Genomic DNA, 228,680 nt, shown 5'->3' on the forward strand with positions numbered 1-228,680 from the left:
CTCCTTCGCCGACGACGACGCCCTGTACGACGCCGTCATGGCCGGGGCCGCCGGCTATGTGCTCAAGCAGATCCACGGGGCCGACCTGGTCGGGGCGGTCCGTACGGTCGCGGCGGGCGGGTCGCTGCTGGACCCCGGCAGCACCGGCCGGATGCTGGAGCGCCTGCGCGCCAGAGAGCCCGAGCCCGACCCGCTCTCGGGGCTCAGCCGCCAGGAGCGCCAGATCCTCGACCTCATCGGCGAGGGGCTGACCAACAGGGAGATCGGGGATCGGCTGTACCTGGCCGAGAAGACGGTGAAGAACTACGTGTCCAGCCTGCTGTCCAAGCTGGACCTGAAGCGCCGGACCCAGGCCGCCATCCTCGTCGCCGAACTGAGGAACAGGAAGAGATGACGGCACCGGACACTTCGACGGACAACGCGGGGCTGGAGATCCTGAGCCGCGACGAGTGCCTGCGGCTCCTGGCCGCCGCACCCCTGGGGCGCATCGTGTTCACGCAGAACGCCCTGCCGGCGGTCCAGCCGGTGAACTTCGCCGTGCGCGACACCGACATCGTGATCCGCACGTCCCCCGACTCCCGGCTGGCGTCGGCCACCCGCGACACCGTGGTCGCCTTCGAGGTGGACGACTTCGACGCCGATGGCCGCACCGGCTGGTCGGTGACGGTCCTGGGCAACGGGCGCGCCGTCACCGACCCCGAGGAACGTGCCGAACTGGAGCGCCTGCCGCTCGACTCCTGGGCACCCGGGGACAGGTCGCACTTCATCTGTGTCGAGACCAAGGTGATCACCGGTCGCCGGATCCCCGAAGGGGCGGCCGACGGGGCGGCGGAGTCGGGAGGCTAGGCTGCCCCGCATGGCTCTGGGAACAACCGAACAGATCGTCATCAACGCCGCGGATCCGGCGCGCCTCGCGCGGTTCTGGGCCGTCGTGCTGGGCGGTGAGGTGGTCGACCGCCCGGACGGGTGGTCCTACATCGACGGCGGGTGGGAGCCCGGGCCGCGGCCGCGCCTGTCCTTCCAGCCCGCCCCGGCGGCCGCGGCCGAGCCCAGCCGCTTCCACCTCGACGTGCGGGTCGACGACATCGCCGCCGCCACCGCCGAAGCCGTCACCTCCGGTGCCCGTGCGGCAGGACCGGTGGTCACCGACGCCCAGGGCTCCTTCCAGGTGCTGCACGACCCGGAGGGCAACGCCTTCTGCCTGGTCATGCCCGCGAACGATTGATCCTTCACAGCCGTTGACCCCGGAGACGCCGGGGTCCCAGCGGCGACCTTCCCCCCGATATCTCCGAGATCAACGGGGCGATCGGCCCCCAGACGCTCGATCGACGTGGTCAGGTGCCGCGCGTTCGCGGGGGTGCGGGAGAAGGCGACCGGTCTCATCGAGGGAGTCGTCCGAGCTCAGCGGCACGCTCCAGCGCAGTTCCGAGCCTCCGCCGGCGCGCGGGCCGGCGGTGAAGGTGCCGCCCAGGGCCTCGGCGCGTTCGGCGAGGTTGCGCAGCCCGCTGCGGCGGCCCTGCTCGGGGATGCCCCGGCCGTCATCGGTGACATGCAGGGTCAGCCACGTGTCGGCCTCCACCGACACGTGCACCTCCGACGCGCGGGCGTGCCGGGCCACGTTCGACAGCGCCTCTGCCAGCACCGCGAGGAGCTGCTCACCGACCTCCTCGGGGACCTTCGCGTCGATGGGTCCCTCCAGGTTCACCCCCGGCTGGCAGCCCATGGCGCGCGCCGCGCCCTCGGCCGAGGCCAGGATGCGGTCGCGCAGCGGGCTCTCGGCGGGGGCCGACGGGTGCTGCAGCGCGAACACCGCGGAGCGGATCTCGCGGATGGTCTCGTCCAGGTCGTCGATGGTGCGCTGGACCCGCTCGCCCGCCTCGGGGTCGGTGATCAGCCGAACCGTGCTCATCAGCGTCATCGCCGAGGCGAACATCCGCTGGATCACCACGTCGTGCAGGTCCTTGGCGATGCGGTCGCGGTCCTCCAGCACCACCAGCCGCTCGGCGTCGCGGCGCGCCTCGGCCAACTCCAGCGCGACCGCCGCCTGACCGGAGAACGCGTCGAGCATGCGGCGGGTGGCGTCGTTGAAGGGCGAGCGCGCGCCCGCCTTGCCCAGCAGCAGGACCCCGCGGGTGTGAGCGGGCGTGCCCAGCGGCACCAGCAGTCCCGGGCCGAAGCCGCGGTGGGTGAGCATGGGACAGTCGGCCTGGCGGAGGTCGGGGACGGACACGGCGGTGCCGTTGCGGTAGACCAGGCCGCACTTGGTCCCCTCCATGTCGACCGGGGTCCCCACCACATCGGCGGCGACCTTCCCGTCGGCGATCTCGGCGACGAGCCGCCGGTCCTGGGCGTCGGGGAGGAGCACCACCGCGATGTCGGCATGTGACATCTCCCGCGCCTGCTGGGCGAGGTAGCCGAGGACCTCGTCGGAGTCGTCCCCGGACAGCAGCCGCGTGGTGATCTCGGTGGACGCGGTCAGCCACCGCTCGCGCAGCCGGGTCTCCTCGTACAGCCGGGCGTTCTCGATCGCGACGCCCGCGGCGGTGCCCAGCGCGGTCACGATGGCCTCGTCGTCCTCGTCGAACTCCGCACCGCCCCGCTTTTCGGTCAGGTAAAGGTTGCCGAAGACTTCATCGCGGACCTGTATCGGCACGCCGAGGAACGAGGTCATCCGCGGGTGGCCCTCGGGGAAGCCGTGGTGGGCGGCGTGCTCGCGCAGGTCGCGCAGGCGCAGCGCGCGCCGGTCGCGGCTGGGGACCGCCAGGATGCCCCGGCCGCGCGGGAAGAGGGTGAGTCGGCGGGCCTCCTCCGCACTCAGCCCGACGGGGATGAACTCGACGAAGCGGCCGTCCTCGCCGATGACGCCGAGACCCGCGTACTCGGCGTCGACGAGGTGCGCTGCGGCCTCGGTCAGCCGCCGCAGCACCGTGGCCAGGTCGAGATCGCTGCCGATCGACACCACCGCTTCGAGGAGGGAGTGCACGCGGTCGCGCGTCGACAGGGTGGCCTCCAGCCGACGGTGCAGGTCGGACAGAAGCTCGTCGAGACGCATCCGGGGGAGCAGGGGGCGCTCGGGTATCTCGGGCACTGCGGGCACACCTCCGTACCCAACGTTATCCCGGCGGGTGGGGGATTGCGGAGGGGACGCCGATCCGACGCAGAGTGATCCGAAGATGTACCGACAGAGGCCGGTGATGTTTGGGGTTCGGGTGCTGTCCGATATCGGGGTAACAACGTTTCGGAGGGTTTGCCGAAAATGAAAGAGACCTTCCATGCGGACGCCCTGACCTGGCGTTTCACACTTGTTATGAACTGGCGACGAAGAAAGTCGGAGGGAACACCGTTGCCTCCGGATTGGATCGTGCTAACGTCGCGTTCTGTCATCGGCGAGGAGTTCCCGAACTCCCCCGAAGAACCGCTCCGTGCCTGAGTGCCGCACCCGTATCCGGTGCGGCCGACCCCCTGCCCCGCCCCGGCGGCCGTCGAAAGGGACCGAGAAGTGACGCGTATGGACCGAACGGGACGCGCCTCGCGTGTCGCCGCGGCCGTGCGCGCACAGACGGCGAGCCCGGTGCGACGGCTGCTGGTCACCGCGGGGTTCCTCGTCGGCGCCTGGCTGCTCGGCGCGGCTCCGGCCGGTGCCGAGGCGGCGCCGGAGCAGCCCGCCGCGGCCCCGGCCGCCGAGCACGTTCCCGCTGCGGCGTCCGCCGAGAAGAAGGCGGCCGCGCAGGGGGCGCAGCGCACCGCTGAGGCCGAGGAGCGGGGCAAGGGGAAGCCGCAGGAGCGCGTGGCGCAGCGGGCCGGCACCGAGGCGCGCGGCGCCGCCGGCGACGCGGCCCGGTCGGTCACCGCCGCCGTGCACGCCGTCGGCGAGCGGGCCGTCCAGCAGGTCCCGGTCGCCGCGCACCGGCCGCAGGCTCCCGAGGGCAGGGCCCAGGGCAACGGCCACGGGCACGGCCGCCCCGGCGCCGACGTACAGGGCGTCGTCGAGCAGGTCGGCCGGGTCGGTCTGGGCGCGGCCGAGAAGGGCCGCTCCGCCCTCCCCTCGCTCCCCGGAACGGACGGCGGCAGCGAGGAGCACGCCGAGGAGCGCCCCGCCGGCAGTGGCCACGACGGCCACGACGGCCACGACGGCCGCGACGCCGCGGGTCCGGAGCCCCGTGCCGCTAAGGCGGAGGACGGCGACACCCCTGCAGCCGAAGCGGCCGACGACGTCGCGGACCGGTCCGCGACGGTGCGCCCGTTCCCGTTCCCCGCGTCGGCCGTGACGCACGGCGCCTGGCAGGCGGCGGACTCCGCCGCGGGCGCCGGGACCGCGGCGGCGGCCGACGCGTCGCGTGACGGCGACGACGCCCCGCACGGCTCTCCGCACATCGTCGGCCCCGCGCCGCAGGCGCAGTCGCCGACCGCGATGACCACGGTCGCCGGGTACCTTCCCGCGATGTCGGACACCACACCGGTGGCCGGGCTGCTCCAGGCCGACCGGCACGCTCTCACCGCGGTCCCGCAGGACCCGGCCGAAGAGCTCACGGTCTCGCCCGACTAGTACCCCGACCCACGGGGACCGGCCGCGCACCCGGCGCGCAGGCACTTCTCGCACTCCCCGTTCTCCGGCAACGGCGCCGATCCCAGCATCGCCTCTGGGGGCTGACGTGAGCCCCGTGCCTCACCTCACGAGGTTCACGTCAGTCGACGGTCCGCCAGGCCATCCGACTGAACCCGGTACCCGATCGCCGCGCAGGCCATGCCCGGCAGCGGAACTCCCGGGGGGAACCCACCACTACCACCACACCGCCCGCGACACGGCGCCCCCGGCCAGGGCACCAGCGGGCAGGGCGGAACGTCCGCCCGAATCCCCGACCGACATCTCGACACAGACACGATCCGCAAAGGACGACTTCCATGTTCCAGTTCACTCGACCCTCCGCGAAGGCTGTTGTGGTGGCAGCCGGCGCCGCGGGATTCATCGCCTTCGGCTCGGGCTTCGCCGGGGCGGATGTCTTCGACAAGGTGGGGCTCGCCAGCCCCGTCGCACCCGAGACCGTGCCCGGGGTGAAGTTCGCGCTGTCCGGCCAGACCCCTGAGGTCGCCGACGCGGTGCCGACCCCGAGCACGCACAACCTGAACACCGCCCACGGAGACCTCTCGCATGTGGGACCCGAGTCCCGGGCCAAGGTCAGCGCGGTGGACCGGGTGCTCGACACGGTCACCGAGACCGCGGGCCTGTCCGGCCGGGTCGAGCGCCAGAGCGCCGGCCCCGTCGACGGCGGTGTCCTCGAATCGGTGCCGCAGAAGCCGGGCGGTACCCACAGCACGGTCCACGGTGCCGCGCAGCAGCTGCACACGGCGGCGGAGAAGGTGCACAACATCGATGGCACGTCGGCCCTGGGCGGGCTCACCGAGGCACAGGGCCTCACGAGCATCGAGCGTGTCGCCAAGGTGGAGGGCGTGCCCGCCGTACCCGGCACGGACAGCCTGCCCCAGGCCGGAGAGCTCACCGACGGACTGGCCGACGACCCGGCCGCCAAGCTTCCCGTCGGCGACCTGGGCGACAAGCTCGGCGGTGTGACCGGCGCGCTCGACGGCGTGACCGGTTCGGGCGGCACCAACGGCCCCGCGCAGAAGAACGTGCTCCTGGAGCGCGCGGGCGCCCTGCCCGCCGACCACGAGCTGGGGGAGGCGACGCAGGCGTCGGCACCCACGGACGCGCTCGGCCTGCCGCTGCCGCTCAAGGAGGTGCTGATGCCACTGGAGCAGATCACGAAGGGGATGGGCGAGCAGCAGCCGGTCGCAGAGCAGCAGCCGGCGGAGACGCTGCCGACCGAGGGCGCCGACGCCGAGCCGCTGCCCGAGGAGGCGCTCCCGGTCGAGGATGGGGCGCACGACGGCGTGCCCATGGACCAGATCCCGACCGAGCACCTGCCGACGGACGCGTTCCCCATGGACCGGCTGACCTCGGAGCTGCCCGAGACCCCGCTGCCGCTGGACCTGGACATCGTGACCAAGCTCCTGAACCCGGGCGCGGCCGAGGCGCCCGCGGCGCCGGTGGGCGAGCCCGGGTTCCCCGGGGAGGCCGCCCAGCTGGCCGAGGGCACGGAGGCGGTCACCGCGGAGACGCTGCCCGCCGACGCCGCCCCGGCCGAGGGCACGGGCACCGCGGACGCGCAGCCTGCCGGAACGGTCGAGGCGGAGAACCTGCCCGCCGAGGCCGGCCAGAAGCAGCTCCCGCTGCTGGACCTGGCGGAGAGCGGTCCGGTCGGCGACGTCGCCGGTGGCACCGGCCTCCTGGACACCCTGCCCGGGGGGTTGCCGGTGTAACCACCCCCGAAGCCGTGCGTCCCACCCATCCGTCCTCGGTGGGACGCACGCCGGCCCTGAGCGGGCACGCGACCGGGCCCCGGTGAGCGGGGCGTCCTGGGAACTGTGGGGGTTCCCGGGACGGAGATCCCGGGAACCGGTCGCTCCGCTCAGGGCCTTTTCTTCTGCTCCCGCCCCCGCCGGTCTCGGGCGTGTCGACCGAATAGCAGCATGAATTCGGTCGACACGCCCGAGACCGGCGGGGGCGGGGCATTGCCGCCGCTACTTGCCCTCGGTGCCCTCGCCCAGGCCGTTGACGCACGGGTTGGCCGTGGCGTCGCGCCCCTCGATCTCGCCGCCGGTGGGCGACGGGCTCGACGAGGCCGACGGGGTCACCGGCTCGGTGGACGGCTCGGCGGGGTAGGACGGCTCCGGAAGGGGGCTCGGCTCACCCGACGGCGACGAGGGCGCGCCGGTCTCCAGCATGGAGTCGTCCACCCGCTGGTCCCTGCTGACAGCGGCGAAGAGGCGCTGGGCCTTCTCCTCGTCCCACACCACCCGGTTGGGGTCGGAGGGCGCGGGGAACCAGGGCACGGTGTAGAAGGCGATGTCGTGCAGGTCGACATCGGCCAGGGTGGCCCCGATGGAGACCATACGGCTCAGGGAGAAATCCCGGTCGGTGGCGGTGTGCTCGGTGATCGCCTGAAGTAGGCCGTTGATCTTGGCCGGGCTGGTCAGCACCCCGCTGCCGGTCACCTCCTCGGCGAGCGCCCCCAGGAACATCTGCTGGCGGTCGATGCGGCCGATGTCCCCGCCGTCGCCGATCTCGTAGCGCGCCCGAACGAACGCGAGTGCCTGCTCGCCATCGAGCCGCTGGTCCCCGGCGTCCAGGTCGAGCTTGGCGCGTCGGTCGGACATCGGCTCGGGGATGCACATCCGCACCCCGCCGACGGCGTCCACCATGTCGCGGAAACCGACGAAGCTCAGATGCACGAAGTGGTCGATCCGGATTCCGGTGAGCGTCTCGACCGTCTTGATCACACACGGTGGACCGCCGTGGAACAGAGCGGAGTTGATCATCCCGTAGTAGCCCTGCGTGCCCTCGGTCTCGCCGTAGGGGGCACACTGCGGCAGTTGGACGAGGGAGTCCCGCGGGATGTTGATGACGGTGACCCGGCTGTCCGGGGAGATGTGGGCGAGCATCAGCGAGTCGGAACGCTCCCCGGCGAAGTCGCGCCCGCCGTAGTCGGAGTTCCCCTCCTGCCGACCGTCGGAGCCGATGAACAGGATGTTGACGGCGTCGCCGATCTTCTCCGGTCGCTCCTCGTCCGACAGGGTGGAGCCGAGGTCGTGCCGCGTCATGTTGCCCTGGAGGAAGCGGTAGTAGGCGTAGGCGGTGCCGATGCCGGCGACGAGTGCCAGGGCCAGGGCGATCGCCGTGCCGGTGGCCAGTCGTCTGCCCAGGCGGGAGCGCGGCCCGGAGCCGGCGGCGGCGGACGCCGATGCCGTGGTCGCTTCGGTGGCCGGTTCGGCGTCCTGCGGCGGTGTGTCCTTGGCGGACGGTTCGGCTTCGGACGAGTTTGCGGCGTCATCGGACATGAATGGGCCATCTTCTCGGCGGCGAGTGGGCCGGGCGGTACCCGGAGCGAAAGGGCGGCCGCCGCGTATACCAGGGGAGTCGCCCGGAGGGACCGAAGGACGTACGCGACGCGAGGGGGACGGCCGCAGCCAAGGGAGATCCTATGAGATATGCGGCCCGAATGCTCGCGTGGATTCACCCGAATTCGGGTGAATCCTCCTGGACTCGGCGCAGGATCACCGTCCGATCGGCGCGGCCCGGCCCGGTCGTGCCCGGGCGTTTCCGGGGGAGAACACTCGAAAAGCGCTGTGACCAGGGAGTTTAGATCAGGGTCGAATGGTGTGGCGCCGCCGGTGATCTTCGGTCCACTATGTGAGGACACAGCGCACCTCGCGGGGCGCGGGGAACGAGGACGGCGCTCCCGGTGCCCCGCCGCGTTCACCCCGCGGCCGTCTTCAGCAGGTCGGCCCCGGCGGCGGTGATCGTGTGCAGTACGTGGTGCCGGTCGCGGGTGCTGAGGATCAGCCCGGCGTCCCGCAGCACGCGCGTGTGGTGGCTGACGGCCGCCGGGGTGATGGCCAGGTTTGCGGCGAGCTCGCCGGTGGTCATGCCTTGGGCGACCGCCTGGAGGATCGCCGCCCGCGTCGCTCCTAAAAGGGCGCGCAGCGGCACGCCGCCGGAGAGGGGGCGTCCTCGGTCGGCCGGGAGGGTCCCGTTGTGCAGGGGGTACACGAGCACGGGCGGGAGCTCCCGGTCGGCGAGGGCGACGGGGCGCTTGTGGCAGAAGTACGACGGGATCAGGCGCAACCCCCGCCCCTGCAGGTGCAGGTCGGTGTCGACGGGGTAGTCCACGTGCAGGACCGGCGGCTCCCAGCGCATCATCGGAGCGAATCCGCCGAGCAGTCCCTCGACCCCGCCGTTGAGCAGGTCGCGGGCGCGCCGGGTGCGGTCGGTGTCGCTCGCGGCGCGCATCCGCTCCCAGTGCGGGGCCAGGGCGGTGTCGTGGTAGGCGCGCAGGGCCCCGACGAGCTCCCTGCGTGGCCGCGTGTCGCCTTCGACCAGGGAGCGCACCCGGGCGGGCATGCCGCGTCCGCCTGCGGCCAGTCCGATCTGCCGGTCGAACTCCGCGCGCGGGGTGGCGGCGATGGCCTCCAGCCCGGCGTCCAGCCCGTGGCGGGACGCGTCCGGCGTCAGGAAGTCGGGGAAGTACTCGGAGAACGGGGTGATGGGGACCAGTAGCGTCTTCACCGTCGGGGCCAGCCCGGCTGCGGTGAGGGTGCGGCGCGCGTCCTCGTACCAGTCCTGGACCCGGCTCCGTCCCCACCGTGTCTGCAGTCGGTGCAGGCTGATGACCAGCTCCCACAGCGGGTCGGGACCCTCCGCGACGCTGGTGCGGGCGAGGTCGGTGTCGGTGAAGTGGATGCGCAGCATCAGCGGCCCTCTTCGGGGTCGGCAGGGGGATGAGCCGCGCCCGACCTGCGGCGTTGCAGGCGGCGCGACGTTCGATCATCTCACGAGCCGCCCGAACGCCCCCCGATGGCCCTCCTCTCGGCAGGCGGCGCGTTCACAAGGACACCACGCGACCCTCGCGCCCCATGCGTCGATCATTACGTGCTTTACCTGCGGTATTTCGACCCGTGTCGGGCTGTCGAATTCCGCTCTTTTCACTTACGGTTACATATCGTTCACGGGAATCGTCCGGTGAATGCCGGTGGGTCCCCGCACTGCGAGGTCGGGCCCGCCGCGGGACCGCCGCGGGAGAACGCGGGCACCCGGGCAGCCCTGGGGCCCCTCCTGTCGCCGGTGCCGCTTGTCCCTGGTCATCCTGCTCAAGGAGTGAGGCACGTGCGACAATCCCCCGCGACCCTGGCTCTGGGCAGCGCCCTGCTGGCCCTCGGGCTGGTCGTCACGGCGGCGCCCGCAGCCGCCGCCGACGCACCGGCCCCGTCCATCGACCCCGGACAACTCGACGCGATGCAGCGCGACCTCGGGCTCACCCGGGTCGGCGCCGTGGAGCTGGTGGAGGCGGAGCGGCAGGCCCTGCGGACGGGAAAAGAGCTGCGCGCCGCGCTCGGCGAAGATTTCGGCGGAGCCGTGTTCGATGCCGGGGCGCGGCGGCTGGCGGTCGGTGTCACCGACGCGGCGGCCGCCGACACGGTGCGCGCCGCAGGAGCCGAGGCACGGGTGGTCACCCATGGCGAGGGCGCCCTCGACCGGGCGGTGGACCGGCTCAACGGGACCGTCGGCGACGGCTATCCCGGCGTGACCGGCTGGTACCCGGACCTCGGGCGGGACGCCCTGGTGGTCACGGTCCGCGAGGGCCGGACCGCCGACGCCGAGCAGGCCGTCGCGGCGGCCGGGATCGACCCGGGGATGGTGGTGGTCGAAGCGTCCGACGCCACGCCCCGGACGTTCGCCGACATCGTCGGCGGCGACCCCTACTTCATCAACGACGCCCGCAGGTGCTCCATCGGTTTCGGTGTCCGCGGCGGGTTCGTGACGGCCGGGCACTGCGGCAACGTGGGCGACACGGCCGCTAGCAGTGTGCCGGCCTTCCTCGCCGACAGCACCGGGACGTTCGAGGGTTCGATGTTCCCCGGCAAGGACATGGCGTTCGTTGGCGACACCGTGGACTGGCGGCCGACCTCGCGGGTGCGCTACCACGCCCAGCGCGTCGCCGGTTCGCAGGAGGCGGCCGTCAACTCCTCGGTCTGCCGGTCCGGCTCCACCACGGGATACCGGTGCGGCACGGTCCAGGCCAGGAACGTGACGGTGCGCTACGTGGAGGGCACCGTGTACGGCCTGACGCAGACGACGGTCTGCGCGGAGCGCGGCGACTCCGGCGGCCCCTTCATCACCGGCGACCAGGCCCAGGGAGTGCTCTCGGGCGGGACGGGCAACTGCAACGTCGGAGGCATCAGCTACTTCCAGCCGGTGAACGAGATCCTGGACACCTGGAACCTGCAGCTGGTCACCGGCTGACCCGGCGCCGACGCGGGCGGCCCCGGGAACAGCGTGCCGAAATCCACTGCGAATCCGGTCCGCTATCTCGGGGGCCGCTGGCGTGCATTCGCCCGTACGAGTCCCATTCGTCCTGGCTGTTCTCGTCGTCCTCGTCGTCCTAGGCGTCGCCACCCGAAGCACCCTTGTCGCGGGTGGTCCGCGTCGTGCGTCGCGGTCGGCGGGGCACCGAACTCTTCGGGATGTCGGCCTCGGCGGCGTCCCCGGCCCCTCCTGCGTCTCCGGCCGCTGCGGACCGCTCGGCGGCCTCCGGCTCCGCGGTCTGCCCGGCGGCGGGCGCGGTCGACACGGGCAGGTCGCCGGCGTGGATGCTCAGCGCCTCGTCCTCGACGCTGAGCATGCGCTGCACCTGTTCGGGCACCGCCGGCAGCCGCTCGCCCCGGTACAGCGCGCCCAGGACCTCCAGGGCGTGGTCGCACAGCACCCGCCGCGCGCGCTCCGGCCGTACCCCGCTGAGCTCCCGCAGCTCGGGCAGACGGAGCTCGCGCAGCAGCCGCGTCAGATCGCGGATCCGCTCCCGGCTGCGGCGGTCGGTGATGGTCATGGCCAGGAGTTCCGCCTCGGCCAGAGCGGAGGTCGGCCCGCCGGAGGCGTCCGCCCCCGGGTCGTCGCGTTCGGCGATGAACAGGGCGGTGAGACGGCGGGTGGACACGCGGGTCGACTCGCGCACCTCGCCCCTGCGGTTGTACCTGGCCTGCAGCCACGTGACGGTCACGCTGCTGGCCAGGCTGATCCCGGCGCCCGTCAGGACGAGGAGTAGGTCGGTCATGGTCGGAATCCTCCGGGGGTGTGCCGGGCTCTTTTGCGTTGGTCTCGGCGAAGTGCACCGAATGCGCGACGCTATTGGGTGCACTGTGCCGAGATCAACGGCGGGGTGGGGGTGAAGCGTGTCACGGGGGAGTTCAGCGGCTTGACACATCGGCCCACATTGATATCAACTTCCCTTGATGCTTTCGAGGCTGAGAGAGGTGTCCGGATGACGGAGCAAGCGGAAGCGGGGACGGCGCCGCCCGGCGGCGCCGTCCGACTGTCGACGCTGGACCGCTACCTACCGGTGTGGATCGGGCTGGCGATGGTCGCCGGGCTGGTGGTCGGGAGCGTCGTGCCCGGCCTGCAGGGGGCGTTGGAGGCGGTGCAGATCGACGGGGTGTCCCTGCCGATCGCGCTGGGGCTGCTCCTGATGATGTACCCCGTTCTGGCCAAGGTGCGCTACGACCGGCTCGACACGGTGACCCGCGACACCCGCCTGCTCATCCCATCGCTCCTGCTGAACTGGATCGTCGGCCCGGCTCTGATGTTCGTCCTGGCCTGGGTCTTCCTGGCCGACCTGCCGGAGTACCGCACCGGCCTGATCATCGTCGGCCTGGCGCGCTGCATCGCGATGGTCATCGTGTGGAACGACCTCGCCTGTGGCGACCGCGAGGCCGCGGCCGTCCTCGTCGCGCTCAACTCCGTCTTCCAGGTGCTGCTGTTCGGCCTGCTCGGCTGGTTCTACCTCGACCTGCTGCCCGGCCTGCTCGGCCTCCCCCAGAGCGGGATCGACGTCTCGGTGCTCGACATCGCCAAGAGCGTGCTGATCTTCCTCGGCATCCCGCTGGTCGCCGGATACCTGACCCGGCGCCTCGGCGAGCGCGCCCGCGGGCGCGAGTGGTACGAGGGCTCCTTCCTCCCCCGCATCGGCCCGTTCGCGCTCTACGGGCTGTTGTTCACGATCGTCCTCCTGTTCGCCCTGCAGGGCGAGGCGATCACCTCCCAGCCGCTCGACGTCGCTCGCATCGCCGTCCCGCTGCTCATCTACTTCGCCCTGATGTGGGGCCTGTCGATGCTGCTCGGCTGGTCGATCTCGCTGTCCTACGAGCGCTCCACCACGCTGGCGTTCACCGCGGCGGGCAACAACTTCGAGCTGGCGATCGCCGTGGCCATCGGCGTCTTCGGGGTGACCTCGGGGCAGGCGCTGGCCGGGGTCGTGGGGCCGCTGATCGAGGTCCCGGTGCTCGTCGGGCTCGTCTACGTCTCGCTGTGGACGCGCCGGTTCTTCCCACCTCGCACACCGGCCGAACCCGCGGCGGCCGAGCGGAGCTGACGGTCCCGCGACCGCCCGCCCCGGCCCCCCACCCCCGATCACCACGGAAAGGCCACGCATGTCCGCCACACCCAGTGTCCTGTTCGTCTGCGTGCACAACGCCGGCCGCTCCCAGATGGCGGCCGGGTTCCTGGAGCACCTCTCCGGCGGCGCCGTCGAGGTGCGCTCGGCCGGGTCCGCCCCGGGCGGACTCGTCAACCCTGTCGCCGTCGAGGCGATGCGCGAGGTCGGCATCGACATCTCCGCCGCCACCCCCAAGCTGCTGACACCCGGGGCGGTGCAGGCCAGCGACGTGGTGATCACCATGGGGTGCGGCGATTCCTGCCCCGTCTTCCCGGGCAAGCGGTACCTCGACTGGGAGCTGGACGATCCGGCCGGGCAACCCCTTGATAAGGTCCGGCCGGTACGTGATGAGATCCGCTCGCGCGTGGAGCGGCTGCTGGGCGAGCTGGGGGTGCCCTCACGTGCCTGACGAACGGGGGCATGATCCGGACCGGCGGCGGTCGCTGATGAGGGGAGAGCGGCCGCCGGACCGGTCCCGGGCCCCGGCCCCGGGCCGACAGACCGGGGCCGGGGCGGCCCGTCGGCCCGGCCGTCCGCGTACCGGAACCGGGAATTTGACGGACGTATGAAGGCATGGTGCTATCGGGGCATGCTGATCTCCTCAGGGGGAACCATGGACGGGGCCGCCGTCAAACTGCTCGGCGATCCGCTGCGTGCACGCATCGTCCGACTGCTCGCCGAGGAGCAGATGTGCACCTGCCACCTCATCGAGGAGACGGGAGCGCGGCAGCCCACCATCAGCCACCACCTGAAGATCCTGCGTGAGGCGGGGTTCGTCACGGCGGAGCCCGCCGGGCGCTTCACCTACTACCGGCTCAGCCCCCAGGCCGTCCGCGAACTGGCCTCCTCGCTGATGGAGCTGGCGGAACGGGCCGACCGGGCGCAGCGCCTGCGCCGCCCCTGCGACTGACCGCCCCAGGCCGTGCCGGGAGCGGCCCGCCGGCGTACCGGAGCCCTCAGGGATGCTCCACCCAGATGGTCACGTTGCGGCCGTGGCAGCGGGCCCGCACCGAGCAGGACAGGCGTTTACCGGCCACCCAGGCCGCGCTGCTGAGCAGCCGGCGGCCGCGTTCGTCGCCGCACACGACGGTCATGACGCTGTTGCGGCCCAGTAGCTCGGTCATCTCGGCGGTCAGCGTCGAATACGAGTACCCGCCGGTGTCGCCGAGGCCGAGGACGGGGCGCCGTCCGCCGGCGGGGGCCGACGGGAGGGGGGTCAGAGCACGGTTGCGCAGCAGGGGATCCACGGAAGCCATCATTCATCCGAGCAGGGTGGGCGATCAAGAAGAACGGAAATATCACGGAACGTGCCGATTTCGTGGCACCCCGTGATGTAATGTGATCGTATACCCGTGGACGGGCTTCCGGCCAGCCGAAAGTCGTTGAAATCGGACCGAATTATGGAAGCGGCCGGAACCGCCCACCCGAGACGGCATCCCGCCGCAGCGGCAGCCGCACCGTGAACGTGGAACCCTCGCCGACGGTGCTGGTCACCGACGCACTACCACCGTGCAGCTCGGTGAGGTTGCGGACGATGGCCAGCCCCAACCCGCTGCCGCCGGTCTGTCGGTTGCGCGACTTCTCCGCCCGCCAGAACCGGTTGAAGACGTCCGGCAGCTGGTCGGCCGGGATCCCCACGCCGGTGTCGGCGACTTCGATGACGGCGTCGCCGCCCTCGCGTGCCGCCCGCACCGTGATGCGGCCCGGCGCCGGGGTGTGCCGCAGGGCGTTGTGCAGCAGGTTTCCCAGTGCCTGCAGGAGCCGCGCCCGGTCGGCGACCACCTCGACGTCGTCACTGACCTCCGCCGCGATGCGCAACCCGGCGGATTCGGCGTGCACCCGGTGGCTCTCCACAACCTGGTCCACCAGGTCGCGCACACGCAGCGGCTCCGGGGTGAGCCGGAGCTTCCCGGCATCCGCCAGGGCCAGGTCCCGCAGGTCGTCGATGATGCGCTGGAGCAGCAAGGTCTCCTCGACCAGCATGGCCATCCGGTCCGCGTCGAGCTCGGCCACCCCGTCCTGGGCCGCCTCCAGCCAGCCGCGGATGTTGCTCAGCGGTGTGCGCAGCTCGTGTGAGACGTCGCTGACCATGGCCTTGCGCTGTTCTTCCAGCCGCTCCAGGTGCGCCGACATCTCGTTGAACGCCGCGGCCAGGCGTCCGATCTCGCCGTTGTCGCGGACATCGACGCGCGCCGACCCCTCGCCCTCCCGCATGCGCTGCACCGCGGTGGTGAGCGCGTGGACCGGCCGGATCAGCCGGGTCGCGGCGACGACGCTGACGCCCACGGTCAGCACCAGGACGAGCAGCACGACCCCGCCGATCCGCAGCAGTCCCTCCCGGGACAGGGCCGGGCCCACCGGCGACTCCTGATGGGGGTCGTCGATGAACAGCAGCGCGGCCGGGGCGACGTACGGGGCCAGCTGCTCGCGGCGGCTGGAGTCGACGCAGGCCGCCACCCGCGCGTCGGCCTCCTCACCGCCGTCGGCCGTCCCCGCGCCGCCCGGAGCCGGACCCCACTCCATGTCGGGAGGCCGCGGCCCGGCTTCCTCGGGGCCGGGGGCGGAGTCCGGCACAGGACCGGGGTCGGCGAACCCGGGCAGCGGGCCGTCGATGTACCAGGTGCCGTCGAGGTAATAGGTGACCTCGCCGATACCGTAGGGGCGCAGGCAGGCGGCGATCCGCTCGTTGAGGTCGGCCAGCGCCTTCTCCTCGGTGTCGGTGGGCGCCTGGAAGTCGACCGGGCCGCATTCCGGAACGAACGTCCGCGTCGCCTCCCCGTCCACCTCCACCCGGGGGCGCCCACTCGGTGTGGTGGCGACCTCCGCGTTCTGCCCGAATTCCAGCCGCAGGCACTCGGCGTAGCGTCGCGCCGCCTCGTTCAGCCGTGCGCGCTCGACGCGCTCCAGCTCGAAGGGCCCCACGGCGCGGGGATCGATGCGGTCGGCGCCCTCGGAAGCCAGCGACACGTCCACGGCGAGCGGGTCGACGACGGAGGCGGTCCGGCCGGGCAGCGGGGTGCCATCGGCCGCCGAGTCGGCGATGACCATGCGGTTCTCGGTCGTCAGCGCGATACGCCGCCCTGTCTCCGCGGCCAGGTCGCGCACCGTGTCGTCCACGCCGTCCCATGCGGCGTTGGTCGCCGCGTAGCCGAGCAGGGTGTCGTGGATGCGGGTGTCGACGGCCAGGGTCTCGCCCTGCTCGGTGCTGATCGCCCCGGAGGTGCCCTGCACGGCCAGCCATGCGGTCGCGGTGACCGAGCAGACGGCCACCAGCACGGAGCTGGCGAGCAGCCGTACCAGCAGGCTGTGCCGCAGCGCGATGCCGCGTGCTCCGTCCGGCCCGTCCGGCCTGCCGCGGTCCGCGCCGCCGTCGCCCCTACGCCGCACCGCGCGCCCCCGGGACGAGTTTGTACCCGACGCCGTAGACCGTGAGCAGCAGGTCGGGGGAGCGCGGGTCGGCCTCCAGCTTCTTGCGCAGGTTCTTGACGTGCACGTCGATCGTGCGCTCGGTGATGTAGCGGTCGAAACCGTGGATCCGCTCCAGCAGCTGGGCGCGGGTGAACACCCGCTCCGGCTCGGCCGCGAGCGCCGCCAGCAGCTGGAACTCCGCCGGGGTGCACTCCACCTCGGCGCCGTCGAGGTGGACGAGGTGCCGCACCGTGTCCACGGTCAGCGGCCCGGCGCCCAGTACCCCGTTCCCGGCCCTGTCCCCGGCTTCGTCCCTGGTTCCGTCCCCGCCGGGCCGGCACACCCGCCGCAGCAGGGTGCGGATGCGTGCCATGAGCTCGCGCGGGCTGTAGGGCTTGGTGACGTAGTCGTCCGCGCCGAGGTCCAGGCCGAGTAGAAGGTCGTCCTCGGTGCTGCGGGCGGTCAGCATCAGGACCGCGACGTCGTCGGACTCGGCGCGCAGGATCCGGCACACGTCGAGCCCGTCGACACCCGGCATCATCACGTCGAGCACGATCAGGTCGGGCCGCAGCCGCCGGGCCGTGTCGATCGCCGAGCGGCCGTCGTGCACGACGGCCACGGTGTGGTGCTCGTGCTCCAGGTAGCGCCGGATGAGTTCGGCCTGGTTGGGGTCGTCTTCGGCGACCAGTACGTGGGCGCTCATGCCGACTCGCCTCTCTGCGGTGTTCTCGCACGTCAACACAGGGGATGGGGTGGGGGCGGACCGATCGTATGCGCTCCCCCGACCCGAACGGCGATACCCGTTCCGTCGATCGCCCCGGGATCGACGAAACGGGGACGGGCGCCGACACGGCTCGCTCACAGCGTCCACACGGGTTCTTCACATTCGTCGGCCAGCCTTCGAACGCCGGGCAGGGGCCGCCTGCCCGGGCGCCCCTGACGGTGGGCCGAGCCTTCGTGCGGGGCGCACCGCGACCGGGGGCGCGACCAATGGGCAGACGACGACGTACGGATGCGACGGCACGACCGCGTCGCGCGAGGTATCGGCGTGCCGAGGACGGCGACGACATCACCGCACCGACGGACGGCGGTCGTCGGCCGGGCCGGACACGCCGCGTCCTGGCGTGGACGTGGAAGACGCTCGCGGTCACCGGCGCGCTCGGCCTGTGCGCGCTGGTGGCCGCGTTCGCCGTGGCCTACAAGGAGACGCCCGACCCCCGCGAGATGCAACCCCAGGACCAGGCGCTGCTGATCGGCAGCAGCATCGCGTATGCCGACGGCACCGAGGCGCTCACCGTCGGGCAGCTCAAGCGGATCCCCGTCACCGAGGAACAGATCCCCGACACGGTGGTCGACGGCGTGCTCGGCTCCGAGCAGCGGGACTTCTACGACCAGCCGGGGATCTCCCCGATGGGCATGGCCCGCGCCGTGCTCTCGGGCGGCGGTGCGGGCGGCGGTTCGGGCATCACCCAGCAGATGGCCCGCAACTACTACGACGGGCTCTCCCAGGAGCGCTCCTATGTGCGCAAGGTCAAGGAGATCCTGATCTCCATCAAGGTCGGCCGTACCCTGTCGCCCGGGGAGATCCTCACCCAGTACCTCAACACCATCTACTTCGGCCGCGAGGCCTACGGCGTGCAGGCCGCGGCGCAGGCGTACTTCGCCAAGGACGTCGAGGACCTGGACGCCGCCGAGGGCGCGTTCATCGGCGCGATCATCCAGCAGCCCGGCAACTTCGAGAACGTCGCCCCCGGCTCGAAGATGGAGGAGATCCTCCGCGAGCGCTGGTCCTACGCCGTCGACGGAACGGTCGCCATGCACGAGAACGACCCCGAGCGCGGCATGTCCCGCGAGCAGGCCGACGAGCTGGAGTTCCCCGAGGTGGTCGACTACGAGCCCGGAACGAGCCTGTCGGGGTACAAGGGCTACATCAAGCTCGCGGTCGAGCGGGAGCTGCGCGACCGCTACGGGCTCTCGGACGCCCAGATCGCGGCCGGCGGGTACGAGGTCACCACCTCTCTGGACCGGCGGCTGATGGACGCCGCCGCCGAGGCGTTCGACACCGCCCTGCCGGACCTGCCCGAGGACTCCGTCAAGGGCCTGGCCGCCATCGACCCGGCCACGGGTGAGATCAGGGCCTTCCACGGCGGGGACGACTTCGTCAACGAGTTGGACCCGTCACTGGTGCAGCGCACCCAGGCGGGGGCGACGTTCCGGCCCTATGTGCTGGCCGCCGCGCTGGAGCAGGGCGTCGGCAGCCCCGACCCGCGGTCGTTCGGTGTGCCCGGCCCGCTCGACGACGTCGGCCGGGAGAGCCCGCCTACCGGCACCGGCGGGGTCCCCGACCTCCTCCAGGCGACGGTGGACCCCTCCGGCGTGCCGTTCGTCGAGGCCGTGATGAAGATCGGCCCCCGGAGCGTGACCGAGACCGCCCGGAAGGCCGGGGTCGCCGAGGAGCAGTTCGAGACCGCGGAGCTGGAGCCGAGTATCGCGTCGGGCACGTTCCAGCTCACCGCCCTGGACCAGGCGAGCGGTTTCGCGACGTTCGCCAACCAGGGACTGCACAAGCCGCGGCACATGGTCACGCGGGTCACCGACGTCAACGGGCGCGAACTGGACCCGTCGGACGCCGGCCGGCTGGAGCAGGGCACGCGCGCGTTCAGCGCCCGTACGGCGCGGGACGCGACCTATGCGATGAACGAGGCGCTGTACCGGACGCACGAGACCGACCCCGTCCTGCCCACCGGCCATCCGGTGGCCGGGGTCGCGGGGGCCTACGGCGATGCGCGGTCGGCCTGGTTCGCCGGGTACACACCGGACCTGGCCGCCGCCGTCAGCCTGAGCCGCCCCGACGGCAAGCCGCTTGAGGTCCCCGGGGTGGAGGAGATCGACGGCGGCACCACGTCGGCGAAGGTATGGAGTGCGTTCATGGCCGCGGCGATGCGGGGCCGTGAGGTGCGGGACTTCGACGCCGACGCGGGGCTCGCCCCGGTGGAGGAGCGTGGGGAGGACCCGGCGGGGTAGCGCCGGCGGTACCGTCGGCCCGCGCCTCGGGCCTCAGTCGTCGGACCGGTGGATGGTGACCGACTCCAGCACGACGTCCTCGACCGGCTTGTCGGCGGCGTCGCGGTCGACCTTGGAGATCTTGTCGGCCACCTCCTGGCTGTCCCCGTCGGCCACCTCGCCGAAGATGGTGTGCTTGCCGTCGAGGTGGTCGGTGGGCACTGTGGTGATGAAGAACTGGGAGCCGTTGGTGTCGGGCCCGGAGTTGGCCATCGCCAGCTTGCCGGGTGCGTCGAAGGAGAGGTCCGGGTCGATCTCGTCGGGGAAGGTGTAGCCGGGGCCGCCGGTTCCGGTGCCCTCGGGGTCGCCGCCCTGGATCATGAAGTCCTCGATGACCCGGTGGAAGACGGTCCCGTCGTAGAAGCGGTCGTCACCGGTCGTCGTGTCGGTGGCCTTCTTCCCCTCGGCCAGATCCACGAAGTTCCGCACGGTCGTAGGCGCCTCGTTGGGGAAGAGGTCCACCTCGATGTCGCCCATGCTCGTGCTGAGCGTGGCGCCCTCGACCGTCGCGACCGCCTTGAGGTCGGCGGCGGGATCGGGAGCCGCCGAGCCCTCCTCCGGGGCCTCCTCCGCCCCGCATGCGGCAGCGGCGAGCAGGGCGGCACCGGCCAGTCCGGCCGCCGCGGTCTGGGAGAGACGGTTCATGGCGGTTCCGTTTCTGCGGTCGTCGACGTGTGCTGAGGCTCCACCGAGGGTAGCGGCAGTGGGCCGGACCGGGTGTTCGGGTCGCCGCGCGCGCCGGGGCGGAGTCGGCGCGGCGGTCGATGTGGGGCTGACCACAGGATTTCCGGGGTCGAGTGTGGAACTTTCGATCACTTCCGGCCATCTGAAGGAGTTAGGGGGAGGCGTATCGGCGTGTCGGCACGGGTGCTTTCGACGGGTGCGGTCGGATGGAGTGAGCGGACTCACGGGGGCGGCCTTACCCGGTGCTCACGCCCGGAGCGCCAGGATCATTGCGGTGCCCACCCGCGCGTCGGATCCGTCCGGATTTGCCTCCTGGAGCGGGTACTTGTCACTTGAGTCTCATATATGAGATACGGTCACTTCTTATGGCAGATGACTACCTTGCACGGATCGGCAAGCTCATCCGGGATGCCCGCCGCCACCGCGGCTGGACCCAGGCGCAGCTTGCGGAGTCGCTGGGAACCAGCCAGAGCGCTGTCAACCGCATGGAAAAGGGGCATCAGAACGTCAGCCTTGAGATGATCGCCCGCATCGGCGAAGCGCTCGACAGCGAGATCATCTCCCTGGGCTACTCCGGCCCCATGCACCTGCGTGTCGTCGGCGGACGCGCCCTCTCCGGCAGCATCGACGTCAAGACCAGCAAGAACGCCTGTGTCGCGCTGCTGTGCGCTTCGCTGCTCAACAAGGGGCGCACCACCCTGCGCCGTGTCGCGCGCATCGAAGAGGTCTACCGCATCCTTGAGGTGCTGGACAGCATCGGCGTGCGCAGCCGCTGGATCAACGAGGGCAACGACCTGGAGATCGTGCCGCCGGCCGTCCTCGACCTGGACTCGATGGACGAGGAGGCGGCGCGCCGGACCCGCAGCGTCATCATGCTCATGGGTCCCCTCATGCACCGCGTCGACACCTTCAAGCTCCCCTACGCCGGCGGCTGTGACCTGGGCACCCGTACCGTCCAGCCGCACATGACGGCACTGCGCCCCTTCGGTCTGGAGATCCTGGCCACCAGCGGCGCCTACCACGCCACCGTCGACCGCGAGGTCGCGCCGGAGCGCCCCGTCGTGCTGACCGAGCGCGGCGACACCGTCACCGAGAACGCGCTGCTGGCCGCGGCCCGCCGCGACGGCGTCACCGTCATCCGCAACGCCAGCTCCAACTACATGGTCCAGGACCTCTGCTTCTTCCTGGAGCGGCTGGGCGTGGAGATCAACGGCATCGGCACCACCACGCTGACCGTGACGGGCCGCGCCGAGATCGACGTCGACGTCGACTACGCCCCCTCCGAGGACCCGGTCGAGGCCATGAGCCTGCTGACCGCGGCCGTCATCACCTCCTCCGAGCTGACCATCCGCCGGGTGCCGATCGAGTTCCTGGAGATCGAGCTGGCCGTCCTGGAGGAGATGGGCCTGGAGTACGACCGCGGTCCGGAGTACGCGGCCGACAACGGGCGCACCCGCCTCCTCGACCTGACCGTGAAGCCGTCCAAGCTGCGGTCGCCGATCGACAAGATCCACCCGCTGCCCTTCCCCGGGCTCAACATCGACAACGTGCCGTTCTTCGCGGCCATCGCGGCGATGGCCGAGGGCTCGACCCTGATCCACGACTGGGTGTACGAGAACCGCGCCATCTACCTCACCGAGCTGAACCGGCTCGGCGCGGGCGTGAAGCTGCTCGACCCGCACCGCCTCCTCGTCGAGGGGCCGACACGGTGGCGCGCGTCGGAGATGATGTGCCCGCCGGCGCTGCGGCCCGCGGTCGTCATCCTGCTGGCCATGATGGCGGCGGAGGGCACCTCCGTGCTGCGCAACGTCTATGTGATCAACCGCGGTTACGAGGCGCTGGCCGAGCGGCTGAACTCGGTGGGCGCGCAGATCGAGATCTTCCGCGACATCTGACCGCCTCCGCCCGCGGGGCGGAGTGGTCGAGACGACACGGTGGCGTGTCCGGGGCTTCCCGGGCACGCCACCGCCGTTTTCCGGCCGCGGTCGGCCACGGCCGGTCCGTCAGGCGGCGTACGGCCGCCGGTCACGGGCCTCGCGCAGCGCCTCGGCCCACCAGGAGAGCTGGTCGAGCATGGCCTTGGCGGCCGCGTTGACGCTCTCCGGGTCCAGGGGCCGGCCCTCGGCGTCGAACCGGTCCCAAGCGTTGTGGAAGCTCACCGTCTCGCGGACGGTGGTGGCGTGCAGCTCGGCGAACACCTGACGCAGCTGCTCGACGGCCCGCAGGCCGCCGGACATGCCGCCGTAGGAGACGAACGCGACCGGCTTGGCCTGCCACTCCTCGTGGTACCAGTCGATGGCCGTCTTGACCGGCGCCGGGAAGCTGTGGTTGTACTCGGGGGTCACCACGATGAACGCGTCGGCGGCCCTCAGCCGCGGCGCCAGCGCGGTCACCGCGTCGGGCATCGGGTCGAAGGTCATGACGTCGGGCAGGCGGGCCTCGGCCAGGTCGACGACGTCGACGTCGAGGCCGCCGTGCTGGCGCGCCTGCTCGGCGATCCACTCGGAGATGGTCGGGATGAAGCGGCCGTCGCGGGTGCTGCCCATGATCACGGCGACGCGGATGGGGGTGTGCGACATGAGGAAATCCCTTTCGGCGGACGCAGCGCGGACGTGCGTCGTCATCGGAGATCGCGGACCCGGTCGGGTCCGCGCCATGTCGACATCCTCAAATATCAACTTAGGTTAAGGTCAATACCCGGGCGCACGCAGGTCACCCGACCTCGGCCGGGCTCCGCCAGGTGCGCGGCGCGAAGTCGCCGTCGGCGATCTGCTCGGCCCGCAGGATCTGCACCCGCCAGGGGTCCAGCCGCAGCGCGGCGAAGTCCGGGTGGTCCGGCCCGGTCACCCCGAACGGCGAGGGATCGTAGCCCAGCGGCTCGGGCGTGGTGGTGAAGAGATCCCACACGTGCCGTCTGGCCTCCGGCTCCTCCACCCAGGAGGCCACGCAGTCCGCGGTGACGGTGTTGTGGTCGGGGTTCCAGTAGGAGACCGACACGTGCGGATTGGCCGCCAGATGCCGTGTCTTCACCGGTGTCCGCCCGGTGAACACCCACCCCACCGGTCCGCCCCCGGCGACCTCCCAGATCGGGTGCAGGATCCGCGACCGGGGACGCCCCTTGGCGTCCACGGTGGTCACCGTGCACCACACGATGCGCGAGGTGAAGTCCAGGAACTCCGCCTCGAAGGGGGCGAAGGAATACGCGTCCGACATCGGGTCCACCGTCCTCTGGAATGCGAAAGCCAACCGACACGACGAGCACGCTACGCCCGCCCCGGCGCGGCGGGTACCCCTATTGCGCGTGCGAAGGTTCTGTGGTTCATTAGTCATGTAATGAACCAGAGAAGCTGAAGTGGAGGGCTCTTGTTCGACGACCGGAGCCCCATCTATGTGCAGATCGCCGAGCGGATCGCCGCCGATGTGCTCAGCGGGGTTCTGCGCGAGGGGGAGAAGATCCCCTCGACCAACGAGTACGCGGCCTTCTTCCAGATCAACCCTGCGACCGCTGCCAAGGGCATCGGTCGGCTCGTGGACGAGGGGGTGCTCTTCAAGAAGCGGGGCATCGGCATGTTCGTCAGCCCCGGCGCGCGCGACGAGCTGCGCGCCCGGCGCCGCGAGGTCTTCTTCTCCGAGGTCGTCGACCCGATGGTGGACTCCGCGCGCGCGATCGGACTGCCGCTGGGCGCCGTCGTCGACCGGATCCGGCAGCACATGAGGGAGGAGGACTGATGGCCGGCGCACCAGCCGTCGAAACCGAGGACCTGTCCCTGCGCTACGGGGGGACCGCCGCACTCGACCGGGTCTCGCTGCGCTTGGAGGAAAGCGGGGTCTACGGGCTGCTCGGCCGAAACGGCGCCGGGAAGTCCAGTCTGCTCGCCCTGCTCGCGGGGTACCTCCGCCCGTCGGGCGGTACGGTCCGGGTGGGCGGGGAACCGGTCTTCGACAACAGGGCGGCGACCTCGCGCATCTGTCTCATCCGCGGCTCGGGCGAGACCGGCGGGGTCACGCGCGTCGGCGACGCGCTGGGGCTCGCGGAGGCGGCCCGGCCCCACTGGGACGGCGACTACGCCGCGGTGCTGCTGGACCGCTTCGCTCTGGCGCCACGCCGACGGATCGACGCGCTCTCCCAGGGGCAGCTCGGCGCCCTGGGCGTGGCCCTGGGACTCGCCTCCCGGGCGCCGCTGACCGCCTTCGACGAGACCCACCTGCGTATGGACGCGCCGTCCCGCCACCTCTTCTACCGGGAGCTGCTGGACGACATCCTGCGGTATCCGCGCACCGTCATCCTCTCCACCCACCTGATCGAGGAGGCCGCCCGGGTGTTCGAGGGGCTGCTGATCCTCGACCAGGGCAGGCTCGTCCTCCACGAGGACGCCGACCGGATCCGGGAGCGCGCGTTCACCGTGACCGGGCCCGAGGACAGGGTGGCCCGGTTCGCCGACGGCGGGACGCTGCTGCACGAGAAGCGGCTCGGCGGGACCGCGGCCGCGACGCACTTCGGCGAGCCGGACCCGACCCGGGCCGACCGTGCGCGCGGCGACGGCCTGGAGCTCTCCCCGGTTCCCCTGCAGGACCTGTTCATCCACCTGACCGACCCGGCGAGAGGTGCGCGATGAGTCCCTCGACCGCCTCCCCCTACCGCTTCACCCGCCGGGTGACCTCGTCATGGGCCGTTGACGCCCTGGCGGTGTGGGCGATCCTGCTCGCGGGCGCCGCCGCCCTCGGCATCGCACTCCATATCGGGACCGCCGCAGGCCTGACGGGAAGCCTGTGGGACCATGCCTCGACGATCCCCCGCTGGGCCCTCCTGGTCTTGGGGGTCCACGCGGGGGCGGTGGTGCTTCCCCTGTACCTCCGCCACGGGTTCACGCGGCGCGAGTTCGCCCTGTGGACGGGGGGCGCCGCCCTGGCCTTCGCCGGATTCTCCGCTCTCCTGTTCGCGATCGGGTACCTGATCGAAGCCCTGGTGTACGCGGCGGCCGACCGCCCCCAGGAGCTCGGCCGACCCCACCTGTTCACCGAACCCACCCAGATGGCGGGCGTCATCGGCGAGTACTGGCTGGTGTTCTCCGCCTGGCTGCTCGCCGGGGCCCTGCTCGGAGCGGCGTACCATCGCCGGACCCCGCCGGCGCTCGCAGCGGGGGGCGCGGCCGCTGTGTCCGCCCTCATCTCGGTCGAGCTCTCCATCGAACTCGCGACCGGTTCTTCGCCGAACCCGGTGCTGGAAGCGGTGCTCTCCACACCCGCCCCCGCCGGACCCGCGGCCGCGGCGCTGTGCACCACGGCGATCGCGGCCGCCGTCGCCGTCCTGTGGCTGCTCGTCCGGGACATCCCCCTGCGGTCAACGCCCGACTGACCGGGTGTCCGCCCCGCCGAGCCGTCCTCTGTTTTCCTCACCCTCCCCCCCGATCCCTGCAACGCAGGTTGAGAGGAGACGACCCAATGAGCGAGAGCACCGAGAGAGTGCCGCGCCGGGAAGGCGTGGGTGCCGGTGAGCGCAGACTCACCCCCGACCTGGCCCGCGGGTTCATGCTGCTGCTGATCGCCATGGCCTACGCGCCGCTGTACCTGCCCGGAGCCTACGGCTCCGTGAACACCCACCCCGACGGCGGGACCTGGCTGGACGCCGCCGTGCGCGTGGTCGTCCTGCTCGTGTTGGACAACCGGTCCTTCCCGATGTTCGCCGCGCTGTTCGGCTACGGGATGGTGATGATGCTCAGCGGGCAGCTGTCCCGCGGCACCCCCGAGCGCGAGGCCCGGCGCCTGCTGCGCCGCCGCAGCCTCTTCCTGCTGCTCTTCGGCGCCGTGCACGCGATCCTCGTGTTCCCCGGCGAGATCCTCGCCGCCTACGGCCTGGCCGGCCTGGTCATCGGCTGGCTGCTGCTGCGCCCCGAGCGGGCGCTGCTCACGGGCGCCGCCGTGACCGCGGTGATCTACGCGGTGACCGTTCCCCTCGTCGGCATCATGATGGCCTTCGCCACGGAGAAGTCTCCGGTGGTCGGCTACTCCACCACCGCCGACTGGGCCGAACGGATCATCTTCATGCCGCTCGCCCCGGTCCTCAACAACATCGGCTTCCCCCTGCTGCTCCCGCTGCTCCTCGGCGCCTGGGCCGCCAGGCGCCGACTGCTGGACCGGCCGGGCGACAACAAGCCGCTGCTCGCCCGGATCGCCGCGGTCGGCCTGGCGATTTCCCTGCTCGGAGCCCTGCCGGCGGTCCTCGTCGAGGTAGGCCTGTGGAACACCGCTGACCCGGTGGTGCTCGGCACCGTGATGGGGGTCCACGCCTACACCGGGGTCGGGGGCGGCATCGCGTATGCGGCCCTGTTCGGGCTGCTCGGCGCACGGCTGGAAGACGCGCCCGGGCCGGCCGCCCGGGCGCTGGCCTCCGCCGGAAAGAACTCGCTGACCTGCTACCTGATGGCATCCGTTCTGGTCGCCGTCACCCTGCACGCGGAACTGCTGGGCCTGGGCGCCCACCTGAACAGCGCGGGCGCCATCGGCGTCGCCTTCCTGTGCTGGTCGGTGGCGGTGCTCTACGCGGTGTCCCTGGACCGCAGAGGCAAGCGGGGGCCGGCGGACGTGGCCCTGCGCAGGCTCGTCTACAAGGGCGCGAAGCGCTGACGCAGCCGACACCGGACTCGGCTGGGCCTTCGCCCCCGCCGAGTCCGGGCTCAGGACGGCAGCGGCTCGAACTCGAAGGTGCGGATGAAGCAGTCGCGGGGCTGGTTCACGGCGAACAGGACGCAGTCGAGCACCGACCTCGCGGTGAGCATCGAGCTCGGGCCGCGGACCGCGGATTCCCACTCCTCGCTCAGCGGGTCGAGGTCGGTGAAGTCCGGCGGGTAGAGGGCGATGACCCGGATGCCGTGCGGGCGGAGCCGTTCCGACATGATGTCGGAGAAGTTCGCCTGGGCGCCCTTCGCCGCGGCGAACGCCGGGTTGCCGATCCCCGCGTTGCTGCGCCCGGAGGCGACCGACGAGACCATGGTGACGATGTCGGGCCGGTCCGACCCCCGCAGCAGCGGAAGCATGTGCTTGGTCAGCAGGACCGTGCCCGTGCCGCCCGACGCGATCGCCGCCGCGATGTCGTCGTCGCCCGCCTCCTCCAGGTCGGTCGCGTCCAGCCAGGCGGCGCCGTTGTTGAGCAGGATGTCCACCCGGTCCGTCCACTCCCCGACCTTCCGGGTGAAGTCCCGGACCGACGCGGGATCGCCGAGGTCGCAGGTGAACGCGTGGACGCGTTCGTGCCCGAGCGCCCGGATCTCGTCCCGCACCGCCTCGGCCGACTCGATCCGGCGGGCGGAGAGGAAGACCTCGGCCCCCGACCGGGCGAACCCGACCGCCAGCGCCCGCCCGAATCCGCGCCCGGCTCCGGTGACGACCACGCGTGTGTCCTGCATCTGCGACCCCTTCCGTTGAGCGTCGGGAGCACACGCTAGAACCTCGACCGAACTCGAAGTCAACCGGCAGGGGCTCACCGGAAGCGGAGACGGAGACCGCCGTCCTCCGGCACGGCGACCAGGCCGCACAGGTCGGCCAGTGACCGCACGACCTCGGTTCGCGGGACGGCGCCGCCGACCCCCACGCAGGCCATCCCGGCCGCCGCGGCCGCACGCGCGCCGCCGGGTGCGTCCTCGACGACGACGCACCGGCCCGGTTCGACGCCCAGCAGCCCGGCCGCGCGCAGGTAGCCGTCGGGCGCGGGTTTGCCCCGGGCGACGTCGTCGGCGGCGACGAGGTGCCGAGGCCGCGGCAAGCCTGAGGCGCGCAGGCGTCCCCGGGCCACGGCCCGGGTGCCGGAGGTGACGATGGCCCACCGGTGTGCGGGCAGGGCGGCGAGCAGCTCTGCGGCGCCCGCGACCGGTCGGATCCCGGTGAAGTCGTGCTCCTCCCGCCGCGCGATGCGCCGCGCCTCGGCTGCGGCGTCGAGCTCGGGCGCGACCGCCCGGACCAGGTCGACATCGCGCATCCCGTGCGACCGTGCGACCACGTGGTCGGGGTCGAGCCCGTGCCCGGCAGCCCAGTCGCGCAGGACGCGGTGGATCAGCGGCATCGAGTCGACCAGTACCCCGTCGAGGTCGAAGAGCACCGCCTGGCAGTGCAGGGTCCCCGCGTGGAACGGGCCGTTCCGGGCCATCCGCTACCCGCCGTCCGGCGTCGGGACCCACCGCTCGGCGATATCCGAGTCCGGCCCGCGTTCCAGCGGGGTGACCAGGCGGTCGGGGCCGAACAGCACGGTGGCGGCGACGGTCTTGCCCAGGGCGTGTGCCTCGTGCCGCCACAGCCGGGCCTCCGCCTCGGCGCCGAGCTCGGCGTGCGGCACCGGCGTGACGCGCGCCGTCGGGAGGACCAGGTCGAGGACGTAGCGGACGCGCTCGGCGTGGTAGTCGGAGGTCACCAGGTTGATGGAGCCGACCGCCCGGGTGCGGGCCAGCTCGCGGAGGAAGAGCGCGTCGTCGTACGTGTGCCGGGTCTCCATCGCGATGACCGGCCGGTCCGGCAGCAGCCCCTGGGAGCCGAGCCAGTCCCGGCAGTGCCGCCAGTGGGGGCACCCGGTCGTGTTGAACTGCGCCCCGAAGCCGCCGGTGAGCACCAGCGTCGCGCCGAGCTCCGCGCTGAGCCGGGCCGCGGCCCGGCTGCGGTCCCGCGCCATGGGGCTGAGGGTGCCGTCGGGCCCGTTGGGCGCGGCGAGGACGACGACCAGGTCGGCTCCGTGCGCCGGCACCGGCGGGGAGGGGGCGTCGGCGGCGGGGCTGCCCAGCGCGTCGAGATAGCGGCGGAACCGGCGGCCCATGGTCGCCCGGCGCAGCCGCGCCAGGTCGGGCCATGTGCCGTCGATGCCGACCCGGCCCGACATGGCGGTCGACGTCCCGGTCGCCGCCCCGGACCGAACGTCCCGTAGGGCGGCCTCCGAAACCGTCAGGCGGATGCGCCGTGCGGACAGGACGCCGACCGGGTCGGCGGGGTCGGCCCGGCCGGGAACGGTCCGGTCCGCCCCGTACCCTGCCAGGTCATCGGAGCCGAACCGGAGGAGTGCACCGTGCGCTGAGTCGTCGCGCTCAGCCGTGACCACGACCTCCAGCTCGCGTGGCACCGCGTGTCCCGCTTCCGCGGTCGCGGGAGCATGCCGCGGAGGCCCCCCGAACGCGTGTCCCAGCGCGTCGGCGAAACGGGCCCCTGCACGCGTCTGTGCCGCGGGATCCCCGGCAGTAGCCACCGCACCCCCTGCCTCTCGTCACACCGACACGCCTCAGGCGCCTGCGAACCGCCGGTAGAAGACGACCGTCCGCTCCAGGTCGTCGGCCCGGAACTCCGGGCGCCAGCCGATCCGGTCCCAGCCCTCGCCACCGGCGACGATGTCCGTCTTCGTCTCACCCTTGCGCATGGGCAGGTACTCGATCCCGGCGGTGGATCCGGTGATCTCCAGGACCATCTCCGCCACCTCCCGCACGGTCATCGCGCGGCCGGTCCCGCCGTCGAACACCTCGCAGTCGCCGAAGTCAAGGGCGTCGGCGAGCATGCGGCCGAGGTCGGCGGAGTAGACGAGGTCGACCGTCTGCGCCCCGTCGCCCCACACCGGAATCGGCCGCCCGTTCCACGCGCACACCGCGAACGTGGGGACGATCTTCTGCACACCGTAGTGCTTCTGGCCGGGTCCGAAGGCGTTGAACGCGCGAACGTGGCTGACGGGAACACCGAAATTCTGCCGCCACGCATAGGAGAGTTCCTGCGCACACTGCTTGGTCGCCTGGTAAACGTTCTTCCAGACCTGCGGCATGGTGATCCCGACGAATCGCGCGTCATTTATTCGGCACTCTTCCAGGACCCGGTAGGTGCCTTTCACGTTGATATCGATGGCCTCGTCGACCTGGTCGAAGAGTTCCTCGGTGCCCAGGATGCCGGCCAGGTGCACGACACCGTCGACGCCCTTCAGTGCGGTGGTGAGCTCCTCGCCGAGGATGTCCGCGCCCGAAGACCGATCCACGGCGAACGCCTCGTGCCCGCGCCCCCGCAGGTGGTCGACGGTGTATCTGCCGATGAAACCCTCGCCGCCGGTCACTGCAACGCGCATGCGCCGATATCCTCCGTTGGAGATGTGCACGTCAAACGAGTAAATGCTGCTCAGAAGTGTGGCTGCGGCGCGATCAAAGATCGTTTTTGTTTCTGATCTTCTCGCGATCTCGTTCGACCGGCCAATCGACGAATTTAGGCGGGGGTGCGGAGATTGTCAATGCCACTTCGAAAAAGAAAAAGAAAGACGGCCCGGTCGGCGGCGTGGTCCGGTGCCGCCGGTGCGTCGGCGCCGGGCGGCATCCTCACGCACTGCCGCACCCGTCGGGCCGCGAGAAGGGAGGGTCCGCGGCCCGGGCGCATGCCCCCTACCTGTGCCGATTGATGCCGACGGAAAGTTCGGCGATGATGCCGACGTCCGCCGCGAATGAGACCGGGAGAAGCGCGTATGCCGCGACCCAGCACAGACCTTGGGGCCTACATCGCAGAAGTCGGCGAGGCCGTGCGGAGACGCCGGGAGGAACTCGGTCTCGACCGTGCCGAGTTCGCCCGTCGGGAGCCGACAGTCTCCTACCGGCTGCTGCAGGCCATGGAGCGCGGCGAACGCACGCGCTACAGCGATATCGTGCTGGCCAAGCTCGAACGGAAGCTGGGGTGGGAGCCGGGGTCGTTTCGCGACATGGCGACCGGTGGCGACCCCAGGCCGATACAGGACCGGCTGATCTCCGTCGAGTACGACGAGAGGTCCGGGGTCGAGACGCGTATGTACCGCAGGGAGCGGGTCGACCTGGTGCAGCGGATCTACGACGACGTCGAGGCCGACCTCGCGGTGGACGACGAATTCACCCCCGAGGAGCAGTCGGCGCTACTGGAGAAGGCGCTGGAGGTCGCGCGCAGCCAGGCACTGATGATCATCCACACCGAGCGCCGGCACCGGCGCCACGTCCGGGGGCGGACGTGGTGACCCCCCGGGTTTCCACCTCTGTGGCCGGATCCGGCCACAGCGCCGAAAACCCGTAGGCGTACCGCGTTCCGTCCGTGTATCGAACTGTCGAGCACGGTTTGCGGAGGTCACGCGTGGCAGTGGAACAGATGTTCGCTTTACCATGATCATCCCCGCTACAGACCCGTATCCGCGCACGTGACAGGGAGGGATCGTGTCAAGCCCCCCTCATCCCCCGATAGACCTCACCGAGCGGGACTGGAAGTACCCGCTCGCCATCACCACCGCCCCTCTGCCCAGGAACAAGGAGTTCATCACCACCACCCTGCCCTTCGGCCCCGGCCAATCCAGCGGCGTGCTGGTGACCGTGAACGAGGGGATCGTCCTCAGCCGACTGCTGCGCGCCTACAACGACCAGCTGTTCGGCACCCCCCGCGCCCTCCTCCGCGAGGCCTCCGGTCTGACGGACCCCCGCATCGACCCCAGGGAGTACAGACGCCAGATCGAACACCGCTACGACCTGGACGCCCCCGTCACACCGAGGCTCATCCGCCGCTACGAAGACGAATGGGGCCTGATCCCGGTCAACCTCCCTCTCGCGGGGTGAGGGCTGCCCGGGTCGGGCGCCGTCCTGCAGCGCCCGGCCCGGCCTTCTCCCCTCCATCGATGATCATGGCGTTCGACGGGGAAAACGGACGGAATCGACGCCCTTCGCCATGGCCATCGCCGGAGGGGCGAGGGACGCCCAGCCGCTCTTTCCCGGGGCACCGGCCCTCTGCACGACTTCGGACGCCTGTGGAACCGGCGATCGCGCTCCGCCATCATCTCCTGTAGACACGGCCACGAGCCGCTCCGGTGCCGCAGGCGACTTCCGGCGCGCCGTCGGCTTTGGCATGGACGCGATGGCTGCAAACGTTTCCTCGACGCCGCAGTGGTCGATGAAATCCGTGAGTTTCTCGAAGACGACGACGCGTGACCGCCCTCGCGGGGCGGGGGCCGGCGCTCCCCGCAGGATCCCGCCTGTCGCGGGGGCGGGCTCGGTGCCGCCGGGCTGGTGAGGAGTGGCAGAACCCCATGTACAACGGAACATGGCCCGCGGGGACGTTCATGTCCCGGCTTGGTGAGGCTGCCCGTGCGGATCTTCTCGGACTGACGCAGACGCGGACGTACCCGACGGGCACGGCGCTTCTGCGGCAGGGGCACGTGGAGAACACGGTCTACGTCCTCCGATCGTCGCAGCCAGGCGACTCCGCGTGCGTCAAGGTCACCTCCCGCCTGCCCAACGGCGTCGAGACCCTGTTGGCGGTCCGCGTCAGCGGTGATGTGGTCGGCGAGATGGGGCCGCTGCGTGGGTCGGCTCCGATGGCGACGGTGACCACGTGCTCGCCGACGATCGCCCAGGCGATCCCCACCCCCGTGTTCATGAACTTCCTGGACAGGAACCGGGATGCGTGGGGCGTGATCGGATCTGTGCTCGGTGATCGCCTGGAATGGGCGGAGCGCCGCCGGACCGATTTCGCGGTGTACGAGGTTCCGGTGCGCCTCGCCCGGGTTCTGGTCGATCTCGTCGACCGCCATGGGGCGATGACCGACGATGGGCTCGATCTGGGGGTGCGGCTCTCCCAGGCGGAGCTCGGCCGGCTCATCGGCGCCCGGGAGGACGCCGTGGGGCAGGCAGTGCGCAGGCTCCGGGAGGACGGCTACATCCGGTCGCGCTACCGGAAGGTGACCGTGATCGACCTCGACGGCCTCCGGGCGTTCGCCGATCTCGTCTGAGCGCCGACCAGTGCTAACGAATCAGGGCCGCCACCGCTCCGCTGAGCCCGACACACAGCATCGCGGCGACCCAGGGAATCGCGCGGGCGACATGGAAGTTCTTGCGCCGCGCGATCACGGCGAGCACCTGTGACATCTCCCAGGCCTCCGCGGTCGTGATGGCTCTGTCGCCTGGCCGGCATGCACGTGCTCCCGCTATCCCGAACCGGTTGGTCGCGCGCGGTGCGCCCATGCGTGGCCGCAGGGCCTGCGCCAGGTGGTAGCCGGAGCCCAGGAACGTGAAGGTGAACGTCGCCAGCAGCACGGCCGCCACCACTCCTCCCTGTTCCGTGAGCTCCGACTGGGAGGACATCGCCGCGACCGCGGCCCCCGCGTAGGCCACGAGGAGGGTGCCCACCTTTCCGTCTGCTTGCTGGACATTGTTCTGGAAGAGGGTCATAGACGCCAAGGCGGCTGAAATGTCGTCCGGATCATGGTGCATGACTTTGACCCTTTCGTGCTTCTTTGGGAAGTGATCGGCATTGATCACTGATTTCATTGGAAGCGCGTTTCCGTGCCACAATCCCTGATCAATCGGCTTTTGGGGTTGTGCGGATCATCACAGCCCTTATCAGGGGTTCTCTCGTGAGAATGCCGACTGATCAGGAATCCTCCTGACTGTTCCACGCCAGACTTGCCTTGCATCCGAGGATCCGAATCGGATGAACAGGTACGAAGGAGGCGGATAGGTATGGATTGTGACGAGGAATTCGGCCGTCGACTGCTCTGGTCTGTTGACGTCAAGGGATTCGGGAGCGCGGACGACCAGCGCCAGGCCGATATCCAGCAAGCCCTGCCGCAGGTCCTCGAAAGAGCCGTGACACGCTCGGGGCTCGACCGCGAAACCTGGGAGATCAACTCCACTGGTGACGGAGAACTCGCAGTTCTTCCGGCGGATACTCCGGAACCGGTCCTGGTCGACGCGTGCGTCCGGGAACTGGCGGTCGCGCTGCGCCGGTACAACCACGATCTGGTGCCCGAGGCGCGGCTCCGACTTCGCCTGGCGATCCACCACGGCACCGTGGTCGCCTCGCCCCGCGGCTACCGGGGCAAGGGCATCGTTGCCGTGTCCCGGCTGGTCGACAGCGACGTGCTGCGACGTGCACTCGCCTCATCCGGCGCCGACCTCGCGATCATCGTCTCCCAGGCGGTCTTCCTGGACACCGTGACGCAGCGGCACACCGGGCTCGGCGTCGTCGACTTCCGGTGCGTACGCGTGGCGAGCAAGGAGTTCTCCGAAGACGCCTGGATCCATGTCCCCGGCCATGACGTGCACGCGCTGGATCTCGGCCCGGCCCCCGGGTCGAACGGGCCCGCCGCCGAGGAGCCCCCGGCCCCGTCGGCGGCCCCGACGGACCGAGGTGACCGATCTGACCAAGGTGACCGCGGTGCCGCGAAGCGCGCCCCGAAGGCGGGCGGCGGTCCGCGGCACGCGAAGCGCTACCGCGCGGAACACGTGGTGCACAACGAGTTCAACGATCAGGTCGACGCCTCGAACGGCGTCATCGGCATGCGCTTCGAGTGAGGGGGGAACGGGTGGCCGAAGAACCGTCCCGGGAGGGCGGGAACGACAGCCCGGTTGATGCCGCGCGTCCGAGTGCGGCCGCGGACGGCGCGGACGGGAATCGCAAGGAGCCGGCGGAGCAGAAGGATCAGAAGAAGGACGAGAAAAAGCAGCGGAAGAGCAGCGAGGACGCTCAGGGCGCCGCCGCTGCGCCGGACGAACAGGAGCCGGACGCCGACGGCGCCGGGGACTCTCCGGAGAGCGACCTCGGGCCCAACGAGCGCGCCGACCGGATGTTCGCGGTCAACAACTACTTCAACGGTCCGGTCAGCGCCGGGGACAGCACGATCGGGATCGCCACGGGAACGGGCCGTCCTGCGGCGGCCAGGATCACCGGGCGCCTCAAGGAAGACGACATCCACGCCGCACTGCGGCACATGGTCCGTCCCGACCCGTACGGGCAGGCCAGGGAAGAGCTGCGCACGGCCCACCTCGTCGTCCTCACGGGCGACCCCGGCCTCGGCCGGCGCACCAGTGCGATCGCGCTGATCCGCGACGTGACGGACGGCCTCGTCGTCGTGCTGTCACCGTCGATGTCCCTCCAGGAGCTGACCGAGCGCGCCTACACACGGGGCCGGGGCTACATCGTCCTCGACTGGTTCGGCGGTCAGGGGCCCGGCCCCCTCCAAGAGCGCGACTTCCACTGGAAGGCGCTGCGCGACCGGGTCACAGACACCGGTGCCCACTTGGTCATCACGACCGCGTCACGTCCCGGAGCGGTGTCGGCCGAATCGGTGGCGCACATTCCCTGGCGCAGGCCGGAGACCGGCCGCGTCCTGCGCGAACGGCTCGGCGGCGAGATCACCGACGAGGCCACCAACACGGTGGCCGCGGCCGTCCCCAACGAGTGCACCATGGCCGACCTCGTCGAGGTCGCCAACCGGCTGGCCCGAGGCGAGGCACCCGGAGCCGCGGTGACCGAGGTGTTCCGGGAAGCCGACCGGTACCGGATCGGGCAGTGGTTCGGAGCTGAGCACTCCGATCCGCCGGATCCGCCGACAGCCGAACACGCCGGTGACCACGACAGCGGCCGCCGACGCACCCGCGACGAGATCGTCGAGATCACCGCCCTCGCGTTCCTGCTGGGGATGAAACAGCGCGACATCGAGACGACGGCGCAGCGCCTCACCGCCGCCCTCGCCACCCGGATGCCGCCTCCCGCGCGGCCGACCGCGGGCTGCCAGGCCCCCCAGCCGCCTCCGCCCGGCCAGGATGTGCTGCCCCAGCGGCGCATCGGCCGCTTCTCCCACGAGCTGGTCCGGGTCGAACACCACCGCGTAGGCGGCGCCGTGTACCGGATACCGGTGTTCCTGGAGGCGAATGACCGTGTCGAGGTCCTCCGCGAACTGTGGGAACGCTTCGACGTCCGCTTCTGGGACGCCGTGCGGGCCTGGATCGACGCTCTCGTCGCCGAGCAGCGGTTCCGTGTCCCCGCGGCCGAGGGCCTGGCGACGCTCGCCGTCAGCGCCCTGGACGAGGTCGCGGAGACCTACCTCGAACCGTGGTCGCAGGGCGCCGCCGGCTGGGCGGGCCAGATCACCGCGACCTACGTCCTGTGGGTGATGTGCGGCGACGACCGGCTCGCGCCCGCGGCGTTGCGCACAGCGGTCCAGTGGACCACCGAGGGGACGGACGAGCAGCGGGAGACCGGAGTGCTCGCCTGGAGCGGGGCACTGGGCGTGCGCTTTCTCTCCGAGGCGATGCGGCAGCTCAAGCAGATCATCGAGGACGCGACCGACCCGGTTCGACCGCCGGTCCGCAACATCCCGGTGGCCCTCGGCCTGGACGCCGCCATCGCCCTGGGTGCGCTGTTCGGAACCCTCACCGACCAGGAGCAGAGCGTCGGGGAACTGCTCCGGGGGGTGGAGAAGCTGCTCCGCAGCACCCGTCCGCATGATCGGACACGCCACCGCCACGCGCTCGTCCTGCGTGCAGCCCTGTCCGTGCTGACCGTCCGGTCCGCCCGCAATGACGCACCCGCCGTCGCCCTCCACATCGACCGCGACCCCACCGTCATCCCGCAGGTGGTGGCCCTGTGGGCGGCTGTCATCGTGCATCGGCGGGTACGGCGCGACGCCATCATCGCGCTCTGGAGGACGCTGTGCGCCCTGCGGAGGCTGAGCGCGGAGGCCGACGCGCGCAGCAGGGAGCTCGTCGCGTCCCTGGCCGACGTCCTTCCGCGTGACGAGCACGAGGACTTCCGCGCCGCCTTCACGGCCATCGCCCGTCGGCCTGACGAAGACCGGCAGTTCGCCGACGACATCCTCGCCATCCTGCTCGGGGCCATCGACCCGAGCACGTCCACGGCTTAGTGAACCGGGAGAAAAGACGATGAGCATCACCGACGCTGACACGGACACGGACCCGCGTACGCACACTCCCGCGTTCCCGATCGTCGAGCGGCGTGTCCTCCAACCGACCCCGCGGCGCGGCTTTCTGGGCCTGGGAAGCCGTCGCCGCGACCGCGCGGAGCTGCCGAACCCCGAAGCACACCAGGTGCTGGTTTACCGCACCGGCGGGGGCTATCTCGTCGACAGCGGCGAGACGCCGCTCGACGACGAGCGCGTGACCTCCGCCGACCACGTGAGCCTGGTCGACCTGGGGCACGACGTCCCCGTGACCATCGAGCGCGAGATCCCGTCCGCCGAGGACGCCGGATTCGCCCTCCACATCACGTTCACCTGCACGGTGACCGACGCCGAAGCCGTCGTGCGCGCGGGACGCGGGGACGCGCACCGGATCATCGACATCTACCTGCGGAAGTACGAGAAGCTCCACCGGCTCGGCCAGAACCACACGCTCTCCGAGGTCAACACGGTGCGCGATGTGGTGAGCTCGCAGATCCAGGCCTACACCGAGCTGATGCCGCCGCACATCCCCGGGATGCGTATCGAGTACGCCGGAACGGAGATCGAAACGCCGGACGTGCTCAAGGAGCACCTCACCAAGCGCCGCGAGACCCTGAACGAGCAGGAGATCCGAAGGAGGGTCACTGCCTTCACCCGCGAGATCATGGCCGATCTCAGCGAGTCGATCCAGAACCGCACCATCGAGGCGCTGACCCTGAGTGTGGCCGAAGGAAAGACCAGCCTGGGCGAGCTCGCCGACAAGATCGCCGAGGAGCGCGACCGCGAGCAGGTGCTGGAGGAGCGGCGGCTCCAGGAGGAGCGTGCCGACGAGCAGGCGCGACGGGAGCGGGAGCGCGAAGACTCCCTGCGCCAGGAGGCGCGGGAACACGAGCGGGAAGTGTGGGCGCGCGAGGACCGGCACCGGCGGGAGCAGCTGCAGAGGGACGTCCTGACCACCGCGATCCGTTACGGCCACGGCGACGACGTCCCGATCGACGTTCGCGGGATTCTGGCCGAGCAGCTCGGGACCTCCGCGCCGTTGACGGAGCCGACGGCGGTCGACGCGTCCGCACCGGCGAGCGCTCTCCCCGAGGTGAATGCCGATACCGGCTCGGACCGCTCGGCATCGGACCGGTCGGCATCGGACCGGTCGGCATCGGACCGGTCGGCATCGGACCGGTCGGGCTCGGCTCCCTCGGGCTCAGACCGGTCGCCCGGCGATGGCTCTGCTGCGGAACACGAGGCGAACGATCGCGTCAACGGCAGCCGCCCCAGCCGCAGCGAGCGCAATGTTCGCGCCGACCGCGACGAGCGCGAGTCCTTCGACATCCGAGAGGACGACCATGACGAGTGACTCCGCGACGCGCTCGACGCCTCTCCCCCCGCCCTCGTCACATCCGCCGCCCGACCAGGCCCCGCCGCCGTACCGGCCGGCCGCGCCGGACACCGGCTGGGGAAGACAGGTGCGCAGACTCACGGGCGTCAGCGAGGAGCTCCTCGACTGGCATCCCGGCGAACGCGCCCGCTACACCAGGCAGGGCCTGGTCATCCTCGGGACCGCGTGCATGGCGGGACTGGCCGCGCTGATCGGCCTCGGCCGGTTCACCCCCACACCCTGGCCCCTGCTGATACCGCTCGCCCTGTTCTGGGCCGCCCTGATCCTCGCCCTGGACTGCTGGCTGGTGTCCACCACCCATGGGACGGCCGGAGCCATGAAGCTGCGGGTGCTGGCCGGGCGTATCGCGCTGGCCGTCCTCATCGGCTTCGTCGTCGCCGAGCCGCTGCTCCTGTACGTCTTCCAACCCGCGATCGAACGGGAGGTCGCGCGGACCTCCCAGGACGAGGTGGACGCCTACGCCTCGATGCTGCGGCGCTGCAACCCGGCCTCAGGAGAGAAGGTCGATGACCCGGAGTGCGCCGACCACCTCATCACGGTGTCCGACTCGACGTTCCTCTCGGTGCGAGAGGAGCTCGACTCGGCCACGGAAGAACGCGATGACCTCGCCGAACGGATCGGGGAGATCGAGAGCACGCTCGCGACAAAGAACGACCTGGCGCGACGCGAGTGCAACGGCACGGAGGGGGACGGCCTCACCGGCCGCACCGGCGAGGGGCCGAACTGCCAGCGTCTCCGACAGGAGGCCGACGACTACCGGTCGGACAGCCGACTCGACGAACACCAGCGTCGGCTCCTCGAACTCGACGGAACCGTGGACTCCCTGGAGAACAAGGTCGGTGAGGCGTCCGGCACCTACGAGAGCGCGCTGACCAGGCAGATCGACGACAAGATCACGGCACGCGCCGACGAGGGCGGCGACGCCGGCATCTTGGAGGAGATGGACGCGCTGCACCGGCTCTCCCAGAACAGCGTGTATGTGTTCATCGGGGAGTGGGCGCTGCGCCTGCTCCTCATCACCGTCGACGCGCTGCCCGTCCTGACCAAGCTGCTCGGCGGCGTGAGCGCCTACGACCGACTGTGGTCGCGCCAGCGCCGCCAGGAGTCCGACCTCTACGAGAAGGAGCTCGAACTCCGGTACCGCCGCGAGACCGACGAGAAGGACGAGGAACTCCGCACCCGGGAGATGGCTCGGGAACGTCACATCCGCCGCACCGACCTCCTGGCCCACACCGACCGTGCCCAAAGCGGCGCCGACCTCAACACCCAGATCGATGTCCTCGCCGCAAGGTTCCGCGGCGATGCCCCCACAGCGGCCGACGACAGTCCCCGCTGATCACGGGTTCCCCTGAGTCGGCCGCTGACCACGTAAATGGCCCTCGTTCCCCAACAGGACCGAGGGCCATGTGCCGATCGCGGCCCGATACAGCCGGTCGCGTCGATGGCGAACGGGACCGTCATCACCTGAGCGGCCCCACGTGGCCGGCTGACCCCCTGGGCCGCCACTGGGCGCGCCAGGGCGTTCGGGGCGCGCTTCGGGTCAGGGGCGGCCGAGGAGCAGGGAGACGTTGTGGCCGCCGAAGCCGAAGGAGTTGACGAGGGCGCTGTCCCAGTGGCCGGGGCGGGCTGTGCCTGTGACGACGTCGAGGCCGACGTCGGGGTCGAGGTCCTGCACGTTGCGGGTTGGTGGCACGGTGCCGTCGCGCAGAGAGAGGAGCGCGGCGATGGCACTCAGGGCGCCGGATGCGCCGAGGAGGTGCCCGGTCATGGATTTGGTGGCGGTCACCGCGGGGTGGGTGCCCAGCGCGGCGGCGATCGCGTGGGCTTCCGCCACGTCACCCTGCGGTGTGGAGGTGGCGTGGGCGTGCACAATGCCCACGTCGCCCGGGGCCGTGTCCGCATCGCGGAGCGATCGCCGGATGGCGCGCACCTGCCCGGCCGCGTCGGATGCCGTGATGTGGGAGGCGCTGGAGCTGATGCCGGCGCCGAGCAGTCGGCCGTGGGGCGCCTCCACGCCGCGGGCGCGCGCGTGGTCGGCCCGCTCCAGGACGACGATCGCGGCGCCCTCGCCCAGGACGAAGCCGTTGCGCCCGGTGTCGAAGGGGCGGCAGGCGTGCGTGGGGTCCTCGTTGTCGGGCGACAGCGCCATCATGCGGGCGAAGGCGGCCATGGTCAGGGGCAGGACACTCGCCTCCACGCCGCCGGCGATGACCATGTCGGCGCGCCCGGCGCGAATGAGGTCGAGACCGAGGGCGAGGGCTTCGGCCCCGGAGGCGCAAGCGCTCACGGGGGCGTGCACGCCGGCGAGGGCACCGAACTCCAGGCTCACCCAGGCGGCGGGGCCGTTGGCCATCAGCATGGGCACCGCGTAGGGGGAGACGCGCCGGGGGCCGCCGGTCGCCAGGACGCGGTTCTGGTCGAGGAGTGAGCCGACGCCGCCGATGCCGGTTCCGATCGCCACGGCCAGGCGCTCAGGGTCCACGTCGGGTGTCCCTGCGTCGGCCCAGGCATCGCGGGCGGTGGCGAGCGCCATCTGCTCGCAGCGGTCGAGCTTGCGGGCCGCAGTGCGCTCCAGGGACGCAGCGGGGTCGTTTCGCAGCTGGGCGGCGATGCGGACCGGAAGGTCCTCCGCCCAGTCCTCCTTGAGCTCGTCGATGCCGTTCTCGGCCGCCCGCATGGCCGACCAGGTCGCGGTGACATCGGCTCCGAGGGGCGTCATCGCGCCCAGGCCCGTCACCCAGGCGTCAGTGGTGCTCGACTGCATGGTCGTGGACGCTATCCAACATACTGGTTGGTTTGCAATCCAACTTCACGCGCCCACCATCCTGTTCTCAGGAGGTTTGCCCTGACTTGGCCGAGTCTTTGCGCTCGCTCATGTGGTAGTGAAAACCAACTGGTTGGATGGACATGCGCTAGCCTCTTGGTATGCCGATGAGGAGCCGCTCGGAAGACACCCGGGCCCGATTGCTGGCGGCCGCCCGCTCCGAGTTCGCCGCGCACGGCATGAGCGGCGCGCGCGTCGACCGCATCGCCGAGCACGCCGGAGTGAACAAGGAACGTATCTACGGCCACTTCGGCAGCAAGGAGTGCCTGTTCGCCGCCGTGGTCGCGGAGGCTCTCAGCGAGCACGCCGCCAAGGTCGGACTCCCGTGCGGAGACCCCGGTGAGTTCGCGGGGCGGGTCTTCGATTTCCATCGGGAGAACCCTGAGCTGACGAGGCTGATGATGTGGGAGGCGCTCCACTACGGGGCCGGCCCTCTCCCCGACGAGGACCTTCGGCGCGGGCACTACGCACGCAAGGCCGCGGCCCTGGCCGAGGCGACCGGCGCCCCACTCGACGACAGGGCGGCCGCGAGCACCTTTCTGGCCGTCATCGGCATCGCCGTCTGGCCACTCGCCTTTCCCCAGATGACGCGCCTCGTCCTGGGGTCCAACGCGGAGGACCCGGCGCATCTGCGCGCCTACGTCGTATCCCTGGCCCGGAAGCTGTCGGCCTGACCCCTGGGGCGGGGGCGGCAGCCCTTTCCGACGGGGACCTGCCCACACACGATGAAGCCCCCGAAGCCTCGGCATCGGGGGCGTCAGCGGCAGGGGCTAGAAGCGCCCTTTCCGGAGCGTGCGAAGGAAGGCGCGCCACTCGGCGGCCCCGAAGGTGAGATGGCCGAGGGAGCGGTTCTGCGTGTCGCGGATGGCCGCGCCGTGGGGAAGGTCGGCCACCTCGACGCACGCGCTCTCGTTGGGGCTGTAGCTGGACTTGCGGAAGTTCAGTGCTGAACGCATCTTGCCTCGTCAATCAATGAATCGCCGCAGGAAAGCGATCGAATCCGCCTTGGACAGCGCGTCCATGCAGACGTGATCGAATGCTGTCCGGTATCCCGCGACTTGTGCTGGTTCTTCCAGATATAGCCCCTCGGATCGGGTCTCCAAATAGACGATCGAGGGGTCTCGCTCGTCGGCGTAGTCGAGGATGACCATCGATCCGTGGGTGGAAGCGTGCAACCCGACCGAAATCGGCAGGACCTGAACCGCCTCCGAGTTCACCGCCTCCGAGTTCACCGCCTCCGCCTGCTCGATGAGGTGTCGGAACTGGCCGTCGGCGATATCGGGCATTACCGCGAGCCGTAGAAGCACATGCTCATCGATGACCGCCCGCAGATCAGGGGCATCCGTACGACGCAGGATCTCCTGGCGCTGCATTCTGGCGGCGGCCATGCGGTCGATCTCTTCCTCGGTTCGTGCTGGACTCGTACGCGAGACCGCTGCGGCGTACTCGGCCGTCTGCAGCAAGCCCGGGATGACAATGGGCTGGTAGGAGGAGATGACCGAAGCCTCGGCTTCGAAGGCTGCGAAGAAGTCCCCGAAGACATCGCCGTACTCATGCCACCAGCCTCGCTCCTTCGACCGGCGACCCAGGCCGAGGCCACCGGCCGCTACGGGACGCGGTTCCGCTGCACCTACCGGGAGCAGATCCCGCCCCGCATCGCCGGCAAGCGGCGCGCCCACACCTACACCGTGACCATGTTCCACGGCTCCGGCGGCGCCTCCTGCTACCACGTCCGCGAGGTCACCCCCGACCTCGCCCAGGTCCAGGCCCACCTGGCCCGGGTGCGAACCGACCGCGGCTGACGCCCCCCGACCGGTCGCCCGGCCCCGCGGAGGGGGCAGGGCCGGGCGATCACCCCTCTCCACCGATGATCACGGCAATCAGGAGCCGATTCTGTCCGTCGAAGCCGAAGGCGTTGGACGACACCTCTCCCCGGGGCTTCCTTGGCCGGTCAGTCGAGGTAGTCCTGTGGCCCCCCGTCTCTGACCACGTCCAGCGTGACACAGTGGAAGCCACCGCCCAGGACACGCGAGTGCCGCAGGACCAGAGGGATGGCGGTGATGCCGTGCCGTTCCAGAACTCGGATGAGCTCGGTCTGTGTCCCGTCGACGACAGCGGTCTCCTCATCCACCATCAGGAGGTTCATGCCGACCCACGGCGTGCTGAGCGTGTGCGGCACAGCGGTGGGCTCGACTCTCATCGGGGGTGACCAGATCACATCCCAGCCCTTGAACAGGTCCGGGATCGTGTCCGGCGTGATCCGTTCGGGGTTGAGCAACACCAGGCCAGGGCGGAGCAGAGCGATGGTGCTGTCGATGTGGGTGCCGTCGTAGATACCTCGCATGGGATGGACACGGATGTCACCCAGCAGCCGCATGGTCGACTCCAGCCAGCGCAGCCCCATCTCGTTGCCGCTGCGGGAGACCTGGTAGAAGACGTCCCTGCCGAGCCTGAGGCAGTTGGCCGCCTCGAAGGCGGGCTCGGCCTCCCCGAGTAGGGGGAACCCGTCCTGGTCGTACTCGTACAGGGTGTCATCGAGCCTGGGCCGCGGAGCCGCGAACCAGTGCGCGCCCTGTAGGAGGTAGTCCTGAAACAGCGGGCGCAGCCCCAACGCCTCGAAGTAGCGGGCCCGCATGGGGCTGGGACTCTCGATGATGGCGCTACCGACCACGAGGGTCAGATCACGAGGGCAGTAGGAGCTGCGGCCCGAAGTCCGCCAGGTGAGCCCTCCGTATTCGAGACCGTGGTCGACGGCTGCGGGCTGATGGACGGTGATGCCGAGTTTTCGGAGAGTGTCCACCAGTACGGACAGGTCCTCATTGGACTCCTCGACGATGTGGTGTGGATAGCATCCCGTTTCGATCCCGGCCAACTCGGCGGGGGATAGGTCCGGATAGCAGTTCAACCATGCCGAGGGATCGGTTTGGTCGGGGATCCGGGCATGGGTCGCGTCACCCACGATCACCTCCCGCAGAGTGGTGAACTCGTCCCAGGAGTGGACGGGCGCCTTGCCGGAGGGAGAGTCCGATCCCTCCGAGGACGCGATGGCGCTGTGGTTCATGCGCTTGTCTCCGGGAGCCTGACGGATAGGGGTTCGGCGATGCGCTCCTCGTAGCGGTGCGCTTCGTTGATGTTCTCGGCGACCACGCAGTAGGTGACGCGCCCCAGAGCCTGGGTGTAGTCGGCGGTGGCCACGACACCCGTCCGGGTGAGCGGGTCGTATGCGAGGCCCGCCTCCTCCAGCCGACGCACGGCATCGGAGAAGGAGGGGGCCTCCCACTGCCCCGCACGCTCCAGGAACACCCTGGTGGACCGGTGCTCTTCGCCCACAACGCGGTCGATCAGGTTGACGTGCAGGTGAGTGGAGGCGGTGAGTCGCCCATTGACCTCGGTGAAGACCAGTTCACCGGAGGGGGTCCGGATGGCGTCCGCGCACAGCGTGCCCCGGTATCCCATGGCGCGGAAAGGTTCACAAGCGCGCTTGCCGAGCTCGGCGAGTCGATCGAGTTCGGGGGGACCGACCGACTGGGGCGGGATGACCTCGCCGGTGGCCACCGGTTCCATCAGGATTTCCCCCATGCCGCGGAGCACGCAGTCCTCGTCGGTGACGTCGAACTCCGCGTAGACCGTCACCGAGCCGGTGAAGTAGCGCTCGATGACCAGGCTGTGTCCCTTGTACCCGGTCAGCCAGGACCAGCGGTCCTCCACATAGCGCCGTACGGCCAACCTGTCGGGCAGCACGACCACATTGCCGGCACCGGCCGCGCGCACATTCCCGGATCGGCTGAGGATCTCGTTGCCGAGTCCGCCGCCCGCGAACTGCTGCTTGGCCATTACCTCGAATCCCTGGTCCAGGATGGAGGTGATCGCGTTCTCGGCGTGCTCGGGCCGGTCCGTGATCACACCGGGTGCTATGGGAATGCCGTTGCCCGCTGCCACGGCTCGGAACACCGTCTTGCTGTTGGCCAAGGAGTCGCCTCCCTGGGCGCTGAAGGCGAAGCCCGGCAGGGCCCCCTCGATACCCACGGCCGATGCCAGCCCTGTGATCGACAGGTCGCTGTACGTGCACACGACGTGATCGACCGGATCATCGGCGATGGCTTTCTTCAAAGCCGTGTGGAAGATCGGGTCGAGGAGGCGATCACCCGTGAGAATGTGTGAGCCCCAACGTCCTGGGGGAGGAACCACGATTCTCAGCGACGCGGCATCGACCCCGGTCAGCGCGGTAACGTAAGCCATGAAACCAGGCGTCGGCGGAGAGGGCAGGACCACCACGTCGTTGTTCTCCGCATACCACAGTATGCGCTGTGCCCCCAGGCCGAATGCCCGCATTTTTTCCTCGGGGATCCTGTCCAGGTCGCCCACCATTTCCTCGGGGGCGTTCACGATGATCATCTTGGACATGGAGTTCTCCTCTTCGTGCGGGGATCGTCTTCCGATCGGCGAGCGGAAAAGAGAGACTGCGTATCATCCTCGGAGATCAGGGGGTGGCCTGTTCGTCCTGATCCTGCTTGCTTTCACGAAACGCTGTCGCCGCCGTTCTGAGGAGCAGCGACAATATGCCCAGGGACGTGATGCAGGCAGCGGACAGGAGAAGGGTGCCCTGTGCACCGAGCAGGAGGATGAGAGGCGCTCCCATCATGGCGCCGACGGGAGTGGCGACACTGATGACCGCGCTGCGGGCGGCCAGGACCTGGGGCAGTGCCGAGGGCGGGGCCGACGCCTGGAACAGGGCTGTCGTGGTGGAGGGGAACGGTCCCCAGAAGAGCCCGCACACGCCGAAGGAGGCCCAGGCGACGAGCACGGGAAAACCCAGGCCGAGCGGTATCAGTGAGAGGCCGAATCCCAGAACGATGACGATCGTCGTGGGAAGCATCGGCAGGTTGCGCAAGTAGCCGGTGAGAAGCGCGCCCACGACGGCGCCGACACCGAAGGCCGTGTAGAAGCCGGCGAGCGTGGTCGCGGAGGCCTCCAGGTCCTCCACCACGTACAGGGGGATGGCCACACTGGAGGGCCCGAAGAAGAGGAAGAAACCGAAGGAGAGCACCACCAGGCCGAGCAGGCCGGGGTCGCGACCGATGGTCCTGAGTCCCTCGGAGCGAGAGGCGCCGGCCTTGACCCCGCTCCTCTCCGCATCCCTGGGTACCGCGAACCGGTAGGTGGCGGCGAGGACCGCGAAGGAGAGCGCCACGATGGCCAAGACGTGCTCAGGCCCTCCCTGTTCGATGACCAGGGCGGCCAGGAGCGGGCCGACGACCGTGGACAGCTCCAGCATCACGTTGACGACGGAGTTCCCGGCCAGGTGGTGTTTCTTGTCGAGCAGCTCGGAGAGCATGGTGTAGCGTCCGGCCTTGCCCCAGGCGCTCAAGATGGAGGAGACGCCGAGGAGCAGCACGTACAGCAGGATGCTCAACGCGTCGAAGACGTGGAAGATGGGAATCGCCAGCAGTGCTGCGGCGCGCAGGAGGGCGTCCCACCCCGCCAGCTGCGCTCCGCTTCGTCCGTTGAGCAGCCCGCCCAGGACGAAGGCTCCGACCGCGCCGGGCAGGGTGTAGGCGGCGACCGCAGCTGCGACCCAGGCCGCCCGCTGATCGGCAGGGGCGAGTTCCATCGCCAGCCAGCTGACAGCGACGGCGCTCATCCCCCCGCCGAGTGCGGAGACCCCGATGCCAGGTAGGACCCGTCGGAGAAGAGGATGGGTCAGTACGGGCCAGTAGGGGGATCTCCTGGCTGCTCGTACCACCATTGACTTCATAGAGGTCCTCAAGGTCGTTATCGGGTTCCCTGGGTTTCCGGCGTCCGGGCCGAACCCGACGTCGGCAGGAGGGCGGAGTGAGGAGGAAACAATTCCGCTCCGCCCTCCTCGGTTGTTCTTCTGTTTACTTCGCGGGTGAGGTCGGATTTATCGTTAGAAGGGCATGGTCATTGTCGAACCCTCCGATCGCGGTGTAGGGAAAAGAGCACATCGGGGTGTGCTCGGGGAACTTTAATGTTCGGGGGGCGTGAATGGCAAGGTGTCTTCGGTGTGCCCGGATCTTCACCGATCGTGATTGCCGGGCCTGGGCGAAGTGGCTGAAATTTCGTCCGGGCGCGGTGGCTGCCGGGGTATGGCTGGGCCATCCTCGGGTGTGTGCCTTGGGGCGGGTCGGCCCAGGTTCGGCGGGATCTCAAGAACGGTGACCATGCAATCCTAGAATTGGCAGCACGTTCAAGAGGGATGGTGTGGCCGCTTATGGCCATCCCCTCCTCTTCGCTCATGTCCGCTCGGGAGCGCTGACGTGATCCCGGTGAATTTGACGTGGGACTAGAGCGCAGCGATAAAACCGAAGTGAAAGATGTCCGTATTCCGGGTGTTGCCGCAGAGCCCTCGTTGTGGTTCGATCGGTCTCTCTCTGACCTCTCTGACCTCTCTGACCTACTCGTCGTCGAAGGCACCGGTGCCACGCACGACGGCGTCGGCGCGCCGGTGGTCGGCGTCGAGCCGGACGCCGGCGCCGACACCCGGAAATCGCTATCCGCAGGCGAACGGGTGCGGATCCCGGCGCCGACCACGATCGCCGACGGGCTACGCCACACCACCCCCGCGCAGGTGCCGTTTGCCATCCCGGACACTGGCGCAGTGGCGCGGCGGGGCCGGAAAGCGTGTTCTGGATGTCTTTCGGTCCGTCTGGAGCGGTGATCATGGGTTCGCATCTGGTGGCGTCTGGTTTGTCGGACTGAATCCCATGGTCGTTGCGCAGCCTCATGCGCGAACAGTGGCGAATCGGGCGTCAGGGGGCGCCCCGCCCCGCACCCGGCCGCAGACAAGGCCGCTCAGTGGACCGCTTGCCCCCACCTGCCGTGACCTGGTGTTCCCCGGTGTCCGGGGTCAGCCTGTCGGCCGGTCCAGGGACCGGCGGCTGGGGGAAGCCGTCTGTGCGGAGGCGGGGCGCGCGATGCACGGGCACGGTGGCCACTGCTGGCGAACGGAGAAGCCGGAGCCTCGCGCGATGCGCGAGACCCCGGCTGACCTGCGGAGGATCGGGGATTTGAACCCCGGAAGGGATCGCTCCCTAACCGCATTAGCAGTGCGGCGCCATAGACCTGACTAGGCGAATCCTCCTGGCAGCCCTAAGCGTACAGAGTGCGGGGGTGGACGTGCAAAACGAATGCGCGCGGCGGTGGGGGCCGGTCGCCGGGGCGGTCCGGGGCGGTTCAGGACATGGCGCGTTCGATGGCGAGATCGGCGTCGAGGCGCAGCTTGGCGACGGCGCGAGAGAGGGTGCTCTTGACCGTGCCGATCGTGACGCCGAGCTGTTCGGCGATCTGGGCCTCGGACATGTCCTCGTAGTAGCGCAGCATCACCGTGGCCCGCTGCCGCTCCGGGAGGCGGTCCACGGCGCGGTGGACCACGTCGGCGAGGTCGCTCTTCCACGTGGGGTCGTCGACCTGCTGCTCGGGAATCTCCTCGGTGGGGAAGATCTCCAGGTGCTTGCGCCGCCACTCCGAGATCTGGGTGTTGACCATGGCCCGGCGCACGTACCCGTCGCGCGCGCCGGGGCTGTTGATCCGGTCCCACGCGAAGAAGGTCTTGAGCAGGGCGGCCTGCAGCAGGTCCTCGGCGTCGGCACGGTTGCCCGTCAGTGATCGCGCCATCCGCAGCAGGGTCGGGCCACGCTCGTCGACGTAGCCGGAGAACTCCTCGTACCTGGTTCGCCGCGTCGTGTCTTTCACACGGACCACCGATCCGGGCTCGCGACCACATCGTGCCGCCCGTTCGGGTGGTTGCGTGGTCTCGGTTACGCGTCCGCCCTTGTGGGCCTCGACGTGGTCTCGGTCACATTCTTCACCTTGTTCCTCACTGTTGCACGCGTTACGTAATGATCAGATCTCTTTCGCATCATGTTCGAACAAACGCGGAGTATGGGGCGGAACCGGCAGTAACCAGCCCGTGGGGGATCCCGTACGCCACCCGGCGCGCGTTTCGCGTCCGACCCTCCGGGCGTTTCGCACCGGCCGTAACCCGGGATCGGTCACGAAAACCGCTCTGACCGGCGTGTTCCGCCCTGACCTGGGAACGGATCGCGAAAATGGAACGGGGCACGGCGGAACAGGAGGGGCGATGTCAGTAGATGTAGGGGACCGGAGACGGCTCGCCACGGCCGTCCTCGGTGAGGACGCGGTGCCGACGGCCGATGCGCTGCCGACCCGGGTGGCGCGCGGGGTCGTCCTCGACATCACCCCGCACATGCTGCGCATCGCGACCCCCCGAGGTGAGGAGCCCTTCCTCTTCGAGCGCTCCACCCGGATCTGGCGCGGCGGCGACGTCGACTTCGCACAGCTGCGCCCCGGCGACGACGTGGTCATCCGATGTGCCCACGGCGGGCGCTGGGTGGCCGAACGCGTCTGGGCGCAGATCGCCCGCGTCACCGGCGTGATCACCGCCCGTGACGGCGACGCGCTGGAGGTCGACGAGGGCCACGGCCGCCCGCGCCGCACCGTCGTCATCCCCTACCGCTCCTCGGGCCGTATCGGGGTGCGCCACCCGGTCCTGGAACCCGGCTACCTCTTCGACGCCATCGGCCAGTGGCACGACGGCACCGTGCACGCGCTGATACCGGCCACCACCCAGGCCCCCCACCCGGTCGACGAGGCCCCGCGCCGCCCGCGCGTCTACCGCTTCCCCGGCGCGGTGTCGGGCACCATCGGCTGGTACGACCCGGCGCTGGGCCGCTCGACGCACGTCAACCCGCTCGCCCGCGCGGCGGGCGCCGCCTACCCGGCACTGGACCCCGCCGCGGACTGCGGCGTGGAGTGCGACCGCGGGGAGAGCTGCGGCCCGCTGCCGCTCCTCTCCCTCGGCACGACGTTCACACTGCGCAATGACTGCACGGGCGGATCCGCCGCGATCCCGGTCCTCTCCTGCGGATCGGCCGCCGGCCGCTTCTGTGACCGCTGCACGGCCTGTGAGAGCGACGCCAGCGGGCGCATCGCCCAGCTGACCCTGATGAGCTTCGTGGCTCTCGGCGGCAGCCCGGAGTCCGGATGCTTCAACGCGACGCTGACGGTGGGGTGACGAGACGATGCTCGTGATCGATGCGATCAACGTGACCGACGCGGCCGGAGTCGCGGCCGCGGGCGACGTGGTGCAGGTCGTGCGCGAGATCCAGCTGCCGGTCCTGGCCCTGGTCCTCCTCCTCGGCGCGGTCGCCAAGTTCGCCGACCGGTCGGGGCAGGGGCGCGGGCCCACGGCGCTGCTGCCGTCCCGCTTCCAGCGCCGCTTCGAGCTGGCCAACGGCTCGCTCGAAGCCGTGCTCGCCGTCGGGCTGCTCACACTCGCCGCGCTGCCGGGCGACATCGCGCGGGGCGCCACGGCGGTGCTGTTCGTCCTGGCGGCACTCCTGCTGCTCCGGCTGCGCCAGCGCGACCCGGAGCTGGGCTGCGGCTGCTTCGGGGGGCTGAGCACGACCCCGGTGGGCTGGCGTGCGATCGTGCGGGCGCTGGTCTTCGCCGCCGCGGCCGCGGCCACCCTCGGCCTGGAGTCCACCGGTGCCGTCGTCCTCGCCGCCCCCACCCCCACGCACCTGGTCGCCATCGGGGTCGAGGTGGCGCTGCTCGCCCTCCTCTCCCCGGAACTCCGGGAGCTGGCGCTGCGCGTGGTCCAGGGGGAGCCCTGCGAACTGCGCGAGGTGCCGCTGCGGCGCACCCTGTCCCGATTGCACGCAAGCGACGTCTGGCGGGCCAACACCGCCCTGCTCGACGACCCCTCCGCGGGCCCGGTGGACGTGTGGCGCCACGCGTGCTGGCGCTTCGTCCGGTTCGCGGGCACACGGGACGGCCGACCGGTGGACGTCGTGTTCGGCGTGCACGTGAAGGGGCGCCGTCCTCCGGTCCGCGCGGCCATCAGCGACGCCGAGACCGGGGAGACCCTGGCGACGCTGGGCGAGGTGGCGGCCCGGTCGGCGCTGGCCGCGCCGGGTGAGCGGGAGATCTCCCAACTGCCCGACTCGGTGATCCCGGTGGAGAACCCCGCGAAGACCGCGTCCGGCTGAGGACCGCTTGGCGGAGTGGGAAGGCGGGGTCGTGATAGGGACGTGGGGGCGCGTCCGACCCCGCGCGGCCCTACCGCCGCCAGGCCGAACGAGTGCGCTGCCGGGACCGCGCCACCCACGTCCGATCAATTCGAACGCCAGTTCGATTGGTCCTGACTCTAGTGCATCTCCGCCTTCAGCGCCACCGGGCCCCGGTCCCGCCGCGGGGGTCACCGGGGGAAGACAAGGTCCTCGCGCTCCACCGCCGCTTCGGTGAACGCCTTCAGTGTCTCCTCGTAATCCCTGTCCTCGTCGATACCGAAGATGGTGGTGATCCCCAGGTTGTCCCCGTTGCGGTAGAGGAGGCTGTACAGCAGCAGCGTCTCGTCGGTGTCCTCCTCCTCGCCCGCCGTCTCGGTCACCACCCCGTAGGCGCGGGACGCGTCGGCCACATCCTCGATGTCGAGCCCGTCCACCCGGTAGGACACGGTGCCGTCCTCCTCCTCGAACTTCCCCTCGTAGCTCTCGCACTCGTCCGGCAGTGGGGCGTCGACCACCTCCTGGGCGGCCGCCTCGCCCGTGGCGATCAGCATGTGCGCGATCGTGTCCTCCCCGCGGAGGAAGGTCGCCAGCGCCGTGGGCGCCTCGCGGACCTCCGGCAGGCGCCCCCACCGGCTGGCCGCGTCCAGGCACTCGTGCTGGTCCAGCCCGGCGGATTCGCGCAGCTCCTCGGTCTGCCGGACGGTGGCGAGGCGGGAGTAGGTGCCCTGCTCGCTCTGCTCGGGGAGGACCTTGGCGTCGCCGAACTGCACGAGCTGCGCGTCGCGCAGCTTGGCCGCCTCCTTGGCGTTGGGGTCGTCGGACTCCTCGCCGCCGAGCATGGGGCTACAAGCGGTGAGTGCGCCGGCAAAAATTGTGGCGCCGAGTCCTAGTGCGACGACCGTGCGTAGCGAACGCGGGTACTCCATGGTGCTATTTCCTCTTCTGTGCGATATTGCCGCTGAGGTCCGAGTGGGCGTTTTCGGCGGGTCATCGCCGTGCGTATCCTTGGACTTGCACAGAGTATCGAGGAAGGACAATGGTGTCGGAGCGGAATTCGTCGTATTTCCGGGCTGTACTTAGTTCCATCCCCGCCTACGTACCGGGCCGAAAAGTCGTCGGTCCCGACGGGCGGTCGGTGAAGCTCTCCTCCAACGAGAGCCCCTACGGTCCGCTGCCCTCGGTCCTCGACGCCGTGGCCGCGGCCGCCACCGAGATCAACCGCTATCCCGACACCGGGGCCACCGCCCTCACCGGTGCCCTGGCCACCCGGTTCGGCGTCCCCGACGACCACGTGGCCGTCGGCGCCGGCTCCGTGGGCGTGCTCCAGCAGCTCCTGGAGGCCACCTCCGAGCCCGGGGCCGAGGTCGTCTACGCCTGGCGCTCGTTCGAGGCCTACCCGCTGCTCGCCGACCTGGCCGACGCGACGTCGGTGCGCGTGCCCCTGCGCGACGAGACCCACGACCTCGACGCGCTCGCCGACGCCATCACCGACCGAACGCGCATGGTCCTCGTCTGCAACCCGAACAACCCCACCGGAACCACCGTGCGCGAGGCCGAACTGCGGGCGTTCCTGGACCGCGTCCCCGACCACGTCCTGGTGGTCCTGGACGAGGCCTACCGCGAATACGTCCGCGACCCCCAGGTCCCCGACGGCCTCGACCTGTACCGCGACCGCCCCAACGTCGCCGTGCTGCGCACCTTCTCCAAGGCCTACGGCCTGGCCGCGCTGCGCGTGGGCTTCCTCATCGGCCACCCGCACGTCGCGTCCGCCGTCCGCAAGACCATGGTGCCGTTCGCCGTCAACCACCTCGCCCAGGCCGCCGCGCTCGCCTCGCTGGAGGCCGAGAACGAGCTGCTGGAGCGCGTGGAGCGCACCGTGAAGGAGCGCGGCCGGGTGCGCGACGCCCTGCTCGCCGACGGCTGGGCGGTCCCGCCCACCGAGGCGAACTTCGTCTGGCTGCGGATGGGCGAGGCCACCCTCGACTTCGCCGCCGCGTGCGAGGCCGCCGGTGTGGCCGTGCGCCCGTTCGCCGGAGAGGGCCTGCGGATCAGCATCGGCACGCCGGAGGACGACGACGCCTTCCTGGCCGCCGCCCAGGCCTATCCGACCCGCAACACGGGCTGAGTGCCCAACGGCCGCCCGCGGTGCGCGCCGCGGGCGGCGAGCACGGCACCACCCGTCCGGGAACGCGGCGAGACGACGCAGGGGGCGGGCCGCGGTGCACACCGCGGCCCGCCCCCTGCGCGGACGTGGTCGCGCCGCCGACCGGCTCGACCTCGCGCCACCGGGCTACTTCCCGGCCTTGTCCTTGTCCAGCTTCTCCACGATGAGCCGGTACAGCTGGCGCGGACGCCCCGGCTGCAGCGTGCGGTTGGGCGGCAGCGGCCAGGCCAGCCCCTCCTCGACGAGCGTGCGCAGCAGCCGCCGCGCGGTACGCGGGGTGACCCCGAGCATCCGCCCGGCGTTCTCCGCGTCGACCACCAGCGGGCCGTCCTCCTCGGCGATCTTCTCCGAAAGCCGCACCAGGGTCTCGCGGCCCTTGGTCCGCAACGGCTCCGCCGACTGGCGTTGCGGCGCCCGCTGCGCGGGGACCAGCGAACGGCCCTCCCGATCGACCGCGAAGCTCTGCCGGGTCGCCTGCGCCCGGCTCAGCGCCGCACGGGCGTGGGTCTCGGCGTCCTGCGTGGTGCGCCCCATGCCGATGCCGACCTCGATCGCGATGCCGAGCTCGGTCTTGATCCGCTCCACGAACGGCGGTTGGCGGAACCCCTCCGTGGCCGACACCAGCGATCCCCGCGTCGCGGTGATCATGAAGGTGTGGTCGTCCACCGGGTGGGCCGCCGCGTTGATCCGGTGCGCCTCCTGCAGCAGCAGCCGGTGCAGGGCCAGCCGCAGCTCGTCGCGCCAGTAGCGCGGCGTGGAGCGCCGGGTGGAGTCGCGCAGTGTCGGGACGTCGACGATCACCACCCCCAGCTGCGCCTCCTCCAACCGGTGGTGCGCACCGAGCAGACCGGCGGTCTGCAGGGCGCTGCGCACACCGGCGTTGGTCGGGCGGAGCCGGATCACCGGAACCCCGATCGCCTCCAGCCGCTCGGCCACACCCCGGACACAGGTGATGGCCATCCGGGTGGCCTTGCGCCGCCACAGCCCCTCGTGGAACGAGGTCAGCTGTGCCGTACTGGTCAGCTCCTCATGCACGTGGATGCCGTCGACGGGCAGGTCCACCTCGGAGTAGGCCTCGACGACGTCGGCCCGGCCGAGGACGTCGAGGCTGGCCCGGGTCGGTTCGAATCTCTCGTCCAACGTGGCCCGCAGGAGGGCCTCGTGCAGGCTGGCCCCGCCCAGCGGCACGTAGGTGGCGGGCATGGTCAGCACACCCGCCTTACGTGCGAACTCATAGGGGACGGGGCTCGCGAACAGATAGGCGTCGATCGCTGACCCGAGGCGCAGTACCTTGTCGGTCGCCTCTTGCTCGTCTCGATAGGCGGCGGCGATGAGTCTGGCGTTGAGCGGGCCGGTCGACCCCGGCCCCATGAGCATGATGCGCTCCACCACCTCATGCGGCCCAATGACACCAATTGTCAAATCGCCAGTACGCTGCGCACTCACCTCGGGCTGCTCCCCGCTACCATTCCACGCTCTTCACTATGTGCGCCCACTGGTTTCCCGAACCTGTTTCTGTCACGGCATGATTGCCGCGATCGTACCCATTGTGCGGGGCGGATGAAGATCGTTTCACACAGAACGCTGAAAGCCTGGACGGAAGATCGGCCTCCCACCCCGCTGTGAACTGGGCATTCGTCGCTTATGCCCCGCTTTCGCGGGTGACATCGGCGCCCAAAGCGGCCAGTCGGTCGGCGAACTGAGAGTGACCGCGGTCCACCAGGTAGCCCGATGCGACGACCGTCTCACCCTCGGCCACCAACCCGGCCAGCACCAGAGCCGCCCCCGTGCGCAGATCGTGCGCCACCACGTCGGCCCCGCGCAGCGGGGTGGACGGAGAACCGTGCACGATCGCCCGGGTGCCGTCGACCTCGATCTTGGCGCCCATCTTGTTCAGCTCGTCGGCCAGCGCGAACCTGCCGTCGTAGATGGCCTCGTGCAGGTAGCTCTCCCCCTCGGCCAGGGTCGCCAGCGCCATCAGCGGCGACTGCAGGTCGGTGGCGAACCCCGGGTAGGGCGAGGTGACCGCGTTGATCGGGCGCAGCGGGGCGCCGGCGTCCCGGAGCACGTGCAGCACCGCGCCCTGCTGCGCGAACTCCACGCCCATCTGCTCCAGTTTCCAGCGCGCCACCCCCAGGTGGTCCAGGTGCGCGCCGACCAGGCTGACCTCACCACCGGTCGCGGCCGCCATCATCGCCAGCACACCCGCGTCGATCCGGTCCGACATGATCGTGTGCTCGGCCGCGCTCAGCGACTCGACGCCCTCGACCGTGATGATGCCGGTGCCCCCGCCGGAGATCTTCGCCCCCATCCGGGTCAGGAAGTCGATGACATCGAGGACCTCGGGCTCCAGCGCGGCGTGCTCGATGACCGTGGTACCCGGGGTCAGCACCGCGGCCATGATCAGGTTCTCGGTACCGGTGTGCGAGGGGGTGTCCAGGTACAGGCGGCCGCCGCGCAGGTCGGACGCGGTGATGTTGATGTGGTTGCGCTCGGGGTCCTCGGTCACCTCGGCGCCCAGCCGCGCGAACCCGCGGTAGTGGAAGTCCAGCTTGCGGCTGCCCAGATTGCACCCGCCGACGCCCTCGATGCGGGCCCGGCCCATGCGGTGCATGAGCGCCGGGACGAAGAGCACGGAGCCGCGGAAGCGGGAGGCGATGTCGGCCGGCAGTACGGCGCGCTCGGGGTCGCCGAGACCGGTGGCGTCGATCACGATCGTGCGCTCGGGCTCGTGGAACTCCACCTTGGCACCGATGTGCTCGGCGAGCTCCAGCGCGCGGCGGACGTCCTCGATGATCGGGACGTTGCGCAGCACCGTGCGCCCCTCCGACGCGAGCAGTGCCGCGCCGATCATCGGCAGGACGGCGTTCTTCGCACCCTGGATGAAGGCCGTTCCTTTGAGGGCACGGCCGCCACGGACGCGGTAACGAACCTGCTGGCCCATGCGCATGTACTCCTTCGTGTGGCGGATGAACGGTGATGATGCAGGGGTTGCCGATCGCCACAGGTCGGACGCGGGGGTCGCGCGGTGCGTTCCGGAAGGCAACGGAGGTCGGCACAGCGGTCGGCGTCGAGGACCGGCGATGACGCTCCGACGACGGGTCTCCGACACCCTGCGGGAGGGAAAGGGGGGTCGCGGCGGGGCGGCGGAGACGGGCGCGCGGAGGCGGCGTGATCGCCCGGTGGCGAGTCGACAGCAGTCCTGTGCCCGCAGGGGAAGGCGATCGCCCGCCCCGGCACAGAACGGGTACCACCCTATGTGCTCTGCGTAGCGCCCGGGGCCATCGTGGCGGGGATCACCGCGAGTGGCGATCCCCGCGCAGCAGGCGTTCGCGGGCCTGGAGGGGGCGGTGCGCCCGGGGCCGCGCCCGTGCGGGGCCCTGCGGTCCCGAAAACCCCGCAGGGCCCCGCGGAGGGCGTGCCGCCGGGAGCCCTGGCCGGCTAACCCAGCTTCGCCAGCCGGTCGAAGACCCCGCCGAGCCGCTGCACGAAGCGTTCCGGGCGGCACACCTCGTCCAGCCGCGCCTCGTCCAGCGCCACACCGCGTGCGGAGGCCTCCTCGCGCAGCGTCGCGCGGAACGCGGTGCCGGTCTCCCAGGTGCGCATCGCCGCGGTCTGCACGAGCGCGTAGACGTCCTCACGGGACATCCCGGTCTCCAGCAGTTCGGAGACGACCGTCGAGGAGTAGATCAGGCCGTTGGTGGAGTCGAGGTTCGCCTGCATCCGCTCGGCGTCCACGACCAGCCCGGTCACCAGCTTGGTGGTGAGATTGAGCAGATAGTCGGTGGCGATGGCGGCGTCCGGCAGCGAGATGCGCTCGGTGGAGGAGTGCGAGATGTCGCGCTCGTGCCACAGCGGAATGCCCTCCATGACCGGGACGATCTGCGCGCGCACGTTGCGCGCCATGCCGCAGATGCGCTCCGACATGATCGGGTTCTTCTTGTGCGGCATGGCACTGGAGCCCTTCTGGCCCTTGCCGAACGGCTCCCACAGCTCGCGCACCTCGGTGCGCTGGCCGTGCCGCACCTCCAGTGCGACGGCCTCGCACACGGTGGCCATGATCGCCAGCGAGGACACCCATTCGGAGATGCCGTCGCGCAGCACCACCTGCGTGGAGACGTCGGCCGGGCGCAGCCCCAGCTTCTCGGCGACGTACGCCTCCACCGACGGGTCGATGTTGGAGTAGGTGCCGACCGGCCCCGAGATCGCCATGACGCCGACGGCCTCGCGGGCGCGGCGCAGACGGTCGCGGGAGCGCGCCATCCCGAACGCGAAGTCGGCCACCCGGTGCCCCCACACGTCGGGTTCGCCGTGGATGCCGTGGGTGCGGCCCACGCGCAGGGTGTCCTTGTGCGCCAGGGCGTGGTCGCGCAGCGCGGCCACCAGGGTGTCGGCCTTGGCCAGCAGGATGTCGGTGGCCTCGACGAGCTGTGCCGCCAGCGCGGTGTCCAGCAGGTCGGAGGAGGTCATGCCGAAGTGGACCCAGGCGGCGGCATCGCGGGGCTCGGTGTTGTCGGCCCACGCCGTGAGGAAGGCGATGACGTCGTGCTGCGTCACGGCCTCGATCTCGGCCACCCGCTCCGGGGTGGGCGGCGGCGCCTTGCGCACCGGCTCCACCGCGTCGGCGGGAATCGTGCCCGCCTCGGCGTGTGCCTCCATCACCAGGATCTCCACCTGGCACCACAGCTCGTACTTGTGGGCGTCACTGAAGACGCGCCCGATTTCCGGAAGGGTGTAGCGCTCGATCACCCGACCATCTTCGCAGGTCTGTGCCCCGAGCATCGGACCAGGCCCACCACCGCGCACGACTCGGCGCCGATCAGCCCGCCCCGAGGGCCGCCTTCTCGGCGATGTCGGTGCGGTAGAAGGAGCCGCGGAGCTCGATCTTGCCCGCCGCCTCGTAGGCGCGCTCGCGCGCCCGGGTGAGGTCGGGGCCGGTGCCGACCACGTTGAGGACGCGGCCGCCGTTGGACTTCAGGTCGCGGACGCCGCTCCAGGCGGTGCCCGCGTGCAGGACGTAGGCGCCCTCGACCGCGTCGGCGGCGTCCAGGCCGGTGATCGGGTCGCCCTTGGTCGGGTCGCCCGGGTAGTTCTCCGCGGCGATGACCACCGTGACGGCCGCGCCCGGGCGCCAGTCCAGCGAGGTGATGCCGCCGAGCCCGCCGGTGTCGGCCGCCTGCAGCAGCGAGCCGATGGGCGTGGCGAGGCGGTCCAGCACCACCTGGGTCTCGGGGTCGCCGAAGCGGGCGTTGAACTCCACCACCCGCGGGCCGTCGGCGGTCAGCGCCAGTCCGACGTAGAGCAGGCCCTGGTAGCGGTTGCCGCGCCGGGACATCTCCGCCACGGTCGGCCGCACGACCGACTCCATGACCTCGTCGACCAGCCCGGGGTCGATCCACGGCACCGGGGCGTAGGCGCCCATGCCGCCGGTGTTGGGGCCCTCGTCGCCGTCGTAGGCGCGCTTGAAGTCCTGGGCGGGCAGCAGTGGTACGGCGTGGATGCCGTCGCTGAGCACGAACAGCGACACCTCGGGGCCGTCGAGGAACTCCTCGACGACCACGCGGCCGCACTCGCGCGCGTGCCGCTCGGCCAGCGCGCGGTCCTCGGTCACCACGACGCCCTTGCCGGCCGCCAGGCCGTCGTCCTTGACCACGTAGGGCGCGCCGAACGCGTCGAGCGCGTCGGCGACCTGGCCGGGGTTCTTGCAGACGCGCGCCCGCGCCGTGGGCACCCCGGCGGCCTCCATGACCTCCTTGGCGAAGGCCTTGGAGCCCTCCAGCCGCGCCGCCTCGCGGTCGGGGCCGAAGACGGGGATGCCGCGGTCGCGCAGCCGGTCGGCCACACCCTCCACGAGTGGGGCCTCGGGGCCGATCACCACGAGTTCCGCGCCGATCCGGGCGGCGAGTTCGGTGACCGCCAGCCCGTCGAGCACGTTGATGACGTGGTTGTCGGCCAGGGCCGAGGTGCCCGGGTTGCCGGGCGCCGCGTGCAGGTCCCTCACCCCCGGGTCGAGGGAGAGGGCTCGGACGAGTGCGTGCTCGCGGCCTCCGCCGCCGAGGACCAAGGCTTTCACGTAGCGGACCCTTTGTGTTGTCGTGGGGAACGTTGTGAGTCGTGGTGAACGGCTCGCAGGGGTCGGACCTGCGTCGGACCCGAGTCGGACCGGAGGAGGACCGACGTCAGACCAGCGGGCGCAGCTCCAGTGTCTGGTCGCGCCCCGGGCCGACCCCGATGGCCGAGATCTGGGCCCCGGACATCTCCTCCAGGGTACGCACGTAGGCCTGAGCGTTCTTGGGAAGCTCGTCGAACGTGCGGACGTGCGAGATGTCCTCGTTCCACCCGTCCAGGTACTCGTAGACCGGGACGGCGTGGTGGAAGTCGGTCTGCGTCATCGGGATCTCGTCGCAGCGCTCGCCGTCGATCTCGTAGCCCACGCAGACGGGGATCCGGTCCAGGCCCGACAGCACGTCCATTTTGGTCAGGAAGAAGTCGGTGATTCCGTTGATGCGGGTGGCGTAGCGCGCGATGGGCGCGTCGAACCAGCCGCAGCGGCGGTTGCGACCCGTGGTCACGCCGTACTCGCCGCCCTGCCGGCGCAGCCACTCGCCCTGTTCGTCGAAGAGCTCGGTGGGGAAGGGGCCGGAGCCCACCCGGGTGGTGTAGGCCTTGAGGATGCCGATGACCCTGGTGATGCGGGTGGGGCCGATGCCGGCGCCCGCGCACGCGCCGCCCGAGGTGGGGGAGGAGGACGTGACGAACGGGTAGGTGCCGTGGTCGATGTCCAGCAGGGTGCCCTGCGAGCCCTCCAGGAACACGGTCTTGCCGTCGTCCAGCGCCTGGTTCAGCAGCAGCGAGGTGTCGGCGACGTAGGGGCGCAGCATCTCGGCGTACCCCAGGTACTCCTCGATGATCTGCTCGGCGTCCAGCCCCCGGCGGTTGTACACCTTGGTCAGGATCTGGTTCTTGTCGTTGAGCGCGAGCTCGATCTTCTTGCGCAGGATCTTGGGGTCGAAGGTGTCCTGCACGCGCACCCCGGCGCGGGAGATCTTGTCGGCGTAGGTGGGGCCGATGCCGCGGCCGGTGGTGCCGATCCGGCCCTTGCCCAGGAAGCGCTCGCTGACCTTGTCCAGTGCCCGGTGGTAGGGCATGATCAGGTGCGCGTTGGCCGAGATGACCAGCCGCTCGGTGTCGATCCCGCGCTCCTGCAGGCCGCGCAGCTCCTCGAAGAGGACCCCCGGGTCGATGACCACGCCGTTGGCGATGACCGGGGTGACGTCGGGGGAGAGGATGCCGGACGGGAGGAGGTGCAGCGCGTACTTCTCGTCGCCGATGACGACGGTGTGCCCGGCGTTGTTACCGCCCTGGTAGCGCACCACGTAGTCCACGCGGTTGCCGACAAGGTCGGTGGCCTTGCCCTTGCCCTCGTCCCCCCACTGGGCTCCCACGAGTGTGATCGCCGGCATCCGCGTCTACCTCTTCCTTCGTTCGATCCGGCCGAGGACCGTCTCACGGTGTCATGCACACACGTCTAAGGCCCCGGCGCAAGAGTGCGACAGGGGCCCTTGCGAATTGAGACTACATGACGCGGAACCGGCAGGGGAGGTCGGGTCGACCCCGCCCTGCCGGGTCGGCGGGCGTGGATGTGCTGGTCAGAGCGCCTGGGGCGGGTCAGGCGCCCAGCTCGTCGGCGGCGGTGGCGCTGCTGTCGCGCAGGAAGGTCGAGCAGCGCTCGGCCTCCTCCTTTTCGCCGATGGCGTCGGCCGCGGTCGCCAGCATGTGCAGCGAGCGCAGGAAGCCGCGGTTGGGCTCGTGCTCCCAGGGAACCGGGCCGTGGCCCTTCCACCCGGACCGGCGCAGCTGGTCCAGGCCCCGGTGGTAGCCGGTGCGGGCGTAGGCGTAGGTCGCCACCGGGTCGCCGGCGGCGAAGGCCCGTTCGGCGAGCGTGGCCCAGGCCGCGGAGTAGGTCGGGAACCGCGCCGCGACCGCGGCCGGGTCGTCAGGGCTTGCGGCCAGCGCCTCGCGTGCCTCGGTGTGGTCGGGCAGGCGCGTGGACGGGGGTTCTCCGAGCAGGTTCTTGTGCAGGTCCATGCGGTCCATCCTGCCAGCGTCGGCGCGCTGGGCATGGCCGCGCCCCCGGTCCGGCCCGGACCCGGCCCGGACCGGGGGCGCATACTGCGCGAACGCCGTGTGCGGCCGCCCGTCAGGAGAGCTTCTTGCCGGCCGACTTCAGGTGCTGGCAGCCCTCGACGACGCGCGCGGCCATACCGGCCTCGGCGGCCTTGCCGTAGGCGCGCGGGTCGTAGGCCTTCTTGCTGCCGATCTCGCCGTCGATCTTGAGCACGCCGTCGTAGTTCTTCATGACGTGGTCGACGATCGGGCGGGTGAACGCGTACTGCGTGTCGGTGTCGATGTTCATCTTGACGACGCCGTAGTCGATGGCGGCGTGGATCTCCTCGGTGGTGGAGCCGGAGCCGCCGTGGAAGACGAAGTCGAACGGCTTGTCGCGGCCGTGCTTCTCACCGACGGCCTGCTGCGCCTTCTGCAGCACCTCCGGGCGCAGCTTGACGAAGCCGGGCTTATAGGAGCCGTGCACGTTGCCGAAGGTCAGGGCGGTCATGTAGTAGCCCTTCTCGCCCAGGCCGAGCACCTCGGCGGTGCGCAGGGCGTCCTCGGGCGTGGTGTACAGCTTCTCGTTGATCTCGCCGACGATCCCGTCCTCCTCGCCGCCGACGACGCCGACCTCGATCTCCAGGATCGTGCGGGCCTCCTTGGACGTCGCGAGGAGCTCCTCGGCGATCCGCAGGTTCTCCTCCAGCTCGACCGCGGAGCCGTCCCACATGTGCGACTGGAACAGCGGCTCCTGGCCCTTGGCCACGCGCTCCTTGGAGATCTGCAGCAGCGGGCGGACGAAGCCGTCGAGCTTGTCCTTGGGGCAGTGGTCGGTGTGCAGGGCGATGTTGACCGGGTACTTGTCGGCGACGATGCGGGCGTATTCGGCGAAGGCGACCGAACCGGTGACCATGTCCTTGACCGTGGTGCCCGACAGGAACTCGGCGCCGCCGGTGGAGATCTGGATGATGCCGTCGCTCTCGGCCTCGGCGAATCCGCGCAGCGCGGCATGGAGGGTCTGACTGGAGGTCACGTTGATGGCCGGGTAGGCGAAGCCCTGGGCCTTCGCGTGGCCCAGCATCTGCGTGTAGACCTCGGGGGTCGCGATGGGCATGGTGTGACTCCCTGCTTGACCTGGTGTTTCGTCGGATCGCCCCGCGGTGTGACCGCCGGTGCGCTTGCAGCCAGTATTACGAAGTCGGGCGGACGGTAGGGGGTCTAGTCCAAATTGACGTGAGTCGTGGAAAGAGTGCATGGAGAGGGTTAAATACATGGGATCATGGGCTGAAAATGTCGACAATTCGGATAAACCCGGTTGCGCACGGTGGTGAAATCCGTGATTGATGCGGGTCTGTGCCCGCCCGGCGTCGATTGTCAGGGGTGATTCACGCTACATTCGGCTGCGTGGGACGACATCGCAATGATCCTCGCGGCGTTGGCCAGGTCGTGGCCATCGTGGGTGCGGTCGTGCTCTTCATCACCCTGGTCGTACTGGGTGGGTACTTCCTGTACCAGTCGCTGCCTGCGAGCAGCAGCAATGCCGTCATCTCCGAGGGCTCCGAGACGTCCGCCGACGCCAGATCCGAGGCGGCCAAGCAGGAGGTCGTCTACGTCAAGGTCCTCGGCGACTCCAGCGACGTGCTCGTCCGCGTCCCCGGAGGTGACGTTCTCACCGACGTGACCATGCGCCAGGGCCAGTACGTCAGCTTCGACGAGCCGTCCCTCGCCGTCACCATCGGCGACCCGGACGCGGTCGAGGTCTACGTCAACGGCGAGCGGATGAACGTCTCCGGCGAGGAGCCCGGCTACACCTTCACGGCCGAGGCACCCTGACCCCTGGCGGGACCGCGCCCGAAAGGTGCCCCGCGCCGACGGGTTCCGGCCGCAACTCGACGGGGCGCCACCGTCCGACCGGCGACCGGCCCGCCGAGACGGCTCACACGGCTCATACACGTGACCGCCGTGGAAGGCCGGACCCGGCCCTCCACGGCGGTCACGTCCGGAGCCCGGGAAACCCGGACCCCCGTCAGACGTCCAGGTCGGAGGCGTCGAACGCGGTGCGGTACTCCAGCCCCTCCCCGGTGACCTTCTCCTTAGCGCCCCGGTCCACGATGACGGCCACGCCGACGACCTCGGCCCCGGCATCGCGCAGCGCCTCCACCGCGGTCAGCACCGAGCCCCCCGTCGTGGAGGTGTCCTCGACCGCCAGCACCCGGCGGCCGGCGACGTCCGGGCCTTCGATGCGGCGCTGCAGGCCATGTGCCTTACCCGTCTTGCGGACCACGAACGCGTCCAGTCGGCGCCCCCGCGCGCCCGCGGCGTGCAGCATCGCGGCGGCCACCGGGTCGGCTCCGAGGGTCAGCCCGCCCACGGCGTCGTAGTCCAGGTCGGCCGTGGCATCCAGCATGACGCGCCCGACCAGCGGCGCGCTCTCGCCGTCGAGCGTGACGCGGCGCAGATCCACGTAGTAGTCGGCCTCGCGGCCCGAAGAAAGGGTGACCTTGCCGCGCACCACGGCCTTATCGTTGATGTGCCGAAGCAGGTCCTCACGATCGCTCATGACTCCTGAGCCTAGGACCTGCCGATCACCATCCTGAGCAGCCAAGAGGTGCGCATGGCGGATTCGATGACCGGACCGGTGCCGGTACGCGTGGAGGTGACCACCGACGACCGGGCCGCGGCCGCGGAGCTGGCGCGCTCGTCGGTCGAGCGCGGGCTCGTGGCCTGCGCCCAGGTCGGCGGCCCCATCACCAGCCACTACCGGTGGCAGGGAGAGGTGTGTGCCGACGAGGAGTGGACCGTTGTGCTGAAGACCAGCGCCGACCGGCTCGACGAGCTCACCGCGCACCTGGTCGCGGCACACTCCTACGACGTGCCGGAGATCGTCGCCGTCCGCATCGAGGGCGGTAACCCCGACTACCTGGAGTGGGTGGTGGCCGAGACCCGGCCCGACCCGGCGGCGCCGGGCACCCCGGGCGGCGCATGACCCCCTCCACTCTGGTCCTCCTGCACGACCCGGCGTTCACTCCCGAGCGGTGGAGCGAGCCGGCGGCGTGCCTGACCGGGCGGGGCGAGCGCGTCGTGGTCCCCCGGATCACCGACGCCGACCGGCCGCCGTACGCGGCCCGCTACATCGCCCGCGCCGCGCTGGAGATCGCCGCGGCGGACCCCGAGGCCCCGCTGCTGCTCGTCGCCGAGGGCGCCGCCGGTCCGCTGGTCCCGCAGGTGGCGGCGGCGCAGCGGGCCGCCCACCGCCCGGTCGCCGCCTACGTGCTGCTCGACGCCTGGCTGCCGCAGCCGGGCTCGCCCACCCGCGCCGAGCTCGTCGCGGCCCAGCTGCGCGCGGACGACCCCGCCGCCGACCCCGGGCCGCGCCGCCCGCCCGGCTTCTCCACCGAGCCGCTGCCGCTGGTCCAGGACTGGCCGGACGCCCCCTGCGGCTACCTGCTGACCGACGAGCACTACGCTTCCTGCGCCCGGCTGGCCGCCCTGCGCGACTGGCCGGTCGTGACGGCGACCGACGCGGGGGACACCGACCGCGCGGCGCTCGCCGACGCCCTGCTCGACCTCGTCCGCCGCCTGTAGCACCCCCGACCCGCCCGCATCGTCCGTCGATACTCCCGAGATCGACGGCGGGGCAGGGTGAGCGGCGGGCGGATAGGGCGAAATAGGGGAGGCGCGCCCGCCTCCCCATGCGGACGCGCCTCCGGGAACACCGCCGTGCGGCATTCCCTCGATTACCAGTCGGTTGGGAGGGCTGCCTCTGCGAGGAGGCCAGAAAACCGCTCCGTCAACCGTCCGGCAATCCCCGCCGGAGCCGTGCTCCGGCGGGTGCGCCGACCTGCGCCTCCCGCCCCCTCAGCGAGGAGCGTCCGGTCGGCGGACCGCCGGTGTCGGGTCCCGCCCCCTCGACGGGGCCGCGCGACACCGACGGTGCTGGGAGTGTGGTCTCTCGCTATCCACTCATCGGCGGCTTCCCCACTTCGCTGAGGAACGTCAGGGCCTGGTCGAGTTCGTCGGGCAGGACCGTGCTCCACACCTCGGCCTCGTGCCCGCGGCACGGCCCTTCGCGCAGCCGCCGCACGCTCGTGTCCAGCCCGGCGGAGCGACGGGTCAGCACCGCGATACGGGAACGGGTGAGCAGGGTGATCGTCTCTCCGCCGGTGAAGAACCGGCGCAGCTCGTGGCCGAGCACGATCAGCCGCGCGGTGCGCCGCCACGGGTCGATACCCGCGGCCAGCGCCACGACGACCAGTGCGTGGTCGGCCGGCGCCGGAGCCCCCTTCGCAGCCGTCCGGTACACCTCGGCGAGGCGTGTGCGCAGGTAGGCAGGGGTGGTCAGGCCGGTGAGGGGATCCTGGCAGTCGTCGCGGGACCGCCCGCCGTCGACCCACCCCTCGGCCACCGCGGTCATCAGGGCCAGTGGCGGGGCCGACCACCCCAGCACCTCGCCGAGCGCGGTGAAGTCGGCGAGTGTCGTCCCGATGGAGACCCCGGACCGCGCCCGGGCCTGCCCGAAGCGCACGCACGCCGCCGACATGTCGGTCTCCTCGAACGCCGCGGTGCAGAGGGATTCCACGGCCGGGGTCCACCAGTCGTCGGGCGGATCCCACCCGCTCGCCCGACTGCGGAGGCACCACAGCTCGCGCAACCGGCGACTGGATATGATCCGTTCCACCAGTTCAGAGCCCTCCACGTCGATCCCCATCCCGTCTGTGTCCGTTCGCTCGCCCATGTCTGCCCCGCGAAGGCTCCGGGCGGGCCCGCGCCCCCGTTCCGGCGGGCCCGTCCAGCGCCTTCACCCCCGAAGACAGCCATAGGTGGCGGCTATGACGCGAGTTAGAGATATTTTTTTCCTCGGGCCTTCCGCGGGGTGTTCCGGGAGGCCGGTGCCGAGGCGCGATGCCTCGGCGGTGCGGGGCGCCGAGCGAGGGCGCCGCGGGGCCGCACCGGCGGTGGTGAACGTGGCGAACCCAGGGCCGGAACAGCGGAAAGGCAGCGCATGACGGAACCGCAAGGTGATCACACTGAGCTACTCGTCGGTGACGCCGAACTTCTCGAACGGGTCCGAAGCGGAGATACCGCCGCTTACGCCACGCTCTACGAGCGGCACATCGACGCCGCGCGCGGGCTGGCCCGCCAACTCGTCCGCGGCGACGCCGAGGTCGACGACGTCGTCGCCGAGACCTTCACCCGCGTCTTCGGCGTGGTCCAGCGCGGCGGCGGCCCGGTCGACGGCTTCCGCCCCTACCTGCTCACGGCCGTCCGGCACGCCGTCTACGACCGCGCCCGCGGTGAGAAGCGCCAGGTCGTCACCGACGACATCGAGAAGTTCGACCGCGGCGAACCGTTCGTCGACCCCGCCCTGGAAGGGCTGGAGCGCTCCCTGATCGCCCGCGCCTTCCTCGCGCTGCGCCCCGAGTGGCAATCGGTGCTCTGGTACACCGAGATCGAGGGGATCAAGCCCGCCGAGGCCGCGACCATCCTCGGCAAGACCCCGAACAACGTCGCCGCGCTCGCCTACCGCGCCCGCGAGGGCCTGCGCGAGAAGTACCTGCAGATGCACCTGTCGGGCGGCGCCCCCGCCGAAAGCTGCCGCCCGGCGCTCGGCCTGCTCGGCGCCTACGTCCGCGGCGGCCTCGGCAAGCGCGACACCACCACCGTCGACCGGCACCTCGACGCGTGTGCCGACTGCCGCGAGGTCTACGCCGAGCTGATGGACGTCAACTTCGGTCTGCCCGGCATCATCCTGCCGCTGTTCGCCGGACCGGCCGCCGCCGGCTACCTCGCCTCCCTCCCCGGCGGAGCGCTCTCCGGCGGCTGGTGGGGCCGGATGTCCAAGGGCCGGCAGGCCGCGACCGCCGGGGCCGCCGCCACCGCTGTCGCCGCGGCCGCGGTCCTCGCCCTTGTCAGCAACGAGGAGGAGATCCCGACCGCACCCGGGCAGCCACCGGTCGCGGCCGCTCCCCCGCCGCAGGCTCCCCCGCCGAACACCCCGGAACCCCACGCCCCCGACCCGGCCGCACCGGATCCGGAGGATCCCCGGCCCGACCCCCCCGACGCCGAAGAACCGGCGCCCCCGGCCCCCGCGGCCCCGCCCGGCGCCCCTCCCGCCGGTTCGCCGGCCGATCCCCCCGCGGAACCTGCCGCTCCCGGGGCACCGCCCCCGGGGGAACCGGCCGCTCCCGGAGCGCCGCCGCCGGAGGCCGCCGCCCCCGACCCTCCGGCCGTCTCCCCGCCCCCGCCGCGTGAACCCGGCGCCCCCCCGATCCCGCCCCGGGAGCCGGGTGACACGCCGCCCCCGCCCTCGAACCCCGACGTTCCTCCACCTCCGCCACCCACGCCCGGCGCTCCCGAGTTCTCCGCCGAGATCGACCCGGTCGGCGCGCTCGTGCCGGGCCGCCCCGGCATCATCGTCATCTCCGTCCGCAACCTCGGCGCCGACGCCGGCGCCGACGTGGTCGCCGAGGTCGACCTCCCCTCCGGCGTCGCGGTGCGCGGCACGGCGCGCAGGGGCAGTGCGGCGCCGTTCGCCCCCGGCACCGACGGCTGGAGCTGCGCCGCCACCGCCGAGGGCGCCCAGTGCGTCCGCTCCGGCCTCGACTCCGGCACGTCCAGCACCCAGTACCTGGATGTCCTCGTCTCCCCGGCGGCCCGTGCCGGTGCCCCGCCGAGCCTCGCCGTGAGCGCCGGCGATGCCCGGACGACGGCGACCGGCTCGCACGGCGTCGATCCCGGCGGGCAGCCGGCGCGGTTCGCCGCGGCCGGGCAGGTGCGCACCGAAAGCGTCGGAAACGCGCTGCTGACCTGCGAGGACGAGGAGAGGAAGGACCGCTGGCCGTGGTGGCCCGTCGTGCTGAACCGGTCGGCCGACGGGGCCGGACCCTCCGTTTCCCCCGGCCCTGCCGCCCCCGAGGCCGACGAACGGCGGGTGCCCGCCGCACCCTCCGATGCGCCGCCCATCGACCTGCCTCCCGAGGTCGGGGACTCCGCGGTCGACGCGGCCACACCGGACACGGAACCCTCCTCGGATCCCTCGACCTCGGCCCCCGACACCCCGTCCGATGCCGAAAGCGGCCCCGAGGCCCCGGCGCAGGGGCCCGCCGAGGACGAGAAGGCGAAGGAGGGGAAGGACGAGGAGGAGCAGGCGGTCGAGGACATGCTCACCCCGCCCGACGAGGGCGACGGCGCGTGCGCCCAGGCGCTGCGGCGCGAGGGCGACCTGCGCGACAACGACATGTGGGACATGCGCCCGCTGGACCTCGACGGCGACCCCGGCACCACGATGTCCAGCTCGGTCCGGTGGTCCCTGCCCGAGGGCGGCGGCGTCCGCTGGGCCGGGCTCTACTTCTCCGGTTCGGGCATGTCCCCCCGGTCGGCCACGGCCAAGCTGCGCGGACCCGCGTCGGACGCCTACGTCGAGGTCCGCGCCGACGAGGTCGGCCGGGCGCGACTCCCCGGCTACCCCGTCTACCAGGCGTTCGCCGACATCACCGGCATCGTTCGGGCGCAGGGCGGCGGCGAGTGGTGGGTCGCAGACGTCCCGACGAAGACCGGCATGGGCACGTACGCGGGGTGGAGCATGGTCGTGGTGCTGGAGGACCCCGCCGCGCCCTACAACCAGGCGATGGTCCTGGAGACGACCGACAGCGTCTTCCACGACGAGGAGGGCCTGCGCTTCCCCCTGGCCGGACTGCTCCCGGCCGCCGTCCCGGCGACCGTCGACGTCGTCGCGTGGGAGGGCGACGCCGACCTGGTGGGCGACCGGGTGCTGCTCAACGGTGCCGCGCTCACCCCGGAGGGAGGCGATCGGGATCCCGACAACGCGTTCTCAAGCTCCGCGCGCGGCGCCGTCGGCCCGCCGCTGACGTTCGGTACCGACGTCGTCCGGTTCACCCCGACCCTGCCCCGGGACCCCCAGGTCCGCCTGGTGACCCAGGGAGACGCGTTCGTGGCGGGGGTGGTGGCGGTGACGGCTCCGATGCGGACATGACGACAGGCCCGCATCCGAACGACCGCAGATCCCCGCCGCGGACGGGATCCACGCAGCTGGCGGTGGTGACCGGGGCGTCACGTCGGGCCATCGGCTGCCGGAGGGGGCACGCAAACCGAGACAGACTTGGTTAGGCTGTGGCCCGGCCTTGTCTATTGGCCGAGTGCCGATCGTTGGAATGACCCGGTACGTGCCCCCAGGTCCGGGTGACCAGCACAATGGGAAGGGGCGGTGTCGCGTGGATCGCTGCGCGCTGTTCGTGGACGCCGGCTACCTCCTTGCCGACGGTGCGATGGCTGTGCACGGAACCCGCAACCGGGATTCCGTGTCGTGGGATTACGCGGGACTCGTTCAGCTCCTCAATGAGGTGGCGCGTGACCGCACGGGACTTCCTCTGCTGCGCTGCTACTGGTACGAGGCGACGGCCGACGGCCGCCGCACCCAGGAGCAGGACGGCATCGCGGACATTCCCGGCATCAAGTTCCGAGCCGCGCGTATCCGTCCCGGCAGACGGGAGGGCGTCGAGAGCTATGTGCAACGGGACCTGACCACCCTCGCGCGCACGGGTGTGCTGTGCGAAGCGGTCCTGGTCAGCGGTGACGAGGACATGGCACAGGTCGTGTCGGACGTCCAGGACCTCGGAGTGCGGGTCACCGTCGTGCACATCTCCGTCGAGGGCAACTGGACCATCTCGCGGGCGCTGCGCCGCGAGTGCGACGACCTGATCGAGATCGGGGCCGGGCACCTGCGCCCGTACGTCAACCTCCTCTCCGCCACCGGCGGCGAGTCGACCGAGACCACCACCCCGCTCACCAACGGGCGCTCCCGCAGCGGCCCGGACGTGACGCGCCGCCCCGTCACCGCGACCGCCGCGTCATCCCGGGTGGAACCCGCGGCCGCCGACTCGGGCGGACTGGAGGCGATGTTCGCCTCCACCGGCGCCCAGCAGGCGATGACCGGCAGCGCCATGGACCAGTTGCGCGCCATGCGCCAGAGCATCGCCCAGCAGCGCGGCGACCACCTCGCGCCGCAGGCCGGCGCGGACACCGGCCGCGCCAACCCGTCCGGGCCCATCGACGCCAACGGATTCCCGTCCGGCGGGTACCCGCCGCCGCAGCGCAGACGCGGTGAGGAGCCCACCGGCGGCCAGCCGTCCATGCTCGCCAATCCGCCCACCGGGCCGCAGACCGGCTTCGGCGGAGTCGGCGGTGGAACCGGGGCGCACCCCGGGATGCGCGACGTGGTGCAGAACGGCTACGGCGGACCGGGGCAGGGCGGCGGGGCCACCGGCCACCAGCTGGGCGCCCATCAGCAGAGCGGGCACCAGCCCCCCGGCCACCACGACCCCATGATGGGCGGCGCGGCGGGATACGATCGGGGGGCACCGCCGGGCCGTGGGGCACCGCCACCGGGGGTCGACCCACGGGATCCCCGCTACCGGCCGCACACCGGCGAGAATCCGGCGTACGGAGGTAACACCGGCCCAAACCCTACCTTTGGGGCCAGCACGGAAACTGAATCCGGATTCGGCGGATCACACGGACCACCTCCGGGACCCGGATCCGCCGCTGGCCCCCGCCTCGAACAACCCGCCGCTCACGGCCCCTACGGCCCCACACCCCCGGGAGTGGGCCGCCTCGGGCCCGGAGCGGCATCGGCATATTCGATCGACGACGCCGTGAATGCCGCGCGCCAGGAGGGGAACGACTTCGCCGAGTCGATCGCGCGGGACGCGCCGACACTGTGGTTGGAGGCGGTGCTCGCGAGTCGTCCGCGAATGCCGTCCGACCTCGAAGCACGGCTGCTGCAGGGGTCGGCGCTGCCGATCGACTTCCTGCTGCGCGACGAAGTCCGCGACGCGCTGCGGAACGGCTTCTGGAGTGCCCTGGAACGTGCCCGCGGCTGACAGGACACCGAATCCGGGGCCGCGGACGCGAACAGGGACCTAGGGAGGCTGGCAGTGACCCGCGTGACCACAGCCGATCTCGACCGGCTGGAATTCAGGGCGGTCCAGTCCGGCGACCACACCGACGCCGCACGGGAACTCATCGCACTGGCCAACCGGGTCGAGTCCGACAGTGAGATCTCCCGCGCCGAGCTCTTCGTGCGGGCAGGCGAGCAGTGGGAGATGGCCCAGGAGTTCGACCGGGCCACCGCCGCCTACCAGCGCGCCATCGACGACGGCGGCATCACCGTCATCGACGCCCGCGCGCTGCTGGCGGGGGCACTGCTCGAACTGGACCGCACCGAGGCCGCCTACGCGCAGCTGGAGCGGCTGCGCGGCGAGGGCCCGCGCAACCTGCCCACCTACATCACCATCGCCGAGACCCTGCAGGCCCACGGCGACCTGCGGGGCGCCCACGACTGGTCGACGCTGGGCGTGGAGCGGTTCCGACACCAGGACGTCTCGCCCTACGTGCACGACCTGCTCATGGAACTGGTGCGCACCCGCTTCCGGATCCGAATGGACCTGAACCTGACCGAGGACGCCCTGGACCGCCTCCTCGACGACGAGTAGCCCCCGCTCCCCGTTGATCTGGGCGGAGTGCACCGAATAGTCGGCGGCGGTATCGGGTGCACTCCGCCGAGATCAACGGAAGGGGCGGAGCAGTGCCCGGCCGTGGGCGTAGGCGTCGGCCAGGCTGCCGCCGCTATAGGTGACCCGCGCGATACCGTCCAGATGGTGGTCGGTGCTGCCTGCGCGCTCACATTCCTCGCTCGCTTTGCCGACGATGAGTGTCGGCCTTCGGCTAGTCGTCATCGTCAGCTCCGCTCACTGCGTCGTGTTCGCGTCGTAGTTGACCGCCACCGAGTGCGCCAAATGGCGGAAGAGCGGAGCGTCCGACATCGAGTCGCCGTAGGCCACGCACTGCTCGCGCGCGATGCCGGTGCGGCGCAGCACCTCCTCCACGATCCGCGGTTTGTCGGCGGGAGTGAGAATGTTCTCCGGCACCGGTGGTTCGGTGAACGGCAGCGCCGGGAACCGGGAGGCGACGACCTCGTCGAAACCGAAGTCGAGCAGCCGCTCGGCGTAGAAGTCGGGGGACATGGTGATCACCAGCGAACGCCCGCCTTGCGCGCGGATATCCCCGCACACGTCGGCGATTCCGTCGAGGAAGGGGCCGTCTCGGAACGCCTGTTCGACGAGCCCGTCGGTGAGCATCGGCCAGATCCCGGGCAGCGCGGCCGCGAAGCCGCGGGTGTCGATCTCGCCGTCGGCCAGGGCCCGTTCCAGGGCGCGCAGTTCCGCCCGGGTGCCGGTGACCCGTGCGATCTCCAGGCTGGCGCTCGTACCCTTGAGCAGGGTGCCGTCCATGTCGAACACGTGCAGGTGGTTCATCGCGCTGTCGGACACACCCTCTCGTGTATCACGGACCCAGAACGCTCCGCGACCTGATTTTCACCCCGACACGCCCCTATGTTGAGGTGTTCCCGATCGGCGGCCACAAGATGTAGTATCTCTCCCGCTGATGGTTCACCAGCCCGTCGCGTCGTTCGACGGGGGTGAGGCAAGAGGGAACCCGGTGCGAATCCGGGACTGCCCCGCAGCGGTGAGCGGGAACGAACGCCATCCCGACGGCACTGGGCGCCACGCCATGGCCCCCGGGAAGCCGATGGCCGGTAGGCGGAGGACCAAGGCCCCACACGGGCCGCAGCGCGCCCTCCAACGCCCGCGAGTCCGAAGACCTGCCATCGGTGTGTACGCGTCCGGCGTGCACGGTAACGGGGCTTCGAGGGCGGGCCGCCGCGACGAATCAGGGGATGAACCTCCCGCCGAACACGGTGCGGGACGGTCTGTTCCCGCGTGTTCTGGTGCGCGCCGACCTTCGACACCCCAACCGGTTGTCGTCTACCTGGTTGGAGCCACCATGACCCTCGATCTCGACGTTGCCGCGGCACAGCCCGCGCGCGCGGTTCCCGCGAGCGATCCGATGGAGCGGGTCAGGCAGGTCGTACACGAGGCGTGCGCCGGGCTGACGGGGGTGTCGGCCGAGACGGTCATCGAGGAGACACGGCGCGGCCTCTACCCGGGCATCGGCCCCGCGGAACTGGAGCTCGCGCTGGTCATGGCGGCGCGCACGTTCGTCGAGGCCGACCCCGGCTACTCGCACGTCGCCGCCCGCCTCCTGCTGGACAAGCTCCGCCGCGAGGCGCTGACCTTCCTCTCCGGCACCTTCGACGAGGCCGACCAGGCCCAGATGGCCGACCGCTACACCGACTACCTCAAGGCCTATGTCACCCGCGGCGTGGAGCTGGGCCAGCTCGACCCGCGGCTGGCCACCTTCGACCTCGCCCGCCTCGGCGCCGCCCTGCGTCCCGAGCGCGACCTGGACTTCACCTTCCTGGGCCTGCAGACGCTCTACGACCGCTACTTCCTGCACAGCGGCGGGACGCGCTACGAGCTGCCGCAGGCGTTCTTCATGCGCGTCGCCATGGGCCTGGCCCTCAACGAGGACGACCGCGAGGCGCGCGCCATCGAGTTCTACAGCCTGCTGTCGTCGTTCGACTTCATGTGCTCCACGCCGACCCTCTTCAACGCCGGCACCCAGCGTGCCCAGCTGTCCTCCTGCTTCCTGACCACGGTCGGCGACGACCTGCAGTCGATCTTCCACGGCATCAGCAACAACGCCCTGCTGTCCAAGTACTCCGGCGGCCTGGGCAACGACTGGACCCCGGTCCGCGGCATCGGCGCCCACATCAAGGGCACCAACGGCCAGAGCCAGGGCGTCGTCCCCTTCCTCAAGATCGCCAACGATACAGCCGTGGCTGTCAATCAGGGTGGAAAAAGGAAGGGCGCCGTCTGTGCGTACCTGGAGACGTGGCACATCGACATCGAGGAATTCCTCGACCTGCGCAAGAACACCGGCGACGAGCGGCGCCGCACGCACGACATGAACACCGCCAACTGGGTGCCCGACCTGTTCCTACAGCGGGTCGAGGCCGACGGCGAGTGGACGCTGTTCTCCCCCGACGAGGTGCCCGACCTGCACGAGAAGTACGGGACCGCGTTCGCCGAGGCCTACACCGCCTACGAGCGGGCCGCCGACGCCGGCGAGGTCAAGGTGTGGCGGCGGGTGCGCGCCGTCGACCTGTGGCGGCGCATGCTCACCATGCTGTTCGAGACCGGGCACCCCTGGATCACCTTCAAGGACCCGTGCAACCTGCGTTCGCCGCAGCAGCACACCGGGGTGGTGCACTCGTCCAACCTGTGCACCGAGATCACGCTGAACACCGACGCCGACGAGGTCGCCGTGTGCAACCTCGGCTCGGTCAACCTCGCCCAGCACGTGACCGAGGACGGTATCGACGCCGAGCGGCTGCGCCGCACAGTGCACACCGCGGTGCGCATGCTGGACAACGTCATCGACGTGAACTTCTACACGATCCCCGAGGCCGAGCGGGCCAACATGCGGCACCGGCCGGTCGGCCTGGGCCTCATGGGCTTCCAGGACGCGCTGTTCAAGCTGCGGCTGCCGATGGCGTCGCAGGGCGCGGTGGAGTTCGCCGACGAGAGCATGGAGCTGATCTCCTACCACGCCATCACCGCGTCGACGGACCTGGCGGCCGAGCGCGGCGCGTACGCGACCTTCGACGGCTCGCTGTGGAGCAAGGGCGTGCTGCCGATCGACTCGCTGCGCCTGCTCGGCGAGGCGCGCGGCGGCGACCTCGACGTCGACACCACGGCCCGGCTGGACTGGGAGAACCTGCGGGAGCGGGTGCGCACCGTCGGGATGCGCAACTCCAACGTCATGGCGATCGCGCCGACGGCGACCATCGCCAACATCACCGGCGTCGGCCAGTCGATCGAGCCGATCTACCGGAACCTGTACGTGAAGTCGAACATGTCCGGCGACTTCACCGTCGTCAACCCCTACCTGGTGCGCGACCTCAAGGAGCGCGGACTGTGGGACGACGACATGGTCGCGCGGCTCAAGCTGTACGACGGCAGCCTGGGCGCGATCGACCGGGTGCCCGGCGACCTCAAGGACCTGTACGCCACCGCGTTCGAGGTCGATCCGTCGTGGCTGGTCGACGCCGGCTCGCGTCGCCAGAAGTGGCTCGACCAGGCACAGTCGCTCAACCTGTACATGGCGGCGCCGAGCGGCCGCAAGCTCGACGAGCTGTACCGCCGGGCCTGGCGCAAGGGGCTCAAGACCACGTACTACCTGCGCTCGCAGAGCGCCACGCACGTGGAGAAGAGCACCCTGAAGGGAACCGACGGCAAGCTGAACGCGGTCGCCGCCACCCCGGCCGCTCCCGCTGCCGCGCCGTCGCCCGCCCCGGCCCCGGTCCCGGCGGTGTCGCCGTCCCCGTCACCGGCGCCCGCCCCCGCGCCCGAGCCCGCCTCCACGGCTCCCGACATCGACCCGGACGCCGCCTCCTCCTGCTCCATCGACGACCCCGACTGCGAAGCCTGCCAGTAGAAGCGTCCGCAGCCGCCCTCCGCAGACCCGAAGGATCCGAACACCCCATGACGACGACCCACGAACCGGACACCACCGGCCTCGGCGCGATCGAGCGCGACGCCGAGCGCGTCAACGTCGACGACAAGGCGATGATCAACGCCCGCGCCGACGTCAACCAGCTGCTCCCGCTCAAGTACACCTGGGCGTGGGACAAGTACCTGGCCGGGTGCAACAACCACTGGATGCCGACCGAGGTCGCCATGCAGGCCGACATCGCGCTGTGGAAGTCGCGGGACGGCCTCACCGACGACGAGCGGCTCATGCTCAAGCGCAACCTGGGCTTCTTCGCCACGGCGGAGTCGCTGGTGGCCAACAACATCGTGCTCGCGGTGTACCGGCAGCTGACCAACCCCGAGTGCCGCCAGTACCTGCTGCGCCAGGCCTTCGAGGAGGCCGTGCACACGCACACCTTCCAGTACATCTGCGAGAGCCTCGGCCTGGACGAGGGCGAGCTGTTCAACATGTACCGGGAGGTCCCCTCCATCACGGAGAAGGACGCGTGGGCGCTGAAGTACACGCAGAACCTGGAGGACCCCGACTTCCGGACCGGGACGCCGGAGGCGGACCAGGCGTTCCTGCGGGACCTGGTGGCGTTCTACGTGATCTTCGAGGGGATGTGGTTCTACACCGGCTTCGCGCAGATCCTGTCGCTGGGACGGCGCAACAAGATGGTCGGCATCGCCGAGCAGTACCAGTACATCCTGCGCGACGAGTCGATCCACCTGAACTTCGGGATCGACGTGATCAACCAGATCAAGATCGAGAACCCGCACCTGTGGACCGAGGAGTTCCAGGCCGAGGTGCGCACCATGCTCACCGAGGCCTGCGCCCTGGAGGTCGCCTACGGGCGGGAGACCATGCCGCGCGGCATCCTCGGCCTCAACGCCGACCTGTGTGAGCAGTACATGCACTTCATCACCGATCGCCGCGCCGAGCAGATCGGCCTGGCTCCGATCTTCGGCCGGACGGAGAACCCGTTCCCGTGGATGTCGGAGATGATGGACCTGAAGAAGGAGAAGAACTTCTTCGAGACCAGGGTCATCGAGTACCAGACCGGCGGCGGGCTCGACTGGGACTGATCGGTCGGCAGGCCACCGGCGGGGTCCGGTGCGGCGGGTTGCCCGCCGCACCGGACCCTTTTCGTGTCCGACGCGACACGCGCGATCGACGCATTACACCCTAAACCATCCACCGTTCATATAACTTTATTACGTATACAGATGGAATCGCCGGCGGATGGAGAAGGGATGGCCGCCATGGCCAGGGCACGACTGCACGACGGAAGCCGGATCGAGTTCGAGGTGAGCGGCACCGGCCCCGCCGTGCTGCTCCCGGTCGACCCGCGGCCGGCCGAGGAGGAGAAGGCCGACGAGCTGCGGACGTGGGGCGTCGACCCCGCGCTGGGCCGCTCCCTCGTCGACGGCCTGACCGGTGCGTTCCGCGTGGTGGCCTTCGACTACGAGGGGCACGTCATGGCGCACCCGAAGCCCGACACGCTCACGCCCAAGGCCGTCGCCGCCGACATCCTCGCCGTCGCCGACGCGGCGGGCGCTGACCGGTTCGCCTACTACGGCTACTCGTGGCTCGCCCTGAGCGGACTCCAGCTCGCCCTCCGCACCGACCGCCTCACCGCTCTGGCCATGGGCGGCTTCCCTCCCCTGGACGGCCCGTACGCCGAGATGCTCCGCGTCACGACGGCGACCCACGCCATGACCACGGGCGAAGCGGCGACGGCCGCGGGCGGCGACGACCGGCCGACCGACGTCCCCGAGGCCGAGCCGGGCGCCGAGTGGGGCGAGTCCGCAGACAGCGGAGAGTTCGACTGGGACTCCGTCGACGTCACCATGAGCGCGTCCCAGACCCGCCAGTTCGTCACCCTGTACGAGGCCCTGGCATCCTTCGACGACCGCGCGGCCCAGCAGGAGGTGGGGTGCCCCCGCCTCTGCTTCGCCGGTACGGCCGACACCATCCGCTACGGCCCCCGCTGGGGCGACGTCGTCGTCGACATCGCCGGCATCCTCACCGCAACCCGCCCCGAACTCCGGTCCCTCGGCTGGGAGGTGCACCTTCTCGACGGCCTCGACCACACCGCAGCCATGCAGCCGGACCAGGTCCTCCCGATCCTCCGCCCCTGGCTGGAGGCGAACGCTACCGTGTGACCCCGGTGCACCTCCACCGCCGCACAGGCCCCGTGGAATGATCCATGGGCAGGCATGAGTCGGCTTCGACCGTGAACGGGGGACGATGTTCGCGATATCCCTGGGCGACGACGGCGCGGAGCTGCGCCCGCTGGAACCGTGGCATGCCGAGGAGTTCCTGGCCCATATGGACCGGGGGCGGGACTTCATCGGGCAGCACATCGCGCTGGCCGACGCGGTGACGGATCCGGTGTCCAGCCAGGCGTTCCTTCGCATGTACGCGGAGAAGGCCGCAGCCGACACCGGCCGGATCTACGGCATCTGGGCGGAGGGCGCGCTGGTCGGCGGTGTCCTCTTCCGAACCATGGACGTTCACCTCGGCGTCGCCGAGGCGGGCTGCTGGCTGGAGCCGTCGGCGGTCGGCCGAGGCCTGGTGACGCGGGCCGCCCGAGTGATCATCGACTGGGCCATCGAGGAGCGCGGCATCCACCGCGTGGAATGGCGCGTCTCAGCGGACAACACCGCCAGCATCGCCGTCGCCCAACGCCTGGGCATGGTCCGGGACGGCGTGCTGCGGGAGAGCTACCCGTACCGCGGCAAGCGTCTCGACATGGAAGTCTGGTCAATCCTCGCCCCCGAATGGCGAGACACCACACAGCAGTCACAGGCCATGTGACAGCCGAAAATCCTTTCGCCGGATCTCTATTCCAGTACCTTCTCTGGTCGACCAGGGGGTGCAGGATCTCGCGCCGGGTGTGAAGGAATGGACGACTTCTAGCTCGTTTGATGGTTCATCGGTGCTGTGCAGAACTGGTGACATTCCTCTCCGGAGGGCCTCCGAACAACGAAAACAATCTCCCTGATCCGGATGATCGGCGAGCGCATTGTGACGGGAACTCTTAGTCCGTCATGCAGCGGACGCTCTGCCCTTCGAGGGTCAGATCTCTGTATCTTCTCGCATGGCGCAGTGAATGCTTTCCAGGTGTCAGTCTTCGGGCCGGGGAACAGGATTCAGCGCGAGGGCTGTGGCCAAGGCTCCTCCCCACCACAGTTGGTACCAGAAGACGTCGTGCGCGTCGCTCCAGGGAAAGGTTCCCACTGCGGTACCGACCAGCATGCCTATGGCAAGCAGCCGCACCCCGTACAGCGTGTAGGAGTACGGACCGGGAACGTCCCGGGCGAATACGCAGGCGGCCAGTGTGATCCCTGCCAGAGTCAGGACGATCAAGAAGACGCGGTGGCTCACCGGATCAGGCAGTGGCTCGCCCCAACCCCAAACTACGAGCGTCAACGTCGCGACTGTGACAAAGATACCTTTGAAAAGTGCAGGGACCCCCGAGGATCGCTGAGTGGTATCGGTCGTTGCATGGCCGAGGCGGCTGTTCATGACGGAACCTTTCGTTGAGCGTAGACCTCTACTTGCACGACGGATGGTATCGGCACGCCTTCCGATTGCAGCACCTCTTGAGTGGCAGGCAAGGAGCGCACGCGAGGATGACGCACGCGATACATGATGGCACGGCGATGTCGGCTTGGCCGAGAATATGCAGGCTGTCTTGGTCTTCGCCGAGCCGGAGAAGCATGGATCGGCGCCGCGTGGTGTCGCCTTGCCGTGCCTCATAGAAGGCTACGGACTCATCACCCTTCTGTCGTAGCAGAGCAGTAAGTTCCCCACCTCCCTCGATCCGGTGAGTCATGCCCTTGAGATCTTCGTCTTCGCCCGTCCCCAAGGATTTCTGAATGTCAAGGGGGCCATCAGGAAGCTCACTGGTGAGAAGCCGCCGAGAAGTCGTGGAGCCTTCCGCTCTTCGCCATGCCCGCTGAGATTCCTTCGTGGTCAGCTCACGAGCTACATCCAGCGTGAGCCGAGCTGCTGGTCAAGTCCAGCATGCGAGTGGAGAGTGCGGTGGCGGGTCGGCCGGATGTGGACGCTCGGTAGCGCCGGGCCTAGAGGACGTTTCGGGAAGTCGAATCATGAACAGTTTTCCGGCGAGATGATTTGGTCGCGCTTCGCGCGCTTCTTCTTGTGCTGATTCCCTGCGGCGAGGGTTTCCCCCCCACTGTCCGCCATTGTGGTGTGGGTATGTGAGGAGGCTCTCTCCCTGCTCGTTCCGGCGATGGCCATGGGATTTTATTTCGCAGATCGGACATCGCCGGATGCTTGCCCATGATCATCGCGTGGAAATTGGTGCAAATCGGGCATTTTGACTCCTTTGTTCGCGGTGATCTGCAGTCAGGAGTGCGCCGGGGCGGTCGTCCATGAATCGAAATGTCGGACGCGACTGGCACCATGGCAGATTCCAGTTTCCCTTCCACTCCGGAGGTACCCATGGCCCCCCGAAACTTCTCCGGACAGTTCTCGGATTGGCCCATCCACGTGATCATCGCGGTAGTGATTCTGTTGTTCATCGTCGCGATCAGCTGAAACCGACGCGTGGTTCTCTCCGCCGACGTTTCACCGGTCGACCCTGTGACCGGTGAGGGCCCGACGGGTGAGGGGCCGGGGGGCGGTGCCACTGCCCCCGGCCCCTCACAACTCACTGCGGAGTGCGGGTCTCCCGATCCAGGTCAGGCGGCCGGGAGGGCTTCCTGTTCCTGGGCGTCGAGCATGTCCTGGGTCTGTTCGGTCAGGGGTTCGTCGGCGTCCGGGGCGTCGGCGTCGACGTCGGCTCTGGGGACGCCCGGGCAGGTGGTGGTGCTGCCGGGCAGGATGCCGTCGATGAGGTAGTCGTCGATCTGCTCGGTGACGCAGGCGTAGTCCTCGCCGCCGTAGTAGCCGTGGTGGCCGTCGTCCTCGACGATGATGAGGCTGTTGCGGAGCCGCTTGGCCATCGCCGGTCCGGCCTCGTAGGGGGCCTGGGGGTCGTACTCGCCCTGGACGACCACGCCGGTCGGGTAGCCGTCGCGTTTCACGTCCACGAGTTTCTCGGGCCGCTCGTAGGAGAGGAAGGTGCACGGGTTGGGCGCGGCGACGCTGACACCCCAGCCGTAGGGGTGGTTCTCCCGGTAGTCGCGCATGTCGCGGTAGTAGACGTTGAGGTCGGTGGGCCAGTCGGCCTCGCACAGCACCGTGCTGTAGGTGCCGTTGACCAGCTCTTCCCGGGTCTTGGTCGCCACGAGCCCGGCGGCTTCCGCGGCGTCCTCGGCGTCGGCCTGGGCGTCGGCGTCGGGCTCCTCGTCGTCCTCGTCGAGTGGGACGCCGTCGCGCAGCTTCGTCAGGATCTCCGCGAGCATGGTCCACTCGCCCTGCCACCGGGAGAGCGCGCCGACGAAGGCGTCGAACTCGCTGCGGCCGAAGCCGTCGACCGGTTCTTCATGCAGCTGCTGGGCCAGGTCCTCGATGAGGCCGCGCACCGCCTTGGCGTCGGCGCCCAGCCCGAGCTTGTCGTCGTTGTCCGCGGCCCAACCGGAGAACCGCTCGACGTTCTCGGTGAACGTCTTCGAGGTCTCCAGGAAGTCGTCGCGCCAGATGAGGTCCGGGTTCATGGAGGAGTCGAGGACGCTGCGGTCCAGCTGCCCCGGGAAGAGGCTGCCGTAGACGGCGCCGAGGTAGGTGCCATAGGAGTAGCCGAGGAAGTTGGTCTTCTCTTCCCCGAGCACGCCGCGGATGACGTCCATGTCGCGGGCGGTGTTCGCGGTGCTGATGTGGGGGCGCAGCGACCCGCCGAACCGGTTGCAGCCCTGCTCCTCTGAGCGTGCCGTCTCGGCGAAGTTGTGCAGTTCGGCGTCGGTGGGCCGGGACGGCAGATCGTAGTCGGCGGGGTCCGGCGCCGAGCAGTTGAGGTTGGTGGACTGCCCGACTCCGCGCGGGTCGAAGCCGATGAGGTCGTAGACTTCGCCGATCTTCTGGTCGCCGAGGTAGGCCGGCATCTCCAGCCCGGGGCCGCCCGGCCCGCCGGGGTTGAGGAGGAGGATGCCGCGCCGGTTCTCCTCGTCGGTGGCCTTGCGTCGGGAGATCGCGACGCGGATCTTCTCGCCCTTGGGGTTGGCGTAGTCCATCGGGACGGTGATTCTGGAGCACTCCAGGTCCTCGGCCTCCGTCCCCTCCTCTCCTTCTCCGATCTCGCAGGGTTTCCAGGAGATTTTCTGCTGGTAGAAGCTCTTGAGCTCGGGGGCGACGGCGTCGTTCGGTTCGGCCGCGGCGGGCGGTGCCCAGGCGAGCACACCGCCCATCGCGACGAGGCCGAGCATGCTCCCGGCGGTGCCGAGGCGCCTGCCGGTTCTGCTGCTGAAGTCCACAGCCTGTCCTTCCGGTGGGGATCGCCGGCCTCACGCGCTGTGACGCGAAAGGGGCGATGTCGGATGCGACGGTGGACGAGCCTAGGCAGGCCGGTGTGCCGCGCGGAACCGCTGAAAGTTGTAGTTCTTGTGGCTAGAACGGTGGTCGGTGCCGGAGGTGCGGCACATCGGGGCGCGACCCCTGGGCTCCCCCGGAGGGGCCGGTGGGGGGAGCCCGGGCGGCCGCGGCCTCAGCCCTTCCGGGCGTCCCTCCGCATCAGCCAGAGGAAGAACGGTGCCCCGCACAGGGAGGTGAGGATGCCGACGGGGATCTCCTCCGGTGAGGCCAGGGTGCGGGCCGCGAGGTCGGCGAGGACGAGGAAGACCGCGCCGAGGAGGGTGGCCACCGGCAGGACCCGGCGGTGGTCGGAGCCGACGAGCAGGCGGGCGATGTGCGGCATCATCAGACCGACGAAGCCGATCGGCCCGCTGACCGCCACCAACACTCCGGTGGCCAGCGAGGTGAGCACGAACACCAGGGCCCGGAACCGGTCGGCGCTCAGCCCGATGCCCGTCGCCATCTCGTCGCCGAGCTGGAAGACGTTGAGCGCGCCCGCCTGGGCGCCGAGCAGGACCAGGACGACGAGCACCGTGATCAGCGGCAGCGTCAGCATGTCCCAGGTCGTTCCGCCGAGCCCGCCCAGGGTCCAGCGCATGACCTGCTTGGCGGCGTGCGGCTCGCTCGACATGATGATGACCAGGCTCGCGGCGGCCGACAGCACCTGGGCGACCACGACCCCGGACAGGATGAGCCGGATGGTGGTCAGCCTCCCGCCGGACCGGGCCAGGGTGTAGACGATGAGCAGGGCGGCGAGCGCGCCGAGGAACGCCGCCAGCGGGACGGAGTACATCCCCAGCACGGTGATGCCCGCGATCGTCACCAGCACCGCACCGAAGGTGGCGCCGGACGACACCCCGAGCAGCAGGGGGTCGGCCAGCGGGTTGCGGACCAGCGTCTGCAGTACCGCACCGACCATCGCCAGGCCGGCGCCGACCACGGCCGCCAGCAGCACCCGGGGCAGCCGCGCGGTCAGCACGATCCGCTCGTGGGCCACCGACCAGGTCGGCTCGACGGCGCCGGGCACGACCTGGTGGGCCAGGATCCGCCAGGTGTCGGCGAAGGAGATCCCCACCGATCCGACGATGATGCCGAAGGTGACGGCGATCGGGAGCACGGCCAGCAGGACCGCCACCACCAGCGGAGCGGGAAGGTGACGCCGCCGGAGCACCCGGCGCCACCCCCGCCACCCTTGCCGCTCCTGCCGCCCACTGTTCGCGTCGGGTTCGTTCGGCCTGTGTGTCCCGCCGTCGCCGCGCCGCCGGGACGCGGCCCCCGGTCCCCGCGGGGTGGGGCCCGACGACGCGTCGGACGTCCGCTTCGACATGCCGCCGCTCAGAAGGCGTCCGGGTGCAGCTGCTCGGCGACCTCGTGGACGGCGTCGCCGACCCGGACCCCCACCACCGCCGAGGACAGCGGTAGTACGGCGAACCGCTCCTCCTTGACCGCCGGGATCTCGGCGAGCGTGGGGTTCTCCAGCAGCGCCCGCTTCTTCTCCTCCACCGGTGTCGCGCCGTAGTCGTAGATCAGGATCGCGTCCGGGGAGCGCTCGGCGGCCTGCTCGATGGAGACGTCGGACCAGACCTTGTCGAGGTCGTCGAAGACGTTGCGCCCTCCGGCTCGCTTGATGATCTCGTTGCCGATCCCCTTGCCACCCGCGGTGAACACGGTCGCGTCGATGTTGTCGACGACCAGCACGTCCACCGGGTCGACGCCGTCCAGCCGGTCCTGCGTCTCCTCGACCCGCGCCTCGATGGAGTCGACGACCTCGTCGGCCCGGTCCTCGACATCGAAGATCGACCCGACGGCGCGGATCTCCTCGGCGACGGTGTCCACGGTGACGGGGTCCGTGCACTCCTCGATGTTCTTGTAGGTCGCGATGCCGACGTCGTCCAGGGCGTCGCGTCCCCGCCCCTCGCCGGCGTCGAAGGCACTGGCACCGAAGCCCGCGTAGGCGAAGTCCGGGTCGGCCTCCAGGACCTGCTCGAACGACGGGTACTCGTCCGCCAGCACGGGGATCGCGTCGTAGGCCTCCTCGAACTCCGGCAGCACCGCGTCGTCGAGGTAGGCGGTGCCGACGAGCCGGTCTTCCAGGCCGAGCGCCAGCATCACCTCGGTGGCGTGCTGGTTGAGCGTCACGGCGCGTTCCGGAGGCGCGTCTACGGTGACCTCGGTGCCGCAGTTGTCGAGGGTGAGGGGGAAGCCTTCGGGGGAGTCCGCGGTGGCGTCCTCGGTCGGCCCGGTGCCGCAGCCGGTGAGTGCGACCGCGAGGGCCGCTGCCGACGCCGCCGCTGCCGTGGCGGTGGGGGTGAAGGGAGCGACTCGGCGGCGGGAGCCGGCCAAGGAGAAGGGGTGGGGTGGGATGGGCACGTCCGGTCCTCTCACGGGATCCGGGCGCGGCGGGACGTGCGGACGTCCGCGCTGGCAGGGCCGCGGGCCCGCTCGGCCCGGGGTCCGCGCCCCTGGTCGACGGTGACGCGACGGCCCAGTCTCCTGACTCCCGGATCATCGCCTCCCCCGGCCTTCCGGCGCGCGTGCGCGCCGTGGCCGTGACGTCTGGGTTCGACTTCCCGGTCACAGTGGCGGGACCGTGCCGGATTCGCACCGGCTTCCTGGTTTCCGTCGCCACTGGCGATCGTAGGGCCAGGGCGGGAGGCCATATGGGGTGAAGCGGAAGAGCGGCATCAGATCGTGATCTTGAGCACGAAGTGGTGCGGGACACCAGGTGGAGGGGTGTGCGTCACTGGGTCAAGGTAAAGCCATGACCTGCCTATATGTACCCTTCGTTACGGTAAATGTCGGGTCGGACAAGGTCTGGACGGACTGGATGGCCGACCGAACAACCCTGGACGACCCAGGCATCGGCCAGGTCTCGAAGCAGTGACCAAGTCCATATCGGTCATTGCCATACGTTTCACCCGCAAGACAGGATTCGGTCGATTCCTGTGATCTTCATCCGCATCCCGACGAGCAGAGAAAAGAGGGGAGCCGAGTGAGCAGTTCGATGGTGGCTTCGACCGTCACCTTCGCCATGTACTTCGTGGCGATGGTCGCGATCGGGCTCTGGGTCTACAAGCGGACGACCTCCCTGTCCGACTTCGTCCTCGGCGGCCGCCAGCTGAACAGCTGGGTGGCGGGCCTGAGCGCGAACGCGAGCGACTTCAGCGCGTGGCTGCTCCTGGGGCTCCCCGGAGCGATCTACCTCTCCGGCCTCGGCGAGGCGTGGATCGCCGTGGGCCTCGCGATCGGCTTCGCCGCCAGCTGGTACCTGATCGCCGGCCGGCTGCGCGTCTACACCGAGCGCGCCACCGACGCCCGCAACGGCGGCGAGTCGAACTCGCTCACCCTCTCCTCCTACCTGGAGAACCGGTTCAGTGACCACAGCGGCGTGCTGCGCGGCGTATCGGCCATCCTGATCCTGCTCTTCTACCTCTTCTACGTGGCTTCCGGCCTGGTCGCCATGGGCGGCCTCTTCGAGAGCGTCTTCGGTTTCTCCGCGAACGTCGCGATCATCGTCGGCGTCTCGATCGTCGTCCTCTACACCTTCCTCGGCGGCTTCCTCGCGGTCAGCTACACCGACGTCATCCAGGCCGTGATGATGTGGCTGGCGCTGCTCATCGTCCCGATCGTGGCACTCGTCGCCGTCATGTCCGACCCGGCCGTCGGCCACGAGCTCGACGCCGCCACCATCCTCGGCGGCGTCTCGGCGGAGGGCGAGTGGACCCTGGGCCACGCCCTGGCCCCCATCGCGATCATCTCCGGCCTGGCCTGGGGCATCGGCTACCTCGGCCAGCCGCACATCCTCGCCCGCTTCATGGGCATCCGCTCGGCCAAGGCCGTACCGCAGGCCGCCATCATCAGCGTCGGATGGGCGGTCACCGCCATGTCGCTGGCGCTGATCGTCGGCTTCACCGGCGTCGTCTTCTTCGACGCCCCTCTGGACGACCCCGAGCAGGTCTTCCCGCAGCTCATCCAGGCTCTGATGAACCCGTGGGTGGCCGGTCTGCTGCTCGCCGCCATCCTCGCCGCGGTCATGAGCACCGCCGACTCCCAGCTCCTGGTCGCCTCCTCGGCGCTCACCGAGGACGGCTACCGGGCGTTCATCAAGCGCGACGCCCCGCCGATGCAGCTGGTGTGGGTCAGCCGCGCCGCGGTCGTCCTCGTCGCCGCGGTCGCCGCGACGATCGCACTGTCGGGCAACCGGACCATCATGGACCTGGTCGGCTACGCCTGGGCCGGGTTCGGCGCCGGGTTCGGCCCGGTCATCCTGCTGTCGCTCTACTGGCGCAAGATGAACCGCGCGGGCGCGCTGGCCGGGATGGTCGGCGGCGGTGCCACCGCCGTCATCTGGACCGAGCTCGACGCCCGGGTCCTGGAGACCGGCCTGTACGCCATGGTCCCGGCGGTGATCGTCAGCGTCATCGCGATCTTCGCCTTCAACCGGCTCGGGACGGCCTCCACGCAGATGGAGGAGGACTTCGACCGGGTGGATACCGAGGCGAAGGCGGCCGCCTGAGTCACTTCGGCCCCTTGATGCGACAGGGCCCACCGGCACCCGCTGCCGGTGGGCCCTCGTGCGTTCACCGGGGCATTTGTGACGGAGCGCTGGTCGGGGCACTCTGGTGCGTAATCGCCGCGTAAAGGTAGAACGGTGTACATGTCCGCCAGCAACGATCACCCCGCTGTGTGGTCCCGGCTCGACGTCTCCGAAGGCCTCGGGCTGGGCGCACTCATCGCCGAACCGGACGGCTTCCGGCTGGAGGCGACCGAGGTCGTCGTCGACCGGGGCACCCGCTACTCGTGCCGCTTCACCGTGCGGGCCGACCTGGGGTGGGTGACCCGCGCCGTGCGGGTCGAGATCCTCTCCGGTGATGGCGTACGCACCCTCGCACTGGAGTCGAAGGGCACCCACTGGCTGCGCGACGGCGCGCCCGCCCCCGAACTGGAGGGGTGCGTGGACGTGGACGTCGCCTCCACCCCCCTGACCAACACCCTGCCCATCCGCCGCCTGGGACTGCGCCCGGGCGAGTCCCGCGACATCGCGGTCGCCTGGATCGACATCCCCGACCTGCGGGTGCGGCGGGTGACCCAGCGCTACACCCGCCACCAGTCCGCCGAGGGGCGCGGGCGCTACGTCTACCGCGCACCCGACCACGGCAGCTACGAGCTCACCGTCGACCGCGACGGCCTCATCGTCGACTACGAGGGCTTCGCCGCCCGCGTCACCTGACCTTTCTTCTTCCGCTGGTCTCGGGAGCATCGACCGAATCGCGGCGAGAATTCGGTCGATGCTCCCGAGACCAGCGGAAGGTCGGGGCCCCGGGGCGGCCCCGTGTGCGGTTCGCGGGGGAGTGTTCGGAATAATCCGACGCGCTCGCCTATGGAACGGGAAGACCCCTCATGACGCAGTCCGACCTGTCCGACCTGTCCGTCCCGACCGACCCGACCGTCCCGACCGACCTGCGCGCGGCGCGCCGCGCCATCATCGCCGAGCTGGAGGTGGCCGAGGCCTTCGACGTCCGCGAGGAGATCGAGCGTCGGGTCGCCTTCCTCGCCGAGCGGCTCACCGGCACCGGCGCCACCGCGCTGGTCCTGGGCATCAGCGGCGGCGTGGACTCCATGACCGCCGGACGGCTGTGCCGGCTCGCCGCCGACCGGGTGCGCGCGGACGGCCGCCGCGCCGAGTTCATCGCGATGCGCCTGCCCTACGGGGTGCAGTCCGACGAGGACGACGCCGCCCGCGCCGTCGCGTTCGGCGCCCCCGACCGCTGCCTGACCGTCGACGTGCGACCGGCCACCGACGCGCTGGCCGCGTCCCTCACCGCCTCCGGCCTGGGCTTCCGCGACGACGCGGCGCGCGACTTCGTTCTCGGCAACGCCAAGGCCCGCGAGCGCATGGTGGCGCAGTACGCGGTCGCCGGGGCCGTCGGCGGGCTGGTGGTCGGCACCGACCACGCGGCAGAGGCGGTCACCGGGTTCTTCACCAAGTTCGGCGACGGCGCGGCCGACGTGGTGCCGCTGACCGGGCTGACCAAGCGGCGGGTGCGGGCCGTGGCCGCCGAGCTCGGGGCGCCGCGGGACCTGGTGGACAAGACGCCCACCGCCGACCTGGAGTCGCTGGCCCCGCAGAAGCCCGATGAGGAGGCGCTGGGGCTGACCTACGACGAGATCGACGACTTCCTCGAAGGGCGCCCGGTGGACGACCGCGTCACCCGCGCGCTCGTCGACCGCTTCCGCGCGACCGCGCACAAGCGCGCCCTGCCCACCGCCCCCTGAGGCCGCTGCGCCCCATCCCGCACCGGACTGTCACACCCGCCCGCCACGCTGGGGGCGGGTGGTGCCGCGTTCGCGCGCCCTCGTCCCGCCGCGAAGCCGACGACCGGGAATCGATCCGCCTCGCCGGGGGGTTGACCTCAACAATGCTTGAGGATTTAGCGTCGTGATCGTGGCCGGGCGACGTGTCCCACCGCCCGCCCGACCGACCTGACTCCCCGACGAACCGGTGGTGTGGCATGAGCAGCATGGAAGTCACCGCGTGGCATCAGCTCTACAACTCGATGCACGCCCAACAGGACCGGCGCCCCTTCTCCAAGAAGACCCTGCGGCGCATCGCCTCCTTCGCCCGCCCGCACCGACGACGCCTCGCACTGTTCATCCTGCTCAGCATCGTCTCCGCGGTGCTGGCCGTCGCCACCCCGGTCCTCGCCGGCCGCGTGGTCGACGCGATCGTCGGCGGCTCCGCGGTCACCCTCATCGCCCAGCTCGCGGTGCTCATCGCGGTCATCGCCCTCGCCGAGGCCGGGGTCGGCCTGGTCACCCGCTACCTGTCGGCGAGCATCGGCGAGGGCGTCATCGTCGACCTGCGCACCGCCGTCTACGACCACGTGCAGCGCATGCCGGTCGCGTTCTTCACCCGAACCCGCACCGGAGCGCTGGTCAGCAGGCTCAACAACGACGTCATCGGTGCGCAGCGGGCCTTCAGCGACATCCTGTCCAACGTCGTCGGCAGCTTCGTGACGCTCGTCCTCGCGCTCGCCGTGATGATCTCGCTGTCCTGGCAGATCACCCTCCTCTCCCTCGTCCTCCTCCCGGTGTTCGTCCTGCCCGCCCGCCGCATGGGCAGCAAGCTCGCGCGGCTGGAGCGCGAGGCGGCCGACCACGACGCCGCCATGGGCACGCAGATGACCGAGCGGTTCTCCGCCGCCGGGGCCACCCTGATCAAGCTGTTCGGCCGCCCCTCCGACGAGTCGGCCGAGTTCGCCCGCCGGGCGAGCCGGGTGCGCGACATCGGGGTCCGCACCGCCATGACGCAGGAAGTCTTCATCACCGCGCTGACCCTCGTCTCCGCCCTCGCGCTCGCCCTCGTCTACGGGCTCGGCGGCTTCTTCGCCATCGGCGGGACACTGGAGGCCGGAGCGGTCGTCGCCCTCGCGATGCTGCTCACCCGGCTGTACGCGCCGCTGACGTCCCTGGCCGGGGCGCGCGTGGAGGTCATGAGCGCGCTGGTCAGCTTCGACCGGGTCTTCGAGGTCCTGGACCTCAAGCCGCTCATCGAGGAGAAGCCCGACGCCCGCACGGTCCCCGAGGGGCCGGTGTCGGTCGAGTTCGACGGTGTGGGCTTCGGCTACCCCTCGGCCGACAAGGTCTCGCTGGCCTCCCTGGAGGAGGTCGCCACCCTCGACACCCGCGGCGGCGAGCGCGTCCTCCACGACGTGTCGTTCCGCGCCGAACCCGGGCGGATGGTGGCGCTCGTGGGCTCCTCCGGGGCCGGCAAGTCGACCATCGCCCAACTGCTACCCCGCCTCTACGACGTCGACGAGGGCGCCGTACGGCTGTCCGGTGTCGACGTCCGGGACCTCACCGCGGACTCGGTCCGCGAGACGATCGGCATGGTCACCCAGGACGGGCACCTCTTCCACGAGTCGGTTCGGGCCAACCTGCGCCTCGCCCGGCCGGAGGCGACCGACGAGGAGCTGTGGGACGCGCTGCGCCGCGCCCGGCTCGACGACCTCATCGCGGCCATGCCCGACGGGCTGGACACCATCGTGGGCGAGCGCGGCTACCGGCTCTCCGGCGGGGAGCGCCAGCGCCTGACCATCGCGCGGCTGCTGCTGGCCCGCCCCCAGGTGGTGATCCTCGACGAGGCCACCGCGCACCTCGACTCCACCTCCGAGGCGGCGGTGCAGGCGGCGCTGGGCGAGGCGCTGTCCGGACGGACGGCCGTGGTCATCGCGCACCGGCTCTCCACCATTCAGGCCGCCGACCTCATCCTGGTCGTCGAGGCCGGACAGGTCGTGGAGCGCGGCACGCACGCCGAGTTGCTGGCCGAGGGCGGCCGCTACGCGGAGCTGCACCGCACCCAGTTCGACTCCTCACCGACTTCCGAGCCGAACGAGCGGGAACTGGCCCTGGAGTCACAGCCCACCCCCTGACGCCCGCAGCCCCTCCGTTGATCTCGGAGATACTGGGGTCTCACGGGCGATTTTCACCCCAGTATCTCCGAGATCAACGGAGGGGCGGGGAGGCGGGCCGGTCCGGGGCGGGCTAGCCGACCGGGCTCGCCTCCTCCTGTTCGTCGAGCATGTCCTGGACCTGGTCGGCCAGGGGCTCATCGGAGTCCGCGGCGGTGTCCCCAGCGTCCAGGTCAGGACGCGGAATACCCGGGCACGACGTCGTGCTGCCGGGCAGGATGCCGTCGATCAGGTAGTCGTCGATCTGCTCGGTGACGCACTCGTAACCCTCGCCGCCGTAGTAGGCGTGACCGCCGTCGTCCTCGACGATGACGAGGCTGTCGCGCAGCCGCTTGGCCATCGCCGGTCCGCCCTCGTAGGCCGTCTGGGGGTCGTACTCGCCCTGGACGACCACACCCGTCGGGTAGCCGTCTCGCTTCAGCTCCACCGGCTTCTCCGGCGGCGTGTAGGACCGGAACGTGCACGGCCAGGGGGCGACCACGGCGACGCCCCAGCCGTAGGGGTGCTTGTCGCGGTACTCGCGCATGTCGCGGTAGTAGACGTTGAGGTCGGTGGGCCAGTCGGCCTCGCACAGGACCGCGGTGGTGGTCCCGTTGTTCAGCTGGTCCCTGGACCTGGTCGCGACCTTGGCGGCGGCCTCGGCCGCGTCCTCGGCGTCGGCCTGGGCCTCGGCGTCGGGCTCCTCGTCGTCCTCGTCGAGCGGGACGCCGTCGCGCAGCTTGGCCAGCGTTTCGGCGAACAGGTCCCACTGGCCCTGCCACCGGGCGAAGTCCCCCACATAGTCGTCGAAGACGGTCCGGTCGAGTTCGCCGACCGGCTCCTCGTTCAGCTTCTCGGCCAGGTCCTCGATGAGGGCGCGCACCGCCTCGGGGTCCTCGCCGAGCCCGAGCCTGTCGTCGTTGTCCGCGGCCCACTCGGCGAACCGGTCGACGTTCTCGGTGAACGCGCGCGAGGCCGCCAGGAACTGGTCGCGCCAGACCATGTCGGGGTGGATCGAGGAGTCGAGGACGCTGCGGTCCAGCTGCCCCGGGAAGAGGCTGCCGTAGACGGCACCGAGGTAGGTGCCGTAGGAGAAGCCGAGGTAGTTGGTCTTCTCCTCGCCGAGTACGCCGCGGATGACGTCCATGTCGCGGGCGGTGTTGGCGGTGGTGATGTGGGGGCGCAGCGACCCGGCCGTCCGGTCGCAGCCCACTTCGGACTGGCGGGCGAACTCGGTGTAATCGTGCAGCTGGGCGTCGGTCGGCCGAGACGTCAGGTTGAAGTCCTCGAAGTCGACCGCCGAGCAGTTGACGTTGGTGGACTGCCCGACTCCGCGCGGGTCGAAGCCGATGAGGTCGTAGACCTCCCCGATCTTCTGGTCGCCGAGGTCGGCCGGTAGGTCCAGCCCGTCGCCGCCCGGCCCGCCGGGGTTGAGGAGGAGGATGCCGCGCCGGTTCTCCTCGTCGGTGGCCTTGCGTCGGGAGATCGCGACGCGGATCTTCTCGCCCCTGGGGTTGGCGTAGTCCATGGGGACGGTGATCCTTGCGCACTCCAGATCCCCGAAGACGTCCTCCTCGCCGCATGGTTTCCAGGCGGGTTCCTGCTGGTAGAAGCTCTTGAGCTCGGGGGCGACCGATTCGCCCGGTTCGGCCGCGGCGGGCGGTGCCCAGGCGAGCACACCGCCCATCGCGACGAGGCCGAGCATGCTCCCGGCGGTGCCGAGGCGCCTGCCGGTTCTGCTGCTGAAGTCCACAGCCTGTCCTTCCGGTGGGGATCGCCGACCTCACGCGCTGTGACGCGAAAGGGGCGATGTCGGACATGACGGTGGACGAGCCTAGGCAGGCCGGTGTGCCGCGCGGAACCGCTGAAAGTCGTAGTTCTTGTGGCTAGAACGGCGATCGGGACGTCGGCGCTCGCCGACACGCCCCCGCACTCACCAGACCAGGGGGAGCATTTCCGGGGAGCGGTGGATCAGGGTGGGCCGCATGGTCACGGCCCCGTCCCAGCCCGGGGCCAACCGCAGACCGGGCAGGCGCCGGGTCAGCGTCTCCAGCGTGATCCGCACCTGGGCGCGTGCCAGCCGGACGCCGGGGCAGCTGTGCACGCCGTGCCCGAACGCCAGGTGCCGTACGCCCGTGCGCGTCACGTCGAAGGTGTCGGGGCGGTCGCACAGCGCCTCGTCCCGGTTGGCGGAGCCGAACGCCACGAACAGCTCCGATCCGGCCGGAAGCCGGGTCCCGGCCAGCTCGACGTCGCGGGTGGCGACACGGCGGAACCCCTGCACCGGGGCGTCGAATCGGGCGGCTTCCTCCACAGCCTGTGGAATGAGTTCGGGGTGCTCACACAGCAGCTCCCACTGGTCGCGGTGGCGCAGCAGGTGCAGCACCGCGGTGCCGATCAGCGCGGCGGTGGTCAGGTGCCCGGCGAGCAGCACGTTCACCAGGGTCGCGACCAGGTCGCCGCGGTCGGAGTCCGTCGGCTGGGCCGACCCGGGGCACAGCGCCCGGATCATGTCCGTGCACAGGTCCGCGCGCGGCTCCGTGCGGCGGCGGCGCGCGTAGTCGTCCATGAGGTGCTGGAGGGCCACGTAGTCGCGGGCGGCGGCCGCCTGGTCGTCGGGGTCGAGCGGGCGGAACAGCAGCTGCTCGGCGCGGCGTCCGGCGTGCACGGCACCGGGGACGTCGTGGGGGGCGAGCCCGAGCAGCCGCCCGATCACCTCGCCCGGAAGCCGCTCGGCGTAGGCGCCCATCAGCTCGACCCCGCCGTCGGCGGCGAAGCCGTCGATGAGGGCGGCGACGCGCTCGGTGATGAACGGGATCAGCGTGATGACGCGGGCCGTGGACATCCCGCGGGTGTGCGGCTCCCGCAACCGGCGGTGCCGTGCGCCGTCAGAGGTGAGCACGATGGAGCTGCCGCTGACGCCCTTGGCCAGCTCGGAGAGGGCGGCCGGGCTCGGCGTGGCATCGGGGCGCATCGCCTTCGCCGAGGAGAAGTCGGACGGCCGGTTCAGCACCTCCTGGACGTCGGCGTAGCGGGCGACCAGCCACGCGTCCAGTTCGCCGACGTAGATCAGCCCGTCGCGGCGGCGGGCCCGGGCGTAGTGGGGGTAGGGGTCGCGCTGCAGCGCGTCGAGTGCGTCCAATGCGGCGACATCCACGGCCTGCCTCCCGGCGGACGGTGTGCTGCGGGCACGGTGCCCAACGCCGATGATGAACGACGCCGCGGCGTCGGACAAGGGTGAATCCTCCGGAACGGAAGGGCGGCCTCAGCGGAAGGGGCGCGCCGGTTGGGTCGGCGTGGCCAGCAGCGCCTTGATGTAGGCGTGGAAGCCCGCCGCGTCGACGTCCTCCACGACCGTGGCGTTGTCCGGGAGCCCGTGCACGCCCCACGACATCGCCGCGTACCCGCGGGTCAGCTCGCTGCCGGTCTCCACGTCCACGTTGTAGCGGGCGCTGCGGCGCACCAGGTCGGGGTGGAGGAGCAGGGCGGCGGTGAGCGAGTCGGGGTGGGTGGTGCCGTCGATGCCGACGCTCCGGTCGAACTCCAGGGTGGCCGCGCACACCCGGGTGAAGAACTCGGCGAGCGGGGTGCCCAGGGCGGCGATCTCGTCGAGCGCGGTCTGGTCGAAGACGGCCTGGTCGAGGGTGAGCGGGGCCCAGGGCACCACGGTGATGTCGAAGCCGGCCGCGAACACCGCTTTGGCGGCTTCGGGGTCGACGTAGAAGTTGAACTCCGCGGCGGCGGTGATGTTGCCGCGCCCGTTGTTGGAGCCGCCCATGATGTACAGCCGCCCGACATTGGCCGCGAATTCCGGGTCGCGGACCGCGGCCATGGCGATGTTGGTGAGCGGGCCGATGGCGACGATGGACAGCTCACCGGGGCGCTCGGCGGCCAGCCGCACCAGGGCGTCGACGGCGTGCTCGCGCTCGGGCTCGCAGCCGTCGAAGTCCATGTCGAGGCCGCCCGCGCCGTCCCCGTGCACGTCCTCGGCGCTGACCCACGGTCGGACCAGGGGGCGCGTGCACCCCAGGTGGATGGGGACCTCGCCGAGGCGCCCCGCGGCGTTCAGCGTCATGAAGGCGTTGCGGACCTGCGCCTCGAAGCCGACGTTCCCGGCCACCATGGTGATGGCGCGCAGGTCGGCCCGGGGGTCGAGCAGCCCGGCGAGGAGGGCGACGCAGTCGTCCTGCGCGGTGTCGGTGTCGATGATCAGGGGGACGGGCATCGGGGCCTCCTGCGGGGCGGTCGGGTCTGCTCCGGGCCGAGTCCGCCACCGCGTCCCCCGGTCCGGGTACGACTGGGATACTAGATCCCGCGAGGAAATGCGCGACGCGCGGGGGCGAACCGCGACGCGGTGAATACTCTCCGCTTCCCCCGGGTATCACGCCCGCACAAGGACGGCCTTGTGCGTATGGGGAATTTCCAAATGAGGGGACGAGGTATTTCTTGACACCTCTTCTGGTGGACGAATATCCACAAACGGGCGGAATCCAGTCCCAAGGGGGGCGGCCCGCGTCGGCCGACGGTCTGCGAGGGCGGCGATGACACACCCAGGTGAGAGCACGGTCAGGCCCGGCGGCGGAACGGGGCTGCGGGAGAACGGCTCGGCCGAACTCGTCGTCCTCCTGGACGAGAATCTCGAACGGTGCGGGGTCGCGGACAAGATGTCGGTCCACACCGAGGAAACGCCACTGCACCTGGCGTTCTCGTGCTATATCCGCGACGGTTACGGCCGATTCCTGATGACGCGTCGTGCCCTGTCCAAAAAGACGTGGCCGGGCGTGTGGACGAACAGCTGCTGCGGCCATCCGGCCCCCGGCGAAACCATGGAAGAGGCGGTCCGGCGCAGGGTCGGCGAGGAACTCGGCCTCAAGGTCGAGCAGGTGGAGGCGGCACTTCCGGAGTTCCGCTACCGCGCGGTCTCGGCCGAGGGAATCGTGGAGAACGAATTCTGCCCGGTGTTCTGGGCGCTGGCCACCGATGACCCCGCCCCCGACCCGGCCGAGGTCGCCGAGTACACCTGGGTCGACTGGGCCGCCCTGGTCCACCTCGCCACCCACACCCCGAGCCTGATCAGCCCATGGGCGGCCCTGCAGATCCCCCTCCTGGACACCGAACGCACCACCACCCCGACCTGACCCGGGCCGTCGGCGGGATCCCTCCACCCTTCCGCGAGGCAGGGCTCCCGCCGACGTTCGGCGCGCGGCTTCAGACGGTGGAGCCGAGGCGGGCCGCCTCCTCCTCTTCGACGCGGCGGTTCCATTCGGCCTTGGAAGACTGCCAGGCGTCCTCATTCCGGCCCAGGCGCCAGTAGCCGGAGATGGACAGGTCCTCCCGGGCGATCGCGCGCTCGACGCGCAGGTAGGAGCGGAGCTCCTTGACGGCGTTGGCTTCGCCGTGCACGAAGGCCTGGACACGTCCCGCCGGGAACTCCAGCGCCTTGACCGCCTCGACGAGCGCGGCACCCACGGGCCGTGACCCGCGGTGCAGCCAATGGACGCGGAGATCGGCCTCGGTCGGCAGGGGCTGCTCCTCGGCCGCGTCGGCCACCTCGATGAAGGCGTGCGCGGTGCGCCCCGCAGGCAGGAGCTCGATCGAGGCCGCGATGGCCGGAAGCGCCGCCTCGTCCCCGGCGAGCAGGTGCCAGTCGGCGTCGGTCCCGGGGGCATAGGCGCCGCCGGGGCCCACGAACCGCAGCAGGTCGCCGGGGCGGGCGTCGGCGGCCCACGGGCCGGCGACGCCCGAATCGCCGTGAACGACGAAGTCGATGGTGAGCAGCCGCGCCGTCGGGTCCCAGGCCCGCACCGTGTAGGTGCGCTGGATCGGCCACTCCTCCCGGGGCCGCTCGGCGCGGATCGCCTCGACGTCGAGGGGCTCGGGGTAGTCCACGCCGGGCGGGGCGAAGAGTAGCTTGACGTAGCTGTCGGTCGGCCCGCTCGTGCCGAACGCGGCCAGGCCCTCGCCGCCGAGCACCACCCGGACCATGTGCGGGGTGATGCGCTCGGCCTTCTCGACCCGCCCGCAGTGGACGGTCCTCTTCGCGCGTGGGCGCGGCTCCGCCATGTGTTCCCCCGTACCTGAAGACCAGTAGTCGTTAGGTTCACCTAACCTGCCCCAGGTTAGGTCGGGCCGCCCTCCGCGGCAAACGCCGTGCACACACAGAGCGAAGGTGGGTGGCGCGCCCGCCCGCGCCGCGGCGGACGGATCGCGCGTAATCCACCCAACCCAAGGAACGCAGACAACACCGATAGACCCAGACACACCGGGACGATGCCACGCGCACCCTGCCGTTTCAGAGATATCGTCGGCGCACAGCGGGCCGCGGTGTCCGGGGCCCGTCCGTTCTGCGATGCGGAAGGGCCGAAGCGTGCACACGAGAACCGGGATCCAGGCGGTCTGCGCCGCGGGCACGGCGGTACTGCTCGCGATCTCCCCAGCCCCCGCGGGGGCCGATGAGCGCGTCACCGCACCGGACCGCGACGCGGTCGCGGTGGGCTACGGCGGTGCGGTCAGCTCGGTCGACCCGGACGCCACCGAGGCCGGGATGGAGATCCTGCGGTCCGGCGGCAACGCCGTGGACGCGGCGATCGCCACGGCCGCCGCGCTCGGCGTCACCGAACCGTACTCCGGCGGGTTCGGCGGTGGCGGATACCTCGTCTACTACAGCGCGGCCGACGGCGAGATCCGCACCATCGACGGGCGCGAGACCGCCCCGGCCGCCATGGGCGAGGACGCCTTCCTCTACGAGGACGGCGAGCCGATCCCCTTCGGCGAGGCGGTCACCTCAGGCCTGGGCGTCGGCGCCCCCGGGGCGCCCGCTACGTGGGAGTACGCGGTCAAGGAGTGGGGGCGCAAACCGCTCACCCAGGTCATGCGCCCGGCGATCCGGATCGCGGAAGAGGGGTTCGTCGTCGACGCGACCTTCCAGGAGCAGACCGCCGCCAACCAGGAGCGGTTCTCGGCCTTCCCGGAGACCGTGCGGCTGTTCCTGCCGGACGGGCGTCCCCCGGAGCCCGGGACGGTGCTGCGCAACCCCGACCTCGCCGAGACGTACCGCGCCTTCGCCCGGGAAGGGGCGGGCGTGCTCGACGGCGGGATCGGCGCGGACATCGCCGCGACCGCCGCCGAGCCGCCGGTGGACCCGGACTCCACCCGCAACGTCCGGCCGGGCCTGCTCACCGCCGAGGACGTGGCCGGCTACGAGGTCATCGAGCGCGATCCCACCCACGTCACCTACCGGGGGCTGGACGTCTACGGCATGGCGCCCTCGTCGTCGGGCGGGTCGACCGTCGGGCAGGCACTCAACATCGTGCAGGCCGCCGGAGAACGGGCCCCCTACTCCGGCGACGCCGACACCACCGCCCACCACCTCATGCTGGAGGCGAGCAAACTCGCCTACGCCGACCGCAACGTCTACGTCGGCGACCCCGACCACGTCGACGTCCCGCTGGACACCCTGCTGTCGCAGGAGTACGCGAATGAGCGCGCCTGCTTCGTCGACACGGCGGCCGCCCAGCAGGCACCGGTCGCCCCGGGTGACGCCCGCGGCTCCGACGGCTGCACGGCGGCGGCCCCGCCCTCGGACGAGGGGAGCGAGGGGCCGTCGACCACCCACCTGGTCACCGCCGACCACCAGGGCAACGTGGTGTCCTACACCTTCAGCATCGAGCAGACGGGCGGCAGCGGCATCACCGTCCCGGGGCGCGGCTTCATCCTCAACAACGAGCTCACCGACTTCGAGTTCGAGGTCACCGACAGCGGTGTGGGCGCCGCCAACCTGCCCGGCCCGGGCAAGCGCCCGCGGTCGAGCATGGCGCCCACGATCGTGCTCAAGGACGGCAAGCCCTTCCTGGCCCTGGGCAGCCCGGGCGGCGCCACGATCATCACGACGGTCCTCCAACTCCTGGTGGACCGGGTCGACCGCGGCCTCACCCTCCCCGAGGCGATGGCCGCGCCGCGCCTGTCCCAGCGCAACCTGCCCACCACCCAGGCCGAACCGGCGTTCTTCGGCACCGAGCAGGAGAAGGAGCTGTCCGCGCTCGGCCACACGTTCACCGAAACCAGGGTGATCGGCGCCGCCACGGCCCTGGAGTTCCTCGACGACCGCCGCATCCAGGCCGTCGCCGAACCCCACCGCCGCGGCGGCGGCCACGCCGCCGTCCTTCGGCCGCAGCGGTGACGCAGCCGTTCGACCCGGTGGTCAGCGTGTGCTGAGCGGCAGCCGTCCGGCGAGGGCGAGCATCACGGTTCCGGTGATCGCTTCGATCCTGCGCCGGACGGCGGGGCGGCGGAACCGGACACCGGCCCACGACACACCCGCGGCCAACCGCAGGTACAGCACGGTTTCCAGAATGGCCCGGATGAGCGCCGGTCGGACGCTTCTGCCGCTGCACTATTCCCCTTGGGGAACGGCTGGGAAGTCGGCGCGATCGTCGGGTGAGGTGCGATCAACGGAGTGGTGGGGTCGCCCGGCCCTGCCCCCTCCGCGGGGCCGGGCGACCGTCTCGGGGTGGTCAGCCGCGGTCGGTTCTGATCCGGGCCAGGTGGGCCTGGACCTGCGCGAGGTAGGGGTAGGTGCGCTTGGTGCCGGTGGTGTGGTCGGTCAGGGTGAACCGCCACCCGTCGCGGGTGCGGTACCAGCTCAGCGAGCACCCGAGGGCTTCGGCGGTCTGGCGGACCTCGGTGAAGACGGTGCCGAGGTGGCCGGGCGGCAGCTGGGGGAGGATCACCGCCGCCTCCGAGGGTGCTGGTGGGCGGCGGCGATGCGCCAGGCGGCGCGGTGCGCGGCCTCGTGGGCCAGGTCCGACAGCCGCCACATCGCCTCGGCCGCCCGGTCGGCCGCATCCCCCGTCGTGGGCACCGTCAGGCGGGCCTCGCCCAGCACCAGGTGCGTGTAGTTCCCGTCGGCGGAGTCGGCCAGGTGCATCCCCTCGGCGTCCAGACCCTCGACGTCGATGGTGGTGGCCCAGGTGGCGCCGGTGATGTCCATGTGCGGCCCCGCATGGTCCGCCGGCCGGGCGCACGGCAGCCACACCGGGGCCGGTGCGGCCGCCTGGTACCCGGGCCGCCGCTGTGCGCACCGCGGCGGCCCGCCGGCCCCGACCTCGGCGGGGTTCATCGGCCCGCCCCCGCCCGCACGAGCCGGTCGAGCTCGCCGCGCTCGGCCGCGGCAGCAGAGCGCTGCTGTGCGGTCAGCGCGGCGGGGCGCGGCCAGGCGGGGGAGGTGATGCTGTCGAGCATCGCCCCCAGATCGGCCACACGGGCGGCGGCGATGACCATCTGCGGCTCGGCGCGGTTGCGCGCGGTGTAGGGGGCCAGCGCGGTGTGGTCGTAGGTGAAGTTCCACCCCGGGGCGTGCGGGGAGAGCTCGGCCAGCCGGTAGAACGCGTCCCGGTCCGGGATCCGGGAGGGCCCCGGCGCCGGGGCCGGGGACGCGGCGAGCTCGGCCGCATACGGACGCGGCCTCGGCGCACGCCGCAGAGCAGGAGTGTCGGCGGCAGCGGGGGAGCGGCGGCCCGCGGCGTGCCGACCGGACGGGGGCTGATGCTGCCCGCTGATGCGCAGCAGAAGCGCGGCTATGAGGGTGAGCAGAAGCATCACGTTGTGCATGTGAACCCCTCGGGGGTTGGGCCGCTGGGTGGGCGGCTGGGAGTTAGAGTGCTCACCCATAGTGGAACGTAACGTTTACATTTTCAAGGGATACAACGGAAACCACCGTGAGGTAACTGTCAGAATGCGCAGGTCATGGCCTGATCGCTACAATTGCGAGGTTCACATTGCCGTCGGAGGAACCGCTGATGCCGACCAGTCCGACCGTCAGGCGACGCCAGCTGTCCGCAGAACTACGCCGCCTGCGCCTCGCCGCAGGGCTCACGCTCGACGCGGTGGCCGAAGCGCTGGAGACGTCACGCGGGAAGATCTCCCATATCGAGACCGGGCGCCGTAAGAAGCCGTCCATCATCGAGGTCACGGCACTGCTCGACCTGTACCAGGTGAAGGACCCGCAACAGCGAACGGCCGTCTTGGACTTGGCGCGGCAATCACGCGAGACGGGCTGGTGGACCAAGTACGACGACGTGTTCACCGGCGCCTACGTAGGCCTGGAAGCCGAGGCGACGCACATCCAGACCTACGAGCCGATGGGTGTGCCCGGCCTGCTCCAAACTCCGGAGTACGCGGCGGAGATCGCCACCGCTTCACTGAAGCGCCCGGCCGACGTCGATCGCCATGTGGAAGCCCGCACGCACAGGCAGGAACTGCTGACCAAGGACGACGCCCCTGAGGTCTGGGCGATCATGGAAGAGACGAGCCTCCTCCGCTTGGCGCGCTGGCCCGAACTCCTGCGCGGGCAAGTTGAGCACCTACTCGCGGCCGCAACCGCTCCGGGGCCGGTAACCCTCCAGCTCGTGCCGCTCCACGCAGGGCTGCACCCGGGCGTTTCAGGGGCATTCGTCGTGATGCAGTTTGAAACCGCACCAACCGTGGTGTACTGCGAGACTTTGACCGATGGTCTCTATGTGGAGCGGGCGGAGGAAATCGATGCCTACCGGCGCGCGTTCGACCATCTACAAGGGTTCGCGCTGAGCACACGGGAGACCGTGGCACGACTACGCGAACTGCTGCCGTAGGAAAGAAGCATGCACGTTATACCCGATGTCCTGTTTCGCACGTCCAGCTACACGTCCGGCAACAACTGCGTTGAGGTTGCCGATGTGCCTGGCATGTCTGCCATCCGTGACACCAAACGCCGTGAGGACGGAGCGCTGATGTTCCGGTCCGTCGAGTGGCACGCCTTCATGGAGGCGGTCAAGAGCGAGGCACTGTAGCCGACAACAGCAAGGAGCCCCCGGTGGTACCACCGGGGGCTCCGCACTCTAACCCGCAAGCGAGCCTACAGTCCGTCCGCCGCGCTCACCAGAACCTCGCCCGCGAAGCCCACAGTCGGAGAGAACCCCAAGAGGACGCGATATCCACAGGCCGGCCAAGCCGAATGGCCTGCGGACCGCGGAACGCCCACCGTGGAGGGCATGAGGCCTATCGACGCAGCGCTCCGGCTCGCCCACGACCAGTACGGCGTGATCCGGACCCGCCAGGCGCGGGAGTTGGGGGTGAGCTGCTCCGTCATCGACCGGTTGGTCCGACAGGGCCACTGGAAGCGCGTCCACCACGGGGTCAGCATCATCAAGGCCCGCCTACCGCCCGAGGCCGGCACCCCCGCCGGCCTTCCGCGCCTCCTCCTGCCCCGGCTCACCGCCGCGCTCCTCGCCGTCGGGCCCACCGCGGTCATCGCCGGGACTTCGGCCGCCCGCCTGTGGGGACTACAGGGCCTGCCACGCTGGCGCTGGGACGACCCCGTCCACGTCATCGTGCCGCCGAGGCACGCCTCACGGACGACGCGCGGGGTCGTGCAGCACACCTGGGAGACCGCCCCGGACGAGACCACGATCCACCACGGCCTGGAGGTGACCACCCCTGGCCGGACCCTGCGCGACACCGTCTTACAGGCGGACCGGCCCTGCGCGGTCTCGCTGATCGACTCCGCGCTCAACCAGGGATTGGTCGAGGTCGTCGACCTGGAGCGGCTGGCAGCGGCGAACCGTAGCCGCAGGGGCAGCCGCCGCACCCGCTCGTGGTGGCGCCAAGCCGACTCCCGCGCCCAGAGCACCTTCGAGACCCGGGTGCGGCTGGTCTGCACCGACGGCGGCCTTCCCCCGGACGAACTCCAGCACTCCTTCTTCACACCGGACGGAGTCTTCGCCGGGCGGGTGGACATGTACTGGCGGGCACGCCGACTCGCCGTCGAGTGCGACGGACGGGAACCGCACGGCCGCCCCGAGGTACTGGCCGACGACCGCAGAAGGCAGAACAGGCTGACGCTGGTCCGGCCGCGCATCCAGCTGATCCGGCTCACCTGGGACGACCTCCGGTACCCGGACTACATCCTCGACTGCGTCCGCTCGGCCCCCGTCCTGCGCGATGACCATGGGAAGTAATCCGGCGAAATGGGCGCAGTCGGATGTAATCCCATGATCACCGCTGGGGAATTGTGGCCAGGGCGCCTGGGCGGCTTCCGGATCGCGTTTTCCCGGCCCCGCCCCCGGTCCGGTGCGGCGATCGGTGCCCTGTCGCCCGCCGTCCCGCCGGCATCGCGCAGACCCGGGTCCATCACGAGGCCACCTCGTGCGCGCCCCCGCGGCCGAGTGTGTGGGTCCTATGGCCGAACCAGGCGGTCACCAGCACCATGATGAAGAGCAGGATCGGCAGGAGGCGGAACGCATCGGACAGCGACTCACTGCCGACCGCGCCGATCACCAGCGGCGCCAGAACGAAGGCCCCGTAACCCGCGGTGGTGAGTCGCGCAGTGGCCCGTTCGACGCCGTTCGCGCGGCTGCGGCCCATGACCGAATAGCCGATGGGTGCTGCCGGAGCCAGGCCGATCCCGATGAGCAGCATCCCCACCGCGCTTGCCCATGCTGCCCCGACCCCGACCAGGACGATCGCGCCCGTCAACACGATCCCGAGCCCGATCAGCAGCGTCTTCCAGTCGCCGAGCCGCCTTATGGCGGGAGTGGCGGCCGCGCGGCCGACCGCCGACGCAAGGTAGAGCGACGCGAGACCGAGGGCGCTCTGCGCCGCCCCCTGACCGGGCAGCTGGTCGATGAACAGCGCCGCGAACCCCTCCAACGCGGCGTCGACCGTGAACGCCCCGCACACGATGACGAACGCGAACACCGACGCCGCGGTCACGAGCCTCGTCAGGTCGCGACTCGCGCAGGGGCGCTCGCTTGTGGGCGTGTCGATGGTGGGGCGGTCCGCGACGGGCAGCCGCAGCGCCGCGATCGCGCCCGCGATACAGGCGAGGCCCGCCGCCCAGAACGACGGCGCGAAGCCGGTCTCGCCGTTGAGCAGGTACGCGAGTACCGCCGCGCTTGCGGCCGCGGCGCTGAACACGGCGTGCAGCTTCGACAGCAGGGTCCTGCCGCTCCTGTGTTCTTCGAGGCTGCCCGCGGCATTGGCCGCCACGTCGAACATCCCCAGCCCCACACCGGTGACCATGGCACCGATGGTGAACGTGATGAACGAGTCCAGCAGCGGCATGACGAGGAAGCCGAATCCGCTGGCGGCGGCGCCGAGGGCGAGGGTGAGCCGGACCGTGATCCGCTCGGCGATCCGGCCGGAGACGGTCGTGGCGGCGATGCCCGCACCGGCCATACAGGCCAGGGTGATGCCGATCCGGCCGACATCGAGGTCGAGCTCGTCGACGACCGCGGGTAGGGAGAGGGCCCAGGCTCCGACCTGGAAGCCCATGGCCCCGAAGGCGAGGACGAGCACCGTCGCCGCCCGCCTGCGGAGTCGCGTGGTCGACATATCCCCTCTGGGCACCTTCGACCCGGGTGGCCCGCACGCGAGGGCGCGGCCGGGTGAAGGCGTGGCGCCGCTGCGGCGGCCACTGCTCGCCTGATGACGACCACCGAACGGTACCGACAGGTCGGCTCGGGGTGAACGCGCTGGAGTGGCCGATTTCGGCCAGGGTGGTGTTCGCGCGGATCGGGGGCTGGGGTCGAGGGTGACGCTGGGCGTGCTCAGCCGGTCGTCTCGGCCCCGGCGAGGACTGCGGTGCTCAGAACCCGGCTGGCGCCGAGGACCTCGATGCCGAGGAGGTGGCCCTCGGCGTCGAAGTCGAGGATGATCTCGCCCTCCGGGTGAGGGGTGGGGATGGAGTGCTCCTGCGACGCCGCCTCGCCGTCGGCGATGGTGTCGACGACGGAGATGTAGGCGGCGTCGGCGTCCGCGTCGTAGGTGATGTTCATGCCAGGCCTTTCCTCGATCGATGCCGAACCGCAGACCGCGCGGCACGGCCCAGGCGCCCGCGCTTCCATGGCGTCAGCTCGTGCGGGTGTCGTCATCTTCCGTTTCCGCTGCGACCATGGCGTCGTACACGGGCGAAAGCGCACGCTGCAGTGCCGGGATCCCGTCCGCCCAGTGCTCCAGGGGGGCGAACGGCCGCGGCGGCCCGGGGAGTGGGACCGGGTCGGTGGCCGCCCAGAAGTCGGTGACGCGGTCGGCCAGCGGCGCCGCCTCGATCTCCAGTGCGCCGCGGGGGCGGTCGGCGCCGCTGCCGAACGCCTCCAGCGCCGCCACCAGCTCGTCCCACACGCATCCCCGCCATGCCAGGAACGCCGCGGGGTTCGAGTCGAAGAAGTCCGCCATCGCGTACAGCACGGCCGCCGCGTGCTTGCAGGGGTAACCCCAGTCCGGGCAGGAGCACGACGGCGTCATCTCCCCGAGGACCGGGAACAACTCCACGCCTGCGGCGGCGAACGCCTCCTCCACCTCCACCGGGAGCTCGCCCTCCTCCAGCCGACGCACCGCCTCGGCGGCGCCGGGGGATTCGGCCAGCGCCTCGGCGACCCGCTCCCACACCTCGAATTCGACCGGCTCGCAGTGGACCGTGACACGGTACGGCGTCGCCCGCGAGCCGCTCACGCGCGCCCGGGCCAGCCCCGGTTCCAGGTCGATGCGCTGCACCGACCCGTTGCGGGCGTACGTGCGCCCGCGCGAGAACCTGCCGGGGTCGCCGAAGGACGCGAAGCCCCGCACGAACCCGTGCCCCCACCACGTGTCGCCGACCGGCCCGCGCGCCCTCATCCCGACACCGCCTCGGGCGCCAGGTGGACGACCTCGCGCAGCTCCTCCACGCTCAGCTCGCTCAACCAGTCCTCGCCCCCGCCGCCGATGACCGTGTCCGCCAACGCCTTCTTCCGCTCGATCATCGCGTCGACGCGCTCCTCCAGCGTCCCCACGCAGATCATCTTGCGTACCTGCACCGTGCGCGTCTGCCCGATGCGGTACGCCCGGTCGGTCGCCTGGTCCTCCACGGCAGGGTTCCACCACCGGTCGAAGTGGACCACCTGGTTGGCGGCGGTCAGGTTCAGCCCGGTTCCGGCGGATTTCAGCGACAGCAGGAACACCGCCGGTCCGTCCATCTCCTGGAAGCGCTCCACCATGGCCTCGCGCCGCTTGCGCGGGGTCCCGCCGTGCAGCCACAGCACCGGCGCCTTGATCCGCCCCTCCAGGTAGGGGGCGAGCCGGTCACCGAACTCGGTGTACTGGGTGAAGCACAGCGCCTTGTCGCCCTCCTCCGCCATTTCGGCCAGCAGCTCCTCCAGCCGGGCGAGCTTGCCGGAGCGCCCCTGCAGCCGGGACCCGTCGCCGAGCAGGTGGGCGGGGTGGTTGCAGACCTGCTTGAGCCGGGTCATGGTGGCCAGGACCAGCCCCTTGCGCCGGATCCCGGTCGCCTCGTCGACGGTCTTCAGCATCTCGTCCACAGCCGCCTTGTACAGCGACGCCTGCTCGGCGGTGAGCGTGCACCACGTCTTCATCTCCTGCTTCTCGGGCAGGTCGGCGATGATGGAGGTGTCGGTCTTGACCCGGCGCAGGACGAAGGGGGCCGTGGCGCGCCGCAGCCGCAGCACCGCCTTCTCCCCTTCCTCTCCCGACGGGGCGCGCTCGATGGCCGAGGCCGTCCGCTTCTCGAACCCCTCGCGCGAGCCGAGCAGGCCCGGGTTGGCGAACTCCATGATCGACCAGAGCTCGCCGAGCCGGTTCTCCACCGGCGTACCGGTGAGCGCGACCCGGGAGACGGCCGGGACCGACCGCACCGCCGACCAGGTGGCGGTGCGCGAGTTCTTGATGTTCTGCGCCTCGTCGCAGGCCACGCGCTGCCAGTCCAGCGCCGCGAGATCTTCGGCGTCGCGGCGGACCGTGCCGTAGGTGGTGACGACCAGGTCGGCGGCGGCGCAGGCCGCCTTGAGGTCGGCGCCGCGCGGCCGGTCGGGGCCGTGCTGGATGTGCACGGTGAGGCCGGGGGTGAAGCGTTCCGCCTCCTTGTGCCAGTTGCCGACCAGGGAGGTGGGGCACACCACCAGCGTGGGGGCGGGCCGCCGGCCGTCGGTGCGCTCCTCGGCCAGTACCGCCAGCAACTGCACGGTCTTGCCCAGGCCCATGTCGTCGGCGAGCACCGCGCCCAGCCCGAGCCGACCCAGGTAGCGTAGCCAGGCGGCGCCTCGGCGCTGGTAGGGCCGCAGCCGCGCGTCCAGCCCCGGCGGCTCCTCCATCGGGGAGAACTCCTGCTCGGCACGGCCGGACAGCAGCGCCCCGAGGTCGCCGTCGGCGGCGACCTCCCCGACGTGTATCCCCTCGACGTCGGGCTGCAGTGCGAGGCGCAGCGCTTCGGTCTCGGAGACGGTGCCCGAACCGCGCCGAGCGATGGCGTCGGCGGCGGCCTTGAGCCGGTCCGGGTCCAGGTGGACCCATTCGCCCCGCATCCGCAGCAGCGGTGCTTTGAGCCTGGCCAACTCCTCCAGCTGCCCGGGGGTGAGCTCGACGTCGCCGAGCGCCAGGCGGTAGTCGAACTCGACGAGCCGGTCGCCGATGCCAGCCACAGCCGAGCCTGCGTTCTCGGTGGGTTCGTGCAGGTGGAGGGCGGCCGTGAGGTCGCGCCGGCCCGCCCACGGCGGCAGCATCAGCCCGAATCCGGCCTCCGCGAGGGCGGGGGCGTGGCGGGTGAGGAAGGCGCAGGCCTCAGTGGTGTCGAGTTCCACGGACCCCGGGGCTCGGGCGTCCCCGGCCTTGGCGAGGGGTGGGTACAGGGCGATGGCGCGGCGCAGGGCGGCGTCCAAGGCGGGGCCGGGGTTGCGTGGCAGCCAGTCGGCGCCGGTTCCCGCCAGTGCGTCGTCGAGCGGGAGCATGAGCGAGGGCTCCTCGGCCGACTGCGCCCACAGCTCCAGGCGCCAGGGGGTGTCCTCCTCTGCCACGGCGAGGGCGGTAGCGAGGTCGTCGCCCCCTTCCTGGTCCTGCGCGTCCTCCTCCGGGTGCTCAGCGCCCACCGGTATCGGCTCCGGTTCGACCAGGCGGAAGACGAGGCGGAGGGCTCCGGCCTGCTGGTGGGCCTGGGCGAACCAGTCGGCCAGGGCCTGGGTGAGCCGGGTGCGGTCGCGGGGCGGGGCGTGGCCGAGGATGTAGCCGTCGTCGACCAGCAGCGCCTCGAACCAGTCCTGGTACAGCGGCGGACCCGACGGAAGCTCGAAGTCATGCCCGTCCAGCCGCTCGCGGACGATCCGGTCGGTGAAGGCGCACAGCGCGTCGAGGGCGTCCAGGACCACGGCCGAACCGATCTTCCAGGGGTCGGCGGGCGCGGTGCTGTGGTGCGCGCGGAGGACCGGCGGGACGGCGGCCGCGAACGAGCGCAACCAGGCGAAGGCCTGCGGGTCGAGCACGGGGTACCACGACGCACTGGAGTGCGGCATGTCCCCGGGCCACGGCTCGTGGGTGTCCCCGCCGTCCCACCGGGGGATGACCCGGCCCGAGTCGACGAGGCTTTCGGCCGCCTGCACCAGGGTCTGGAAGTGCGGCAGCGACATGCTCGCCGAACCCGCTGCCGTGGAGCGCAACCGGCGCAGTACACGCAGGGTGTCGCCCGGATTCAGCTCCAGCGCCGGGACCGTCCAGCAGCGCAGGCCGGTTCGGGCGGCGGCGACGCGCGGCGCTTCGGGCAGGACGCCCAGGGCCGGGGGCGGGAAGGGGTGGTTCGGGCCGCCGGGCAGGTGCAGCTCGGCGTCGACGGGGAATGGCGGCAGGGGCGGGAGGTCGGCGCCGTCGCCGTCACCGAGGCCGAAGCGGGGGTCCGCGACGCGGTCGGTGATGAGCGCGGCGAGCCTGCTCGGCCTGATACCGAGCAGGGCCGCGACTTCCCCCGTGAGGGCCTCGTGGCCCAGGGCGTAGGGGTGGGGACGGATTCCCCTTCTGGACGAGGTCGAGGCCGGCAGCGCGGAGTCCAGGCCCCAGACGCAGAGTCGGCCCCGACCCCAGAAGGCTTCGAGGACACGCACGCCTTCCATGGTGCCGTCTGGTGGAAGGAAGTGCGACGGGTTCGATGGGGTTCGGTGATTGGGTACGTGGCCGAACGAAGCGGTCATGATCGCGTCATTCGGCCGCCCCGGGGCTCGTCGCCCACCGGATCCTCCGATGATCTCGGGGATATCGGGGTCCGACGCGCGATCTCACCCCGACTGTCCCCGAGATCAACGGAAGGGCGGGACGGAGGCGGGAGTAAGGGGAGACGCGAAGAAGCCCTGCTCGCTGGCCGGGCGGCGCAGCATGCGGTAGAGGGCTGTCTGGCCGACGAGCATGAGTGGGAGGAGGGGGAGGACCGCCGTGCCGATCAGGTGCAGCGTGCCGGGGGGCGCGGCGGCCAGCGGGAGATCGAGAGCCAGGCCGACCAGCACGGGGACCGTGCCGATGGCCAGGGCTGAGGTGTGGCGGGACAGGTGCGGTCCCGACAGGCCGGACGTGGCCGCGAGGGCTCCCGCGATGGCGGTGGTGATGGCGGCCGCCGCGAGCGGCCGGTCCACCGTTATCGGGTCGGCGGTGGGAAGCAGTGCCGGTGCCACCGCGAGGACGAACGCGACGGCGACCGCGCCGAGGCCGATCCGGGCCAGGGGGCGGGTGAGGCGGGCGGCTTCGTCGGCGCTCGTGGCCGTGTCGGCGCTGGACACCGGCCCCGAGGAGTCGGCGTGCGGCGGCACCAGTCGTCCGGCGCCGAAGGCGGCACCCCGGAGCAGGAACAGCACGGTCACCGCGACCGCGCAGGCCAGGGCGACCGGCGACAGCGGGTCGCCGCCGGAGAGCAGGCCGCCGAGGACCAACCCCCAGGTCGTTGCCAGGACCCAGCTCCCGGCGGTGACCGCCGTGTCGCAGGCGGCCCGCCAACCGGGGGCGTCCAGCCGGGCCCGGAACCACAGCCCCGCGTCGCGGAACAGCCACCCGGCCAGCAGTGCGCTGAAGACCGCCCACAGCCCGCCGCCGAACAGCAGACCCTTCAGCGCGGGGAAGAGCCCGGCCACGACGCCGACCGCGGCCACGAGCCACACCTCGGTGCCGAGGAAGTAGGGCGCGATCGCCGACACCAGGCGGCGCCGCTCCGCCGGGGTCCGGGTGAGGTAGGGCACGAGCATGCCCAGGCCGATGTCGCACCCGGCGAGGACGAAGTACCCGACGGCCAGGCAGGACAGGAGAAGGACGGGGACGGTTTCCATGCGGGCTCCTGGAGGCTGGAGGCGGACTCGGTGCGGGGCGGAGCGGCGGTCACAGCGACGGGGGCCGGACCCGGTCGGGGCCCTCGTCGGGCGCGGACAGGTCGGGGGAGGCCAGGGGGCTCGCGTCGGGGCCGCGCCGGGCGAAGCGGATCAGCAGCGCGGCGGTGACCGTCCCCAGCAGGGCGACGGCGAGGGTGAAGAAGGCGAAGGACACCCCGGCCATGAGCGGCGGCATCTCGGTCACGGCGTCCGCGGTGGCCAGGTGGTGGCGCACGACCCACGGCTGGCGTTCCGTCTCGCGGAAGACCCACCCGCCCACGCTCGCGGCGTAGGGCAGCACGGGTACGACGGCGAGCAGCCGCAGGTGCCAGCGCCACCGGTCGAGCCGCCCGACCAGCCACACCACCGCCGCGAGCGCGCCGACGCAGAACAGCAGGGCCCAGGCCAGCATCATCAGGGCCAGCCCCAGGCCGCCGAAGACCTGGGCGGCACCCGCACCCCCGTCCGCGTACCCCTGCTCGATGGCCGCGATCTCGGCCGCGGTGTAGGTGGCCCCGCTGGTCGGGGGGTCCCGGCGGAACAGCGCGAACTGCGACCCGCCGCTGATCAGCGTGGGGATCAGGCCGGCGAGCAGGAGCGCCACCCCGTGCCGCACCCCGCGCCGGTACATCCCGTCGGGGTCGTCGCCGCGGCGCAGGTGGTGGGCGCTGACCGCCGCGACGACGGCGCCGCCCACCAGCATCGTCGACGTCACCACGTGGGCGAACGCCAGCAGCGCGGACGGGTTGGCCAGCAGCGCCCCCACGTCGTCGATGACCGCCGTGCCGTCCTCGATAGCGAAGCCCGCGGGCCACTTCAAGAATCCGTTGGCGACGAGGACCCAATAGGCGGAGGCGTAGGCCGTGGCGGTGACGACGAGGAAGCAGCCCCAGTGCGCCCACCGGCCCATCCGGTCCCACCCGAAGATCCACAGGCCGAGGAAGGTCGACTCGACGAAGAACGCCGCCATGGACTCCACGGCCAGCAGCGCCCCGAACGTGTAGCCGAACATGGTGCCCAGGCCGGACCAGTTGAGCGCCAACTGCAACTCCATGACCAGCCCGGACAGCACGCCCATCGCATAGTTCAGCACGTAGAGCCCACCCCAGAACCGCACCGCGCGCATCCGCGCCGCGTCGCGCCTCAGGGTCGCGCTGAGCTGGCAGAACAGTACGTAGGGCGCCAGGCCCAGAGTGAACGCGACGAACATGTAGTGCGTCGCGGCGGTCAGCGCGAACTGCAGCCGCGCGAGCAGAAGCGGGTCGTCGAACATGGTCGCGGCAGGCCCTCACCGGTCGGGGAACATCCGCAGGCCATGCTCGGCCGGAGGCCGCCTCCCGGGAATCGCCCCTGAGCAGGCTTCCGGCCTACACCCCCGGGAGACGCCGGAAGGCCGGGCCTACGCCCCGCGATGTAGTGGGTGGGTGCCGCCACGACCACTGTTGTCGGCCCCGGCGCCGACAGGGGTCCGCGCGGTGGGGAGATTCCGACGTTGCCGCTCTCCGGTGGAGGCCCGGTCAGCTGCCTGCTCGCGGCCCCGAGCCGCGATCGTGTGCAGGTGGGTGTGGATCAGGCCGGAACCGGCTGCGGGCTTTCCTGCAGCGGGGCGGCTTCGATGATCGATTCGAGGAGCGCGCGCGACGACTGTAGGTCGTCGATCTTGGTGGTCATCGTGTCCCGGGCCGCCGAGAGCTCGGTGACCATCTCCGCGCAGGTCGGCACGGGAGTGTCCGAGTCTCCTCGGAAGCAGTGCAGAACCTGCGCGATGAGTTCCGTGTTCAACCCCGCCGCGATCAGGGTCCGGATGCGGTGGACGACCTTGATGTCGGCCTCGGTGTAGTCGCGGTACCCGCTGGGGCGCCGTAGTGGCGACAGCAGGCCCTGTTCCTCGTAGTAGAGCAGGGAGCGCACGCTGACGCCGGTCCGGTGGGAAAGTTCGCCGATACGCATGTGATCCGCCTCCCGGCACTTGACTCTCACGTCGATGTCAGAGTTCACGGTCCTTCCGCGGACCGGGCGCGAGGCGCACCCCGGCCCGGCGGGGCCGGGTGCGGGCGTGTGTCACGTCGTCCCCTGGTGAACGACGTGGAGGAGGAAACGACCGTGGAGAAGACGACGCCAGGGCGTGCCGGGCGGCGCGCATGGATCGGGCTGGGGGTGCTCGCCCTGCCCACGATGGTGCTGTCGATGGATCTGACGGTGCTGCACCTTGCGGCGCCGACGCTGAGCGCGGACCTGAACCCCTCCGGCAGCCAGCTGCTGTGGATTCTGGACATCTACGGATTCATGGTCGCGGGCTTCCTGCCGGTCATGGGCAACCTCGGGGCCCGTGGGCCCAGCGTCAGAGGGTCAGGCCAGCCGCCGGATGTCGCCGCGGACGCGGTAGAAGCCGCCGCGGCTCGACTCGGCGATGTCGGCGACGACGTAGCGTGCGCCCGGGTGGCGGATGTCCTTGGGGAACTGGACGCGCCAGGTGGGGTCGAAGCCCGGGGAGGCGACGCGTACGCGCAGGCGACCGTCGTCGTCCACGCATTCGACGACGACCCCGTCGACGTCGGCGATGTCGGCCGCGGTGACGGTCTCCAGCTCGGCCGAGGGGGTGACGGCGTCCCACGCGGGCGCCTTGACGTCCACCGCGTCGGGGACGGAGCCCTGTTCGGCCGCGGTGACGGCCGATTCGCTGGCGTCGATGCAGGCCAGGGAGCCGTCGGTGGTGACGACGTAGAGGCGGTCGCCGTGGAACTGCATCGAGTAGGCCGCCCCGCAGCCCGTGGCGAGCTTCCACAGGCGGCGCCCGTCGCGGGCGAAGCAGTAGACCGATGAGTGGGAGTCGCCGGCGAAGACGTAGCGTCCGTCCGGCGAGGCGGCGCAGGAGAACACCGACGCGTCGCACCGGTAGACCGAACGCAGGGCGCCGTCCTTGCCGATCCGGTCGACCGTGCCGGCTCTGGTCCCCGCGAAGACCTCGTCCCCCTCCTGCCAGCCGAACAGCACCGAGCCGCTGGTCGGCGTGGTCCACCGCTCGTCACCGGTGCGGGAGTCGTACATCGCCACGCCGCGGGAGTGGCCGTGGTAGACGCCGTCCTCGTCGCAGCGCACCATCCACCCCGACCGCCCGGAGCCGCTGCGCGCCCATTGGAAGTCGTCCTCGTGGTCGATCATGGTGATGCGCCCGTCGGCGTCGGAGACACCCAGCACGCCGTCGTGGATATCCAGCCAGAAGATGTCGACGTCCTCGGCGATCTCGTAGGCGACGTGCGGGATCTTGGCGCCGAGGTCGTAGACCTTGCCGTCGTCGCACCCGGCGTAGATCCAGAAGTCGTCGGAGACGATGCACTTCACGCCGTCGGGCAGCCCGTAGCGGGCGGTCACCGAGCCGTCGTGCGCGAGCGTGTAGACGTCCCCGGCCTGGTTGCCGACCCAGCAGCGCTCGTCGTCGACGAAGATCCCGAGCGCCGGGCTCCCGGAGCGGAACCGCCACAGCACCGGCGCGCGGCGGGCCGTGGAGCGTCGGCTCACGATCTGCCGCCGGGTGGCCGGGCGCCGCTTGCGGACGCCCCGTACGGCCGGCGCGTACCCCTTGCGCAGCTTCTCCGCGATCTTCTTCGACGCCGCGGCCTCGGCCTTCGCCCGCGTCGCGTAACTCGCGGTCCGGCTCTGCCCGGTCTCTCCGATGCGCCCGTAGCGGATCGCGACCTCGGTGCCCTCGACCACGACCTCGTAGAACTTGTGCGCGCCGCAGCCCTCCTGTGACAGCTCCAGGTACGTGCGGGGGTCGATCGTGTGGTTGGACATGGCTCCGACCTTCGAAATGAGCGCAGGGGACAGTGAACGGCCAACGGATCGGAAGATTTTGTCGCTGATCCGCGATCGGTTCCGAATCTAGAAGGGGGTGCCGACAGTCTCGGCGTGCAGCCGTGCGCTCGGGAGGACCGGCCCCGTCGGAGGTCCAGAGTGGATCCACTTCAACTTTTGACTTATTCCAGAAAACGCGGCAGACTTCATGACATGCCAACGCCCACAGACTTCGAGCGCATGCTGCGCGAGGTCGGGCTGCGGGTGACGGCCCCTCGGGTCGCCGTGTTGTCCGCCGTGAACGACCACCCGCACGCCGACACAGAGGCCATCTTCGGCGTCGTGCGGGGAAAGCTCGGCGCGGTGTCCCACCAGGCCGTCTACGACGTGCTCAAGGCGCTGACCAGCACCGGCCTGGTGCGGCGCATCCAGCCACGGGGCTTCGTGGCCCGCTATGAGACGCGGGTCGGCGACAACCACCACCACGTCGTGTGCCGGTCCTGCGGTGCCATCGCCGACATCGACTGCGCCGTCGGCCATGCACCGTGCCTGACCGCGTCCGACGACCACGGCTTCTCGATCGACGAGGCCGAAGTCGTCTACTGGGGCCTGTGCCCCGACTGCTCCACCACACGCAGTTCCTGAATCACGCTGTACTCCTTGTCCCGGAAGGATTCTCATGTCCGAAAGCCACGACGCCCTCCCCAACGCCGCACAGGCGGAGAGCGGAGGCTGTCCGGTCGCACACGGCCGCGCGCCGCACCCTACGCAGGGTGACGCCAACCGCGGCTGGTGGCCCAACCGGCTCAACCTGAAGATCCTCGCCAAGAACCCGGCCGTGGCCGACCCCATGGGCGAGGAGTTCGACTACGCCGCCGAGTTCAAGACCCTCGACCTCGACGCCGTGAAGCGTGACATCGCCGAGGTGCTCACCACCTCCCAGGACTGGTGGCCCGCCGACTTCGGCCACTACGGCCCGCTGATGATCCGCATGGCCTGGCACAGCGCCGGCACCTACCGCGTCAGCGACGGCCGCGGCGGCGGTGGCGCCGGCCAGCAGCGCTTCGCGCCGCTCAACAGCTGGCCGGACAACGGCAACCTCGACAAGGCCCGCCGCCTGCTGTGGCCGGTCAAGAAGAAGTACGGCCGCAAGATCTCGTGGGCCGACCTGATGATCCTCACCGGCAACGTGGCGCTGGAGTCGATGGGCTTCAAGACCTTCGGCTTCGCCGGCGGGCGCGTCGACGTCTGGGAGCCCGACGAGGACGTCTACTGGGGCCCCGAGACCGGCTGGCTCGACGACGAGCGCTACACCGGCGACCGCGACCTTGAGAAGCCGCTGGCCGCCGTCCAGATGGGCCTCATCTACGTCAACCCGGAGGGCCCCAACGGCAACCCGGACCCGCTGGCCGCCGCCCGCGACATCCGCGAGACCTTCGGCCGGATGGCGATGAACGACGAGGAGACCGTCGCGCTGATCGCCGGCGGCCACACCTTCGGCAAGACCCACGGTGCGGCCCCCGACAGCCACCTCGGCCCGGAGCCCGAGGCCGCTCCGCTGGAGGCCCAGGGCCTGGGCTGGCAGAACAGCCACGGCACCGGCAAGGGCGGCGACGCCATCACCAGCGGCCTGGAGGTCACCTGGACCAGCACGCCCACCCAGTGGAGCAACGGGTTCTTTGCGAACCTGTTCGGCTACGAGTACGAGCTCACGCAGAGCCCGGCCGGCGCGCACCAGTGGGTCGCCAAGGACGCCGAGGCCACCGTGCCCGACGCCCACGACCCGTCCAAGAAGCACGCTCCGACCATGCTCACGACCGACCTGGCGCTCCGCTTCGACCCGATCTACGAGCCGATCTCGCGGCGCTTCATGGAGCACCCCGAGGAGTTCGCCGACGCCTTCGCCCGCGCGTGGTTCAAGCTGACCCACCGCGACATGGGCCCGGTCGCGCGCTACCTCGGCCCGGAGGTTCCCTCCGAGGTGCTGCTGTGGCAGGACCCGATCCCCGCGCCCGACTACGAGATCATCGGTGACGCGGAGATCGCCGACCTCAAGACCCGGATCGCCGAGTCCGGCCTGAGCGTCAAGCAGCTCGTCTCCACCGCGTGGGCGGCGGCCTCGTCCTTCCGCGGCAGCGACAAGCGCGGCGGCGCCAACGGCGGCCGCATCCGCCTGGAGCCGCAGAACACCTGGGAGGTCAACGAGCCCGAGAAGCTCGCGCCCGTCCTGCGCACCCTGGAGGACGTCCAGAAGGCCTTCAACGCCGCCCAGACCGGCGGCAAGCAGGTGTCCTTCGCCGACCTCGTGGTCCTCGCCGGCTGCGTGGGCGTCGAGCAGGCCGCCAAGGCCGCCGGCTTCGACATCCAGGTGCCCTTCACCCCGGGCCGCGGCGACGCCACCCAGGAGCAGACGGACGTCGAGTCCTTCTCCCACCTGGAGCCGACCGCGGACGGGTTCCGCAACTACCTCGGCAAGGGGCACCGCCTCCCGACGGAGTACCTGCTCATCGACAAGGCGAACCTGCTCACCCTGAGCGCGCCCGAGATGACGGTCCTCGTCGGCGGCCTGCGGGTCCTGGGCGCCAACTTCCAGGACTCCGAGCTGGGCGTCCTCACCGACGCGCCGGGCACGCTGACCAACGACTTCTTCGTGAACCTGCTCGACCTGGGCAACACGTGGAAGCCGACGGACGACACCTCCGAGACCTTCGAGTGCCGCAGCGACGCCACCGGCGAGGTGCTGTGGACCGGCAGCCGGGCCGACCTGGTCTTCGGGTCCAACTCCGAGCTGCGGGCGCTGGCGGAGGTCTACGCGGCCGACGACGCCAAGGAGAAGTTCGTCAGCGACTTCGTGGCGGCGTGGGACAAGGTCATGAACCTCGACCGGTTCGACCTGGCCTGATCCGCACGGGCCGGTGAGCTCGGGCGCCACTCTGAGGAGTGGGTTCGAGCCCACCACCCGGCACTTGGCCGGGCACCGGCCGTGAACCGCTGAAGCAGACGCTCGGCCGGGGTGATCCCGGCCGAGCGTCCTGCGTTTCGCCCGCCTCTCCGACGCTCAGGACAGGCCGGTGATCTCCCCGTCCTCGTCGAGGTCGATGCCGTAGGCCGCGGGCGAGCTGCCCAGCCCCGGCATGGTCTGCATCGTCCCGCAGATCAGGTAGACGTACCCGGCGCCCGCCGCCGGGCGGGCCTCCCGGACGGGCAGGGTCCAGCCGGTGGGCGCACCGCGCAGGGACGGGTCGGCGGACAGCGACAGGTGCGTCTTGGCGATGCACACCGGTAGCTGCCCCAGGCCGTTGCGCTCGCAGGCCCGGACCTGGCGCTCGGCCGCCTCGGAGAACTCGGCGCCGTCGGCACCGTAGACGCTGCGCGCCACCGCCTCCACCTTGTCCCGGATCGGGGCGTCCTCGGGGTAGAGGGGCGCGTAGGCGGAGGGCTCTTCGGCCGCTTCGGCCACGGCCCGCGCCAGGTCCTCGGCTCCCCGGCCGCCTTCGGCGACGTTCGTGCACACCGCGCTGCGCGCCCCGGACTCGGCCGCGATCCGGCGCACCTCCTCCAGCTCCGAGGCGTGGTCGGTGGGGAAGGCGTTGATCGCGACGACCGGGGACACCCCGTGCAGGCGGCAGTTCTCGATCTGCTTGACGAGGTTGGGCGCGCCCGCGCGGACGTCGTCCGGGGACTCCTGCAGCATCTCCTCGGGGAGCGGGCGTCCGGCGGCCACCGCGTGGCGGCCCGAGTGGGCCTTGAGCGCCCGGACGGTCGCCACCACGACGGCGGCGTCGGGGGCCTCGCCCGACACGCGGCACTTGATGTTGAAGAAGCGCTCCGCCCCCATGTCGGCACCGAACCCGGCCTCGGTGACCAGGAAGTCGCCGCAGCGCAGCCCGATGAGGTCGGCGATCACCGAGGAGTTGCCGGTGGCGATGTTGCCGAACGGTCCGGTGTGCACCAGGACCGGGGTGTGCTCCAGCGTCTGCAGCAGGTTGGGCTTGACCGCCTCGCTCAGGACCGCCGCCATGGACCCGGCGCCGCCGATCTGCTCGGCGGTCACCGGCTTGCCCGCGCGGCTGCCGGCCACGATGATGCGCCCCAGCCGCGCGCGCATGTCGCGCGTGGAGGAGGACAGCGAGAGCAGCGCCATGACCTCGGACGCGGCCGTGATGTCGAAGCCGGTCTGGCGGGGCACGCCGTCGACCCGGCGGCCCAGGCCGGTGATGACGGAGCGCAGGGAGCGGTCGTTGACGTCGAGTACCCGCCGCCAGGAGATGTTGTGCGGGTCGATGTCCAGTGCGTTGTCCCGGTAGAGGTGGTTGTCCACGAGCGCGGCCAGCAGGTTGTGGGCAGCACCGACCGCGTGGATGTCGCCGGTCAGGTGCAGGTTGAGCCGCTCCATCGGCACGACCTGGCTGTAGCCGCCGCCGGCCGCGCCGCCCTTGATCCCGAAGACGGGGCCCATGGAGGGCTGGCGCAGCGCGATGGAGGTGCGGTGGCCGATGCGGTTGAGCCCGTCGCCGAGTCCGACCGTGATGGTGGTCTTGCCCTCGCCCAGTGGGGTCGGGGTCACCGCGGTCACGACGACGTACCGGGCGCGCGGGCGCGCGGCGAGCTCGGTGAGCGCGGACAGGCGGATCTTGGCGACGTGGTCGCCGTAGGGTTCGAGCAGCTCAGGCGGGAGACCCATGCGTTCGGCGACGCTCGTGAGCGGTTCCGGCGCCGCGTCGCGGGCGATCTCCAGGTCGGTCGGGATACGCAACGACATCAACCCCCAGCGGCCCCTCGCCCCAGCGGGACACTGCCCTCCCGGCCTGACACGCGGGACGAGGAACCCGACGTTGGACTGTAGGAGAACCTGCACCCACATTGTCGACGAGAGTTGGGTATGGCGCAACCAGTTTCGTATGGCGCAATGATCGGTCCACCTTGGGCACGGTGAAGGGACCTGTGGAGCGTGGACGAGGCGAACCCGCACGGCAGGGCAGAGACCGGGAGTCAGACGGTCGCGCACTCGGCGAGTGAGGAGGATGGATCGGCCGGGAGGCTGGACACTGAGCCCCCTGGACACTGGTCAGCCGATGTAGGGAGTACTCCGGCCGTCGAGTGCGTGGGTGATCCGCAGGCACATGGAGGCATGCACCTGATAGCCATCGATCTCGGCGGGCGGGATCCAGGTGACTTCGGATGACTCGCTGCTCGGCGTCGGCTGACCCCCTGTTGCACGGGCAGAGAACACGAATGAGCATTCCTGGCGGCACTCGCCATCGCTGGTGTAGTAGACGACGTGGTTGGGATCGGTGTAGATGCCGACAAGCCCGGTGATCTCGCAGCGAATGCCGGTCTCCTCCAGGACCTCGCGGACGCCTGCATCGGCGAGTCGTTCGCCGATGTCCATGGCTCCCCCGGGCATGGCCCAGTTGCCGTTGTCGGTCCGGCGGATCATCAGAAGATCCCCGGAGTCGTTGAACACCGCGACGTTCACGGACGGCACGATGCTGTTGGGCTTCGGCGCGTTCGGATCGTTCAGGTAGTCGATGCGGCGTCCCACAGGCCTCGTGTCCTTCCCTGTCGGCGATCGGGCTCCCGGAGTCGCCCAACCGTGAAGCGAGTTCCGCTGGTGACCCTCCGTCGGTGTATGAGTCTCATACATTTCGGTTCGTTGGCGCGGAGTTTGATCAGCCTGTGATGTGCTCGCCGTGTTCGAGGTAGCGGGTGCCGCTTTCGCTGCGGGCCTCGGCCGCCTGGACGATGCGGCGGGCCAGGCGCGGGATGGTCGCCTCGTGGATCGTGCTGATGTCGTGGAACTCGTAGCCGGTCAGCTCCTGAGGCGCCAGCTGGATCTTGTCGCGGTGTACCTGGTCGATCACGCCTCCCTCGAAGATGAACAGCTGCTTGTCGCCCTCCTTGGGGTTGGGCGCCCAGTCCGTCACGAGCAACCTGCCGATCGGGAGCTCGATACCGAGTTCTTCCCGGACTTCGCGTGCTGCGGCTTGTCTCGGCGTCTCGCCGTGTTCGATGTAGCCGCCCGGGATATCGCGATAGTCCTTGTAGGAGGGGATGACCATGAGGACGCGGTCCCTGCCGTCGAAGAACAGGACACCGGCGGCGGCCCTGGGACGTGCGAAGTTCTCGGGCGGATCAGTCGTCACCCTCGCGACTCTAGGGATCGACGACAGGAGCTTCCTACGGAGTGCGAGCGAAGTCGACTGCTGGTCGTGCCTCCCCGACGTGTGGAGCGGCGTTCGTAGGACGAACGGCCGTGCCATGACGTGATGGTGCGCCTGTTCCGCGGGGTGCTTCTCGGCGTGAAGCAGCTGCGCCAGGGCATCTGCCTGCTGGTTCCTGTGTAGATGCGCGTGCGCAACCTCGAATGCGGGGGACCAAGTAGCGGGTCACGTTCCGGCTCCGTCGTGCGGTGCAGGGGCGCTGTCGCCGATGGCCACACGGGAGTCGCACGTTCGGTCGGCGAGTTCGTCGCTGTGGGTGGCGAGCAGGACCGCGGCCCCGTCCTCTCGTGCTTCTTCGACGAGTGTGACGAGAGTCGCGCGGGCGTCGGCATCGAGGTGCCGCTCGGGGTCGTCGAGTACGACCAGCCGCGCCGGCGGGCGCACAAGGAGCCCGGCGATGAGCGTGAGCTGCTGCAGCCCCTTCGAGAGCCGCCCGTAGCCCAGGCGGATGCCTGCCTCTTCGCCGACATCGTTGACTTTCCTTGCGAGTTCCTCGCCGCTGAGTCCGGCCTCGCTGATCGCGTGCCGCAGTTCGAGGTTGGGGCGTTGCACCGTAGCCATCTCCCCGGAAACCGCGGCCCGAGGCTGTTCCCGCTGGACCGTGCGCAGCGTGTCGTCCGTCAATTTCGCGATGGAAATAGACGTCGCCGCCTGCCTCTGATCCTTGGCATCGCTTCCGCGATCTGTGACATTAATGACAGAATCCGTACTTTCCCAATGGGCGTACGACGCCCAAGGCCAGGAAAGTCTGGCCCGGGAGTCACGGCTCGCTTCCATACGGAGGCACGCATGCCAGACCCAGTCTTAGGCCCGGTCACCGCCCAATCCAGCCACCCGATAACAGAGGGAGATCCGAGAAAGGACGGAGGCTCGCCGCGCCGGGTTGTGCTGGCCGATCCTCGCTCCTACTGCGTGGGCGTGGAACGCGCGATCGAGATCGTTGAGCTCCTGCTGCGGGACCGGCCCGGACCCATTTATGTGCGCAAGCAGATCGTGCACAACTCCCACGTCGTGGCCGATCTGGCGTCGCATGGCGCGGTGTTCGTCGACGAGCTCGACGAGGTCCCGAGAGGGTCCACTGTGGTCTTCTCCGCCCACGGTGTCTCCCCCGCAGTGCGCGCTGCTGCCGAGCAGCGTCGGCTGGAGGTCGTCGATGCCACCTGCCCGCCGGTCACCAAGGTGCACGCCGAGGTCCGCCGGCTCGCCGGACGCGGCGACACGGTGGTGCTGATTGGCCACGCCGACCATGAAGAGGTCGAGGGCACCCTGGGCGAGGCTCCCGAATCCACCGTCCTGATCGAGACCCCCGAGGACGTGGACCGGCTGGAGGTGGCCGATCCCGAGAAGGTGTCATACCTGACCCAGACCACCCTGGCGGTCGACGAGACACAGGAGGTCATCGAGGCGCTGCGCGAGCGCTTCCCCGCGCTGCGCGGCCCTGGGTCCGAGGACATCTGCTATGCCACAACCAACCGGCAGAACGCTGTGGAGGCCGTGGCCGAAGATGCCGATGTGGTGCTGGTGGTCGGCTCGGCCAACTCCTCCAACTCCGTGCGGCTGGCCGAACTCGCCCGACGCCTGGGGACCCCTGCCTATCTCATCGACTCCGCCCGCGACATCGATCCCGACTGGGTGGCCGACACTCACAGGGTCGCGGTGTCGGCAGGTGCCTCAGCCCCGCCCCGGCTCGTTGAGGAGGTGATCGAGGCCTTGGCCGGGCTCGGACCGGTGGATGTCCATGAGCATTCGGTGGCCACGGAGGACGTGCTCTTCGCTCTGCCCCGGAAGGTGCGCGAGCAATGATGATCAGCTCTCAACCCCCCTGCCCCCCGTTGACCGGCAATATCGAGGTCCAAGGCGCCGTGCGGGCGGCTTCCCCTGAGTGCCTGGACGATCTCGCCGCCCGTATCCGGGCCTTTCTGGTGGACCGGGTGTGCCGGACAGGCAAGTCAGCGGTCGCCTTCGGGGTGCTGCTGGCCCAAGGCATCGGCGACACCATCCGGGTCTCCCTGTCCGCGCCGCCGGCCGAGGAGTTGACCACCGGCACGTCCATACTGGAAGCCCTGGGCCTACGCGAGCGCCGTCCGGAAATCGTCTCCTGCCCCTCCTGCGGCCGGTCCCAGGTCGACGTCTACCGGCTGGCCAACCAGGTCACCGCCGCCTTCGATGGGTTCCCTTTCCCGCTGCGCGTAGCCGTCATGGGCTGCGTGGTCAACGGCCCCGGCGAGGCCCGCGAAGCCGACATCGGCGTGTCCTGCGGCAATGGCAAAGGCCAGATCTTCGTCAAGGGCAAGGCCATCCGGACGGTCCCGGAGTCCAAGATCGTCGAGACCCTCCTCGAAGAGACCCTCGCCCTGGCCCCGGACTCCGCCGCGGAGGCTGCAGAGAGTTCCGGCCAAGAGGGAAGCGGGAGCTGAGAACGGACATGGACACCCAACTCGTCAAGCGCTCGCGCTATCCCTTCCCCACTCTGGTCAACGAGTACGCGTCGGCAATACAGGAGCCCACCGACCGGCACTGGATCGACGACGACTGCCGGGGCCTGGTCGCGTCCGACATCGCCGATGGATTCAAGAGGTCGCGCACGACCTACACGCCCGCCTGCTTCTTCCCCATGGCGACATGGGAGCGGCTGCTGCCGCTTGCACGCGTGACACTGTCCCCCTTCCACCAGGACAACATCTATGAGCGCGCCACCCCCGAGCAGGTCAGACGGATCTGCGAGAGCACGATCGCCATCGACCGCGGACAACACACGCCCGACGAGGCAGGCGTGATACTCGGGGGCCTGATCGCCGTGGTCCGGTGCAAGGTCCGGCGGTTCGTCCCGGAGAGGCGACGGAGACCGTCGACGCCCCAAAGGCCCGTTTCCCAGCTCTCACGTCCCCGCCGAGCGGCGACATCCGCTACGCCACGCAGACCCGCCAGCACTCCCTCAAGCAGATGGCCTCCGAGGCCGACCTCGTGATCGTCGTCGGCTCCCGCAACTCCTCAAACGCCAAGCGGCTCGTCGAGGTCGCCCTCGATGCCGGAGCCGGAGCAGGGTACTTGGCCGACTGCGCCAGCGAGATCAAGGGATGTGGCTGGAGGGCGTGGTCACGGTCGGCGTCACCTCCGGCGCATGGACCCCCGATGGCTTTCGAACACCAACACTTCGCCCTGCACCGGAAGTTGACTGCTGCGGCTCCGCACAAATCCCGGCGCGGCGGTCTCGCCCGCAGCACACGACGCTTAAGGAATCGCCATGATCATCGACCAGGACCTCAGCATCGAATTGCTGCATTTCGCCCTCCCGATCCCGTCGGCGATCAACCCCGAAGCGGAAAAGATCGCCGCCCACACCCAGGCATGGGTGCAGCACCACAACCTCGGTGGCACCCCCGAGAAGAACCGTTCCGCCGCGATCGCCGGCGCCGACCTGACCATCCACGGATTCCCCGAGTCACGGGGGCCAGTCGCGACATTCCTGTCCGACTACAACGCGCTCGGATACACCATGAACGACCACATCTACACAGACCCTCCCCACAGGGACCTGCACGACGTGGTTCGTGATGTGGTCTTCTGGGAGCGCATGTTGTATTTCCCGCACACCCACGTACCCGACGACATCACTCTCAGGGATGCCGTCCGTGACATCGCACGGCGTGTCCGTACAGATATCCCCGCCTCGGTCCAACAAGCATTCCTTACCGGTACGGCGCACTGGTGCTCCGCACTCGCATTGGAAAGCAGCATTTACGATCGCCATCACCCCATGTCAGTCAGTGAATACCTGCGCCTACGACATGCTGTCATCGGCGATGCCGCCTTCAGCGGGGAAATCTGCGTGGGCAACACCACTGCGGTTCCCACAGAGGAATGGCACGACCCGGCGGTACGGGCGGTCATACAGGCTGGAACTCTCATCTTCGGCCTGGACAACGACCGCTACTCCCAGATCAAGGACGTCACGCACCGGATTCACGTCAAGGACCGCACGCAGCACACACGGCGGGACAACCTCATCACCGTCATGGCCCGCGAGAGTTCCAGGTCGACCCCGCAGGAAGTGGTTCGCGAGGCTGTGAGGCTGCGGGACCGTGTCTTCTCCGCCTACTTGCGACTACAACAGCGGGTCCGCCGCACCGCAAGCCCACCCCTCCAGCGTTTTCTGACCAGCATGGACTATTGCCTTGTCGGCCACATCACGGTCGGCTGCGGTCCGCGGTACTTTCCAGACGGCCCGCCTCCTTTCACTATCTCCACCGAGATGCCCGACGTTCCACTCGGTGTTCCGCCGTATCCGTCCATCGCCTGGTGGTGGGACCACATCGACCACGACCACGCCTGACCACGCACCGACCACGCACTGACCACGCAGCGACGGCACAGAGATCAAGCTCGCTGACAGCCACTGCCCCGGGGCGGCCATCCCAGCACGCATTTTCCACGTTCCAAACCGGATCCCCACCACCCATTCGTCCCTACCTCGATCGAAAACGGTATCCGATGCGCCATTCTGCCCCAATAGCCAATGACCGCGTCCTGCGCGCCACCGCCGTCGCACGTGACAAGCTGGCTCAGTTCCTGAGTAACCAGGTCAGCGATGAAGGTCGGGTAAACGGGTCATGCCGCAGCAGGGTCTTGGAGTCGGCTCTGACACTCCAGCTACTGCGCACTGTCGACCTTTACCCCGACCGTCAGCAGCGCATTATCGGCTTCCTGGAACATCAACAGCGGAGCCTCTCCGGCATCAACGCACTGATCACGGCCGCAGTTCTGAATGCGCCAACCGCGCTCCCCATCGACGGCGATTTCTTCGGAGCCGGGTACCCTGCACGCAAAAGGCTCATGCTCGCCACCGTCCTCGCAACCTTGGGAGCAACCCCGTTCCCGCCGGATGAGCGCATAGACCAGGTGGACTACCACGGACACGCCTCCTGGACCGAGGTAGTCCTGTGCGCCGTGAAGGTCCTCAACGCCTATGGCACAGGTCGCCCGCACTGCGTTACCTCCCATGACCGCGCCTTCCTGACCCACCACATCGCCTGCGGCAGCCGCCGCGACGTATGGGAAGGCCACTTCCCCGCACACTTGCTCGCCCTCCTGGCTCTCAGCCGTTTCCAACCTGACAGCCCCATGATCGCCGACGGGGCTGCGGCTATTCTCCGGCACCAACGCGCCGACGGTGGGCTGCCCTTTATCCTGGACATGACGACCTGCCTTACCGCCCTGACCGGCATCGGGCTGCACCGGGCCGGTGCGGCGCCAGCCTTGCTGACCCGGATGGCCGAACAGATCGCCGCCTTGCAGGCACCCGACGGAGGATGGCCCTACACCCACGACGTAGCCCAGACCGACAGTGACTCCGCCTCCTGGGCCCTGCAATTCCTCCGCTGTTCCAGTCCTCCGCGCTACCGGCTCGCGATGACCCGGTCCGGCCAGTACTACCGAAGCCTCCACAATGTCGACGGCGGCTATCCCACCTACCGCCACGGCCACGAATCAGAGACCGCCATGACGGCCGGCGCCGTCATAGCCCTTGCCGGACACCCGCCAGCCGCATCACTGCTTGACCAGGCCACGGCCTATCTGATCAACTCCCAGCGCCCCGAGGGCACCTTTGAACGCAGCTGGAGCCTCAGCGAATCCTTCGCTATCTACCGCGTCCTCGACGCCCTTCACCACGTGCGCCCGCACTCCGCGCAACCGGACGTCGAACGCCTGAGAAGGGCAGCGCACACCTATCTGCGCAAGGCACAGAACCGGGACGCCGGATGGGGGCACCAACCCGACCAGCCCAGCGATCCCATCAGCACCGCCCACGCAATCCTTGCGCTTCATCGACTCGGCGACACTTCCACTATCGGCCGCAGCCTGGCCTACCTCCTCGATCAGCAACTCGCGGATGGCACCTACACCAGCGTCCCCGACCAAGCCGCGCCCCGGCCACTTCCCTATGACCTACCTCAGGTGGCCAACGCCTTCGTCCTCCTCGCTCTCGCCACCGTGACCAGATAGAAGCGCCTGTTCGGTCCGGCCCGTGGAACCCGGCGAACCCGCGGCGTCACGCGACGGCCTGTCCGCCATCCGGCCGGGGACATGGCGGGCGAAGTGCCGGGTCGACCAACGGCCTCACCCCGCTGAAGAATCGAGGTTAACGAGGTCATCCAGGAACCGGCCAAGGTCCAGCGGATCAGGGAATCGCGCCAGTGCCGGATGCCGGAGGGTGATAGGGGCTGAAACTGCGCCGCAGTCTCAGCCGGTAGGCGCGGTCGTGCACCCGCGTGCACCCCCGGATCTCGGGGCGGATGACGGGAGCGGGGCGCGTCATCGCGGGCGGGGTCGTGGGGGAGTGCACCCGTTGGTGCACCCGGAACACGAAAACGGGCCCCGGCTGTGCGAACGGTGTTCGCAGTTCAGGGCCCGTCTTTCGAACGGAGTGGATGACGGGAATCGAACCATCCAGTGCGAATCGTCTTAACCTGAACAAACACGAGCATCCGCAGGAAACCGCCGATGTCGATCACCTCGTTGACCTCGGTTGCGCTGGGTTAGACGCAGTTCCGTGCACCCGCCGGGTGCACGCCCTTAGCCACCACGGTGCACCCTCGCGGGTACACGCCGGATGCTTGGTTCGCAGCCCCCTGCCCTCCTGGGCGGGATGCTCGGTGAAATCGGTGGCCCACGGCTGATCCAAGTTGTCAGCGTCGTTTGCGTCCGGACCAGCGTCCGGACGCAAACGACGCTGACAACTCCGGGTGAGTCATTCCGATTCCTTTCGATGGCTGGCTTCCCTTTATTGGGCAGGGAGGGGAGCGGTTTCCGGATGGGGGCCTTGGGTTTCCTGAACCGGACATGTCCCCGGCGCCTTGGCCGCGACCGCCCGATACTTGCGTGGGTGTGGTCGGAAGTGTTCGGACCACGGCATCGAACTATCGACAGATGGAGTGATTACATGCAGGTCGAAGACCTGGTAGGCGGTTACGACTCCTACACCACGAGTGAGGACCTGGCCGACGACATGGGGATGGATGTGAATCCCACCTCCACGATCCCGTGCAGCGTCATCACCGTTACCTACACCATCGCTGACGGCTGCTGACTGAGGCCGCCGAAGCCGGGCCGGGGCGAAGCTCCGGCCCGCGCCCGTATGGGGCCGCAGTGTCGGGCGTCACGAGGGCGATGCGCCCGCCGATGCCCCTTTGCGCCTAGCCCACACCACCAGGATGACGGTCGCTGCCGCAGCCCAGGCCACCGCGGCAGCTCCGGACAGAAACCCCGACAGCGGAGGGGCGGCAGCGGCCACCACGGCCGCCGGTCCTTGGAGGTGCCAGCCGAGCACCTGCAGCGGGGCGGTGTTGCCCATGGGGGTCTCATAGCCGATCCACAGGTGGCCGGGGACCGGGCCGCGGAACGTTCCAGCCAGCGCTCCGGCCAGCACGGCGGGAAGCACAGCGGCGACGAGCAGGCCCGCCGAATGGCCCAGGGAGGCGGTGACGGCCGCGAGGGGAACCGCCATCAGCGCCAGCACTCCCAGCGGGACGCATCCGTGCAGCAGCACCGCGACCACGGGTCGGTGCGGCAATAGCAGGGCGCGTCGCGGTACGGCCGCCGTGTAGTCGGCGCCGATGAGGAGCGGGCGGGCTGCGGCGAACATGAGGACCGCGGCCACCACCGCAGCGGCTGCCTGGGCCTTGGGCACCGCGGTGGCCCCCACGGCGACCGTCGCCACAGCCAAGGCGAGTGCGGTCGCGGAGCGGGCCAGTGCCGAGGGCGCCCGCAGCAAGCCGGTGGCATCACGCCATAGGACCAGTGCCCCCGGATGGGACGGTGGGCGTAGGCGCAACCGGGGTGGGGGAGAACGGTCGGCGCCCTCGCGCAGGGTGTCGTGCAGCCACCCCGCCTCGTTGATCCACGCCCCACTGCGCAACCCCGCGTGCATGTCGGCGCGCGCACGCAGGGAGGAGCCGCGGACGGTGTCCAGTATGCGATCGGACGCCACCACCGCGGCCGCGGTGACGGCTGCCAGCGCGCCGATCGCGGCTCCCCAGCCGACCGGTGCCGTCCCCGCCGAAGCGAGGACCCCGTGGGCGGCCCACCCCCATGGACCGGAGGCGAGGACGGCGGCCGCTGGCAGTGTCCATGAGGAGAACGCCGAGGCCAGCAGGGCTGCGACCGCGGCCAGGAAGAACGGCGTCAGCCACGCCATCACGCGACCGCTGCCTGGGTAACGCACCACGATGACGCCGACCGCCGTGCACAGCACCCCCAGTAGCGTGCCGGAGAATAGTGCTGGCGCGAACAACGCCCACGGCGCGGTGCCCGACGGCAGTGCGTGCACCGTCGAACCGATCGTCGCCACTGCGGCCAGGCCCGCCGCGCCGCCGACTGCGCCGCGCACGGCGAACGCGCGCAGCAGCAGCGGCCGCAGCAGTCCGCGGCGCGACACCGGAAGGGCCAGCACCCAGTCGATCATGGGCCGGTCGACCGCCAGCGGCCCGCGGACCAGGGCGTCGCGGGCCGAAAGCCACAGGGCCGTCAAGGCCGCAAGGGTGGCCAGTTCCGGAAGGGCCGCTGCGGTTCCTGTGGCCGCGGTGGGCAGGTCGGAACCGGTCAGCGCTGAGGCCAGCCATGACATCAGCGACAGGCCGCCCATGACGGCAGCGAGGACAAGGACATAGATCCCGGATGCGCGCCCTTCTGCGGGCTGTCCGCGGGCGGCGCGCTGGGCACCGTGCAGCCGCCGGGTGACGCTGCGGGCGGTGGCTTGCGCCTGGTGCGGCCCCTGCACGGTACCGGCGGGCGGGGAGGCGGTCACGTCCCGGCTCCGTCGTGCGGTGCAGGGGCGCTGTCGCCGATGGCCACACGCGAGTCGCACGTTTGGTCGGCGAGTTCGTCGCTGTGGGTGGCGAGCAGGACCGCGGCCCCTTCCTCCCGAGCTTCCTCAACGAGTGTGGCGAGGGTTGCGCGGGCGTCGGCGTCGAGGTGCCGCTCGGGTTCGTCCAGTATGGCCAGCCGCGCCGGCGGACGCACAAGGAGCCCGGCGATGAGCGTGAGCTGCTGCAGCCCCTTCGAGAGCCGCCCAGGGGTCAGCGCGGTGTGCCCGGTGAGCCGGCACCGTTCGAGCGCCCGGTCGATCAGACCCGCGGCGCCCCGCCCGGCACCGTGGCCGACCGCGACCAGCTCCAGGTGCTCTCGCACGGTGAGGTCGGGGTAGAAGACGGCCTCGTCCAGGACGAACACGTCCCTGCGGAACGCCAGATCCACCTCACGCGGTGGGCGTCCGCACACGAGCACCTTGCCTTCGTCCGGGGACTCACGCCCCGCGACGATGCGAACGAGCGTGGATTTCCCCGCCCCGTTCGGACCGCGCACGGCGACCCCGGCCCCAGCGGCCAACCGCAGATCGATCGGGCCGAGCACGTGTCGACTGCCGTACCGGCGCACGACACCGTCCACGGCGAGCACTGGTTCTGCCATGACTCTCTTCCTGGTCAGCCGGTGGATTGCGGTAGTGCGGCGGTACCCGCCTGGACTGCCGCGGCGTACGGCCTCCTGCGGGCACGGCGGTTCCCTGGGAAGGGGAGGCATCCGATGATGGCATCGCGGGCGCGGAGTGTCGACGCCACACGGGCTTACGCCCGGATGCGGATACGCGGCGTCCTAAACATGACAGGGCGATTGCCGCGTCGTGCGTCTGCGGACACGATTGCGCCACGGAGGACGTGGCCGCAGCCGCGCCCCCGAGGGACACGGGGGAATGCCTGCGCTCCCCGCGAAGACGGATGATCGGAAGTGACGTGACCGGGAGCGGTGCCAGCACTGTACGAGTCGATCAGGTCCAGGACACCGAATCTATTCCCCCGCCGGAGGTGGCGGCACTTGTCGAGCACTGCGGTCCGGAATTCGCGGACGCGGTGTTCACCGTCTTGCCTGGACGCAACCGCAACTGGAAGGTAAAGACGCGGGAAGGAAGGTCCGTCCTCGTCAAGCGGATCCATGGCGCCGACGCTGACGACCGCTTCGCCCGGGCTCTTGCGGCTCACCGGTACATTGCTGAGGCCGGTGCCCCGATGCGAACACCGCGACTGCTGGCCGCGAGCTCCGCTGTGCACCTCCTTGTCTTTACCTTCATCAACCAGGTGGAATCCGGGGCCAACTTAGCCGCGCGCGGAGCTTTCGACGACGCGACGGCGTATCGGTTCGGTGCGGCGCTTGCCCGCCTGCACGCGGCCCCGTTGCCAAAGGGCGAGCCCGCGACCAGAGCTCCACACCCCCTGCCGCCTGTCGACGACCTGCGGGCCATCCCGCTGCGGCGGTTCTCAACCGCCACCGCAGGCCTCCTGGAATGCTGGAAGCTCATGCAGGGGGACACGCGCTTGAGGGAGGCGCTGATCGGGCTCCGCACCGCCGAAGCTCAGGCGCCTCTGGTCCCCTGCCACGGCGACATCCGCCTCGACCAGCTCCTGGTCGGTGGCGACGAGCCGCTCGTCATCGACTGGGAGGAGTTCCGGTCTACGGACGCCGCACGTGATGTGGGTGCGTTCGCGGGCGAGTGGCTGTACTTGGCCATGCGCGAGATGGACAAACCGGGGAAGGGCGCGGAAGCTCTGGTGGAAGTGGAGCCGACCCACGATGTCCTCCTCGCCCGGGGCGGTGCGGCGCTACGGCGGCTGCGTTCCCGCACCGCCGCGTTTTGGAGTGGTTACCGACAGGTGCGAGGCCAGTCCGACGAGGGTTTCCGTACCCGGGCTGCCGGGTTTGCTGGATGGCACATGTTCGACCGGTTGCTGGCGACCGCAGCCCAGGTTCCGCGTCTGTCGGCCCTGGACCGTGCTTGTGCCGGTGTGGGGCGCACGGTGCTCCTTTCCCCCGATGAATCAGCCGAGCTGATCGGATTGGAGGCGTCATGACCGGCGTGAATCGGTCTCTTCTAGAGGCCTTGCACGGCGTGGAGCTGGAGCAGGAGACTGCGACCGCCGGTGTAGGGGAGGATCGGATCGCCGCCGATTCCACCAGGGAGCTCCAGGCACGGCTGGCCGCCGCGTTCTATGGACAGTGGCACGTCGGCAACCCGTTGGCCCAGGAGACTTCGCCGGGCGGGGCCCTCTACGACCAGGACTTGGCCGATCTCCTCCGGTCCCGCGTCCCGCACGAAGCGGCTTCGGTGACCGCGCAGGTCCGCGGCCGGGACGGCAGTGCCGCAGTCGTCGTCCTGGACGGTCTCCGTGTCGCGGTGCCCTCGGATGCCCTGCCTGAAGATGCGAGCCCCGGCGACCCGGTGGAGCTGTCGATCGATCCGGTCCGACCCGCTCTGTCTCCCGGATTCCTCCTCGCCGACAGCTCGCGAGGGCGCCCCTCGGGCGGCCCCTTGCTGCGCTGCTACGTGCACATAGTCGACGCCGTAGCCGCGCCCGACATCTGGGGCACTTGCCTGAGCATCCTCGAAGACGTCGGCGTGCCCTACCGGGCAAAGGTCCTCTCCCGGCGCGCGGCCTACCCGCGGCGCGACGCCTTCGTCGCCTACCTTCGGCCAGACGCCGGAAAGGCAGTCTTCTCCCTGAGCAACGTCTCCTCGCTGCCCGGTGTCGGACACGCGACCTCGGTCTTTACCCACCAGATCGCGCCGGGGGTAGCCTTCGGCTGGGATCCTGACGACCCCCGCAGTGCGAGGCACCGCCGTCGGAGCTTCGGCGAGCACCGTTCGGCGGTCTTGGCCGAGGCCTTGATCGAACACGCAGCGTCCGGGAGCACGGCACTGCCGCTCACCGAGCACATCGCCGATGCGCTGCGTGCGGCAGGAATTGACCCGACCGCCCCGCATCGCAACCTGTCCTCTCCCCGTATCGAGGAAGATAAGCCTCTGTCGTGCTGAGCGCCAACGCCTCCCCCCGTAGGCGGAATACACCCGGAGTGATGTTCCCGTTCCAGACCGAGTTCCCGGAGGAGTTGCACGCCCTCGCAGCCGTGGCTACCCGCCACGGCGCCCGGCTGTGGTGCGGCCAGTCGCACCTGGTGGAGACCTACCCTCTACTCGCCCATCTGGCTGGGACAGGGGCGGCGCCGAGCTTGGGAACCGCAGTGTCGCTTACCGCGCACCGTCACCCGTTCGACGCGGCCCTGCAGGCGCGTTCCCTGGCACGGCTCAGCGGGAAGAGTGTCGTCGCTGGTTTCGGTGCGGGGCACCCTGCCTGGGTTCGCAGCATGCTCGGCGATTCCTATGGCCGCCCAGCGGCTTACACCGCTGAGTACGCAGCCGCGGTAAGAACATTGGTGCGCGGCGGAACGACCAGTGCGGGGGAGTTCTTCCCCGCCGGGCTTCGCCTCCCGCCGCTGTCGGCCCCAGCGCCGGTGGAGGTTGCGGTCGGTGTTCTTCGCCCCGGTATGGCGCGCGCCGCGGGTCCATGCGCTGACGCCGCCGTGACGTGGCTCGCACCGCGGGAGTACATCGCTGAAACCCTGGTGCCGGCGCTGGTGGAGGGGGCTGGCGAAGAGCCCCCGCCCCGCGTGATCGCCCTGGTCGGGGCAGCTGTGGCCCGCCCTGGCCGCAACCCGCGAGGGCTCGTTCGGCGACTGGTCGGACGCCACCTTACGGCCGACCACTACGTGGACATGTTCCGCCGGGCGGGGTTGGACGTCGACCCGGAGGAGCCAGCTGCAGGTGCGCGGGAGCTCGTGGAGTCGGGGGTGTTCCTCTACGGTTCGGCCGAGGAGATCGCTGACCGGTTGGTCGACTACCACGCCGTCGGCGTCGACGAGGTCGTGATTAACACTGGAGGCGTCATGGCCGAGCATGGCTCGAACGCGGGATGCGAGGACGCAGAGGAGATCCTCTGCGCCTATGAGGAGCGACATGGCGTCGGTTGACGGGCTAGAGGGGGCCGTTCCGGAAAACACGCGGTTGCTTATGATCGTCACTGGGGCACTGGTGGCCTGCCACACGCCTCTGTGGATCAACTGGCTTCGGGAGGAGCGGTCGGACCTCTCGGTTCGACTGGTCCTGACACCTGCAGCGGCCGGGTTCGTCTCAGAAGCCGCACTCAACGCACTCTCGCCTTCCCCTGTCGTGCGTGACGTATGGTCGTCGAATGGGTCCGCGCTGCACGTTGAGTTATCTCGGTGGGCGGATGCCGCGGTCGTCTATCCGTGTACCATGCGCTACCTTGCGCGATTCGCCCTTGGGCTGACCGAGACACCATCCCTTCTTGCCTTGGAAGCGTTTTCTGGTCCGGTCGCAGTGGCACCTGCTCTTCCGCCTGGGGTAGGGGATGGGGCGGCCTACGCCGCACACACAGCAGCATTGGCGACGCGCCCCAACGTCACCGTCGTACCGCCAGTTCCCGTGCGCAGCTCGACCACAGGGCGCTATGACGCTGCGGGGCCGCCGTCCCTATCGAAGGTGCTGGAGGCGCTGACCCTGACTCGGCAGTGAGACCGGGCGAAGAGAGGAGTGGCGACAGACACCCGCTGAACGCGATTTCGAGGTCCGTGTGCGGTCACATCAGGTTGAGTCGAGCGCAGACCACCCCGAGTTGGAGACGGCTCGTTGTACCCAGTCGGGTCATAACGGCGGACACCCTGCGGCGCACGGTTCTACTGGTCACGCCGAGTCGTCGGGCGATCACCTCATCGGTGTCCCCCTGGCCGAGTAGGTGCAGGATCCTGTGCTCCTCCTCGGTGAAAACTGGGGCAGGAGACTCGCCAGAGGGAGAGGAGAGCCAGTGGTTCTCGAACACCTGGTCCAGGAAATCGACAGTGCCGTTGGTTCGGAACTCCAGGTAGCCGGCCTCTGGATCCGAGTGGAGCGGTAGAAGGGCCCTGGAGTCGTCGACGATCAGCAAGGCTCCGGGGAGCACCCGTTGACTGCGCCGCACGTCGTACTGGCCTGGAGCGATGGTGGCTTCAGGCCGGGCGATGATCCGCACGCGCAGTTCGTCGCGCCCGGTTCCCTTGGCGATGAGTGCTGTCAAGCGGGATATCAACGCGGCGGAGCCGGGCCCGGCCAGGAGAGAGATCTTCCAGTGGGCTGAGGAAATGAGGTGCTTGAGGCCTTCGTCGAGTAGGCGGCGGCCGGGGATATGGCGGATACCGGGAGTGGTGGTGCGTGGTTCGGTGGACCCGACCGGCATGCGTCGAAAGACGTCATCAGGGACGAGTTCCAGTGCGAAGTGCCGGTGCACGCGCTGGGCTGCGATGGCCAGCAATTCGATATCGCCTCGCAGCCCCTCTTGGGGGACGGGGCCGGAGATTGTCGAGGAACCGGGATCTATAGCCATCTCGCCTGGAAAACCTCCTCTGCTGGTCGGTCGGCGCCTACGCCTCCATAGGCGGGCTGTCGATGGTCGTCGGCGCTGAGGGCAGCGTTCACCTGCAGGGCGGTTCACTGCCAGAGTGCTGGTGGCCGAAGTCGCGCAGCGCCTCCGGCGGTACAACGTCCTCGACGAGGCCGGTGAAACCAGTGCACCCGTACAAGCTGGTCCACGCGGCGCGGAGGTCCACTGGTCCGACGCGGGCAAGCAGCTCTGGGAATCTTGGGAGAAGGTGCGCGGAGCCGCCGAGGGCGGCGTGCACCGCAGCGAGTCCGGCCAAACGAGCGGGAGAGTCAAAGGCGAGGCTCCATTGGCCCCAGCACCGTGCACGCACCTCGTCGAGCTGTTTGGGGTCGATTTCCGGCGGGCAGCCGATGAGCTCGGTGAGGGCACTCGCGGCGTAGCCGAGTGTTTCGGGAGCGCAGTCAGCGGAGATCGACAGGGAGGGAATACCGCAGGGAGCCGCGCGCCCGCTGCGTAGAGTTGTCGTCGGCACCTTCTCGGCGGCCAAGGAGGAGAAAAGGGACACCGCAATGTAGCGAGCAGCCTCTTCGGCAGGGGTGGGCGGTGCTGGCGCCCACAGACGCAGACGGAGCAGTCTGCCCTGAGGGCGTAGGCCGATGGCGGAGATGCCCCCGGCCCCCGGGGCAGGTGCCTGACAGCGTCCGCTGACGGGGCTCGGCACGGCGGCCTCCAGGGTACGGGCGGATTCGGCGACCGCATTCGGATCCACGTCGCCACACACGACTAAGGTGATCGGCATGGGGGCCACGGCAAGGGCAGCTGCGCTCCTGAGATACCACTGGACCGCTTGCTGGTCGAAGTCGACCGGGGTATGTAGTGCCTCGGCTGGTTCCGGAGGCGGTGAGGATAGCTGCTGGCCTACGTAGGCGGCCCAGCGAGCGAGCACTCCGGGCTCGACGGCAGTCTCCAGCTCCACCGCCCCTGGTCGGACACGGACAACTGTTCGTCGTAGCGCCCCTGCGGGGGCTTCGCCGGAGCGCATCGCCTGCGATAGGGCGCGGCCTGCTGAAGCGGTTCGGACGGGGATAGTCAATCGGACTTCGGCCGCCGTCGCGCCGGAGAGGCGGAGTAGTACCAGCCGGAAGCGGTCGGACAGCCGTTGATCGTCGACGTCGGGAGGCCTGTGGAATGCGGGCGGCATGGGGGTCCAGGCCCGGGGCTCGAACGTAGTGGCTGAAGGGGCCTGGGCCGCGACAGACGGCGGTAGGGCCGAATGCACGGTCGGCCGGGTCTCCGTCGGTCGGCCTATCAGTACGCCACGATGGGCGTTACGCAGCGCTGCTGCTGCTGCGGCCGTGCCGTCTGCCCCAGTGACGCGTAGGTCGTGGGAGATGTCAAAGGCCCGAGGGGCGTCGCCGAAGAGGACCTCGTGTCGACCGAGGGCTCGGCACCGTGTTAGAGGGTCGGCCAGCAGCCGGTCGTGCAGCAGCGCGGCCGAACGCGCGGCGGGATCGGACCAGCGCCTCGCTGTCTCCGGATCTGCGAGCCGCTCCAACGCGGTGTCGACTGCGGCGAGGACCCGGGACGGAGACGTGTCCTTCTTATGGGGGTGCACCATGGCCACGAACGTGTCGGGGGTCCGCGCGTCGAACGGGCCGAAGAATCCGCAGGACGCTGCAGCCGACAGCTCTGCGTTAGGAGCCCCCGTGAGGATCCGCTCCAGTGCGGCGGCGGCCACGACGTAGGCGGTGTAAGAAACGTGATCGACCGTCGTGTGCAGGTCATCCAGCGGGTACCCGATTGCGACGCGCACAGGACCGCGGCCGTGCACCATGCGTTCCGCGGTCACGCTGTTGACCAAGGGCGGTTCATCCAGAGTGGGAGTAGCTGGCCGTGGCCGACCCAGTAGAGGGGCGAACCAGTGTCGGACACGGTCGAGCAGCCGCTGCTCAGCCGCGGGAGTGGCTAGATCGGCGAGGACTGTCAGCACCGCGTTACCTGGATGGTAGTAGCGTGCGAAGAACGCCAGGAAGTCATCCATGCTGAGGTTGGCCAGCACCTCGGCGGAGCCATAGCCGTCGTGGGCGTTGGCGAAGTTCGTGTAGAGGACACCAGGGAGCAGCGGCCACGGCATTCCGCCGTAGGGCCTGGCATCCCGCTTGGCGGCGATCTCTTCGGCTACCCCGCGGAGCTGCTGGCGGACGTGGGTTGCGCTGAACCGCGGAGCGCGCATCCGGTCGGCTTCCCAGTGCAGGACAGCGTCCAAGGCCTCGGCTGGAACTGCCTGATAGTAGTCAGTGTAGTCAGGGTGTGTCGTCGCCCCGACCTCGCCACCGCGCGAGATCGCTGCGGCGTTTTTCGCCGAATGCGGTGCCTGGTCGGAGTCCTGCGTCATCAAATGCTCGAAGAAGTGCGCGAGGCCCTCCTCACCGGGACGCTCTGACCGGAATCCGGCACCGTAATGTACGCTAACGGCCGCGCTGCTGCCGGCATTGTGGCCTAGGACGATCCGCAGTCCGTTGTCCAGTCGGTGACGAACGACGCGCCGAGCATGGCCAGGGCCGTTGCTCACCAAGACGGTGCCTCCGCCGTCGTGCTGCAATCGTCCAGCACTGTGGCCGCGAGGTCGGCATAGAGGGGGGCGACGGCCGGGTCGCAGGAAACATAACGCGAATAGTCGTTCAGGTGCAGGAGTATTCCCAGCGCCGACCAGGCACGGGTGTTGGTCGGCGCGGGCCCGTAACCGTCGAGAAGCGCGTGGATGTCCGGAGTAGCGCCTCCGTTCTGCGGACGAACGAACGCGCGTATCTCAGTGAGTTGTCCAATGAGGAATCCCACATCCATCCCCGGCGGCGCCATCCCGATCTCCTCTCCGATCATGGCGTGCACTGATGAGGGTCCCTGGATGGCGCAGTTTCCGAGACCGAACCATCCATGCACCAGGACATCCCCTGGTCCGTGCATGGAGACCACAGCGCGCAGGTGGTCCCAGCGCGGCCGGCCCAGCCGACGCAGGATGGTGGCGGCCACCCCACCTGGGATCGCGGACGCCGAGGAGCAGATCATCCCTGACAGGCGTCCGATTGTCGGAGGACGTCTGCGGCTCCATGAAGATGAGGAATCGCCGGTCGGAACTCGCGCTTCGTGTAGGAGGCGCAGCAGCGCACCGATCTCCCGGAGCGCACTATTGAGGCACCGACCGTTCGAAGGTGCCCTCCCGAGCAGCTCGTCAGCGATGGAATAGGCGGAGGAGAGCCGGTACGTCCGCTCCAGATGTGTCCCCGATCCGATGATCCATCGGCTTCCCTGGGGTGTCGCAGCTGACCCCACGTGCTGTGCGACGCTAGGGGGCACAATGGTGAAGGGTTGAGGGGCTGCTACCCCGGGACGACGTGTCCACTCGAAGGACGTCCCGTCTCTCTGGACGCGCTGGCGGCGAAGAAGAGTGGAACTCTTCCGAACCGCAGGCAGATGAGTCCTTGTCTGCATGTGCCCCAGCTGGTGTGTCATCGCCGTCGAGGACGGCATGATGTCCGATCAAATGAATGTTCGAACCATATAGCGATGATTCGTGATTGATGGTGCCCAAGGGGCTACTCAGGGTAATAGATCCTGTTGGATGACCTTATGGGGTTAATGGTTACTTATGTCCACATGTGGCCATTTTGTGTGCAGTGTGGCGAGGGCTCGCTGAGATCCGCCCTGATTGAGGAACTCCGCGGCCGGATCGGGGTTGGGGCCAGCTCCCTCGTCCTGACGGTCGTGGGCGAACCCGAGGACATATCCGAGCAGGATCGCGCTCATGCCCATGTGGTCTAACTCGGGGATCAGGTGCGTATGCACGTAGTTGGCGTTGTTCTGCTCGGTGGGGGCTTCGATGGGCGGATGAGCAGCGAGATGTGGGCTGATGCGGTTCGCGAAGCGCTGGCGGCCGTGGTTGAGACCGTGTGCCTCCCCGGCTGCCCCCACCCCCGCTGTGAGCCTGTGGACGGAGCCCTCTGGGGGTGATGTGGTGGTGCTGGCGAGAAGCTTGGTGGCCGCCCCCGGAAGTGGGCAGGGCGCGGGGGAGGCCGGGTGGCTGCTCAACCTGATGCTGCTGCTCGTTTTACTGTACGTGCAGATCCGCATCCCGTTCTGGGTGCTGCGGCTGGTGTGGGCGCCCAACCCCGGCACGTCGCCGATCGCGGGGATGCTCAAGCAGATCGCGTGGATCATGGCGTTTCGCAGCATGTAGCATGTGCGGCTGCCCGCCGCCGTTCTCCCTCGGCCGCCCCGCCTGGCGGACGAGCCCGCCGACACCGGGACCGAGGCAGCGCCCGACACCGCCCCCGCGGGCGGGACGGCGTCCGGGGACGGCGCTGCAGACCACACCCCCCGACCAGTGGTGGTACCGCCCCGCCTCCGGCAACACCGGCGGACCTCCGCGTGGAGGCCACCCCCCGGCCTTCTGGTCCCGCCCGACCACGTCTCGGCCATCCCTTCCGGCAGGCCCGCCCCATCGAGAGTTGGAGTAGGGCCGCATGCCCGGATCGCCGAGGTGCGGCCAACAGACGCTGTTCCCCCGTGACGGTGCAGTCCCAGGACTTACTTAACGCATGTGTCGCTGGACTCGCTTGACGGTCGCTAGAGAATTTTGACGGTCCGCACACATTTATGACGGATCGCCGTCATGGTGTCGGTGCGACAGAGACGCACGAGCCCGCCGGGCAAGCCGACGACTGGATGGTCAAGCACCGCCTTCGGACGGTGACCGAGATACTGGACGGGGCGAGCGGTCCGGCGAGTCGGAGCCGACGGGACCTTCGCCATCGCTCGGCAGAAGCTCCGTCCCGGTGCCGCCCACGCGGGCAAGACCGTCACCGTGGTCATTGAGGAGACCTGCTTCCGCGTCCTCGACGGCGAGGTCGAGATCTCCACCCACGCCCGCAAAAGTCCTGTCACCCGGTACGTCGCTGAAGTCAGGCATCACCTGGGACCGTCAACCGTCATGCAAGACGTCGTCAAGCATGTCCCGGGACCGATGCGTCAAGCATCTGCCCGGACCTCATATTCGACGTCTCAGACTACGAGGTGCAGTTGGCGTGCGCGTCGGCTGGTGACTACAGCCGGTGTGTTCGTTCCTGAGCTGGGCGGGGCGGTGTCCGGCGGGCTCGTCACCTTCGGCTGTTCAGCCGGGGCCTGCCCTTGCTCAAGGACGCCTGCGTCTGTCGGCTCGGCAGCCAGGGCTGGTGGCGGTGGTGTGGTGCCGTCGATGGCTTCCAGGAGCTCGTCGTCGATGTCGGTCATGAGGTGGCCGTAGCGGTCCATGGTGGTGATGAACATGTGGCCGAGGCGGCGCTGGATCTTGAAGGGGTGGATGTTGCCGTCGATGAGCCAGGCGACGCGGGTGGGGCGCAGGCCGTGGATACGCGGCTTGTGGCGCAGCCCGAGTTGCATGGCCCGCTTGACGGCGGGGACCCAGCGTCGGTTGTAGACGGAGGAATGTCGCCACCAGGCCCCGGATTCGGTGGTGAAGACGAACTCGTCGGGCTTCTTGTCGTCGAGGCGGGGCAGTAGGGCCTCGACGGTGGCTGACGAGAGGACGATGCGGCGGCGGGACTGTTTGGTCTTTGGTGGCCCGAGTTTGAAGGTGTTGTCCTTCTGGTGTTTCCAGGCGCGCTTGGCCTGGAGGAAGCCGTAGCGGGTGATGCGTCCGTCGGGCGTCTTCTTGTGGTGGATGGTGATGTCGCGGACTTGCAGCGTGGTGAGTTCGCCGTAGCGCAGGCCGGTGCGGGCGAAGACGTCGAGCATGTCGCGCACGTCAACTGCGCCGCAGTCTCAGCAGGTAGGCGCGGTCGTGCACCCGCGTGCACCCCCGGATCTCGGGGCGGATGACGGGAGCGGGGCGCGTCATCGGCGGCGGGGTCGTGGGGTGGTGCACCCGCTGGTGCACCCTCAACGCGAAAACGGGCCCTGGGTGTGCGAACGGTGTTCGCAGGTCAGGGCCCATTTTTCGAACGGAGCGGATGACGGGAATCGAACCCGCGTTATCAGCTTGGGAAGTCGTGGCCGCGCTTAGCGACTGACCTGCAAGGCCGTTGACCTGGTGCTGTTTCGTCCTGGGCCGCTGATTCCCCGCTATTCCCCACTCGGTACGCCAGTGACGGGCACGCAGCGGGCACGGCTCCCGGGTGGCTCACCGAACGCCATCCCCGCCCACAGCGGCGAGCAACCACGGGTTCGAACCCGCGCGGGTTCTGGCGCGATCGGTCTGTACCCCCGCACGTCCTTGTTCGCGCCAGGTTCCGTGCGGGCGCGGGGGGTCCATGGGGGCGCGAGCCCCCTGGTACCACCAGACCGCAACCAATGCCCCGTTCCTCGCTGGTGCCGCTTCGCCAATCGACTCCGCCAGCGACGGCGCGATCCCGACGGAGCGAGTGAGGTACAGGTGACGGCCACCCACGCGGATCCCGGCGGCCGGACGCGCGCTCGGGACCGGGCGGCAGCCCGCAGCCCGAGCACGCGTCCGGCATGCCGGAGCGACGGCGCGCAAGCGCCGTCGCCTTGATCCCATACAGCCCAATTCGGCAATCGCGGCATTGGCGCCTCACGCCTTGAACGGTCTCGCTTCGTACCAGATGCGTTCGAAGCTCTGGATGTACGTCTCGGCCATGTCCGGCAGCAACGTGCGGCTGATTCGGAGCACAGGGCTCCGTGACGCCGATACGCCATGAATATGGTGATTTGCGAGGAGATGCTTCTCAGTCAGGTAGATGGAATTGTAAAGAACAGACCCATGCAAGCGAACTTCCAGGCCATCGACCTCGACCAAAGGTCGATAGAGCACCAAGGCGTTTTGAACTTTTCCCCTCAGAGCATCCCCTATGCCCTCTTCCTCCCCACGCTGCTCGACCTGGGGGGAGTCAGGATCTCCTAGGAGTATTCGAACGTTCACCCCCGACTTCGCCTTGCGCTCGAAGATCCGCAAGATGCCCGTGTTATCCGCCAGGAAGAGGCCACAGTAGACAAGGATTCCGATCTCTCGATCGGCTGATTCGAAGAGATCCCGCCACACCTCTTCGGGGACTTCCCAGCGATGCGGGTAGACGTGGCAACCTTTCCCAATGCTTCGCCCTTGCGGTTGTGGGGCGGGATTTCCATCTGGCCAGAGTTCCCCCTCTGACGCCTTGAGAAGCTCTGACAGTGCCCACCGGTGGCGCGGATAGGGGCGCTGGCCGGATAGCCACCGGCGGACGGTCTTGGGATCGACTCCAAGATGTGCGGCTACGTCGGTCTCGGTGAGCTGGGACGCAGCCAGAGCCTTGCGCAGTGCGTTGTTCACGTCGGTGCCCTCCGATGCGCGGGGAACCCGACGATAACAGAAGACGTCCCTAGACGTCCCTCAAGATGTCCGGTACGTGGTACACATGTCCGCCTGCTCTCGACATCGTTTTCGCAGGTAGCAAGGACCCCCGCGAGCGCTGCCGGCGCTCCGGGGGCGTGGTCCGCACCTGATGAGAGCAGGTGGAACATGCGCAACCATATCGTTAGCCGTTGGCCTCGGGTTCCCTCGACATTTCGTGCGGCCCGGCCTCGGCCATACGTGCCGCTCCCCTTCACACCCCCGCCAGCGGCGCCGTCCCTGGCCCCACAAGCGAGACTGGTCCGGCCCTACGTTCTTCACGCTGAGCGTGAACGGCATCTGCGGCAGGTCGACCGGAGTCGGCTCGGTCTCGCCGTCCTCCTGGAGCTTGCCCGGCCTCAGGCGGTGGCAGCGTGAGCACCGACGAAAGCCCTGACCCGATGCTGCGGCTATTGCAGCGCCACTACGGTCGCCGCTGGGCGATTCGGCGCAACGCACGGTTCTGGGTAGCGACGGCTGAGGACTACTCAGCTCCGCACGCGCCGACCCTCGTCGAATCGAACGTTGAAGAGTTCGTACGCCAGCTGGAGCGTCCCCCGTCGGGGGCCGGACGACCGAATGCACCAGGGGGAGGGTCCGAACAGGACCCTGATGGGAAAGGCGTCCCTCGCGAGGGGTGAGGGACGGTCCGCGGGTTGATGGTCCTTCTTCCTTCCCCTCATCAACCACGCGGTCCAGGGTGCCCGTCCGGGGCGACCAGGGAGACAACCGCTGGGGAGCGACCTCCCAAGCCCGGGCGATGCGGGCGGGCACCCGCACACGTCTGAGATTCTTTCGAGTACGCACTACAACCACTTGAGGGCTTCGGAGGAGACGGCTTGAGCGCTCGTGTGACCCCGTGGGGGGCCTACAACCAGATCGCGGACACCCTCCGTGGCCGCATCGCCAGCGGTGCCCTCAAACCAGGTGACGCGTTGCCCTCCGAGTCCTCGTTGGTCCGGGAGTTCGGCGTGGCACGCAGTACCGTCCGCCGCGCCCTTGCCAAGCTGGAGGCGGACGCGTTGATCGAAGCGCGTCCCGGAACCGGGCGGGTGGTCTGTGGTCAGGAAAGGCGAACCGCCAAGGGAATCGACTCCCCGAAGGTTCAGTACCGGCGTATCGCCGCCGACCTCCGAGAGATGATCACCGATGGCCGGTTGGCACCAGGGGACACGATTCCCAGTGAGGCCGCGATCGGCCGACAGTACGGCGTATCGCGGGGCACCGCCCGACAAGCACTCTCTGAGCTGGAGGGATCTGGGCTGGTGCTCGTCGTCCAGGGCAAGGGCCGGTTCGTCAAGGGGTCGGATTCACCAGCCGGTTAATCTGACACATGTGGAACATGTCCCTTGGGCGCGGGAACTCGCGCGAGCCCTGCTCGAAGAACCCTTGTCTCGAAGATGGGCGCACACGCGCGGGGTGGCGCGTCAAGCTCACTCGCTGAGAGGAATCCTCGGCACGGATGCCGACCTGGTGCACGCGTCCGCCTGGCTGCATGACATCGGATACTCCCCGCGTCTCGCCGCCACAGGCTTCCATCCTCTTGACGGTGCCCGGTACCTCCGCAACGTTCACCACGCCGACGAACGGCTGTGCCGTCTCGTGGCCTATCACTCCGGCGCCCTGGTCGAAGCCGAAGAACGGGGCTTGCACTCGGAGCTGACGAGAGAGTTCGACCCGCCACCCGGCCCGCTCCTGGACGCGCTCACCTATGCGGACATGACGACCGGGCCGGACGGTGACCACCTTCCCGTTGAGCAACGGCTAGCGGAGATCCTTCACCGTTACAGCCCCGGCGACCTCGTACACCGCGCGATCACTCGCTCGTCGCCCATGCTGACGGCCTCGGCTCATTCCGTAGAACAGCGACTGGCCGAGACCCGCGCGGGTGATCACCCGATGTGAGTTCCCTCGTCGCGGAGAAAGTTGTCGATGCGCAGCCGCATGGAGCGGTCCATCTTGTAGCTCCCCAGGTCTGCCTTCGGCAACCAGTGGACTTCCTTGGACTCGTCGCTAGGCCGCGGTTCGCCTGACAGGGGGCGGGCGATGAGGGCGATCGAGAACTCTTGCCGCGCCTCGCCATCGCTCGTGTAGAGGATGACGTGCTTCGGGTCGCTGTAGAGGCCTGAGACTCCCGTGATCTCGCAGGTGATCCCGGTTTCTTCGAGCGTTTCGCGGATCGCCGCCTGCGGAATCGACTCGCCCAGGTCGATGGCACCGCCGGGGACAGCCCAGTTGTCGTTGTCCGACCTCCGGATCATCAGGACTTCGTCGCGATCGTTGACGACAAAGACGTTCACGGAGGGGACAAGGCTGTTGGCCGCCGGTGCGTCGGGGTCGTTGTAGTAGTCGATCCGCTTGCCCATGGCCTTCTCTCAGTCGAGTGGGGTTGCGTTGCTCCACACCTGCTCGAAGCTTTCGAGGTAGGTGTTCATCATGTCGCCACCGGGGATCTTCCGGAGATGGAACACCGGGGCGTTCGCTGCTGGAGCGCCGTAGACGTGCGTGTTGACCAGTAGCTGTCCGTCCGCACGGTAGAGCGAGTTGTACAGGACGGTTCCATGCAAACGGAACTCTGTCCCCTCAACGGCGCGTAGCGGCGCGTACAGCACTATCACGTTTCGGATCTTGGCGGCCATGGAGTCGCCGATGCCCTCGTCTTCACCTCGCTGCGCTACGGCGGCGCTGTCCGGGTCACCGAGTAGGACACGGACGCGGACACCCGCACGGGCCTTGTCGGCCAGCAGCTTGACGACGCCCGGGTTGTCCGCGAGAAAGAATCCGCTGTAGACCAGGATCCCTATCTCCCGCTCGGCGGATTCGAAAAGCCGCTGCCAGGTGTCTTGTGGGACCGCCCAGCGATGTGCGTGGATCTCGACGATCTCGCTCTCGGATGCCGCGGCGCTCTGTTCGTTGCTGAGCGCCTTGGGCCATAGGTAGGTCTCCTCCATGCCGAGATGGGCGCCCACCGCGTAGCGGTGCCGACGGTAGGGCGTGCGTCCAAGGGTGATCCAGCGCTCAACGCTCTTCGGGTCGACACCGATGGCTTCAGCCAGCTCAGCCGGTGTCAGACCGCGCTCAAGTAGCGCGGCTCGCAACCTCTCGTTCGACATGTGCCCCGTACTCGCAGGACGTCTACGGACGCGCTCACAGTATCGGGACGTCCTGAACACGTCCAGCCATGTAGTGATCCCGTCCTGAGGCCCCAAGGGATGGTTGTGATCGTCCACACAGCGCGAGGGACAAGACGGCCGGGGCGAGATCAGCGGAACGGATTCCTCCGGCTACTGACAACCAACTCAGATACATGTTATACATGTATCTATTCCTGCTCGGGCGGCCGGATCTCGGTCTCGGGCGGGGCTCGTAGCCAATGCAAGTGAGAACGAGACAAGGAGTGCCTGACATGGCGATTCAGGGTGCGATCCCGGTGGAATTCGGGACGGTGTTCCCGTACGGCGCCTACGCGCTGGGTGTGGAGGCGATCACCGACTTCGAGACCAAGCGTCCCCAGATGGACAAGGACACCGGGCTGCCGCTGTGGGCGGTGGACGTGATCGACGCCGACCCCGACGCACGCGGCAAGGCCAAGTCGGTCAAGGTCAAGGTGGCCGCTCAGGTGTGCCCGACCCTGCCCGATGAGGTTCAGGGACTGCCGTTCCGCCCGATCGAGTTCGAGTCCATGTCCGTCATGCCCTACGTGGACGACAACGGGCGCCGTCCCCGGGTGGCCTACTCCCTGCGCGCCCGGGGCGTGAAGACCCCTGGCGCTGGTGGTGGGCGGGCGAAGACCCCGGCCAACGCTGGTGCGACCGCCAAGGGCGGTGAGTGATGGCCTTCACGATCATGGCGGCTCGGCTTCAAGACGACTTCAGGGCTCGCTTCACGAACGACCCTGGGGACCTGCCTCGGCTGATGCTCGACGACACCGCTCTGACGTTCGCGCTGGCCCCGAAGGACGACCTCGAAGTCTCGGCTGATGAGGTCAGGCGGGCGCGCCAGCTGGCTGACGCGGCCACTGCGTTTGCCGATGAGCTGGAGCGTCTGCGTGATGAGGCCGCGTCTTCGGAAGACGAGCCGGACGCGGCGTGACCCCCTGAGATGACGGCGGGGCGGCCAGGTGCGCCAACACCTTTCGGCCGCCCCCTCAACCCTCCCGAGAGCTACCAACTTTCAGAAGAGGTCTGTTTCATGATGTCAGAACAGCCCGCGCGCGTCTCTCTGCGCGAGATCACCGACTTCCTGAACCACCTGCGTACCCACCGCCCGGCTACCCATGACCACGCCCCTTCAGCCGCTGCCTCGCGGTTGGATCTGCTGGCATGGAAGGCCTCGATCCTGGCCCGGATCGCCGCTCAGACGACCGATGTAGAGACCCGGGCGGTTGCCGCTGCTGCGCGTGCTGAGCTGGCAGCCGCGCGCGCGGAGGAGTCCGCCGCCCACGCCGAAGAGGTCGCCAACTCCTTCCGGGTCCTGGGCGGGGGTGAGCGGTGATGCTGGGCGGGAAGAACAACGGCGCCACCCAAGTGCAGCCGACCGCACCGGTCCCCGCGCACGCCATCCGGTTCACCACCCCGGTGGTGGAAACCCCGGCGGTGTTCATCCTCGGCCGGTGGCTCTGGCACCTGCTCGCCTTCGTGGCCTGCCTGCCCGTCCGGTTCCCCGTCGCGGTCACCGGCGCGGCGCTCCTCGCCGGTTCCTGGTGGGCGCTTGACTGGGTGGGTCCGGCCGTGGTGTGCACGCTGGCAACCATCACCGGGCTGGCCTGGCGCCATTGGCACCCGGCCACCTTCCGCCGGTGGGTCACGTTGCGTGCCCTGGCCCTGGTCCGCGAGATCTGGGTGTACCGGCGCCACTGGCAACCCGTCCTGGTCGTCTCCGGGCTCGCCGAGTCCTACCTAGAGCGCCAGTACCTTCCCCACATCAAACGCGTCACCTGCACCGAGTGGGCCGACCGCGTCCGCGTCAAGCTCGTGGCCGGTACCGCTCCGGCCGCCTTCGAGGAACGCACCCCCCACCTCGCCCACGGGTTCGGCGCCCCGGCCTGCCGCGTGGAAACCGCCGGACCGCTGGAAATCGTGCTGGAGTTCCCCCGACACGACATGCTGGCCGACCCCCTCGACGCGCTGCCCGCCCCCGCGACGGCCGACGGGGTGGACCTGGCCGCGCTGCCGATGGGGCTGTGTGAAGACGGCCGGGCGTGGCGGATGCGCCTGCACGGCACCCACGTCCTGGTGGCCGGTGTCACCGGGTCCGGCAAGGGGTCGGTGATCTGGTCGGCTGTCCGGGCGATGCTGCCCGCGATCCGCGCCGGACTGGTGCGGGTGTGGGCGGTGGATCCCAAGCGCATGGAGCTGTCCTACGGCCGGTCCCTGTTCCACCGCTACGCCGACGACGGCGAATCCGTGGTGGCCCTCCTCGAAGACGCCGTAGCCGAAATGCAGGAACGCGCCGAACGGTACGCGGGCAGGGTCCGCGCCCACACCCCCAGCGTCGATGACCCCTTTGACGTAGTGGTGCTCGATGAGGTCGCGTTCCTGACCGCCTACCACCCCGACCGCGACATCCGGCGCCGCGCGGAGAGCGCCATGGCCACCCTCACCTCACAGGGCCGGTCGGTCGGGTTCGCGGTGCTGGCCGCGTTGCAGGACCCACGCAAGGAGGTGATGAACCTGCGCAACCTCTTCCCCGACAAGATCGCCCTGCGACTGGACGAAGCCAGCCAGGTGGACATGGTGCTCGGGTCGGACGCCCGGGACCGGGGCGCGGATGCCCACCTGATCGACCCCGACGCCCCTGGAACCGCCTTCGTGCGTGTGGAGGGTTCCAAGGTCCCCACGCGGGTGCGGGCGGCGTATGTGTCCGATGCCGACATCGACCACATGACCGCTGGCGACGGCTCCGGCGCTCCGGGCGCTCCGGGCGCTGGGGAAGGGGGCGCGTGATGCCCACCCCCACAGGCAAGACGACCCGCGTTGAGCGCATGGCCCAACCCCTTGCGCGTGAGGTGGCCGAACAGGTGGCCGCCGACAAGGGGGTGTGCATCCGTCCGGTGGCGCTGCGGCGCACCGACCTGGAAACCGGAGCAACCGAGGTCGTCGACGTGCCGTGCGGCTCCACCCTGGAATCCCGCTGCCCGGCGTGTGCCAAGCGCAAGAGGTCGATCCGCCGTACCCAGTGTGAAGAGGGATGGCACCTCACAGAGGAGCCGGTCATCACCCCTGATGAGCCGTCCGAGGTGCAACGCGGCTGGGTCGAACGCCGCGCCATGGTGACCGCTGAGCGGGACCGGCTCGTCTCCTCGGGTGCCGCGTCGGGTGAGGACCTGGCCGCGCTGGATGCGGCCATCTGTGACCTGGATGAGGAGATCACTGCGTCGGGGCTGCGCGGGAAGGTGGCCCCCTCCTCGTCGGGCTCGGGCCGGTCACGCCGCATCCGCTCCACACGTCGGCGCCACGACGCTCCGGACCTTCCCAAGCGGCCCATGGCCCGGCGCACGGTCGGCCGGGCCTTCGAAGACCCCGCGACCGGGAAGGTGTTCCGGCCGTCGATGTTCCTCACGTTGACCCTGGATTCCTACGGGCGGGTGCGCTCGGACGGCACCCCGGTGGACCCCTCGACCTATGACTACCGGCGGGCGGCGAGGGACGCGCTGCACTTCTCCAAGCTCATCGACCGGTTCGTACAGAACCTGCGCCGGGTGGCGGGATTCGATGTGCAGTACTTCGCCGCCGTGGAACCTCAGCGGCGTCTTGCTCCGCATCTGCACATGGCCACGCGGGGCACCCTGCCGCGCGCGGAGCTGCGCCAGATTGCGGCGGCGACCTACCACCACGTGTGGTGGCCCCCGGCCGACCGGGTGGTCTATGAGGGCGAGCACCTGCCCGTCTTCGACCCCTCGACCGGCACCTACGTGGACCCCTTCACGGGGGAGGTGCTGCCCACCTGGGAACAGGCGCTGGACGCGTTGGACGCCGACCCCGGGGCGGAACCTCACCACGTGGTGAGGTTCGGGCGCCAGGTGGACGCCAAAGGCGTGATCGCCGGGACGCCGGACGCTGACCGGTGCGTCCGGTACCTGGCGAAGTACCTGACCAAGGACATCGCCGAATGCCATGACATCGAAACGACTGCCCAGGAACGCCACGTGGACCGGCTGACTGAGGCGCTGCGGTTCGAGCCCTGCTCGCCCCGGTGCTCCAACTGGCTGCGCTACGGGATCCAGCCCCAGGACGCCAAGGCGGGGATGCGGCCGGGGTTCTGCCGCTCCAAGGCACACAAGCGCGAACACCTCGGCTACGCCGGACGGCGGGTGTTGGTGTCGCGCAAGTGGTCGAACAAGACCCTAGCCGACCACAAGGCCGACCGGCTGTCCTGGGTGCTCGAACAGCTCGGCGTCACCCCCGGCGCTGAGGGTCAGAACCACAACGCCGGCCACGTGACCCCCCTGCGCGTGGCCAGCAACAACGAAGTGTGGGAGGTGGCCCGACCCACCGATCCCGACGTTCCCCCGCGAGAACAGCGCCTGTTGCGGGCTGTCGGCGAGTCCCTGAAACGCCGCGCCCAACTCGACCACGCACGACAGACGAATCTTTCGGCAATGGAAGAGGCTGCCTGATGGCGCGCAAGACGGTACCCCCGAGCGGCCGACTGCTGACCGTGGATGAGGCAGCTGAGCGGCTGAACACCTCCAAGCGCTACCCCCGGCGCCTGATCGAAGAACGTCGGATCACGTTCGTGAAGATCGGCCGTCACGTGCGCATCCCGGAATCGGCGCTGGATGACTTCATCGCGGGCGGACTCGTCGAACCGCTCCGGCTGACCACAAGGAAGGCTGCCTAGTGGCATCGAAGAAGCGACGTTTCGGCAGAATCCGCAAACTCTCCTCTGGCCGCTACCAGGCACGCTATCCCGGTCCGGACGGAGTTGATCACCCAGCGCCGTACACCTTCTCGACCAGGAAGGAAGCGGACAGGTGGCTGACGATGAAGGAAGCCGAGATCAACCGCGAGGGGTGGTGGGACCCGCACGCCGGTGAGATCGCTTTCCAGGACTACGCAGATGAGTGGATGGAACAGCGGGAGCTGACCGACAAGACCGAGCTGACCTACGAAGGGCTCCTACGTCTCCACCTCAATCCGACCTTCGGGCGGATGCTCATCAAAGACGTCAAGGAGGCGGACGTACGCAAGTGGCGTGCCTCGCGACTCAAGGTCAAGAAGAGCAAGGGGCAGGTTCCCAAGGCGTACCGGCTGTTGCGGGCGATCCTCAACACGGCTGTGGAGGACAGGTTGATCAGAGAGAACCCCTGTCGGATCAAGGGTGCGGACCGGGAGGACAGTGAAGAGCGCCCCGTCCTTTCCGTCGCGGAGGTCTTCAAACTGGCAGACGCGATCAAGCCGAGATACCGGGCGTTGGTGCTCCTGGCGACGTTCGCCAGTCTCCGGTGGGGCGAACTCGCGGGACTGCGACGCCGTGACCTCGACATGAAGAAGCGAACGGTTACCGTGCGTCAAACCCTGGTCGACGTTGGCCACCTAGTGGAGGGTCCACCGAAGTCGAGTGCGGGACGGCGGACGGTTGAGCTGCCAGACCTGATCATCGATGATCTCCGTGAGCACCTGGCCGAGTACGCGGCACCGGGCCGCGACGGCTACGTCTTCGTCGGTGTGAAGGGGAACCAGCTGCGTCGGAGCAACTTCACCGCCTACTGGTCGCGGGCTTGTGAGGACGCTGGGCTAGAGGACATCCACTTTCACGACCTCCGGCACACGGGCAACACCTATGCGGCTGAGGCGGGGGCGTCGCTGCGCGAGTTGATGGATCGTATGGGGCATTCGAGTTCTCGCGCCGCGCTGGTCTATCTCCACGCGCGGGACAACCGGGCTCGCAGTCTGGCCGATCGGCTCGGACAGCAGGCTGCTGAAGAGCTGAGGGGGGAACAAGCGAAGGAGGCCCCTGAGACCGACGGCGACGAGCCGCCGGACCGAGCTTCCACCGCAGCATCGGGCACGTAGCGGGCACGCGGGCGCGTCACTGCCCTGCAAACGATGAAGGCCAGGTCCCCGATTTCCTCGGGCTGACCTGGCCTTCTGTGTTCTGGAGCGGATGACGGGAATCGAACCCGCGTTATCAGCTTGGGAAGCTGAAGTTCTACCATTGAACTACATCCGCGCTGTGGAGCCGGTTTCCCGACTCGCAACGAAGGTTATCGTACCCGAAGCGGCGGGGTGGTGGGTAACGCCCGAGGTGGGTTGCGGGTGATCGGATCCACGGCATGGGGTCGGACCGGGTAGGTTCGTCAGCGTGCTGCTCTCCGATCGTGATATCAGGTCCGAAGTCGAGTCCGGGCGGGTCAAGATCGATCCGTATGACCCCGGGCTGATCCAGCCGTCGAGCATCGATGTCCGGCTCGACCGGTACTTCCGTGTGTTCGAGAACCACAAGTACCCGCACATCGACCCCGCCATCGAGCAGCCGGACCTCACCCGGGTCGTCGCCGCCGAGGGGGACGAGGCGTTCATCCTGCACCCCGGCGAGTTCGTGCTGGCCTCGACCTACGAGGTCATCACCCTGCCCGACGACATCGCCAGTCGGCTCGAAGGCAAGAGCTCGCTCGGGCGGCTCGGGCTGCTCACCCACTCCACCGCCGGCTTCATCGACCCCGGGTTCTCCGGGCATGTGACGCTGGAGCTGTCCAACGTGGCGACCCTGCCCATCAAGCTCTACCCGGGTATGAAGATCGGTCAGCTGTGCATGTTCCGGCTGACCTCGCCCGCCGAGCAGCCCTACGGGTCGCCGGCCTACGGGTCGCGCTACCAGGGGCAGCGGGGGCCGACACCGTCGCGGTCGTTCATGAACTTCATGCGGACCCCGATCGTCTCGGATGACCGCTGACCGCTGACCGCTGACCGCTGACCGCTGACCGCTGACCGCTGACCGCTGATCCCCGGGCGCCGGACGGCGTCAGCTGTAGTAGCCGGGGCTGCCGTACCCGGGGCCGGGGGTGATCGGGCGGGGGCGGTCGGTCTTGGGCAGCACGTAGGCGGCGATCAGGCCGCCGATGAAGCCGAAGAGGTGGGCCTGCCACGAGATGCCCACCTGCTGGGGCAGCACACCCCAGATCAGCGTCCCGTAGAAGATGATCACGCTGATCATGATGACGATGTCGATGGTCCTGCGCTCGATGATCCCGCGCAGCACGGTGTAGCCGAAGTACCCGAAGACCAGGCCGCTGGCGCCCACGGTGAGGGTGCCCGGCGTGGAGAACAGCCACACCCCGACCCCGCTGATGACCATCACGATCACCGTCGTCCACATGAACCGGCTCAGGCCGCTCAGCGCCACGAGCGAGCCCAGCACGAGGAACGGCACGGTGTTGCTCATCAGGTGCTGGAAGTCGGCGTGCATGAACGGGGCCGTCAGCACCGTCCAGGGGGCGTCCGTCTGCCACGCGCGCAGGCCGAAGGTGTGGTCCAGCACCCCGCCGAGCAGGAAGTCGAAGACCTCGATGATCCACATCGCGGCGGCGAACGCCGCGACGGTCAGGATGGCGGTAATCCGAGACTGCGTCACGCTTCCGACTTTATGTGAACGCCTGTCGCCCGCACATAAGCATGCGGCAACGCCCATCGGTGACCCCGCCGACCTGCCGGTTGTCCCCGAAGCCGCTGACCAGGACCCCCGTTCGGAGGGTGAGCCGACCCACACCCCCCGTGAATGTGATGCGAATCACATCGCAGTGCTCCGGGGGCTCAGCCCTTGCCGCCGTTCCCCGCGGTCAGCGACCGGTCGCGCGGCGGGATGCCCACGGTGAGCATGAACGCCTCGATCTTGGCCGGGGACGTCATACCCGTGAGCGGGAGGTAGGGGCGGCTCGCGCGGCGGCCCTCGACCGACGGGAAGACGCGGGGGCGGCCGCTGAGATCGCACAGCCCCAGCGAGCGGGTGCGGCCCGGCAGTACGTAGTACGACCCGATCTCGGAGAACGGGATCCGAACGATGTAGCGACCCCGGCGGTAGCGGAACTCCCCGTCCTCGACCTCGATCACCGGCACGTCCATCCGGTGGCCGTGCCAGGCCAGAGCACTGCCGACCGAGACGAGCAGCACACCCAGGACGAGGTTGGCCCAGTAGGTCGGAGAGAACGTGATGGTGGCGATGCCGAGCAGGATGAGTGCGCCTCCACCCCACATTTCCCCATGCTTGCGTCCCACGGGACAGGTCAAGCGAACCGTTTCGGACACGGACAAGCCTCTTTCGCAGTGCGTCACGGGGATGTGGCTACCACCGATCGAACTTTAGCGGGTCGAGGGCCCGAGAGAACCCCGAATCAGAAACGAACATGGCAAGGTTTCGGAAACCACGGCGGATTCCGGATCCCCGTCCAGGGAGGCGATCCGGTTTCGGGCGGTGGTGATAGTGGGCGGGCTGCGCCCGGAACCTGGGCCCGGGCGTGGCGCGCGGCGGGGCGCCCGGCACCCCGCCCGCGGCCTCACCTGATCGAGCGCCCCCGGCTCGGTTCGCTCTCGTGGTGCATCCGGTCCAGCGCCGTCGCGTAGTAGGTGTGCGGGCCCCCCGCGACCTCCGTGTCGACGAACGTGGCCGGCTCGCCGTCGGACCGCACCGTCCCCGCGAGGTGGCGCGCGTCCTCGATGTCGCACGTCGGCGGTGCGGTGGAGTCGGCCGCCCCGGGGAGCCGGTACACCGCGAAGTACGTGGTGTCGCTGCGGTGCCGCGGCCGCACCGCCACCTCGGCCCCCCGCTCGGTGCGGCGGGCGTCGGTGATCAGCGGAGCGGGCGGGGCCGCGCCGCCGAGCCCTTCGGTCACGGGGACCAGTGCCGGGCGCTGGTAGTGGTCCTCGACCACGATCCGCATCGCCTCGGCCGCGGTGGTCCGCAACCGGATCGCGCTGAAGTACACGTCCCCGTCGACCTGCGGGTAGTCGCGGTTGAAGGCGAGGTGGCGGCTGAGTTCGCGCATGTCCTGCCACGCCCCGGGGTTGCCCACCTTGTAGGCGGCCTGCCCGATGTAGAGGTGGGTGCGGGTCCTGCCGGCCACGCCCGCCCACCACGGCACCAGCTTCGCGTAGTCGGCGACCTTCAGGCCGATCTCCCAGTACACCTGCGGGTTGATGTAGTCCAGCCAGCCCTCCAGCACCCACTTCCGGGAGTCGGCGAAGATGCCGTCGAAGGATTCGAACCCGCTGGTATCGGACCCCTCCGGGTGGCTGGACCGGTTCCGCCAGATCCCGAACGGGCTGATCCCGAACCGTACGTGCGGCTTGGCCGCCTTGATCCGCTCGCCCATCTCCCGGACCAGCAGGTCGATGTTGTGCCGCCGCCAGTCCTCGATGCGCTCGAACCGGCCGCCGTAGCGGGCGTAGGTGGCCTGGTCGGGCACCCGCTGCCCGCTGACCGGATAGGGGTAGAAGTAGTCGTCGAAGTGCACCCCGTCCATGTCGTAGTGCTGGACGGCGTGGAGCATGGCGTCCTGCACGAAGGCGCGGACCCGCGGGATGCCCGGGTCGTAGTAGAAGCGCCCGCCGTACTCGAAGACCCAGTCGGGGTGCCGCCGCGCCGGATGGCTCGCCACCAGGCGCCTGATGTCGTTGTGCATGGAGACGCGGTACGGGTTGAACCAGCCGTGGAACTCCAGGTTGCGCTTGTGCGCCTCGGTGATGGCGAAGTCCAGCGGGTCGTACCCGGGGTCGACGCCCTGTGTTCCGGTCAGCCACTCCGACCAGGGCTCGAACGGGGAGTGCCAGAAGGCGTCCGCTGTCGGCCGGATCTGCACGAACACCGCGTTCAGGCGGTGGCTGACCGCTTCGTCGTAGAGCCGGGTCAGCTCGGCTTTCTGAGTGGCGACGTCGAGCCCGCGGGCGCTGGGCCAGTCGATGTTGACGACGGAGGCGATCCACGCCGCGCGCATCTGGCGCTTCGGCGGTGTGCCGGAGCCGGGCGCGGGACAGGGCTCCTCGTAGCCGCTGGCGTCGTCGCGCGGCGCGGTGCCGGACACCGCGGCGCCGCGTGCGGGCGGTGCGGCGGCGAGCAGGGGCGCGGAGACGAGCGCTCCCAGCGCGCCACCGGCCGTGCGCAGGGTGGAACGACGCGAAACGCGTGTCGGGGGATGCGGGACGTGGGGGGTTGGTCGCGGAGTGTGCTGCTGATCGGGCGAGTCTCCCGGTTCCCGGTGATCGGCCATCGACGTGGGTCCCTTCCGAACTCGTGCGTTCTGGGAAGTCGGACAGAGCGATGTGATGCGCATCTCATTCTAAAAGGGCGCATTCGAGATCCCGTGGTGGAATCGCGGGACAATTTCGACGCGTGGGTAACTGCGGTGTTGGGGCGTGTGTGGCGTGTAATCGGGCGTGTCGGCCCCACCACGTTCCGCGGCGCTGGGGTGCGGTCCCCGCCCCGCCATCGGGCGCGGGCGCGGCCGGACGCTTCAGTCGGACGGCACCGCCGCCACCCCCTGGGCCGGGATGCGCTGCTGGGCGGCGTGCAGCGCCGCCGGGTAGCGGGCGTCCGGCCGCAGCGCGTACTCGCGGGCGCACGCTTCGGTGAACTTGATGACGTGTTCGTCGACGTGCTCGGCGCCGCGCGCGATCAGCTCGCTGAGCGCGGGGACGTCCTCCTCCCGGGCCAGGGCGGCCGCCCGGTCCTCGTCGCGCCTGTCGGTGGTGAAGGCCAGCAGTAGGGCCACGTGGACCTGCCACAGCGCCGCCAGCGTCGGTGAGTGCAGTTCGGTCGGCAGGTGCGGCAGGACGAGCCGGATCGCCGCGGGCGCGGTGACGCCGTGGATCAGCGGGACCGGGAAGACCTCGGGGTGGGCGAGGTAGACCCCGGCGAACTCCGCCGTCATCTCGCTGATGAGCCACTGCGGGTCGGCGGGGGAGACGGCGTCGAGCGCTCCGTGGTAGCCGGGGTGCTCGCCGATGCGGCTCAGCCGCTCCGGCGGCGGCATGGGGCTGCCGTCGGGGGACCGGCGGGGCAGCGCGGCGATGGCGGAGCCGAGGGAGGAGGCGCCGTGCAGGCGGGCCTCTCCGGGCAGGGGGTGGAACCGCGCGGCCCAGTAGGCCAGCGCCCGCGCGAACTCGGTCAGCTGCGTGTCGCTGGGAGTGGGCGTGGCGGCGAGGCTGCGCACGGCGTGGGCGGTGCGGATCGGGCCGTGGGTGAGGCCGCTGAGCATGCCCGGGATGAGGCGCGGCCACCAGCGGGTGAGGACGTCGCGCCACGGTGCGTCGGCCAGTTCCCGGCGGAAGGCGTACTCCCATTCCCCGACCCGGCCGAATTCGCCCAACGCCGGGCGCCAGGAGGATGCGTCGGCGAGGTCGATACCGAAGCGCGGTGTGGGCGGCTCGTGGTGTTCCATGGCGCCCCGGTAGCGGGTCACCCATGTCGCCACCTGGTCGCCGTGGCCCAGCGCGGCCAGCGCCTCGGCCGCCATCGGCCCGTGGTTGGAGAAATCGCCGGCTCCGCGCTCGTAGCCCAGGTCGTCCAGGCGCAGCAGCGCGTCGTTGACCGCGTCCTCGTAGCGGATCACAGGATCACCCTTCGGATATACGAACAGTTTGGAAATCCGAAGATATAAACTCCGGGTGTGACCGACAAGACCTCGAAGGCGGAGACGCGGGCACCGACCCCGGAGGAGGCCCGGGAGATCCTCGGCTTCATCCCGCTGCTCGCCGGGTACTTCCACCCGGCCCGAGCCATGGCCGACATGCCCGCCGAACTGCGCACCCTCTTCGAGGACCACCGGCTCACCCCGCGCCACGGGGCCGTGCTCACCCAGTTGGTGGCCGAGGACGCGCTCACCGTCACCGCGATCGCCCGGCGGCTCGACGTGTCGCTGGCGACGGCCAGCGAGGTGGTCGGCGACCTCGTCCGGACCGGCTGGCTGAGCCGCCAGGAGGACCCGGACAACCGCCGCCGCGCCCTGATCAGCGTCCCCGAGGGGCGCCGCCCCCTGGTCGAGTCACTGGTCGCCGCCCGCGCCGCCCCGATCCTGCGCGCCCTGGAAGGCCTCTCGCCCTGCGACCGCCAGGGTTTCCAGGCCGGCCTCCGCGCCTGGGCGCGCGAGGTCCGCGACATCTGACACCGGATGAACCCCGCGGTGTCCGGGTGCTACGTACCCGGTGTGGAGACTGACACCGACGCGGATACCGACCGCGGACTGCTCGCCGCCGCGGCCGCGGGGGACCAGTCCGCCCTCCGCGGCCTGTATGAGCGGCACTCCGCGGCCATGCTGCGCCTGCTGCGCCGACTGACCTCCGACCGCGCAACGGCGGAGGAGCTGCTGCAGGAGAGCTGGCTGGCGGTATGGCGCTCGGCCCGGACCTTCCGCGGCGAGTCGTCGGTGCGCGGGTGGCTGCTCGGGGTCGCCCGCCGCCAGGCGCACAACCGGCTGCGGCGCATCGAGCCGGTACAAGTCGCCCTGGACGCCGAGGACGTGTGCCACCCGGTGGACCGCGGCGCCGATGTCGAGGCCAAGGTGCTCGCAGCCGCCGGGCACCGGGAGATCCTGGCGGCGATCGCGGCCCTGCCCCGGCGCCACCGCGAGGTGGTGGTGCTGGCACTGGTCGAGGAGCTGCCGTACGCCGACATCGCCGAGGTCCTCGGTATCCCCGTGGGCACGGTGAAGAGCCGGATGACCAAGGCGCGTGCGCTGCTGTGCGCCGCGCTGTGTGAGGGACGGGGGAACTGAGATGCCCCATCTGACCGACGACGACGTCCTGCGGCTCGCGCGCTCGCCCGGGGGCACCAGGGATGCGCTACAGGGCCTGCGCGCCCACCTGCAGGCGTGTGCCTCGTGTTCGGCCCGGGTCGCGGGCACCGAGCGGCTCGCCTCCGTCCTCAAGGGCGCCGAGGCCGAGGTGCGGCCGCCGTCCTTCGACGAGCTCGTGGCGCCCGCCCTCGCCGCGCAGCAGGCTCCCGACGCCGGAGGTGGTGCCCGTGCCCTGTCCGCCGCGGGAGCTGCGCGCTTGGTCGCGGCCCTGCTGCTGCGCCAGGCCCGCCAGGTGCCCATCGCCTTGTGGCCGCTCACCGGCCTCGGCCTGGCCGCCCTGCTCGCCTTCGTGTGGCGGGTGCCCGACCCGGTGTTCGGCGCACTGGCCTTCGGGCTCGGCGTGACGCTGCTGACCGTGGGGGCGGCCCTGGTGGTCTGTTCCCCGCGCCGGTCGCCGGGCGCCGAGATGATGCACGCGATGCGTGTCGGCCCGGCGGTGGTGTGGCTGGTCCGGCTGGCGTTCGTGACGGGCGCGGTGCTGGCCGCCTCCGCCGGGGCGTCGGTGGCCGCGGCGGTGCTCTCGGGCGCGCCGCAGGACGCGGCCGCGCTGATCGCCTCCTGGCTGGGGCCCGCGCTGCTGGGCACCGCGCTGACCGCCTTCGGCACGGTGTGGCGCGCCCCCGCGGTCGGCGCCGCCATGGGCCTCGGGTCGTGGCTGATGAGCGTCGCCATCGCCCTGAACGGCGGATGGATCGGCGCCCTGCCGGGACCGGTGTCCGCTACGATCGGCCCGCTATGGACGACTACTCCGCCGAATCTGGTGTTGACGGCGGTGATTCTGGCCGCGGCGGTGTGGCTGGTCTCCCGCCCCGACCGGTCACTGGCCGCAGACTGAACCACCGCGGTGGGGCTGGGGCGTGGCTGTGCGTCTGGTAGTCGAGGGCCTCGCACACACCTACCGGCGGCATCGGGTCCTCGACCGGGTCGACGTCGAGTTCGGACCGGGGATCCTGGGGCTGCTGGGCCCGAACGGCGCGGGCAAGACCACGCTGCTGCGGTTGCTCTCGGGGGTCCTCACCCCGCGTGTCGGCCGTATCCGGGTCGGCGGCCACGACCTGCGGACACGGTCGGGCCGCCGCGCGCTGCGGCGGGAGCTCGGGTACCTGCCCCAGGCGGCCGAGCTCCCGGCGGACATGTCGCCCCGCGCCTTCCTTGACTACGCCGGGCTGCTCAAGGCCGTCGCGGACCCGGCCGAGCGCCGCCGCCAGGCCGACGACCTCATCGGCCGCCTGGGGTTGGACCACGACGCCGACCGGGCGATGGGGGCGCTGTCGGCGGGGACCCGGCGCCGTGTCGGGGTGGCCCAGGCGCTCATGGGCGACCCGCGCCTGGTCCTGCTGGACGAGCCGACGGAGGGCCTGGACCCTGAGGAGCGCATCCGCCTGCGCGTCCTGCTCAACGGCATCGGTGCGGGGCGCACGGTGGTGGTCTCGACGCATCTCCTCGACGATGTGCAGGCGGTGTGCTCCCAGGTCGCGGTGCTCGACCGGGGACGGACGGTCTACACCGGGCCCGCCGGGGATCTCACCGAGATCGCCGCCGACCGCGTCTTCGAACTGCCTTCCGACGCCGCCGAGGCGGGTGACCCCTGCGGCGGGGTCGCGCGGCGCGTGATCGCCGAGAACGCGCCGCCTGGAGCACGCCCGGTCCCGCCCACCATGGAAGAGGGGTACGCGGCCCTCATGCGCGACCTCCGCGCGGGCGGACGGTGACCAGGACGGGCCCGCACGCCCTCATGCGCCTCTGAACCGACCTCCCTCGGTTCGCTACGTACTTCCACGCAATCGAAACGCGTCGGAAGGAAGTCGGCGATGACCACCTCGGAGCTGACCGGGAGAACCCGCGCCACCGCACGGGACGATCCGCCCCTCGCCCTCCTGAGCACACTGGCCTTCACCCGGCTCCGCCACGGCCTGCCCCTGTGGGCCGCGCTCCTCCCACCCCTGGTGATGGGCGCGCTCCTGGCGCTCACCGTGTTCACCGCCCCCACCGACACCCGCGACCTGGTCTGGGACCACTGGCTGGCCCTCACCCTGTATCTGTGGGCGGTCGTGGCACCGATGTCCGCGGGGCTGTACGCCATCGGCGCCCACCAGGCCGACGAGGACGCCAAGCGGGTGATGTACGCCTACGCGTTCCCCCGCCACCGCCACCTCATCGCGGCGCTCGCCACCGTCACCGCCCTCTGGGCCGCCTCCGCGCTGCTCCTCACCTCGCTGATCACCGCCGCGGCCCTGGTGCACGGAACCCCCGCCGACGCCCTGACAGCGCTGCCCGGGACGCTGGTGCCGGTCCTGGCGACCCTGCCCACGCTGGTCCTGTGCCTGCTGGCCGCCGAAGCGTGGGGCATGGCCGGCCCGGCATGCGTCGGCGTGGCCGGGATGCTCTTCGGCGCTCTGACCGGCGACAAGCCCTACTGGTGGGCCATCCCGCCCGCGTGGCCGACACGGTCGGTCATCCCGATCGCGGAAACACGCGGCATCGGCGACTACTTCGCCCCCGACCACCCCCTGCTGGACCCCGCCGCTCTACCCGCCATCCTGGGCGCCGCCGCCGTCCTCACCACCGTGCTCGTGGCCGTCGGCGCCTGGTACATCGACCGAAAGGAGGTCTGAGATGACCCTCACCGGCTCCGACCGCACCTCACCGCGGGAGATCCGTGATGATCCCGCACTGGGCACCGTCGTCGCAGTGGAGCTCACCAAGCTCCGCCGCGGGTTCCCGCTCTGGCTCTCCACCGCACTGCCGCTCATCCTGATCCTGCCCCTCGGGCTGATCGCCGCCGTCTCCCCCGAAGGGCGCGCCGGCGACGTGTGGGGGATCTGGTTCAGCGTCACGCTGATGTTCTGGGGCCTGTCCATGCCGATGGGGGCCGCACTGTACGCGGCCATGTCGGTGCGCGCCGACATGGCGTCCCGGCGGCTCGTCTACGCCTACGCCTTCCCCCGCCACCGGCTGCTGATCGGCAGGTTCCTGGCCCTGCTCGTGCTCGGCCTGGGCAGCGCCCTCCTGCTCACCGTGCTGCTGGCGGCGGTAGGGGTGATGCTCGCCGGTCCGCAGGCCGCCGCACCGGTCCCGGCGGGGGTGCTGGTGCCCTGGCTGGGCGGTGCCGCGACCCTGGCGCTGTGCCTGGTCATCGCCGAGCGGTGGGGCACCGCGCCCGCGGTCGGCATCGGAGTGCTCGGCACCCTGCTGGGCGCGACCGTCGCCGACACCGCAGCCTGGTGGTTCATCCCCATGGTGTGGCCGATGCGCGCCGTGGTGCCGCTCGCCGGTGTCGAAGCCAGCGGGGTTCCGCTGCAGCCCGGCGACCCCCTCCTCTCGCTCGCCCCCCTGCCCATCGTCGCTGTCCTGTCCCTGGCCCTGTCCGCCGCGCTGCTCGCCGCCGGGGCCCGCCACGTCGACCGCAAGGAGCTCTAATGCCCCCGGCACTGCGCGTCAGCGCGCTCACCAAGACCTACGGTTCCCACACCGCGCTCCAGGGGGTGGACCTGGAGGTCACCGAGGGCGAGGTCTACGGGCTGCTCGGCCCCAACGGCGCCGGCAAGACCACCCTGATGAAGGCGGTGGCCGGGCTGCTGCGCCCGGACTCGGGAACGCTGGAGATCGCTGGCCGCCCCTTCACCCGAGACTCACTGCGCGGTATCGGTGCGCTGATCGACGGACCGGGCCTGTGGCCGCGGATGAACGCGCGCCAGCACCTGCGGGCGCACGCGCTGCTCCGCGGCGTGGACCCCGACCACGCCGTCGAGCACCTGTTGCCACTTGTGGGCCTGGACCAGGTGGCCGACCGCCGCGCCTCCGCCTACTCGCTGGGCATGCGCTGGCGGTTGGGCATCGCCATCGCCATGATCGGCTCGCCCCGGCTGCTCGTGCTCGACGAGCCCACCAACGGCCTGGACCCCATCGGCATGCGCGACATGCGCGCCCTGCTCCGCAAGGTCGCCGAGACGGGGGCGACGGTGTTCGTCTCCAGCCACCAGCTCGACCAGATCGCCCGCACCTGCGACCGGGTGGGCGTGATCGTCCACGGCCGCACCCGCTACGAGGGCCCGCTGTCCGGCCTGGCCGAGGACGGCGACCTGGAGGAGGGCTTCTTCTCCCTGGTGGAGCGGACCTCCAGCGGCGTCCGCTGAGGCGGCACGGCCCTGGGGGTGCGCCGCGGCGCACCCCCAGGGCCGTCAGGGGACACCGGCGGCGACGTCGCCAGGTCGGGCTATGGCAATACACCCGGGACCGACTCCCCGCGGGTGCCCTGAGCCCACTCTCCTTCCCCGGCACCCCAACGCATGAGTGCGATGTAGCCGTCCTCCAGGTTCGGGGCGGCGGGCCGCCCGCCGGGCGGTGGCTCGGCGGCGACGACCCGGAGTACCGACCGGGACGCGTGGACCACCGCAGTGTCTTCCTTCAAAGGCGTGCCGACCGGCACCTCATAGACGCGGCCGCGCCCCACGGCGGTCAGTTCGCTGACCGCGCCGTGGAAGACCAGGCGGCCGCCCCTCAACACCGCCGCCCGGGGACAGCTCTGCGCCACATCGTCGAGGATGTGGGTGCTCAGCACGACCGTGCGCTCCCGCCCCAGCGACGCCAGCAGCGAACGGAAGCGCAACCGCTCCTCGGGGTCGAGGCCCGCGGTGGGCTCGTCGACGACGAGCAGCCCGGGGTCGCCGAGCAGGCTCTGCGCGATACCGATACGCCGCCGCATCCCGCCGGAGTACGTGGCGATCCTGCGGTCGGCCCGTTCTGCCAGACCGACCTGGACCAGCAGCTCCTCGATCTGGGCGCGGCGGGCCCTGCGGTCGCCGATCCCCTTGAGCAGCGCCATGTAGTCGAGGAACTCCCAGCCGGTCAGGTCCGGGTAGGGGGTCAGCTCCTGCGGCAGGTACCCGGTGGAGTGCTGGGCGGCCCGGCGGCCGCTCGCGGTTGCGAGGTCGTGCCCGCCCACCGTGACCCGCCCGGCGCTTGGGCGCAGGACTCCGGACAGGACACGCATCAGGGTGGTCTTGCCCGCCCCGTTGCCACCCAGCAGGCCGAGCACGCCGCCCCCGACCGCCAGGTCCACCCCGTCCAGGGCACGCACGCCACCCCGGAAGGCCTTCGTCAGCCCGCTGACCCGGATGTCCATGCGCCCGCTTTCCGCCTGATCGTCGCTGCCGTGTCTCATCGGCGCCGCCCCGCGACCAGCCCGGTGAGGAGAAGGAAGGCGGCGGTCAGGGCCGCCAGGACGGTGAGGTTCACCAGGGCTGAGCCGGTGCCCGGCGGGGGACTGAGCACCCCCGACAGCTCATGGTTCGCCCACACCGGCCGGGCCCCCAACCACGCCGCTGCCGGGTAGCCGCCGCCCGGGGACAGCAGGGTCCCGGTGGGCGTGGGCAGCGGCATCAGCGCGGGCGAGGCGATCGTCGACCACAGCCACACCACCGCGGTGACCACCCGTGCCAGCGCCACCGGCAGCAGAACGCCCATGAGCGCGGCGAAGGCGGTCAGCACCACCGCCCCCGGCACGATGACGAGGAGGAAGGCGCCCGCCGCCGCGGCCAGCGGCCCCGGACCACCGTCGGCCATCGCCGCCGGAACCGCGCACACCAGTACCACCAGCAGCGGCGGAAGCAGGGCCACCCCCAGCGGCGCGGCGAGCAGCGCGGGCAGCCGGACCCCGGCAGGACAGGGGGCGGCGGCCACGAGCTCGCCCAGGCCGGGGCGCAGCCCCCGCTCCACCCGGTCGGCCAGCGCCACCCCGATACCCAGCGTGCACAGGACGCCGGTGAACGGGGCGGCTTCGCCGACGTGGGCCACCCCATCGGCGATCTCGGCGGGAGAGCGCCAGGCGGCCACCAGCGCCAGCAGAGAGAGGGGAGCCACCGCGAACCACAGGGTCCGGCGCCGCACCGCCATGTACGCCTCATACCGCAGTGTCCCGGCAAGAGCCGGGACGAAGGACATGGCTGTCATTCTCGTCGCTTCTCCATCTCCATCAGGCTCTCGGCATCACCCAGTCTCCGCACCACGAGCCACAGCAGGAGCGCCGCGATGGGTGCCACCAGGGCGGCCTGCGGCAGAGGGAGGACGACCAGCCCGTTCACGAAGAGCACCTTCGCCGACCACACCCCCATCACCAGGCCCGACCCTGCTGCAGCGGAGCCGGTACGCACCGTGCCCCAGAGGCCGGCGGCCATGCACAGTCCGCAGGACGCCCAGGCGGCGACGACCGCGGGGAACGGATCCGGGCCGGGAGACCCCAGGGCCAGCGCGGCGATGGGAAGCGCACCCGCCACGAACACGCTGCCAGCCGCGGGGGCAAGGCGGCGCAGCACCGAGACCGGATAGGAGGCCGGCAGGGTGAGCTGGAGCTCCATGGCCCACTCCCGCCCCGCCACACTCACCGCGGCCAGCCCGGCCGTCAGTGCGAGAACCGCCTGCGCGGCCCACAGCACGAGCGGCCCCAGCTCCGAGAGCACGAAAGCGGCCGCGAACAGGGACACCGCGACCACCACCGGGGCCGCCACAGCAGCCGCGCCTCCGCGCTTGGCCTCATGGGCCCACAGCGTCGCACTCGCATTCTCCACACCGGGTACGTAGCAACACAGCAGCCCGTGGTTCACTCCGGCGGGACCCTGCGTCGCCCCATCGGCGCTCCAGGGACTCGCCTTTGCGGAGAAGCCCCGCAACTCTCCACTGTGCGGCCGGGGTCAGCCTTCCTCGCCAGGGCGGGGAGCCACGAGCTTGGCGTCGTAGGCGAAGATCACCGCTTGGACCCGGTCGCGGACGCCCAGCTTGGGAAGGAGCCTGCCGACATGCGTCTTCACGGTGGCTTCCGCCATGTGCAGTCGCTCGCCGATCTCCAGGTTGGAGTGCCCCCGGGCGATCTCGATGAGGACCTCTCGTTCTCGGTTGGTGAGTAGCGCCAACTTCTCCTGGACCTCATCCCGGGGACACTCGTTTTCGGCTAGCTGGGGTGTGACCAGATCGAGCAGCCGGCGCGTCAGCGTGGGTGCCACGATCGCGCCTCCGCTCAGCACCGCGCGCACACCCGCCAGTAGCTCCTCGGGACGCGTGTCCTTGAGCAAGAATCCACTGGCACCGGCGCGCAGCGCCGGGTAGGCGTATTCGTCGAGGTCGAACATGGTCAGGATGAGGACACGCACCTCGGGGTGGGCGGCGATGATCCGGCTGGTCGCCTCGATGCCGTCGGTTTCGGGCATTCGCACGTCCATGAGGACCACATCGGGAAGAAGCGACCGTGCCTGGAGCACGGCGGCCTCGCCGTCGCCGGCTTCCCCCACCACGTCCATGTCGGCCTCGGACTCCAGGATCATCCGCAGCCCCCTCCGCTGGAGTGGTTGGTCATCGACCAGGAGAATGCGGTGGCTCACGCCTGTCCCTTCGCTGAGATCGATCTGCCCATCGGCAACTCGGCTTCGACGGCCCAGCCTCCTCCCGGCCGCGGGCCAGTCCGGATCTCCCCACCCTGGATGCTCACCCGCTCCCCCAGCCCCGTCAGGCCCGAGCCCACTTCGCTCCACAGCCCCGCTGCGCCGGCCGACGTTCCGTTGTCGGTGACACTCAGCCGGATCCGGCCGTCTACGGCCTTGACCCGGACATGGGCTCGCGCATCGGTCCCCGCATGCTTCGCTACGTTGGTCAGCGCCTCCTGGACGATGCGAAAGACGCACAACCGCAGGCGGTCCGGCAACAGGGTGAGATCGACTGCGCAGTCCATGTCCACCGCCAAGCCCGTCGCACGTACCCGGTCGACGAGTTCGTCCACATCACGGCTGTACGGTTGCCCAACGCCCTCGTCCCGGAGCAGTCCTAACACATCGCGTACTTCGGCCAGCGCTGCTCGGCCGGTTTCGGCCACAGTGGCCATGGATTCGATGGCGCGCTTGGGCTGTTTCTCGGCAAGGAGAACCGCTCCGTCGCTGAGCGAAATCATCACCCCGAGGCTGTGTCCGACGACGTCGTGCATCTCACGGGCGATCCGGGTGCGCTCAACCTCCTTCGCCCAGCGGGCGCGCTGGTCACGCTCCTGCCGGAGTCGACGGGCCTCGGACTCGGCAGCGGCGAGGGCGCTGCGGCGGTTGCGTACCACGAGCGCCAGTACGCCGGTCGCCAGAGCAGTAAGGACCATGCTCAACGCGGTGACGATGCGGATCAGGGCGTTCAGGAGCAGCGCTTCCTCATCGGAGATCTCCCCGAAGAGATTCTGCGGAAGCTCCGGGAAGGGTTGCACCGCGAGGACGCCGATACCGACAGCGAACAGGGCTGACGCGGACAGCCCCGCCCCCGGCGGTCTGCGCACCAGCACGTGGTAATAGGCGATGAACAGCCCCAGTTCGCCCCCGACATGGGCGCCCGCGGCCAGCCAGGACACCAGGGAGATCGCCAGGATCACAGCGAAGACCGTCATGGAGTGCCGCCTGCGACCCACCAGTACTGCGCACAGCAACACGTGGACGACCACGAGTAGGGGGTCCGGTCCGTAGTTGACCACGAGGAGGGGAAGCCCGAGGAGGAACAGCGCAGCCGGCACGGCGCAGTCGACGACCGTCGCCCTCGCGCCCGATGAGGATGGGTTGTGGGGGGAGCCCGCAGATCGGGGCTCCGTGCCCTCGGTGACGCGCCTGATCAACGGGGTCATCCACGCACCGTCCCGTCCATTGTCCGATTCGAGCCCGACGTGTTCCGCGTGGCGGGCGTCGCCAAGGGGCGCGTCAGCGCGTGTCCCGCCTTCGCAGCAGCACGTAGGCCACACCCAGTGCGACGGCAACGTAGCAGCCGAATACGACGGCGCTGCTGCCCAGGCCGAGAACGGCATCCGGCGCGGGCACCTTCATCAGCTGGCTGCCCGCGCTCGTGGGAAGGAAGGCGGCGGCCTTCTCCGCCATGGTCCGGGGTAGGGCCATAGGTAGCAGGGGAAGGAGGAAGAGCACACCGAACATCAGGGTGATCCCCCCGGCTGAGCTGCGCACGATCGTCCCCAGAGCCAGCCCCAGCAGGGCGATTCCGGCCAGATACACCCCAGTTCCCACCAGCGCGCGGACAACCGTTGCATCCATCGGCCACCCGACACCCAACACGTCCTCCAGCCCTGGTCGAGTGAGGAGGAACGCTGCCAACGCCACCGGGACCATCACCAAAAGGGTCGACACTCCCAGCACCAGTGCCTTGGCCATCAGCAACCCTCCGCGACGAGGAGCGGCGGCCAGCGTCGAGCGAATGAGACCGGTCCCGTACTCGGAGCTGACCGCGAGCACGCCCAGCGCAGCGATGGCCACCTGCGCCAGCCCTACACCGCTCAGAGTCAGGTGAGTGGGGTCGACGAGCATCTCCAGTGGCGGGGTCCCGCCCTCCGCGTCCACCTTCGCCACCACCACGGCCGCGAAGCCGAACCCGACGGTCACCAGCGCGGCGACCGCGTACAACACCGCTGTCTGTGGCAGCGTCCACAACTTCAGCCATTCCGACCGCACGATCCCGCCCCAGCTGAGGCGCGCCTGGTCGAGCTCCTGCCCTGTTCGCGTCGTCACCTTCGTCACCCCTTCCGCGTCGCTCCGCGGTACTCCACCGCGTCCTGGGTCAACCTCATGAACGTCTCCTCCAGTGAGTGGCCCTGGGTGAGAACCTCGTACACGTCGATCCCCTGTTCACGGGCGACCAGGTCGATGTCGTTCCGCTCCACGCCCGACACGTCGAGCGTCCGGTTACCGAGCGGAGTGCACTCGCCGCCGAGCTGTCCGAGCGCACGAGCCAGGCCCGCCGAATCCGATGCGGTCACCCGGAACACGCGTCCGTCGTTGGTGAACTCGTTCATGGAGGCGTCGGCGATGAGCGCGCCACGTCCGATGACGATGACCCGTTCGGCGATCTCTGCGATCTCCGCCATCAGGTGTGAGGAGACCAGGACGGTGCGGTCCTCGTCCGCCAAGCCGGTCAGTAGATCGCGGAGCCAGCGGATTCCCTCCGGGTCCAGCCCGTTGAACGGCTCGTCGAGGACAAGGGTCCCCGGGTCGCCCAGCAGAGCCGTGGCCAACCCGAATCGCTGCCGCATCCCCAGGGAGAAACCCCCGGCGCGACGACGCCCGGCGTCGGAGAGCCCCACCAGTTCCAGAACCTCGTCGACCCGGCCAACAGGGATGGAGTGCGTGTGAGCGAGCGCTCTCAGGTGGGTGCGGGGGCTTCGCCAGGGGTGGAAGAAATCGCTGTCCAGAAGCCCACCGGCAACACGCATCGGAGCGGGGTGCTCTGCGAACGGTTCGCCGTCGATCAGAGCGCGCCCGGCCGTGGGCCGGTCCAGCCCCAAGAGCAGCCGCATGGTCGTGGACTTCCCCGCGCCGTTCGGCCCGAGAAAGCCCGTCACGACCCCCGGCCGGACGGTGAAACTCAGCTCGCGGACCGCTGAGGTGGAACCGAAGCTCTTAGTCAGCTCTTCGGCTTGAATCGCCATCGCTACCTCCTTCTCATTCGTGTCGCACGTCGGGTCCTGATGCCAGCAGTCTGTTGCGTGCCGCGCTGTGTGTGGGTACGCCCAGGGTCGGCATCCTTGAGCCGGGAGTACGCCGAAAGATCTAGCCTTAAAGCGGGCTCCGGGAGGTAAGGACATCCCGAGCCCGCACCGCGTGCTCAGTTGGCGGCCAGTGCCTCGGTCGGTGCGAGCCGTGATGCGCGCACGGCGGGATAGAGGCCGGCGATTCCGCCGATCAACACGGTCGCCCCGAGGCCGACAGCGACGGCCCAGGGCGGGATCGTGGGCGACCACCCCTGGCTCAGGGCGTAGGTCGCTGTCACACCCGCTCCGAGTACCGTCCCTGCAGCTCCCCCCAGGAGCGACAGCAGGAGTGCCTCGGTCAGGAACTGGGAGCGGATATCGCGGCGGGTGGCGCCCAGTGCTCGCCGGAGGCCGATCTCTTGGCGTCGTTCCAGAACTGAGATCACCATGGTGTTGGCCACCCCGACCCCACCGACCAGCAGCGAGACCCCTCCCAGGCCGAGGAGCATTGCCGTCAGTGTGGTGTCGACAGCCTGCTGCGCCTCCAGCGCTTCGGAAGGCCGTGAAACGTCGACCTCACCGGGGTTTTCGGGGTTGGCGGTCGAGGCCAGGACTCCGCGGACGTCCTCGACGGCACCGGGGGCGACGCGTGTGTAGATGGTGGAGACCTCACCTCGTGACCCCAGATGGGACTCGGCGACCGGCCACCCGATCAGTGCGGAGGTCTCCAGCTCCGGGGCGAGGGGGACCGGTTCGAGCACGCCGATCACCGTGAACCACTGGTCGCCCAGCCAGACACGCTGCCCCACACCATCCCCGCCGATGCCCAGCCGGTCGGCTGCACGTGATCCCAGCACCACCGTTGGATATTCGGCATTTCCGCGGTTGAGCCACTCTCCGGCTGCCATCTCCAGGCCGACCCGTTCCTTGAGTTCGAGGTCTGCTGCGAGAACGGCGATGCTCCCGGTCTGCTCCTCGGGGATCAGGTCGCTCCGGTACACAGCGGCGTCCACCCTGCCAACGGCGACAGCTGACTCGACCGGGGGGATGTGCTCGATCATCGCGGCGGCCGAGTCCGGCATGACAGCCTTCTCTCCCAGCAGGTTCTCTCCGGGGCCGACTCTGAGAAGGTTGGTGCCGAGCGCGTCGAGTCGGCTGTTGAGCTCTGAGCGGCTGGACTCGGAGATACCCACGACCGAGATCATCGCCGCGATGCCGATCGCGACCCCGAGGGCGGAGAGCACCACCCGGGTCGGACGTGCACGTAGTCCGCCCAGCCCGATCCGGACGAGATCGGCGACGCTCAGCCGGGGGAGAGGGGGAAGTGGTCCGCCGCTGCGGGTCATGCCGTCACCACCGCTGTGTCGGATCCTCCGCTCGGCCTCGGCTGAAGGGTGTCGCGCACCACCCGGCCGTCGAGGATTTCGACGGCGCGGGGAAGCGTGTCGGCCATCTCCCTGTCATGGGTGATGACGATGACGGTGGTGCCGGCCGCGTGGAGGTCGTGCAGGAGGGCCAGCACCTCGGCCCCGGAGGCGGAGTCGAGATTGCCGGTCGGTTCGTCGGCCAGGAGCACCACGGGATCGGCGACCACCGCGCGTGCCACGGCGACACGCTGGCGCTCGCCCCCGGACATTTCGTGCGGTCGGTGGCCGATCCGGTGCCCGAGGCCGACCCGTTCCAGGGCGTGGGCGGCCCGCTCCCGTCGTTCGCGATGCGCCGTCCCCGTGTACAGGGCGCCGTCTGCCACGTTGTCCAGGGCACTGACACCCGGAGCCAGATGGAACTGCTGGAACACGAATCCGATGTGGGCGGCGCGCAGGGCGGAGAGTTCGCGGTCGCGCAGCCGCGACACGTCATGGCCGTCGAGGTAGACGTGACCTGCGGTAGGCAGGTCGAGGGTGCCGATCAGGTTCAGAAGGGTGGACTTGCCCGACCCCGAGGCTCCGATGATCCCGAGGAGCTCGCCCCGGGAGATTCTGAGGCTGACGTCGCGCACAGCGTGGACACCCCCGGGGTAGACCTTGGCGACCGACGCCAGTTCGATGATGCTCATTCCGGCACCCCCACGGACGTCCCCTCGCTGATACCGGAGCCCGAGACTTCGACCAGTCCGTCGGCGAACAGCCCCGTCTCCACCGCGGCGTAGGAGGTCTGGCCTTCGGGCCCTACGGTCTGCACGCCGTATCCGCCCTCGCTGAGGGCCACCAAAGCTTCCACCGGTACGGCGAGGACGTCCTCGGCCCGGCCGACCTCCAGGCGAACCGCAACAGGGGCGACCTCGTAGTCGTTGAGTTCCTCCTCGTCCTCGACGGTGATCTTGATCCGGACCGTGGCATCCTCCAAGGAGTCACCCTCGGCAACGCTCACGGTCGAACCGACGTCGGCCACCTCCGCCTCAAGGACGCGGCCATCGGGCAGCTCGACCTCGACACGACCGTCTTCTGCGATCAGGTGCCTCCGGCGGACTTCCACGTCGACGGTGACCGTGCGGGACACACCGGTGAGGCTCAGGACCTCGCCGCTGGCCGAGGAGCCGAGGTCCGCTGTCACCTCACCGACGCGTACCGCGGACTCGGTAACGAGAACTTGCTCGGGGGCGACCCGGCCGGTCCTGGTGACACCCAGGTCCTTCTGCCAACGACTGACCGCCTGGGCGGTGGCCCAGGTGTAGTGGTTGTCCGCGGTGAAGCCCGTGTACCCGAGGGCGGCGAGGTTGGACTCCAGAATCGCAACGTCGCGGCCTCGGGAGCCCACGGACAGCTCACGGTAGAAGGGGGTGGTCCCGTACAGCAGTACGCGGGGGCGCTGGTCGGCCCGGTAGACGGGCTCGCCGCGGACAATGACGTCCCCTTCCTTGGGCAGCCAGGTCAGCGTCCCCTCACCGCCGACAGCGGTAGCCGGCGCCGCGCGTTCGTAGTTCAGCGCCCCGTCCAGCCGCTCGGTGTCGACAAGGGTGGTGCGGACGACGTCGGCGGTATTGGGGACGGCCGCCAGGCCTTCCTCGTCCGCGGGGTTCACCAGGGCGGCAGCGCTCGCTCCGGCGAGCGTGAGCGCGACCACTACGGTGACAGTGATCCACACAGCACGCCGACCCGGTCGGCGCACTCGGAACCTGCCTGTCCCCCGGTCCCGTCCCCCCTGAGGGGAGACCACCTTGGTCGGCTCCCCCTGGATGGGTGGGGTGCCCTCCGACGGCGCGGACATCTGTCTTCACCCCTTCGTCTCAGTGCCGGTGTCTCGGTCAGCAGGCTGCGTCGGCGGCTTTGTAGGTGTCGCTGCCGACATCCACGCCCTCCAGGTCGAGTGCCCCGTCGGGGCCGGGGTCGGCGATGTCGACGCCGTTCTCCCTCATGCATTCGGTCCAGGCACGCAGTTCCTCCACGGTCTCCTCGTCGAGGTCGAGTTCACCTCCGGGCATCAGGTCCTCACAGGCGCTCATGGCCGTTTTCAGGGTCTCCTCGTCCACGTCGATGCCTTCAAGGCCGGCGGGGTCGCCATCGGTCGGCATCTCAACACCGTGTTCGCGCATGCAGTCGTCGTACTCGACCAGCTGCGCTGCGGTGTCGCCGGTTGTGGGCGAGGTGTTCTCTCCTCCGGCAGTGGGCACCTCTGGCTCGGGATCGCCTGTGCAACCCGCAATTGCGAGCAGTCCGGCCGCGGCCACTGCCACCGGGATTCGTCCGAGGTTCATACCGTCCTCCGTGATCGTCAGGTGTCGTCGCGCCGGGGTCTTCCACCGGCACTGACGAAGCTACGGATCCGCGCGGCCTTGCCACATACACCCGAGGTCGGCTCCTGACCGGACCGCCTACACCGAAAGTCGTAGGCACGCGCTTCAGGCTTTCGCGGCGTGCTCGGTGGAGTCGTTCTCGACGCCCGTGAGTTCGGCCGTTACCGGCCGGGTGCCTCCGACTTCATGGGCCAGATGCCCTGCCCCGACTAGCTGGGGTCGGCGGCACGCCGGTGCGGGTACGACGCCTGTGGGGCGGGTGCGACGAGCGAAACCGTGCTGATGACGGCTGGCGATTCAGCAGGTCATCCGGCGTCGCGCTGGTCCCGGTGGGATTCCTCGTGCGATACGTCGTGTGCGGACGGCTTGGGGGCTGCCTTCCCCGCCGACGCGGGGGGTGTGCGCTGGACGGCCAGTGCCAGGGCGGTGGCGATGGCGATCGCGGAGATCGGGATCAGCATGGCGCTCCTGGTCGCGTCGGTGAACGCGCCGGTGTCCGCTCCGGACTGCATGACCGCGCTGACCGCGGCCGAGCCGAAGGCGGCCCCCAGTTGGAGGACCGTCGCGAGGACGCCGCCGGCCGATCCGGCGACGGCCGGGGCCAGGCCGCGGGTGGCGATGGCGGTGAGCGGGGTGAAGAGCATGGAGTTGCCCGCGCCGATGACGAGCATGACCGGGATGAGGCCCGTCCAGGAGGCGTCGGGCGCCATGGACAGCGCGATCCACGCCATGCCGCCGCCGGTCAGCACCAGACCGGCCAGCAGCAGGAGCTTCGCGTCGACGCGGTCGGAGAAGCGGCCGACGAACGGTGCGAGCACCATCGAGACCAGTGAGGCGGGGGCGAGGACGGCGCCCGCCACGAGCGCGCCCGTGCCCAGGCCCGACTGCAGGTAGAAGGAGAGGACGACCGTCAGCCCGATCATCCCCATGGAGACCCCGGCTCCGGCGAGGCACATCAGCGGGAACCGCCGACCGCTGAAGACCCCGAACGGCAGCAGCGGCTCCCGCCCCTGGTTCCTTCGCTGGTGGGCGACGAACAGGCACGCCGTTCCGGCCGAGCCGGCGAGCGCGATCCAGATCCAGGCGGCCCATCCCGTTTCCTCACCCTGGGTCAGGGCGAACACGGCGAGGAACAGCGCGGCGGCCGACAGCACGACGCCCACGAGGTCGAGGCGCCGCTTGCGCTCCGGCGCCACCTGCGGGATCAGCGTGAGCGTGAGGATGAGCAGGAGCAGCCCGATCGGGATGTTGATGAGGAAGACCCACCGCCAGTCGAGCGTGTGCACGAGCAGTCCGCCGATGACGGGGCCGGCCAGGGCGGCGCCGGCTCCGACCGAGCCGCGGATGCCCAGGGCGGTCCCGCGCCGGTCCTCGGGGAAGAGCGCCACGATCATCGCGAGGATCTGCGGCACGATGAGGGCCGCGCCCAGCCCCTGGAACCCGCGCGCGACGATGAGCTGGGCGGGGGACTGCGCGAGCGCGCACACCAGGCTGAACAGGGTGAACATGCCGAGGCCCACGGCGAACACCCGGCGGGAGCCGTAGAGGTCGCCCAGGCGCCCGGCGGTGATGAGGGAGATGGCCAGGGCGAGCACGTAGGCGTTGACCGCCCACAGCCCCTCCACGACGCTTGCGTCGAGGTCGGCGACGATGCTGGGGAGCGCGACGGTCAGGACGGTGAGGTCCATCTGCGCCATGAAGTACCCGCCCACGATGACGGCGAGCACCACCCAGGGGTTGCCGTTGCGCGTCATGACCCGCCTTCCGTGTCCTCGAATGTTCGATGGGCCGTTGACCCGGCGCCCGTGGCCAGCTGCGGCCGCCTATGACCAGACGGCCGGCGGGACCTTGGTGGTGCGGTCCACTCGGTCCAGGCGGTCGACGCGGAGTGCTGACACCGCGTCCGGGTGGCGCGCCGCGACCACCCGGAACCGGTCGAAGACGTGGAGCAGGTGGTCGGTTACCCCGTCGGCTCCGGCCTCGCCGACGAACCGCACCGTCAGTCGGCGGGTGGAGCGCCGGCTGCCGTCGGAGGCGGTCAGGGCGAGCTGTGCGTCGTCCACCCCCGGCAGCGACCGGACGGCGGCCAGCACCTCCCCGATGCCGAAGGTCGCCCCCCGGAACTTGACGGTGTCGTCGGCCCTCCCCAGGACGCGCAGGCCGTCGGGGCGCCCGCAGACGCAGTCGGCCGCGGTCACCCGGTCGCCCAGCCGGTACCGCACGACCGGAACCGTCCAGCCGTCCCCCGCCCTGGTGAGCAGGGCGCCGTCCGGGTCCGGTTCCAGCAGCTGTCCCGGCAGCAGGTGCAGCACCGACGCGTCACAGGAGGGGTCGTTGACGGCGATCACGTACGTCTCGACCGAGCCGTAGTTGCCCCAGAAGCCCGCGCGGGGAAAAGCCCTGCACACGAGGTCGCGCTTGCTGTCCGTCCACGGCTCGGCCATCCAGATCACCGTGGTGACGGGGATCTCCGCGCCCGCGGCCAGCACGCCCTCGGCGAAGTCCGCCAACCCCGTGGGGGTCCCGGCGATCGCGTCCACGCCCAGGTCGGCGAAGGCGGGGGACCACGCCGCCACCTCGTCGGGCGCCAAGGGGCCGAAGGGAACGACCGTGGCCCGGCTGTGCTCGGCGAGCTTCAGCATGTAGTAGTGCGACGCCCACATCCGGCCCGCGTTGAAGAGGTTGAGCAGAACTCGGCCCGGTCCCAGCGGGTTCCAGTGTTCGGTCAGACGGGCGAGGGCCTGGTGGTGGGGGACGAACGTCGGTTTGGGGCGGCCGGTCGTCCCGCCGCTGGACATCAGCAGGGCGCCGTCGCTCGCTGCGGCGTGCCGTGAGGCGCACAGGATGTCCGCGGCCCCCGTCACCGGGAGGTCGGAGACGTCCTCGACCCGCTCGGGAGGGGCCTGCCCGCCGGCGGCGGCGAGTTCGCGGGCGTGGACGAGGACGTCGTCCAGAGCGACGGCGCCGATGCCCATCAGCGCCGCTCCCGCGCGGCGATCCACTCCCGGTGGCCGCGGAGGTAGGCCTGGAAACGGTCGTGGACGATCCTGTATCCGGTCTGGGCCTGCTGCGCGTCCTGGCTGAAGCCCACGGCGCCGTCGGGCTCGATCTCGGAGATCCAGTAGCGCTCTCCGTCGTGGAGGAAGTCGAGGGTGAAGTAGGGGGTGCGCAACCGGGACGCCGCATAGGCTACGGCGCCGTCCAGCTCTTCCAGGGAGTCGACGTACTGCCGCTTGTGCCGACCGCCGAGCGCCCGGGTGGACACCATGCAGTAGCCCTCCTTCTCACCTTGGAGGATCGTGTGCGGCTTGCCGTCGATCACGAAGATCCGCCCCTCGCGCACCTGGCCGAGGTAGGGCTGGACCACCAGTGCCGTGTCCGACCCGCCTGCCAGGCCGATGACGCCGCGCAGGTCGTGGATGTTGGAGACGACGCTGACGCCGAGCCCCATCCCCCAGTAGGCCGGTTTCACGATGAGCGGGTAGTCCAGGCCCTGGAACGCGACGTCATAGTGGCCGCTCATGGCCGACCGCCCGCTGCCGATGCGGACGGTCGGCACCGTCGGGACGGGACTGTCGGCGAGGAACAGCATCGTCGCCAGCTTGTCCCTGCCGATGAAGGCGATGCGCGGTGGGATGGGGAGGTAGAACCCGCCTTCTTCCAGGCCGGCGTAGAGGGTCGCCTGGTTGCAGACGTCCGCGGCCTGGTGGGGAAGGGTGTAGAAGTGCGTGACGAGGATGGTGTCCTCGGGCGTGATCCGTTCCCCGCGCAGGTAGAACCGGGGATCGCGCGGATCGCGGGCATCGATCGCGACCTCTTCGGGCGCGTGCAGAGACATCTCCAGGCCCAGGTCCTCGGCGACCGCCCGGTACTGGTCCCACACGGCTTCGTGCTCCATCGTCCGCTGCGCCGCCGTGCCGCGGTCGGGGTAGATCCAGCACAGCCGGCGGGCCGTCGACTCCTCAGCGGTCATCCGCTCCTACCTTTCTCCTGATGGTCGCCTTGCTGCCGTCATCCCGCCGGTTGCGCGGGCTCCTCAGCCGGTACGTCCCACATGCGGCGGATGGCCGCCTTGTTCGGCTTGCCGACGGCCGTGTAGGGCATCCGGTCCGTCGCTCGGACATCACCGCGCAGCCCGTGGGACTCCAGCCGCCGCCGAACCGCCGCAGCCGCCTCCGCGGTGCCCACCTCCCCGCGCGGACGCACCAGCACGCGCACCGCCTGGCCGCGGCCGTCGGGCGCGACCGGGACGCTCACCGCTTCGGCGACCGGGCAGTGCAGGACGATGTCCTCGTCCAGGGCGGGGGCCAGCAGCAGGCCGTGCTCGGCGGACAGCGTTTCCGAGACGCGGCCGAGGATCCGGTACTCGCCGGAGGCGTTGCGTTCGGCGACGTCGCCCGTACGGTACTCGCCGCCGCGGAAGGTCCGGGCGTGCGCACGCGCGTCATTCAGGTAGCCGTCGCTCGTGTGCGGCGATCTCAGCACCAGCTCGCCGATGCCGCCGTCCCGGTGCCCCAGCGGTTCGAGGCGGGCTTCCACCCCCGGTACCAGCGGCAGGAACGCGTCTGCGGCGCCGCGCCCGACGAGGTCGACCGCGGCCAGCCCGAACTCCGTGGACCCATAGAGCCGACGGATCCGCAGGGAGAGCGCCCGCTCGCAGCGTTCCACCATGTTCGGCCCGACGTAGGTACCTCCGCAGAAGGGCAGCCGCACCCGGCTGAGGTCGGCACCGCCGGACTTCTCGGCGATGTCGGCGAACTGGTCGTAGTGGCGGGGGAGCGCGCTCATCACGGTGGTGCCGCAGGCGATGACCTGCTCCAGCATCACCGCGGGATCGGTGTCCGGGTCGGTGACGACCAGGCGTGCGCCCGACAGTAGCGCTGCGAACATGTGCAGGTCGGTCGCGTGGGCGACGTCGATGGGGTGTCGGCAGAAGAAGACGTCCGTGTCATTGAGGCCGGTGTGGCGGACCCACCGGCGGCGCTCGGCGAGGAAGCTGTCCTGGCGCCACGACATCATCTTCGGGAAGCCGGTCGACCCCGACGTCCACAGGTACCGGAAGGTGCCGCGGGCGGGGGCGCGCGAACCCGGGGAGGGTCGTGGTTGCGCCGCCTCCAACGCGCCGAGGCGCACGGTCGGCCTCCCCGGCGCCTCGACCGCCCGGGTCCCATCGACCACCATCAGCACCGGGCCGGTGAGGTCGAGGGCGCGCGCCCGGTCGGCGCCGTCGAATTCCCGGATCATCGGCACGTAGACCGCACCGGCCTTGGCGACGGCGAGGATGAACGCCACGTAGCCGATGCCGTTCGACAGCGAACAGGCCACGACATCGCCCTCGCCCACCCCGTGCCGGCGAAGCCCGGCTTCGATCCGATCGACGCGCGCGATGAGCGATGCGTACGTTTCTCTCCGGTGCTCCGGAATGCTCACCGCGACCCTCTCAGGGCGACTGCGAGCGACCTCCCGGACGGCCTGGTAAAGCAACTCTCACTCCACGTCGATCATCGGCGCATTCCGCTCAGCAGCGCCTCGCCTGCGCCGCCCTTATTCCGAATTTCCTGGAAAATCGATTGCGGGCGATTGTCGGGCACCGGCCGGCCGCCCTGAGATCAACTTTCTTTTCGTGGCGCCGTGTTTCAGGATCCAAGCAGAGCGGCGCGCGTGCGGGCAAGGTTCTTCCTGATCGAGGGCGTGGCCGGATGCGGTCATGGGGGTTGATCGTTCAATGGGATCCCGGGGCGATCGAGATGATCTTTTATCTGCGATCTTTCGGTTCGATGTGCCCAGGTGGATATCAAGGCGATCTTTATCGGGGGTGTGTAATATTCGACTCCCTGATTTCGGGTGGATCGCGTTCGGCGGGTCGAGCGGGCAGCCCAGGGGCATGCCGCGGTCCAAAGAGAATCGCGGGCGGAAAGGATGGCGGCGATGGCAGCCACGTCGGAGCCGGAGAAGGAGCTGTGGAACCCGGGGACATACGACCGACTGCGGCGGCAGCTGATCCCGTCGTTCGACCTCCTCTACCGCTGTGCGGTCCGCGCGGTCGCCATGACCACGGCCGCCACCCGGCGACCGCGGGTGCTGGATCTCGGAGCCGGAACCGGACTGCTGAGCGCGGCGATCGTGCAGGAGATCCCGGACGCGGAGATCGTCATGCTCGACCGTTCGGAGGCGATGCTGGCCCAAGCCACCGCCCGCTTCGCGGCCGTGGTGGGTGACCTGACCGACCCGTTGCCCGAAGGACGGTTCGACGCGGTCGTCTCGGCGCTGGCCATCCACCACCTTCCACACGGGGGCAAGCGCGACCTGTTCGGGCGCGTCCTCAGACAGCTCGACGAGGGCGGGGTCTTCGTCAACGTCGAGCAGGTTCTCGCCCCGACCGATCGGCTTGAGCGCATGTACGACGAGCAGCACGAGCGGCACGTCCAGGAGTCCCGGACACCCGCCGAGGAGTGGGCCGCCGGCCGGGAGCGGATGAAGTTCGACATCCCGATCGACGTCGCGACGCAGCTGCAGTGGCTGCGCGATGCGGGCTTCGCCGAGGTGGACTGCCTGGCGAAGGACTGGCGGTTCGCCACCTATGCGGGATGGAAGCACTGATGGCACGCTCCGACGCGTCGGCTTTCCGGCGGTGCGGGTCCGCTTGACGACGCCGCGCCCGCCTGCGGATTAGCGCTTCCCCGGGTGGCCTTACGCCCGGCACCGCAGCCCGAACACCGTTCTCCAACCGGGCCGATGGCGCCCCGGGGCCAGGAGATTCAGCGATTTCGTCCCGATTCCTCGGTTTTTTTCATTAGCGTTGCTATGTGGGAAATCGTGAACTACGTGGATTTTGTCGTAGGTGTGGAGGAGAACGGTCATGGGTACAGCTGGTTCGGACTTCTCTCTCGGTGGAATCGCCCGGCCTGCGGCCCAGGCGCGGTGGAGCGGCACCCGGATACGTATCGCCTCGTCGGTAGCGGGGAGCCTGCTCACGGTTGCCCTGCTCGCCGGGTGTGGTGCGGGCGGCGGGGTGGACACCGCCGATTCCAGCGCCGAGCCGGTCGATCACGCCCTGTCCGAAGCCGAGGAGGAGGTCCAGGCACTGGCCCTGCCGACCGGAGTCCCCGAGGGGGCGCAGCCGGTCGAGGTCACCGAGGTCGCCGGAGCCGATGCGCTTGAGGTCCGGGCGACGCTGGAAGCCGACGACGGTCCGCTGAAAGTCGGAAAACGGGTCGAAATACGCCTGGCCGGAGTCGAGCCCCCAGGCAAGGGCGAGTGCCATGCCGACAAGGCGGCCGACCGGGTCGAGAGCCTGTTCGGCAGCGGAGACACGGCCTTCGTCAGCAGTGCGGGAGAAAGCGACGACCAGGACCGCAACGAGCTGTACGTCTGGACAGAGGACGGCACGTGGGCCAACCAGGACCTGATCGAGGACGGCTACGTCGAGCTCGGGAGCGGGACGGCCGGCCCCCTCATCGACGATCTCCGCGACGCTGAGGAGAAGGCCAAGGATTCGGGCGCCGGCCTGTGGAGCGCGTGCGCTCCACCACCTCCGGCCCCGGAGCCGCGACCGGTCCAGGAGACCGAGCCGGGCGGAGGATCCGACACCGGGACACCGGCGGATCAGGGCATCATCCTCGCTCCGTCCGGCAAGCACTACGCAGCCGGCCAGTTCTGCAAACATGCCCACCTCGGGATGACCACCAAGGATGCCGGCGGTGGGACGCTCCGCTGCGACTTCCACGACGGCGAAGCCAACGCCCGCTGGAAACGCGGGTGACCATGCACCTCGGTCAGCTGTGCGTTCCCTGCGCCGTCGGCTGCGCGGGGGCCGAGACGGGGAGGTCGAGGGTCACGGTGTGGCGCTCGGCCTCGCCCGGGGTGCCGTCGCAGCCCAGGAGGACCGGCTGTGCCTCCGCGCGTTCGACGAGCGCTTCGCCGTAGGGCAGGCCGGAGTCGGGGTCGTGGGCCGTGACCCGCATGACCGAGCCGCCGTCCTCGACCCGGCCGGAGGGCCGCAGGTCCAAGCGCCGGCCGAGCCACGCCCAGCCGTGGGCGCGCAGCAGTTCGCGCTCGACCGCCTGCTCCCACGCCTGTGGCAGGCTCGCCCAGCCGCGGTAGAGGTCGAGCAGGTCGGCCGGGTGCCCGGTGCGGTGCACCAGCTGGCCCATGCGCTCGGGCGTGAGGTTGCCCCAGTACCGGCCCTCGGGGAAGTCGACCAGGGTGGGGGCGAACCGGTGCCCGCCGAAGCTGCTGACCCGCCACACCCGCACACCGTCGGCCCCGCCGCCGTGCGCCTCCCGCAGCGCCCGGTAGAGCGGGTAGCCGCGGGTGCCGCAGCACGCGTCGACCGAGGCGTGGGTGCACACGACCAGGTCGCGTCGCGCATCCGGGTCGCGGTAGCGGGCGAAGGGGGCGAGCGCGGCCGGGTCGTCGGCGAAGAGCGCGCCGATGAGGGCGGCGGCCTGCTCCTCGGGCACGCTGTACTCGGCCCGGGACAGCGCGGCGGTCGGCCCTGGCTCCCGGTCGAAGCGCAGCACCCGTATCCGCCCCGGCGCCGAGTAGTCCGGGTCGGGGGCCGCGGCGAAGGTCTTCATGGTCAGCCCCTGCTCCTCGGTGGTGCGCGTGGCCGCCCGCAGGGCGGCGCGCAGCGGCGACGGAACGCGGGGCGTCTCCCACACCGGGGTGCCCATGCCCGCGGGCCAGGGCAGCGGGAGTTCGACCATGAGGAACCGGTCGAAACAGCGGGCGGTGCCGATGGGGTCCTCCCGGGCCGCGCCGGCCACCCGTGAGCAGGACGTCCGCGCCCGCGCCGCGGGTTCCCGCGCGGGGGGCGCCGCGGGCCTTGTCCCGGCCAGCGCGTCGAGGAGGTTCCGGCGCGCCCGCGCCGCCTCGGCGTCGAGCAGCTCGGCCGTGCCGAGCTTGGTCACGCTCTCCACCGCGCTGGGGCCGCGGAAGCCGCCGTGTTCGCGCAGGGTGCGGTAGAGGCCGACGAAGTCGACCACGCCGTCGCCGGGCGTGATGGCGGGTGGCATGCTGCCGTCGGCCGCCCCGGTGCGGTGCCCGGGGCGCGCCGGATGGTCGCGGGCGCCGACGGCCACCACGTAGGGGGCGAGCTCGGCCAGGCCCTCGTCGGGGGAGCCGCCGCCGTAGTGCAGCACGTTGCCCGGGTCCCAGCACGCCCGGAAAGCCTCGTGGCCGACGCGTTCGACCAGCGCCAGGGTGTCGGCCGCGGTCCGGGTGAGTCCGCCGTGCGGCTTGACGGCGATGGTCACGCCGTGCGCGGCGGCATACGGGGCGCCGCGCACCATCAGCCGGATGTAGCGGTCGGCGTGTTCGGGTTCGGCGCACCCCATGTCGACCAGGAGGCCCACGCCCAGCCGGGCGCAGTGGTCGACCTGGCGGCGCAGCGAGCGCAGCGCCGCATCATCGCCCCGGTCCAGGTCGGCGGCGTGGCTGAGCAGGGCGAGGTCGAGCCCCTGCTCCGCGATCAGGGCGCCCACGCGCGCGGCGCGGTCGGGCGGGGTGGCGGGGGTGATCACCTCCCGGACCCCGTGGACGGGCAGCGCGACGGCGCCGTACCCGGCGGTCCGGATGCCGCGCAGCGCGCGCTGGAGGGGGAGCTGCGCCCATGGCCGGACGGTGCAGGCGAGCCGCTGCCGGGGGTCGGTGGCGGTCACGGGTGTACCTCCTGGTCGAACCGGGTGACGAGGACGCGCCGGGACACGCCCCCGGCGTCGAGGACGAGACTGTGCGCGCGCACGCCGTACAGCTCGCCGACGGCGGCGTCGGTGAGCAGCTCCGCGGCGGGGCCGACCCGCACGTCGGAGCCGCCGAACATGAGCATCGCGGTGTCGGCGACCTCCAGCGCGTGGTCGGGGTGGTGGGTGGTCATGACGACGGATCGGCCCTCGTCGGCCAGGCCCCGCAGCAGGTGCAGCACACGGCCCTGGTTGCGCAGGTCGAGTGCTGCGGCCGGTTCGTCGAGGACGAGCACCCGGCCGTCGCCCGCGATCGCGCGGGCGAGCAGCACGAGCTGACGCTCGCCGCCGCTGAGCGTGGGGTAGTCGCGGTCGGCCAGGTGCCCGATTCCGACGCGCTCCATGGCGGCCAGCGCCAGGCCGCGGTCGCGCCGGCCGGGTGACGCCAGCGGCCCCAGGTGTCGGGTCCGTCCCATCAGCACCATGTCCAGCGTCCGGTAGGCGAAGGCGGTGTGGTGCTGCTGCGGCACGAAGCCGACGGCCCCGGTAGCCCCGGCCGCGCGCACGGCCACGGCCCCCTCGGTGGGGGAGGCGAGCCCGACGAGGCAGCGCAGCAGCGTCGTCTTGCCGCGGCCGTTCGGGCCGAGCACGGTCAGCACCTCGCCCTCGGCGACGCGGTGCGAGACGCCGCGGAACAGCCAGTGGCCGGGGTCGTAGGCGAACCCCAGCCGGTCCAGGTCAAGCATCGGCCCACATCCTTCGGCGGCTGCCGTGCAGGAGGGCCAGGAACACGGGCGCGCCGATGAGTGCGGTCAGCACACCCAGCGGGATCTCGGCGACCCCGAGGTTGCGGGTCACGGTGTCGATCACGGTGAGGTAGGCGGCGCCGAGCAGCAGCGACACGGGGATGACCGCCCGGTGGTCGGAGCCCACCCACAGCCGGGCCAGGTGCGGCACGACCAGCCCGACCCACCCGATCACGCCGCTGACCGCGACCGCGCCGGCCACGACCGCGGCCACCGCCGCGAGCAGCAGCCAGCGCAGCCGCCCGGGGCGCAGGCCGAGCGTGGCCGCGTCCTCGTCGCCCAGGGACAGCACGTTGATCCGCCACCGCAGCGCCAGGAACAGCGCCCCGCCGGCCAGCACCGGGACACCGACGACGGCGACCCTGGTGGCGTCGGCCGCGGCGAGGCTGCCGAGTAGCCAGAAGACGATGGACGGCAGGTCGCTGTAGGGGTCGGCGAGGTAGGTCAGCAGGGAGACCAGGGCGGAGAAGAACGCGCCCACGACGATGCCGGAGAGCACGATCGTCAGGGGCGGGGCAGGCCCGCGGACCCTGCTGACGGCGAACACGGCGACCAGCGCGACCAGGCCGAACATGAACGCGCCCAGGACGAGCGCGGCCGAGCCCAGGCCGAGCACGATCGCCAGCGCCCCGCCGAACGACGCCCCCGACGACACCCCGAGGATCTGCGGGCTGACGATCGGGTTGCCGAACACCGCCTGCAGCACCGCGCCGCACACCGCCAGGCCCGCGCCCACCAGCATGCTCAGCAGCACGCGGGGGAGGCGCACGTTGAGCACGGCCGCGGCCTCGGCGTCCGACCAGGTGCGCTCGATCGGCAGGACCTGGCCGAGGAGGATCCGCACGACCTGGTCGACGCCGACGCTGTAGCGGCCGACGCCGAGGGCGACGACGCCGACCAGCAGCACCAGGACCACCAGGCCGAGCACCACGCCGCGGTGCCGGGCGGCGGTCGGCGAAGCCGTATCCCCGTGCGTGCCGGTGCCGTCGGCCGCGGGCCGGTCGTGAGCGCGTCCGCCCCCGCCGTCCTCGTCGGTCGCGGCGGCGCCGCGCTCAGCGGCCGAACTCGTCATATCCGCGCGATCCGGAGTTGGCCTCCGCGTTGAGGATGGTGTCGAGCTGGGCGTCGGTGGGCTCGGCGCCGTAGAGGAACGCGTAGGTGTCGACGACCTCCTGGCGCAGGCCCGGAGCCCCGCTGTCGTGCACCAGCCCGGCCAGCCATGACCACATCAGCGGGGACTCCTGGCTGGGTGGGTCCCACCGGTAGCCGCCCAGCGGCACCTTGTAGACGCGGCGCTCGCGCACGGCGCTCAGGCTCGCCAGGGCGGGGTCGTCGTACACGGCGTCCGGTGTGGCCGGGCCGAAGTTGCCGACGAGGAGGATGTCGGGGTCCCACTCCAGCAGCTGCTCGACGTCGATCGTGGCCCACTCGGTGTCGAGGTCGGCGGCGGGGTTGCGGCCGCCGACGAGGTCGATGACGAAGTGGTTGTAGGAGGCCCCGGCGCCGGCTTCGAGGCTGTCGTCGGCGCCGCGCACGTACAGGACCGAGGGGCGCTCGCCGGGTTCGGGCAGCTCCTCCCCGAGCCGCCGCAGCCGTTCGTGCATCGTGTCCACCATCTGCCCGGAGCGCTCCTCCTTACCGAGCAGCTCCCCGTAGAGGGTGATGGCGCCCTCCAGGTCCTCCTGGGTGCCGTAGGTGAGCTGCGCGACCGGGATTCCGGTGTCGCGCAGGGGGTCGACGAGGCCGGGGCCTCGGTCGCCCCACTGGATCACCACGTCCGGCTCCAGCGCCATGACGCTCTCGATGTTCGGGGCGAACTCGGCGCCGGCCACGTCCGTGGACACGTCGAGCAGCTCGGGGTAGACCTCGCCGAGGTAGCTGTCCTCGATGGCGGTGCGCGACGCGGAGTTCATGCCGACCAGCACGTCCGGGCCGCCGTTGACCGCCACCACCATGGACGCGGCGGGCAGGGGGATCGTCACGACCCGCTCCACCGGCCCGGAGAGCGCGACGTCCTCGCCCGCGAGGTCGGTGACCGTGCGCCCGTCGGCGCCGCCGGTGGGCTCGGCCCGCCCGCACCCTGCGGTGAAGAGGGGGGAGGCGACCGCGGCCAGCACACCGCCCAGCAGCACTCTGCGGCGCGGGACGGCGGGGGCGGCAAGCGCGTCGGGTCGTCCGTACTGCCGGGGTCGGGGGGAGTCGGGTCGTGCTGGCGCGGCACGGTCGGGCATCCGGGGGGTCCTCTCAGATCTGCGGCCGCAGACCTGCAGAAGACCCTGCACCCGGGACGGGAACGCCCGCCCGCGGCAGGCCGGCCGGACACGGCCGATCACACCCCGGGCACCACGCGCCGAACCCCGGACGGGCCCGCCGCCGACGCGACAGGCCCCCTGCACGCCTCCTGGGGTCCGCGCCCCGTGGATCGTGTTCGCGACAGGTCAGTCTCCTGACTCCCGGATCACCGCTCCCCCCGACCTTCCGGCCCCCTTCCAGCCGTGGTCGTCGACGGAGGTCGCTCCCCGGTCACAGTGGCGGGACCGTGCCGGACTCCCACCGGCTTCCTGGATCCCGTCGCGATCGGTCGACAGACCAAAGGCTAACCAACCCCGTCCCGAACGGGAAGGTCACAGATGTCTTCCCTGCTCACCACCGGCTCTGCCGCGAGGCCGCCCCCGGGGCCCGAATGCGGGCACCCGGGGGCGGTGGGGCGCTTCTCGTCGCGGGGGCGGAGGCGGCTAGTCGGCGGGGAGGAACTCCACCAGCCAGGCGCCGTACTCGTGGACGACGGTGTCGTCGTCCTCGTCCTCCTCCACATACGAGGTGCTGGCGACCACCGAGGTGCGCAGGCCGGACTCGGCGGCGATGCGTTCCAGAAGGTCCCAGTTGCCCTCGGTGCCGAAGCCCAGGAACAGGCGGCCGCCGGGGGCCAGGTAGTGGCGGGCCTCGCGTAGGAAGCGGCGGTGGCTGGCGTACCCGTTGTCGAAGTAGGCGGGGTGCGCCTCGTCGGGGCCGTACTCGTCGGGCGGTTCGATGAACGGCGACCCCCAGTAGATCGCGTCGAAGCGCTCGGTGGCGTCGATCCCGGAGAACACGTCGCTCTGGACGGTGCGGACACGGTCGGCGACCCCGTGGCGCTCGGCGTTGACGCGGGTGTTCTCCAGCGCCTCGGGGGCGATGTCGGCGGCGACGACCTCGGCACAGCCCTGCAGGGCGCCGTAGACCGACGCCATGCCCGCGCCGCAGCCCATTTCGAGGAACCGCCCCCCGACGGGGTACGGCGTCTTCTTCACGTCCATCCAGGCGGCCGGGTCCGTGCTCGGGTCGTAGACGCCGTGCAACAGGGTCCAGCGCAGGCCCAGAAGCTTGAACTCCTTCGGGCGCTCGTCGGAGTACAACTCGTCGATGTACTCGGCGACCTCGCTCAGTACGGCCTGTTTGTACCGGTCGGACAGCATGATCACTCCTTGGACAGGGGTTGTGGTGCGGGTCAGGGCGTTCCGGGCCGGGGGTTGGCGCTGCTGATGAGGTCGCGGTAGGCGGGGTCCTCCAGCAGTTCCCCGTGGCTGCCGGAGGTGGCGACCACGCCGTCGTCGAACATGACGACCTGGTCGGCGTGGACCGCCAGCGACGGCCGGTGGGTGATGGCGATGATGATGCGGTCGCGGTTGTGCCGGACCAGCGAGTCGACGAGCCGCTGCTCGTTGGGCGGGTCGAGCTGCGAGGTCGCCTCGTCCAGCAGGACGGCTTCGCAGTCCTGGAGCAGTGCGCGGGCCACGGCGAGCCGCTGCCGCTGCCCGCCGGAGATGCGGGTGGCCCCCTCGCCGACCGGCGTCTCCAGGCCGTCGGGCTGTTCGCGGACCCATTCCGCCATGCCGACCCAGTCCAGGACCTGCCACATGCGCCGCTCATCGGGGTCGTCGACGCCGTAGCACACCGCGTCGCCGATCGTCTCGCCGAGCAGCGGGGCCTCCTGCTGCACGTAGCTGATGCGCCTGCGCAGGCTGGACAGGTCCATCCGGTGGATGTCGGCGCCGTTCAGCCGGATCTCTCCGGCGTCGGGGTCCATGAAGCGCTGGATGAGGCTGAGCGTGGTGGTCTTGCCAGCTCCCGAGGGGCCGACGAGCGCGGTCAGCCCGGGGGTGGCCCGCATGGTGACGCCCCGTAGCACCCGGCGGTCGCCGTGTGCCAGGGCCACCCCGGATAGTTCGATCGAGCGTTCCGCTGAACCTGTCGGCCCACCGTGCCCGTTCTCCGAGGTCACCGGAGGGGAGGCGGGCTGTGTGGCCGGTTCTTCCTCCAGGGGGAGGTGCTGCAGTTCGGTGACCCGCCGCAGCGCCGCCATCCCGGTGGCGAGCTCGGTGAGCGATCCCACCAGCGATTCCAGGGGCTCTTGGATGATGATGACGTACAGCAGGATCGCCACCAGGTCGCCGATGCCGATGTCGCCGGTGGCGAGCCGGAGCGCGCCCACGGCGAGCACGACGAGGAACGTAAGGTCGACGGCGGCGTACGTCGTGGTGTCGGTGAGGGCTTGGCGGCGGGCCACCCGCACCCCCGCGCGGAACGCCGCGCCGGAGTGCCGGTCGAACTCGGCCGCCTCGCGGCCCTCGGTACGGGCCGCCTTCACCGTGCGCAGGGCGAGCAGGATCCGGCTGACGACGCCGGTCGTACGCCCCAGGTGCTCCTGCGCGATCCCGGTGTAGGTCTCGATCTGCTGGAAGAGGAAGTACTGGGCGACGGTCGCGACCCCGAGCACCGCCAGCACGACGAACGCCAGCATCGGGTCGATCATGACCATCAGGGCGATGCCGGCGAGCACCGTGAGGGGCACCACCAGCATGTCGACCAGGGCGGGGATCGCCGTCTGCTGGACCAGCCGCATGTCGGAGCTGGTGCGCGACAGCAGGTCGCCGCGGGGGTGGGACTCGACGGCCCCCACGCGGGCGGCGAGGATGCGCCGCATCACCGCGCCCCTCAGGTCGCGTGTGGCCCGCTCGCTGAGGCGGCCGCTGGCGTACTCCCCGAAGTAGTTGAAGGTCAGGCCTGCCAGCGCGAGGGCGAGCAGGGCGGCGATGGGCAGGAACAGGCCGGCGTCTTCGGCCAGCCTGTCGAAGATGGCCTTGGTGGCCAGCGGCTGGGCGAGCCCGGCCACCTGCGCACCGAGGCCGAGGATCAGCACTCCGGACAGGGGGCGCTTATACGGGGATATCCATCGCCACAGAATGCGCGGCAGGGTGTCCGGGGAGTGCGTATTCATCTCTCATCACAGATTCTGTCGATTGTCGTTGTTTTCGGTGTTCCTGCGTCGGAGAGCGGCGCCGCCCATCGGCGGGCGCGTCCGGCACCGGGCCGGACGCGCCGTCGGCGACGCCGTCAGACCAGGAAGTTCCGCAGTTGCCACGGATCGTCGTGGTGGGCCGCTCCGTCGAACCCGGCGAAGGGGTTCGCGGCGTCGGTGGGCTTCCAGCCGGTCGGGACGGACACCCGCTCGCCGAGATAGGGGTCGGCCACGGCGAGGACCTCGTGGTGGTCCAGGTCGTCCGGGACGCACAGGCCCCGCTCGGGGTTGCGGATGACCCACGCGATCGCCCCGAGCAGTGACGCCGCCACCTGCAGCGTGGTCGCGTTCTGGTGCGGCACCAGCCGCCGCGTCTCGTCGATGCTCAGCTGGGAGCCGGTCCACCAGCCGTTGAGGTCGTGTCCGAGGAGGAGCACGCCCAGCTCGTCCCGGCCGCTGACGATGTCGTCGTTCATGATCCGGTGCCGCTGCTGCAACCGGTAGCCCTGCATCTCGTACTCGTGCAGGGACGCGATCGCGGCGTCGGTGGGCAGGTAGGCGTAGTGCACGGTGGGCCGGTAGACGGGGACGCCGTCCTCCTGCACCGTCAGGTGGTCGCTGATCGTGAACGCCTCGCCGTGCTGGATCATCATGCCGCGGATGGGGCCGCCCAGCGGCACCCACGACTTGACCCACGTGCTGCTGCCGGGCTTGGCCAGGCAGATCTGGTTGCGCGGCCCGTACTCGTGGACGTGGGCGAGATCCGGCAGGTTCAGCTCGTGCGTTCCCCACCCCAGCTCGGCGGGGCCGATGCCCTCCTCGAACAGGCCCTTGACCGACCAGGTGTTGACGAACTCGCCGACCTCCTTGGGCCGTTCGCTGATCTGGGTGTCGCGCTCGGAAATGTGGATGACCTTGACACCCGTCTCCATCGCGAGCCGCGCGTAGTCACCTTCGGCCAACGAGGTCTCCAACCGCTCGCGGCGGTCGGCGGGCAGCCGCGCGGCGGCGTCGGCCCCGTTCGACTTCAGGATCTCCTGGGTGATGTCTTCGAGTGCCACCTTGGTCCAGTGGCTCACCAGCCCCGGGTTGGCCCCGTGCTCGATGACCGCCGTGGGGCCGGGCGTGTCCCAGGAGTCGCGGAGCTCGCGCATCTCCATGTGCGCGGCGTACAGCGTCCGCTCGCTCGGCCGCAGGTGCAGCAGGTCCGCCGCGGACTCCCACGACTCCAGGGCGGTGTCGACGTAGAGCACCCCGTTGTCGTGGCACCACTCCACGATCTGCGTGCCCTCGATGTTCCAGGTCAGGTTGATCAGCAGGTCGCCGGCGCCGACATACCGGGCGAGCGTGGACTCCAGGTTGTCCGGGGTCAGAGTGTGCTGGACGTAGTCGGCGCCGGCCGACAGGGTGTCGGGGATCGCGGCGCGGAGGTCGGCCATGTCCAGGACGGTCAGTCGGTGGAAGTCCATGTCCATGTGCCGCAGCAGCAGGGGCTGCAGGCACTGCGAGACCGAGCCGCAGCCCAACAGCAGGACCCGGCCGCCGAACGTCGTCTTCTGGGCTTCGCTCAACGTGACACCTTTCGGGGGGAGAGAGTCTCGGACGGAATCGGTCGTCGGAATCGTTCGCGGGGGGTGCGGGGGCTCCGGTGGGTGTCCGCCGGAGCCCCCGCGGACGGGGCGGTTCAGGCGGTCGCGACCTCGATGAGCCAGTAGGAGATCGACACCCCGCGCCGACTCGTCTCGTACTCGCGGACCGCCTCGGCCACGACCTCCAGCCGCGCACCCGCCTTGTCGGCGATGCGCTTCAGCAGCTCCACATCGCCGTCGCTGCCGAAGCCCAGGAGGATCCGCCCTCCGGGCGCCAGGTGGGCGGGGGCGGATTCGACGAACCGCCGGATGATCGAGTAGTCGGGGTCGTAGAAGGCAGCGTGGGCGTCGCCGCCCGCGCGGTCGGACGGCGGGTTCAGGTAGGGCGGGTTCCAGAAGATCGTGTCGAACCGCTCGTCGGGCCCCAGGGCGGAGAACAGGTCGCTGCGCTGCGCGCGCACCGATTCCAGGACCCCGTGCAGGTGGGCGTTGAGCGCGACGTTGCGGACCGCCTCGGGGTCGACGTCCAGGGCGGTGACCCGGCGGCACCCGGCGCGCGCCGCGGCGACGCTGACCAGGCCGACGCCGCAGCCCATCTCCAGGAATTCACCGCCCTTCGGGAAGGGGACCCATCCCGGGTAGAGCCCGGCGCCGGGGTCTTCCTGCGGGTCGTACACACCCTTCAGGAGGATCCAGCACTCGCCGTTGACCTTGACGACCTCGACGTCGTCGTACTCGTCGACGCTCGCGATCAGCTCGTCCACTTCGCCGCGGACGATCTCCCGGACCGATTCGGAGGCGCCCTGCAGGGCGGTCTCCGTCGAGTTGCTCACGTCCTGATGCCTTTCTGTCGGGGGGGGGGGGGTGGGTCGTCGGGGCGGTCAGGCCCCGATGCAGTAGGTGTCGGGTGGGGAGAATCCGTTGAACCCCACGGAGGCGTAGCTGGACGTGTAGGCACCGGCGCTGTGGATGTCCATGTAGTCGCCCGCGGTGAGCCCGGTCGGCAGCAGGTAGTTCGCGTCGCGGTAGATCACGTCGGCGCTGTCGCAGGTCGGCCCGGCGATGACCGCGGGTTCCTCGGTGCGGCTGCTGCGGCTGGCGGACAGCCGGTACTGGATCGCTTCGCCCTCGGTCTCCGCCAGTCCGCCGAACCGTCCGATGTCGAGGTAGATCCAGCGCCGCCCGTCGCGCTCCTCGGCGTCCGCGACCAGGACGATCTCGCTGCGCAGCAGGCCGGCGTCGGCCACCAGGAAGCGTCCGGGCTCCGCTGCGAGCCGCGGCCGCCGTCCGCCGGGGAAGTTGAGGCTGAGCGCGGTCTCGATCGACTCCCGGTAGCTCTCCAGCGCCGGGACCGAGTCCCGGTAGTGCGCGGGGAGGCCGCCGCCCAGGTTCAGGACCTCCAGTTCGATGCCGTCGTCGGCCAGCTCCGCGAAGACGCGGGCCGCGAGGGCGACGCCGTCGTTCCACCGGGCGGGCTTGAGCTGCTGCGAGCCGATGTGGAACGCAACCCCGTAGGGGCGCAGACCACGGGACCGCGCGGTGCGCAGCAGGTCGGCGGCCTGGGCAGGGCCGCACCCGAACTTCTCGCTCAGACTCCACCGGGCGCCGTCGCTGCTGACCCGGATGCGGCAGAGCACCCGTCCGCCCGGTGCGGCGTCGGCCACCTTCCCCACCTCCTCGGCGCTGTCCACCACGAAGGTGTCCACCCCGCGGGAGTGGGCGTAGGCGATGTCCCTGCGCTTCTTGATCGGGTTGCCGTAGGAGAGCCGCCCGGGGGCGGCGCCGGCGGCCAGGCACACGTCGATCTCCGCGGGGCTGGCCACGTCGAAGGATGCCCCCAGCCCTACGAGCGCGCGGACCACGTCCGGGTGCGAGTTCGCCTTGACCGCGTAGAAGATCTCCGTGTCGGAGAAGGTCGTGGACAGCCGGTGGTACTGCCGCTTCACCACGTTGAGGTCGATGACCAGGCACGGTGTCGCGGGGCGGTGACGGTCGAGGTAGTCGATGATCCTGCCTGCGTCTTCGGCTCTCATTCGGCCGCCCCCTTTCCCGCGAGCGTGTCGGTTTCCGGTCGGGACCCGTGCCCGGTGGGCAGGTCGGTGTCGAGTGCCAGGGTGAGGCAGCGGCAGCCCCCGCCGGCCTTGCGGAACTCGCTCACGTCGCACACCGCGACGTCGAAGCCGCGCTCGTCCAGCAGCCGGCCGAGCCGGGGCGAGCAGTGGGGCATGACGATGCGGTGCCCGACGACCACCGAGTTCGCGGCGAACGCCAGGCCTTCCTCGTCGGTCAGGAGCACCGGGTCCGGGACCAGTCGCCGCAGCCGCCGCAGGGCCTCGTCGGAGAAGGCGGACGGGACGATCAGGGCGCTCCGGTCGTCGAGCGGGCAGAAGGCCACATCGACGTGGTAGAACGCGGGGTCGGTGAGCCGGACGGGCAGGATCGGCCATCCCGTGCGCCGGGCCAGCTCGCCGTAGGCGAGGCGGTCCGACCGCATCCCGTACCCCGCGACCAGGGTGCCGGCGAACGGAAGCGCGTCCCCGGCCCCCTCCTGCACGGCGTCCGGTGCCGGATCGGCGACGGACCAGTTGTTCCGGTCGAACCAGTGGGCGGCGTGCGCGACCTCGGCGGCCCGCTCCGGGTGGCGCATACGGGCGGGCCAGAAGGTGTGGCCGTCCACGATGCCGTGGTTGGCGGTGAAGACCGCGTCCGGGTGATCCGGCAGCGGCTCCAGCTCGTCGAGCTTCGCTCCGGCCTCGCGCAGTGTGGCGACGAGCCGTGTCCACTGGTCGTGCGCCAGCTCGCGGTCCACCGTCTCGTTCGGATCCATCCAGGGGTTGATGGAGTACCGGACGTCGAAGTAGCGCGGTGGGCACACGAGATAGCGGTACCCCCACACGCGTGATCCCCCGTTGGGCTCGGAGCGAATGGTCGACTGCTCAGAAACGTCTTCTGCCATTGAGTAACCTCCCCGTTGACTTCTGAGTAGGTCGGTTCTGGTGAGCACCTTGCCTATTGTTGAATTTTGTTCTTGAGGGCATAGCGAATACACCTGATCGCACCGGATGGAAACACGCGAATTGACATACGGCACGCGTCGGACAGGCGCGTGGGGAAGCGCGGTGAACGCACGGGACGCATGGGTACGCCGCTTCCGGGCAGGGGTGCCCGTCAGAGACGGAGCGTCAACGGTCGCGTGTGGAGTAGAGGTCGGGGGAGGATCTCCCCGCAGCCGGATACCGCCGGTTCACCGCCATCGCCTGTGGCGAGGGCACAGTGGAGCCCTGGACGATTCCGGACTGAACTCCCGTAGGGCCGCGGGATGGCCGCCGGTATCCGGCGGCGCTGAGCATGCAGGAAGCACGAAGGGCTGCCGCATCCGCGACCCTGTCGGTGGCCGCCTTACGGATACGGGCAGCGCAGGCCCATCTCTAGGTAATCAACGGTGATGCTACGCACGGTGCCTACCGTCCCGTCCCCCATATCGCGGCCCCTCCCCATGGGGCCAGAGTGTGATTCGTAGGCTTCGTTTTGCTTACCGGTCCCGGCTTTCGCCGGGCAGGCACCATGTTGCCAAGCGTTAAGATCGTTCGCAACGGCTATTCGCGAATTTTCCAGCACGCAAGGCCCGGAGGGCCTGTATTCGTGCCCGGCGCCGCCCTCGCCGGCGGCCCGAAATTAGTCCGACACGCCGGCGCCGCCCAAATCCCGGGCAAGGCGCGAGCGGAATCACGCTCCGAATCTCCGCAATTCCTCTGCGTGTGAATCCGGTGGTGTGTGTCCGAGGCCACCGGCGACAAGGACGGGACGAGCGGAGCCCCGCCCGCTCGGTGCCCCCGGCGGTCCCCCGACGGTCCGCCACGTGCACCGAAACGCGACCGGGCGCCCTTCCGTGGGAAGGGCGCCCGGTCCAGGATGTTTTCTCGCGGTGGGCCCCCAGGGGATCGAACCCTGAACCCGCGGATTAAAAGTCCGCTGCTCTGCCAGTTGAGCTAAGGGCCCGGAGGGTGGCGCTGCCGTCATGGGTACGGTGCCACACCGTGCCTGCTAAGACTAACGGGTTTTCCCCCCGGATGCGGAACCCGGGAGGCGGGAGCGGTGCCCGGCACAGCGCCGTGGTTCGCTGAAGCCATGGAGTGGAACCCTGACGACGCCCGCAGGTGGGCGGAGGAGATCCTCGGTCAGCTCGGTGCGCCCGACGGGGTCACGCTGGAGGTGACGGGAGGGGATTTCGAGGATGACTGGTGGGGTGGGCTCGTCGGTCCCGGTGCCGCCGTCTGGCTCGCCTCCGGTACGGCGTTCAGCGCCAACGTCTGCCTGGAGGCGGTCCTGACCCCGGCCGAGGCCGTCGCACTGCTGGCGGACCGGATGCAGGACTTCGTTCTGGAGGCGACGTGCGGCGCCGCCCTCCCCTCATGCCGGGAGGGGCATCAGCACCCTGCTGCCGTCGCGGTGTCGGCCGGAACGGCGTGGTGGGTGTGCCCACACGGCGGGCAGCGGCTGCGGTCCGTGCTCGGGGCGGCACCGGGATGAGGCACACGGCATCGTCGTAGCCGCTGCGCACGTCGGTCCGGGGGCGTCCCCGGACCGGGGCGGGCGGGTGCTCAGGGTGGAGTCAGGGGACCGCCAGGGGTGTTCCCGATGGGCATCGGGCCGCGGAGCGGGCAGGCTGAAGGGTATGAGCGAGAACAACGGTAAGAAGAGCCTGCGGCGGAGCCGAGACAAGAGGATCCTGACCGGTGTCTGCGGCGGCATCGGGGAGTACGTCGGTGTCGACGCGAACCTGGTGCGGCTGGCGTTCGCGGTGTTCACCGTCCTGGGGGCGAGCGGGATCCTGCTGTACGTCATCGCGTGGCTGGTGATGCCCGAGGAGGGGACCGGCACGTCCGTGCTGGAGCACATGATCCGCAACTTCCAGGGAAAGCAGAGCGACCTGTGATGTGGTCACTCCGCGCCCGGCCCCTGCCCCGACCCGGCGGCCGTGCCCGGCCGCGGTCGCGAGCCCTCGGAGGAACCGGGGTCCTGGGAGCGGTGGGCGGCGTCCGCGCCCGCGGGGCCGTGCATCAGGGCGATGGCCTCGCCGGACAGCCGGGACCAGGGTGCGGCCAGCAGCAGGGCGCCCAGCACCCCCAGACCTCCCGCGACCGTGATGACGACGTGGATCCCGGCCACATCGACCAGCAGGCTGGCCAGGGCGATGCCGATGCCCTGGACCGCCTGTAGTCCCGCCGCCACCAGGCCGAACGCCAGTCCCCGGCCCTTGGCCGGTGCGCACAGGACGAACGCCGCGTTGGCCACGAACTGGTAGGCCGCCGTCATCCCCGACAGCATCAGGAGCCCCACCATCACCCACAGCGGCGGGTGCAGCAGCCAGACCAGCAGCGGGACCGACGCCGCCACGGCCAGCGGGCCGATCATCCGCATCCGGAACGCCGGGCTGATCAGCCGCGTCAGAACGAACCCGCCGATGATGGCCCCCATCGACGGCCCCGCCATCAGCAGCCCGGCGGCCATCGGCCCGCCGCCGACCTCGTCGGCCAGCGGTCCCGCCAGCCCGTAGGGGATCGTGTAGAAACCGGCCAGCCAGGCGAACAGACCCAGCGTCCGCAGCCGTGCGTCGCCGAAGACCAGGCGTGTGCCGTCCCGTGTCACCCGCCACAGCGATGGGCGCTCCTCCCGCTCGTCGCGTGGAGCCGGCCGGTGGCGCACCCCGAAGCGGACGATCAGGGCCGCGAGGACGAAGGTCAGCCCGTTGAACATGACGGCCGCGTTCGGACCGACCGCGGCCACGATCCCGCCGCCCAGCACCAGCCCGGCCAGCGTCCCCACCTGCGTGGTGAGGCTGATGATCGCCGATCCGGCGACGTATCGCTCGCCCTGCACGATCTCGGCCATCAGCGCGGCCCTGGCCGCGCCGAAGGGGACCATCGGCAGGGCGGAGCAGAACACCAGGACCCAGATCGCCCAGACCGGCAGGCCGGGAACACCGATCCCGACCACCAGCGCCGCCCGGGCCAGGTCGCTGACCACGATCACCCTGCGTCGCGGGAAGAGGTCGGCCAGGCCGGAGAGCAGCGGGCCGCCGACGATCTGCGGCAGGAACGTCAGCGCCATCGTGATCCCGGCGGCCAGAGCCGAGGACGTCTGCTGGTAGACGAGGAGCGCGACCGCGATGTTCAGCAGGTAGCTGCCGGTCATCGACAACGCGTGGGCCACCCATAGCGCCCGGAACTCGCCGATGCCCATGACGTCGCGGTATCCGCGCCGCCAGTCGCCTTTCGCGCCGCCCCCGCCGCCGCGGCCGTTCTCCCCGTGCCCTGTCTCCGTCATGGGCGCACTCGCCCCAGAGCCGCCGTCCGAGGGGGTGCCCCGGGTGGTCGCGGCGTGTTCGCGGTCCTGCGGAGGGACGTCGATCTTGCGGCTGTCCGTGCGCGGATTACCCACCCGGCGGCTCCCTCATCTGGTTCGCACCGGCGTCACTCTCGGTTGTTATCTGATGACCTACGGTCCCTGATCCCGGGTAGGTTCCGCAAGTCGTTTAAGGGAATCTGTGACTGATCTATCGGCGCTGGTAGGGATACGTGGCGACTTCGGAGCACCCGGCCACGGGGTCGCACGCCCCGGTCTCCGGGGGGTGGCCGCGCCGCCTTCGCGGGGCTGTCCGGGCTGGTGCGGCGGCCGACGTCGTCACGTTCGGTATTCCCGCCGCCGCCCCGACCCCGCTCGGCCGCCCACCGCCTCACCCCCACCCCAGCTCGTGCAGCCGCTCGTCGGAGATGCCGAAATGGTGGGCGATCTCATGGACGACGGTGATCCGGATCTCCTCCACGACCTGGTCGGCTGTCTCGCAGAACGCGCAGATCTCCCGCCAGTACAGGAAGATCTGGTCGGGCAGGACGCCCGAGTAGCTCTCCCCGCGCTCGGTCAGCGGTATCCCCTCGTACAGACCCAGCAGGCCGGGCTCGGGGGGGTCCTCGCTGACGGTGATGACGACGTTGTCCATCATCCGGGTCAGCTCGGGTGGGATGGTGTCGAGCGCGTCGGCGACGAGCTCCTCGAATCGCTTCCGGGTGAGTTCGACCACGCACCCGATTGTCCGCCATGTCCCGACCGGACGCGCAAGCGACGCGGGCCCGGGGACGTTGTTGAGGCGGGACGCACCGGCAATCATGGAGGTGTGTTCTCTCGGCTGGGATCCGACCTGCGTTCGGCCCTGACCCGTGAGCGGCTTCGTTCCGCGGCGGGCCGGATCGGCCGACTGCGCACGGGGCGCGGCGCCCGGATCGTCGCCGTGATCCTGGCGGGCCTGCTGGGCGGCTGGCTCGGCCTCGCCCTGGGCGGCCAGGTGATGACGCCGATCGGCCCGGCCGACGTCAACCTCAGCGTCAGCCCGGGACGCGGGGAGACCGTGCTGAACGTGGCGCCGCTCGGCAAGCTCGCCTTCGACACGCACGCCGCGCCGCTGCGCTTCGAGGCGGCGATCACCGAGATCCGCCCGGCCGCGGCCCAGGAGGTGTTCGAGAACCCGGAGGCCATCGACCGCATCGCGGAGACCATCGGGGCCGAGGTCCAGCACGGCGTCGTGCTGCTCCTGGCACGCTCCGCCGGAGCCGCCGTCCTGGGGGCCGGGTTGGTCGCGCTCGTGGTGTTCCGCGACTGGCGGCGGGCGGCCGCGAGCGCGGCGACCGCACTGGTCACCTTCGCGTCGGCCGCCGGTCTGGCCGCGGCCACCTTCAACCCGGCCGCGGTGGCCGAGCCCCGCTACACCGGGCTGCTCGTGGGCGCTCCGAACGTGGTGGGCAACGCCGAGGACGTCGTCAGCCGGTTCGACGAGTACCGCAAGCAGCTCGCGGGCCTCGTCGGCAACGTGTCGATGCTGTACGAGGCCACCTCCACCCTGCCGGTCTACGAGGACGACGAGTCGACGATCCGGGTGCTGCACGTGGCCGACCTCCACCTCAACCCGGCCGCCTGGAACGTCATCCGCTCGCTGCGGGAGCAGTTCCAGGTGGACCTCATCGTCGACTCCGGTGACTTCACCGACCGCGGCAGCGCCGCCGAGGACGCCTTCGCCGACGAGATCGGCAAGCTCGACGTCCCGTATGTGTGGGTGCGCGGCAACCATGACTCGATGGGCACCCAGCGCGCCGTGCAGGCACAACCCAACGCGGTGGTGCTGGACGAGGACATCGCCGAGGTCGGCGGGATCGTCTTCTACGGCGCCGGCGACCCGCGCTTCACCCCCGACAAGGCGCGCGACGACCCCGACGAGGAGGAGGTCGCCGCCATCGGAGCCGAGCAGGCCGAGTCCATCGTGGACGCCGACCCGCCGGTGGACGTCGTGGTGATGCACGACCCGCTGCAGGCCGAGGCGTTCAGCGGGCGTGTCCCGCTGGTTCTGAGCGGGCACGGGCACAACCGGTGGACCGAAATGGAGGAGACCGGTACGCGCTACATCGTCCAGGGCTCGACCGGCGGCGCCGGGCTGCGCAGCCTCGCCGGCGGACCCGACCGCCCCACGCCCTACCAGGCGTCGGTGCTCTACTTCGGGGCCGAGACCAAGCGGCTGCAGGCCTGGGACGACGTCACCCTCGGCGGGCTGGGCCTGACGTCGGCCCAGATCGAGCGGCACATCGAGGAGGAACCGGACCGGGAGATCACCCCGCCCGACCCGGTTCCGGTGCCCACGCCCGCGCCGGAGCCGGCCCCGGAGACGCCGGACGTGACCCCTTCCCCGACGTCCCCTGCGGAAACGGACGCCGCCCCGGAGGCTCCCGAGGACACGCCCGCCGAACCTCCGGTGGCCCGTCCGGCGGCCTGATCGGGCGGGTCCGGGAGAACCGCTTTGGCACTGGACGGAAATCTCCCCTATGCTTGACCCGTCCCCGACGGCAGGCGAAGCGGGAAATGGCGACTCGTTCGTCGTCGAGGCCCCCATCGTCTAGTGGCCTAGGACGCCGCCCTTTCAAGGCGGTAACGCCGGTTCGAATCCGGTTGGGGGTACGGATCCGGGTCTGACCACTGCCGGGAGTCTGGCAGAATGAGGACGCGGACGCGCAGGATGCAACACCCGGAAGGGTCGGGGCGTCGGGTGCGGACAAGTGAATAGCAAGGTCCTGTGGAGCAGTTAGGAGTGCTCGCCACCCTGTCAAGGTGGAGGCCGCGGGTTCAAATCCCGTCAGGACCGCTCGCACAACCGCATGGTGGTGCATGGGGCCAGGTAGCTCAGTTGGTACGAGCGTCCGCCTGAAAAGCGGAAGGTCGGCGGTTCGACCCCGCCCCTGGCCACAGTTTGCAAGCATGAGAAAAGCCCCGCGACCTGGGATTTCCGGTCACGGGGCTTTTTTGTTGTCCCCCGATGATCGCGGCCTTCGGTAGGGGAAGACGGACGGAATCGACTCCTGCCGCCGCGATCATCGGGGAATCCGGGGTCTGTCGCGCGGCACCGTCCTAGGGGTTGCAGCAGGGGCAGTAGCGGGGGTCGGCGTGGGTGCGGCCGTCGCTGCGGGGGCGTGTGTGGCGATGGGGGCATCGGGCGCACCCGTCGATCTCTGCGGCCGTGTGGTCGGTGGGGGTGCGGCAGGTGGCGCAGGGCAGTCCGGGTTCGGTGGCCACGGTCCCGAAGCCCGGGGCCTGGCAGACGGGGCATCGGCGCGCCAGGCGGTGGCCCAGGTCGCGGGCGAGCACCGCGATCTCGCGCATGCGGGTGGGGTTGTGGCCGGCTCGCATGTCCGTTTCCAGCCGCGCGAGCCCGTCCGCCGACCGGTGGGCGCAGGAGGCGATGGTCGCGGCGAGGTCCTCGCGAGTGCGGACGCCCTTGTGGATGGGGGCGTCGCCGTCGGGTGTGCTGGGCCGGACGACGAGCGAGTGGTCGGGGAAGCGCGCCGCTTTGAGGAAGGTGTCGAGGTCGTCGTCGAGTCGTGCGGCGGTGGTGTGGGCGAAGTTGGTGTGGTCGCTCACGCGCTGCTGGGTGATCTGGATGCCCAGATCGTCGTCGACGAAGGCGAGGATCTCCAGCCCCATGGGGATGAAGGCGGCGTGAGGATGGGGGCCGAAGGTGCCCTCGCTGGCCAGGGCGCGGGGGATGCCGCTGGCCCGGATACCGAGCCGTGCTTTGAGCAGGGCGGTCTGGCTGGGCGGGGCGGGCCGTTCGATCTCGCCGGTGAAGGTGCCGAGCCGGTCGGTGTCGATTCCGGGGGGCACGGTGAGGCGCAGGCCGGGGGCGTCGGCGAGGGCGGGGGCCAGCGCTTCTTCCTTGCGGTGCTGGGTGGCCAGGGCGGCGGGGGCTCCGGCGTAGGGGTGGGGGGCGTTCACGCGGCGTCGCCCGAGGAGGAGTCGGAGCCGGAGTCGGAGCCGTTCTTGAGGACCCTCAGGATCGCGCCGACGGCGTGGTCGCGTTCGAGGGGGTGGCGCAGGGGGAGTTCGGGGTTGAGGCGGTAGCGGTTGCGCCTGCCCTCGCGGATGCGTTCGAGGTAGCCGGCTTCGGCGAGGTCGGCGACGATCCGCTGGGTGGCGCGTTCGGTGATCCCCACGGCGTCGGAGACGTCGCGCATGCGCATGTAGGGGTCGCGGGCCAGACACAGAAGTACGTGCGCATGGTTGGTGAGGAAGGTCCAGTCAGCCACGTGGTCCAGGGTACTTGATACGACCCAGAATTCCCCATGCTTGACTCACGTCTTTTGTGTCGTGTATAAGTTCGCAGGTATTTCTTATCGTGAATCGAGGAGACGCGGTGATGAACAGCGCCCACGCGCTCAAGGCCACCGGCCGACCTGCGGAGCCGCACGGCCCGACCGGCCCCCACATCCCGGCCCGCGCCGCCGGTGAGGCACGCCTGCCGCAGGCGGCGGCCCGGTGAGCGCCCTGCTGTTCGCCGCGGTTGCGCTGCCCGCGCTCACCGCCCTGGCCTGTGCTCTGGTACCCGCGCGCATCGGCGATCGCGCCGGATCCTGGGGCGCGGCGGGCGCGGCCACCGCCCTGGCCCTGACCGGCGTGGTCGCGTTCGCCGTCGCCTCCCAGGGGCCGGTCGCGGCCGCCCTGCCCGGCGGCACCCCCGCGGTTCTCCACGCCGACCGGCTGACCATCGTGATGCTGGCCCTGGTGCTCGGCGTCAGCACGCTGACGCAGCTGTTCACCGGCCGCTACCTGTCGGGCGACCCGCGCCAGTGCCGACTGGTCGCCGCGATGGGCGCCACCACCTCGGCCGCGGCGGTCCTGGTGAGCGCAGCCACGCTGGGCCTGCTGCTCGCCGCCTGGATCGCCGCCGGACTGGGGCTGCTGGCGATGTTCGCCCAGCGCGCGGACCTCCCCTCCGCCCGGCTGGGCCTGCGGCGCGCCGCGGCCGCGTTCGCCGTCGGCGACCTGGCCCTGGTCGCGGCCTGCGCTCTGGTGTGGACCGGCATCGGCGGTCTCGACGTGCGCGACGTGGGCGCCGCCGCCCACGCCCTGGCCGACACCCGGATCGGCGTGGCCGGACTCAGTGTGCCCACTGCCCCCGTGGTGGCGTGCCTGCTGGTGGTGGCGGCGATGGGGCGGTGTGCGCTGCTGCCGCTGCACCGCTGGCTGCCGGCCACGCTCGCAGCACCCACTCCGGTGTCGGCGTTCATGCACGCCGGGCTCGTCAACGCCGGGGGGTTCCTGCTCGTCCGGCTGGGGCCGGTCTTCTCCTCCTCAGGTCTCGCCACCCACCTGGCGTTCGCCGTCGGCGCCCTGACCGCGTTCTACGGCACTGCGCTGATGCTGTCGCGGCCCGACACCAAGGGAGCCCTCGCCTACTCCACGATCGGCCAGATGGGGTTCATGGTGATGGCCTGCGCGCTGGGGGCGTTCGCCTTCGTGGTCTTCCACCTGGTCGCCCACGGGATGTACAAGGCGGCGCTGTTCCTGGGGGCCGGCTCGGCCATCGGCGCGAGCAAGCGCCACCGGGCCGTCCCCCGGCCCGCCCCGGCGGGTGTGGGCTGGCCCGCGCCGACACGCCTGGCGGTGGCGGCCGCCGTACCCGCCGCCGTGCTGTGGGTGTGCCTGACCACCTTCGCCTCGGGGGTTCTGGAGCAGCCGGGCGCCCTCGCCCTGCTGCCCTTCGCCTGGGCCAGCGCCGCACACGCCCTGTGGGCCTGGCTGGGGGCCACACCCGGCCGCGCCGGGGCGGGGGTCGCGGCGACCGCGGTCGTCTGCGCGTCCTACGCCGTGCTCCTGGTCGCGGCCAAGGGGTTCCTGGCACCCGCCCTGGAGGCCGCCGCCCGACCGGTCAGCCCATGGCTGGTGCTCGTGCCCGCGACCGTGCTGGCCGTGGCACTGCTGGCCCGGCTCCGGCCGGTCTCGTCCGTGGAATCCGACCTGTACGCGCGGGCGCTGGACGCGGGCTGGGTCACCGCGTCCGACACCTGGCGCGCCACCGCCCACCGGGGGTCCGCGCCGACGCGCACCCCCGCGCCCATCTCGTCTGGAGTGTGAGGAATGACCGGCCACAGCCCTGAAAGTCACGCCCTCCTGCGCGCGCGGGTCGACTCGGCCGGGAGGATTCTCTTCCCCACCTGGCCGCTGCGCACTATCGTCGCCGTCAATCCGCTCGGTGGCTTGGAGCACCACCCCTTCGAGACGGCGGTCGGCCTGGCATCGGACCTTCTCGGGCTGCGGGGGCACCTGCCGCTGGAGCGCTTTCGAGGCCTGTACGCCCAGGGGCGCATCAGCGACGCCGACCTGGATGCGGCCGTGCTCCGGCGGCTTCCCGACCTGGACGCCGCGGAGCCGGTGGAGCTCGCGGGCCGGCACCGGTCGGCCGTGGAGGTGCTGCGCGCCGACCTGCTCCACGGTGAGGAGGCCGGCCGACGCACACCGAGGCCGCGGGGTGCGGGCGAGTGGTACGACGCACTGCTGGGTACCCGGGTGGCCGAGGTGGTCGACGAGCAGGTGGCCAAGTGGTGCGCCGCCTTCTTCGACACCGTCCAGGCGCGCTGGCCGATGCCGCACCGCGACCGCGGCCTCTACGCCGCCTGGCGGTCGCTGGTGGCCTTCGATCCCGCGCCGCGCCGCCTGGGCATCGCCAGGTCGCGCCTTGCGGATCTTCCCGAGCGGGCCGAGGACGCCGTGCTCGACGCCCTGGCCGCCCTCCGGGTGCCCGACCGCGAGCACAAGGGCGAGCTGCGCGCCCAGCTCGCGCGCACCCCGGGGTGGGCCGGCCACGCCAAGTGGTGTGCCGGGCACCCCGACCAGGCGCCGTACCCTGCCGACCTGGTGGACCTGCTAGCGGTCCGCCTGACCTACGAGGCCGCGCTGGTGGAGGAGGCCACATCCCACCTTCCCCACGGCACCGACTCGCTGCGCGCCCTGGTCGAGGCGCGCCTGGTGGAGGAGGCGCCGCTGAGCGGAATCGAGGCGGGGTTCGCGCGCGCCATCGGCGTGGCGCGCGCCCTGGGCACCCGCACCACGGCAGAACCTGTGCTGCGGCAGCTGGGCGAGGTACTCGAACGCCTTCCCGCCCCCGACAGGGGCTGGGTCTGGCTCGACGCCTTCGAGTGGCACTACCGCGACCGGCTTCTGGAGGCCCTGGACCGGCCCGCGCCACCGGCTCGGGCCGGGCGGGCACGGGCGCAGGCAGTGTTCTGCATCGACGCCCGGTCGGAGGGGATGCGCCGCCACCTGGAGCGCCTGGGTCCCTACCGGACATACGGGTTCGCCGGGTTCTACCAGCTGGCCATGGGCTACCGGGAGCTGGCCGGCGACCACGAGGCGCGGCTGTGCCCCGTCCCGCTCACCCCGGACGCGCGGATCGCCGAGTACGCGGCGAAGGGCCGCGAGGCCGACGCGGCGCGCGCCGTCGCCGGACGGCGGCACGCGCATGCGCTGGAGTACGCCTTCCACGGTGCCAAGGACGACCTTGCGTCCCCATTCGTCCTGGCCGAGACCGCCGGATGGATCGCCGGTCCGCTGGCGGCCGTCAAGACCGCGGCCCCCAGGTGGTACGCGCGGGTGCGCGCCCGGATGGTCGGCCGGGTGGTCGGCCACCGCTGGGACGGTGTAACCGACGTCACCGTGGCCTCGCCCACGGGGGAGGAGGCCGAGGCGCTGGCCGTGTCGGCCGAACGGCAGGCGATCCGTGCGCTGCTGGGCCGTCCCGGGCTGTCGGAGGACGAGTGCGAGGACTACCGGCGCCAGGCGCTGGCGGGCGGCCAGGTGCACCTGCGCCGACGGCTCGGACTGACCGAGGAGGGGCACGCCGCGCGTGTTCGGGAGGCGCGGCGGCTCGGGCTCGACGGCCAGGAGCGGGTCCGCTGGGCCGAGTCCGTGCTGCGGTCGTTCGGGCTGGTGGCGGATTTCGCCCGGATCGTGCTGCTGGCCGGGCACGGCAGCCGTACCGAGAACAACGCCTATGAGGCGGCGCTGGACTGCGGCGCGTGCGGTGGGCAGCGCGGCGGCCCCAACGCGCGGGTGGCGTGCGCGATCCTCAACCGGCCCGAGGTGCGCGCCGGGCTGGCCGAACGGGGCATCACCATCCCCGCCGACACCGTGTTCGTGGCAGCCGAGCACGATACCGCCACCGACCAGGTCACCCTCCTGGCCCCCCACACGGTTCCCGCCACGCACCACCGGGACCTGGAACGGCTGGAAGCCGACCTGCGCACCGCGGGCCGCGCGCTGGCGCGCGAGCGGGCCGCGCACCTGCCCGGGGGCGGCGCGCCGGCCAGGCGCGCGGCCGACTGGGCCCAGGTGCGGCCTGAGTGGGGGCTGGCCCGCCACGCGGCCTTCGTCATCGGGCCCGGCGAGATGGTCTCGGGGCTGGACCTGCGGGGGCGGACCTTCCTGCACTCCTACGACTGGCGAGTCGACGAGGACGCGTCCGCGCTGGAGACGATCCTGACCGCCCCGGGGCTGGTGGTCCAGTGGATCAACGCCCAGTACTACTTCTCCACTGTGGATCCGCAGGTGCTGGGGGCGGGGGACAAGACGCTGCACAACGTGGTCGGGGACGTGGGCGTTCTGCAGGGCCACGGCGGTGACCTGCGGCTGGGGCTTCCCTGGCAGTCGGTCGCGGCCGGGGACAGACTCCACCACGAACCGATGCGGGCGCTGTACGTGGTGGAGGCGCCCCGGGAGCGTGTGGACATGCTGATCGCGCGCAACCCCCTGCTGCAGCGCTACTTCGACGGCGGTTGGCTGTCCCTGGCCGTGCGGGAGGGCCCCGGGGGCGTGTGGTATCTGCGCTCCGGCGGTGCGTGGCAGCAGTGGCGGCGCGCCGAGTCCTGGTCCGCTAAGGGGGTGGCGGCCTGATGGGCGTCCTCCTTCTTGTGCGCAGCTCCGACGGTGTCACCGCCGCTGTGGAGCAGGCGGGCGCCTTCCTGCTCCAGTGGCGCCGGCGCTTCCCCGACGCCTGCGCGGACGGCGAGCTCCTGGGCGTGTGGCTGCGGAGGGAACTGGGGTCGGGCCTGCCCGCCTGGCGCCGGTCGGGCCGCGATGCCGCGCCGGGCGTGCGCGTCAACGACTGCCGGGACCCGTACCGACCAGGTCGGGGAGTAGGGCATGATGTCGGTATCCGGGAGTCGCTGACCTGCGCGGACACGTGGGCGCTGTGCTGGGTCGACGGCGGTTGGCCGCGCGGAGCCGCGGAGCTCGGGCAGCGGCGGAGACGGATCCTCGACGGTCTGGTCTGCGAGGCCGACGGGCCGGGGCTGTTCCTTCCCGTCTTCGGGGCGGGTGAGGCGACCGGCGGCGTCGGGGCGGCCATGCGCGAGCTCCAGGGGAGGTATCCGCGCCTGGTCGGCGACACCTGGTTCGTCGACGACCGCCGACACGGCATCCTCAGGTTTCGGGGACGGTGAACACCGAAAGGACGTACGAGCATGACGGCAGGCAGCGGGGACATCGAAAAGGCGGCGCGCGTGCTGCGGGCCGGGGGCCTGGTGGCGCTTCCGACCGAGACCGTCTACGGGCTGGGCGCCAACGCCGAGGACCCCGGCGCCGTGGCGCGCACCTTCGAGGTCAAGGGACGCCCGCCGACGCACCCGCTCATCGTGCACATCGGCGGGGCGGAGCAGTTGGCCGACTGGGTGGCGGATGTGCCGGAGGAAGCGCGTGTGCTGGCCGAGCGGTTCTGGCCGGGGCCGCTCACGCTCGTGCTGCGGCGCGGGGACCGGGCCTGCACGGAGGCGACCGGCGGGCTGGACACCGTGGCCGTGCGGGTGCCGGCCCACCCTGTGGCACGGGAGCTGCTGTCGGTGTTCGGTGGCGGTGTGACGGCGCCCTCGGCGAACCGGTTCGGGTCGGTGAGCCCGACGACGGCCGACCATGTGCGCGAGGAGCTGGGCGGTGCGGTCGACTTCGTGCTGGACGGCGGCCCGTGCCTGGTGGGAGTGGAGTCGACGATCGTGGACGTGTCGGGCGGGGAGCCGGCCGTGCTGCGTCCGGGCGGTGTGACGCGCGAGGAGCTGGAGGAGGCGCTGGGACGCCCGGTGCCGGTGCCCGGGGTGAGCAGGGTGCGGGTGCCGGGGCAGCACCCGTCGCACTACGCGCCCCGCGCCCGGGTCGTGCTCGTCGAACCGGGGCAGGTGGCCGCCGAGGCCGAACGGGCCCGGGAGCAGGGGCACCGGGTGGGAGTCCTGCTCCCCCCGGCGCTGGCCGACGCCGAAGTGAAGGCGCACACCGTGGTGGCGGTCCCCGCGTCGCCGGCCGAGTACGCGCGCGACCTGTACGGGTTCCTGCGCGAGTTCGACCGGCGCGGGTGCGACCTCATCGTGGCCTGCCCGCCCGCGGACGAGGGGCTGGGCCTGGCCATCGCCAACCGACTCCACCGCGCCGCAGGCCCGCGCCCAGCCGCGCGGTGACCGCGGCCCCCCCGGGGCTTCCCGCTCGATGGCCATGGCGGCAGATCCGGTGGTGTCCGATTCGTCGGAATGCTGCCCGTGGTCATCGAGGGACTTCGAGGCCATGGACTTCACCCGTCGGGTGCACCCTGACCCCTACGGCCTGGTCCCGGCCGTCATCGCGCGCGAGGAGGACGGCTCCTGGGCGGGACGTGCGGCCGTGCGCCATTCGTGACGGGGCGGGGTGACCGCCCGCGCCCGAGAAAACCCTTCGACCCGGGCCCGCCTTCGGCGGCATAGTGCGCACTATGGGTCACATCGACGTCGCCGGGGTCGCGTTCGCGCTGCCCGACGGGCGGATGCTGTTGGATGACGTCTCTTTCCGGGTCGGCGACGGGATGAAGGCGGTCCTCGTCGGCGCCAACGGGAGCGGGAAGACGACCCTGATGCGGGTCGTCGCCGGGGACGAGGCGCCGTCCGGTGGGGCGGTGACCCGCAGCGGGCGCATCGGGGTGATGCGGCAGTTCATCGGCTCGCACGCCAACGCCACGGACGGGGCCGACGGGGTCGCGGCGCCGCTGACCGCGGCCGCCTCGGTGCGGGACCTGCTCGCGTCCGTGGCGCCCCCGGCCGTGCGTGCGGCCGCGCGTGAGCTGGACGCCGCCGAGCTGGTGATGATGGAGCGCGACGACGAGCGGGCCCAGCTGCGCTATGCCCAGGCCCTGGCGGACTGGGCGGACGCCGGCGGATACGACGCCGAGGTGCTCTGGGACGTGTGCACGGTGGCCGCCCTGGGGATCCCGTTCGCCCGCGCCCAGTACCGCGAGCTGGGCACCCTCTCCGGCGGTGAGCAGAAGCGGCTCGTCCTGGAAGCCCTGCTGCGCGGGCCCGACGATGTGCTGCTGCTCGACGAGCCCGACAACTACCTCGACGTCCCGGCGAAACTCTGGCTGGAAGAGCAGCTCCGCGCCACCCCGAAGACCGTGCTGTTCATCAGCCACGACCGGGAACTGCTCGACCGCACCGCCACCCACGTCATCACCCTGGAGGGCGGCACGGCCGCCGGGAACACGGCGTGGGTGCACGGTGGCGGCTTCGCCGGGTACCACGAGGCCCGCGCCGACCGGCACACCCGGTTCGCCGAGATGCGGCGCCGCTGGGACGAGCGGCACGCGCAGCTGCGCGAGCTGGTGCGGACCCTGCGCCAGAAGGCCGCATACAACGACGACATGTCCAGCCGCTACCGCGCCGCCCAGACCCGGCTGCGCAAGTTCGAGGAGGCCGGTCCGCCCCCCGAACCGCCGCGCCCCCAGGACATCAGGATGCGGCTGCGCGGCGGCCGCACCGGTGTGCGCGCCCTGACCTGCACGGACCTCGAACTCACCGGCCTGATGAAGCCGTTCTCCACCGAGGTCTTCTACGGCGAGCGCGTCGGCGTGCTCGGCTCCAACGGGTCGGGCAAGTCGCACTTCCTGCGCCTGCTCGCCGACCCGCCCGCCGTCGCCCACACCGGTGAGGCCCGCCTGGGCGCGCGCGTGGTCCCCGGCCACTTCGCCCAGACCCACCACCACCCCGAGTGGAACGGCCGCACGCTCACCGCGATCCTGGAGCAGGACCACGCGCTCCCGCTCGATCTGTCGGCACCGGTGCTGCAGCGCTACGAGCTGGTGCACCGGCGCGAGACGCGCTTCGACGCGCTGTCCGGCGGGCAGCAGGCCCGGTTTCAGATCCTGCTGCTGGAGCTGTCCGGCGCGACGATGCTGCTGCTCGACGAGCCCACCGACAACCTCGACGTCGAGTCGGCCGAAGCGCTGGAGACCGCACTGGAGGCCTTCGACGGCACGGTCCTCGCCGTGACGCACGACCGCTGGTTCGCGCGCTCCTTCGACCGCTTCCTGGTGTTCGGCGCCGACGGCGACGTCTACCCCTCCGAGGGCCCCGTGTGGGACGAGGGCCGGGTGCGCCGGGACCGCCCCTGAGCGCCCTCAGCTCCGTTGGTCTCGGGGATATCGGGGTGAAAATCGCGCCTGATACCCCGATATCCCCGAGATCAACGCCGGATGGAGGTCGCGGGTCAGGTCTTGACGGGGGTGCGGGGCTTCTCGCGGGGGAGCACGCGTTCGGCGGTGCCGTTGGCGGCCCGGGTGAGCATGCGCTCCATCGGCCCGCTGCCGAACCGGGACCGCCATACGGTGGCCACGATGAACGCGGCGATCAGGTAGAGCTCGGCGTCGTGGGCGAGCACGTCGCTGATTCGGCCGTAGCCCTCACCCAGCGGGTCGGTCACCCACATCAGGACGATGTGCGCCGAGTAGAGCGTGAGCGTCATCGTCCCCACCGACGCCAGCGGGTCGAGCAGGCGCCCGGCCCGGTCGGCCACGATCAGGCACAGGCCCAGCACGACGAGGGCGGCCCCGGTGTTGCCGAGCACTTCGAAGGTGGTGTTGCTGTGCGGCTCGGCGATCACCAGATCCTCGGCGGGGACGCCGAAGAGCGTCGGCAGCCCGTCGGGCAGCGCACGCACGGCCACCCAGGAGCCCCCGTAGCCGACGACCGCCCCGGCGAGCCCGCCGAGGACCAGGCGCGCGCGGACCGACGCCGAGCGCAGGTCCAGGCGCCCGACGAGCATGCCGGCGATGACGTAGCCCATGAACGCCACCGCCGGGTACAGGCCGGTCGCGAGCAGGTCCAGCAGGCCGTCGGTCGGGGCCGACAGCTCGAAGGCCGCCCCCGGCCCCCGCGGCAGCACGTAGGAGAAGAAGGGGTCGTGCGAGGTGCCGAGGATCAGCGACGGCCAGTCCTCGCCGAACAGCTCCGTGGCGCCATAGGCCAGGTTGCCGACCGTCGGCCCGATGAGGATGACCAGGCCGCCCACCAGCGCGAGGACCCGGCCGCGCAGCCACAGCAGCGGGAGTGCCAGCAGGAAGTACAGCCCGTAGTAGTGCAGGATCACCGCCGCGCTGTGGAAGGACGCGAGCAGGTAGCCGATGAGGACCAGGAGGGCCGCGCGCACCACGATCTTGACACGGGCGCGCCCCCGGTCCGCGGCGCTGGTGACCACGTCGCGCCGTCCCGCGATGAAGGTGAGGGACACCCCCGCGAGCAGGGCGAACAGCGCCGCGGACCGTCCGCTGACGGCGTCGAAGACGAGGACGGCCACGCGGTCGGCGAGGTTGACGGGGTCCGCGCCGCCACTGGCGATGGCGTAGGGCTCGCCGGAGACGGCGAACGCCGAGAGCGGCACGCCCAGGTGGGCGATGAACATACCGATCAGCGCGAGGCCGCGGGCGACGTCTACCCCGGCGAGGCGGGCGCGCCGCGGTTCAGTGTGGCGTTCCTGTGCCACTGCTACTCCTGTGGGGGTCCCGGTCGGATTCGAGGGATGGGGGGAGGGGGGTGGCGTGCGGCGACCGGGGTTACGGGCCAGGGCTGTGCACGGCGGTGCCGATGGCGCGCGCCCTACCGGTGGCGCGGCGGGAGAACGGGAGAACCGGCGTCCTCAGGTGCGGCGGCGCCCCGCGAGCCCGGGCGGGTGTCCGCAGACCCCCCACGCGCCGCTCCACGGGCAGGCCGAAGGCGCCGGCCGCTGTCGGCGGGACGGCGGCCGCGCAGCAGGCCGGGGCGATCCCCCGCGGGGGATCGGAGAGCAGGGCGGACACGTGGCGGGGGTGCTCCTCGGGAGAAAAGGTGAGGACGCCGGGGGAGAGCCCGCGGCGACGTCGTGAATATTACCCTGTGCGACTTTCGAGTGTTCTGCGTGATCTCTGTTCCGCGCCCCCGGAGATCCGGGAAGGTGGACGCGCCTGAGAGAGGACGGCGGTGGACACCCTGGCGCGAGCACTCCCGCCGTACCGTTAGAGTTGTCCTATCGCCGTTCGCCGCCGAAAGGCGGAATGCGGGCGATACGCATGGTCCTGTGGAGCAGTTAGGAGTGCTCGCCACCCTGTCAAGGTGGAGGCCGCGGGTTCAAATCCCGTCAGGACCGCACGGACGCAGAACGAAGGAGAACCCGGGAGCCGCCACGGCCCCGGGTTTTTTCGCGTCCCACCGGATCCCCCGTCGATCTCGGCGGAGTGCACCGAATGACCGCCGATAGTCGGTGCGGTTCACTGAGATCGACGGAACGGGATGATGGGGAACCATGAGCTACCGCTACGCCACCGAGCGCGCCGACCGGTCCGACCTGGCCACCGGACAGGTGCTGCGGTCCGCCCCGGGGCATCCGGGGTTCCCGGTGCGGCTGGCCGACGAGCTCTTCCAGCGGGCCGCCGCCCACCTCGGCCCCGGGCCGCTCGGGCTGTGGGACCCGTGCTGCGGCAGCGGGTACCTGGCGACCGTCCTCGGCCTGCTGCACCGCGACCGGCTCGGGCATGTCCTGGCGACCGACGTGGACCCCGACGCGCTCGGCATCGCCGCCCGCAACCTCGCCCTGCTCACCGCCGACGGGCTGGCCGCGCGCGAGCGGGAGCTGCGCGCGGGCGCGGTGGAGTTCGCCAAGCCGTCCTTCCTGGAGCGCGCCGACGCCGCGCGGCGGCTGGCCGACGGCCTCGCCCGCCTCGGCGGCGACCTGCCGCACACCGCCCGTCCGGGCGACGCCTTCGCACCCGAGCCCCCCGGGCACCCGGTGGACCTCGTCCTCACCGACGTGCCTTACGGCGACCTCACACACTGGTCCGGTGCCGCCCCCGCGTCCGGCGCCGCCGACCCCGTCCCGGCGTTGATGCGCTCGCTGGCCTCCGTCCTGCCGGACCGCGCGGTCCTCGCCGTCACGGCGCGCACCCGCAGGATCGTGCTGCCGCAGGGTGTGTGTGCGCTGGAGCGAGTTCGGGTCGGCAACCGCGCGGCGGCCCTCGTGCGCGTCGCTGAACTGCGATGATGGGACGTCCGACAGGCTTTCCGGTCCACCACGGAGGACGGAGGACGCGTGATGGAGCTGTTCCCTGCGGTCCCGTTACGGGACTGGGCCGACACCAAGGAGACCCTGCATCGCTTCCTCCAGGTCGTCGGCAAGATCCGGTTGACCTCGGCTCCGCGGCGCAACCACTGGTGGAACGCCCCCTACCACCTCAACGGCAACGGCATCACCACACGGCCGATGGGGGTGGTCGACGGCAACCCGGTGTTCACCGTCGACTTCGACTTCGTGGACCACCTCCTGGTGGCCCGCACCATCGACGGCCGCAGCGCGTCGTTCCTGCTGCCGGGTCACAGCGTGGCCACGTTCTACCGCGAGGTGCTCGCGACGCTGGACGGGCTGGGCGTGCACGCCCGCATCCCCCGTCCCCGCCCCTATGATCTGCCCGACTCCGGGCGCCCCTTCGCCGAGGACGTCGAACACGCCCACTACGACCCGGAGGCCGCGAACCGCTACTGGCGGGTGCTCAGCCAGGTCAACATGGTGCTGGAGGAGTTCGCCGCCGGGTTCTCCGGCAAGACCAGCCCGGTGCACCACTTCTGGCACACCTTCGACATCGCGATGACCCGGTTCGGCGAGCGCGTCATCGATCAGCCGCGGAAGGCGGGTCCGCTGATCCGCGAGGCGTACTCGCGCGACGTGGTCTCCTTCGGCTTCTGGTTCGGTGACGAGAACACCGGGGAACCGGCCTTCTACTCCTACACGGCGCCCGAACCCGAGGGCATCACCGACCGCCCGCTGCCCTCCGGGGCCCTGTGGGCCCCCAGTGGCGCGGGACACCTCGCACTACTGCCCTGCGCCGAAGCGCGCCGCGCCCCCGACCCGAGGTCGGCGGTGCTCGCCTTCTACGAAGCCGCCTACCGGGCGGGAGCGGACCTGCTCGGCTGGGACCGCGCCGCACTGGACTGCCCGAGTGGTGTGACCGACCGGCTCAAGGCCAAGGGGGAGCAGTGGAGCTGACCGTGATCGACGTGCCGGAGCGCAAGCGCTACGAGGCGCGTGACGCCGCCGGGGGCACTGCGGGATTCGCCGACTACATCGTGACCGACGAGATGGTCGTGTTCACCCACACCGAGGTGGACCCGGTCCACGAGGGCAGGGGCGTGGGGGGCAGCCTGGTGCGCGGGGCGCTGGACGACGTCCGTGCGCGCGGACTCGCGGTGCTCCCGCTGTGCCCCTTCGTCAAGGGCTGGATCCGTCGGCACCCGGACTACGCGGACCTCGTCTACCGGACCCGGCCCAGCAGCGTGACCGACTGATCCGCGCACGTTGGGTGGGCGGGCGGTGACCGACGCGAGGCATAGGTCACAGAATGGTCCGTTTACTGCAACGTGTGACACCTCGGGGTGTTCCACCCCAAATGGGTGGGTAATGCGGCGGTGGCATTCCCCCCAGTCGCAAAGGAGCACTTCGGGTCGTGGACCGGATCAACGAGACGGTCGTCTTCCTCACAGACGGCTTCTGGCAGTACCTGCTCATCCCCCTGCTGGCGATTCTGAGCATCTATTTCACGGTCCGGCTGGGCGGTGTCCAGCTGCGCCTTATCCCGGACATGATCCGGACGCTGCGCGGCACCCCCGAGACCGCGCCCGACGGCAAGAAGGCGATCTCCTCCTTCCAGGCCTTCTCCATCTCCGCCGCAGCGCGCATCGGCACCGGCAACGTCGTCGGTGTCGCCGGGGCCATCGCGGTGGGCGGCCCCGGCGCGGTGCTGTGGATGTGGCTGATGGGCCTGATCGTGGGCGCGGCCAGCTTCGTCGAGTCCACCCTCGGCCAGCTGTACAAGGTGCGGGACAAGACCGGCTTCCGAGGCGGTCCCGCCTACTACATGGAGCGCGGCCTGGGCGCCCGCTGGGCCGGGGTGATCTTCGCGATCGTCATCACCATCACCTTCGCCTTCACCTTCAACGCGGTGCAGAGCAACACCATCTCCGGTGCCATCCAGGGTTCGGTCGAGGCGTCCGGCGCGACGGCGCCCGGCTGGCTCGGCGCCGCGATCGGCGCGGTGCTGGTGGCCATCAGCGCGGCGGTGATCTTCGGCGGCGTGCGCCGCATCGCGATGGTGACCCAGGCGCTGGTGCCGTTCATGGCGCTGATCTACATCGTGATGGGCCTGGTCGTGGTCGTGATGAACGCGGACCAGATCCCCGCGGTCTTCACGATGATCTTCGAGAGCGCCTTCGGGATCCGCGAGTTCGCCGGCGCGACGCTGGGCACGGTCATCGTGCAGGGTGTGCGGCGCGGCATGTTCTCCAACGAGGCCGGCCTGGGGTCGGCCCCCAACGCCGGCGCGACCGCGTCGGTCAGCCACCCGGTCAAGCAGGGCCTCGTGCAGACCCTGGGCGTCTATTTCGACACCCTCGTCATCTGCTCCATCACCGCGTTCGTCATCCTCGTCTCCGACCCGCAGTTCGGCTCGGAGCGCGGCCCGCTGATGACACAGGAGGCGCTGCAGGCCAACCTGGGCACGTGGTCGCTGCACGCGCTCACCCTGGTCCTGCTGCTGCTCGCGTTCAGCTCGGTGCTGGGCAACTACTACTACGGCGAGTCCAATGTCGGATTCCTCAGCGGGAACAAGAGCGTGATGCTCGGCTTCCAGTTGGTCTTCTTGACCGCGACGTTCCTCGGCGCCATCGGCTCGGTGGAGATCGTGTGGAACCTGGCCGACACCACCATGGGCATCATGGCGCTGGTGAATCTGCTGGCGATCGCGCCGCTCAGCGGCATCGTCGTACTGCTGCTCAAGGACTACCAGGAGCAGCGCAAGCAGGGGCTGGACCCGGTGTTCACCCGCGACCGCATCCCCGGCCTGCGCGGCGTGGAGTGCTGGGAGCCGGACGAGGACAGGTCCAGGGTCTGATCCCGGACCCCGACCCCCGGCGCGGCCCGCGTCGACCCTCCCTCCGCCGGCGGCGGGGCCATCGTGCCTCCGCCGCCGGCGGTTTCGCGTGCGGCCGCGGCGCGCGCGGAGCTTATCTCCGTCATCGGATATCGCCGATAGGCTCTGGCGGTCCCCCGCCCGATTCCTCCGATTGAAGACGGAGTTCCGACACTTGCTGTTGCATGACCGAGTCCGGGCAATTGTGGATGCCTGGTCGTTTCAGGCCATCATCATCGGATTGATCCTGGTCAACGCCCTGCTTCTGGGGGTGGAGACCTCGCCGTGGATGCGCTCGGAATACGGCGCGGTGCTCCACGCGGCGGACACCGCCGTGCTGTGGGTGTTCGTGGTCGAGCTGGGTCTGCGCATGTTCGCGCACCGCCGGGACTTCTTCCGCGACCCGTGGAGCTGGTTCGACATGGCCGTGGTGGGCATCGCGCTGCTGCCGGCCACGGGGCCGTTCGCGGTGCTGCGTATCCTGCGGGTGCTTCGGGTGCTGCGACTGCTGTCCGTCATCCCGTCCCTGCGCCACGTCGTCACCGGCCTGTTCCGTGCGCTGCCGGGGATGGCATCGATCTCGTTCCTGGTCGCGCTGCTGCTGTACGTGGCGGCGGTGATGTCGACCAACCTGTTCCGGGAGACCTCCCCGCAGAACTTCGGCGACCTGTTCACCTCCCTGTTCACCCTGTTCCAGATCATGACCGGGGACAGCTGGGGGGAGATCGCCCGCGGCGTCATGCACGAGCAGCCCCTGGCGTGGATCTTCTTCGTCATGTTCATCCTGGCGTCGACCTTCATCGCGCTGAACCTGTTCATCGCGGTGGCGGTGCAGGCCCTGGAGCACGAGGGCGACGAACGGCGCGCCGCAGGTGGGGAGGTCGACACCCTGGTCCTCACCGAGGTCCGCGCGCTGCGGGCCGAGATCGCGGAGTTGCGCGCGGAGGTGGGGCGCCCGACGGTCAAGGACTCCTCCTAGATTCTCTTATCGCGGGCGTGACCTGTGAAAAGGCCGCGATCCGGACGGAACGGAGGGTGCCGGACACGCCCCGGAGTCGCTAGTGTTCTGGGTCACGACCAGTGCGCGCCGAGGGGGTCTGATGACCGTCATCTCGATCGAGCCCGCCACTCCGGATCGATGGGAGGACCTGGAAGAACTGTTCGGGCCAACCGGGGCCTATGGGCACTGCTGGTGTGTGTACTTCCGACGCAGAGCCAAGGATTTCACCGAGAGCGTGTCGTGTCCCCAGCCCCAGCGCGGGGCCTCCAACCGCGAGACGCTGAACCGCGTGACGCTGGAAGGGCGGGTTCCCGGACTGATCGCCTACGAGGACGCCCGACCGTGCGGCTGGGTGTCCGTGGCTCCCCGGGAGGACTTCGTGCGACTCTCGCGGTCGCGGTCGCTGCGGCCCGTCGACCCGAACGAGCCGGGGGTGTGGTCGCTGGTGTGCTTCTGGCTGCCGCCGCGCCGCCGCCGCAAGGGCATGGGATCGCGGCTGCTGATCGCGGCGATCGACCACGCCCGCGCCTGCGGCGGCCGGGTGCTGGAGGCGTACCCGGTCGACACGGCCGGGGGACGCGCGCCCAGCGCCGAGGTGTACACGGGCACCGTGCGGATGTTCCAGAAGGCCGGTTTCACCTGCACTCCCCACCCCGTGAGCGGGCGTCCCATCGCCCGACTCGCCCTCAAGGAAGGTTGAAGGAGGGTCGACCGCCGTGAATTCGCCCCTGTGAACGGCCGCTGCGCGACCGGAATTCACGGCGGACGACCGGTGGCCGCCGCGGCCGAAGATCGCCTCCGGTGCCCCCGCCGCCGGACCGGGGGCGGGGGCACCGGCGCGGTCGCCGATCACCTCACCCGGGCCGGTGCTGCAGCGGCTCCGGTCAGGACACATCTGGTTCTCATCCGTCTCCCTGACACGTCGTGGGCGGCGAATGTCGGTTCCGTTCGCGATCGCCCGGACTCATGGGTGTCCGCGGGTGTTTCGGGGCGTGGGTCCCGCGTCATCAACGTTGTCACCTGCTGTGGCGCGTGCCAATCGGGTTCACCCCCGGGACCTGTGCGGTCACCGGAGAGATTCGGGCGTATGGGGATGAACGGCGCCCGTCTCCTCCCCGACATCACTCGATAATGCGGGGATTATCGCGATTGGTCGACCACGCTCCGCGTGCGGGTTCCAGACAGGGTGTTAGGGGTTTTCGTCATCGTCCAGCAGCGGCAGCCGCACGGTGGCGACCAGACCGCCGCCCGGCCGCGGGGCGGCGTCGGCGCGGCCTCCGTGCGCCGCCGCGATCGACCGGACGATGGACAGCCCCAGCCCGCTGCCGCCGTCCCGGTCGTGCAGCCGGTCGCGGTCGCCCCGGTGGAACGGCTCGAACAGCCGATCGGCGTCGCCGACCCCGTCCCCGGTGTTGGCCACCCGGATGACCGCCGCGCCGCCGTCCTCCCCCACCTCGACGCACACGTGCCCGCCGCGGTGGTTGTACCGGACCGCGTTGTCGACGAGGTTGACGACCAGCTGCTCCAGCAGCACCTCGTCGCCGTCGACGACCGCCGGGCGCAGCGTCGGCCGCAGCTCCACGCCGGCCGCCGATGCAGCCCGGGCCTGGGTGCCCAGCGCGCGCCGTGCGGCGTCGGCCACGTCGACGGGCTCGGGATCGGCCAGCCCCCGGTCGGAGCGGGCGAGCAGCAGCAGCCCGGAGATCAGCCGCTCACTGCGGTCGGCCGATTCCAGGACGCGTTCCATCGCGGGCCGCAGGTCCGCGGGCACCCGGCCCTGGTCCAGTGCCACCTCGACGGCCGCGCGCTGGGCGGCCATCGGCGTTCGCAGCTCGTGCGAGGCGTTGGCGACGAACCGGCGCTGGCTCTCGAACGCGGACTGCAGCCGCTCCAGCATCCCGTTGAAGGTCGATCCGAGCTCGCGGAACTCGTCGGCCGGACCCGACAGCGCCAGGCGGCGTCCCAGATCGTGCTCGGAGAGCCGCCGCGCCGTCTCGGTGACCTCGTGCAGCCGCCGCAGCGGGCGCCCCGCGACGAACCACCCGGCCAGCGCCGCCAGGACGGTGACGGCGACCAGGCCGGCGCCCGAGCGCAGCAGCAGGTCCGACAGCACACCGGTCTGGTAGCCCTCGATGGCCTGGGCGGGTCGGGCGTGGACGGTGGCCCCGGGAACGGCGGGCGCCGGAGCGGCGGGAAGCGTGTCGCGGGGAACCGCCGTCGCCCAGTCCGTCGCCTCCACGAGGAGGACATCGCCCCGGTCGGCCAGGCTCGCCGAAACGATGGCGTAGTTGAGCGCGAGCAGCAGCACCCCGCCCACCAGGAACACCGCCGTGTAGATCAGGGCGAGTTTGGTGCGGACGGTCAGCGGCCTGCGCAGGCGGGCGAGAAGCGCGTCGGGCATGTCAGATCCGGTATCCGTGTCCGGGGACGGTTTCGATCAGCGGCGGGTCGCCGAGCTTGCGGCGCAGCCGGTGCACCACCACCTTCAGCACCCCGCTGAACGGGTCCAGGTGCTCGTCCCAGACCTTCTCGGTGAGGTGCGTGGCGGTGACGGGCGCGCCGTCGGCGCGCAGCAGCTCCTCCAGCACACCCAGCTCCTTGGCGGTCAGGGTGAGTACGCGGCCGTCGCGCTCGGCCGTGCGGCGCAGCGGATCCACGCGCACACCCCGCCGTTCCAGGGTGGGCGGCGGGGCCGGGCGCGAGCGGCGGGCCAGCGCGTGCACGCGGGCGACCAGCTCCCGGTAAGCGAAGGGCTTGGCCAGGTAGTCGTCGGCGCCGAGGGCGAGCCCGTGCACGCGGTCGTCGACCTCCCCGGCCGCTGTGAGCATCAGCACACGCGCGCCGGCGTCCGGGTCGGCGGCGATGCGCCGGCACACCTCGTCGCCGTGCAGCCGGGGCAGGTCGCGGTCGAGCACGATCACGTCGTAGCCGTGCACCGCCGCCATCTCCGACCCGGTCGCGCCGTCGGCGGCGACGTCCACGGCCATGCCCTCGCCGCGCAGCCCCTCGGCGATGGTCGCGGCGAGCGAGGGCTCATCCTCGACGACCAGAACGCGCATCCTCCGCTGCCCCCCAATGCGAACGGTGGTCCGGCCCCCGGCGGGGGCCGCGCGGATATCCGTATCGCGGACCCGGTTACACCATGGTTACCTCATCGGTCACCTCACCTGCCCCTCTCGCTCTCGGATCACCGCAGGTCAGACACGTAACCCCGGGGTAACCGGGCGGCTGCTGGCATGTCCGGGTGCGGTCGCCACCGGGGCGGCCGCGGCAACCGGCATCGACCGGAACGACGTGTCGAGGGAGATGACATGAGCTACGGCAAGCCGATGCTCGGAATCGCGGCGCTCGCGGGGGCCCTGCTCCTGGGCGGGTGCGCGCAGCTGGGGTTCGGGGACGACGCGCCCGACACCTCCGAGGACTCCGCCTCGGGCAGCGCGGGAGGGGGCACCGAGGCCGACGGCGTGAAGTTCGCCCAGTGCATGCGGGACAACGGGGTGGACGTGCCCGACCCGAAGGGGGACGGGATGATGCCGGCCCTGCCGGTCGAGGGCGACGACGAGGACGCCGTCAAGAACGCCCTGGAGAAGTGCGAGGACCTGATGCCCATGCCGGAGGACGACCGCCCCGAGGAGGAGATCTTCCAGGACAACCTGGAGATGGCCAAGTGCCTGCGGGAGAACGGCATCGACGTCGAGGACCCGAAGAAGGGCGAGGGGCTCGCCATCGACCTCGGCGGCGGCGACGAGAAGAAGATGGAAGAGGCCATGAAGGCCTGCGGCGAGATGACCGGCGGCGGGCCGAGCATCACCCGGGGGGACGGCGAGTGAGCGTCGCGACCCGCGCGGCGGACGTCACCGACGACGGGCCGCCCGAGGAGGAGCCGGCGCCCCGGCGCAGCCGCCGCCTCAAGGTCACCGTCGCCACCCTGGTCCTGCTCACGGTGGCGGCCCTGGCCGCGATGGGCGCGGTGCTGGTGTGGGGCGGGCCCGAGGACGGCGCGGACACCGGGTCGACGCCGCCCACGGCCACCACCCAGGTCCAGCGCACCACGCTCCAGGAGCGCAAGAGCGTCGACGGGAAGCTCGGGTATGCGGGCCGCGGGTCGGTGGTCTCCGGCGCCGAGGGCGTCGTGACCTGGCTGCCGAAGCAGGGGGCCGTGATCGACCCGGGCGGCAGGCTGTACGAGGTCGACGGCAGGCCGGTCATCCTGCTGCGCGGCGACAAGCCGGCCTTCCGCACGCTCGCCGTCGGCGACAAGGGCGAGGACGTGCGCCGGTTCGAGCAGGCGCTCAGCGAGCTCGGCTACGGCGGCTTCACCGTCGACGACGAGTACACCGCGCTGACCGCCTATGCCGTCAAGCAGTGGCAGAAGGACGTCGGACTGCCGCAGAGCGGCGAGGTCGACCCCGCCCACGTCTGGTTCGCCGCGGACTCGGTGCGGGTCTCCGGCAAGGACGTCAAGGTCGGGGAGCGCACCTCGCCCTCCGCGCCGGTCATGTCCACGACGTCGGACGAGCGCGTGGTCGACGTGCCGCTGAAGGTGGAGGACCGCGACCTGGTCGACAAGGGCGACGAGGTCGAGGTGGAACTGCCCGGCGGCGAAACGGCCACCGGCACGGTCACATCGGTCGGCTCGGTGGCCAAGGAGGAGAAGTCCGACGACGGCGGACCCGACAGCGGGGGCGGCGGCACCGTGGTCGACGTCGTCGTCGAGCTCGACGACGTGCCCGAGGGCGCGTTCTTCGACAGTGCGCCGGTCAAGGTACGGCTGGTCAGCGAGAGCGTGGAGGACGTCCTCGCGGTCCCCGTCGGCGCGCTCATCGCGCTTCCGGGTGGCGGCTACGGCGTCTCCGTGGTCGGCGAGGACGGCCGGGTCACCGACGTCGGGGTCACGACCGGAAAGTTCGCCGACGGCCAGGTCGAGATCTCCGGCACGGGGATCGAGGAGGGCACCGAGGTGGTGGTCCCCGAATGAGCGACGCGATGCGAGCCCTGGTCGACCTGTCCACCCCGGCCCCCGCGGCCGAACTGGTCGGCGTGTCCCGCGCGTACCCCGGGGGCGTGCGCGCACTGGACGGCGTCTCCTTCCGCATCGAGCGGGGAGAGCTGCTCGGCATCGTCGGCCCGTCCGGCTCGGGCAAGTCCACCCTGCTCAACCTGCTGGGCATGCTGGACGCGCCGAGCGGTGGGACCGTGCGGATCGCCGGGTACGACACGGCCGACCTGGACGACGACGGGACATCGGCGCTGCGTGCGCGTGCCGTCGGATTCGTCTTCCAGCAGTTCCACCTGGCGGCGGGCGTCACCGCACTGGACAACGTCGCCGACGGGCTGCTCTACACCGGCACGCCGTTGCGGCGCCGGCGCGAGCACGCCGAGGCCGCGCTGCGCAGGGTGGGGCTGGGCGACAGGCTGCACCACCGTCCGCACGAACTGTCCGGCGGGCAGAAGCAGCGGGTGGCCATCGCCCGCGCGATCGTCGGTGACCCGCGACTGGTCCTCGCCGACGAGCCCACCGGTGCGCTCGACTCGGCGTCGGGGGAGGCCGTGGTCGAGCTGCTGCGGGAGCTCAACGCGGCGGGGGCGACGGTCGTGATCATCACCCATGACATGGAGCTGGCGGAGCGGCTGCCCCGCCGGATCCGCGTGCGCGACGGGCGCATCGTCGCCGACGAGCGCTCGGAACGCGAACCGGTGCGCGAACCGGAGTGGGACGCGGCCGCCGTCGAATCCCGCCCGCCGGTCTCCGGGCCGGCCGGGGCGCCCCCCGGACCCGGCAGCGGGGGCCGTCATGCCCTGGGGTAGGTGGCGGGCCGACGGCGCCACCGGGCGGCCGCCGCGGCCCCGGCGCCGGCGCCGCACCGGCCCCCGCCCGGCCCGGCTCTCGCCCGCCGACCTGCTGCGCACCGGCGCGAGCGGGCTGCGCACCCGCCCCGTGCGGGTGGTGCTCTCGGCCCTGGGCATCGCGATCGGCATCGCGGCCATGGTCGCCGTCGTCGGCATCTCGTCGTCGAGCCGGGCGGCGCTCGACGCGCAGCTGGCGAGCCTGGGCACCAACCTCATCACGGCCGCGCCGGGCGACTCGCTGTTCGGGGGGTCGGCGAAGCTGCCGGAGCAGGCGGCGGGCAGTGCGGGGCGGATCGACGGTGTGGAGCGCGTCTCGCAGGTCGCGGAGGTGAAGGACGCCTCCGTCTACCGCAGCGACCGCATCCCCAAGGCCGAGTCCGGCGGCATCACGGTCTACGGCGCCGACCTCGACCTGCCCGGGACACTGCGGGCCGACGTGCGGGCGGGGGAGTGGCTGAACGAGGCGACCTCCGAATACCCCGCGGTGGTACTCGGCAGCAAGGCCGCCGAGCGGCTGGGGATCACCGGCATCGGGCCCGACACCCGGGTACTCATCGGCGACGAGTACTTCAGTGTCGTGGGCGTCCTCGACCCGGTCGCGCTGGCGCCCGAGATCGACACCGCCGCGCTGATCGGCTGGGACGCCGCGGCCGACCGCTTCGGCATGGACGGGCACCCGACCGGGGTGTACGTGCGCGCCGACCCGGAGCGGGTCGCCGACGTGCGTGACCTGCTGGCGGCGGCGGTCAACCCGGAGAAGCCGTTCGAGGTCAAGGTGTCGCGGCCCTCCGACGCGCTTCAGGCCCAGGACGCCGCGGATCAGGCCTTCACCGGACTGCTGCTGGGCCTGGGCGGGGTGGCGCTGCTGGTCGGCGGTGTGGGCGTGGCCAACACGATGGTCATCTCGGTGCTGGAGCGCCGGGGCGAGATCGGGCTGCGCCGCGCACTGGGGGCGACGCGGCGGCAGATCCGCGGCCAGTTCCTGGTGGAGGCCATGGTGCTGTCGGCGCTCGGCGGGTTCGCGGGCGCCGTGCTGGGGGCGCTGGTGACCTCGGGGTATGCGGTGTCGCAGGGGTGGTTGATCGCGATCCCGCCCTGGGCCCTGGTGGGGGGCGTCCTGGCGACGATCGCCATCGGCGCGCTGGCCGGACTCCTGCCCGCCATGCGTGCGGCCCGCCTGGCCCCGACCGCGGCACTCGGGTCGGGGTAGCGGGCCGGACCGGTCCAGGACGCGAGGGGTGGTGCGCCGGTGGTGCGCACCACCCTTTTCGATGATCTCGGAGATATTGGGGTGATACCGGCGAGTATCACCCCAATATCTCCGAGATCAACGGGGGTCCGGCGGCATCGTCGGTGAAAGGTCGGAGTTCAGGGGCGGATGTCGTGGAGAAGGGGGAAAGTCCACTCTTGGCATACCCCTAGGGGGTATGGTACGAATGGACCGTCGCGCCGGGCGGCTCCGAACCCGAACCCGCCCTCCGTTCGCGACGTACACGTGTCAGGGGCCGAATCAGCGGTCCCACCCACAGCAAGGAGGCCGAAATGGCGGCGAAGACCACCACCGTGTACGAGGTCGACGGCATGACCTGCGGTCACTGCGTCGGATCGGTCACCACGGCGGTCGGTGCGGTGGCCGGGGTGGCCGACGTCGAGGTCGACCTGCCCACAGGTCGCGTCACGGTCGGCAGCGACGGTCCCGTCGACGACGCGCTCGTCCGCGCCGCCGTCGAGGAGGCCGGATACGCGGTCAAGGCGAGCCGATGAACGTCCCCGCGAAGCTCGGAATCTACGGCCTGGGCCTGGTGTTGGCCTTCGGCGGGGCGTTGGGGGTCGGCCGCCTGGTCGGGCCCATCACCACCGCCGACGCCCAGGAGGAGGGCGCGCACGGCCACGCGGCCGAGGTGCCCTCGTCCGGTGCCCCGAACATCCCCCAGGGCCTGCAGGTCTCCGAGGGCGGCTACACCCTGGACCTGCTCGCCGCACCGGAGGAGGCCGGCGCGGAGGCCCCGCTGTCCTTCCGCATCACCGGGCCGGACGGCGAGGCGGTCACCGACTTCGCCGTCGAGCACGACAAGCCGATGCACGTCATCCTGGTCGGACGCGACCTCGACGGGTACCGGCACCTGCACCCCGAGATGCGCGGAGACGGGGTGTGGACCGCACCGGTCGAGCCGGATACCCCCGGCCCCTATCGGCTGTTCGCCGACTTCGTCCCCGAGGGGGAGAAGACGGGCCGGGTCCTCGGAGTCGACATGGCCGTCCCGGGCGACTACCGGCCGGGTCCGCTGCCCGAGCCCGCCGCCACAGCGGAGGTCGACGGCTACGAGGTCGCACTGGACGGACAGCCCGCCGCAGGGGAGTCGAGCGAACTCACCTTCACGGTCACCGAGGACGGCGACCCCGTCACCGACCTTGAGCCCTACCTCGGTTCCTACGGCCACCTGGTGGCGCTGCGCGACGGCGACCTCGCCTTCGCGCACGTCCACCCCGCGGGCGAACCCGGCGACGGAGCGACCGAACCCGGCCCCGAGATCACGTTCGCGACCCGGCTGCCCTCACCCGGCGCCTACCGGCTCTACCTTGACTTCCAGCACGACGGCGCCGTCCATACCGCCGAGTTCACCGTGGCGGCGGGCGGCACCGAGGGCACGTTCGGAACCGGCGGTGGAAGCGGGGGCGGGCACGACGGGCACTGACGCCCGATCCCAGGTCAGGACGTATCCACCCCCCATACACTCACCGGAGGAGGTCTGAAGACATGGACGGCGGAATCCCCGACCTCGAACGCGCGGATGGCCGGATCGAACTCGCCATCAGCGGCATGACCTGCGCATCCTGCGCGAACCGGGTCGAGAAGCGGCTGAACAAGATGGACGGCGTGACCGCCTCCGTCAACTACGCCACCGAGAAGGCCAAGGTCGAGTTCGCCGACGGCGTCACCGTCGACGACCTCATCGCCCAGGTGGAGAAGGCCGGGTACACGGCCACACCGCCGCCGCCCCCCGCTCCCGAGGGCGCCGACGACGCCGGGAGCGGCGGTACCCGGGCGGAGGACGCCGAGGCGGCCGCGGTGCACGCGCTGTTCCACCGCACGGCCGTCAGCCTCCTGCTGGCCGCCCCGGTGATCGCGATGGCGATGGTCCCCGCGCTCCAGTTCACCTACTGGCAGTGGGCGTCCCTGGTGCTGACCGCGCCGGTGGTGGTGTGGGGCGGCTACCCGTTCCACAAGGCCGCGTGGAAGAACCTCAAGCTCGGCACGGCCACCATGGACACGCTGGTGTCGATGGGCACCATCGCGGCACTCCTGTGGTCGGTCTACGCGCTGTTCCTCGGTAGTGCCGGGACGCCCGGCATGGTCCACCCCTTCGAGTTCACCATCGCCCGCGGCGACGGCATGGCCAACATCTACCTCGAAGTCGCCGCCGGTGTCACCGCGTTCATCCTGCTCGGCCGGTACTTCGAGGTCCGCTCCAAGCGGCGGGCCGGGGCCGCGCTGCGCGCCCTGCTCGAACTCGGGGCCAAGGACGTCGCGATCCTGCGCGACGGGCGCGAGGAGAGGGTGCCCGTCGACCGGCTGGCCGTGGGCGACCGGTTCGTCATCCGCCCCGGCGAGAAGATCGCCACCGACGGCGTCGTGGAGGAGGGCACCTCCGCGATCGACATGAGCATGCTGACCGGCGAGTCCGTTCCGGTCGAGGTGGGGCCGGGCTCCAACATCGCCGGGGCCACCGTCAACGCCGGCGGGCGCCTCGTCGTCCGCGCCACCCGCGTGGGCTCCGACACCCAGCTCGCCCAGATGGCGAAGCTGGTGGAGGACGCGCAGAACGGCAAGGCGGCCATCCAGCGGCTGGCCGACCGCATCTCCGGCGTGTTCGTCCCGATCGTCATCGTGCTCGCCGCCGCCACCCTCGGCTTCTGGCTGGGGACGGGCGGGTCGCCCGACGTGGCCTTCACCGCGGCGGTGGCGGTGCTCATCATCGCCTGCCCGTGCGCTCTCGGGCTGGCCACCCCGACCGCGCTGCTCGTCGGCACCGGGCGCGGCGCCCAGATGGGCATCCTCATCAAGGGGCCGGAGGTGCTGGAGAGCACACGTCGCGTCGACACCATCGTCCTCGACAAGACCGGCACCGTGACCAGCGGAAAGATGACGCTGACCACGGTGGTGGCCGCCGAGGGCACCGACGAGGCCGAGGTGCTGCGCCTGGCCGGGGCTCTGGAGAACGCCTCGGAGCACCCCATCGCCCAGGCCATCGCCAGGGGCGCCGCACAGCGCACCGGCGACCTGCGGCCGGTCGCGGACTTCCGCAACATCGAGGGGCGGGGTGTGCGGGGCGTCGTGGACGGCCGTGACGTGACCGTCGGCCGTACCTCGCTGCTGGCCGAGCACGGCATGGAGGTGCCGACCGACCTGCTGGAGCGGGCCGCGCGAGCGGCCGAGGCGGGGACGACGGTCGCGGTCGGCTGGGACGGGCAGGCCCGCGCGATGATCGTGGTGGCGGACGCCGTCAAGCCCACCAGCGCCCAGGCCATCCGCCGGTTCCGCGACCTGGGACTGACGCCGATCCTGCTCACCGGTGACCAGGCGGAGGTCGCCGAGGCCGTCGCCGCCGACGTCGGCATCGAGCAGGTCATCGCCGAGGTCATGCCGGAGGACAAGGTCGAGGTGGTCCGGCGGCTGCAGGCGGAGGGCAAGGCGGTCGCGATGGTCGGCGACGGCGTCAACGACGCCGCGGCCCTCGCCCAGGCCGACCTGGGCCTGGCCATGGGCACGGGGACCGACGTCGCCATCGAGGCGGGCGACCTGACCCTGGTCCGCGGCGACCTGCGGGTGGCGGCGGACGCGATCCGCCTGTCGCGCCGGACGCTGAGCACGATCAAGGGGAACCTGTTCTGGGCCTTCGCCTACAACGTGTCGGCGCTGCCCCTGGCGGCGGCGGGCCTGCTCAACCCGATGATCGCGGGCGCGGCGATGGCGTTCTCCAGCGTCTTCGTCGTCAGCAACAGCCTCCGCCTCCGCCGGTTCAAGCCCCTGGCAGGCAACGAGTCCGAGGCGACCGCGCCACCGGCCGCGACCGACCGGAAACAACTGACCCCGGCCTGACCACCTACCCGAAGGGGGCGGACCGCAGCATCACTGCGGCCCGCCCCCTTCGTTGATCTCGGAGATATCGGGGTCGAAATCGCCGGTGAAACCCCGATATCTCCGAGATCAACGAAGGCGCTGGTGCTCATCTACTTTAAGGATGCTAAAGTGCATTGCATCGTCGAAAGGTGATCAGGGCATGGGAAGCATTCAGCAGGAGGCCAAGGCGGCGCTGGCGGAGGCCGAGCGGATGCGGGAGCGGTCGAGCAAGGCCGTGCGGTGGTTCAGCCGTTACCTCGTGGGGGCGGGCATCCTGATGATCGGCGTGGTCGTGGGGCTGGAGGCGCTGTTTCCCGACAGCCCGGGGCGCTACTTGGTGCTCGGTGTGTGGGGCGCCATGGTGGGGGCTTCTGGCTCGTGGTGGGATCGCCGGGCGGCGGTCCCCTTGCGAGCGAAGCGTCGGTTGTTCATCGCAACGGGGGCCTGGCTGGTCCTCTATGCCTGGCTGCTAGGGCCGCTGGTGCGCTGGCAGTTCGGTGAGTCGCTGCTCCCGTGGACCGTTGCGGGCGCGCTCATGGCGACCCCGTTCTTCGTCGCGGCGTTCTGGAAGGTGCGCGCATGAGCCATCCGCGTCACGAGCTCGACCAGGTCGTCCACTCTCCGGTGCGGTTCTCGATCATGGCCGCGCTGTCCCCGCTCGACCGTGCCGAGTTCCGGATGCTGCGCGACACCGTGGAGGTCAGCGACTCCGCCCTGTCGCAGCACCTCACCACCCTCGAACAGGCCGACTACATCATCGTGACCAAGGCTCAGAAGGGGAGGCGCACCACGACGTGGGTCTCGCTCACGCCGACGGGCCGCGAGGCGTTCCGGCACCACCTGCAGACGCTGAACCGGATCGCGCAGCAGCCCGCAGCCGGTGACGCGGAGTGAGTGTCGGACAAGTCCGGCGCGTGAGTCATGGGACTCGGACGGTTTCGGTCAGGACGGGTGTGCAGGATTACCGACCGATCCACCAGGGTGTGGTTTCGCGGCGTATCCCCAGTTCAATCGGGGTAGGGGTGCCTTCGGGCCAGTCACCTCCCGCCTGGTCAGAGGGGGTTCGTGTCGCTCGTGGTAGCTCGCGTGCTTCTAGACTCGCGTAGGTGACGGTCCGGTTCTCGCGGACGTCCTCTCCCCGACGATCGAGGAACCCTCAAGGATGAGCACCGAGCATTCTGAGCCGGGACGACTGCTCGCCGGCCGCTACCGGCTGACCGAGACCATCGGTGAAGGCGGTATGGGCCGTGTCTGGCAGGGCACGGACGAGCTGCTGGACCGCCCGGTCGCGATCAAGGAACTGAGCATCCCCCCGCACCTCCCGCAGCAGGAGGTCGACGTTCTGCGTACGCGGATGCTGCGCGAGGCCCGGAGCGCCGCCCGCCTGGCGCACCCGTCCATCATCACCGTCTTCGACGTCGTCGAGGAGGACGAGCGCCCGTGGATCGTCATGGAGCTGGTTCGCGGTGACTCGCTGAGCGGCCTGCTCAAGAAGGAGGGCACCCTCCCGCCCGAGCGCGTGGCCAAGATCGGCCTGCAGATGCTCGCCGCGCTCGCCGTCGCGCACGAACGCGGCATCGTGCACCGCGACATCAAGCCGGGCAACGTCCTGATCGCCCGCGGCGACCGCGCCGTCCTCACCGACTTCGGCATCGCCCGGCTCGAAGGCACGACCGCCCTCACCAGCACCGGGCTGCTCATCGGCTCGCCCGCCTACCTCGCCCCGGAGCAGGCGCACGGCAAGCCCGCCTCGTCGGCCACCGACATGTGGTCGCTCGGCGTGACCCTGTACCAGGCGCTGGAGGGGCAGTCGCCGTTCCAGAGACCCACCTCGATGGCGACACTCACCGCCATCGTGACCGAGGAGGTGCCGCCGGCCGAGCACGCCGGGCCGCTGGTGCCCCTGCTCGAAGGGCTCCTGGCCAAGGAGCCGGAGCACCGCATGGCGGTCCGCGAGGCCGCCTCCCTGCTGCAGAAACTCGTGTCCGAGGGGGAGAAGAAGGCGACCTGGACGGCCGGAGCCGCTGCGGGGGCGGCCCCGACCGCCTCCGGCCCCTCCTCCTCTCCCTCGCCCTCCGCCGCCGACGAAGCTCCGGCCCGTACCGGCACCGCGGCCGAAGAGCAGCCGGTCGGCGCCATGGCCGCCGAGCGCCCGGTGGACATCCCGCCCGGCCCCGGACCCGGCGGTGGCACTCCCGGCCGCTCTCCACGCGCACTGGTCACAGCCGTTGCGGGGGCGCTCGCGCTCGTCCTCGTCATCGGACTGGGCGCATACTTCGGTCTGCGCTCACTGCCGGGTGGCGACCCGGCCGCCGGCGGTGAGCCCGGAGAGACCGGCCAACCCGCCCCGACCGCCGGGGCGGACACCGACGGCACCGGAACGGGCGACGAGGACTCCGACTCCGACTCCGACGACGACTCCGAGGACGGCGACGCCGACCTGCCGGAGATGGAGACCTACACCGACAGCACGGGCTACTCCGTGGATGTCCCCACGGCCTGGAACATGGAGCGGGAGAGCGGGTCCCGGGTGAAGTTCCGCTTCCCGGACCGCGGCTACCTGCAGATCGACCACGTCGGCAGCTCGGACGACGCCGAGGACTACCTGCACCGTCAGCAGGGTGCGTACGCCGGCAGCTTCGACGGCTTCGGCAACCGTTCGTCGGTCACGAGCCTTGACGCCGACTGGACCGGTGACTACCGGAGCGCGGCCCAGTGGGAGTTCACCTTCGGCGGCTCCGGCTACACCCGCAACTGCGTCAGCCGCGGCTTCTTCACCGAGAACGAGGGCTACACCATCCTGCTGGTCTCCAAGCCCGAGGACTTCGACCAGAACGTCGCGATCCTGGACGCCATCTCCACGTCCTTCGAACCGGCTTCCTGACCGGCGCACACGACGGCCCCGAGCCTCACAGGCCGCGGGCCGTCGTGGTCCGCCGCGCGTCTCGGAGCGCGCCGGTGCGGACGGCGGCGTGGACCGCGCGCGCGATCCGGGCGCCCCACCGCGAGCGCGGGCCGCCGAACGACGCGGGCGGTTCCGTGCCGGTTTCGCTCCGGACCGCCAGGCAGATCGCGTCGGACGCCGTCCCGGTACAGGCGAATCCGGCTTCCATGACCGCCTGGACCTTGGCCTCGGTGGCGGTGGAGAGGGC

At 70.7% G+C, this 228,680-nt stretch carries 206 protein-coding genes, 7 tRNA genes, 3 pseudogenes and 3 riboswitches (2 of these 219 cut by a window edge); of the genes and pseudogenes, 109 read left to right on the top strand and 107 right to left on the bottom strand.

Going from position 1 to position 228,680, the window contains the following annotated elements:
• The 3 genes in view from HNR23_RS23110 to HNR23_RS23120 are tightly spaced (at most 10 nt apart) and all read left to right on the top strand, a layout consistent with a single transcriptional unit that may run on beyond the window.
• Positions 1-394, top strand: partial view of a response regulator gene (locus HNR23_RS23110; protein ID WP_184078673.1) — the 3' portion only. Its footprint begins 275 nt before the window's first position; 394 of the gene's 669 nt are visible here — the last part of the coding sequence; its start codon lies beyond the left edge, outside the window; it ends in the stop codon at positions 392-394.
• Positions 391-846 (top strand): pyridoxamine 5'-phosphate oxidase family protein, encoded by a 456-nt coding sequence (locus tag HNR23_RS23115; RefSeq protein ID WP_184078675.1) that lies wholly within the window; start codon positions 391-393, stop codon positions 844-846. Before HNR23_RS23110 ends, HNR23_RS23115 begins: the two co-directional genes overlap by 4 nt.
• 10 nt (positions 847-856) lie before the next feature.
• Positions 857-1,225, top strand: coding sequence for a VOC family protein (locus HNR23_RS23120; RefSeq protein ID WP_184078677.1), 369 nt, complete (start codon positions 857-859; stop codon positions 1,223-1,225).
• 69 nt (positions 1,226-1,294) lie between these two features.
• Here HNR23_RS23120 and HNR23_RS23125 read toward each other — a convergent pair whose 3' ends face one another.
• Positions 1,295-3,088 carry a sensor histidine kinase gene (locus tag HNR23_RS23125; RefSeq protein ID WP_394353803.1) on the bottom strand — a complete coding sequence of 598 codons (1,794 nt, stop codon included), beginning with the start codon at positions 3,086-3,088 and terminating at the stop codon, positions 1,295-1,297.
• Between the two features lie 420 nt (positions 3,089-3,508).
• Between HNR23_RS23125 and HNR23_RS23130 the strand changes: the two genes are divergently transcribed.
• Together HNR23_RS23130 and HNR23_RS23135 are read left to right on the top strand one after the other, a co-directional pair.
• A complete protein-coding gene (locus HNR23_RS23130) occupies positions 3,509-4,546 on the top strand; it encodes a hypothetical protein (protein WP_184078679.1) in 1,038 nt (345 codons plus the stop codon).
• A gap of 356 nt (positions 4,547-4,902) precedes the next feature.
• On the top strand, positions 4,903-6,318 hold the full coding sequence (locus HNR23_RS23135) for a hypothetical protein (RefSeq protein WP_184078681.1): 1,416 nt from the start codon (positions 4,903-4,905) through the stop codon (positions 6,316-6,318).
• 261 nt (positions 6,319-6,579) lie between these two features.
• Here HNR23_RS23135 and HNR23_RS23140 read toward each other — a convergent pair whose 3' ends face one another.
• Both HNR23_RS23140 and HNR23_RS23145 read right to left on the bottom strand, forming a co-directional pair.
• Positions 6,580-7,896, bottom strand: a complete 1,317-nt coding sequence (locus tag HNR23_RS23140; protein WP_184078683.1) for an LCP family protein — start codon at positions 7,894-7,896, stop codon at positions 6,580-6,582.
• Positions 7,897-8,314: 418 nt separating this feature from the next.
• Positions 8,315-9,307 (bottom strand): ArsR/SmtB family transcription factor, encoded by a 993-nt coding sequence (locus HNR23_RS23145; RefSeq protein ID WP_184078685.1) that lies wholly within the window; start codon positions 9,305-9,307, stop codon positions 8,315-8,317.
• Between the two features lie 414 nt (positions 9,308-9,721).
• Here HNR23_RS23145 and HNR23_RS23150 point away from each other — a divergent pair, with 414 nt between their 5' ends.
• Positions 9,722-10,858, top strand: a complete 1,137-nt coding sequence (locus tag HNR23_RS23150) for a trypsin-like serine protease (RefSeq protein ID WP_184078687.1) — start codon at positions 9,722-9,724, stop codon at positions 10,856-10,858.
• Between the two features lie 139 nt (positions 10,859-10,997).
• Here HNR23_RS23150 and HNR23_RS23155 read toward each other — a convergent pair whose 3' ends face one another.
• Positions 10,998-11,666: a hypothetical protein gene (locus HNR23_RS23155; protein WP_184078689.1), complete on the bottom strand. Its 669-nt coding sequence runs from the start codon at positions 11,664-11,666 to the stop codon at positions 10,998-11,000.
• 207 nt (positions 11,667-11,873) lie between these two features.
• Between HNR23_RS23155 and arsB the strand changes: the two genes are divergently transcribed.
• From arsB to HNR23_RS23170, 3 genes are all read left to right on the top strand, one after another.
• Complete coding sequence (arsB, locus tag HNR23_RS23160; protein ID WP_184078691.1) at positions 11,874-12,980, top strand: ACR3 family arsenite efflux transporter; 1,107 nt, start codon at positions 11,874-11,876, stop codon at positions 12,978-12,980.
• Between the two features lie 58 nt (positions 12,981-13,038).
• Positions 13,039-13,452: an arsenate reductase ArsC gene (locus tag HNR23_RS23165; protein WP_184078693.1), complete on the top strand. Its 414-nt coding sequence runs from the start codon at positions 13,039-13,041 to the stop codon at positions 13,450-13,452.
• 180 nt (positions 13,453-13,632) lie between these two features.
• Positions 13,633-13,953: an ArsR/SmtB family transcription factor gene (locus tag HNR23_RS23170; protein ID WP_184078695.1), complete on the top strand. Its 321-nt coding sequence runs from the start codon at positions 13,633-13,635 to the stop codon at positions 13,951-13,953.
• Between the two features lie 46 nt (positions 13,954-13,999).
• On the opposite strand, the gene HNR23_RS23175 is transcribed toward HNR23_RS23170, so the two are convergent.
• The 3 genes from HNR23_RS23175 to HNR23_RS23185 form a co-directional block, all read right to left on the bottom strand.
• Positions 14,000-14,302, bottom strand: a complete 303-nt coding sequence (locus HNR23_RS23175; protein WP_184078697.1) for a hypothetical protein — start codon at positions 14,300-14,302, stop codon at positions 14,000-14,002.
• 139 nt (positions 14,303-14,441) lie between these two features.
• A complete protein-coding gene (locus HNR23_RS23180; RefSeq protein WP_343070683.1) occupies positions 14,442-16,430 on the bottom strand; it encodes a sensor histidine kinase in 1,989 nt (662 codons plus the stop codon).
• Positions 16,420-17,154, bottom strand: a complete 735-nt coding sequence (locus HNR23_RS23185; protein ID WP_184078700.1) for a response regulator transcription factor — start codon at positions 17,152-17,154, stop codon at positions 16,420-16,422. Before HNR23_RS23185 ends, HNR23_RS23180 begins: the two co-directional genes overlap by 11 nt.
• A 287-nt stretch (positions 17,155-17,441) precedes the next feature.
• Here HNR23_RS23185 and HNR23_RS23190 point away from each other — a divergent pair, with 287 nt between their 5' ends.
• The gene (locus tag HNR23_RS23190; protein WP_246421838.1) at positions 17,442-19,475 is read left to right on the top strand and encodes a transglycosylase domain-containing protein; all 2,034 of its coding nucleotides are present in this window, start codon (positions 17,442-17,444) and stop codon (positions 19,473-19,475) included.
• A gap of 33 nt (positions 19,476-19,508) precedes the next feature.
• On the opposite strand, the gene HNR23_RS23195 is transcribed toward HNR23_RS23190, so the two are convergent.
• On the bottom strand, positions 19,509-20,159 hold the full coding sequence (locus HNR23_RS23195; protein WP_184078703.1) for a peptidylprolyl isomerase: 651 nt from the start codon (positions 20,157-20,159) through the stop codon (positions 19,509-19,511).
• A gap of 404 nt (positions 20,160-20,563) precedes the next feature.
• On the opposite strand from HNR23_RS23195, the gene HNR23_RS23200 reads away from it, so the two are divergent.
• The gene (locus tag HNR23_RS23200; RefSeq protein WP_184078705.1) at positions 20,564-22,093 is read left to right on the top strand and encodes a helix-turn-helix domain-containing protein; all 1,530 of its coding nucleotides are present in this window, start codon (positions 20,564-20,566) and stop codon (positions 22,091-22,093) included.
• Between the two features lie 108 nt (positions 22,094-22,201).
• On the opposite strand, the gene HNR23_RS23205 is transcribed toward HNR23_RS23200, so the two are convergent.
• Together HNR23_RS23205 and HNR23_RS23210 are read right to left on the bottom strand one after the other, a co-directional pair.
• Positions 22,202-22,777 carry an NADPH-dependent FMN reductase gene (locus HNR23_RS23205; protein WP_184078707.1) on the bottom strand — a complete coding sequence of 192 codons (576 nt, stop codon included), beginning with the start codon at positions 22,775-22,777 and terminating at the stop codon, positions 22,202-22,204.
• Between the two features lie 133 nt (positions 22,778-22,910).
• Positions 22,911-23,411, bottom strand: a complete 501-nt coding sequence (locus tag HNR23_RS23210; RefSeq protein WP_184078710.1) for a pyridoxamine 5'-phosphate oxidase family protein — start codon at positions 23,409-23,411, stop codon at positions 22,911-22,913.
• Between the two features lie 150 nt (positions 23,412-23,561).
• On the opposite strand from HNR23_RS23210, the gene HNR23_RS23215 reads away from it, so the two are divergent.
• The 4 genes from HNR23_RS23215 to HNR23_RS23230 all read left to right on the top strand — a co-directional run bounded on the left by HNR23_RS23215 (position 23,562) and on the right by HNR23_RS23230 (position 26,822).
• Positions 23,562-23,927, top strand: coding sequence for a GntR family transcriptional regulator (locus HNR23_RS23215; protein ID WP_184078712.1), 366 nt, complete (start codon positions 23,562-23,564; stop codon positions 23,925-23,927).
• Positions 23,927-24,814, top strand: a complete 888-nt coding sequence (locus HNR23_RS23220; protein ID WP_184078714.1) for an ATP-binding cassette domain-containing protein — start codon at positions 23,927-23,929, stop codon at positions 24,812-24,814. The genes HNR23_RS23215 and HNR23_RS23220 overlap by 1 nt, the downstream gene beginning before the upstream one ends.
• Positions 24,811-25,554 carry a hypothetical protein gene (locus HNR23_RS23225; RefSeq protein WP_184078716.1) on the top strand — a complete coding sequence of 248 codons (744 nt, stop codon included), beginning with the start codon at positions 24,811-24,813 and terminating at the stop codon, positions 25,552-25,554. The genes HNR23_RS23220 and HNR23_RS23225 overlap by 4 nt, the downstream gene beginning before the upstream one ends.
• An 86-nt stretch (positions 25,555-25,640) precedes the next feature.
• Positions 25,641-26,822: a DUF418 domain-containing protein gene (locus tag HNR23_RS23230; RefSeq protein WP_246421839.1), complete on the top strand. Its 1,182-nt coding sequence runs from the start codon at positions 25,641-25,643 to the stop codon at positions 26,820-26,822.
• Positions 26,823-26,872: 50 nt separating this feature from the next.
• On the opposite strand, the gene HNR23_RS23235 is transcribed toward HNR23_RS23230, so the two are convergent.
• The 4 genes from HNR23_RS23235 to HNR23_RS23250 form a co-directional block, all read right to left on the bottom strand.
• Positions 26,873-27,601 (bottom strand): SDR family oxidoreductase, encoded by a 729-nt coding sequence (locus HNR23_RS23235; protein ID WP_184078718.1) that lies wholly within the window; start codon positions 27,599-27,601, stop codon positions 26,873-26,875.
• Between the two features lie 74 nt (positions 27,602-27,675).
• Entirely contained in the window at positions 27,676-28,338 is a 663-nt protein-coding gene (locus HNR23_RS23240) for an HAD-IA family hydrolase (RefSeq protein ID WP_184078720.1), read from the bottom strand.
• Positions 28,339-28,341: 3 nt separating this feature from the next.
• Positions 28,342-29,295, bottom strand: coding sequence for an ElyC/SanA/YdcF family protein (locus tag HNR23_RS27030; protein ID WP_184078722.1), 954 nt, complete (start codon positions 29,293-29,295; stop codon positions 28,342-28,344).
• 156 nt (positions 29,296-29,451) lie between these two features.
• Positions 29,452-30,273 (bottom strand): NAD-dependent epimerase/dehydratase family protein, encoded by an 822-nt coding sequence (locus HNR23_RS23250; protein WP_184078724.1) that lies wholly within the window; start codon positions 30,271-30,273, stop codon positions 29,452-29,454.
• Between the two features lie 387 nt (positions 30,274-30,660).
• On the opposite strand from HNR23_RS23250, the gene HNR23_RS23255 reads away from it, so the two are divergent.
• The 3 genes from HNR23_RS23255 (at position 30,661) to HNR23_RS23265 (ending at position 32,931) form a co-directional block, all read left to right on the top strand.
• Positions 30,661-31,176, top strand: coding sequence for a helix-turn-helix domain-containing protein (locus HNR23_RS23255; RefSeq protein WP_184078726.1), 516 nt, complete (start codon positions 30,661-30,663; stop codon positions 31,174-31,176).
• A 193-nt stretch (positions 31,177-31,369) separates the two neighbouring features.
• Positions 31,370-31,762 carry a hypothetical protein gene (locus HNR23_RS23260; RefSeq protein ID WP_184078728.1) on the top strand — a complete coding sequence of 131 codons (393 nt, stop codon included), beginning with the start codon at positions 31,370-31,372 and terminating at the stop codon, positions 31,760-31,762.
• A gap of 467 nt (positions 31,763-32,229) precedes the next feature.
• Entirely contained in the window at positions 32,230-32,931 is a 702-nt protein-coding gene (locus HNR23_RS23265) for a Crp/Fnr family transcriptional regulator (RefSeq protein ID WP_184078730.1), read from the top strand.
• Between the two features lie 13 nt (positions 32,932-32,944).
• Here the strand turns inward: HNR23_RS23265 and HNR23_RS23270 are convergent, their stop codons facing one another.
• Complete coding sequence (locus tag HNR23_RS23270; protein ID WP_184078732.1) at positions 32,945-33,469, bottom strand: hypothetical protein; 525 nt, start codon at positions 33,467-33,469, stop codon at positions 32,945-32,947.
• 192 nt (positions 33,470-33,661) lie between these two features.
• Here HNR23_RS23270 and HNR23_RS23275 point away from each other — a divergent pair, with 192 nt between their 5' ends.
• The 4 genes from HNR23_RS23275 to HNR23_RS23290 all read left to right on the top strand — a co-directional run bounded on the left by HNR23_RS23275 (position 33,662) and on the right by HNR23_RS23290 (position 39,614).
• Positions 33,662-34,495 (top strand): nucleotidyl cyclase domain-containing protein, encoded by an 834-nt coding sequence (locus HNR23_RS23275; RefSeq protein WP_184078734.1) that lies wholly within the window; start codon positions 33,662-33,664, stop codon positions 34,493-34,495.
• Positions 34,496-34,506: 11 nt separating this feature from the next.
• Positions 34,507-36,846, top strand: a complete 2,340-nt coding sequence (locus HNR23_RS23280) for a hypothetical protein (RefSeq protein ID WP_184078736.1) — start codon at positions 34,507-34,509, stop codon at positions 36,844-36,846.
• Positions 36,847-36,865: 19 nt separating this feature from the next.
• A complete protein-coding gene (locus HNR23_RS23285; protein ID WP_184078738.1) occupies positions 36,866-38,236 on the top strand; it encodes a hypothetical protein in 1,371 nt (456 codons plus the stop codon).
• Positions 38,237-38,345: 109 nt separating this feature from the next.
• Positions 38,346-39,614 carry a DUF4407 domain-containing protein gene (locus tag HNR23_RS23290; RefSeq protein WP_184078740.1) on the top strand — a complete coding sequence of 423 codons (1,269 nt, stop codon included), beginning with the start codon at positions 38,346-38,348 and terminating at the stop codon, positions 39,612-39,614.
• Positions 39,615-39,818: 204 nt separating this feature from the next.
• Here the strand turns inward: HNR23_RS23290 and HNR23_RS23295 are convergent, their stop codons facing one another.
• Positions 39,819-41,042 (bottom strand): beta-ketoacyl-[acyl-carrier-protein] synthase family protein, encoded by a 1,224-nt coding sequence (locus tag HNR23_RS23295; RefSeq protein WP_184078742.1) that lies wholly within the window; start codon positions 41,040-41,042, stop codon positions 39,819-39,821.
• Positions 41,043-41,203: 161 nt separating this feature from the next.
• On the opposite strand from HNR23_RS23295, the gene HNR23_RS23300 reads away from it, so the two are divergent.
• On the top strand, positions 41,204-41,776 hold the full coding sequence (locus tag HNR23_RS23300; protein ID WP_184078744.1) for a TetR/AcrR family transcriptional regulator: 573 nt from the start codon (positions 41,204-41,206) through the stop codon (positions 41,774-41,776).
• A gap of 96 nt (positions 41,777-41,872) precedes the next feature.
• Here HNR23_RS23300 and HNR23_RS23305 read toward each other — a convergent pair whose 3' ends face one another.
• Together HNR23_RS23305 and HNR23_RS23310 are read right to left on the bottom strand one after the other, a co-directional pair.
• Entirely contained in the window at positions 41,873-42,058 is a 186-nt protein-coding gene (locus tag HNR23_RS23305; RefSeq protein ID WP_184078746.1) for a DUF397 domain-containing protein, read from the bottom strand.
• A 9-nt stretch (positions 42,059-42,067) separates the two neighbouring features.
• Positions 42,068-42,745: a DUF5753 domain-containing protein gene (locus tag HNR23_RS23310; RefSeq protein ID WP_221308910.1), complete on the bottom strand. Its 678-nt coding sequence runs from the start codon at positions 42,743-42,745 to the stop codon at positions 42,068-42,070.
• Between HNR23_RS23310 and HNR23_RS23315 the strand changes: the two genes are divergently transcribed.
• A complete protein-coding gene (locus HNR23_RS23315; RefSeq protein ID WP_184078750.1) occupies positions 42,656-42,904 on the top strand; it encodes a hypothetical protein in 249 nt (82 codons plus the stop codon). The two genes, HNR23_RS23310 and HNR23_RS23315, sit on opposite strands and share 90 nt — an antisense overlap.
• 149 nt (positions 42,905-43,053) lie before the next feature.
• Here the strand turns inward: HNR23_RS23315 and HNR23_RS23320 are convergent, their stop codons facing one another.
• From HNR23_RS23320 to HNR23_RS23330, 3 genes are all read right to left on the bottom strand, one after another.
• Positions 43,054-44,163, bottom strand: a complete 1,110-nt coding sequence (locus HNR23_RS23320; protein ID WP_184078752.1) for a scyllo-inosamine-4-phosphate amidinotransferase — start codon at positions 44,161-44,163, stop codon at positions 43,054-43,056.
• Positions 44,160-45,506, bottom strand: a complete 1,347-nt coding sequence (locus HNR23_RS23325; RefSeq protein WP_184078754.1) for a preATP grasp domain-containing protein — start codon at positions 45,504-45,506, stop codon at positions 44,160-44,162. Before HNR23_RS23325 ends, HNR23_RS23320 begins: the two co-directional genes overlap by 4 nt.
• 76 nt (positions 45,507-45,582) lie before the next feature.
• On the bottom strand, positions 45,583-46,857 hold the full coding sequence (locus HNR23_RS23330) for an MFS transporter (protein ID WP_184078756.1): 1,275 nt from the start codon (positions 46,855-46,857) through the stop codon (positions 45,583-45,585).
• A gap of 543 nt (positions 46,858-47,400) precedes the next feature.
• Between HNR23_RS23330 and HNR23_RS26400 the strand changes: the two genes are divergently transcribed.
• Complete coding sequence (locus HNR23_RS26400) at positions 47,401-47,781, top strand: hypothetical protein (RefSeq protein ID WP_221308228.1); 381 nt, start codon at positions 47,401-47,403, stop codon at positions 47,779-47,781.
• 334 nt (positions 47,782-48,115) lie between these two features.
• On the opposite strand, the gene HNR23_RS23340 is transcribed toward HNR23_RS26400, so the two are convergent.
• Both HNR23_RS23340 and HNR23_RS23345 read right to left on the bottom strand, forming a co-directional pair.
• A tRNA-Ser gene (locus HNR23_RS23340) sits at positions 48,116-48,204 on the bottom strand.
• Between the two features lie 92 nt (positions 48,205-48,296).
• Entirely contained in the window at positions 48,297-48,815 is a 519-nt protein-coding gene (locus tag HNR23_RS23345; protein WP_184078758.1) for a SigE family RNA polymerase sigma factor, read from the bottom strand.
• Between the two features lie 388 nt (positions 48,816-49,203).
• Between HNR23_RS23345 and HNR23_RS23350 the strand changes: the two genes are divergently transcribed.
• Entirely contained in the window at positions 49,204-50,157 is a 954-nt protein-coding gene (locus HNR23_RS23350; protein WP_184078760.1) for a hypothetical protein, read from the top strand.
• Positions 50,158-50,164: 7 nt separating this feature from the next.
• Entirely contained in the window at positions 50,165-51,133 is a 969-nt protein-coding gene (locus HNR23_RS23355; RefSeq protein ID WP_184078762.1) for a MauE/DoxX family redox-associated membrane protein, read from the top strand.
• A 209-nt stretch (positions 51,134-51,342) separates the two neighbouring features.
• Here HNR23_RS23355 and HNR23_RS23360 read toward each other — a convergent pair whose 3' ends face one another.
• Complete coding sequence (locus tag HNR23_RS23360; RefSeq protein WP_184078764.1) at positions 51,343-52,080, bottom strand: hypothetical protein; 738 nt, start codon at positions 52,078-52,080, stop codon at positions 51,343-51,345.
• Between the two features lie 110 nt (positions 52,081-52,190).
• On the opposite strand from HNR23_RS23360, the gene hisC reads away from it, so the two are divergent.
• Entirely contained in the window at positions 52,191-53,279 is a 1,089-nt protein-coding gene (hisC, locus tag HNR23_RS23365) for a histidinol-phosphate transaminase (protein WP_184078766.1), read from the top strand.
• A 165-nt stretch (positions 53,280-53,444) separates the two neighbouring features.
• Here hisC and HNR23_RS23370 read toward each other — a convergent pair whose 3' ends face one another.
• The 7 genes from HNR23_RS23370 to fbaA all read right to left on the bottom strand — a co-directional run bounded on the left by HNR23_RS23370 (position 53,445) and on the right by fbaA (position 62,541).
• Complete coding sequence (locus HNR23_RS23370) at positions 53,445-54,710, bottom strand: transcriptional regulator (RefSeq protein ID WP_184078768.1); 1,266 nt, start codon at positions 54,708-54,710, stop codon at positions 53,445-53,447.
• A gap of 250 nt (positions 54,711-54,960) precedes the next feature.
• Positions 54,961-56,262 (bottom strand): UDP-N-acetylglucosamine 1-carboxyvinyltransferase, encoded by a 1,302-nt coding sequence (gene murA, locus HNR23_RS23375; protein ID WP_184078770.1) that lies wholly within the window; start codon positions 56,260-56,262, stop codon positions 54,961-54,963.
• A gap of 497 nt (positions 56,263-56,759) precedes the next feature.
• Positions 56,760-58,067, bottom strand: a complete 1,308-nt coding sequence (purB, locus tag HNR23_RS23380; RefSeq protein ID WP_184078772.1) for an adenylosuccinate lyase — start codon at positions 58,065-58,067, stop codon at positions 56,760-56,762.
• Positions 58,068-58,137: 70 nt separating this feature from the next.
• Entirely contained in the window at positions 58,138-59,391 is a 1,254-nt protein-coding gene (gene purD / locus HNR23_RS23385) for a phosphoribosylamine--glycine ligase (protein WP_184078774.1), read from the bottom strand.
• Positions 59,392-59,497: 106 nt separating this feature from the next.
• Positions 59,498-60,781 carry an adenylosuccinate synthase gene (locus tag HNR23_RS23390; RefSeq protein ID WP_184078776.1) on the bottom strand — a complete coding sequence of 428 codons (1,284 nt, stop codon included), beginning with the start codon at positions 60,779-60,781 and terminating at the stop codon, positions 59,498-59,500.
• A gap of 205 nt (positions 60,782-60,986) precedes the next feature.
• The gene (locus HNR23_RS23395; protein WP_184080778.1) at positions 60,987-61,406 is read right to left on the bottom strand and encodes a DUF3151 domain-containing protein; all 420 of its coding nucleotides are present in this window, start codon (positions 61,404-61,406) and stop codon (positions 60,987-60,989) included.
• Between the two features lie 112 nt (positions 61,407-61,518).
• On the bottom strand, positions 61,519-62,541 hold the full coding sequence (gene fbaA, locus HNR23_RS23400) for a class II fructose-bisphosphate aldolase (protein WP_184078778.1): 1,023 nt from the start codon (positions 62,539-62,541) through the stop codon (positions 61,519-61,521).
• A 332-nt stretch (positions 62,542-62,873) separates the two neighbouring features.
• Between fbaA and HNR23_RS23405 the strand changes: the two genes are divergently transcribed.
• A complete protein-coding gene (locus HNR23_RS23405) occupies positions 62,874-63,260 on the top strand; it encodes a RodZ domain-containing protein (protein WP_184080780.1) in 387 nt (128 codons plus the stop codon).
• A gap of 193 nt (positions 63,261-63,453) precedes the next feature.
• Here HNR23_RS23405 and pyrE read toward each other — a convergent pair whose 3' ends face one another.
• Complete coding sequence (pyrE, locus tag HNR23_RS23410; RefSeq protein ID WP_184078780.1) at positions 63,454-63,987, bottom strand: orotate phosphoribosyltransferase; 534 nt, start codon at positions 63,985-63,987, stop codon at positions 63,454-63,456.
• Between the two features lie 54 nt (positions 63,988-64,041).
• Between pyrE and cutA the strand changes: the two genes are divergently transcribed.
• Positions 64,042-64,413, top strand: a complete 372-nt coding sequence (gene cutA, locus HNR23_RS23415) for a divalent-cation tolerance protein CutA (protein ID WP_246421841.1) — start codon at positions 64,042-64,044, stop codon at positions 64,411-64,413.
• Positions 64,410-65,012, top strand: a complete 603-nt coding sequence (locus HNR23_RS23420; RefSeq protein ID WP_184078783.1) for a hypothetical protein — start codon at positions 64,410-64,412, stop codon at positions 65,010-65,012. Before cutA ends, HNR23_RS23420 begins: the two co-directional genes overlap by 4 nt.
• A gap of 370 nt (positions 65,013-65,382) precedes the next feature.
• Here the strand turns inward: HNR23_RS23420 and HNR23_RS23425 are convergent, their stop codons facing one another.
• Positions 65,383-66,162, bottom strand: coding sequence for a hypothetical protein (locus tag HNR23_RS23425; protein ID WP_343070684.1), 780 nt, complete (start codon positions 66,160-66,162; stop codon positions 65,383-65,385).
• A gap of 267 nt (positions 66,163-66,429) precedes the next feature.
• Here HNR23_RS23425 and HNR23_RS23430 point away from each other — a divergent pair, with 267 nt between their 5' ends.
• The 3 genes from HNR23_RS23430 (at position 66,430) to HNR23_RS23440 (ending at position 71,938) form a co-directional block, all read left to right on the top strand.
• Positions 66,430-69,420 carry a sigma-70 family RNA polymerase sigma factor gene (locus HNR23_RS23430; RefSeq protein ID WP_184078785.1) on the top strand — a complete coding sequence of 997 codons (2,991 nt, stop codon included), beginning with the start codon at positions 66,430-66,432 and terminating at the stop codon, positions 69,418-69,420.
• 238 nt (positions 69,421-69,658) lie between these two features.
• Positions 69,659-71,326 (top strand): NYN domain-containing protein, encoded by a 1,668-nt coding sequence (locus HNR23_RS23435; protein WP_184078787.1) that lies wholly within the window; start codon positions 69,659-69,661, stop codon positions 71,324-71,326.
• 54 nt (positions 71,327-71,380) lie between these two features.
• Complete coding sequence (locus HNR23_RS23440; RefSeq protein ID WP_184078788.1) at positions 71,381-71,938, top strand: hypothetical protein; 558 nt, start codon at positions 71,381-71,383, stop codon at positions 71,936-71,938.
• A 72-nt stretch (positions 71,939-72,010) separates the two neighbouring features.
• Here the strand turns inward: HNR23_RS23440 and HNR23_RS23445 are convergent, their stop codons facing one another.
• Both HNR23_RS23445 and HNR23_RS23450 read right to left on the bottom strand, forming a co-directional pair.
• On the bottom strand, positions 72,011-72,181 hold the full coding sequence (locus tag HNR23_RS23445) for a hypothetical protein (RefSeq protein WP_184078789.1): 171 nt from the start codon (positions 72,179-72,181) through the stop codon (positions 72,011-72,013).
• Positions 72,182-72,193: 12 nt separating this feature from the next.
• Entirely contained in the window at positions 72,194-72,775 is a 582-nt protein-coding gene (locus HNR23_RS23450) for an HAD family hydrolase (RefSeq protein WP_343070685.1), read from the bottom strand.
• A 99-nt stretch (positions 72,776-72,874) separates the two neighbouring features.
• A riboswitch (cobalamin riboswitch) is annotated at positions 72,875-73,129 on the top strand.
• A 160-nt stretch (positions 73,130-73,289) separates the two neighbouring features.
• Between HNR23_RS23450 and HNR23_RS23455 the strand changes: the two genes are divergently transcribed.
• The 4 genes from HNR23_RS23455 (at position 73,290) to HNR23_RS23470 (ending at position 78,701) form a co-directional block, all read left to right on the top strand.
• Positions 73,290-75,845 (top strand): ribonucleoside-diphosphate reductase subunit alpha, encoded by a 2,556-nt coding sequence (locus HNR23_RS23455; RefSeq protein WP_184078790.1) that lies wholly within the window; start codon positions 73,290-73,292, stop codon positions 75,843-75,845.
• Positions 75,846-75,892: 47 nt separating this feature from the next.
• Complete coding sequence (locus tag HNR23_RS23460; protein WP_184078791.1) at positions 75,893-76,966, top strand: ribonucleotide-diphosphate reductase subunit beta; 1,074 nt, start codon at positions 75,893-75,895, stop codon at positions 76,964-76,966.
• A gap of 177 nt (positions 76,967-77,143) precedes the next feature.
• Positions 77,144-78,046, top strand: a complete 903-nt coding sequence (locus HNR23_RS23465) for an alpha/beta fold hydrolase (protein WP_184078792.1) — start codon at positions 77,144-77,146, stop codon at positions 78,044-78,046.
• Positions 78,047-78,131: 85 nt separating this feature from the next.
• Positions 78,132-78,701: a GNAT family N-acetyltransferase gene (locus HNR23_RS23470; protein ID WP_184078793.1), complete on the top strand. Its 570-nt coding sequence runs from the start codon at positions 78,132-78,134 to the stop codon at positions 78,699-78,701.
• Between the two features lie 309 nt (positions 78,702-79,010).
• On the opposite strand, the gene HNR23_RS23475 is transcribed toward HNR23_RS23470, so the two are convergent.
• From HNR23_RS23475 to HNR23_RS23490, 4 genes are all read right to left on the bottom strand, one after another.
• Complete coding sequence (locus HNR23_RS23475) at positions 79,011-79,412, bottom strand: hypothetical protein (RefSeq protein ID WP_184078794.1); 402 nt, start codon at positions 79,410-79,412, stop codon at positions 79,011-79,013.
• A 1,181-nt stretch (positions 79,413-80,593) separates the two neighbouring features.
• Entirely contained in the window at positions 80,594-82,264 is a 1,671-nt protein-coding gene (locus tag HNR23_RS23480) for an alpha/beta fold hydrolase (protein ID WP_184078795.1), read from the bottom strand.
• A gap of 230 nt (positions 82,265-82,494) precedes the next feature.
• Positions 82,495-83,532 carry a FecCD family ABC transporter permease gene (locus HNR23_RS23485; RefSeq protein ID WP_343070686.1) on the bottom strand — a complete coding sequence of 346 codons (1,038 nt, stop codon included), beginning with the start codon at positions 83,530-83,532 and terminating at the stop codon, positions 82,495-82,497.
• A 164-nt stretch (positions 83,533-83,696) separates the two neighbouring features.
• Positions 83,697-84,731, bottom strand: a complete 1,035-nt coding sequence (locus HNR23_RS23490; RefSeq protein ID WP_343070687.1) for an ABC transporter substrate-binding protein — start codon at positions 84,729-84,731, stop codon at positions 83,697-83,699.
• 96 nt (positions 84,732-84,827) lie between these two features.
• Positions 84,828-85,023: riboswitch (cobalamin riboswitch) on the bottom strand.
• A 342-nt stretch (positions 85,024-85,365) separates the two neighbouring features.
• Between HNR23_RS23490 and putP the strand changes: the two genes are divergently transcribed.
• The 4 genes from putP (at position 85,366) to HNR23_RS23510 (ending at position 90,793) form a co-directional block, all read left to right on the top strand.
• The gene (putP, locus tag HNR23_RS23495) at positions 85,366-86,877 is read left to right on the top strand and encodes a sodium/proline symporter PutP (RefSeq protein WP_221308915.1); all 1,512 of its coding nucleotides are present in this window, start codon (positions 85,366-85,368) and stop codon (positions 86,875-86,877) included.
• A gap of 141 nt (positions 86,878-87,018) precedes the next feature.
• Positions 87,019-87,591 carry a putative glycolipid-binding domain-containing protein gene (locus HNR23_RS23500; protein ID WP_184078801.1) on the top strand — a complete coding sequence of 191 codons (573 nt, stop codon included), beginning with the start codon at positions 87,019-87,021 and terminating at the stop codon, positions 87,589-87,591.
• 170 nt (positions 87,592-87,761) lie between these two features.
• Complete coding sequence (gene nadE / locus HNR23_RS23505) at positions 87,762-88,637, top strand: ammonia-dependent NAD(+) synthetase (RefSeq protein WP_184078803.1); 876 nt, start codon at positions 87,762-87,764, stop codon at positions 88,635-88,637.
• Between the two features lie 236 nt (positions 88,638-88,873).
• Positions 88,874-90,793, top strand: a complete 1,920-nt coding sequence (locus HNR23_RS23510) for an ABC transporter ATP-binding protein (protein ID WP_246421842.1) — start codon at positions 88,874-88,876, stop codon at positions 90,791-90,793.
• Positions 90,794-90,905: 112 nt separating this feature from the next.
• On the opposite strand, the gene HNR23_RS23515 is transcribed toward HNR23_RS23510, so the two are convergent.
• The 3 genes from HNR23_RS23515 to HNR23_RS23525 all read right to left on the bottom strand — a co-directional run bounded on the left by HNR23_RS23515 (position 90,906) and on the right by HNR23_RS23525 (position 95,036).
• Positions 90,906-92,564 (bottom strand): alpha/beta fold hydrolase, encoded by a 1,659-nt coding sequence (locus tag HNR23_RS23515; RefSeq protein ID WP_184078805.1) that lies wholly within the window; start codon positions 92,562-92,564, stop codon positions 90,906-90,908.
• Positions 92,565-92,744: 180 nt separating this feature from the next.
• Positions 92,745-94,046 carry a cytochrome P450 gene (locus HNR23_RS23520; protein ID WP_246421843.1) on the bottom strand — a complete coding sequence of 434 codons (1,302 nt, stop codon included), beginning with the start codon at positions 94,044-94,046 and terminating at the stop codon, positions 92,745-92,747.
• A 30-nt stretch (positions 94,047-94,076) separates the two neighbouring features.
• Entirely contained in the window at positions 94,077-95,036 is a 960-nt protein-coding gene (locus HNR23_RS23525; protein WP_184078807.1) for a nucleoside hydrolase, read from the bottom strand.
• 316 nt (positions 95,037-95,352) lie between these two features.
• Here HNR23_RS23525 and idi point away from each other — a divergent pair, with 316 nt between their 5' ends.
• Positions 95,353-95,949 (top strand): isopentenyl-diphosphate Delta-isomerase, encoded by a 597-nt coding sequence (idi, locus tag HNR23_RS23530; RefSeq protein ID WP_184078809.1) that lies wholly within the window; start codon positions 95,353-95,355, stop codon positions 95,947-95,949.
• A 70-nt stretch (positions 95,950-96,019) separates the two neighbouring features.
• On the opposite strand, the gene HNR23_RS23535 is transcribed toward idi, so the two are convergent.
• Positions 96,020-96,874 carry a siderophore-interacting protein gene (locus tag HNR23_RS23535; protein WP_184078811.1) on the bottom strand — a complete coding sequence of 285 codons (855 nt, stop codon included), beginning with the start codon at positions 96,872-96,874 and terminating at the stop codon, positions 96,020-96,022.
• Positions 96,875-97,178: 304 nt separating this feature from the next.
• Here HNR23_RS23535 and ggt point away from each other — a divergent pair, with 304 nt between their 5' ends.
• Positions 97,179-98,990, top strand: a complete 1,812-nt coding sequence (gene ggt, locus HNR23_RS23540) for a gamma-glutamyltransferase (RefSeq protein ID WP_343070688.1) — start codon at positions 97,179-97,181, stop codon at positions 98,988-98,990.
• Between the two features lie 21 nt (positions 98,991-99,011).
• On the opposite strand, the gene HNR23_RS23545 is transcribed toward ggt, so the two are convergent.
• The 4 genes from HNR23_RS23545 to HNR23_RS23560 all read right to left on the bottom strand — a co-directional run bounded on the left by HNR23_RS23545 (position 99,012) and on the right by HNR23_RS23560 (position 100,420).
• Positions 99,012-99,152, bottom strand: a complete 141-nt coding sequence (locus HNR23_RS23545) for a hypothetical protein (RefSeq protein WP_184078815.1) — start codon at positions 99,150-99,152, stop codon at positions 99,012-99,014.
• 172 nt (positions 99,153-99,324) lie between these two features.
• A complete protein-coding gene (locus HNR23_RS23550) occupies positions 99,325-99,540 on the bottom strand; it encodes a hypothetical protein (protein ID WP_184078817.1) in 216 nt (71 codons plus the stop codon).
• Complete coding sequence (locus HNR23_RS23555; protein ID WP_184078819.1) at positions 99,537-99,929, bottom strand: hypothetical protein; 393 nt, start codon at positions 99,927-99,929, stop codon at positions 99,537-99,539. Before HNR23_RS23555 ends, HNR23_RS23550 begins: the two co-directional genes overlap by 4 nt.
• A complete protein-coding gene (locus HNR23_RS23560) occupies positions 99,926-100,420 on the bottom strand; it encodes a hypothetical protein (protein ID WP_184078821.1) in 495 nt (164 codons plus the stop codon). Before HNR23_RS23560 ends, HNR23_RS23555 begins: the two co-directional genes overlap by 4 nt.
• A gap of 188 nt (positions 100,421-100,608) precedes the next feature.
• Between HNR23_RS23560 and HNR23_RS23565 the strand changes: the two genes are divergently transcribed.
• From HNR23_RS23565 to HNR23_RS23575, 3 genes are all read left to right on the top strand, one after another.
• Positions 100,609-101,439 carry a helix-turn-helix domain-containing protein gene (locus tag HNR23_RS23565; RefSeq protein WP_184078822.1) on the top strand — a complete coding sequence of 277 codons (831 nt, stop codon included), beginning with the start codon at positions 100,609-100,611 and terminating at the stop codon, positions 101,437-101,439.
• A 9-nt stretch (positions 101,440-101,448) separates the two neighbouring features.
• Entirely contained in the window at positions 101,449-101,637 is a 189-nt protein-coding gene (locus tag HNR23_RS23570; RefSeq protein WP_184078823.1) for a DUF397 domain-containing protein, read from the top strand.
• A 201-nt stretch (positions 101,638-101,838) separates the two neighbouring features.
• On the top strand, positions 101,839-102,804 hold the full coding sequence (locus tag HNR23_RS23575) for a type IV toxin-antitoxin system AbiEi family antitoxin domain-containing protein (RefSeq protein ID WP_184078824.1): 966 nt from the start codon (positions 101,839-101,841) through the stop codon (positions 102,802-102,804).
• A 172-nt stretch (positions 102,805-102,976) separates the two neighbouring features.
• On the opposite strand, the gene HNR23_RS23580 is transcribed toward HNR23_RS23575, so the two are convergent.
• The 7 genes from HNR23_RS23580 to HNR23_RS23610 form a co-directional block, all read right to left on the bottom strand.
• Entirely contained in the window at positions 102,977-104,179 is a 1,203-nt protein-coding gene (locus tag HNR23_RS23580) for an MFS transporter (protein ID WP_184078826.1), read from the bottom strand.
• A 215-nt stretch (positions 104,180-104,394) separates the two neighbouring features.
• On the bottom strand, positions 104,395-104,622 hold the full coding sequence (locus HNR23_RS23585) for a DUF2283 domain-containing protein (RefSeq protein WP_184078828.1): 228 nt from the start codon (positions 104,620-104,622) through the stop codon (positions 104,395-104,397).
• 73 nt (positions 104,623-104,695) lie between these two features.
• Positions 104,696-105,460 (bottom strand): SWIM zinc finger family protein, encoded by a 765-nt coding sequence (locus HNR23_RS23590; RefSeq protein ID WP_184078830.1) that lies wholly within the window; start codon positions 105,458-105,460, stop codon positions 104,696-104,698.
• Positions 105,457-108,702, bottom strand: a complete 3,246-nt coding sequence (locus tag HNR23_RS23595; protein WP_343070689.1) for a DEAD/DEAH box helicase — start codon at positions 108,700-108,702, stop codon at positions 105,457-105,459. The genes HNR23_RS23590 and HNR23_RS23595 overlap by 4 nt, the downstream gene beginning before the upstream one ends.
• A 192-nt stretch (positions 108,703-108,894) precedes the next feature.
• Positions 108,895-109,908, bottom strand: a complete 1,014-nt coding sequence (locus HNR23_RS23600) for a cytochrome d ubiquinol oxidase subunit II (RefSeq protein ID WP_184078834.1) — start codon at positions 109,906-109,908, stop codon at positions 108,895-108,897.
• Positions 109,909-109,957: 49 nt separating this feature from the next.
• Positions 109,958-111,220, bottom strand: a complete 1,263-nt coding sequence (locus tag HNR23_RS23605) for a cytochrome ubiquinol oxidase subunit I (protein ID WP_184078836.1) — start codon at positions 111,218-111,220, stop codon at positions 109,958-109,960.
• Positions 111,221-111,516: 296 nt separating this feature from the next.
• On the bottom strand, positions 111,517-111,897 hold the full coding sequence (locus tag HNR23_RS23610) for a MerR family transcriptional regulator (protein ID WP_184078838.1): 381 nt from the start codon (positions 111,895-111,897) through the stop codon (positions 111,517-111,519).
• Positions 111,898-112,032: 135 nt separating this feature from the next.
• On the opposite strand from HNR23_RS23610, the pseudogene HNR23_RS27810 reads away from it, so the two are divergent.
• Positions 112,033-112,278 (top strand): annotated as a pseudogene (locus tag HNR23_RS27810) (MFS transporter); the annotation flags it as partial.
• An 18-nt stretch (positions 112,279-112,296) separates the two neighbouring features.
• Here the strand turns inward: HNR23_RS27810 and HNR23_RS23615 are convergent.
• Entirely contained in the window at positions 112,297-113,742 is a 1,446-nt protein-coding gene (locus HNR23_RS23615; protein ID WP_184078840.1) for a WGR domain-containing protein, read from the bottom strand.
• A gap of 213 nt (positions 113,743-113,955) precedes the next feature.
• Here HNR23_RS23615 and HNR23_RS23620 point away from each other — a divergent pair, with 213 nt between their 5' ends.
• Positions 113,956-114,387 carry a Fur family transcriptional regulator gene (locus HNR23_RS23620; protein ID WP_184078843.1) on the top strand — a complete coding sequence of 144 codons (432 nt, stop codon included), beginning with the start codon at positions 113,956-113,958 and terminating at the stop codon, positions 114,385-114,387.
• Between the two features lie 34 nt (positions 114,388-114,421).
• Positions 114,422-116,644 (top strand): catalase/peroxidase HPI, encoded by a 2,223-nt coding sequence (katG, locus tag HNR23_RS23625; RefSeq protein WP_184078845.1) that lies wholly within the window; start codon positions 114,422-114,424, stop codon positions 116,642-116,644.
• A gap of 156 nt (positions 116,645-116,800) precedes the next feature.
• On the opposite strand, the gene HNR23_RS23630 is transcribed toward katG, so the two are convergent.
• From HNR23_RS23630 to HNR23_RS27320, 4 genes are all read right to left on the bottom strand, one after another.
• Positions 116,801-118,504: a formate--tetrahydrofolate ligase gene (locus tag HNR23_RS23630; protein WP_221308231.1), complete on the bottom strand. Its 1,704-nt coding sequence runs from the start codon at positions 118,502-118,504 to the stop codon at positions 116,801-116,803.
• Positions 118,505-118,810: 306 nt separating this feature from the next.
• Positions 118,811-119,287: an NUDIX domain-containing protein gene (locus tag HNR23_RS23635; RefSeq protein ID WP_184078847.1), complete on the bottom strand. Its 477-nt coding sequence runs from the start codon at positions 119,285-119,287 to the stop codon at positions 118,811-118,813.
• Positions 119,288-119,414: 127 nt separating this feature from the next.
• A complete protein-coding gene (locus HNR23_RS23640; RefSeq protein WP_343070690.1) occupies positions 119,415-119,888 on the bottom strand; it encodes an NUDIX hydrolase in 474 nt (157 codons plus the stop codon).
• 243 nt (positions 119,889-120,131) lie between these two features.
• Positions 120,132-120,743, bottom strand: a complete 612-nt coding sequence (locus tag HNR23_RS27320) for an AAA family ATPase (RefSeq protein ID WP_281381890.1) — start codon at positions 120,741-120,743, stop codon at positions 120,132-120,134.
• Positions 120,744-120,851: 108 nt separating this feature from the next.
• Here HNR23_RS27320 and ispH point away from each other — a divergent pair, with 108 nt between their 5' ends.
• The 6 genes and pseudogenes from ispH (at position 120,852) to HNR23_RS23675 (ending at position 127,053) form a co-directional block, all read left to right on the top strand.
• On the top strand, positions 120,852-121,769 hold the full coding sequence (ispH, locus tag HNR23_RS23650; protein ID WP_343070691.1) for a 4-hydroxy-3-methylbut-2-enyl diphosphate reductase: 918 nt from the start codon (positions 120,852-120,854) through the stop codon (positions 121,767-121,769).
• Between the two features lie 137 nt (positions 121,770-121,906).
• Positions 121,907-122,383: pseudogene (locus tag HNR23_RS23655) on the top strand (flavodoxin-dependent (E)-4-hydroxy-3-methylbut-2-enyl-diphosphate synthase); the annotation flags it as partial.
• Positions 122,384-122,771: 388 nt separating this feature from the next.
• A pseudogene (locus HNR23_RS27740) lies at positions 122,772-122,981 on the top strand (hypothetical protein); the annotation flags it as partial.
• Positions 122,982-123,210: 229 nt separating this feature from the next.
• Positions 123,211-124,299: a terpene synthase family protein gene (locus HNR23_RS23665; protein WP_184078855.1), complete on the top strand. Its 1,089-nt coding sequence runs from the start codon at positions 123,211-123,213 to the stop codon at positions 124,297-124,299.
• A gap of 158 nt (positions 124,300-124,457) precedes the next feature.
• The gene (locus tag HNR23_RS23670; protein ID WP_184078857.1) at positions 124,458-125,969 is read left to right on the top strand and encodes a prenyltransferase/squalene oxidase repeat-containing protein; all 1,512 of its coding nucleotides are present in this window, start codon (positions 124,458-124,460) and stop codon (positions 125,967-125,969) included.
• Positions 125,970-126,906: 937 nt separating this feature from the next.
• Positions 126,907-127,053, top strand: a complete 147-nt coding sequence (locus HNR23_RS23675) for a hypothetical protein (protein WP_184078859.1) — start codon at positions 126,907-126,909, stop codon at positions 127,051-127,053.
• A 69-nt stretch (positions 127,054-127,122) separates the two neighbouring features.
• On the opposite strand, the gene HNR23_RS23680 is transcribed toward HNR23_RS23675, so the two are convergent.
• Positions 127,123-128,769 carry a hypothetical protein gene (locus HNR23_RS23680; RefSeq protein ID WP_184078861.1) on the bottom strand — a complete coding sequence of 549 codons (1,647 nt, stop codon included), beginning with the start codon at positions 128,767-128,769 and terminating at the stop codon, positions 127,123-127,125.
• Positions 128,766-129,431: an ABC transporter ATP-binding protein gene (locus tag HNR23_RS23685; protein ID WP_184078863.1), complete on the bottom strand. Its 666-nt coding sequence runs from the start codon at positions 129,429-129,431 to the stop codon at positions 128,766-128,768. Before HNR23_RS23685 ends, HNR23_RS23680 begins: the two co-directional genes overlap by 4 nt.
• Before the next feature lie 305 nt (positions 129,432-129,736).
• Between HNR23_RS23685 and lxmK the strand changes: the two genes are divergently transcribed.
• From lxmK to HNR23_RS27745, 4 genes are read left to right on the top strand one after another with little or no spacing between them, the layout of a single operon-like run.
• Positions 129,737-130,864: a class V lanthionine synthetase subunit LxmK gene (gene lxmK / locus HNR23_RS23690; RefSeq protein WP_184078865.1), complete on the top strand. Its 1,128-nt coding sequence runs from the start codon at positions 129,737-129,739 to the stop codon at positions 130,862-130,864.
• Positions 130,861-131,826, top strand: a complete 966-nt coding sequence (locus HNR23_RS23695; RefSeq protein ID WP_184078867.1) for a T3SS effector HopA1 family protein — start codon at positions 130,861-130,863, stop codon at positions 131,824-131,826. The genes lxmK and HNR23_RS23695 overlap by 4 nt, the downstream gene beginning before the upstream one ends.
• A 41-nt stretch (positions 131,827-131,867) precedes the next feature.
• Positions 131,868-132,818 (top strand): LLM class flavin-dependent oxidoreductase, encoded by a 951-nt coding sequence (locus HNR23_RS23700; RefSeq protein WP_184078869.1) that lies wholly within the window; start codon positions 131,868-131,870, stop codon positions 132,816-132,818.
• A gap of 40 nt (positions 132,819-132,858) precedes the next feature.
• Positions 132,859-133,383 (top strand): flavoprotein, encoded by a 525-nt coding sequence (locus tag HNR23_RS27745; RefSeq protein ID WP_394353834.1) that lies wholly within the window; start codon positions 132,859-132,861, stop codon positions 133,381-133,383.
• A 64-nt stretch (positions 133,384-133,447) separates the two neighbouring features.
• On the opposite strand, the gene HNR23_RS23710 is transcribed toward HNR23_RS27745, so the two are convergent.
• From HNR23_RS23710 to HNR23_RS23720, 3 genes are all read right to left on the bottom strand, one after another.
• The gene (locus tag HNR23_RS23710) at positions 133,448-134,155 is read right to left on the bottom strand and encodes a helix-turn-helix transcriptional regulator (RefSeq protein WP_184078873.1); all 708 of its coding nucleotides are present in this window, start codon (positions 134,153-134,155) and stop codon (positions 133,448-133,450) included.
• A 160-nt stretch (positions 134,156-134,315) separates the two neighbouring features.
• The gene (locus tag HNR23_RS23715; RefSeq protein WP_343070780.1) at positions 134,316-136,796 is read right to left on the bottom strand and encodes an insulinase family protein; all 2,481 of its coding nucleotides are present in this window, start codon (positions 136,794-136,796) and stop codon (positions 134,316-134,318) included.
• Complete coding sequence (locus tag HNR23_RS23720; protein ID WP_184078877.1) at positions 136,793-137,254, bottom strand: hypothetical protein; 462 nt, start codon at positions 137,252-137,254, stop codon at positions 136,793-136,795. The genes HNR23_RS23715 and HNR23_RS23720 overlap by 4 nt, the downstream gene beginning before the upstream one ends.
• 985 nt (positions 137,255-138,239) lie before the next feature.
• On the opposite strand from HNR23_RS23720, the gene HNR23_RS23725 reads away from it, so the two are divergent.
• Positions 138,240-138,458 (top strand): hypothetical protein, encoded by a 219-nt coding sequence (locus tag HNR23_RS23725; RefSeq protein WP_184078879.1) that lies wholly within the window; start codon positions 138,240-138,242, stop codon positions 138,456-138,458.
• 824 nt (positions 138,459-139,282) lie between these two features.
• On the opposite strand, the gene HNR23_RS23730 is transcribed toward HNR23_RS23725, so the two are convergent.
• Together HNR23_RS23730 and HNR23_RS23735 are read right to left on the bottom strand one after the other, a co-directional pair.
• Positions 139,283-140,014: a tyrosine-type recombinase/integrase gene (locus HNR23_RS23730; protein WP_184078881.1), complete on the bottom strand. Its 732-nt coding sequence runs from the start codon at positions 140,012-140,014 to the stop codon at positions 139,283-139,285.
• Positions 140,015-140,810: 796 nt separating this feature from the next.
• Positions 140,811-141,545 carry an XRE family transcriptional regulator gene (locus HNR23_RS23735; protein ID WP_343070692.1) on the bottom strand — a complete coding sequence of 245 codons (735 nt, stop codon included), beginning with the start codon at positions 141,543-141,545 and terminating at the stop codon, positions 140,811-140,813.
• An 899-nt stretch (positions 141,546-142,444) separates the two neighbouring features.
• On the opposite strand from HNR23_RS23735, the gene HNR23_RS23740 reads away from it, so the two are divergent.
• Together HNR23_RS23740 and HNR23_RS23745 are read left to right on the top strand one after the other, a co-directional pair.
• Positions 142,445-142,930 carry a GntR family transcriptional regulator gene (locus tag HNR23_RS23740; RefSeq protein WP_184078883.1) on the top strand — a complete coding sequence of 162 codons (486 nt, stop codon included), beginning with the start codon at positions 142,445-142,447 and terminating at the stop codon, positions 142,928-142,930.
• Between the two features lie 124 nt (positions 142,931-143,054).
• Positions 143,055-143,510, top strand: a complete 456-nt coding sequence (locus HNR23_RS23745) for an HD domain-containing protein (RefSeq protein WP_394353835.1) — start codon at positions 143,055-143,057, stop codon at positions 143,508-143,510.
• On the opposite strand, the gene HNR23_RS23750 is transcribed toward HNR23_RS23745, so the two are convergent.
• Together HNR23_RS23750 and HNR23_RS23755 are read right to left on the bottom strand one after the other, a co-directional pair.
• Entirely contained in the window at positions 143,498-143,971 is a 474-nt protein-coding gene (locus HNR23_RS23750) for an NUDIX hydrolase (protein ID WP_184078885.1), read from the bottom strand. The two genes, HNR23_RS23745 and HNR23_RS23750, sit on opposite strands and share 13 nt — an antisense overlap.
• A gap of 9 nt (positions 143,972-143,980) precedes the next feature.
• Positions 143,981-144,718, bottom strand: coding sequence for an XRE family transcriptional regulator (locus HNR23_RS23755; protein WP_184078887.1), 738 nt, complete (start codon positions 144,716-144,718; stop codon positions 143,981-143,983).
• Between the two features lie 293 nt (positions 144,719-145,011).
• Here HNR23_RS23755 and HNR23_RS23760 point away from each other — a divergent pair, with 293 nt between their 5' ends.
• The 7 genes from HNR23_RS23760 to HNR23_RS23790 all read left to right on the top strand — a co-directional run bounded on the left by HNR23_RS23760 (position 145,012) and on the right by HNR23_RS23790 (position 150,622).
• The gene (locus HNR23_RS23760) at positions 145,012-145,437 is read left to right on the top strand and encodes a plasmid replication, integration and excision activator (protein ID WP_184078889.1); all 426 of its coding nucleotides are present in this window, start codon (positions 145,012-145,014) and stop codon (positions 145,435-145,437) included.
• Entirely contained in the window at positions 145,437-145,697 is a 261-nt protein-coding gene (locus HNR23_RS23765; RefSeq protein WP_184078890.1) for a hypothetical protein, read from the top strand. Before HNR23_RS23760 ends, HNR23_RS23765 begins: the two co-directional genes overlap by 1 nt.
• A gap of 99 nt (positions 145,698-145,796) precedes the next feature.
• A complete protein-coding gene (locus HNR23_RS23770) occupies positions 145,797-146,099 on the top strand; it encodes a hypothetical protein (RefSeq protein WP_184078893.1) in 303 nt (100 codons plus the stop codon).
• Positions 146,099-147,550 (top strand): FtsK/SpoIIIE domain-containing protein, encoded by a 1,452-nt coding sequence (locus HNR23_RS23775; RefSeq protein WP_184078895.1) that lies wholly within the window; start codon positions 146,099-146,101, stop codon positions 147,548-147,550. The genes HNR23_RS23770 and HNR23_RS23775 overlap by 1 nt, the downstream gene beginning before the upstream one ends.
• Complete coding sequence (locus HNR23_RS23780) at positions 147,550-149,223, top strand: replication initiator (protein ID WP_184078897.1); 1,674 nt, start codon at positions 147,550-147,552, stop codon at positions 149,221-149,223. The genes HNR23_RS23775 and HNR23_RS23780 overlap by 1 nt, the downstream gene beginning before the upstream one ends.
• Positions 149,223-149,447, top strand: a complete 225-nt coding sequence (locus tag HNR23_RS23785) for a helix-turn-helix domain-containing protein (protein ID WP_184078899.1) — start codon at positions 149,223-149,225, stop codon at positions 149,445-149,447. The genes HNR23_RS23780 and HNR23_RS23785 overlap by 1 nt, the downstream gene beginning before the upstream one ends.
• Positions 149,447-150,622 (top strand): tyrosine-type recombinase/integrase, encoded by a 1,176-nt coding sequence (locus HNR23_RS23790; RefSeq protein ID WP_184078901.1) that lies wholly within the window; start codon positions 149,447-149,449, stop codon positions 150,620-150,622. The genes HNR23_RS23785 and HNR23_RS23790 overlap by 1 nt, the downstream gene beginning before the upstream one ends.
• 83 nt (positions 150,623-150,705) lie before the next feature.
• Here HNR23_RS23790 and HNR23_RS23795 read toward each other — a convergent pair.
• A tRNA-Gly gene (locus tag HNR23_RS23795) sits at positions 150,706-150,779 on the bottom strand.
• A 132-nt stretch (positions 150,780-150,911) separates the two neighbouring features.
• Between HNR23_RS23795 and dcd the strand changes: the two genes are divergently transcribed.
• Positions 150,912-151,502, top strand: a complete 591-nt coding sequence (gene dcd, locus HNR23_RS23800) for a dCTP deaminase (RefSeq protein WP_184078903.1) — start codon at positions 150,912-150,914, stop codon at positions 151,500-151,502.
• 69 nt (positions 151,503-151,571) lie between these two features.
• Here dcd and HNR23_RS23805 read toward each other — a convergent pair whose 3' ends face one another.
• From HNR23_RS23805 to HNR23_RS23820, 4 genes are all read right to left on the bottom strand, one after another.
• Positions 151,572-152,180: a rhomboid family intramembrane serine protease gene (locus HNR23_RS23805; RefSeq protein ID WP_184078905.1), complete on the bottom strand. Its 609-nt coding sequence runs from the start codon at positions 152,178-152,180 to the stop codon at positions 151,572-151,574.
• A gap of 179 nt (positions 152,181-152,359) precedes the next feature.
• Positions 152,360-152,800, bottom strand: a complete 441-nt coding sequence (locus HNR23_RS23810; protein WP_184078907.1) for a hypothetical protein — start codon at positions 152,798-152,800, stop codon at positions 152,360-152,362.
• 299 nt (positions 152,801-153,099) lie between these two features.
• A complete protein-coding gene (locus tag HNR23_RS23815; protein ID WP_184078909.1) occupies positions 153,100-154,809 on the bottom strand; it encodes a glycoside hydrolase family 10 protein in 1,710 nt (569 codons plus the stop codon).
• 243 nt (positions 154,810-155,052) lie between these two features.
• Positions 155,053-156,150, bottom strand: coding sequence for a questin oxidase family protein (locus HNR23_RS23820; RefSeq protein WP_184078911.1), 1,098 nt, complete (start codon positions 156,148-156,150; stop codon positions 155,053-155,055).
• Positions 156,151-156,207: 57 nt separating this feature from the next.
• Between HNR23_RS23820 and HNR23_RS23825 the strand changes: the two genes are divergently transcribed.
• From HNR23_RS23825 to HNR23_RS23855, 7 genes are all read left to right on the top strand, one after another.
• Positions 156,208-156,702 (top strand): MarR family transcriptional regulator, encoded by a 495-nt coding sequence (locus HNR23_RS23825; RefSeq protein WP_184078913.1) that lies wholly within the window; start codon positions 156,208-156,210, stop codon positions 156,700-156,702.
• A gap of 42 nt (positions 156,703-156,744) precedes the next feature.
• The gene (locus tag HNR23_RS23830) at positions 156,745-157,311 is read left to right on the top strand and encodes an RNA polymerase sigma factor (protein WP_343070693.1); all 567 of its coding nucleotides are present in this window, start codon (positions 156,745-156,747) and stop codon (positions 157,309-157,311) included.
• Between the two features lies 1 nt (position 157,312).
• Entirely contained in the window at positions 157,313-158,227 is a 915-nt protein-coding gene (locus HNR23_RS23835) for a hypothetical protein (protein WP_184078917.1), read from the top strand.
• A gap of 28 nt (positions 158,228-158,255) precedes the next feature.
• On the top strand, positions 158,256-159,104 hold the full coding sequence (locus HNR23_RS23840) for an ATP-binding cassette domain-containing protein (RefSeq protein ID WP_184078920.1): 849 nt from the start codon (positions 158,256-158,258) through the stop codon (positions 159,102-159,104).
• Positions 159,105-159,203: 99 nt separating this feature from the next.
• Entirely contained in the window at positions 159,204-160,007 is an 804-nt protein-coding gene (locus HNR23_RS23845) for an ABC-2 family transporter permease (protein ID WP_184078921.1), read from the top strand.
• Position 160,008: 1 nt separating this feature from the next.
• A complete protein-coding gene (locus tag HNR23_RS23850) occupies positions 160,009-160,812 on the top strand; it encodes an ABC-2 family transporter permease (RefSeq protein WP_184078922.1) in 804 nt (267 codons plus the stop codon).
• Positions 160,812-161,528 (top strand): ABC transporter ATP-binding protein, encoded by a 717-nt coding sequence (locus tag HNR23_RS23855; RefSeq protein ID WP_184078923.1) that lies wholly within the window; start codon positions 160,812-160,814, stop codon positions 161,526-161,528. The genes HNR23_RS23850 and HNR23_RS23855 overlap by 1 nt, the downstream gene beginning before the upstream one ends.
• Positions 161,529-161,608: 80 nt before the next feature.
• Here HNR23_RS23855 and HNR23_RS23860 read toward each other — a convergent pair whose 3' ends face one another.
• The 15 genes from HNR23_RS23860 to HNR23_RS23930 all read right to left on the bottom strand — a co-directional run bounded on the left by HNR23_RS23860 (position 161,609) and on the right by HNR23_RS23930 (position 177,098).
• The gene (locus HNR23_RS23860) at positions 161,609-162,556 is read right to left on the bottom strand and encodes an ATP-binding cassette domain-containing protein (RefSeq protein WP_343070694.1); all 948 of its coding nucleotides are present in this window, start codon (positions 162,554-162,556) and stop codon (positions 161,609-161,611) included.
• Positions 162,553-163,335 (bottom strand): hypothetical protein, encoded by a 783-nt coding sequence (locus HNR23_RS23865; protein WP_246421844.1) that lies wholly within the window; start codon positions 163,333-163,335, stop codon positions 162,553-162,555. The genes HNR23_RS23860 and HNR23_RS23865 overlap by 4 nt, the downstream gene beginning before the upstream one ends.
• A 5-nt stretch (positions 163,336-163,340) precedes the next feature.
• Positions 163,341-163,958: a hypothetical protein gene (locus tag HNR23_RS23870; protein WP_184078927.1), complete on the bottom strand. Its 618-nt coding sequence runs from the start codon at positions 163,956-163,958 to the stop codon at positions 163,341-163,343.
• Positions 163,959-164,081: 123 nt separating this feature from the next.
• The gene (locus HNR23_RS23875; protein WP_184078929.1) at positions 164,082-164,765 is read right to left on the bottom strand and encodes a response regulator; all 684 of its coding nucleotides are present in this window, start codon (positions 164,763-164,765) and stop codon (positions 164,082-164,084) included.
• Entirely contained in the window at positions 164,762-166,210 is a 1,449-nt protein-coding gene (locus tag HNR23_RS27045; protein WP_449406843.1) for a sensor histidine kinase, read from the bottom strand. Before HNR23_RS27045 ends, HNR23_RS23875 begins: the two co-directional genes overlap by 4 nt.
• Entirely contained in the window at positions 166,107-166,922 is an 816-nt protein-coding gene (locus HNR23_RS23885; protein WP_184078933.1) for an ABC transporter permease subunit, read from the bottom strand. The genes HNR23_RS27045 and HNR23_RS23885 overlap by 104 nt, the downstream gene beginning before the upstream one ends.
• Positions 166,923-166,927: 5 nt before the next feature.
• Positions 166,928-167,839, bottom strand: coding sequence for an ABC transporter ATP-binding protein (locus HNR23_RS23890; RefSeq protein ID WP_184078935.1), 912 nt, complete (start codon positions 167,837-167,839; stop codon positions 166,928-166,930).
• A gap of 176 nt (positions 167,840-168,015) precedes the next feature.
• Entirely contained in the window at positions 168,016-169,227 is a 1,212-nt protein-coding gene (locus HNR23_RS23895; protein WP_184078937.1) for an ABC transporter permease, read from the bottom strand.
• Positions 169,224-169,937 carry an ABC transporter ATP-binding protein gene (locus HNR23_RS23900; protein WP_184078940.1) on the bottom strand — a complete coding sequence of 238 codons (714 nt, stop codon included), beginning with the start codon at positions 169,935-169,937 and terminating at the stop codon, positions 169,224-169,226. The genes HNR23_RS23895 and HNR23_RS23900 overlap by 4 nt, the downstream gene beginning before the upstream one ends.
• On the bottom strand, positions 169,934-170,944 hold the full coding sequence (locus HNR23_RS23905; RefSeq protein WP_184078942.1) for a peptidoglycan-binding protein: 1,011 nt from the start codon (positions 170,942-170,944) through the stop codon (positions 169,934-169,936). The genes HNR23_RS23900 and HNR23_RS23905 overlap by 4 nt, the downstream gene beginning before the upstream one ends.
• A 181-nt stretch (positions 170,945-171,125) precedes the next feature.
• Entirely contained in the window at positions 171,126-171,575 is a 450-nt protein-coding gene (locus tag HNR23_RS23910) for a hypothetical protein (protein WP_184078944.1), read from the bottom strand.
• Positions 171,576-171,919: 344 nt separating this feature from the next.
• Positions 171,920-173,368, bottom strand: a complete 1,449-nt coding sequence (locus HNR23_RS23915) for a DHA2 family efflux MFS transporter permease subunit (protein WP_184078946.1) — start codon at positions 173,366-173,368, stop codon at positions 171,920-171,922.
• A gap of 69 nt (positions 173,369-173,437) precedes the next feature.
• The gene (locus tag HNR23_RS23920) at positions 173,438-174,589 is read right to left on the bottom strand and encodes an AMP-binding protein (protein WP_184078948.1); all 1,152 of its coding nucleotides are present in this window, start codon (positions 174,587-174,589) and stop codon (positions 173,438-173,440) included.
• On the bottom strand, positions 174,589-175,587 hold the full coding sequence (locus HNR23_RS23925) for an ATP-grasp domain-containing protein (RefSeq protein ID WP_184078950.1): 999 nt from the start codon (positions 175,585-175,587) through the stop codon (positions 174,589-174,591). The genes HNR23_RS23920 and HNR23_RS23925 overlap by 1 nt, the downstream gene beginning before the upstream one ends.
• Positions 175,588-175,625: 38 nt before the next feature.
• Positions 175,626-177,098, bottom strand: a complete 1,473-nt coding sequence (locus HNR23_RS23930; RefSeq protein WP_246421846.1) for a class I adenylate-forming enzyme family protein — start codon at positions 177,096-177,098, stop codon at positions 175,626-175,628.
• Between the two features lie 444 nt (positions 177,099-177,542).
• Here HNR23_RS23930 and HNR23_RS23935 point away from each other — a divergent pair, with 444 nt between their 5' ends.
• Positions 177,543-178,214 (top strand): class I SAM-dependent methyltransferase, encoded by a 672-nt coding sequence (locus HNR23_RS23935; RefSeq protein ID WP_184078954.1) that lies wholly within the window; start codon positions 177,543-177,545, stop codon positions 178,212-178,214.
• Positions 178,215-178,473: 259 nt separating this feature from the next.
• Positions 178,474-179,376 carry a thermonuclease family protein gene (locus HNR23_RS23940; RefSeq protein ID WP_184078956.1) on the top strand — a complete coding sequence of 301 codons (903 nt, stop codon included), beginning with the start codon at positions 178,474-178,476 and terminating at the stop codon, positions 179,374-179,376.
• Between the two features lie 13 nt (positions 179,377-179,389).
• On the opposite strand, the gene HNR23_RS23945 is transcribed toward HNR23_RS23940, so the two are convergent.
• From HNR23_RS23945 to HNR23_RS23995, 11 genes are all read right to left on the bottom strand, one after another.
• Positions 179,390-181,276, bottom strand: a complete 1,887-nt coding sequence (locus tag HNR23_RS23945) for a TIM barrel protein (protein WP_184078958.1) — start codon at positions 181,274-181,276, stop codon at positions 179,390-179,392.
• A complete protein-coding gene (locus HNR23_RS23950; protein WP_184078960.1) occupies positions 181,273-182,043 on the bottom strand; it encodes an ABC transporter ATP-binding protein in 771 nt (256 codons plus the stop codon). The genes HNR23_RS23945 and HNR23_RS23950 overlap by 4 nt, the downstream gene beginning before the upstream one ends.
• A complete protein-coding gene (locus HNR23_RS23955; protein WP_184078962.1) occupies positions 182,036-183,175 on the bottom strand; it encodes a FecCD family ABC transporter permease in 1,140 nt (379 codons plus the stop codon). Before HNR23_RS23955 ends, HNR23_RS23950 begins: the two co-directional genes overlap by 8 nt.
• Positions 183,156-184,334, bottom strand: a complete 1,179-nt coding sequence (locus tag HNR23_RS23960) for an ABC transporter substrate-binding protein (RefSeq protein WP_184078964.1) — start codon at positions 184,332-184,334, stop codon at positions 183,156-183,158. The genes HNR23_RS23955 and HNR23_RS23960 overlap by 20 nt, the downstream gene beginning before the upstream one ends.
• A 188-nt stretch (positions 184,335-184,522) precedes the next feature.
• Positions 184,523-184,712, bottom strand: a riboswitch (cobalamin riboswitch).
• Positions 184,713-184,838: 126 nt separating this feature from the next.
• On the bottom strand, positions 184,839-185,558 hold the full coding sequence (locus HNR23_RS23965) for a methyltransferase domain-containing protein (protein WP_184078966.1): 720 nt from the start codon (positions 185,556-185,558) through the stop codon (positions 184,839-184,841).
• A 32-nt stretch (positions 185,559-185,590) separates the two neighbouring features.
• Complete coding sequence (locus tag HNR23_RS23970; protein WP_184078968.1) at positions 185,591-187,360, bottom strand: ABC transporter ATP-binding protein; 1,770 nt, start codon at positions 187,358-187,360, stop codon at positions 185,591-185,593.
• A gap of 116 nt (positions 187,361-187,476) precedes the next feature.
• Complete coding sequence (locus HNR23_RS23975) at positions 187,477-188,952, bottom strand: saccharopine dehydrogenase NADP-binding domain-containing protein (protein WP_221308234.1); 1,476 nt, start codon at positions 188,950-188,952, stop codon at positions 187,477-187,479.
• Between the two features lie 113 nt (positions 188,953-189,065).
• Positions 189,066-189,803, bottom strand: coding sequence for a methyltransferase (locus tag HNR23_RS23980; RefSeq protein WP_184078970.1), 738 nt, complete (start codon positions 189,801-189,803; stop codon positions 189,066-189,068).
• Between the two features lie 48 nt (positions 189,804-189,851).
• Positions 189,852-191,003 (bottom strand): type III PLP-dependent enzyme, encoded by a 1,152-nt coding sequence (locus HNR23_RS23985; protein WP_184078972.1) that lies wholly within the window; start codon positions 191,001-191,003, stop codon positions 189,852-189,854.
• Positions 191,000-191,926 carry a dimethylarginine dimethylaminohydrolase family protein gene (locus tag HNR23_RS23990; protein WP_184078974.1) on the bottom strand — a complete coding sequence of 309 codons (927 nt, stop codon included), beginning with the start codon at positions 191,924-191,926 and terminating at the stop codon, positions 191,000-191,002. Before HNR23_RS23990 ends, HNR23_RS23985 begins: the two co-directional genes overlap by 4 nt.
• Positions 191,927-192,896: 970 nt before the next feature.
• A tRNA-Lys gene (locus HNR23_RS23995) sits at positions 192,897-192,969 on the bottom strand.
• A 96-nt stretch (positions 192,970-193,065) separates the two neighbouring features.
• Here HNR23_RS23995 and HNR23_RS24000 point away from each other — a divergent pair.
• Positions 193,066-193,500: a hypothetical protein gene (locus HNR23_RS24000; protein ID WP_184078976.1), complete on the top strand. Its 435-nt coding sequence runs from the start codon at positions 193,066-193,068 to the stop codon at positions 193,498-193,500.
• A 145-nt stretch (positions 193,501-193,645) separates the two neighbouring features.
• Positions 193,646-193,906, top strand: a complete 261-nt coding sequence (locus HNR23_RS24005; protein WP_184078978.1) for a PspC domain-containing protein — start codon at positions 193,646-193,648, stop codon at positions 193,904-193,906.
• Positions 193,907-193,911: 5 nt separating this feature from the next.
• Here the strand turns inward: HNR23_RS24005 and HNR23_RS24010 are convergent, their stop codons facing one another.
• On the bottom strand, positions 193,912-195,297 hold the full coding sequence (locus HNR23_RS24010) for an MFS transporter (protein WP_246422545.1): 1,386 nt from the start codon (positions 195,295-195,297) through the stop codon (positions 193,912-193,914).
• Between the two features lie 409 nt (positions 195,298-195,706).
• On the bottom strand, positions 195,707-196,051 hold the full coding sequence (locus tag HNR23_RS24015) for a metallopeptidase family protein (protein ID WP_184078980.1): 345 nt from the start codon (positions 196,049-196,051) through the stop codon (positions 195,707-195,709).
• Between the two features lie 93 nt (positions 196,052-196,144).
• Between HNR23_RS24015 and HNR23_RS24020 the strand changes: the two genes are divergently transcribed.
• The 4 genes from HNR23_RS24020 (at position 196,145) to HNR23_RS24035 (ending at position 198,255) form a co-directional block, all read left to right on the top strand.
• Positions 196,145-197,788, top strand: coding sequence for a metallophosphoesterase family protein (locus tag HNR23_RS24020; protein ID WP_343070696.1), 1,644 nt, complete (start codon positions 196,145-196,147; stop codon positions 197,786-197,788).
• Positions 197,789-197,897: 109 nt separating this feature from the next.
• A tRNA-Glu gene (locus HNR23_RS24025) sits at positions 197,898-197,970 on the top strand.
• Positions 197,971-198,079: 109 nt separating this feature from the next.
• Positions 198,080-198,154, top strand: a tRNA-Asp gene (locus tag HNR23_RS24030).
• Between the two features lie 27 nt (positions 198,155-198,181).
• Positions 198,182-198,255: transfer RNA gene (locus tag HNR23_RS24035), tRNA-Phe, on the top strand.
• A gap of 162 nt (positions 198,256-198,417) precedes the next feature.
• Here the strand turns inward: HNR23_RS24035 and HNR23_RS24040 are convergent.
• Together HNR23_RS24040 and HNR23_RS24045 are read right to left on the bottom strand one after the other, a co-directional pair.
• A complete protein-coding gene (locus tag HNR23_RS24040; protein ID WP_184078982.1) occupies positions 198,418-199,281 on the bottom strand; it encodes a DUF6671 family protein in 864 nt (287 codons plus the stop codon).
• The gene (locus HNR23_RS24045; protein WP_184078984.1) at positions 199,278-199,592 is read right to left on the bottom strand and encodes a MarR family transcriptional regulator; all 315 of its coding nucleotides are present in this window, start codon (positions 199,590-199,592) and stop codon (positions 199,278-199,280) included. Before HNR23_RS24045 ends, HNR23_RS24040 begins: the two co-directional genes overlap by 4 nt.
• A 110-nt stretch (positions 199,593-199,702) precedes the next feature.
• Between HNR23_RS24045 and HNR23_RS27325 the strand changes: the two genes are divergently transcribed.
• The 6 genes from HNR23_RS27325 (at position 199,703) to HNR23_RS24070 (ending at position 207,742) form a co-directional block, all read left to right on the top strand.
• Positions 199,703-199,825, top strand: a complete 123-nt coding sequence (locus HNR23_RS27325) for a hypothetical protein (RefSeq protein WP_281381895.1) — start codon at positions 199,703-199,705, stop codon at positions 199,823-199,825.
• Positions 199,822-201,420 (top strand): proton-conducting transporter transmembrane domain-containing protein, encoded by a 1,599-nt coding sequence (locus HNR23_RS24050; protein WP_184078986.1) that lies wholly within the window; start codon positions 199,822-199,824, stop codon positions 201,418-201,420. Before HNR23_RS27325 ends, HNR23_RS24050 begins: the two co-directional genes overlap by 4 nt.
• A gap of 3 nt (positions 201,421-201,423) precedes the next feature.
• The gene (locus HNR23_RS24055) at positions 201,424-204,234 is read left to right on the top strand and encodes a DUF2309 domain-containing protein (RefSeq protein WP_184078988.1); all 2,811 of its coding nucleotides are present in this window, start codon (positions 201,424-201,426) and stop codon (positions 204,232-204,234) included.
• On the top strand, positions 204,234-204,782 hold the full coding sequence (locus tag HNR23_RS24060) for a hypothetical protein (RefSeq protein ID WP_184078991.1): 549 nt from the start codon (positions 204,234-204,236) through the stop codon (positions 204,780-204,782). Before HNR23_RS24055 ends, HNR23_RS24060 begins: the two co-directional genes overlap by 1 nt.
• Positions 204,783-204,803: 21 nt before the next feature.
• The gene (locus tag HNR23_RS24065) at positions 204,804-205,784 is read left to right on the top strand and encodes an L-threonylcarbamoyladenylate synthase (RefSeq protein ID WP_184078993.1); all 981 of its coding nucleotides are present in this window, start codon (positions 204,804-204,806) and stop codon (positions 205,782-205,784) included.
• 287 nt (positions 205,785-206,071) lie between these two features.
• Positions 206,072-207,742: an ABC-F family ATP-binding cassette domain-containing protein gene (locus tag HNR23_RS24070; RefSeq protein ID WP_184078995.1), complete on the top strand. Its 1,671-nt coding sequence runs from the start codon at positions 206,072-206,074 to the stop codon at positions 207,740-207,742.
• Positions 207,743-207,837: 95 nt separating this feature from the next.
• On the opposite strand, the gene HNR23_RS24075 is transcribed toward HNR23_RS24070, so the two are convergent.
• Entirely contained in the window at positions 207,838-209,109 is a 1,272-nt protein-coding gene (locus HNR23_RS24075; protein ID WP_184078997.1) for a DUF418 domain-containing protein, read from the bottom strand.
• Between the two features lie 564 nt (positions 209,110-209,673).
• Between HNR23_RS24075 and HNR23_RS24080 the strand changes: the two genes are divergently transcribed.
• The 7 genes from HNR23_RS24080 to HNR23_RS24110 all read left to right on the top strand — a co-directional run bounded on the left by HNR23_RS24080 (position 209,674) and on the right by HNR23_RS24110 (position 215,256).
• Positions 209,674-209,748 (top strand) — tRNA-Asp (locus tag HNR23_RS24080).
• Positions 209,749-209,904: 156 nt separating this feature from the next.
• The gene (locus tag HNR23_RS24085; RefSeq protein ID WP_184078999.1) at positions 209,905-210,639 is read left to right on the top strand and encodes an rRNA methyltransferase; all 735 of its coding nucleotides are present in this window, start codon (positions 209,905-209,907) and stop codon (positions 210,637-210,639) included.
• 51 nt (positions 210,640-210,690) lie between these two features.
• Positions 210,691-211,638, top strand: coding sequence for a DUF5996 family protein (locus HNR23_RS24090; RefSeq protein WP_184079001.1), 948 nt, complete (start codon positions 210,691-210,693; stop codon positions 211,636-211,638).
• Positions 211,629-211,937 carry an N-acetyltransferase gene (locus HNR23_RS24095; RefSeq protein WP_184079003.1) on the top strand — a complete coding sequence of 103 codons (309 nt, stop codon included), beginning with the start codon at positions 211,629-211,631 and terminating at the stop codon, positions 211,935-211,937. The genes HNR23_RS24090 and HNR23_RS24095 overlap by 10 nt, the downstream gene beginning before the upstream one ends.
• Before the next feature lie 158 nt (positions 211,938-212,095).
• Positions 212,096-213,538, top strand: a complete 1,443-nt coding sequence (locus HNR23_RS24100; protein ID WP_184079004.1) for an amino acid carrier protein — start codon at positions 212,096-212,098, stop codon at positions 213,536-213,538.
• A 199-nt stretch (positions 213,539-213,737) separates the two neighbouring features.
• Positions 213,738-214,535, top strand: a complete 798-nt coding sequence (locus tag HNR23_RS24105) for an ion transporter (RefSeq protein WP_184080805.1) — start codon at positions 213,738-213,740, stop codon at positions 214,533-214,535.
• A gap of 121 nt (positions 214,536-214,656) precedes the next feature.
• Entirely contained in the window at positions 214,657-215,256 is a 600-nt protein-coding gene (locus HNR23_RS24110) for a GNAT family N-acetyltransferase (protein WP_184079005.1), read from the top strand.
• Between the two features lie 489 nt (positions 215,257-215,745).
• On the opposite strand, the gene HNR23_RS24115 is transcribed toward HNR23_RS24110, so the two are convergent.
• Positions 215,746-216,957 carry a sensor histidine kinase gene (locus HNR23_RS24115; RefSeq protein WP_184079006.1) on the bottom strand — a complete coding sequence of 404 codons (1,212 nt, stop codon included), beginning with the start codon at positions 216,955-216,957 and terminating at the stop codon, positions 215,746-215,748.
• A gap of 1 nt (position 216,958) precedes the next feature.
• Positions 216,959-217,615: a response regulator transcription factor gene (locus HNR23_RS24120; RefSeq protein ID WP_184079007.1), complete on the bottom strand. Its 657-nt coding sequence runs from the start codon at positions 217,613-217,615 to the stop codon at positions 216,959-216,961.
• A gap of 252 nt (positions 217,616-217,867) precedes the next feature.
• On the opposite strand from HNR23_RS24120, the gene HNR23_RS24125 reads away from it, so the two are divergent.
• The 10 genes from HNR23_RS24125 to HNR23_RS24170 all read left to right on the top strand — a co-directional run bounded on the left by HNR23_RS24125 (position 217,868) and on the right by HNR23_RS24170 (position 228,412).
• Entirely contained in the window at positions 217,868-218,386 is a 519-nt protein-coding gene (locus HNR23_RS24125) for a hypothetical protein (RefSeq protein WP_184079008.1), read from the top strand.
• Positions 218,383-219,534, top strand: a complete 1,152-nt coding sequence (locus HNR23_RS24130) for a peptidoglycan-binding protein (protein ID WP_184079009.1) — start codon at positions 218,383-218,385, stop codon at positions 219,532-219,534. Before HNR23_RS24125 ends, HNR23_RS24130 begins: the two co-directional genes overlap by 4 nt.
• On the top strand, positions 219,531-220,364 hold the full coding sequence (locus HNR23_RS24135; RefSeq protein WP_394353804.1) for an ABC transporter ATP-binding protein: 834 nt from the start codon (positions 219,531-219,533) through the stop codon (positions 220,362-220,364). Before HNR23_RS24130 ends, HNR23_RS24135 begins: the two co-directional genes overlap by 4 nt.
• Positions 220,351-221,616, top strand: coding sequence for an ABC transporter permease (locus HNR23_RS24140; RefSeq protein ID WP_184079010.1), 1,266 nt, complete (start codon positions 220,351-220,353; stop codon positions 221,614-221,616). The genes HNR23_RS24135 and HNR23_RS24140 overlap by 14 nt, the downstream gene beginning before the upstream one ends.
• A gap of 332 nt (positions 221,617-221,948) precedes the next feature.
• Complete coding sequence (locus HNR23_RS24145; protein ID WP_184079012.1) at positions 221,949-222,170, top strand: heavy-metal-associated domain-containing protein; 222 nt, start codon at positions 221,949-221,951, stop codon at positions 222,168-222,170.
• Positions 222,167-223,102, top strand: coding sequence for a hypothetical protein (locus HNR23_RS24150; protein ID WP_184079014.1), 936 nt, complete (start codon positions 222,167-222,169; stop codon positions 223,100-223,102). The genes HNR23_RS24145 and HNR23_RS24150 overlap by 4 nt, the downstream gene beginning before the upstream one ends.
• A gap of 62 nt (positions 223,103-223,164) precedes the next feature.
• Positions 223,165-225,507: a heavy metal translocating P-type ATPase gene (locus HNR23_RS24155; RefSeq protein WP_184079016.1), complete on the top strand. Its 2,343-nt coding sequence runs from the start codon at positions 223,165-223,167 to the stop codon at positions 225,505-225,507.
• Positions 225,508-225,688: 181 nt separating this feature from the next.
• Positions 225,689-226,111, top strand: coding sequence for a hypothetical protein (locus HNR23_RS24160; protein WP_184079018.1), 423 nt, complete (start codon positions 225,689-225,691; stop codon positions 226,109-226,111).
• Entirely contained in the window at positions 226,108-226,422 is a 315-nt protein-coding gene (locus HNR23_RS24165) for a winged helix-turn-helix domain-containing protein (protein WP_184079020.1), read from the top strand. Before HNR23_RS24160 ends, HNR23_RS24165 begins: the two co-directional genes overlap by 4 nt.
• A 268-nt stretch (positions 226,423-226,690) precedes the next feature.
• A complete protein-coding gene (locus tag HNR23_RS24170) occupies positions 226,691-228,412 on the top strand; it encodes a serine/threonine-protein kinase (protein WP_184079029.1) in 1,722 nt (573 codons plus the stop codon).
• Between the two features lie 25 nt (positions 228,413-228,437).
• On the opposite strand, the gene HNR23_RS24175 is transcribed toward HNR23_RS24170, so the two are convergent.
• Positions 228,438-228,680 carry the end of an adenosylcobinamide amidohydrolase gene (locus HNR23_RS24175; RefSeq protein WP_394353805.1) on the bottom strand. The gene runs 534 nt beyond the window's last position, so the window shows 243 of its 777 coding nt (coding positions 535-777); its start codon lies off the right edge, out of view; the stop codon is at positions 228,438-228,440.

The sequence above is a fragment of the Nocardiopsis mwathae genome, assembly GCF_014201195.1.
In the GTDB taxonomy this organism is placed as follows: domain Bacteria; phylum Actinomycetota; class Actinomycetes; order Streptosporangiales; family Streptosporangiaceae; genus Nocardiopsis_C; species Nocardiopsis_C mwathae.

Excerpts from the sequence above, each read along its gene's own strand:
- HNR23_RS23115 (WP_184078675.1), top strand. The coding sequence starts at position 391 with ATGACGGCACCGGACACTTCGACGGACAACGCGGGGCTGGAGATCCTG.
- HNR23_RS23120 (WP_184078677.1), top strand. The coding sequence starts at position 857 with ATGGCTCTGGGAACAACCGAACAGATCGTCATCAACGCCGCGGATCCG.
- HNR23_RS23130 (WP_184078679.1), top strand. The coding sequence starts at position 3,509 with ATGGACCGAACGGGACGCGCCTCGCGTGTCGCCGCGGCCGTGCGCGCA.
- HNR23_RS23135 (WP_184078681.1), top strand. The coding sequence starts at position 4,903 with ATGTTCCAGTTCACTCGACCCTCCGCGAAGGCTGTTGTGGTGGCAGCC.
- HNR23_RS23140 (WP_184078683.1), bottom strand. The coding sequence starts at position 7,896 with ATGTCCGATGACGCCGCAAACTCGTCCGAAGCCGAACCGTCCGCCAAG.
- HNR23_RS23145 (WP_184078685.1), bottom strand. The coding sequence starts at position 9,307 with ATGCTGCGCATCCACTTCACCGACACCGACCTCGCCCGCACCAGCGTC.
- HNR23_RS23155 (WP_184078689.1), bottom strand. The coding sequence starts at position 11,666 with ATGACCGACCTACTCCTCGTCCTGACGGGCGCCGGGATCAGCCTGGCC.
- arsB (WP_184078691.1), top strand. The coding sequence starts at position 11,874 with ATGACGGAGCAAGCGGAAGCGGGGACGGCGCCGCCCGGCGGCGCCGTC.
- HNR23_RS23165 (WP_184078693.1), top strand. The coding sequence starts at position 13,039 with ATGTCCGCCACACCCAGTGTCCTGTTCGTCTGCGTGCACAACGCCGGC.
- HNR23_RS23170 (WP_184078695.1), top strand. The coding sequence starts at position 13,633 with ATGCTGATCTCCTCAGGGGGAACCATGGACGGGGCCGCCGTCAAACTG.
- HNR23_RS23175 (WP_184078697.1), bottom strand. The coding sequence starts at position 14,302 with ATGATGGCTTCCGTGGATCCCCTGCTGCGCAACCGTGCTCTGACCCCC.
- HNR23_RS23185 (WP_184078700.1), bottom strand. The coding sequence starts at position 17,154 with ATGAGCGCCCACGTACTGGTCGCCGAAGACGACCCCAACCAGGCCGAA.
- HNR23_RS23190 (WP_246421838.1), top strand. The coding sequence starts at position 17,442 with ATGGGCAGACGACGACGTACGGATGCGACGGCACGACCGCGTCGCGCG.
- HNR23_RS23195 (WP_184078703.1), bottom strand. The coding sequence starts at position 20,159 with ATGAACCGTCTCTCCCAGACCGCGGCGGCCGGACTGGCCGGTGCCGCC.
- HNR23_RS23200 (WP_184078705.1), top strand. The coding sequence starts at position 20,564 with ATGGCAGATGACTACCTTGCACGGATCGGCAAGCTCATCCGGGATGCC.
- HNR23_RS23205 (WP_184078707.1), bottom strand. The coding sequence starts at position 22,777 with ATGTCGCACACCCCCATCCGCGTCGCCGTGATCATGGGCAGCACCCGC.
- HNR23_RS23210 (WP_184078710.1), bottom strand. The coding sequence starts at position 23,411 with ATGTCGGACGCGTATTCCTTCGCCCCCTTCGAGGCGGAGTTCCTGGAC.
- HNR23_RS23220 (WP_184078714.1), top strand. The coding sequence starts at position 23,927 with ATGGCCGGCGCACCAGCCGTCGAAACCGAGGACCTGTCCCTGCGCTAC.
- HNR23_RS23225 (WP_184078716.1), top strand. The coding sequence starts at position 24,811 with ATGAGTCCCTCGACCGCCTCCCCCTACCGCTTCACCCGCCGGGTGACC.
- HNR23_RS23230 (WP_246421839.1), top strand. The coding sequence starts at position 25,641 with ATGAGCGAGAGCACCGAGAGAGTGCCGCGCCGGGAAGGCGTGGGTGCC.
- HNR23_RS23235 (WP_184078718.1), bottom strand. The coding sequence starts at position 27,601 with ATGCAGGACACACGCGTGGTCGTCACCGGAGCCGGGCGCGGATTCGGG.
- HNR23_RS23240 (WP_184078720.1), bottom strand. The coding sequence starts at position 28,338 with ATGGCCCGGAACGGCCCGTTCCACGCGGGGACCCTGCACTGCCAGGCG.
- HNR23_RS23250 (WP_184078724.1), bottom strand. The coding sequence starts at position 30,273 with ATGCGCGTTGCAGTGACCGGCGGCGAGGGTTTCATCGGCAGATACACC.
- HNR23_RS23255 (WP_184078726.1), top strand. The coding sequence starts at position 30,661 with ATGCCGCGACCCAGCACAGACCTTGGGGCCTACATCGCAGAAGTCGGC.
- HNR23_RS23265 (WP_184078730.1), top strand. The coding sequence starts at position 32,230 with ATGTACAACGGAACATGGCCCGCGGGGACGTTCATGTCCCGGCTTGGT.
- HNR23_RS23270 (WP_184078732.1), bottom strand. The coding sequence starts at position 33,469 with ATGAAATCAGTGATCAATGCCGATCACTTCCCAAAGAAGCACGAAAGG.
- HNR23_RS23275 (WP_184078734.1), top strand. The coding sequence starts at position 33,662 with ATGGATTGTGACGAGGAATTCGGCCGTCGACTGCTCTGGTCTGTTGAC.
- HNR23_RS23285 (WP_184078738.1), top strand. The coding sequence starts at position 36,866 with ATGAGCATCACCGACGCTGACACGGACACGGACCCGCGTACGCACACT.
- HNR23_RS23295 (WP_184078742.1), bottom strand. The coding sequence starts at position 41,042 with ATGCAGTCGAGCACCACTGACGCCTGGGTGACGGGCCTGGGCGCGATG.
- HNR23_RS23300 (WP_184078744.1), top strand. The coding sequence starts at position 41,204 with ATGCCGATGAGGAGCCGCTCGGAAGACACCCGGGCCCGATTGCTGGCG.
- HNR23_RS23305 (WP_184078746.1), bottom strand. The coding sequence starts at position 42,058 with ATGCGTTCAGCACTGAACTTCCGCAAGTCCAGCTACAGCCCCAACGAG.
- HNR23_RS23315 (WP_184078750.1), top strand. The coding sequence starts at position 42,656 with ATGCCACCAGCCTCGCTCCTTCGACCGGCGACCCAGGCCGAGGCCACC.
- HNR23_RS23320 (WP_184078752.1), bottom strand. The coding sequence starts at position 44,163 with ATGAACCACAGCGCCATCGCGTCCTCGGAGGGATCGGACTCTCCCTCC.
- HNR23_RS23325 (WP_184078754.1), bottom strand. The coding sequence starts at position 45,506 with ATGTCCAAGATGATCATCGTGAACGCCCCCGAGGAAATGGTGGGCGAC.
- HNR23_RS23330 (WP_184078756.1), bottom strand. The coding sequence starts at position 46,857 with ATGAAGTCAATGGTGGTACGAGCAGCCAGGAGATCCCCCTACTGGCCC.
- HNR23_RS23350 (WP_184078760.1), top strand. The coding sequence starts at position 49,204 with ATGTCAGTAGATGTAGGGGACCGGAGACGGCTCGCCACGGCCGTCCTC.
- HNR23_RS23355 (WP_184078762.1), top strand. The coding sequence starts at position 50,165 with ATGCTCGTGATCGATGCGATCAACGTGACCGACGCGGCCGGAGTCGCG.
- HNR23_RS23360 (WP_184078764.1), bottom strand. The coding sequence starts at position 52,080 with ATGGAGTACCCGCGTTCGCTACGCACGGTCGTCGCACTAGGACTCGGC.
- hisC (WP_184078766.1), top strand. The coding sequence starts at position 52,191 with ATGGTGTCGGAGCGGAATTCGTCGTATTTCCGGGCTGTACTTAGTTCC.
- murA (WP_184078770.1), bottom strand. The coding sequence starts at position 56,262 with ATGGGCCAGCAGGTTCGTTACCGCGTCCGTGGCGGCCGTGCCCTCAAA.
- HNR23_RS23390 (WP_184078776.1), bottom strand. The coding sequence starts at position 60,781 with ATGCCGGCGATCACACTCGTGGGAGCCCAGTGGGGGGACGAGGGCAAG.
- HNR23_RS23395 (WP_184080778.1), bottom strand. The coding sequence starts at position 61,406 with ATGGACCTGCACAAGAACCTGCTCGGAGAACCCCCGTCCACGCGCCTG.
- fbaA (WP_184078778.1), bottom strand. The coding sequence starts at position 62,541 with ATGCCCATCGCGACCCCCGAGGTCTACACGCAGATGCTGGGCCACGCG.
- pyrE (WP_184078780.1), bottom strand. The coding sequence starts at position 63,987 with ATGAGCGATCGTGAGGACCTGCTTCGGCACATCAACGATAAGGCCGTG.
- cutA (WP_246421841.1), top strand. The coding sequence starts at position 64,042 with ATGGCGGATTCGATGACCGGACCGGTGCCGGTACGCGTGGAGGTGACC.
- HNR23_RS23420 (WP_184078783.1), top strand. The coding sequence starts at position 64,410 with ATGACCCCCTCCACTCTGGTCCTCCTGCACGACCCGGCGTTCACTCCC.
- HNR23_RS23425 (WP_343070684.1), bottom strand. The coding sequence starts at position 66,162 with ATGGGCGAGCGAACGGACACAGACGGGATGGGGATCGACGTGGAGGGC.
- HNR23_RS23430 (WP_184078785.1), top strand. The coding sequence starts at position 66,430 with ATGACGGAACCGCAAGGTGATCACACTGAGCTACTCGTCGGTGACGCC.
- HNR23_RS23445 (WP_184078789.1), bottom strand. The coding sequence starts at position 72,181 with ATGACGACTAGCCGAAGGCCGACACTCATCGTCGGCAAAGCGAGCGAG.
- HNR23_RS23455 (WP_184078790.1), top strand. The coding sequence starts at position 73,290 with ATGACCCTCGATCTCGACGTTGCCGCGGCACAGCCCGCGCGCGCGGTT.
- HNR23_RS23460 (WP_184078791.1), top strand. The coding sequence starts at position 75,893 with ATGACGACGACCCACGAACCGGACACCACCGGCCTCGGCGCGATCGAG.
- HNR23_RS23465 (WP_184078792.1), top strand. The coding sequence starts at position 77,144 with ATGGCCAGGGCACGACTGCACGACGGAAGCCGGATCGAGTTCGAGGTG.
- HNR23_RS23470 (WP_184078793.1), top strand. The coding sequence starts at position 78,132 with ATGTTCGCGATATCCCTGGGCGACGACGGCGCGGAGCTGCGCCCGCTG.
- HNR23_RS23475 (WP_184078794.1), bottom strand. The coding sequence starts at position 79,412 with ATGAACAGCCGCCTCGGCCATGCAACGACCGATACCACTCAGCGATCC.
- putP (WP_221308915.1), top strand. The coding sequence starts at position 85,366 with ATGGTGGCTTCGACCGTCACCTTCGCCATGTACTTCGTGGCGATGGTC.
- HNR23_RS23500 (WP_184078801.1), top strand. The coding sequence starts at position 87,019 with ATGTCCGCCAGCAACGATCACCCCGCTGTGTGGTCCCGGCTCGACGTC.
- nadE (WP_184078803.1), top strand. The coding sequence starts at position 87,762 with ATGACGCAGTCCGACCTGTCCGACCTGTCCGTCCCGACCGACCCGACC.
- HNR23_RS23510 (WP_246421842.1), top strand. The coding sequence starts at position 88,874 with ATGAGCAGCATGGAAGTCACCGCGTGGCATCAGCTCTACAACTCGATG.
- HNR23_RS23525 (WP_184078807.1), bottom strand. The coding sequence starts at position 95,036 with ATGCCCGTCCCCCTGATCATCGACACCGACACCGCGCAGGACGACTGC.
- idi (WP_184078809.1), top strand. The coding sequence starts at position 95,353 with ATGACACACCCAGGTGAGAGCACGGTCAGGCCCGGCGGCGGAACGGGG.
- HNR23_RS23535 (WP_184078811.1), bottom strand. The coding sequence starts at position 96,874 with ATGGCGGAGCCGCGCCCACGCGCGAAGAGGACCGTCCACTGCGGGCGG.
- HNR23_RS23555 (WP_184078819.1), bottom strand. The coding sequence starts at position 99,929 with ATGAACCCCGCCGAGGTCGGGGCCGGCGGGCCGCCGCGGTGCGCACAG.
- HNR23_RS23560 (WP_184078821.1), bottom strand. The coding sequence starts at position 100,420 with ATGCACAACGTGATGCTTCTGCTCACCCTCATAGCCGCGCTTCTGCTG.
- HNR23_RS23565 (WP_184078822.1), top strand. The coding sequence starts at position 100,609 with ATGCCGACCAGTCCGACCGTCAGGCGACGCCAGCTGTCCGCAGAACTA.
- HNR23_RS23570 (WP_184078823.1), top strand. The coding sequence starts at position 101,449 with ATGCACGTTATACCCGATGTCCTGTTTCGCACGTCCAGCTACACGTCC.
- HNR23_RS23575 (WP_184078824.1), top strand. The coding sequence starts at position 101,839 with ATGAGGCCTATCGACGCAGCGCTCCGGCTCGCCCACGACCAGTACGGC.
- HNR23_RS23580 (WP_184078826.1), bottom strand. The coding sequence starts at position 104,179 with ATGTCGACCACGCGACTCCGCAGGCGGGCGGCGACGGTGCTCGTCCTC.
- HNR23_RS23585 (WP_184078828.1), bottom strand. The coding sequence starts at position 104,622 with ATGAACATCACCTACGACGCGGACGCCGACGCCGCCTACATCTCCGTC.
- HNR23_RS23590 (WP_184078830.1), bottom strand. The coding sequence starts at position 105,460 with ATGAGGGCGCGCGGGCCGGTCGGCGACACGTGGTGGGGGCACGGGTTC.
- HNR23_RS23600 (WP_184078834.1), bottom strand. The coding sequence starts at position 109,908 with ATGGAAACCGTCCCCGTCCTTCTCCTGTCCTGCCTGGCCGTCGGGTAC.
- HNR23_RS23605 (WP_184078836.1), bottom strand. The coding sequence starts at position 111,220 with ATGTTCGACGACCCGCTTCTGCTCGCGCGGCTGCAGTTCGCGCTGACC.
- HNR23_RS23610 (WP_184078838.1), bottom strand. The coding sequence starts at position 111,897 with ATGCGTATCGGCGAACTTTCCCACCGGACCGGCGTCAGCGTGCGCTCC.
- HNR23_RS23615 (WP_184078840.1), bottom strand. The coding sequence starts at position 113,742 with ATGTCCAACCACACGATCGACCCCCGCACGTACCTGGAGCTGTCACAG.
- HNR23_RS23620 (WP_184078843.1), top strand. The coding sequence starts at position 113,956 with ATGCCAACGCCCACAGACTTCGAGCGCATGCTGCGCGAGGTCGGGCTG.
- katG (WP_184078845.1), top strand. The coding sequence starts at position 114,422 with ATGTCCGAAAGCCACGACGCCCTCCCCAACGCCGCACAGGCGGAGAGC.
- HNR23_RS23630 (WP_221308231.1), bottom strand. The coding sequence starts at position 118,504 with ATGTCGTTGCGTATCCCGACCGACCTGGAGATCGCCCGCGACGCGGCG.
- HNR23_RS27320 (WP_281381890.1), bottom strand. The coding sequence starts at position 120,743 with ATGGAAGCGAGCCGTGACTCCCGGGCCAGACTTTCCTGGCCTTGGGCG.
- HNR23_RS23665 (WP_184078855.1), top strand. The coding sequence starts at position 123,211 with ATGATCATCGACCAGGACCTCAGCATCGAATTGCTGCATTTCGCCCTC.
- HNR23_RS23670 (WP_184078857.1), top strand. The coding sequence starts at position 124,458 with ATGCGCCATTCTGCCCCAATAGCCAATGACCGCGTCCTGCGCGCCACC.
- HNR23_RS23675 (WP_184078859.1), top strand. The coding sequence starts at position 126,907 with ATGCAGGTCGAAGACCTGGTAGGCGGTTACGACTCCTACACCACGAGT.
- HNR23_RS23685 (WP_184078863.1), bottom strand. The coding sequence starts at position 129,431 with ATGGCAGAACCAGTGCTCGCCGTGGACGGTGTCGTGCGCCGGTACGGC.
- lxmK (WP_184078865.1), top strand. The coding sequence starts at position 129,737 with ATGATCGGAAGTGACGTGACCGGGAGCGGTGCCAGCACTGTACGAGTC.
- HNR23_RS23695 (WP_184078867.1), top strand. The coding sequence starts at position 130,861 with ATGACCGGCGTGAATCGGTCTCTTCTAGAGGCCTTGCACGGCGTGGAG.
- HNR23_RS23700 (WP_184078869.1), top strand. The coding sequence starts at position 131,868 with ATGTTCCCGTTCCAGACCGAGTTCCCGGAGGAGTTGCACGCCCTCGCA.
- HNR23_RS27745 (WP_394353834.1), top strand. The coding sequence starts at position 132,859 with ATGATCGTCACTGGGGCACTGGTGGCCTGCCACACGCCTCTGTGGATC.
- HNR23_RS23730 (WP_184078881.1), bottom strand. The coding sequence starts at position 140,014 with ATGCTCGACGTCTTCGCCCGCACCGGCCTGCGCTACGGCGAACTCACC.
- HNR23_RS23750 (WP_184078885.1), bottom strand. The coding sequence starts at position 143,971 with ATGGGCAAGCGGATCGACTACTACAACGACCCCGACGCACCGGCGGCC.
- HNR23_RS23755 (WP_184078887.1), bottom strand. The coding sequence starts at position 144,718 with ATGTCGAACGAGAGGTTGCGAGCCGCGCTACTTGAGCGCGGTCTGACA.
- HNR23_RS23760 (WP_184078889.1), top strand. The coding sequence starts at position 145,012 with ATGGCGATTCAGGGTGCGATCCCGGTGGAATTCGGGACGGTGTTCCCG.
- HNR23_RS23765 (WP_184078890.1), top strand. The coding sequence starts at position 145,437 with ATGGCCTTCACGATCATGGCGGCTCGGCTTCAAGACGACTTCAGGGCT.
- HNR23_RS23770 (WP_184078893.1), top strand. The coding sequence starts at position 145,797 with ATGATGTCAGAACAGCCCGCGCGCGTCTCTCTGCGCGAGATCACCGAC.
- HNR23_RS23775 (WP_184078895.1), top strand. The coding sequence starts at position 146,099 with ATGCTGGGCGGGAAGAACAACGGCGCCACCCAAGTGCAGCCGACCGCA.
- HNR23_RS23780 (WP_184078897.1), top strand. The coding sequence starts at position 147,550 with ATGCCCACCCCCACAGGCAAGACGACCCGCGTTGAGCGCATGGCCCAA.
- HNR23_RS23785 (WP_184078899.1), top strand. The coding sequence starts at position 149,223 with ATGGCGCGCAAGACGGTACCCCCGAGCGGCCGACTGCTGACCGTGGAT.
- HNR23_RS23810 (WP_184078907.1), bottom strand. The coding sequence starts at position 152,800 with ATGTGGGGTGGAGGCGCACTCATCCTGCTCGGCATCGCCACCATCACG.
- HNR23_RS23815 (WP_184078909.1), bottom strand. The coding sequence starts at position 154,809 with ATGGCCGATCACCGGGAACCGGGAGACTCGCCCGATCAGCAGCACACT.
- HNR23_RS23835 (WP_184078917.1), top strand. The coding sequence starts at position 157,313 with ATGCCCCATCTGACCGACGACGACGTCCTGCGGCTCGCGCGCTCGCCC.
- HNR23_RS23845 (WP_184078921.1), top strand. The coding sequence starts at position 159,204 with ATGACCACCTCGGAGCTGACCGGGAGAACCCGCGCCACCGCACGGGAC.
- HNR23_RS23850 (WP_184078922.1), top strand. The coding sequence starts at position 160,009 with ATGACCCTCACCGGCTCCGACCGCACCTCACCGCGGGAGATCCGTGAT.
- HNR23_RS23855 (WP_184078923.1), top strand. The coding sequence starts at position 160,812 with ATGCCCCCGGCACTGCGCGTCAGCGCGCTCACCAAGACCTACGGTTCC.
- HNR23_RS23860 (WP_343070694.1), bottom strand. The coding sequence starts at position 162,556 with ATGAGACACGGCAGCGACGATCAGGCGGAAAGCGGGCGCATGGACATC.
- HNR23_RS23865 (WP_246421844.1), bottom strand. The coding sequence starts at position 163,335 with ATGTCCTTCGTCCCGGCTCTTGCCGGGACACTGCGGTATGAGGCGTAC.
- HNR23_RS27045 (WP_449406843.1), bottom strand. The coding sequence starts at position 166,210 with ATGCCGTTCTCGGCCTGGGCAGCAGCGCCGTCGTATTCGGCTGCTACG.
- HNR23_RS23890 (WP_184078935.1), bottom strand. The coding sequence starts at position 167,839 with ATGGCGATTCAAGCCGAAGAGCTGACTAAGAGCTTCGGTTCCACCTCA.
- HNR23_RS23895 (WP_184078937.1), bottom strand. The coding sequence starts at position 169,227 with ATGACCCGCAGCGGCGGACCACTTCCCCCTCTCCCCCGGCTGAGCGTC.
- HNR23_RS23900 (WP_184078940.1), bottom strand. The coding sequence starts at position 169,937 with ATGAGCATCATCGAACTGGCGTCGGTCGCCAAGGTCTACCCCGGGGGT.
- HNR23_RS23910 (WP_184078944.1), bottom strand. The coding sequence starts at position 171,575 with ATGAACCTCGGACGAATCCCGGTGGCAGTGGCCGCGGCCGGACTGCTC.
- HNR23_RS23915 (WP_184078946.1), bottom strand. The coding sequence starts at position 173,368 with ATGACGCGCAACGGCAACCCCTGGGTGGTGCTCGCCGTCATCGTGGGC.
- HNR23_RS23920 (WP_184078948.1), bottom strand. The coding sequence starts at position 174,589 with ATGGGCATCGGCGCCGTCGCTCTGGACGACGTCCTCGTCCACGCCCGC.
- HNR23_RS23925 (WP_184078950.1), bottom strand. The coding sequence starts at position 175,587 with ATGACCGCTGAGGAGTCGACGGCCCGCCGGCTGTGCTGGATCTACCCC.
- HNR23_RS23935 (WP_184078954.1), top strand. The coding sequence starts at position 177,543 with ATGGCAGCCACGTCGGAGCCGGAGAAGGAGCTGTGGAACCCGGGGACA.
- HNR23_RS23940 (WP_184078956.1), top strand. The coding sequence starts at position 178,474 with ATGGGTACAGCTGGTTCGGACTTCTCTCTCGGTGGAATCGCCCGGCCT.
- HNR23_RS23950 (WP_184078960.1), bottom strand. The coding sequence starts at position 182,043 with ATGCTTGACCTGGACCGGCTGGGGTTCGCCTACGACCCCGGCCACTGG.
- HNR23_RS23955 (WP_184078962.1), bottom strand. The coding sequence starts at position 183,175 with ATGACGAGTTCGGCCGCTGAGCGCGGCGCCGCCGCGACCGACGAGGAC.
- HNR23_RS23960 (WP_184078964.1), bottom strand. The coding sequence starts at position 184,334 with ATGCCCGACCGTGCCGCGCCAGCACGACCCGACTCCCCCCGACCCCGG.
- HNR23_RS23965 (WP_184078966.1), bottom strand. The coding sequence starts at position 185,558 with ATGCTGTCCGACCGGTACAAACAGGCCGTACTGAGCGAGGTCGCCGAG.
- HNR23_RS23970 (WP_184078968.1), bottom strand. The coding sequence starts at position 187,360 with ATGAATACGCACTCCCCGGACACCCTGCCGCGCATTCTGTGGCGATGG.
- HNR23_RS23985 (WP_184078972.1), bottom strand. The coding sequence starts at position 191,003 with ATGAGAGCCGAAGACGCAGGCAGGATCATCGACTACCTCGACCGTCAC.
- HNR23_RS23990 (WP_184078974.1), bottom strand. The coding sequence starts at position 191,926 with ATGGCAGAAGACGTTTCTGAGCAGTCGACCATTCGCTCCGAGCCCAAC.
- HNR23_RS24005 (WP_184078978.1), top strand. The coding sequence starts at position 193,646 with ATGAGCGAGAACAACGGTAAGAAGAGCCTGCGGCGGAGCCGAGACAAG.
- HNR23_RS24010 (WP_246422545.1), bottom strand. The coding sequence starts at position 195,297 with ATGACGGAGACAGGGCACGGGGAGAACGGCCGCGGCGGCGGGGGCGGC.
- HNR23_RS27325 (WP_281381895.1), top strand. The coding sequence starts at position 199,703 with ATGAACAGCGCCCACGCGCTCAAGGCCACCGGCCGACCTGCGGAGCCG.
- HNR23_RS24055 (WP_184078988.1), top strand. The coding sequence starts at position 201,424 with ATGACCGGCCACAGCCCTGAAAGTCACGCCCTCCTGCGCGCGCGGGTC.
- HNR23_RS24060 (WP_184078991.1), top strand. The coding sequence starts at position 204,234 with ATGGGCGTCCTCCTTCTTGTGCGCAGCTCCGACGGTGTCACCGCCGCT.
- HNR23_RS24065 (WP_184078993.1), top strand. The coding sequence starts at position 204,804 with ATGACGGCAGGCAGCGGGGACATCGAAAAGGCGGCGCGCGTGCTGCGG.
- HNR23_RS24070 (WP_184078995.1), top strand. The coding sequence starts at position 206,072 with ATGGGTCACATCGACGTCGCCGGGGTCGCGTTCGCGCTGCCCGACGGG.
- HNR23_RS24085 (WP_184078999.1), top strand. The coding sequence starts at position 209,905 with ATGAGCTACCGCTACGCCACCGAGCGCGCCGACCGGTCCGACCTGGCC.
- HNR23_RS24090 (WP_184079001.1), top strand. The coding sequence starts at position 210,691 with ATGGAGCTGTTCCCTGCGGTCCCGTTACGGGACTGGGCCGACACCAAG.
- HNR23_RS24110 (WP_184079005.1), top strand. The coding sequence starts at position 214,657 with ATGACCGTCATCTCGATCGAGCCCGCCACTCCGGATCGATGGGAGGAC.
- HNR23_RS24115 (WP_184079006.1), bottom strand. The coding sequence starts at position 216,957 with ATGCCCGACGCGCTTCTCGCCCGCCTGCGCAGGCCGCTGACCGTCCGC.
- HNR23_RS24120 (WP_184079007.1), bottom strand. The coding sequence starts at position 217,615 with ATGCGCGTTCTGGTCGTCGAGGATGAGCCCTCGCTCGCCGCGACCATC.
- HNR23_RS24125 (WP_184079008.1), top strand. The coding sequence starts at position 217,868 with ATGAGCTACGGCAAGCCGATGCTCGGAATCGCGGCGCTCGCGGGGGCC.
- HNR23_RS24135 (WP_394353804.1), top strand. The coding sequence starts at position 219,531 with ATGAGCGACGCGATGCGAGCCCTGGTCGACCTGTCCACCCCGGCCCCC.
- HNR23_RS24140 (WP_184079010.1), top strand. The coding sequence starts at position 220,351 with ATGCCCTGGGGTAGGTGGCGGGCCGACGGCGCCACCGGGCGGCCGCCG.
- HNR23_RS24145 (WP_184079012.1), top strand. The coding sequence starts at position 221,949 with ATGGCGGCGAAGACCACCACCGTGTACGAGGTCGACGGCATGACCTGC.
- HNR23_RS24150 (WP_184079014.1), top strand. The coding sequence starts at position 222,167 with ATGAACGTCCCCGCGAAGCTCGGAATCTACGGCCTGGGCCTGGTGTTG.
- HNR23_RS24155 (WP_184079016.1), top strand. The coding sequence starts at position 223,165 with ATGGACGGCGGAATCCCCGACCTCGAACGCGCGGATGGCCGGATCGAA.
- HNR23_RS24160 (WP_184079018.1), top strand. The coding sequence starts at position 225,689 with ATGGGAAGCATTCAGCAGGAGGCCAAGGCGGCGCTGGCGGAGGCCGAG.
- HNR23_RS24165 (WP_184079020.1), top strand. The coding sequence starts at position 226,108 with ATGAGCCATCCGCGTCACGAGCTCGACCAGGTCGTCCACTCTCCGGTG.
- HNR23_RS24170 (WP_184079029.1), top strand. The coding sequence starts at position 226,691 with ATGAGCACCGAGCATTCTGAGCCGGGACGACTGCTCGCCGGCCGCTAC.